The organism is Alteromonas sp. 38 (assembly GCF_902506055.1).
Taxonomy (GTDB): domain Bacteria; phylum Pseudomonadota; class Gammaproteobacteria; order Enterobacterales; family Alteromonadaceae; genus Alteromonas; species Alteromonas lipotrueae.
The window spans coordinates 922742-1153427 of the sequence record NZ_LR733300.1 but is presented as its reverse complement, the minus strand read 5'-3'; the positions used below and the strand labels follow the sequence as shown (position 1 = coordinate 1153427).

The following is a 230686-nucleotide window of genomic DNA, read 5'->3' as shown; positions in this document are numbered from 1 at the left end:
TCTCGTCATTGTGCCATACTTTACACGCCTGTCTCACAAACTCATCAATATCAAACTCTTCTCTAACATCAAAAATTTGAGCCCTACCTTGACGCTGACTTTGCAGACTGGCTTGTTGCTGGTTCTGAGCAACCACTAACAATAATGCCGGCGTATAAGTTGCCTGTAATTCGTATTGTGTGGAACCTGCGGCAGAGATAACCATACGAGAATTCAGAAATAGATTTGAAACCAATTGAGCGTTATGCCAATGACGAATACGGGGATTGTTAACAGAGAATTGATCAACGTCTTTAACATACTGGAATGCACTTCCCGTGATGATATTGATTGGCGCGTTATCGAGTGTTTCGCTGAATTTAACCGCCAGTTGAAGGGATATATTAGCAGTATCTGCACCACCTAGAATAATGGTTAACGCTTCTCTATTGCTTAATGACGAGGCTAGATTTAATTGATAGGGCTGAAGCAAAAATTCTGAACGTAAAATACGATAGTTTTCACCCAAACAACAATAAGCCTGAGGTTCAGTCACTGAGTACTCTAGCTGCTCCGCATGACTATTTTGATTAATGATGCAATCTGCATAGAGCATGCCTGAATCATTGTTATCATCAATGATCGCAAAAATCTTGTTTTCACTTTTTAAGAACTGCGAAAGCTGATAACGATAAGACGTATCAAACTGATAGCCATCTATTAGTAAACAATCGACGTGTTCATCTCGGCAAAACGTGGCTATTGTATCAAGCTCTTTGCTATTGCTTTGGATCGGAAAAATATCTCCCACCCAATCACTCCTGCTTTGCGCTAGGGAAGAAGAAATATCGCTCATCAAAAATGAGACACGAATCTTTTGAGCATGTGCAAATTGGCTTAGCGCTAAACAACGCATTAAATGCCCTAACCCAATTTGACTATTTCCTTCAACTCGAAAGGCTATGTGCATTAGAGGTTAACTCAAATGCTCTTCAAAAATAGCATCTCCAGGTTCGAGGTTGACGCTAGCTATGTTTGAAAGAACCCGTTTATAGTGCTTCGGCGCTAGGCCTATGGCGGGGCGGACGATTTGAGTATTATCTTTGGTAAATGCTTCACCAGCTTTTATGGGCTTGGTAACAAAAATAGAGCGTCTATAGTATTTCGATTTTTCTTCCGCCTTTGTTCCCCCATAAACTATGGTGCCTAGGGCTTGGTGAGCTAAACCAACGCTATCAACAAGTGCTTTAAATTCTTGTGGCTCCAATGAAAAATCAGCGTCTACACCACCCGCATTTCTGTCTAGCACAAAGTGCTTTTCAATAACGCATGCGCCTAATGCAACTGAGACAACTGAAACACCTATCCCTTGGGTGTGGTCAGATAATCCCACCATACATCCAAACTTTTCAGCCATGTCTGTCAAGGTCACCAAATTGCTATTTTCAGGTTTTGCAGGGTATGTACTTGTACATTTCAGTAAAACAATTTCACTTGCACCAGCTGACTTCGCCGTGTTTACAGCTTCATAGATTTCCGCTTCCGACGCCATCCCGGTAGACATAATCATAGGTTTTCCAGTGCTCGCTACCTTTTCTATCAAAGGTAGATCAGTCAACTCGAAAGACGCAATTTTATAGGCTGGAACATCGAGTGTTTCTAGAAAATCGACAGCACCTTCATCAAAAGGCGAACTAAACGCGATTAAACCCAATTCCTGCGCATAATCAAATAATGCTTTGTGCCACTCGTATGGCGTACTAGCCTGTTGATAAAGCTCATGTAGATGCCTTTTATACCAAAGAGAATTTTCCTCCATAATGCGGAAATTATCGGAGTCGATATTCAACGTCATAGTATCAGCGGTATAAGTCTGCAATTTAACTGCGTCTACGCCTGCTTGTGCTGCAGCTTTTATCATCGCCTTAGCTAAGTCAAAATCTTGGTTATGGTTACCTGATAGCTCAGCAATGATAAAGGGGGGATCTGAAGGTGATATTTGTCTATTTGCAATTTTCATATCTATGATCACGTTTCTCTTTCAAATTTGTCCGCTTCTTGGCAGTAAGCGTTAAACATTAGTTCCGCCCGTTCCCAATCTTCGAAGGTATCGATATCTTGCACTAAATGCCGAGGAAGAATGATGGGATAGCTATGATGAGAAAACATAGATTTTTGACCACTAAGGTAATCTTGCGTTCTTCCCCAGTAGAACTGGCCTGCATCATGGTACGCCTCGGGTAAATCCTGTGAGCGCTTAGACATGTTGCCCGGAAACATCACCTCAACACCTTTTTCGGAGACGGTGATCGCGCGTTGTATAGGAAAAGCAAAGCTTGTCGCTGAAAATGCAAACGCTTTGGATTTATCATTGAGCAACGTTGTTAACCCCTGCTGTATAAACTTCGGCTTCAAAAAAGGCGCCGTAGCATAAATACAGCAAGCAAACTCGTAGTTATAACCTAAACCTTCCATCGCTTTGATACCGTGGCGAGTGACAGCCGTTGTCCCCACAAAATCATCGGAAAGCGCTTCAGGGCGAATAAAAGGAACTTCAGCACCATACTCTACCGCAATCGCGGCAACCGACTCTGAGTCTGTGCTTACTATGACTTTATCAAAACAATTGGATGCCAACGCCGCTTGAATAGAATAAGCAATGAGTGGTTTTCCAGAAAATAACCGAATATTTTTTTTCGGAATTCTTTTGCTACCTCCCCTAGCAGGTATTATTGCGAGGTTCACAGTATCGCCTCATGAAGTTGTCTGACGACCTCATCTTGTTGCTCTGATGTCAGGCTAGGGAATAGCGGCAATGTGACAGCCCTTTTATAATAACTTTCGGCATTGGGGAACATTTTTGGCACAAAGCCTAACCGTTGATAGTAAGGTTGTAAGTGGATTGGGATATAGTGAACATTCACCCCTATTCCCCGTTCTCTTAATAGATTAAATACCGATGTGCGTTGTTTATCTGACACTTCAATCATGTATAGATGCCATGCACTCTTGGCATCGAGAATAGGCCTTACTATTGGTAGCCCCTCTAATAGCTCATCATAACGTTTAGCAAGCGTAAAACGTGATAACACAAAATCATCTAAATGTTTGAGCTGGGAACGCCCAAGAGCAGCATGTATATCACTTAGCCGATAATTAAATCCCAGTTCAAATTGGGCATAATACCAAGGCTCTCCTTTGTGGTTATCATCAAAAAGCGTGTTGTCTCGACAGATACCATGGCTAATATAACGCCTAAGTAGGGTCGCGGTGGCTTCATCATTGGTTAAAACCATTCCACCTTCAGCGCTGGTGATAGACTTCACTGGATGAAAGCTAAACACAGTCATCGCAGAATACTTGCAAAGGCCAACCTTATTTCCATATTGATCGGCACCACCCAATGCGTGGGCTGCATCTTCAATTAGCACAATACCGTACTGCGTTGTTAATGACGATATTGCAGCCATGTCACAACTACTTCCCGCAAAATGAACAACCACTATTGCTTTGGGAAGTTTGTTTACGGCTACAGCAAGTTGTAGTTTTTCGAAAAGCTTTGCTACACAAAGGTTTCTAGTTTTAGGATCGATATCGATAAAATCAATATCGGCACCGCAATAGCGGGCACAGTTTGCTGAGGCTACGAATGAGTTTGGTACTGTCCAAACCAGATCGCCAGTTGTTATCCCCGCGGCAAGGCATGCAGCATGAAGACCAGACGTACCACTATTGCACGCAACCGCAAAATTGGCCCCAGTGTAATCACATACCGCTTTCTCAAACAGAGGAACTTGCTCACCTTGAGTTAAAAAGCCTTCTTTTAAAACTTCACTAACGGCAGTGATGTCCTCGGGGAAAATTTTATGCCTTCCGTAAGGGATCATGAAGTGGCCTTGTCCAAGTTCCTCAGCTCATCAATTGATAATAAATGTGAATTTGTTCCCGAATGATATTCAAATTTATCTTCGGCCGCGACGCCCTTCTCACCCAGTTTATTATTGTAGTAGTCCAGACTTTTATCAAAGAATGTAATAGCAGGAGCGATAACAAAATGATCGCTAAATTCTACTGTATGATGGGCCATCTCTTCGGGAACCATTATTTCGTGAAGCTTCTCACCGGGGCGAATCCCAATGACCTTATAATCCTTTTTCCCGCTCATCGCTTCGACTAAATCAGTTATTCTTACCGACGGTATTTTAGGAACAAATATCTCCCCGCCTTGCATACGGGAGAAGCTTTTAACGACAAATTCAACCCCTTCGTCGAGGGTTATCCAAAAGCGCGTCATCTCTGGGTGGGTTACCGGAAGTGAGTCACAGCCTTCTTCCAATAACTTACGATAAAAAGGCACGACTGAGCCACGAGATCCGACTACGTTGCCATATCGAACAACAGAGAAACGAGGACCTACGGCGCCAGAGATATTATTGGCCGCAACGAAAAGCTTATCCGATGCTAATTTAGTAGCGCCATAAAGGTTTACTGGGTTAGCAGCTTTATCTGTCGACAAAGCAACAACACGAGATACGTTATTCGCAATTGATGCATCAATAACGTTTTGTGCGCCGTTAATATTTGTTTTTATACACTCATTTGGATTGTATTCAGCGGCAGGAACTTGTTTAAGCGCGGCAGCATGCACAACATAGTCTACGTCTTTCATAGCTGTGATTAGACGTTCTTTATCTCTCACATCACCAATAAAGTAACGCATACAGGATTGCGAGAAACGTTGCTGCATTTCGAATTGCTTTAACTCATCGCGAGAGTATATGATTATTTTTTTAGGGGAATAGTTTTCTAATAGATAACTAACGAATTGATTACCGAACGAACCTGTGCCGCCGGTAATTAGAATTGATTTATTATTGAAATCTATCATAAAGGGGCTCTCACTAGTTTATGTGGCATGACTTAACTGAGTCGCCTTTTCACTTCTAACTCACCTACCCCCATCTTGACTGCACAAAATACTAAACGTTTATTTGTATTTTTTTACGGCAGACCTGCTACGAACAAATCGAGTTATGTCATCTTTGGCTTCTTCAAGCAAGCTCTGCGCCATCTCTTTTAGTCTATTATTAACATCAAGCTCGAGATTTGCAAATTCTTGTTTATTCTCAGGTGCTAAGGTTTCCAAGTGTTCTTTAATTACGGAGTCCCGCCGTACTAACAGCGCCTTGAGTTCGGAAAAATCAGATTCTGAAGAACTTTCGAATTGCGCCGCTATTTGCTCGTTTATTTCACGCAGCGCAATTGGTGTTTGAGAATGGTCTAAATCGTTTTTATTCACACAGCTTGTCGTTTCTGACGCTGAGCTTCAAAGGCCTCTTGCTTTGCAGTTTCAGGAATTTGTACCCACGCGTCTCGAATAGGTGTTAATAGGCTAGACACTTCATCAAGTAACTTCAAGTCGTTATTTACATGTGCATCATTTAAACGCTGAATCATGTAGTCATATAGATTAAACATGTTCTGCGCTACTTCACCGCCAATTTCGATGTCTAACGTATCTCGTAAGTGCATGAGGATAGCACTTGTCTTAGAGATAAAATCTGCTTTGGTGATAAGATCTTTTCTTTCCATTGCACCTTTGGCGTAGGCGATACGATCCAACGCGCCCTGAAGCAGCATGAGTGTCAACTTATGCGGATCCGCAGACGCTATATCTTGTTTTAAGTTACCTTTGCGGTAAGCGTTAATGCCTTTAAGTGCCATAATATCTCCGAAAACTTCTTAGCCTAGCGACGCAAGTAATGCTGAACTAGTCTGGTTTAGCTGAGCAACAGTTTGGTCTAAATTCAGATACTTATCACGAAGAATTTCTTCATAGCTAAGCATTCTCATTTCCAACGTCTCTCGCTCGTCATACAAATCATCTCTATCATCTTTGGCTGACCGTTCGCGTAAACTAATCAACCCGCTGTATGAGGTGTATTGATTGGCAAATTCATAAAGCCTAACCGCAACACCTTCATCATCATCAGTAAATAGCGTTGCTATTTCATCAAAATTGTCTTCAAGAGCATCTGCGAGACGATCTTCGCCTGACCCCAACCCATAGTCGGTGGTGCCAATTTCTAATTTACCATCGTCATCAAATTCAATACCTAATTGGAACAGGCCGCCAAGTTCAGATGCGCTATTGCTGTCACCCACAATGCTGGCTAAACCCGATTGAATACCACGAAGTAGCGAATCTCCCGCCAATGCGCCATCATCTTCTAGTTCCGACTCACCGTATTTAGTTAACAGGCCTATTTCGTCAATCAAACTATTATAGTTATCTACGAAATCACGAATTTTTTTATCGAGGCCTTCTTTGTCGTAACCAATCTCTAATTTTGTAGAAAGGAATTCGCCTACAGCGTCTTTGGGCGAAATTTCATTAACTTCAAAAGACACGTTTTGAATCGTATTTTCAAACTCATTCGATTCACTTTCAACCGCGATACCGTCTATATAGGCAATCGCATTTTGTGCAGATTCGATGTTCGCAGGGTCGATGCTACCTGTGCCTCCAGTAGTGGAAAGCCTATCCAACTCAGCGTTACCATTATCATTGGTAATAACTAAGTCGTTACCAGTCCCCGTTTCGCTAGAACTAAACACCAAACGAGGGCCAGCAGCTGTGCCGGTATCGATAATGTTGGCAGTTACACCGAAGTTATCATCTGCGTTATTAATTTTTTCTCTGAGCGCTGTTAATGAGGTACCCGCAGTGATATCAATCGTGAAGCTGTCGCTTCCGCCTACATCAAACGTAAGAGAGCCAGTACCCGATGTGAGTACTGGATCAGAACTGGCGGTAAATGCCCCATCGTCAGTAGTAATTCGGCTTCCCTGCGCGAGCTGTTCTACAACAATATCGTAGGAACCACGAAGTGCAGAATTAGATGCTTCTGCAGAAAGTACGTCATCGTCTTCGGAAGGATTAGTAATCGTCGGTTCACGACCATTGATGTCGTTATCGCTACGCAGGTCATCAACCGCGTCTTTAAAATCAGAAAATTTGGATTTTATCTGACCTAACCCTGAGATTTCCGCTTCAATCTGTTCTTCTTTCGCATTCAACCGATCTTCTTTCGGCTGACGTTCAGCGGTAAGAAGCTGTTGAACTAGGTCGTCAAGTGCTAAACCTGAACCTACACCTAATGATTGAATTGTCATACTTTACCTCGTTAAACACGGTTGTTAGACGCGATTGTTAATAAACACCCCAACACTGTCACCTACGTCTTGCTGCAAATCTTGAATGCGTTCAGCAAGCGCTAATACTTCTTCAGAGGGTATTTGTCTTATTACATCACCAGACTCAGAATCTTTTACCGTAACAACCGAGCGCTTAGTTTCGTCATCAATAGAAAACGCCAAATTCCTATTTTGCGTTTGCAAGAATGATTCAACTTCTTGAACTGCATTCTCTAGCGAGACTTGATTCTCTTTTACTGACTCTTTATCGGCTAACGCGTTAGAACCTTGAGCCAAATTTTGCACATTAGACACATCATTTTTAAGTGCGGTATTTGTTCCACTACGGTTCGCTTGCTGTTGACCCGTATTGTCGCTTCCACTGTCGTTTTCCGCTTTAGCTGAGCTTTCATTTGGCGCCACTTTAGAAACAGGTACGGATGTAGATACTGATGCAAAAGCCTGACCAGTTTGATTATTTACAATTTCCACTTATTTCACCCCCCTTTTGAAACGACAAAACGGGCCCTTGCAAGTAAGCAAGCACCCGTTACATTCCAACTAAGGTATTAAATTATAGCTTACCCGAGCAAAGATAGCGCAGTTTGAGGGCGCTGATTTGCTTGACTTAGTACAGAAATAGATGCCTGCTGAATAATCTGATTACGTGTTAACTCTGCAGTTTCAGATGCAAAATCTGTATCACGAATCTGAGAACGTGCAGATGACAGGTTCTCACTGATATTGCTTAAGTTACGAATAGTTGACTGGAAACGGTTTTGAAGCGCACCCAGGTCAGCTCGAACCGCCCCAATACCTGATATCGCTGCGTCTACATCAGACAGAAGTGCTGAGGCACCTTTGGCTGTGGCGACACTCTCGCTGGTAATACCTAACCCAGTGGCACTAAAGCCACTGATAGAACCAAGGTTAGTTGAAGATAAGTTCACAGAAATGGTTTGGCCTGCGTTTGCACCTACTAAGAACTTAGCAGAGAAGTTGCCGTCCAAAATTTTCACACTTCCGAATTGCGTATCTGTCGCAATGCGTGAAATTTCAGTTCTAAGCGCTGATACTTCTTTTTGAAGTGCCAAGCGGTCAGCTGAAGAGTTAATTCCATTCTGCGATTGTACCGCTAGTTGGCGAATACGCTGCAAGCTAGATGTTACTTCGCTAAGCGCCCCTTCAGCAGTTTGTGACAATGAGATAGCATCGTTTGCGTTACGAACAGCTTGGTTTAACCCTTCAACTTGAGACGTTAGACGGTCAGAAATTTGAAGACCAGCAGCATCATCAGCCGCACTGTTGATACGAAACCCAGATGACAATCTTTCAAACGACGTGTTCAACTTATCACTTACGTCAAAAAGCTGACGTTGAGCGTTCAATGAAGACACATTAGTATTTACAAATAAAGACATTAGATTACCTCCTAGGGATTCAATGACGCCTGTGCTATCATTAAACCCTTCCAGTTCAAATTAGCTGGGTCACTACTCCCGACTAACTTCCTCTTGCAAAGTAAATTACATTACCCCTCAACAATAGGTATCGGCCAAGTCTTTAGCTTCTTTAGTTTTTTTTTGCTTTTTTTTGAAAAAAAGTTAAATTTAAATATAACTATTTGATTATTAAGCATTAAAAATTATAATTTTTTTTGTGTCTTTTATCTTTTCAGCCACTCAAAAGACACGAATACTAATCTATTTGTGGTAAATCGATGCGCGTTCTGACTAACAAGTTTTACTTTTAAGGGTATCGCGGCATCATTAGGTCTAACAATGATTCGTAAATTTGACACATTAAGTGAATGCACTTGGCATGGAAGGTGCATTTATATTTGTGAACCATTAATTTTGCTCAAGTTAATGATTTCAGTTTGGCAGGGTGTTTTGGCTTAGAATAAAAAAAAGGCCGAGACATTAAATCTCGGCCAATCTGCTCACGTTAGGAGATTGAGCAAATACTGTTTCAGTCGGCTGGCAGGGTTTTAGTAGGATAAACTGGCCTCTCAACCAACACTTCTACACTCTCAGTCCTGTTAGTCGGCGCTTTCTCAAAGGGGGCGGCCTTAAATGGCCGCCATCCCTTCATTAGGGGATGGCCTCTCAACTCCTTCCCAATTAAAACGCCTTATATACTCCCTACCCTAGTAGTGACAATGCCGCTTGTGGACGCTGGTTTGCCTGGGCAAGAATAGTGGTACTTGCTTGCTGAAGAATCTGGTTACGGCTCAACTCTGCCGTTTCGGTGGCAAAATCTGTATCTTTGATTCGTGATCTTGCCGCAGATACATTCTCAGAAATATTACTTAGGTTTCTGATGGTAGATTGGAAGCGATTTTGAAGCGCACCTAGGTCTGCACGTAAACCACCTATTGCAGATATTGCTGAGTCTACCGACCCAAGTAGTGCTGAAGCATTAGTTTCTGTTAATACGTTATTGTTTCCACCCGTTATCCCCAAACCTGTTGCACTAAATCCGTTAATACCTGCACGGTTCAACGCTTGTGAAGATAAGTTAACAGAAATGGTTTGCCCAGCGTTGGCGCCCACTAAGAAGCGAGCTGAAAATGCGCCAGTTAGTACGTCTACACCAGCAAACTGAGTGGTAGTCGCAATACGTGATATTTCTGTGCGAAGCGCTGACACTTCTTTTTGAAGCGCTAATCTATCCGCAGAAGAGTTAATACCATTTTGCGATTGGATAGCAAGAGTACGAATTCGCTGCAGTGACGTCGTTGTTTCTTGCATTGCACCTTCAGCGGTTTGCGATAATGAAATCGCATCGTTTGCATTACGTACCGCTTGGTTTAGACCTTGAACTTGCGAGGTCATACGGTCAGTAATTTGCAGGCCTGCAGCATCATCAGCGGCACTGTTAATTCTAAAGCCAGATGATAAACGTTCAAATGCCGTATCTAAATTATTGCCTGTTGAAAACAACTGGCGCTGCGCATTAAGCGATGACACATTAGTATTTACGAATAGACTCATGAGAGGTCTCCTAACAGTTTAAGTTTTGCGCTATTGATTTTATTATTTGCGCGAGTTAATTAAATATTTTGGCATAGCTTGTGCTTCACATAATTGTCAGGATTTTTATTCTGACGCTTTAGCGGGTCACTCCCGGTGAAGCTTGTTACATAGAGAAGAAAACTTCTCTTTTGCTGACTGTCGGGTTTGTTGTTCCAGACCTCAAACCTCTCACTACCTCCTGGCTTCATTCTCGCCAGTCAGCAGCCCAATCAGCAAACTTAACTCTTTATCGACTTACCTCACCATTTCCTTTAGAACTTTATGAAAATGATTTTTCTGATTTTAAGCTATTGATCTCCTGACAATATCTAAAACCAAGCAGTCAATTAACACTCATTAAAACACCATAAACATATTGCTTTTATTATTCGTTATAGGCTTTAAAGAGAGGAAGTAATGTTTACCTTCCCTTTGTTATAGTTATCGTACCGGCAAGCCATTTACTTTAGGTTTTTTTGATCTTTTTGAAAAAGCCTTTTAGTTCAATAATTTAATTCGCAGAAATAAAAAAAGGCCGATTGAAAAATCGGCCTTTTTGAATTTAAATCACTGTGGAACAGCTGAGGTTAAAGGTTCACTACCTCCTGGCCCCATTCTCTCACTATTAACGACTTGGCGTTATTAACCTAGAAGCTGTAGTGCTGCTTGTGGACGCTGATTCGCCTGAGACAACACGGTAGTGCTCGCCTGCTGTAGAATCTGGTTACGGGTCAAGTTAGCAGTCTCTGTTGCAAAATCAGTATCTTTGATTTGCGAGCGTGCCGCAGATACGTTTTCAGAGATGTTACTTAGGTTACGAATCGTTGACTGGAAACGGTTTTGAAGCGCACCTAGGTCAGCGCGAAGTCCACCTACCGCTGAAATAGCCGTATCTACGCTAGCTAACATACTTGATGCGTTTTCACTGGTAAGTACGTTATTAGTGCCACCTGTAATTCCCAAGCCTGTCGCACTGAAACCGTTAACACCAGCGTTTGCCAATGGTTGCGTTGAGAGGTTTACAGAAATCGTTTGGCCAGCGTTTGCACCTACTAAGAATTTAGCAGAGAAGTCACCTGATAATATATTTACACCAGCGAATTGCGTCGTTGTTGAAATACGCGATATTTCAGTTCTAAGTGCTGACACCTCTTTTTGAAGTGCTACACGGTCAGCTGAACTGTTGATACCGTTTTGTGATTGAATTGCTAGTGTACGAATACGTTGAAGAGAAGTCGTCGTTTCTGACAACGCACCTTCAGCAGTTTGCGATAGTGAAATCGCATCATTCGCGTTACGTACCGCTTGGTTAAGACCTTGAACTTGTGAAGTCATTCGGTCGGTGATTTGTAGACCTGCGGCGTCATCTGCAGCACTGTTTATACGGAAACCCGAAGACAGGCGCTCAAAAGACGTACCCAAAGAATTGCTTACATCATACAATTGACGCTGAGCATTCAATGAGGAAACATTGGTATTGACGAACATAGACATAAAGTCTCTCCTACACTCTCAGTCCAGCGTGAGCTGGCTGCCGGGGATCCGGCTATTACAATTTTAATAGTCACCAATACCTGAGGGGTAATGATGAACTGGCTCTCTCAGTGTTTGTATCGACATATCAGCAGTTCCCTTTAGAATTATTTACAAAATTTGCCGTTGTGCGGTATAAAATTGCCGTTTACGATTACATAACAGTCGGTTTTTAAAAGGGTATTAGCGTGAATATAAATTTGAAGATTAACGCGGTTGAGCAAATTTCATCGGAAGGTGAGCACTGCGCATTCACTGATTTAATCGAAAATCCCTTCGACAATAGTCGTAAATCACTACTTTGCTGCTATCGACGAGGCGTGAACCATATAAGCCCAGATGGCGTTGTAATTGTCTGCAAAGTGAATGTTGATTCGGGGGCAAAAACTTATCAGCGACTGGCACTACCCTCTTGGGATTTACGCGATCCAAAATTTTGTTTTGATGGACGAAAGTTAATCATCACAGCCTACGCTAAGCACAAAGACGCAAATACGGGTGCGATAACCACTAAAATGGTGAGTTACTTTTCTACCACCGGGGATTCTTGGTCAAGCCCCCACTTTTTTGGGCACTCGGGTTGGTGGCTGTGGCGGGTAACGTGGAACAAGGATAAAGCTTACGGTTTTGCCTATAATCGTAAAAATCAAAGAATTGATTTGTATGCAGGCGACCCACGCAAACAACTTTACCTTCAAAAGAAAGGCGCTATTTCTTTTGAGAAACACACATTTGGCTACCCGAATGAAAGCCATATATTGTTTGATGATGCTGATAAAGCGACGGCGATTGTGCGCCGCGACGCAGATAGCTTCAGCGCCAAACTAGGTTTCTCCTCCCCGCCCTATACCAATTGGATATGGCACGACTTGAAACACTACGTAGGTGGACCGGTAATGTTATCTCTTACAGACAATATGTATATGGTTGCAGGCAGAAACTGGGATGGGAGAAATCTGACAACGGCAATTTGGTTACTTTCATCGACTGATTATTCGCTGAAACTTCTGATTACCTTACCTAGTAAAGGGGACAATAGTTACCCGGGCTTGGTATGGCAAGGCGACACGTTATATGTCTCTTATTACTCAGATCATATCGATAACAAAACCCGAGTATACCTTGCCACATTGTCAGGGATGAATGGCCTATTAAATGAAGTTGAACAGGGATAAATTAGACACTTGCGGAAAAGTAGCTAATGCCGCATTGAGTGCCGTTTCTTGTTTGGCAAATTCCGTAGAGGCCTCTGCATAATCAACATCTTGGATTGATGAACGGGATGCCTTTGCCGCAATTTCCATATCAAGGTTACTTTCGTAAGTAGATTCAGCGATGTTTAGACGGCTACCGATTGACGCACGTTCTAAAGATATTTTTTCTAACCCATTATCTAACCCAACTAATGTGTCGGCAATAGCCTCTTGCAGCGCACTATCATCAATGGTGCTATCCATGAGTATGGTTTGAATTTCGTGAAGCGATTGGGCCATACTTTTTTTCTCCGGCGCATCCAAAGAAAAGTTAATGGTATCACCAACGGCAGCGGAAGCTTCAAACTGCATGCCTTTGATAGTAAATGGGCTACCGGAAGTATAACCAACTGTTCCCACAATAGCGCCAGTGCCAGTATTAGTTAGCTGTGCTTCACCCGATGCCAAAAACTCTACTTCATAGTTGTTATTAGCACTGGTCACTGGGTCATAATTGTTGTTGAAGAAGGTATCAAACGTGCCTTGTTCTTTAACTACTGTGTTTTGTAAATCAGCAACTGTACTGCCGGTTACTGAGAAATCAAAACGGGATAGTACGTTCTCAAAAACTTCATAACCGTTACTCGTAGATTGTATTTTTGAGCTAGACGATAGCTGAATAAAACTTACGCCTGCATCACCTGAAAATGTGATGGCATTCCCTGTTGATGCGGGGTTGTAGGTAAAGGCTTGGTTTGCAGACTGGTAGCCTGCATACATGTAATTCCCATCGGCGTCTTGCGTATTCATCAAGTCGAAGATTTCCAACTTAATTTGTTCTAACTCAGCCCCGATAGCGCGTTTATCAGGATCATCAAGAATACCCGAGCCTGCTTGAACGACTAGTGTCCTAGCACGGTTAATCGAATTGGTAATATTCGTTAGCACTGCTTCTTGCTGTTCTAGAGAACCTGTTACCAAATCATTATTTCGTTGAAATTGCGTCAGCCCATCAAGCTCTTCGGTCAAGCGCAGTACTTTTGCAGCGCCCACAGGATCGTCTGCCGGCGTAATGATCCGCTTTCCCGTCGCTAACTGCTCCTGCGTTTTAACCAAATCTTGTTGATTTTCCATAATGGAGCGAATGCTTTGGTCGTAAACTTGACTCGTCGATATACGCATAATGTGTTACCTCGCCGCACTTAGAATAGTATCGAACAACTCCTGCGCTGTGCTCAATATTCTTGCTGCGGCAGAATAAGACTGCTGAAACTTAATCAGGTTTGCCGCTTCTTCATCTAGGCTCACCCCAGATACTGACTCAAACCAATTTTCCGATTGTGTTTTCATTGCTTCTGCTGAAGTCAAAGAAATGTCAGCCATGGCTGCATCTTCACCAATTCGCCCTACCATAGATGCATAGGCATCTTGAAAAGTACGTTGCTGATTGGTTGATTCACTGCTCACTTGCACTAGGTTCTCGTTCTGCAACGATGCGATTTCAAGTGCATTACTGTTGTCGTTAAAGCCATCAGTGTTGTAACTAATAGAAAAACTATCACCCGCTTTAGGTACGCCATCTAAACTAATGTCGTAACCCGGGTAGTCATTTAGTGATGAAAATGCTGCAGGCCAAGCAGGGCCGCTGCCACTACTTTCAGCCTGTGCTAATAAGTTACTTAAATTGGTCGCACCGGTCACATTGGTGATTACATTTGGCGGCGTTTCCCCATCAAGTACTTGATAGCTATCTTCTGCGGTAAAGACAATTTGAGCTGGCGCGCCAAACGTGCCACTGGGTGAACTGGCTAAATCATGTATTCCACCTGCGCCATCAAATGCAGATTGCTCAGTTCCGCCGCCGACTTCAGTGTTGGTGATTGTTACCCCGCTCACATTGGCGCTACCTAAATTCGTGGCATCCGCTTGGGCTCTTACTGGCGCCGCGAACGCGAGATCTTCAGGTCTGTTTGTGGCTAGCTCAATGGATGATGCAATAGTTTTGGTAGGTTGCATCAAAAACTCATCCCCTACCGCATAGGTTGAAGCTCCACCAAACTCTACTTCAATACCGCCAGGTAATTCATTAAACCCAGTAGTGACAGTGTAATTAGAAAAGACAATATCATTCCCAGAGCCGTCTTTTTGAGGTGTTCCGTCAGGATTTAAAAACGTAATTTCTATTTCGCTAGGAACCCCTGCCGCTACTGCCGTCACCTCAATTTGATAATCGGCGTCAGTAAGTTCAGCACTTTTGCCTGCAATAAGCTGACCGACAACCTGATAGTCTCCGTTGGTATCTTGTGTTTCCAATCCCCTAAAAGTAGGAATGTCGAAAATATTGCTGCCCAACTGACCGTCTAAATCCATACCTAGCTTGTTTTGGGTGTTGACAGCATCGGCAAAAGCAACGGAAAGCTGGCCTACGTCGCGCATGGCAGTACCAAGTACTTCGTTTCTATAACGAAATAGCCCACCTAAGCTGCCGCCTAAGTCACTCTCTACAATACGAACTGTGGTATCGTTTTTAGTTTGAGAACCAAAATCTGTTTCTAACTTTAGTTCTTTGTTGGTTGAGTCTGCACTCGTACTTATTTCAAATAAATTGAACGCGCCGTTATCTAATATAAGAGATTCGCCAGTGGTCAAATTCACGGTGATCGCACCGTTTTGACTTTGACTGTCTTTCACATCGATTGCCATAATAGAGGCAAGCTCTTCAACAGCGGCATCTCGTTTATTCATTAATGCGCTGGGTTCGTCGCTGGTGTTGTTCCCTTTGGCAATCACAATGTTTTTGTTTAGTTCGCCAATTGAGCTAATCAAACTATTGGTTCTATTAACTAAAGACGTGACTTCAAGGTTAAACTCTTCTTCCTTTTCCACCATGTAATCTGAGAGGGTTTTCATACGCTGGTATAGCGACTCTGATTTCCCTAATACCTGTTCACGTGAGGCCAAGTTTGTAGGGTCGTCTGACGCAGTTTGTACCGCTGCAAAGTAATCACTAATACCTTTAGATAGTGAGTTCGCCTCACCAGCCAGAAGGTTATCAATTGCAGAGGTTTTGGAAGAAAAAGCTTCTAGTTCACCCACCGAGGTTATGTCGCGACGAAGCTGGTTTTGCGCAAATACGTTAATAATTCGCTCTGTATTTCCAATTTCAACACCGAATACATCACTGTTAACTAACTCGGTTCGTTCACGTACGTACCCGGGCGTATTTACATTGGCAATATTATTACTGGTCGTTTGTAAAAGCTTACTACTGGCGTTTACACCACTGGTGGCAAGGGAAAATAAATCAACTGCGCTCATATATTAAACCCCTCTTCTTACGGCATTAAGCCGTTAAGCCTATCGCTGTTGTAAACGGCCATTATCTTGTTGGCGTAATTAGGATCCGTAGCATATCCAGCACTTTGTAGCTCGCGAGTATAGCGGTGTGCATCTGAGGCTTGTTCCACCGCATGCTGATAACGGGGCTGAGTGGTGATAAAGCGACCGTAGTCATCAACCGCCTCCTCTAATGACGCATAAGAACGAAATGCAGCTTTTTGCTTTTGTGGAATGCCGCTATTAAATTCAAGTGTATCGACAACCGCTTGCTCGCCTTCCCACTGCGAATTCGCTTTAATACCAAAAAGATTGTGCGAGCTTTCGCCGTCGGCATTGTGAATAACAAACTTACCCCAACCTGTTTCAACCGCGGCCTGCGCGATAATGGCTTTAGCATCCATACCGTATTTGTCAGCCACTTGTTCAGCATAGGGGCGTAAGGTTTCAACAAAATCTTCAGGGCTATCGAACATGCTATCTTTTGCGGCCGATTTCACTCCTTTAGACTCGGAAGCCAGCACGGTTTCTTGGGCTTGCTCTATAGCGATAACACGGTCGCGGTTCAGCGAATTCAAGTTGCCGTCACTACGAATCACACTGGCTGGTAAATAGCTGTCTTCAGATTGGCCCATTTGTTTGACGATAATGTCAGCCAAGCCCATGCCGCCCCCCGCCGTTAAATCGGTTGCAAGCTGTTGGTCGTGCATATCGCGATAAAATTTAACTTGTTGAGAATTGAACGGGCTGTCTTCATCAGCCAGGGCATCTTGCGCTTTACGCATCGACTTCAGCATCATTTGCACAAATATGGCTTCAAATTGTTCTGCCGCTTCTTGCAATACACTTTCATCACCCGAAGCAATAGCCTCGCGCATTTTATTAATACTGCCAAGGTCGTGGACATTACGTGCCATATCGAGCTGATTTTTTGAGCTGAATGCTTCCATTAGATAATCACCAATTCACCGTGAAGCGCACCGGCCTGCCTTAAAGCTTCTAAGATAGCCATTAAATCGCCAGGTGCAGCCCCCACCTCATTAACGGCCCGCACTAGCTGATCCAGTGTAACGCCAGGTTCAAATGAAAACATGCGGCTATCAGATAAATCCACATCAACAATCGACTGTGTGGTAACTACCGTTTCGCCGTCCGCAAACGCATTGGGTTGAGTAACTTGTTGGTTTTCTGAAATCGTCACAGTTAACCCGCCATGGGTTATAGCGGCAGGTAGTAATCGCACGTCTCGACCAATCACAATGGTGCCTGTGCGGCTATTGATGACAACCCGCGCAGGGGCATCAGCTGGTGTAAATTCGAAATTTTCCAGTGTGGCCAAAAAGCCCACTCGCTGACCAACATCTCTTGGTGCCGATACACGTACCGACGCGGCATCAATGGGCGTAGCGATGGAATAACCTTTTTCTGGCTGTGCACCCAATCGCTCGTTAATCACATCAGCTAAGGCTTTTGCTGTTGAAAAGTCAGGGTAATGCAAGTTCAATGTTAATGAGTCGCCATTGGCAAAACCGCTAGGGACGGTTTGCTCTACCATAGCGCCGTTAGGAATACGGCCTACGGTCGGCGTATTCACCACAATTCGCGAACCATCGCCGCCTTGTGCGCCAAAGCCACTTACTACCAAACTACCTTGCGCAACTGCATACACTTTGCCATCTACACCGCGAAGAAATGTCTGTAACAGCGTACCGCCTTGCAAGCTACTCGCTTCGCCTACTGACGACACAGTAATATCAATGGTTTGTCCTGGTTTAGTAAAAGCCGGCAGTTCTGCGTGTACAGCCACGGCTGCAACATTCTTAATTTTAGGTTTGGTGTTGGAATCTAAACTTATGCCGAAGTTACTTAGCATGGTACGAAAGCTTTGCTCAGTGAAAGGGCTTTGCTCACCGGTGCCGGGTAAGCCTACCACTAGGCCATAGCCTACTAATTGGTTGCTTCTCACCCCTTGGATACTTGCTAAGTCTTTAATGCGTTGTGCATTGGTATTGCCTGACAATACCAATGTAAATGCGATAATAACTACTGAAAACAAACGCATAATGATTCTCCTAGCCCCGCTTAAAGCGGCCACCATGATGATGTGAAAAACTTCGTAAGCCAGCCTTTCTCTTGCGCACTGGCAAAAGAGCCCGTTCCGCTGTATTGAATTCTGGCATTCGCTATTTTTGTCGATAGCACTTCATTTTCGGGGCTAATATCAGATAAGCGAATGATGCCCGTCAAACGGATGTATTCGTCGCCATGATTTAAGGTAAGCCACTTTTCACCGCGAATGACCAAATTGTCATTGGGTAGCACTTCAACTACGGTGACAGAGATATTTCCCGATAAACTGTTACTTTGGTTTGTCGCTGCATCCCCTGCAAAGTCGTTTGACGAACTTACGCCAAGCTGAACCGATTGCCCGCCAATATTTAACGCCTGGCCACCTAATCCAGTGATCGTGTCTAAATCTACCGTGGTATCTTTTGATGTCGACGTGCCAGCAGATTTACTCGCGTTAGTATTTTCACTTAACGTGATAGTAATAATGTCGCCAACCCGTCTAGCCGTCATATCTGAATACAAGCTATTGGCCATGTAAGAGCGGAACAGCGAACCATCTTCTACAATCTTCTCACGAGGATAATCAGGTACCACTGGAGCAAACGACGGGTCGTTTGCTTGAACCGGTGGCTGGTTAGTGCTTGCACAACCTGCCAATATTGCCACTGAAAGGAAGAGTCCGATAATTCGCATAACATTACTCACTAAAGTTGCTGAATGACTTGTCCAAGCATCTGATCCACAGATGAAATCACTTTCGAGTTCATCTCGTACAAACGTTGACTTTCAATCAAATTAACCAGCTCTTCGGTCACATTCACGTTAGAGGTTTCTAACGTACCTTGTGCAATCGTGCCTATACCTTGAAGGCCTGGTACACCTTGAATGGGCGCGCCACTTGATGCGGTTTCAACGTATAGGTTCTGCCCAATAGGTTGTAGACCCGTAGGGTTAATGAAGTCTGATAAGTTCATTTGCCCAAGCACTTGCGGCTCTGCTTGACCACGAATTGACACGCTAATTTCACCGTCTTGTGAAATCGTGATTTGCTGCGCATCTTCCGGAATAGCCACTTCAGGTTGGAGTAAAAAACCCGCGCCAGAAGTCACTATCTGACCTTGGTCGTTCATTGAAAACTGACCATTTCTTGAGTAGGCAATGGTGCCGTCAGGCTGCAAAATCTCAAAGTAGCCTCGCCCCTGAATAGACATATCTAACGCATTATCTGTGGTTAGCAAGTTGCCTTGGGTATGTGCTTTTTGTGTTGATACTACCTTTGAACCAGAACCTAACATAAGGCCAGAAGGTAATTCGGTATCAGCTGATGAGCGGCCACCAGGTTGGTTTATATTCTGATAAAGCAAGTCTTCAAAAATTGCTCTGTCTTTTTTAAAACCTACCGTTGATGCGTTAGCCAGGTTGTTCGATACCACCGCCACATCTGTTTGTGCGGCATCAAGACCTGTTTTACTTATCCACAATGCTGGGTGCATGGCGACCTCCTAACCTTTAAAGTTCGTATAACGAAATTGTTAACTATTCTAGAGAATGCGCAGTAATTGGTTGCCGCGAGTATCTAGCTCATCAGCTTGCTTCATCATCTTCACTTGAAGCTCATAGTGGCGCTGAAGGCTTATCATATTGACCATTTCGTCAACGGCATTAACATTCGAGCCTTCCAACATGCCAGACATCACTTTCACACCAGCGTTTGCTGGAGCTACCGTGCCGTCTTCCATTCTAAATAAACCATCAGTGCCTCGTTCCATATCGGCATAGTTCGGCTTAACCAATTTCAGCCGGCCAACATCTTCAATCACATTTTCTGGCGCGCCAAGCTGTCTCATTGACAACGTACCGTCCATACCAATATCTAGATTATCTAGGGGCACAGGAAGAAAGATTGGACCGTTATCACCTAAAACGGGGCGATTGTGCACATCTGTCAAAATACCGTCGTCACCTAACTTGAAGTTACCGTCACGAGAATAAGCTTCTTGCCCATTATCGTCTTGAACGGCAAACCAGCCATCGCCTTGTATAGCAACGTCTAAATCACGACCCGTTTGAATCATAGGGCCCGACTCATAGTTGTTTGACGGACTTTCGGTCATTGAAAAAACGCGAGACGGCAAACCTTCGCCGTAGGCAGGCATTGACCTTGCCTGTTCTAACTGAGCTCTAAACCCAGTTGTTTGCGCGTTAGCCAAGTTATTGGCACGTAACCCCGTACCTAAAAGGTCTTGAGATGCACCACTGGCAGCAATGTAGAGAAGTTTGTCCATGACTGACTTTTGACTCTGGTTAAACCATATACAGGTTTTGCAATCCCAGTGCCAACATGCACAAATCGAAGTGGATACAAAAAAACCGCAACTATGTTGCGGTTTTTTTACTTAAACATCACTGCTTATCGGATGTTCAGGATAGTCTGGTTCAGTGAGTTGTTCACTTCAAGCGCTCGAGAGTTCGCCTGGAAGTTCCGCTGTGCAATAATCATATCGATTAGTTCAGTGGTAAGGTTAACGTTAGCTTGCTCTAGGGCTGATGAGTTAATTTCACCAAAAGTACCCGTAGTCGCTTCACCCGCTAATGCTTCACCAGATAGAATGCTTTCTTTCCATTCCGTGCTGCTTTGCTGTGTTAAGCCTTGCTCATTGGCAAACCTCACTAGGGCCACTCGCACAATTGGCTCAGAAGTACCATTTGAGAAAGTCGCTCGAACCAAGCCATCTGGGCCAATATCGATACCGGTCAAACGACCAACAGGCAAACCATCTTGCTCTAATGACGTAACTTCGAATGCTGATGCGTATTGCGTAGGCTCAACAGTAGTGGCTCCGCTAGGCTCTAGGTTAAAATCAATGCCAATTTGCTGCGTTGCATCTGCACCATTTGATAAGGCTGAACCAAGCGCTTCAGTAGTTAACTTATAATCGGTAGTTTGAATGCCATCTGGCGATTCAATACCAATAAAGTCACCACCTTGAGAAAACACGAGTTTAGCGGCTGTAACGCCGTTACCTGTGTTAGTACCCAATGAGTTTACCGCTGTTGTAGGATCGGAATCTGTACCGGTAGAATTCACTAAATCAGTAAGTTGATCGTCAACCGCTGTAGCCACATACCATTCGTTGTCTGCCGCCACATCTTTAACGAAGTAATAGGTCATCACGTGGCTGTCGCCTAGTGAGTCATAAACCGTTACCGAGGTTGCCGCGTTATAGGTAAGTGGATCTTCCGGGTCGAATGCAGCAGGGTCTAAGCCCTGATCACCCGCAGGTAAGTTCATACGAATATCAACTTCTGAGGTTTGAGCTGGAGACCCTGACGAATCTGGAATTTGTACTGGCTCAGTGGTACTCAATGCAACTGACGAACTGGTAGAGTCTGAGTTAACGGGAAAACCTAAAAGTAAGTCGCCGTTACTGTTAACCACGTAATTGTCATCATCTAACTTAAACTGGCCAGCTCGGGTAAACGAGAAATCTCGTGAGGTTTCATCAGGAACGGTGGCAAAAAAGCCGTTCCCAGTGATCGCTAAATCAAGTGCTGTATTGGTGAACTGTAAGCTACCTTGAGAAAACTGCTGGGCTACATCTTGTGTCAAAACACCGTCGCCCACTTTGGTCTTACTGCCAGCCAAAAGTGATGTGGCGTACACGTCGCCGAATTCAGCGCGAGACTCTTTAAAGCCAACAGTATTCACGTTTGCGATGTTATTCGCGGTTACATCTAAATCTTTTTGTGCGGCAGCTACGCCACTTAGTGCAATATTAAAAGACATGCTTCTTTCTCCTGCTAACTGCCGATTTGAATAACGTCGTCAAGACTAATGCTGACTTCGCCATCTAAATTTAAAATGACGCCCTGACCGCTGCCGGCCAAACTAACACTTCCTACATGACGATTAATGGCTGTATTCAATTGAACGCCTTCACCATTTATTTCGCCTGTAGCACTGATTACGTAGTCGCCCGCTGGCATATCGTTGCCTTGGGTATCCTTGCCATCCCATTCAAATTGAATGTTGCCAGCGGCTTGTGTGCCAGCATCAATGGTCTTAATCACTTCACCGTATTGATTTTCAACAGTGATCGTCATGTTTTGTACGCTCTGCTCATTGACCACAACACCAGATACGCCTGCAGCGTCGCTAGACATGTGCCCTACGTTGCCCTGTACCAACACGTTCTGACCTATCAAGCTTGATGCTTGTAATGCCTGGTTAGATGTCATCGAGGCGGCGAATGACTCGAATTTATCATTCAACTGAGAAATACCATCAGCCATAGTGAATGATGTCATTTGCGCTACCATCTGGTCGTTATCTACGGGTTTAGTAGGATCCTGATTCGCTAATTGCTCGGTTAACATGGCAAAAAAGTCTTCTTGCGAAAGCTGTTGCTCTGTTCCATCGACAACCGGAACCGTCTCTTCTTGCCAGTAGAGTTCGTTGTTCAGGCCAGTGGTGTTGTTAATTGTGGTCACAGTATTTTCCTCACATTACCTACGCGGCAACTTATTGCCCTTGCCCTAGCTGCAATACCCGACGAAATATCTTTTTCGTGGTATCTGCAACCTGAACGTTGGTTTCATAGGCTTTTGATGCCGACATCATATTTGCCATTTCTTCCACGATGTTGACGTTAGGCTTATAGATATAACCTTCTTCGTCAGCCATTGGGTTATGCGGAGCATACTCAACTTGCAATGGTGCATCGCTTTCTACAATTCCCTTAACTTCAACACCCACGCCTTTGGATTGATCGCCCATAGCACGCTGTAACTCTGCGGCAAACACAGGGTGTCTTGCACGGTACGTTTCGTTATAACTACTGCTTACCGAATTCGCGTTGGCAATATTACTTGCGGTTGTGTTTAAACGAACATTCTCAGCTTCCATACCGGTACTGGAAATTGACATCACATTAAATAAGCTCATGATTACTGGCCTCCAGAACTAAGGGCTTTTTTCATACCTTTGACTTTACTGTTAATAAACTCAAGTGTGGCTTGATAGCGTAAACCGTTATCTAAAAAGCGGTTACGTTCTGCCTGTACTTCCACCGTATTACCGTCGCCGGTATCCGGTTGCGTGGGTATGCGGTATTGCATTTCAAAATTTGATGCTACCGACGATACATCGCCACCTATGTGTTTATCGTGCGTTCTTACTAAGCTTCCACCACCCAATTTGTGCTGCCCTTCTTGGGCGCTCATGGCTGACTCCATCGCTTTATTAAAGTCGATGTCTTTAGCTTTATAACCAGGGGTATTGGCGTTCGCTAGGTTTCCAGAGATGACTTCCATTCTGTCGGTGCGTATTGCTAACGCCGACTGATGAAACCCGACTAACTTGTCGAGATTAATGGCCATATTGAAAACTCCTAGCTGAGAAATTCCGTAAATACGTCATGAGTAAACAATGACGAATTATCTGTTATAGGATTTTACTAGCAAGGCAGATGCCAACCTGAAGATTGGCACTGTATAAAAACATAAAAAAACGAGGGGGGAATTGAAAATAATTAAATAAATTCAGCAATTTAAGTAGTTATTTTTTTTGATAATACAAACCAGGATTACATTTAATCATGGCGTAAGTATCACTTGCCGCACTGATAGATTCAGACGCGCCAAGGAAAAGGACACCGGCAGGTTGCAGCTGTCCGGCAATTTGTTGCAGTATCTTTTGTTTTACATCTGCCGAAAAATAAATCAGCACATTGCGGCAAAAAACGATGTCGAAGCGGCCAAGTGCTGCATAGGAGGTTAACAAATTCAAACTTCTGAATGATACCATGTTGCGCACTTCTGGCTTTACCTGCATCTGGCCACTTTCGTGGGATTGGAAGAACATAGCCCTACGTTGTGGCGATAACCCTCTAGCAAGCGAAAGTTCATCGTATAGCCCTTGGCTACACTTGTTTAGCATTTCAGAAGAAAGATCGGTGGCTATAATTTCAACCCCTTGCCTAAGCAATCCAGGTCGCTGTTTTTGAAACTCTAATATCGACATAGCAATAGAGTATGGCTCTTGTCCGGACGAACAAGCTGCACTCCAAATTCTAAGTTTCTGGTTTTTCGTTGCCAGTTGAGGAAGTAAATCGCGTTGTAGCAACTCAAACGGGTAGGTATCTCTAAACCACAATGTTTCGTTCGTGGTCATTGCATCAATGACGCTTTGTAAAAGGCTACGATCGTAACCTTTTACAACCACATCAATCAGCGCATCAGTATTGTCATAGTCATGTTTATATAACAAAGACGCAAGCCTGCTTCTTACCAGATATTGCTTGTTTTCCCCGAGTACTATTCCACATTGTTTCTCGAGGAAGTGCCGAAACTTTTCATAGCTTGTCGGCGACACATTTTTATTATCCAACCCCTACCGCTCCGTTATTCACAATCCGTCATTAACCACTTCTGAACTGCTGTTGCTAGTTCATCGGGGTGAAATTTCGCAATAAAGTCATCCGCTCCCACTTTCTGAACCATCGCTTGGTTGAATACACCGCTTAAAGAAGTATGAAGTACAACATGAAGCTTTTGAAGTTCAGGTGTATTCTTAATTTCAGCTGTAAGGGTGTAACCGTCCATCTCCGGCATTTCTATGTCGGACACTAATACCCCAATTCGCTTGGTGATATCACCATATTCTTCCGCGATTTCCTTCAAGCGGTTTAACGCTTCCAAACCGTTTTTTGCCAGCTCAATTTCTAGCCCGAGCGAGGTTAGCGCTTTTTTAACTTGGTTTCTTGCCACCGCTGAATCATCAGCAATGAAGATAATTTTGTCTTCTTTACCTTCCGTAGTAAGCCCTTCAGCAACATCGGCGCTTACTTCAGCATTTAGTGGTGAAATTTCGTTAAGGATTTTTTCAACGTCGAGAATTTCAATTAACTCGTTTTCAACTTCAGTAACAGCGGTTAAGTAACTTGCTCGGCCTGTCCCCTGTGGAGGCGGCATAATGGCATCCCAGTTAGTGTTAATAATGCGCTCAACAGCGCCCACTAAAAAACCTTGAACAGAACGATTGTATTCAGCAATAACGATAAAAGCGTTTGATAAATCTTCAATACGCTTGCCGCCCGTCGCCATGCTTAAATCGATGACAGAAATAGTTTGCCCACGAATATGTGCTATTCCGCGAACTAGCGAGTTCAACTTCGGCATTGAAGTCAGTGGTGGACACTGGAGCACTTCACGTACTTTAAAGACGTTTATACCAAAGCGTTGACGACCATTAAGCCTGAACAACAATAACTCAAGACGGTTTTGACCAACTAATTGGGTTCGTTGGTTAACCGAGTCTAAAATTCCCGACATATCTCACCTCTTTTTAATACTGGGCATGATCATTGCCTTCACTAAAGAGAATAGACAATATCACTAAATGTATGCAGGTCAAACGACAGAAAAATGACGGTTTCGCTGCATGTACAACTTAATCACGGACGTACGCAAGTTATTGTCTCAACCTAATTTGTCTTATAAGCATAGACAATAACTCAGTAAGTGAACACGAAAAGTGACTATGAAAAATTTAAAAAATGTAAAATCTTGGCTTACAGGAATTCGTCTGCCACTTTTCACTACTATGGCGGCAGTTATTTTAGCGCCTTACAGTTACGCTGAAACGATGCACGATGTGGTGAATAAGGGCGCAGAAGAATACTTGCTGTCGACCCTTAGTATACACGATGAAAACACCGATATTGCGGTAAGCATTGCTGAAGTAGACGAAAGAATTAATATTCCTCAGTGTCCGACGGGATTTCAATTCCACGCATCTGATGAATCTTTGGGCCAATCTTATATTTCTGTGCGGGTAAGTTGCACAAATAATGACTGGTACTTGTTTACCAGCGCCCAAGTGACAAGAACGAAAGAAATTGTGGTTACTTCTGGCGCGGTTAGCCCTGGCACTGTGCTTTCTGCATCTAATCTGACGTTGGCATCCGTAGATATAAAGCGTCTTCGATACAGTGCATTTACCGATGTAGATGCATTGATTGGCGCTCGAATGAAACGTCGAATTGTTGATGGCCAAGCTGTGCAATCAAATATGCTATGCTTTGTGTGCAAGGGCGATAGAATTACCATTCGTGCATCATTGGGTGGGATGGCGGTTAAAACATCTGGAATAGCACAACAAGATGGTGTTATTGGCGATACCATAAAGGTGCTCAATGCCAGTAGCCAAAAGCCCGTGATAGCGGAAGTCGCCAGCGCTCAAGAAGTCGTGGTACACTTGTAGTTCAGCGTGCTAAAAAACTACGTTTTCGTTGTATAAAAACCTAAAGAAAAGAAGGTTTGTGCCGATAACTTGTACAGAGGCGAAAAGGTAGTGGAGAAATATTATGGCAATTAACAATGTAAACAATGGGTTACCCAAAACACCCGTTGATAATACAAAAATTTCGCAACAGAATCAGGCACAGCAGTCGCAACAGCAACAAGCGACGTCTAACAATGCATCTGTTGCTCAAGCACCACGACAAGATTCAGTATCCTTGACTCAGTCTGCACAGCAGTTGAATCAAGTTCAGAAGAAAGGTTCTGAAGCGCCTGTAAATCAGGAAAAAGTCGATCGTCTTAAAAAAGCGATATCAAGTGGTGAATACAAAGTTAACCCTGAAGTGTTAGCGAATAAAATCGCTAAGCTTGAGGGTGAGATTTTTGGCCAAAAATAATTAGGTTTCTATGACTAGTCATCTTTATTCAGCGTTATCACAACAGGTCACTAACTTAGAGGGCCTGTGCTTGATGCTGGAAAAAGAATTACATTTAATTAGCTCACGAGATGCAGAAACCTTGATGAGTCTTTTAGAAGATAAGTCTAAATTACTAGAGTCTATTCAATCTACGGACCAAAAAGTCGAGGCGTTATATCGCCAAACTACAGACGAAACGATTAGTGCAGATGAACAAGGGTTAATGGATAATGCGAAAAGTCTGTTAGAAGACTGTAAGTATAAAACCCAAATCAATCAGAAAGCCGTAGAGCAAGGACAGCTTCGCCTCACACACTTACGGAATCTGATGTTAGAAGTTCGCGCTAAAGAGTCGTTAACCTACGATAAGAAAGGTAAGCCAAATGCAGGCCGTTTAGGTTCAGGTATTAGCGCCTAAGTAATGCACTCGTTACCGAAAGCCCCAATAAAAGCACAAAAAAGCGCGTTTAATACGCGCTTTTTTGTGGGTGCTATTTAGCCATACATCGAAATACTTAATAGTATTTGATGTCTTTTATTCTTTGTGGCTTCGCTGTCGTCAAATAAATGTCGTACACGCGATGCATATCTAGCTCAAGTTCGGTGGCATAGGTGTCTTCACCCACGGGGTAACTTTTTATTACCCTAGCCCCTCTAATAACGCCCTCTACAGAAGCCCGCAAGGTTTCATTATCCACCACAAGGCTAGACAGTGATTGATTACCTTCAATACGCTGTCCGTACACCTGCTCTGCAAGTTCTCTGTAAGCCTCTAGTTTTGATGCTTTAATTGCCATCAATGTTTTCACGGTTTCGCTTTCACCCCGTTGCGACATAATTGGGGCATATCCAACGGCACTTAGCACAGGGTAACTGTCTGGCTCAACCGTCTCCCACTCCACATGTTTGTCTACAAATAGACTACATCCTGATAAACCTGTTAGTGCAGCAAATAAAGCCACCGTCATCCATGCTCGGCTACGAATCAATTTTTCAAAAAACACCATTAGAGAAACCTCATTCTCAATTTTTCTATTAGTGGATAAGCAATGTTTACGCCTAAATTTTAAATTTGAAACATTGGCATCTATTTCGCTTATTATAAGTTGGAGCAAAAATTGACATAAAGTCGAAAAAAAACTGATTAAAGAATCTGATACAAAAGAATACTGGCTTAAATTAACTGATGTAGTGCCCTCTTATCGCACTGCAACAAAAGGACAAGACTGTGCTTGGCATACAAACATTCGCTAAACTAACGTTAACTAGCGTGTCTTCTGTGAAAAGAAGATATCAAGCTAGATACGCCAAGGTCGCCTTTTTTATGGCGCTGTTTTGCCTTGCTTTAGTGTCAACAGGGCAAAGCCATGCCGCTTGGTATGAAGCCAAAGGCCAAGCAGTTATCGTGAACGGTAATAAAGAAAAAGCACGTAGAGACGCCACAGAAGAAGCCCTCAAACAAGCATTGTTATTCGCAGGTGCCTCGATAAGCAGTGTTCAGCAGCTCACAAATGGGTTACTTGAAAGTGAAGACATTACCATTAGTAGTTCAGGTGAAGTGGATCATCTCGAACTCACTGATGAAGTATGGCATAGCGACTATGTTACCGTAAGCGTCAGGGCGGATATCTTTCCTGCGGCTAAACAATGTACCGCAGTTGAGTATGATAAAAATATTGCCACCAGTTACTTCATGGTAGAAAACCGCAATCATTTAGTTGAAGGAAAAATCCCTAACTTTTCCGAGGCAGTCACAAGAAAGCTGGCTACCGAAATGTCGGCGCAGGCGCAGAATTTGAATTTAGCGTACATTGCTCCACACACCACACGATGGGGAGTTAATGGGCTTGAAGAAAATGTGCGCGCATTATCACAACAATCAAATGCACAGTTTGTTTTAATCGGCAGCATTAATGACGTTAGTGTTGAAAGACAACGCCCTTCTTCGATTGCGTTCTGGAAAGAAGAAAAAGCCACCCGTTACTTTTCGCTAAGCATTAAGGTTTTCGACGGTATAAATAGCGGCTTGCTGCTGCAGCAAGATTACATAACTGAAGCAAATTGGCCTTTTGACCGGTTTACCGATGTAGACGAATTTTCGTCAACCTTTTGGCGGACAGATTACGGCAATGCAATTAAAAAGCAGATGCAGCAGTTAACCGCTGATATTAACGAGACTATTGCCTGTCAGCCTATGACTGGCAGAGTGCTTAATGTTGCCGGTTCGCATATTTCAGTATCATTGGGCCGCGATAATGGCATACAAAATGGTGATGAGCTTTTTGTCTATCAAACCAGCGAAATTATCGACAGACACGGTAAGGCCTATTTGCAGTACCATATTTACCCCGGTGCATTTGTTGTTGAAAATGCTTATGGCAATACTGCCAGATTGATTCATAAAGACAGTGGTATTATTGCGAATATTCAAGAGAGTGATTTCGTTATCAAACGATAGTTCGGTTACAGCGTCTACTAATTACATAGAAGAACTAAACAACCGCTCACCCTTTATAGCAGGGTACAAAACTTAGATAAAGGTTTTTAAACCAAAGGGTTCCGTTCGCGGATTAAGTTCGTATAATAGCCTTGTAGGTCCCCATAGTTTAATGGATAAAACAAGGCCCTCCTAAGGCTTAGATGTTGGTTCGATTCCAGCTGGGGACGCCATCAATCTTAACCGCAGTCACGGAATGTAATCTTACCTAACGCTATTTCCCAAGATAGTGGTCTACTATCTCTTGCCACTCGTCAGTCTCTATCACTCTAAGTAACGCAGTATTAATCTTTTCTCTTTGCGCACTGTTTTCTGGTAACGCAATAGCATAGTCCTGACGTTCAATAACCTCGGGTAAAATAAGAATACTGTCATCAAAGTTGTTTTTAGTTAAGTACTGTAAAATGGGCTTATCGTAAACAAAAGCATCTAGGTCGCCTGATGCCAATTGTGACAAACCTTTTTCAACGCTTTCAAGTCGCTTAAATCCTATATTTTCTTTTCGTAAAAATACACTACTTGCAGAGTTTGCCAATGTAGCCACCCGCACATTAGGTAAGTCCTCAAGCCCTTTAACGCTCGAAGATAGTTGGCTAACAGTAAGGCTTGTGGCAATTGCAGCGGTAAAGCTACTGATTAAAATGATCGCTGCAAACATCCATATAAAACCGATTACCCTTCCACCAAGGGTAACAGGGGCTTTATCGCCATACCCTACTGTGGTCATTGTCACCGCCGCCCACCAAAAGCTAGCACCTAAACCTTGCTGGGTTGAGCCGCCAAACATCTCGGCGTTGCGCTTTCTTTCAAACAGCCACAGTAACGCCCCTACCGCGAGCAGCAACCCGCACAAAGCTGAAAGTGCAACTAAAAATTCCCAGCTGAAAAAACCTTTAACGGCTGACATCCAACGATTACCTTCACTAGGCACCGCAATAGCCAACCCTGTAGTATAAAAAGGATGCGTAAAATCGATAACCGACTCTCGCTGCGAATTTACGGTAAGCGCAGCAACAGATGCATCAAAACGACCATTTTCTACTCCCTCCACCAGCTCAACCAGTGAAGCTTCGGTCAACGCATAATCGGTAGACGTTAATTCTGCAATTTGTTCCCAAAGTGCAATACTTATACCTTCAAAAGAACCGTCTTCATTTTTAATGACAAACGGCGGCGCGACCTTCGTAGCAATAACCTGTTTTGGCTCATTATCATTGGTTTGCGCCATACTTGGCAGCATGACACTCAAGCTAAACACTATAATAGTGATCATTCGACTCATTGTATTCATACCTGTCCCTGTGGTTGGTTTACCTCTAAACTACTTTTAAGCCACTTCTACTAATAGTAACCCATCGGTAAATTTGCGACGTATAAGATTCAATCGCCAATAATTAAAAACTATCTCGACTTCAGCTTTTAAAATGATGCTACTTTAAGATTAGCCCATGATATATGAGCATAGAAAATTCAACAAACAGCCCCATATTGATTCTTAGTAAGACAGTGCTCACTCAGGCCAACGTTGTAAAGTAATATTGGCGTAGCGAATACATTCATGACAGTGACGCTTCGCTGAGTGTGGGAGAAAAATATGACTAATTTTGAAACAAATGACGATTTACATTCGTTCTTTGCAGAAATGCAGGATGTAAAACCTATAAAACCTTCAAACAAAGCGTTGTTGCATGATACAGAGAGTGCGATAGCTGAAAAAAAGCGGCGCGCTGCTCGTCAACGCAGTGAACGGGAAAAGCTGAAAAGCCCGCTAAGCTTAGAAGGGGTAACACCAGTAAAGCCTGACGATTTCATTTTATTCCAACAACCGGGTATTCAAGATGGTGTGTTCAAAAAATTACGCATGGGTAAATACCCATTAGAAGAAACCCTTTCTCTAAGTGGCATGACCATTGAACAAAGCAGAGATGCGCTTTATAAAGCCATAACCGACTCTCATAAACGGGGCGTGAGAGCATTATTAATTAAGCACGGTAAGGGTATAGAAAGTAAACCTTTTCCTGCTTACAAGAAAAGCTTTGTCAATCACTGGTTGCTTGAATTAGAAGAGGTGATTGCCTACCACACAGCGCAGCCTATGCACGGCGGGTTTGCAGCTACGTATGTATTATTGAAGAAACATCCCGATCAGAAATTGATCAATAGAGAGAAAAATAGGAAAGGATAAAAGCGCAAGATACATTAAATAAATTGGTATAGCGGAGTGATTAACGCCAGTATCTGTAAACAGATACTGGCGTTAGAATTTCACTTTCAGACTACTTAACTGAAGACTGCACAACTAGCGTTGAAGTAACGTCGGCAGATTTAGCTGAACTGCTGAAAACAGCAGTAACAAACATCAGCACAACCGCTATGGCTACTCCGGTTAAGCCAAACCCTTTTGATGAACGATTCATTCGTCGTCTCTTGTTATCAACACCAACAATATCTTTTGTTGGTACAACCCTTAAAACACACTCCTGTAACCAGTCTGCAATCCCTGCATTGCACTACAATAGATCAGTGACTTATCGAAGACAAGCCCTCAGTACAAATTTTTGACACTTTGCCAATCTATTGACGTGCTTCACGCTCATTTAACTGAAAAAGTAGAGATAAGAACATCTTACCTCTACTATGCCTAAGCGCGTTTTTATCCAACGAAACGACGCGCATTTCTGAAGATACGCATCCACGCACCATCTTCTTGCCAATCGTCTGGACGCCATGAGTTTGCTACTGCCCTGAACACGCGCTCAGGGTGAGGCATCATGATAGTGCTGCGCCCGTCAGAAGAGGTTAATCCTGTAATCCCCTCAGGCGAACCGTTCGGGTTAGCAGGGTATTGCATAGTGGGCTGGCCGTAGTTATCAACATAACGAAGTGCCACTTGCGATGCTACAGACAAAAGCGCGCTGTCGCTGGAAAATTCGGCTTGCCCTTCACCGTGCGATACCGCAATAGGCATGCGTGAACCGGCCATGTCTTGCAATAACACAGAAGCCGATTTAGTCACTTCTACCATGGCTACACGGGCTTCAAAACGTGCCGATTGGTTGGCAACAAAGTGTGGCCAATGTTCCGTGCCAGGAATGAGCGACTTCAAATTAGACAGCATTTGGCAACCGTTACATACCCCTAAACTAAAGGTACTGTTACGGTCGAAGAAGGCAGCAAATTGATCCCGTGCAACTGCATTGAACAAGATAGATTTCGCCCAACCTTCTCCGGCTCCAAGAACGTCACCGTATGAGAAACCACCACACGCAGCTAAACCCGCAAAGTCATCAAGGGTGACTTTTCCGGCAAGAATATCACTCATGTGCACATCAATAGCATTAAAACCAGCACGATTGAATGCGGCCGCCATTTCAAGGTGCGAGTTTACGCCCTGCTCGCGTAAAATAGCCACTTTAGGTTGTATGCCTTTGGCAATATAGGGCCCGGCAATATCTTCATTTACGTTGTACGTTAGCGCAGCATGTAACCCTGGATCGGCGGCATCCTGCTTAGCAGCATGTTCTTGCTCCGCACAAACTGGGTTGTCTCGAAGCTTCTGCATCGCCAAGGTGGTTTGCGCCCACGCAGTGCGCATAGCTACGCGACTATCGTTAAGCACTGCCACATTATCTCGAGTAAATTCGATAGTATCAGTAGTGTTTAACGTACCGATGTAATGACTAACACTGGTTAAATCGTAAGACGCGAGTACAGCATTAACTTCCTCGATGTCTTTGTCTAACACTTGAAGCACGCCGCCAAGTTCTTCATTAAACAATACGGATAAGTCTGAACCCGCTTCTGATCCTGAAATGCTATCAAGCGCAATACTTACACCGGTTTTACCTGCAAAAGCCATTTCGGCTACGGTGGTGAATAGTCCGCCGTCAGAACGGTCGTGGTAAGCCACAACCAGTTGTTTCTCAATTAGCGTCTGCACTGCATTAAAGAAGGCCTTTAAACGCTGCGCCGAAACCACATCGGCAGGTGCATCACCTAGTTGCTCGTATACTTGTGAAAGACAACTTGCGCCAAGGCGGTTCTTGCCTTCACCTAAATCGATTAGCAACAGTTGGCTGTCGCCTTTATCGGTGCGAAGTTCTGGTGTTACCGTCTTACGAATATCTTTTACGGCACCGAAAGCAGAAATCACTAACGATAACGGTGACGTTACCGCTTTATCTTCGCCTTCCTCTTGCCACGCGGTTTTCATCGACATGGAGTCTTTGCCCACCGGAATGGTTAATCCTAATTCAGGACAAAGCTCTTCACCTACGGCCTTTACCGCTTCATACAAACCAGCGTCTTCACCAGGGTGACCTGCCGCCGCCATCCAGTTTGCTGAAAGCTTGATTCGGGTTAAATCGCCAATATTTGCTGCAGCAATATTAGTTAACGCTTCACCTACGGCTAAACGCGCTGACGCCCCATGTGATAACAAAGCAACTGGGGTTCTTTCACCCATCGCCATAGCTTCACCATGATAAGTATCAAAGGCAGAGGCAGTCACGGCTACATCGGCTACAGGTACTTGCCAAGGGCCAACCATTTGGTCACGGTTAACTAAACCTGTTACCGAGCGATCGCCAATGGTTATAAGGAAGGTTTTTTCCGCCACAGTAGGTAAAGACAATATACGGGTTGCCGCGTCAGCTAGTGTAATATCACTTTCATCAAAACCTGTGGCTTCTAATGGCGTGCTGATAACGTCGCGATGCATTTTAGGCGGCTTGCCAAGTAACACATCAAGGGGCATATCAATAGGCTGGTTATCGAATTGGCTGTCGTTTACATTCAATTCTTGTTCAGCTGTGGCCTCGCCTACTACCGCGTAGGGTGCACGTTCACGGGCACAAATCGCTTCAAACACTGGCATGTTTTCTGGTGCTACCGACATCACGTAACGCTCTTGTGATTCGTTGCACCATAATTCCAGTGGTGTCATACCTGGTTCGTCAGACAATACGTTACGCAGTTCAAATTTACCGCCACGTCCGCCATCGTTAACTAATTCAGGCAATGCGTTTGATAAACCACCCGCACCCACATCGTGAATAAATTGAATGGGGTTGTTATCGCCTAACTGCCAGCACGCATCGATAACTTCTTGGCAACGACGCTCCATTTCTGGGTTTTCACGCTGTACCGAGGCAAAATCTAAATCTTCATTTGACTGACCAGAAGCCATGGAAGACGCTGCGCCCCCACCAAGACCAATGTTCATCGCAGGGCCGCCAAGCACGATAAGTTTAGCCCCTACCGTGATTTCGCCTTTTTCGATATGTTCACGACGAATATTACCCAAGCCACCCGCAAGCATAATAGGCTTGTGGTAACCGCGTACTTCAACGCCATTGAAGCTATTCACTTCTTGCTCGTAGGTACGGAAGTAGCCAAGCAAATTTGGGCGACCAAATTCATTGTTAAATGCTGCGCCACCTAACGGGCCATCTAGCATAATATCTAATGCGCTAACGATACGTTGTGGTTTACCGTAGTCTTTTTCCCACGGCTGCTCTAAGCCTGGAATACGTAAGTTAGACACGCTAAATCCACCTAAACCCGCTTTTGGCTTAGAGCCACGACCGGTAGCACCTTCATCACGAATTTCACCACCTGAACCGGTTGCCGCACCTGGGAAAGGCGAAATAGCCGTGGGGTGGTTGTGGGTTTCCACCTTCATAAGAATATCGATATTCTCATGATGGTATTCGTATTGGTGTGTTTGTGGATTGGGAAAGAAACGCCCTGCTTCCCATCCAGACATAACAGCAGCGTTGTCTTTATACGCTGAGTAAACATGATCGGGTAACACTTCAAACGTGTTTTTGATCATTTTGAACAAGGATTTATCTTGTTCTTGCCCGTCGATTGTCCAACTGGCGTTGAAAATTTTGTGACGGCAATGTTCAGAGTTTGCTTGTGCAAACATGTATAGCTCTACGTCGGTGGGGTTACGCGCCAAACGCGTAAAGCTTTCGAATAAATACTCTATTTCATCATCAGCCAATGCTAAACCAAGCTGAATATTGGCATCAACCAACGCTTGTTTGCCATCTTCTAGTATTGCTACTGAAGTAAAGGTTTTCGCCGTGGTATGTGCAAACAATACTTCTGCCGCTGCTGTATCAGGAAAAACGGTTTCCGTCATACGGTCATGCAAGTGGGCAGCAACAAGGCTGTAGTCCGCCTCGCTAAGCGGCTGCTCTGCTTCTATATAAAAAGCACAGCCTCGTTCTATACGATTAATCGTGTTCAGACTACAATTGTTCGCTATATCAGTTGCTTTGGTAGACCAAGGAGAGATGGTGCCTGGTCGGGGTGTTACCACGAAGAGGTTGCCAGTTGGCGTTTGGGTTTGTCGGGCAGGCCCGTAGGTAAGCAGCTTTTTAAGTATTTCTAATTGCTGCTGCGAGAGTTCACCATCTGAATCGATAAGGTGAATATATTCGCTATATAGGTTTTTCACCTTAATGCCGGATTGACCCAGCTTTGCAATCAGTTTAGTTTGGTGAAACTCTGATAGTGCGGGAGCGCCTCGAAGGACCAACATATTGCTTTACCTGGTTGTTCAGAAACAACGACCATCAATGGGACGCGTTGCCTCTGTAATTGATGAATATTTCGGCGCGGATTATAGAGGATTTATGTTCTATTGGTAACCTTCAACATAGGCTATGTTGCAGTTTTTTTTCCCAAGACCCAATTTACAACAATAAGAAAAGGTTTATGCCGTTACAACACTACAAAAAGCGATTAAAAACATCTTTTTTTATCGCATTATGCTTTTTCGCTACAAGTTGTGGCTCTCCTACCGTTCCGAACGCTTTGTTGTCATTAATTGAGCGCGGTTCGATAAAAGTGGGCACACTTTATGGTGCTGCTACTTATTATAATGGCGCTGAAGGTCCGCAAGGTTTTGAATATGAGTTGCTAGCTGGTTTTTCAGATTACCTAGGCGTGACACTCGACTTATATCCCTTCTACAGCTACGACGCAATGCTAGAGCAACTAGCCGAAGGCAACCTTGATATTGTCGCCACAGGTGATGCGGTTACCGATGCCTTATTGATGCGCTTTACTTACGGACCGGCGTATCAAACGGTTGCGCAACACTTGGTATACCGTGCGGGTACTACAAGGCCTAGAGAACTCGATAGCCTTGTCGACCCTGTTGTTGCAGTGTCGGGAAGCAGTCAAGCGCAGCTACTTGCAGTATTAAACGGCTCGAGTGAGTCGCTGTTAGTCACCACAGAAGATTCTGATGCCGAGGAACTACTACAAAAAGTGGCTACGGGGGATATTGCTTACACCCTTGCCGATAGTAACCGTCTTGCACTACAACGAAGACGTCACCCCAATTTGGCAGTTGGATTAACCGTACGAGAAGAAATGCCGATGGCATGGGCGCTAAACCCTGAATTAGACGATTCAATTAAAGCCGCCATTATCGAATATTTTGGTACCGTGCATCAATCAGGGTGGTTTACCGTATTAGAAGAAAAGTATTTTGGCCACATTAGGCAATTTGACTACGTAGACAGCCGTGCATTTAATCAATCCGCCGAGTCGCTGTTAAAAGATTACAAGAGTATGTTTCAGCAATATGCAGGTGATTTGGATTGGCGCTTATTAGCCGCAATGAGTTATCAAGAAAGCCACTGGGATCCTGATGCGATATCTCGCACTGGCGTTCGCGGTTTAATGATGCTGACCATGGACACGGCCAATGACTGGGATGTTGAAGATCGTACCGACGCAGAACAAAGTATTCGCGGTGGCTCTCGCTACTTCGCCAGCTTGTTAGGAAGAATTCCTGCAAGAATTGGCGATCCGGATAGAACTTGGATGGCAATGGCGGCGTATAACCTTGGCTTAGGGCATTTGGAAGATGCCCGCATTCTTACGGAGCGTCAGGGTGGCAATCCAGATCTTTGGGTAGACGTTAAACAACGACTTCCCCAGCTAAGGCAAAAGAAGTATTACAGAACAACACGTTATGGGTATGCACGAGGCGATGAAGCACTTCAGTACGTTGATAATATTCGCCGATATTACGACAGCTTACTTTGGCTAGACGAACAAGGAAGAATTTAGCTGGTGCCATATTGAATTTTGTCATTATGATGTCATCTAAGATAAGTACTATCGAATGTAACTATCCTATTCGGCTAGCTAAGGCATAAATGCAGAAACGATTAAAGAGAATATGCCTTATTCAATTTCCCAATTTGTATTAACAAGGAGGGCAAAATGAAAAGAAACAAATTATTTAGGAAAGGAATAAAATTGAAAAATAATAATAGACGTAGAGTGATGCTAAAAAGAATGCATCAAAAAGTACTACAACGCCGCAAACTGTTTGTCACCAGTGAGATGTTTACTCAGTTGACCCGCAATTCTTAAGCGCCGCTTGTTTGGCCTTTTTATATAGCTTTATCTGCGCTCGACGACGTTTAAAAAATGCTGAAATTTTATCAGCACAGTCGTCGGCTAACACCCCTGGTATTACATCAACCTGATGATTAAGTGATGGATGGTTCAAAATATTCATCACTGACCCTGCAGCGCCTGTTTTAGCATCACTGGCACCAAATACCACTCGCTTAATTCTGGCGTGAACCAACATTCCTGCACACATCGAACATGGCTCTAAAGTGACATAAAGCGTGGCATCGGTAGTACGGTAGTTTTGTAAGTGTTTTGCCGCCATTCTTACCGCATTCATTTCTGCGTGAGCGGAAGGATCGCTATCTGTGATAGGTGTATTCCACCCTTCACCAATTAACTCACCATTATGTACAACACAGGCACCTACCGGCACCTCTCCCATTGCTTCTGCTTTATCCGCTAGGCTGAGGGCGTGCTGCATCCACTTTGTATGCTTTACCATGCGTTTAGAATTGTTAATTTCGTCATTCATTCGTTATTTTTACTAATTTTTTGTGAATTAGATTTTCACCAGCATAATTCAATAAATAGAAATCACTATAAACAATTGATTTATAGTGAATTTGCAACAATGGCAGCCATCTTGCTATCTTTCTTATAGACATACTTGCGAATTACAGAGTGCTAATGTAAATACAAACCTATGCATCGGCTTATTCTATATGAAGTAGGTAAAAAGCTTTAATGCACAGCTACGTATTTATTTACACTTTTTTCCCAACAAGCGTATTTATAAGCGCTATAGTAACGAAAAAAGCGTGTTTAGCGTAGTCGCTTTGTAAGCTAGGTTTGTAGGAAAGAACACTATTGTTCACCTACACTGAGTTCAAAGTAAATTAAATATAAACTAAAGGGAAAGTACCATGAATCTGACCGCTATTTTTATTGTTGCCATTATCGCTTGGGCTATTGTGAGTATCACAGGCTCATCAAAAACTAAAAAATCAAATAAGGCGTCAGACAAAGCAGCAGAAGCTTATCAAGCTGAAATCGCTTCACTCAAAGAACGTGTTTCTGTGCTTGAAAAAATTGTAACCGATGAAAAATACGACTTGAAAAAACAGTTTGCCGACTTGGAAAAAGACAAAGTTGCATAATCTTTTTGTAAAACGCCTTTCCTAAGTGCCTTTTTGAAAGCGTGTACGTACTCTGAATCTTTATCATGAACGGTCTAAAGCGTTCTGCAGGCGGCTAGCTGCCTTCCAGTAATTTTCTCTCTGCGCGTTCTACGCGCCGAGGTTTGCCTGCAATAACTAGCACATCATGGGGTTGTAACACAGCTTCATGGTCGGGGTCTTTTACCTCGGTGCCATTTCTTCTTAACCCACGTACACGCACCCGCATTTTGGCAAAGTCGATATCTTTAATTTTGCTTCCCATGCATGCTGCATGTTCTGATAGCACCACAGCGTGTATGAACTCAAGTTTATCCTCAGTGCCATAGCTGATTTCAGTAGTTTCCCCTGGGTAGAACCCATGCAAGTGATCGTACCGCCCTTTTCTTTCCGCCCGTACACGCTTTAGAATTCGTGACATAGGCACTCCAGCATAATGTAGCACTTGAGAAATCAGCATTAGGCTACCTTCTTGTAATTCAGGCACCACTTGATTTGCGCCAGCAGAATACAAACTTTCTAATTGGTAATCTCGCTTAGTTCGCACCATAACATCTGCGTTTTGTACTAGTTGATGTGTACCACTAATAACCTGCTTTGCCTTATCAGGTTGATCGAAGGTCACCAGGATAAGCTTGGCATTTTCAACATTAGCGCTACTAAGAATATCTTTTTGACTGGCATCGCCAAATAGTACTGGCTCACCGGCATTTCTACTTTCATGCACACGCACTGGGTCCATATCGATAGCAATAAATGCAATGCCTTCCATCTTTAACATGCGAGCGACAGATTGCCCCACTCTGCCAAAGCCACAAATCACAACATGGTTAGTTAAGTCGTTATCCACTATTAATGTATTTTGCGCATTGTCCTCGCTCTTGTTAGCCACAATACGCTTTGCCAATACCAAGCTATTGTTCATTAACCAAGGTGTTAGCGCCATACTTAATACGCCCATACTGACAATGAGGGAAGATTGCCCAGTGGTAAGCACACCATAAGTGGTAGCCAATGCAGCGATAACAAAACTAAACTCGCCAATCTGACATAGCTTAATACCCGCTGACCACGCATCCAGAGGGTTGGTTTTCACAAACGAAGCGGCCACTCTTACCATAACAATTTTACTAACCATCAGCCCAACCACGCCCAGAACAATCGTAAACAAATTGCTCCATAGCACGTTAATATCAAGTTGCATGCCAACGGTAACGAAAAACAACCCCATCAAAATATCGCGAAAGGGGCGAATATCGGCTTCCAGTTGGTATTTGTATTGGCTTTCTCCCAACATCATTCCCGCAAGAAAGGCCCCCAATGCCATAGACAACCCAAAGTAATAGGTTAGGCCTCCGGCCAACAGTGCAATTAAAATTGTGGTTAACACAAAAAGCTCATCGGTGCGGGTTTTGGCAACTTCGCTAAAAACCCAAGGCAATACCCACTTACCTACCGACATTAAAAACGCTATAACGAATATACCTTTTAGCAAAGCCTCACCTAAGGCAAACGCAATACTCACCTCGCCGCTTTGAGCCAGCAACGGAATAGCAATAAGGAAAGGAACCACGGCAAGATCTTGAAAAAGCAGAATACTCACAGCCAACTGGGTTCTTCTGTTATTAAGAATACCCATTTCAGTAGCTTGTTTGATGACGATAGCCGTAGAGCTAAGTGCCAGCGCTCCACCAATAATAATGGAAGCGCTGATGGGTAACCCGAATAGGTAAGGAATACTTGTAAATACAGCGGTGGTCAGTAGCATTTGGCCAACACCAACGCCAAATACTAATGAACGCATGGCCACTAGCTTCGGCAGGGAAAATTCAAGCCCGAGTGAGAAGAGTAAAAAAACGATGCCAGTTTCAGCTAGCAAATGCATTTCTTGAGGGTGAGCGAAAAGCGCAAAAAGCTGAGGGCCCGCTAATATACCTGCAAACAAATACGCTAAAATTGGCGGTAAATGGATACGCTTAAAAACAGCCACGCTACAAACGGCAATAAACATTAATGCGATCACGTTCAAAAAACCGGCACTCACTTTACCTCTCCCTACCGCTAATTTGAGGTCTCGATATTTCAAAATGATTAAAAATAGCGCACATCTGAATTGAAATACTCCTGTATATCAAAGTATTACTGCTTCCCTAGCGACCATGTATTTTAAATAGCTTATATAGCATAGCAAGATTACCGGAATTGGCATCAAGATTGCTAATATCTATTAACAAATTAGCATAAGCGGCAAATTTTGACACTTTCCACTTATGTATATTTTCCGTATTGCTAAAGGGGCATTTCCGTGGATTTATCTACTACTATCTACGATAGCACACAACATGACAATTTTTATCCTCCTGCTAGCACGGGTCAGGCGTTATCCGCCAGTGAAATAACCTCCTTTATCAGCGAGATTTTGTCTACGCTGGAATTAGAACAACTTGGCGAGATTTACTTTCGCCAATTGAACGTTTTTTTCTCGTTGGCCGGTTTCAGCTTATCGGATATTGATTCTCGCTGGGTATACGGAAATGCCAAACTATCTTCAACACTTGTGGCAGTGCCTTTGCCTGGTGTTATGTCTCAGGAAGGTAAATCTGTTACTGCACATTATTATTTTGCAGTGCCACTTTCCCTCTCTGAACGAAATGCATTAGAGCAACTTCATGAACTATTTGCTAAACAAGTAGCTCAAGCACAATCTTTTTTACGCCTACACCAGATGACGACTAAAGACGTTTTGACTGGCTTGGGGAATCGTTCAGGCTTCGATCAGGCACTTGTACGTCAACTAGGATGGGCTCAGCGTCACGAGGAAGGTTTTTCATTACTAGTCATTGACTTAGATAACTTTAAATCAGTCAATGACAACCACGGTCACCGAGAAGGTGATAAAGTTTTAGTACATGTCGCGTCTCAATTACAGCAAGTGCTAAGAGATGAAGACGAAGCATTTCGATTTGGCGGCGACGAATTCTGCTGCCTTTTAGATTGCCAAACACAATTTCAGTTGGAATGTGCTGCATCGCGTATACAACTTAGCATTAACCAATCAAGTTACTTAAGACGTATGAATGTGTCGTGCAGCTTAGGTGGTGCTATTTACCGTGAAGGTGACGATACCGCTCAGCTTTTTGACCGCGCCGATGCTGCGTTGTATAAAGTGAAGCAATCTGGCAAAAATAGCTACTTAGCGGCTTAAGTCACAGGTTCATATACCCGTTTAATCACGTTCCTTGCGCGTTCGATGACAACGGTAGTAGCGGTGACGATGTTAACTGCCTGAAAGAAAATTACCCCCAGTGACTCATCGAAATAATGATAACTACTTAAGCGATTATAGCAGCAGAAGCTGCATGCGCTTTTGCGTACATTAGCTATATTAAATATATCTAAGCAAATAAGCTTGTGTTGGCACGGCTGCTATCAAGTAACTTCACACTTTTGCCCACTGGCAAATATTTGCCGACTCTGTCACCTTATTACTCATGAATATAGACTTTAGTCTATATTCACTAGTTCAACGGCTAATGTCGATGGCATGGTGTTTAAGGTAACCACCTTCTGATGTACTACCAACGCAACCACCTCATCATCTAAAAAGAGTATAGGCACTTCGGCTCTCTCCCACGTAGGGACTTTCCATTGCTTAAACCAATCTTTAAGTAACTTAGATACCTGTGCACGTTTTGGCTTTACACGAAGTCCCTTCACGCCAGTTTTAATCGTTACTGTGCCTAATGCGTTATTCACCACCCTTAAGGTTAGTGGTTCATTCAACCAATACAATTCGGTGTCGACGCTATTTGTGATATCCATGGTTTGCGGTATGTGAGTGTTGCGCCTTGATAACCAATAAAGGTCGTTATTGAACCTTGCTAGCTTCCCCCAAGAAAACGACACTTCAGGCGTAGCATCTTGGTTCGCCGTTAGCATATTTTCTATTTGCGTTAGTTGTGCTTGAGAAGGTAGCAACGCCGATTGCTTTGAAAACCATTGACGCAGTACGGCTCGTTGCCAGTTTTTAGACAAGGTAAGCAACTCAGCGCCTTTTAACTGGGTATCTGTTTCTAAGTACTGACTAAGATATACTTCAGCTTGTTCCGTTACTAAAGCCGTTTGCTCAGCACACAACTGGGCACTTCTTAATGCGGTTTTAGACAGCTGTGGCCATCGCTTAGATAACGCAGGGATAATTTGATTGCGAAGGAAATTACGATCATAGCGATTATCTGCATTTGACTCATCGTCAACCCACTGTAAATCAAGTCGAGTCGCGGCATTAACGATATCCTCTTTTTGAAGTGATAACATCGGTCGAACGGTAAATATTCCATTTCGCCATTGATACGCGCCCATGCCTGCTAGCCCTTGTGGCCCCGAACCGCGCTTTAACTGCAACAGTACAGTTTCTAGCTGATCTTCAGCGTGTTGCCCTAAAAAGAGTACCCCATTGTGGGCATGGCAAAACTCATGTAGCACTTTATAACGGGCATCTCTGGCTTCAGCTTCAAGGCTCTTACGAGCGCCATCGTCGACGGTTATGCAAAAATGCGTAAGCGGAATCGATAATTTTTCGCATTCAGATTGGCAGTGACTAAGCCACGTATCGGCATTGTCGCTCAACCCATGGTGTACATGAACGGCATGCACAGGTGTAGAGATTTGCTCGCGAAAGGCATGCAAGGCGTGAAGCAATAAAGAGGAGTCCACCCCTCCGCTGTAAGCAACAACAAGAAGAGGTGGCGCTTCAAATGACGTGTTAGCAAGGGCTGCGGTGATAGACTCGCAGATGTGATCTATAATCTCACTCACTTGCTATGCTCATTCTACTCGCTTCGTTTAACTAGCAGTAGCCAAAAGACATAAGGCGTTGATAACGCTCTTCCATCAAGTCAGCGGTATCTAAGCTTTTAAGTTGACTTAATTGCTGTTTAAGCACCGCTTTTAAGTTCGCAGCCATGCTAGTGTGGTCACGATGAGCGCCGCCCAGCGGCTCTTCAACAATACTATTAATTAGTCCAAGCTCTTTAATCTGGCCGGCACTTACGCCCATTGCTTCTGCAGCTAATGGTGCTTTTTCTGCACTTTTCCACAAAATAGACGCACAACCTTCTGGCGAAATCACCGAGTACGTTGAGTATTGCAGCATGTTCACACGATCGCCAACCCCAATAGCAAGCGCACCACCAGAACCACCTTCACCAATAACGGTACAAATGATTGGCACCGTAAGCTCAGCCATTTCAAACAGATTTTTCGCGATAGCCTCACTTTGACCGCGCTCTTCCGCGCCCACACCTGGGTACGCCCCTGGGGTATCGATAAAGGTAATAATTGGTAAATTGAAACGCTCTGCCATTTTCATCAAACGCAGTGCTTTACGATAACCTTCAGGTTTAGGCATACCAAAGTTACGCTTAATTTTTTCGTTGGTGTCACGCCCTTTCTGATGACCAATCACCATCACAGGTTGGCCATCAAGCATAGCTGGACCACCAAGAATGGCCTTGTCATCGGCAAATGCCCTATCGCCCGCTAGTTCATCGAAGTCGGTAAAAATACGCGGGATATAGTCTAGCGTATAAGGGCGCATAGGGTGGCGAGCCAGTTGCGATACTTGCCACGCGCCTAAGTCAGAAAAAATCTTTTTTGTTAGCTCTGCGCTTTTACCGCGCAGCTTGTTAATATCTTCTTCAATACCAACATCGAATTCACCGCCTTGATTTACTAACCTAAGCTCTTCAATTTTTGCTTCTAATTCGGCTATCGGCTGTTCAAAGTCCAAAAACTGTATACTCATTGTATGTCCTATTCGTACTGCGCTTGTCAATGCCAACGCGAGATAGTCAATCTATCGAACTCTAACCATTAATGGTAGAGGATTGAAACGGCTTTTTCTCCCAAACATTGTTTGAGATCGTGCAAAAGTTGATCTTCTGGTGTAACAAACCACCGTGCACCACACGTAATCAGTGCTTCTGCATCAGGATGCGTTACTAATAAATGCACCGGGCAACTTCCGCCTTTAAAGGCCTGCAAGATAGATTGCATTTGATTAATCTTTTTCGGTTCAAGCAACTGGGTTTCAACATTTAACGCCAATGCTCTCGCGTTTTTCTCCCGTGCCTGAACAATGTCCATTACATCACGGGCGGTGATTGTATTGCCCCCAGAGAAATCATCAAAGCTGACCTGTCCCTTTATAAGCAATATTTTGTCAGTTTCTAGCATAGATTCATACTGTTCGAAGGTATCTGGGAAAAAACGAGCGTCTATTCGCGCACTTTTATCATCGAGTGTGACAATAGCCCAGCGTCTTCCCCGCTTATTGGTCATTACCCTAACCCCAAGCACTAAGCCCACTGCATTAGCCATTTGTTCTTTGCCTGTGGGTTTTAAGTCAACCAATCTTCCATCAGTGTAATGCCTAATTTCTTCTACATATTGATTAATAGGGTGCCCCGTCAGGTATAGACCTAAGGTATCTTTTTCACCTTCCAACCAGACTTTTTCTGGCCATAACGGAACATCGGCAAAGGCTTGCTCTACTTCATCAGGCTCAGTAGTGAGCAACCCGAACATGTCCGACTGCCCAAACGATTCTGCTTTAGCATGCTGCCCCGCTGCCGCAATGGCGTCGGGAAGTGATGCCATTAGTGCAGCCCTGTGAGGACCTAAATTGTCTAGTGCGCCCGCAAGTACTAGCTTTTCTAGCACCCGTTTATTAACACGCTTAATATCAATCTTTGCGCAAAAATCGAATAAATCTTTAAACGCACCTTGATTCTCTCTGGCTTCGATAATCGCTTCAATAGGGCCTTCACCCACCCCTTTGATAGCGCCAATGCCATACACAATTCTACCTTTCTCATCCACGGTAAACTTATGTTTACCCGCATTTAAGTCAGGGGGCAATAATTCAAGACCCATTCGACTACATTCGTCAACCAAGGTAACGATTTTATCGGTATTGTCCATATCGGCCGACATTACCGCCGCCATAAATTCAGCAGGATAATGGGCTTTTAACCATAAGGTTTGATAAGACACCAAAGCATAGGCAGCAGAGTGAGATTTGTTGAAACCATAACCTGCGAATTTTTCAACCAAGTCGAAAATCTTCATCGCTAAGTCTGGATCGATGTTGTTGTTCTTCGAGCCTTCAGCGAACGCGCCACGTTGCTTTGCCATTTCCTCTGGCTTTTTCTTACCCATAGCACGACGTAACAAATCGGCGCCACCTAGGGAATAGCCCGCCATTTCCTGCGCGATCTGCATTACTTGTTCTTGATACAAGATAATGCCGTAGGTAGGTTCTAGAATTTCTTGCAAGCATTCGTGCTGATATTCAGCGTCTGGATACGAGATGGCTTCTCTGCCGTGCTTACGGTCGATAAAGTTATCTACCATGCCCGATTGCAACGGCCCCGGTCTAAATAGTGCTACTAGTGCGATGATGTCTTCAAAGCTATCCGGCTTAAGACGTTTAATTAGCTCTTTCATACCGCGGGATTCTAACTGGAACACAGCGGTTGTTTCCGCATTTAGCAAGGTACGGAAGCTTTTTGCGTCCGCCAAAGGAATAGAGGTGATATCAATGTCGATCCCCTTCCCTTCCTTCACCATATCAATGGCCCACTGGATAATGGTTAGCGTGCGCAATCCAAGGAAGTCGAACTTAACCAGTCCTGCAGTTTCAACATCGTTTTTATCGAACTGAGTAACGGGGTTATTACCTTCATCGTCGCAGTATAGTGGCGCAAAATCGGTAATGGTGGTAGGGGCAATAACCACACCACCAGCATGTTTACCGGCATTTCGCGTTACCCCTTCTAAAATACGCGCCATATCGATGAGGTCTTTAACCTCTTCGTCTTGTTCGTACACTTCGGGTAAACGAGGTTCGGCGGCAAACGCTTTTTCAAGGGTCATACCAGGGTCTGGTGGAATAAGCTTTGAAATACGGTCAACAAAGCCGTAGGGGTGACCTAATACACGCCCCACATCGCGTACTACGGCTTTTGCCGCCATCGTACCAAAGGTAATAATTTGCGATACCGCTTGGCGACCATAAAGTTCGGCCACGTGGTCGATAACTTCATCACGCCTATCCATGCAGAAATCGACATCGAAATCCGGCATTGATACCCGTTCAGGGTTAAGGAATCGTTCGAAAAGCAAGTCGAATTCAAGCGGGTCGAGGTCGGTAATATCCAAGGCATAAGCCACTAATGAACCCGCACCAGAACCACGACCTGGGCCTACTGGAATATTGTTATCTTTGCTCCATTGAATAAACTCCATTACGATAAGGAAGTAGCCAGGGAAACCCATTTGATTGATTACTTCTAACTCGATACGGAGTCTGTCGTCGTATTCGGGGCGTTTTTCTGCACGTACTTGTTCATCAGGAAATAAGAACGCTAAACGGCGCTCAAGCCCTTCTTCTGAGACTTTTACCAAGAAATCTTCAGTGGTCATTCCGCCCGTAGGAAACTGGGGCAAAAAGTATTCGTCTAATCGTACCGTAACGTTGCATCGCTTAGCGATTTCAACCGTATTTTCTATCGCTTCAGGAATATCACTGAATAGCTCCACCATTTCTTCGCTGGTACGAAGGTATTGCTGATCACTGTATCGCTTAGGCCTGCGTGTATCATCTAGCGTGTAACCGTCATGAATACATACCCGTATTTCGTGCGCGTCGTAACCTTCTTTGTCAATGAAGCACACTTCATTGGTTGCCACAACGGGCAAACCTTCTCGCTCAGCAAATTCAACTGCGCGATGTAAATAATCTTCTTCTCCAGGCCGACCGGTACGAATCAGTTCAAGATAAAACCTGTCCGGAAAATGGGTTTGATAAAAGGCTAGCGATTCTGCCAGCAAGCCGGTGTTGTTTTTCGTAAGTGCAACACCTACATCCCCTAGCTGGGCGCCAGAGAGAATGATAACCCCCTCTGCATGTTCTATCAGCCAGTCTTGGTCGATAACCGCTCTGTGCGCAAGATGACCTCGTAAATAAGCCTTGGAAATAAGAACCGTAATATTCTTATAACCTTCGTTATTCATGGCAAGCAAGGTAAGGCGGAAAGGCTCATCGCCAAAGGCTTCATTGGTAACCCAGAAATCGGTACCAATAATCGGTTTAATGCCAAGCCCATGTGCGCCAGAATAAAACTTTACCAAACCACACATATTCATTTGGTCGGTAATTGCCACAGCTGGCATGTTGTACTCAGACACTTTGCCGAGTATGGGCTTAACCTTATTAAGCCCATCCATCATGGAATAATCGCTGTGTACGCGTAAATGAATAAAAGGCGAGGACATAATTATTGAATCTCTTGTAGTAGTGCCTTAACTGGTTTAAAGCTTTTGCGATAACCATCAATCACGCCATGGATGGCGAGTGCTTCAAAATGCGCTTTTGTAGGGTAACCCTTATGGCCAGCAAAACCATATTCAGGATGCAATTCATCAAGTGCAAGCATGTCGTTGTCTCGCTCTACTTTGGCAATGATGGAGGCGGCAGAAATTTCAGCGTGTAAGCTATCGCCTTTAACCACAGCTTCTGCAGCATAAGGCCAATCAGGCAAGCGATTGCCATCAACACGAACAAAGTCTGGCGTTACCGCTAAGCCTTCGACAGCACGCTTCATGGCTAACATGGTAGCATGGAGAATATTAAGGGTGTCGATTTCTTCTGGGGTGGCCCGCCCGATATGCCAGTAAAGTGCTTTCGCTTTTATTTCTGACGCTAACGCAATGCGTTTTTTTTCGCTGAGCTTTTTAGAGTCGGTTAACCCTACTATGGGGTTGGCTGGGTCGAGTATAACGGCGGCGGTTACCACATCCCCAACAAGTGGGCCTCTACCAACTTCATCTACGCCGGCTATTAACTTATGCAAACAATTCCTCCACTACAGCTTGTGCTGCTGTTTTATCAGCATTGCATTTTAGCGTATGGTGGAGGTCGGTGAAACGGGAAATTAAGTCAGTGTTGTCACTGTCGAAATAAGTAAGGGCATGCTGGCTTAATGTATCTGGGTTGACGTCTTCTTGGAGCAGTTCTGGCACTAACGCTTCGTTGGCCAACAAATTGGGTAAGGCGAAAAAAGGCGCTTTGTACAAACGCTGCATAATTCTATAAGTTATTGGCGACAATTTATACGCCACTACCATTGGGCGTTTGCACAACATGGCTTCAAGGGTAGCCGTACCCGAGGCAAGCAATATAACATCACTGGCAATCATGGCGTCTCGAGACGTCCCCTCAGTAACATGAATAGGCAGTCTTTCAATGGCATTGTTCGCCTCTTTCAACATACTCTTAATTTGTTCAAGGCGATGCGTATTGGCAGCGGGAATGACAAATTCAATATCTGGTCGTTGCGCCGCAATCTTTTCCATGGTGTCGATAAAAATAGGGAGGAGTGTATCTACCTCACCACGACGAGAACCGGGTAGTACAGCTAACACCGATTTTTCGATAGGTAGATTAAGTGTATTGCGCGAGGCTTGTTGGTCAGGCGTTAAAGCTATACCATCGGCCATGGTGTGACCGACGAAGGTATAGGGCACATCATATTTATCATAAACCTGCTGCTCGAAAGGAAACAAACCCAACACGCGGCCTGCGGCCTTAGCAATTTTATGCACCCGTTTTTCACGCCATGCCCAAATAGTTGGGCTAACGTAATGAATGGTTTTAACACCTTTGGATTTAAGTTCTTTTTCTACCCGCAGGTTAAAATCTGGGGCGTCTATACCAACAAAAATATCAGGCGGGTTCGCAGAGAAATGCGCGAGCAGCGCTTTTTTGACTTTTAAAATAGCGGGTAGATGGGACAGTACTTCAACTAACCCCATCACCGAAAGCGTTTCCATATCGAACAGGCTATGAAAACCTTGAGCCTGCATGTTAGGTCCGCCTATCCCTTCAATAATTGCATCAGGGTATAAGCGTTTTAACTCACCAACCATGCCAGCAGCAAGCACATCACCAGATGGCTCGCCTGCCACCATTGCAATACGCAAAGGTTTACTCATCTTATCGCTCTTTTTAACGGGCTCATGTTAACAGCTCATTTATCTAATGATACCGCGCTCTGCGTTCTTTAAAAACTCAGTCATGAGTGCAACACCACTAGAACTTGCTTCTTGTGAAAAAAGGATGTCAACCGCCTCAGCCACCGTGTTACCTTCACGGTAAATAACTTTGTAGGCCCGCTTAATCGCAGCAATCTCATCTTTCTCAAAACCACGGCGGCGCAAACCTTCAGAGTTAATGCCTTGAGGTATATTCTTAGTACCGCTGACCATCACAAAAGGAGGTGTATCACGAAGAATAATACCGCCAGCGCCTAAGAAAGCGTGAGCGCCAACTTTACAGAACTGATGAATACCTACTGCACCGCCCACAATAACGAAGTCATCAATGTGAACATGTCCTGCCACAGCAACGTTATTGGCTAAAATAATATCATTACCCAGTACACAATCGTGGGCAACATGTGAATTCACCATAAACAAGCAGCGAGAGCCAATAATCGTTTCACTGTTATCTTGTATAGTGCCACGGTGAACAGTCACCCCTTCACGGAACTCGTTGTCGTCACCGATAATAAGCTTAGTGGGTTCACCGGCATATTTTTTATCTTGGCAGTCTTCACCAATTGATGAAAATTGATAGAAGGTGTTATTTTTGCCAATGCGGGTGGTGCCGCGAACGACCACATGAGACTTCAATACGCATCCATCGCCAATTGTCACGTCGTCATCAACCACGCAAAATGGACCAATGGTGACGTTTTCGCCAATAGATGCTTTATCTGAAATTACCGCAGTAGGATGGATCACGTTACGCTATCTCTCTTATTGCACACATAAATTCTGCAACACAAACATTTTCGCCATCAACAGTCGCTACGCCTTTGAATTTCCAAATGCCGCGTCTTTCTTTTACTAAAGCGATGTCGAATTCTAATTTATCACCAGGGACAACGGGACGTTTAAATCGTGCGTTGTCAATTCCTGCATATAGATACAATTTATCACTTTTACCCATGGTCTTAAAACCAAGAACGCCAGCAGCTTGTGCCATGGCTTCTAAAATAAGCACACCTGGAAATATCGGGCGGCCTGGGAAATGGCCTGTAAAGCAAGGCTCATTAAAAGTGATATTCTTATATGCTTTAATTGATTCACCCAGAACGTAGTCTGTTACTCGATCAACCAACAGGAACGGGTATCTGTGAGGAAGTAACGACAGAATTTCCTGGATTTCTATGGTATTGAGTGAAGTGGTCAAAAACTATCTCCTATAGTGCAAGCATGACCTAAAAACTGTTTCATGGTCACAAACTCGCCGTAAATTACTAAAACGGCGGCAACCATACGCTGTTAGGCGCAAAAAACAAATCAGACCAACCCCTTTCGGGCGTTGGTCTGATGAAATTAGCGAAAAATTGTAAGCATTACTGCCTTAGTTTACTTTGCTAACCTGCTCTAATACTTGCTCTGACATGTCGTATTGTTCTTTTACGAAAGGCGTTGCCGTTGCGTTAAGTACAATGTCATAACCTTGTTTAGCGGCAACTGAATCAATTGCTTGCTTGATAAGGCTGAATAATTTGTTTTGTTCTTCGTTGCTACGACGCTGAATGTTTTGCTTAAGCGGTTGTGCTTTTTCTGCTAACTCTTCACGTACAGCCAACATTTTTTGCTCAAGTTCTTTCTTTTCTTGAGCGCTCATTGTTGCTGCATCCCGTTGTAGACGTTCTGCAAAGAACTGACCATCACGCTGAAGTTGATTCACTTCTTCGATACGGTCTTTAAACTCCATTTGAATGGCGTTTTGGATTTCAGCAGCTTGAGGCATAGCCTGAAAAATACCCTGAACGTCAACAACAGCAATTTTTTGTTCTGCCATTACTGAAGTACTAACTAGTGCGCTACCAAGCATTGCACCTGCAACAATATGTTTAACCAACTGTTTCAAAAGGAACTCCTTTTATCCATCTCTTTATCTGGGTGCCTAGGGCCCCGTTTAATATTTTAGAATGTCTGACCGATATTAAAGGTGAAGAATTTAGCATCATCACCATCACGTTCTTGGATCGCTCTTGAGAAGCTGAATACCATCGGTCCCATTGGTGAAATCCATTGTACCGAAATACCAGCGGAACTACGATACAGCGTCCAGTCAGAATAGTCCATTAACGAACCATACTGAGTGCTAGACTGATCAAAATCTTTGTATTGGTCGTAATCGAACTCAGTATCCCACACGTTGCCCACATCCACAAATAGACTGGTTCTTACCGAGTTGTCCATATCTGCTTCCACAAAAGGTGTGGGAACAATTAACTCAAGACCACCTAGTGCCATTGCGTTACCACCAAGACTGCGACTAGATAATGTAATCACATCATCAATAGGGTCTGTTGGATAAACTTCACCATCAGGACCTGTTAAAGAGCCACTTGGTGAGCGAATGATACCACGCGGACCTACGGTGTTATTCTCAAACCCACGAAGTGAATCCGAGCCACCAGCGGTGAAGTTTTCGGTGAACGGCAATATCTGCTCATTACCATTTACATCACCATAGCCGTTACCGTAACCCATTCTAATTCTGGCAAGTACTGACCAGCGCTGATTTCTAGACAGTGGGAAATACCACTTTCCATCGAACAAGGTTTTGAAATAATTCACATCAGAATTAGGTGTAGTAATACTAAATGAGGCACGCTGTGACGAGCCTGCTGTAGGGAATAAACCGCGGTTTAATGTACTACGACTCCAACTTACGCTGGCAAGATAGCTATGGTATTTAATGGGCGCATCAGGATCATCGCCATCAAGGAACTGGTTATAAAACTGCTCCGTTTGCTCATAATAACCACGGTTATAGAGCTCTACGTTACTGTACGTCAGCCCGAAGTTGATTCGGTTAAATTCGTTTATCGGGTACCCGATATTCGCACCTACAGACCACTGCTTCGAGTTATATTGGATAACGTTAAAGTCTGAGCCGTCAAATTCACTATATCCTAACGAACCACCTAAACTGATACCGTCGATAGTAAAGTAAGGGTCGTTATAGGTAATTTGCGCCGAACGTTGATAAGAAACCGTACTTAAGTTTAAACCCACGCGCTTACCGGTACCCAAGAAGTTATCTTGTTGAATACCCGCTTGAAGGCTTAACTTAGTTTGATCGCCGTACCCAATACCGGCGTTGAATGAACCAGAAGGCTGCTCTTTAACGTTGAAGTTGACGTCTACTTGGTCATCTTGGCCTGGAATTCTGATGGTTTCAAATTCAACCTCTTCCATATACGTCAAACGTGACAATTGGTTCTTGGAAGATTCAAGTAAGTTATTTGATAACCATGTACCTTCCATTTGGCTTACGTTCTGACGTAAAACGTTATCAGCAGTAACCACGTTACCGTTGAACTTAATACGCTTAACGTAAATACGTTTGCCCGGGTCTACTGACAAGGTCAGTTTCACCGTTTTATCTTCATCGTTAATGTTTGGTACCGTGGTCACTGTTGGATAAGCGTAACCAAATCGGCCAAGGTACTTACTGATAAATTCTTCTGTGTAAGTGACTTCGGCTTGGTTATAAAGCTCACCTGGCGTTAGTGGTAATACACGCTGAATATAGTCTTCATGACCCAGCACATCACCCACCAGCTCGACTTCAGAGATAGTGTATTGCTCGCCTTCACTTACGTTCATTGCAACGTAAATACCCGACTTTTCAGGGGTCATGGATACTTGTGTAGAATCCACATTGAAGCGAAGGTAACCACGATCTAAATAGTGATTACGTAGTGATTCCATATCACCTTGCAACGTTTGTTGCTGATAGCGGGTTTCTGACAAGAAATCCCACCACGGAGTATCGAACTGCAACTCAAACTGATCCATCAACTCTGCGTCAGTAAAAATCTCGTTACCAACGATGTTGATTTGTTGAATTTTAGCCGCATCACCTTCTTCGAAAAGTAATTTCAAATCGACACGATTTCGAGGAAGCGGCGTAATAATCGCTGTTACGTCAGCGTTATATTTACCAATGCTGTAAAAGAAATCTTTCAAGCCATTTTCAATCGACGTTAGAACGGTCTTATCTAAGGGCTCACCTAATCGTACGCCATTGCCGTCTAAGCTTTCTTGGAGCTGCTCATCTTTAATATCATCGTTGCCCTCAAAAATAATATTACTTATTGTGGGGCGTTCGGCTACGCGTACTACCAATGTGTTGCCGTCACGCAGAATTTCGACGTTTTCGAAATGCGTTGATGAGTACAGAGAACGGATAAGCTGAGTTACCCGAAAGGTATTTAGCTCATCACCAACCTGAACTGGCAAATAGGTTAAGGCTGCACCTAGTGCTACCCGCTGTAGACCTTCTACTCGAATATCTTCTACAACGAATTCACTATTCTGCGCCGCAGCATTGGCAAAGCTAGCACTGGAAAAAATGGCTCCGGCTGCTACTAACTGTTTTAACTTCATCTATTTTTCTTTTCCTGGCCGCGTTTTATGTTAGCTGTTTTATGTTTCCTGACTTTCATCAGGCTATGCGAGCAATATCGTTCATAATAGCGATACCCATTATCATAAACAGAAGCACGCCACCGATTCTGTAACCCCACTCCTGTACCGCATCAGGCACAGGCTTGCCGGTAAGCCATTCCACGATGTAAAACATCAGGTGACCACCATCTAGCATGGGCAAGGGTAGTAAATTAATTATGCCTAAATTCACACTAATTAAGGCAAGAAAGCTCAAAAAGTAAGCCAAGCCATAACCGGCACTGGTTCCTGCTCCTTGAGCGATGGATATAGGCCCACTTAAATTTTTCACCGAAACATCGCCGGTGACTAATTTGCCTATCATCTCAACACTGAGTGTCATTAAGCGCCACGTTTTATCTAACGCTCTTCCAACTGCCTCTACTATGCCATATTGATGGGTAAACACATACCCTTCAGGCCAAGCTTCAAACGTTGGGCTTACCCCTAAATACCCAGTTTGCCCTTCTGGTGTATCGCGGCGCGCTATCGTTGCACGCAGTTGCTGGGGTTGTCCATCCCTTTCAATCGACAATACAACCGAATCTCCAGGGCTTTCAACAATCACATCAACTAATGCCTGCCACGTGGTTAATTCATCACCATTTAAAGCGAGTAATTTATCACCTGGTTGCAAACCAGCCTTTTGTGCTGCACTGTCCTCTCCAACAAAACCCACTTCCAAAGTTGGATTAGGACGAAATGGAGTTATTCCTAGACTGCTTAAAGGAGACTCGCTATCAGGGTCAAAGTTCCAACCCTCAAGTGTAAATGTTACTTCTTTTTCTTTTTTATCTTGGGTTAATACAGTAACTCGGGCCGATTCTTGACCAATGTAAGAAACCACTTCAAGGTTCACTGCTTCCCAATCTGGGGTGCTACGACTTCCTACCTTAATGACTTCATCACCCTTAACAACACCTGCTTGGGCTGCAATACTTCCAGGTTCAATATTGCCAATAACAGGCTTTACTGTTTGAAGCCCAACTAAGTACATCAACCACAACGCAAAAACAGCAAAGATAAAATTCACGCCAGGGCCAGCAAAAATAATAGCCATGCGCTGTAATACCGGCTTATGGTTAAACGCCTTATGTTCTAGCTCTGGGGGTACGTCGTCAATTCGTCCATCAAGCATGCGTACGTAGCCACCGAGCGGGATCATAGCAATCACATACTCGGTGCCTGTTTTACTGGTTCTACGCCAAAGCGGCTTGCCAAAACCAATAGAAAAACGCTCTACTTGCACGCCACAACGCCGCGCTATATAGAAGTGTCCCCACTCATGTACCGCGACTAAAATACCTAACGCGACTATAAATGCACCTAAGCTCCATAAAAATCCTAACACGTGAACTTACCTCTAATGACTTGGTCTGCTACCGTGCGGGCGGCAGTATCCTGTTCAAGGATTTGTTGGATAGATGAAACGGTTACTGGTTCCATTTTGTTTAGGGTTTCTTCATTGACTACTGCAATATCCGTAAACCCTATTTTCCCCTCTAGAAAAGAGGCAACCGCTATTTCATTTGCAGCATTTAAACGGGTGGTAGCTGCCTGCCCTTCTCTACATGCATCAATGGCGAGTTTTAAATTTGGATAGCGCGTGAAACACGGCGTTTCAAAGCTAAAATTAGCCATATCGGAAAAATCTAATGGCTTAACACCAGCATCAATGCGAGATGGATAGGCAAGACCATAAGCAATTGGTGTGCGCATATCTGGGTTACCCAGCTGCGCTATAACCGAACCGTCTACATACTGCACCATTGAATGGATAAAACTTTGTGGGTGGACCACCACTTGAATGTCGTCTGGCGATGCACCAAATAACCAACAGGCCTCAATAAACTCAAGCCCTTTGTTCATCATAGTGGCCGAATCTATCGTGATTTTACGCCCCATAGACCAATTAGGGTGGCTGCTCGCTTCATCAATCGTAATAGCATTAAAGGAACCTAATTCACGTTCTCTGAAAGGCCCCCCTGAGCCTGTTAGCAAAATCTTGCTAATACCCGCCTTCTCCAATTCGCCATACTCATAACCTTGAGGGAGACATTGAAAGATAGCGTTATGCTCACTGTCTATAGGTAAAATTTCAGCGCCGCTTTGTGTTGCAGCATCAATAAATAATGCACCAGACATCACTAGCGCTTCTTTATTTGCTAATAATACCTTTTTACCCGCTTTCACAGCCGCTAATGTAGGTAGCAAACCTGCCGCCCCCACTATGGCCGCCATCACAGTATCGACTTCGGCTGCACAAGACACGTCTTCTAAAGCTTTAGCGCCACAGAGTATTTCGGCGGTGATATTGTATTCTGTCGCTAGCGTGCAAGCCTCTTTGTACCTAGCTTCATCAGCAACCACCACGAATCGAGGCGAGCACTTCTGCGCTTGCTGCATAAGTAATTCAAGCTGACCATTGCCAGTAATGGCAAAGGTGCGGTATTTTTCAGGATGACGATTAATAACATCGAGGGTATTACAACCAATAGAGCCGGTTGCCCCTAAAACGGTAACGGTTTGCATCACGCCATCCACGTTACATAGCAGAACGCAAAGACCGGAAATGCAGCAGTTAAGCTATCTATTCTGTCAAGCACTCCGCCGTGTCCAGGCAGAATTTTCCCACTATCTTTAATACCCGCACAGCGTTTTAGCATACTTTCGTTAAGGTCACCTAATGCTGAAACCGCCACGGTAACGCCGCCGATAATGAGGTGCAACCAAATGCGGGAAGGCTCAACTTGATAGTGCAATGCAGCAAAAGCAATAATGGCAAATGAAGCTGCAATGCCGCCTATAAGACCTTCTAAACTTTTACCTGGGGAAACATTAGGACGTAACTTGTGGCGACCAAATTTAACGCCTACGAAGAAAGCGCCTATATCTGCCGCCCACACGATACCTAAAACGTAGAAAATAAGTGATGCACCATAAAAGGGGTCTACATCGTGCAGACTGGTGCGAAGGGCAATAACCGCCACCCAAGTTGGAATTAAGGTAAGTAAGCCGAACACGGTGCGCACACTGCGGCTTTCACGCCAAAACTTGGTGTATTTGGGATAGGCTAATACCATGAAAAGAGAAACTATCCACCACACTACCGCTATGCCTAAAATTCCGTGATATAAATCGTGAAGTTGACCTTGATACCAAATAACACTGGTATCAACAATTAAGGATAAGCTGATGCAGATAGCGAATGCTGCTGCCATGAAGAGTATTTTTTTAGGGCGCTCACAAATACCGGACATATTAGCCCATTCGTAAGCCCCTATCGCAACCACACCGGAAATCGCAATTTCAAACCAGAAGATAGGCAGAAAAAGTATGGAAAATAGCGCCAAAGGCGCGAGAATTAACGCTGTTATTATTCTTTGTTTTAGCATAATTGGCTCTCGGCTCCTGTGCTCAGGCCTGCCCTGATACCTGCCTGCATAGAGTTAGCTGCTGGCAGTATCAATTTGTTCACCGGTAAGACCGAACCGTCGTTGGCGAACATTAAAATCATCTACGGCTAATTGAAAAACATCTTCATTGAAGTCTGGCCATAGTACATCGGTAAAATATAATTCGGCGTACGCACACTGCCATAATAAAAAGTTGCTGATTCGGTGTTCACCACCCGTGCGTATGAGAAGATCAAGTTCAGGAAGGCTCGCTGTAGAGGTATGTTGATTAAAAACTGCCTCATCAATGTCTTGAAGCGACATTTCGCCTTGCTTTACTTTTTCAGCTACTTCTTTTGCGGCATTAACAATGTCCCATCTGCCACCGTAATTGGCAGCGATATTAAGAACAAGATCGTTATTACCAGAAGTCATATCTTCCGCTTTGCGGATTTTTGCAACCAACTTGCTATCAAAAGCACTTAAATCGCCTATTACTTTTAAGCGAACGCCATTTTTATGGAGTCGTTTGGCTTCACTGTTTAACACTAAATTGAACAGTTCCATCAATACACTGACTTCTTCTTCGGGACGCTTCCAATTTTCACTTGAAAAAGCGAACAAGGTTAAAGACTCAATGCCAGTTTGACGAGCAAAGCGTACCACTGCTCGAACAGACTCAACACCTGCCTTGTGCCCGAAGGTACGAATTTTCCCTTTCTTTTGCGCCCAACGACCATTGCCATCCATAATAATGGCGACATGTTTAGGGCCAGCAACGGATGCTGGCCCTACTGTATCAGTCGTTTTGGCTGCGTTTGACCGCTTCCCAATCATAATACTTGTTACACTTCCATCAGTTCTTTTTCTTTAACAGCAAGCATGCCGTCAACTTTCTTAATGAAGTCATTCGTTAAAGACTGAATATTTTCTTCCGCTGCGCGGCTTTCATCTTCGCTGATTTCTTTCTCTTTAAGTAATTCTTTGACGTCGCTGTTAGCATCGCGGCGGATATTTCGAATTGAAACTCGGCCGTTTTCTGCTTCATTACGCACCACACGAATAAGGTCTTTTCGACGCTCTTCGGTAAGCGGCGGAAGTGGAATTCGAATAGAACCACCCGCGCTCATTGGGTTTAATCCCAAATCTGCCTGCATAATTGCTTTTTCAACAGCTTGAATAGCACTTTTATCAAACACAGTCAGTGCCAATGTACGGCTATCTTCCGCAATGACGTTAGCTACTTGCTTAAGCGGTGTGTCTGTACCGTAGTAAGGTACCATAATGCCATCTAATAAGCTTGGATGAGCACGGCCTGTGCGAATTTTGCTAAACTGGCCTTTAAGTGCACTGATGCTTTTATCCATACGCTCTTGCGCATCTAATTCAATTTCATCAATCACGTTATATTTCCTATTTTCTTAATTAACTATTGTCAGCGTGACAAATTAGGGTGCCAACTTGCTCACCCATAACAACACGTTTCAAACAACCTGCTTCGTTCATATTAAATACACGGATAGGTAGGCTGTGATCTCTAGCAAGTGTGAACGCTGACAGGTCCATCACTTTTAATTCTTTCTCGAGTACTTCTTGATAAGACAGTTGATCATATAAAGTAGCATCTGGATTTTTAACTGGGTCATCGCTATAAACACCATCAACTTTCGTGGCTTTTAGCACGGCATCGGCTTCAATTTCAATACCGCGAAGACACGCGGCTGAATCTGTGGTGAAGAAAGGATTACCTGTACCCGCTGAAAAAATAACCACACGGCCAGATTTTAATAAACTAATCGCTTCTGCCCAGTTGTAAGCATCGCACACGCCATTTAAAGGTATAGCTGACATCATACGCGCATTAACAAAGGCACGATGCAGTGCATCACGCATGGCTAAGCCGTTCATTACGGTAGCAAGCATACCCATGTGGTCGCCTACAACGCGGTTCATGCCAGCTTTTGCAAGCCCTTCGCCGCGGAACAAGTTACCGCCACCAATAACCAAGCCTACTTGAACACCTAGTTCAACAAGTTCTTTGATTTCTTGGGCCATACGGTCAAGTACTTTAGGATCGATGCCAAAGCCTTCTTCACCCATAAGGGCTTCGCCACTTAGCTTTAACAGAATGCGTCGATATGCTGATTTCGGTGTGATACTCATTATTCGATATGTCCTCGTAAACCCATTTTGTCTTATGCTTTTCTATTATTTACACACTGCTTTTGCAGGTAAAAAGAATAGGACAAAATGCTTTCGTAAGCGTTTAAAGATTTTACCGTTTTGCACTCTACCTTACCTTAGCAAAACCGTAACCCGCGGGTAGTAGCTATAAAAAAGCACCTCCGAAGAGGTGCCTTGTAGTTTATCTGACATTAACACAATGCAAAAGATAAACGCCCAATTATTTCTTGGCCGCTTCCATTTGTGCTGCAACTTCTGCTGCAAAGTCTTCAGTTTTCTTCTCGATACCTTCACCAACTTCGAAACGTACGAAGTTAACAACATCAGCAGAGTTGTTTTTAAGCAACTCAGCAACGCTGATTGAAGGATCTTTAACGAAAGGCTGACCAGTTAAGCTTACTTCACCAGTAAACTTCTTCATACGGCCTGCAACCATCTTCTCTGCGATATCAGCTGGCTTACCAGACTGCATTGCAATACCGATTTGGATTTCTTTCTCTTTCTCAACAACTTCAGCTGGAACATTTTCAGGCTTAACGAACTGAGGGCTAGCCGCTGCAACGTGCATTGCAATGTCTTTAGCCAACTCTTCGCTGCCACCAGTAAGAATTGAGATTACGCCGATACGACCGCCGTGCACGTATGCACCTAGTGTATCGCCTTCAACGTTGATAACGCGACGAGGAGAGATGTTTTCACCGATTTTCGCCACTAATGTGTCACGAACGTCGCTTACTTTAGCACCGTTAAGTTCAGACGCATTCAACGTGTCGATATCGTTGATGTTGTTCGCTGCTGCTATTTCTAGCAACTCGTTACCAAACTTAAGGAAACCTTCGTCACGTGCTACGAAATCTGTTTCACAGTTAATTTCAAGCATAGTCGCGCGACCGTCTTGAACTTTAGTAAGGATTACACCTTCAGCTGCGATACGGCCTGCTTTTTTAGCTGCTTTCGCTTGGCCTGATTTACGCATGTTTTCAATGGCTAGTTCAATGTCACCATCCGTTTCAACCAGGGCTTTCTTACAATCCAGCATACCTGCGCCTGTACGCTCGCGCAGTTCTTTAACTAGTGCTGCAGTCACTGCCATTTTTCAATTCCTCAGCAATAAATATAAATTCGGTTAGGTAAAAGGGGCGTTATCGCCCCTCTCAATACGTTTCGTATTGTTGCACTATCATATGCTTTTGATATGACAGTAAAGCGAACAGAATTACTCTGCTGCTTCTACGAAGTCGTCTTGCTCAGCTTGTGCTTCAAGGTTGCTTTCGCGACCAGAAATTACAGCGTTAGCAGCGGCATCCAAGTATAGTTGAACTGCGCGGATTGCATCGTCGTTACCAGGAATGATGTAATCAACACCATCTGGGTTAGAGTTAGTATCCACAACACCAACAACTGGAATACCCAGGTTACGTGCTTCTGTGATAGCAATGTGCTCGTGGTCTGCATCGACAACAAAGATAGCGTCTGGTAAGCCGCCCATATCTTTGATTCCGCCAAGGCTGTTTTCAAGCTTTTCCATTTCACGCTGAAGCATTAGGGCTTCTTTTTTGGTCAGCTTTTCGAAAGTACCGTCTTGGCTTTTTTGCTCAAGTTCTTTCAAACGCTTGATTGACTGACGAACTGTTTTCCAGTTAGTCAACATACCACCTAACCAACGCTTGTTAACGTAAAACTGGTCACATTTAACAGCTGCATCTTTTACCGCATCGCCAGCAGCGCGCTTAGTACCTACGAAAAGGATTTTCCCTTTCTTAGATGCTACGCTTGATAGGTAGTTAAGAGCGTTGTTGAAAAGTGGAACTGTTTTTTCAAGGTTGATGATATGAACTTTGTTACGTGCGCCAAAGATGTAAGGTTTCATCTTAGGGTTCCAGTAACGAGTTTGGTGACCGAAATGCACACCGGCTTTCAGCATGTCACGCATAGAAACATTTGCCATTTTAATTTCCTCTCGGGGTTAGGCCTCCATATACCCATTGTATCGATCCCACCTATAAATAAGTAGAACACCCCGATACGCAGTGTTGGTATATGTGTGTTTTAATTAAATTTAATTTACCCTTTTGACCACATGCTTTTAAGGGCATTCCGTCAGGGCGCGCGCTTTATACCATATTAAGCTTATCCACTCAAGTTTTACCGCCAGTTTAGCCATTACTTGCATTCTTTAAGACTGCCCCTATACACATTCAATCCTAATGGCTAAAATATACTTATATAGATACATTCTGCACGTTAACCCCTGCCTATTTTACAAGTGGTAGCGTAACGGCCTAAATAAACGAATAGAGAGACGCTGTGTCAGCTATTATTAAGACCTCTGAAGAAATCGAAAAAATGCGCGTTGCTGGAAAACTAGCAGCCGATGTACTCACTATGATTGGTCCCTATGTAAAAAAGGGTGTAACTACAGATGAGTTAAATACGATATGTCATGATTACATTGTTAATGAGCAGCAAGCTATTCCTGCACCATTAAACTATGGTCACCCCCCGTTCCCTAAATCAATTTGTACGTCTGTAAACCATTGTATTTGCCATGGCATTCCATCGGACAAAAAATTGAAAGATGGTGACGTTATTAATATCGATGTAACCGTAATTAAAGATGGCTATCATGGCGATACCTCAAAGATGTTCATTGTTGGTAAACCTGCAATATTGGCTGAACGTTTAACTCGCATCACGCAAGAATGTTTATATAAAGCAATAAAAGAAGTTAAGCCAGGCATGACATTGGGCGATATTGGTCATATTTGCCAAACCCATGCTGAAGCGCATAACTATTCAATCGTTCGTGAGTACTGTGGCCATGGTATTGGTGCTAGCTTCCACGAAGAGCCACAAATCGTGCATTACGGTAAGCCTGGCACTGGCGATGTACTTGAAGCGGGCATGTGCTTCACCATTGAACCTATGGTGAATGCTGGTAAGCGTTACTCAAAAATTCTTCCTGATCAGTGGACAGTGGTAACCAAAGACAGAAGTTTAAGTGCACAATGGGAACATACCTTGCTGGTTACTGAAGACGGTGTAGAAGTTTTAACTTTACGTGATGAAGAGGACCTTCCTCGCATCATTTCACACAGTTAACTTTTCACACCCTGATAAATACTTTTCCGGTTCGATAAGCACCTTTTATATAGTGCTTGTATCGCGTATGTTTAAATATATAGCAGCGTAAACTTTGTTTGGTTGCTATATATTTTCTACTCCTTCACTTTCTTTCGTTTACCGATAGCCTTATGTGTAATACGAGTTTTATACGAAAACGACTTCATACTATTTACCACCGTTGTTTTTTCACTTATCGGCTTCGCTATTCCTATCTATCGCATGAGCTGTTTTGAAATTAGCGTTGGTATATTTCATTTTACACTCGCAGCATACCTATAACATTTTTGTATATTTATTCACAATATAACCTTGAATATGCAGATAATCGGCACTGCGATTTCGTTTCATTTCGTGATAAGGTTCGTTGTGTTCAAAAAGCTGTACGCATAGAAGGTGTAATTTGACGCTGCAATCCCTAATAAAAAATATTGATCAAATAACGTCGGTTGACGACTTAGTTGCCATCAAGTCGTGTGTGGAAGATAGCTACGCATGGATAAAAGCGTCATTCGATAGTATTCCTGTTAACCAACTTGTCACGGGGCGTGCCCAATTCGTGGACGCCCTGTTGTGTCACTTGTGGCACCTCTACGGTTTAGACAATGAAAGCGAACTTTCGTTGTGCGCAGTGGGTGGCTATGGACGGGGACACCTTCAACCTTATTCCGACATCGATTTGCTGATAGTCAGCAAACGCACTCTTAAGCCCGCCACCCAAGAAAAAGTGAGTCGCTTCATTACACTGCTTTGGGATATTAAGCTTGATGTGGGTCAGTCGGTGCGTACTATTAAAGAAACTGTCAGCCTCGCCAAAGATGACATTTCCATTGCTACTAACCTAGTAGAAAGTCGACTGCTTTGCGGCAGCGAATCTATTTTTGAAAAGCTGTGGGATGAAGTTAACGGACGAAATTCTTGGACGAGCAAAGCGTTCTTCTCCGCGAAGTACGATGAACAAAAGCGACGTCACGCTAAATTTAACGGCACCGCGTACAACCTTGAACCCAATATCAAAGAAAACCCTGGCTGTTTACGGGATATTCAATCCATTGGTTGGGTAGCGAAAAAACACTTTAAAGAATATGACGGCTGGAACCTCGTGGGTCACGGCTACTTTACCGAGCAAGAACACAGCGAATTAATTACCTGTAGAATGCATTTGTGGAAAATGCGCTGTGCTTTACATCTCGTTGCTGGGCGAAGTGAAAACCGCCTTCTTTTTGATTACCAACCTGATGTAGCCACCATGATGGGGTATGGGGAAGAAGGAAAAAGCTCAGTTGAGAAAATGATGCGCGACTTCTTCCGCACTGTCGCCCGAGTTTCTGAATTGAACCAAATGCTTTTGCAACGGTTCAAGTATGACATGCTTAATCAGAGTGTTCAGCGTAGCGCGATTATTAACGAAGATTTCGAATTACTCGATAATATGATTTCGCCTCGCCATGAAAATGCATTTCCTTCGCCAGAGGCTATTCTAGACTTTTTAAATGTAGTCACTAACACCCCTGAAGTTCAAGGCTTGAGCACCACCTGTATTCGCCAAATAAGAAACGCACATCGCGCTTTTGAAAATGCTTACTTTGTTGAACGCCCCGCATGCCGTGAAAAGCTCATGATCTTGCTTAAACAACCCGACTTTTTTAAATTTGGTTGGGACATTATGCATCAGTACGGCATTTTACAAGCTTACTTACCTGAGTGGGATGCCATTGTAGGGATGATGCAATTTGATTTGTTTCACGCCTACACAGTGGATGAACATACGCACCGCTTAGTGAAACACGTGAATTACTTTTTCTCGAAAGAGAACAAAGATTTCCCACGCTGTGGCCGCATCTGTCGTAATTTAGACAAACCAGAAGTATTGTATATTGCCGCTATATTTCACGATATCGCCAAAGGGCGTAATGGTGACCATTCCACGCTAGGCGCTGTTGATGTTGCCAAGTTCTGTGAACAACATGACGTACCGGCAAACGACGCGGCTATGATAAGCTGGCTAGTGGAAAACCACCTACTGATGTCGGTAGTGGCACAGCGCAGAGATATTTACGATCCAGACGTTATCAATGAATTTGCTGGCGCGGTAAGAAGCCACAACCACTTGAACTTACTGTATACACTTACCCTTGCAGACATTCGGGCAACCAACGATAATTTGTGGAACGATTGGAAAGCCTCTCTCCTTAGGGAGCTTTATTTAATGACGCAAAAAGCATTAGATAACGGGTTACAATGCCAAGTTACATTAAGTGAGCGAGTCACTACTCACAAATATCAAGCGCAACAAATTCTGCACGAACGCGGGGTTAACTCTGAATCGATTGATGGATTATGGGCACGGTTAGATGATGACTATTTTGTACGATTCAAGCCCACCCAAATTGCATGGCATACCGAAGAAATCGTTAAAGCTCAGGATGATTGGCTAACACCAGATAGCCACCAGCTTCTAGTTAAAGCGAATGACAACAGTGCAAAAGGCGGCACGGAAATTTTTCTTTTCGGTAAAGATAGAAAAGCCCTATTTGCACAAGTGGCTTCCGTATTAGACAGCCGTAATTGCTCTATTCACGATGCCCATGTTACCGTAACGCGCGATGGCTATGTGTTTGACAGTATGTTGGTGCTTGAAAATGATGGCGCGAGGCTATCGTCAGAGTCCCGTATTCAATCGCTAGAAAAAGCGATTAGCACCCAACTTGAAAAACCAGGCCGTTCTCACGAAAATAAGCGTAAACTACCACGGCAAATGAAGCAGTTAGACGTGCCTACTAAGGTACGCTTTTTCGGTGTGAGCGATGAAGCGACACTCATTGAGTTAGAAGCACTAGACGCACCAGGCATATTAGCTAAAATTGGTCATGCTTTTGTTGATACTAATGTCACTTTAAAGCTGGCTAAAATTGCTACTATCGGCGAGCGCGCAGAAGATATATTTATTGTCAGTAATGATGCTGGCAAAGCATTAACCCAAGAACAACAAGTAAGCTTGAAAAAGCGTATCTTGTTTAAACTCGATCAACTTGAAGATATCACGATACCATGAATGAATTGAAAGCCATTATTGAAGACGCCTTCGAAAACCGCGACAACATTAGCCCTTCTTCTGCCCCAGCAGAAGTGAAACAAGCCGTTGCCGATGCTATTGCATTGCTTAATAGCGGAAAAGCGCGTGTAGCTGAAAAAATCGCGGGCGAATGGGTTGTTCATCAGTGGTTAAAGAAAGCCGTTTTACTTTTCTTCCGCCTACACAACAACGATGTTATTGAAGGCGCTGAAAGCCGTTACTACGACAAAGTACCATTGAAATACAGCAACTATACTGCTGAACAATTTGCTAATGACGGTGCGCGTATCGTGCCTCCTGCGGCAGTCCGTACCGGTACCTTCGTGGGTAAAAATGCGGTTGTTATGCCTTCATATGTTAACATTGGTGCATTCGTTGACGAAGGCACCATGGTAGATACATGGGCAACCGTAGGTTCTTGCGCACAAATCGGTAAGAATGTTCACTTATCTGGTGGTGTTGGCATTGGTGGTGTGCTAGAGCCACTTCAAGCAAACCCTACTATTATTGAAGATAACTGCTTTATTGGCGCACGCTCTGAAATTGTTGAAGGCGTTATTGTTGAAGAAGGTGCGGTTATTTCCATGGGCGTTTACATTAGCCAAAGCACCCGTATTTACGACCGTGAAACCGGCGAAGTACATTATGGCCGCGTACCGGCGGGCTCTGTAGTAGTTTCAGGTAACATTCCAAGCCCAGACGGAAAGTACAGCCTATATGCTGCCATTATCGTGAAGAAAGTAGATGCTAAAACTCGTGCAAAAGTAGGTATTAATGCCCTACTACGTGGTGTTGAATAAGTCTGTATTTTTGTATTCATAGATTTCTATTAAAAAAGGGCGCTTAGCGCCCTTTTTTTATTTTTCGAGATTTGTGTCGAACCCCGTTACACACCTAACTGCGATTTAATACCGTTAACCCACTCAATAACCATGGTTTCAGGTTCAAGGGTCTCTAGGGCATCAACTTCCAGCATGTCGGCTACCGCTTTACCTTGCAGCTCTAACAATAATTCATTGAATTGACGACCGGCTCCACAGAAGCTTTCTCCATAACTACTATCACCTAACGCTGCAACAGCAAAAGGCTTGTCGTTTAGCAATGGAAACTCGTCTTTCAAATCAGAGAAGACAAATTCTAAGTTTGGTGGAACATCGCCTTGGCCAGTCGTAGAAGTAATCAATAAGATAGCGTCGGCATCGGTAAAGTCGCTTACTGAAGGATCGCTCTCAAGCTCGCAATCTACACCTTGCTCTGCAAGATTTTCTTCAACTTGCTCTGCTACATGTTGCGCATTGCCATACACGGTACCTGCAAAAATTTTTAATGTCGCCATTACTTCCTCATTATCTTTTCAAATCGTGTGGGTTTCCCGTTTAAGCATCACACTTTCTAGCCCAAACCTTAAACCTGATATTCTTGCCACGCATCTAACACTCGTTGCATTTCTGAATGCATTCTAACAGACACCGATAGCCACTTTCCGGTTATCGGGTGATAAAAACCCATCTGCGTACAACTTAAGGCCAAATTCTGAAAACTAAAGTGTGTTTGCAAAAATTTGTTCTGTTTTCCGTCTCCGTGGGTGGTATCTCCCAAGATAGGGTGCCTAATATGTACCATATGACGACGCAATTGATGTTTGCGTCCTGTCGAGGGCAAAAGTTTTACTAATGAATAGCGGGCGGTTTCATATTTACCTACGGCGAAAGGTAATTCATAGTTCGCTAAACTTTCGTATACCGTTGTGGCTTGCTGAGGTGCCTGCTGCGGGCGCTTATGTTTATCGGCAATTTTATCGTAACGATATTTGAGCGCATAATCGATGAGCCCTGAATGTTTAACATAACCACGAACAATAGCGTGATACTGCTTTTGCACCTGCTTATTCATCAACTGCTGGCCAAGCAGCGCCGCTGTTTTACTGTCAAAACTAAACAATAGTACACCGGATGTGGGCCTATCTAGTCGGTGAGCGGGAAATACGTGCTTGTTGAGCTGATCCCTTAATGTCTGCACGGCGAAGCGAGTTTCATGCCTGTCGATAGGACTTCTGTGCACTAATAAACCCGGCGGTTTATCAACGGCCACGATATGCTCATCTTGATATAAAATATTAAGCGGCGGGTATGGCTGCACACTATTGCTGCCAGCCTTTTCACTCGGGCTAACCGATAATTCTTCAGGCATGATTTACTTCTTATTAGGTTCGGTTAGTTTATCAAGAGTAAGCAACGAAACTAAGATAGATTCGGGGCAGTTTGGCACATACATCTGCGCCGCAGGGGAAATTGCCATCTTCCCTGGTAGCTGACCCATCGCTATTAAGTAATGACATTTAGGCACAAAAACATACGCCAGCCATTCGAAAAAAGACAGGGTATCAATAGCAAAAGGGGCAGTACTGGCTAATTGCGCCTTGCTAGGTGATTTGTTCGGCCACGTTTTAGTTTGGCGCATCGCTGTTTCTAGCGTATTTAAATGATACTCGAATTCTTCTATTAACTTCATAGTCATTACATGGTTTAAGGTTTGCCGTATAGATCTGGACGGCAGTATACCAGAGGCAGCACTCATTCCGCTCGCACCTTTAAAAGAACAATGCCTTTGCCTGTCGGCAACTAAAATATGCTAAACTTTGCGCCCTAAAATCAGTTTTATGAAGTGAGAACGCCTGAAATGAACGCAAACAGTATTAACTCTATCAGCGAATTTTTATTGCATGCAGGTACAGAATATATTGTTTTTGATATGGGTCGAAGACTTACCGCTTTAGACAATCAGGCGTTTTTGGATATTGAGAATGGCTCAACTGTTGCGCCCTTCCCTCGCCAGCAACATGCGTGGTTCGGCATTGTTTTTTGGAATAAAAATAGCTCAAATCAGCACTATATTTGGTTTATCAAACTCCCTCTAGACGAGCAGGGATTAGTGGTAGCGGCTTCAAGAAACCATTTTCTGCAAATTATTGTCGATGCACTAGGCCAATCAATTTCTGATGATTCTGAAGCGGCTAACACATTGCCAGATAATCCTTATTCATTTGTGCCCGCGCAGTCATTACTTGCGCAATTTAATGCACTGGTTCGCGCGAAGCTGAATCAGCCAATTAGCGTCAGCGCACAGTATGTTATCGCCTACGTGAAAGCGCCGCAGGTGGCTGACTGGCAAACCATTCCCTTACAGGCAATTGCGGATGTGGTCATTAGATTAGACTCAATGGAAAACGCTCAAGAAGTGCAAGACAGTGTGCTGCGTAACTTTTCACTTTTTGCCGAACCATTTCAACGGGCTTTTATGGAAATGGCCGAAGTTGCGAACGTATCTGAGCGGCTTAACCAATGCATGCTTTCAGTGTTAGACGGTGATGAAATAAGTTTAGCCGCGCTACGGGGTTTGTCTTGTGAGACCAAAAACGACACTATATATACGCAATTAGTGTCTCACTTTGAAGCTAAGAAATTGAACCGATTAGATATATTAAGTGTTATTGCTGCCCGCCATTTTCAGCAAATGGACGAGAAATTACTGCTGCTATTTTTTGAAGCGGTTGCCGAGGTCGATAACCAAGAAAACTATAATGGCGACGTATTCCGCGGCTTCTTCTCTGATCTTGTTCAAGTACCCCAGTTACGTGAATTAGTACTAGGCATACTAAGAACCCCAGAACGCAGTGACTTACTGGCCAGCGCAATTGGCACGCTGTTTTCACAAACTAGGGGTAATGAATGACACTTCTTGAATTAACCTTATGGTTAGGCTTAGGCTTTGTCGCCTTTCAGTTTTGGCGCATACGAAGTATTTCCGAATTTACCGATAGTTACTTGCGCCAGTATTGCAAAAATAATCAACTGCAACTGCTCAGCATTGCCAGAGCCAAAACCCGCATTACTTTCAACTACAGTAAGCCTGATTGGCATAACATTTTTGTGTTTGAATTTTCAGGAAATGGTGAAGACAGATACAGCGGAGAAGTAGAATTGGTGGGTAAACATATTATTAGAACGACCTTACCACCTCACAGGGTAAATTAGCTTTATCGGGCTTGTTAGCTCGCTATGAAAATAGATATAAACAAGATGACTGTGCCGAACAGGAATAGGTGCTAACAAAATTAACGTTTTTAGTGGTAACGCTAAAAATTAAGCAAAAAAAGGGGTAGCCTCTCTGCTACCCCTTTTCCTGGAATTTTGAGTTTCCCTCTCTGCGTTCCTTTGCGACTAAAATCTTCCCGATTAAAATCCATATACGCCCCTTTCCATCTTCTCTCGCGTGTTCCCGTGCGAGTTACCCATCCTTGCGTAAATCCCTTTCCATTTATCCTTAACATCCCACCTATCCTACACGTGGGGGCCTCATCCTAAGGCTGTTCCTTGCCAGCATAAGCTGGTGTTCCTATCCTTTCATCCTTTCTGCATTACACATCCTGTGTAACTTGCTCAATCCCTAAGCGGTCCGTTCGTTCCTGAGCTGCCTTGCTCTTACGCCTCCTGCGTAAACTATCCTTGCTTAAGCCTTCCAAGCTTTCCTTTACGATACATCCTGTATCTTTCCTTTTTATGACGATCCTTCGCCAAATCCTTTCTACTTCCTGCTGCGATTCCTTATCGCCTGCGCTTTCCTTGCCTGTCCCTGTGGTAATTCCATTTCAGCACATCCGGTGCGCTTATCATCCCTGTAATGCTTCCTGCTTTTCCATCTCCCCTCACTCCTGTTAAGGGATTCTCTTCCTTAAGTTGTCCAAGGTTGTCCTTAAAATCATCCTGACTCATCGTGTTTCCCTGTGACGCCATTAATAATATCCCTACCAAGAATTCCTGCTAGGTAGAATTACAATAAATTAAGGAGAAAATAAGGCGCTAAAATGATCTAAAAATGAAAAAACCATATAAATCAATAGCATTAGACTTTAGTCTAGATTTAGACCACGATAAAAAACCCACATTTCCTACACTTTTGTAAGAAATATCGTACAAAGCCAGTCGCCATTATGACCAATTGCGAATTTAGGCGACAGTTACAAGCACCATTAAGACGAGTATTTTCTGTACTTTGATTGCTTGGCGAATGAGAATCCACTAAAATACTGTATAAATAAACAGTATTTTAGAAGTGTATGCTTAAATTTATCCCTATCACAGCACAAGCGGGCATCGTAGGCTTTGAATCGCCTGCCGCAGAATATACAGAACTAGGCTTGAGCCTAGACTCTCTCCTTATCGATAAACCTGCTGCTACCTTCATTGGCTACGCGCAAGGCAAGTCGATGATGGACGATGGCATTCACGACGGCGACCTGCTGATTGTCTCAAGAGCTGAAGATATTTCAGACATGTGCATTATTGTGGCGACCTTAAACGGCGAGTTCGTCTGTAAGCGTGTAGACAAACGCCACGGCTGTTTGCGTTCTTCATCACCATTGTACAAACCTTACTTTTTAAAAGAAGGCGATGAATTTTCAATAGAAGGGGTGGTAACGCGCTCCATTAGACTTCACAAAACACTACACCGCCGCCTAGGAGGCGAATAGTGTTTGCGCTGGTAGATGTCACCTCCATGTATGCATCGGTCGAGAAAATCTACAATCCTCACCTGCGAAACAAACCCGTTATGGTTTTGAGCAATAATGATGGCTGTGTGGTCGCGGCCTGCCCTATTGCCAAAAGATTAGGGTTTAAAAAGTTCGTACCCTATTTTCAGGTGAAAGAGGAAGCAAAAAAAGCAGGGGTTGTTGTGTGCTCGTCTAACTATGAGCTGTATGCCGATGTGTCTTCGAAAATGTTTTCTGTCATGTCTCAATTCTGTGATGAATTGCACGAATACAGTATTGATGAAGCTTTCATGCGCTTTTCGCCACGCCTACATGATAGCGAATGGCTGGCCCTAGGATATGAAATAAGAAAAACCATTTGGCGGGAGGTAAAGCTTCCCGTGGGTGTTGGATTTGGTCCCACTCCAACCCTTGCCAAAGCGGCAAATCACGCAGCAAAAAAGCTAGACGGCTTTCGAGGCTCAGCGGTTATTAATACGCCACAGGAAAAGCAGGCACTATTATCCCGCATGGCAGTAGCAGATGTATGGGGTATTGGTGGGCGCTTGGAAAAACGATTGATGGCCATGGGCATTATTAATGCTTATGCGCTTTCACAACAATCCCCCACTAAAATGCGTAAGTATTTTTCTATCGTGCTAGAAAATACAGTGAGAGAACTTCAGGGTGAACTAAGAATGACGTGGGATGAGATAAGGCCCGCTAAAAAAGAGATTTACAGTACCCGTAGTTTTGGAAATAGAGTTACTAAGCAAGATGAATTGAGAGCGGCGCTAGCGACCCATGCTGAAATAGCCACCAAAAAACTACGCGCTCAACATTCTCTCGCTCATAGCGCCACCTTCTTTGCGGCAAATTCGCCTCATGATGATGGCAGATATGTAAAGCGGTCGGCGCTTTCCAGCTTTGCTGTGCCTACCAATGATACTCGACACGTTATTCACGCAGCGTCTGATACGCTAAATAAACTCTTTGTTCCAGGCGTGCGTTATTACAAAGTGGGGGTGGGTCTGTTGGACATTTGCGACGAGAAACATCGCCAAGGCGATTTGTTTACGCCCAGTACGGACAACTCGGCATTAATGGCAGTTCTTGACAATACGAACGCTAGGTATGGCAAAAACACGATGCATTTTGGCGCTAGGGGCTTTCAACAAAGCTTTGCCATGAAAAGAGACTTTTTGACGAAAAGAGCCACTACCCGATGGGAAGAGATCCCAAGAATTAAATGTTGAGACGTGGGATAGCTTCTGTTCCGTGTTTCTACAGTTGCTTGCTTTGCCTGCTGATAACTTAAGACTTTTGAGCAAAATACGCCATGATTTCAGCCTTGGTCATTTTTTTTGTTTTATTAGAAAAGCAATAGTAGTCTGGGCGTTGATCGCTGAAGTACTGCATATCCATTTCTAACCCATCTAGTGCTTGAAATATACCAACAGGAATATTGTACTCGCCGGTCTCATTGAGCCTATAAAACAGATGGGAACCACAGTTGCCACAAAAACCGCGAGAAGCCCAATCTGACGACCGGTGAATGCTTACGTTATTACCAGTAGAGGTTGTGTCTTCGAATTTAACCTGCGTACCGCATTGTAATGCGAACAGCGCCGAACCGCCCCACTGTCTGCAAGAATCACAATGGCAAACAGTGAATTTAGGATTAATATTCTCCGCCATTACGGTAATAGCCCCGCACAGGCAACTTCCTTGCGCACTTATCATTTACATACCACCTTATTTATTAAACGACGTAAAGTCCTCACCCAGTTTACGCATTTTTTATGACAATTTATGCAGGCTTTCGCCTAAACATTACATCGCCTTTTACGTGAGATAGGCTTAGCTCTCCCACCACATCATAGTTATCGTCGTTAAAAAAGGGCTTATGTTTAGCTACTGTAACAAACACTGCTACCCCTTCACTTTTAGCATCTTCTTCCACTACGCTGTCAATAGCACCTAATAGTGTATGTCCTAGTCCATGGTGTTGATAATCTGGGTGAACGGCAATGAAACTTAGCATATGAAAGTTAACTGCGGGGACCAATGCTCGCACTTTTTCTTCTTTTTCTAACATTTGCTTGGTGCCAAAAAGACCAGCGGTAAGTAGCATACGTAAACGCCAATGCCAATAACGGCCAGAACCAAAAGCAGCGTCTGGCGCAGTGAGGCATGCAACCGCGAGTAATCGCTCGCCATCGAACAACCCTACTATAGGCTGCTCTGCCACCCAAAAAGCGTTCAATTCTTCTCTGATAGCAGAGCGCAACCGACTCTCATAACCTTCTTTTTCGGCTTGAAATATGTCGCTAAAAAGTGGGTCGTCTACGTACGCATTAAATAAAATTGATGCAGCAACTTTCAAATCATCAACACCAAGGTAAATTGCTTTGATAGCCTTAAGAGATGGTACTAGTGACTCCACTACTTCATCTACTATGGCTTCGTTAGCCCCTTGTGCATTCGTCACTTGGCCTTCGGTTAGCGTATCGTTTGTCATGGGGCTACCCTCATTAATCTTCGGATTTATAGCCACAGAAAGCAAAAAGTGACCAATTTATGGTCACTTTACGGTAAAAACACTGAAATGTTAAATTAATGTTACCTTAATTTATTAGGTGATATGCGCTATCACCCCAGCCCACAAGGCCGCTATCTTTAAATACAATCGGGGTACATTCATCTTTTGTTGTTATACCATCACCCATGGTTCTTTGAGTACGGTAAAACAAAACACGATAGGTACCGTCTTGCTTTTCATAAAGCTCGTTGAAATCAGCTACACCCATTTTTCTTAATACGCTTTCATAGCTCATTCCTGTTTCAAGGTTCGAGATATGCTTGCGGTTATTGTACTCTCGATCTTCTACATCAGTACCGTAATGGCTATCACTTCCCCCACCTACAGATACCACGCAACCGGTAAGTAAAAATGATGATGCTAATGCGAGTGGTAAAATAATTGATTTCATGTGATTTCCTCTGATTTTTATCGTTTATAGTCTTTTATAGGCAAGAGTGTAATCAAGAATGAGACCAACTATTCAAGCAATTGATTTAAAAGTACTTATTTAAAATTAACGGTTATTAATTTTATAAAATGTGGTTTATTAAATTAATAAGTGGTCAGTTTGACACAAATTATTGGTTAAAAACCCTAGCGAAATCAGGCTGAAGTGGATAAGCTGAACGTCTTGTAATTTATTGGTCAATGAAATGTCACTGCAAAATAATAATAATCTGCAGAAATTAATGATTGTATGTCAGCAAATGGTGCAAAAAGGAACATCGCCTTCTGTTGCGCTGCTTAGAGCAAAAGCGCCTTTCAAAGCATCGGTAACAGAGGCTATTGAAGCTATTAAACAATTTAATGCTGCGAATGGCGCAAGTGACCCCGCATCTAACGGGAAGGAAGTGGAAACAATTGCATCGCTTTCAAAACGCGTTGCGGTACTTGAGCAGCAAATGACCGCGTTACAAAAACAGCTAGAAGCATCTATTGAGTAACCAATATAGCCACGTAATAGAGAATATGAAGTTACTTACCTTCAGCGCCTTCTCGTTGTCCACACCTTATATTGTCGTTTTTTTCAATGCACCAATACGCAAAGTTTAAGGCGAATTTCGTAAAGGATTACTCAGGCCGTAAGGTGGCAATAAATGCAGGAAGGTTTGGCGAAATGACTTTTTTAGGTGGCCTTCCAACTTGTTCTAACATCACTTCTCCAGTGCTATTTAACACACTTAGCACAAAATCATCTTCATCGGTTAATGCAAAAAAGAGTGTGGGCTCTTGTTTCAGTCTTGTTTTCATTAACAGGTGCCCAATTAAGTTTTGTTGAAGCCGCTCAAAGTCTTCTTCATTCCAAACTTGCAATAACTCACAAAGCCCATGCTCAGCAACTACCGGTAAATTATTACTGAAAAATTGAGTAAAGAACTGACAAAAATCAGCGTTAAGCGTAATGTCCAATGCCTCTTCAACATTCTTAAAACTTAGCGCGGAATGCTGACTGTCGCTCTGGCACTTGGGCTCCCACGGTACCAATTCTCCTTCATCTCCCTGCTTTAAATAGCAAGGTGAGGGCCATTGACTATCATAAGGTATAGTCAACAGACTACCACTGCGCTCGTAGTGGGAAGTGAAAGCACCGATAAGTTGGGTTAATTCATTACTAATTGTTAAGGCCATTATGGGGTTACACCAATATTTTTGAGGTACACTATAGGTATAAGGTGCCAAGTTCAAGTAAGACGGCACATCTAAAACGGTTAGAATATATAGGTAAATATGACTTCGAAGGTAAACGATAAAATTTCTATTTCTGCGCCCAACGATCTTTCATTGGGGAAGCAGGTTGAATATGAATTTCATTACAACCCCGACCTACTTCAGGGCGTACCCCGTAGCTTAAGCCGAGATACGTTATCGTTGGATGCTGAAGCCCTGCCCTTTACAGGTATTGATACATGGACCGGGTATGAACTGTCTTGGCTCAACAAAAAGGGAAAGCCTAACGTAGCCTTGCTTGAATGTAATGTACCTATCACCTCTACAAATCTCATAGAGTCGAAGTCATTTAAGCTGTATTTAAACAGCTTCAATCAAACCGCTTTTGAAAGCCCTGAAGACGTTCGCGCCACACTGGCATCTGACCTGTCAAAATGTGCGGGTGAACCCGTGATGGTCAGCTTAACGCTTCCAAATCAATTCAATACACTAACATTTAAAGAGTTTGAAGGTGTACTGCTTGATGAGCTTGATATCGCTGTGGAAACTTACGAACCGGACACATCGCTGTTAAAAGTAACGGACGAGAAAAAGGCTGAAACTTTGGTTTCCCACTTACTTAAATCGAATTGCCTTATTACCAGTCAGCCTGATTGGGCAAGTGTGCAAATTCGTTATGAAGGGAGACGCATAGATCACGAAGGCTTACTAAAATATTTAATTAGCTTCAGACAGCACAATGAATTTCATGAACAGTGTGTAGAGCGTATTTACTGTGACATTATGCAACACTGCCAACCTGAAAAGTTGACAGTATGCGCGCGTTACACAAGACGTGGAGGGCTCGACATAAACCCTTTCCGCTCTAATTTTGAAACGCCCTATGCAAATAAAAGGCAAGCTCGTCAGTAATTTAGCTAACAGGTTAATAACAAAATCACTAAATGTGCAGGATGACTTCACCTAAGGTTGAGTAAACAAAAATTATGGACGCCAAACAGCTTCAAACCTACAAGCAACACAATACGTTACTTTCACAATTTATCGTTCGCTTGTCTGCCTTTTATGAAGGTTTTTCCGACAAAATTGATAGTGAACTACAAATATTGAGAGGGCATTTGTCCGGCACGCCAAACTTTACGCTTGCCACGGTCAGCATCAATAAGCTTAATAGCGCGCTTCAACACCAAGAACTGACATTAAAAAAATACAGTATTGAAACCGTCGCCTTGTTAGAAAGTGCAACTAAGCGTCTTCAAAAAGTAGTGTTTGAAGATGAAGTGCTTCAAAAACGAGCCACACAGCAATTGATAACCCTGAATCAGCCGGTTGGGGATATTTTTAGTATTTACAAGTTGTTCCAGCAAGCTATTGAGTTGCATCATGCGGCGTTAGCAAGTAGCGCAGCAAGCGAGCCTGCTGTGGGAAATAGTAAAGACGAGGCAGCTGTAGCAGATGGCGCTAAAGACACCAAGATAAACCCTCTTTATAAGTCTATTTTAGAGGAACTAAATCAGCTTATCGCCAGCTATGCCCAGCGCCAACCTGACGATAGTCAGTTAGTTGATATACAGAAAAAGTTAACTGAAGGCATGTCGGAAGACCAGTTACTAAAGAGCTGCGTAGTTATTCTTCGAATGATAGTGCAAGACGCTATGGCAGAAGCCAGCTTAACCGGTAAGGTCATTCAAAGCCTGCATAACTCCCTAGGTAAAATGGGAGGAGATGTTCAGCTAAGCATGGAAAATAGCCGCACTCAGTTTGAGCAAAGACAGGTTGGTAATGCGCAGCTTCAGTCCCATATCGAGAGTATTGAAGAAGCGGTGTCACACAGCGAGTCTCTAGAATCACTTAAAGAACACACGCAATTCTGTGTCCAGAATATTGCCAGCACGTTAAATGAACAAGCGCAATTAGATTCTCAGGGCCAAGAGTCATTAATGGGGTTACTAGGCTCAATGCAAAGCAGAATTGAGCAGCTTCAAAAGCAAACGATAACCTACAAGAAGAAGCTGGCTGAACAAATGATGCTTAGTCAAACCGACCCCCTAACCCGCTTACCTAACCGCCAAGCGTACAATGAGAAGTTGTCGAAGGCGGTTCAGTCTTGGCAGGATAATGGCGATGATTTAGCGGTGGCCGTCATCGATATAGACCACTTTAAGTCAATAAACGACCGATTCGGTCATGCTGCCGGTGATAAAACACTTCAAGTGGTAGGAAAAAACCTAAAGCAACAGTTAACAGAAAACACCTTTATGGCGCGCTGGGGCGGTGAAGAATTTGTTTTGCTTCTACCCGGTATGAATAAGCAAAAAGTCACCAGCCTGCTGGAAACCATGAGAACTAAGCTGGCCTCTTTACCCTTCAAATTCAAACAAGAAAAAGTCACTATAACCGCATCTTTTGGCGCGTCATTTTTCAAAAAGGGGGACACCCCAGACGCCGTTTTTGAACGGGCTGATAACTTACTATACCAGGCCAAAAATAGCGGTCGAAATCGCGTTATCACTGACAGAGACGAATAAGTATGAAGAAAGTGCAGTTAAATCCTGTTGGTTGGATGAGTCAGTTATCGCAGATTGAAGTGGCTCAGTTACAAGATACGACAAATAGCGCACTTTACGGCATGTTTCGAAACTGTTGTTTAGCGGTACTAAATAGTGGTGTTGATGAAGATGATTACGAAGTGCTTTTTGAGCCTTACGAAAATTTCGATATCAAGCTGGTTCGTAGAGAGCGTGGCGTCAAAATTGAATTAGTGAACCCACCCGAAGTGGCTTTTGTAGATGACACCTTGGTTACCGGAGTGCATGAGCATATTTTTGCAGTACTTCGCGACCTGCTTTATATGGGCAACAAGTATGCGTTTACCCACAAAAGTGCGCCAGTCGATAGTGTAAACATTACCGATATGGTGTTTGACATGTTGCGCCATGCAAAGGCACTTGAAGGAAACGACGGCCTTAATACCGTGGTGTGCTGGGGTGGTCACTCTATTAATCAAACTGAGTATAAATATACAAAGGAAGTGGGATACCAGCTAGGGCTTAGAGAAATGAATATTTGTACAGGCTGTGGACCAGGTGCAATGAAGGGGCCCATGAAAGGGGCTACCATTGGGCATGCTAAACAACGGTATAAAGCAGGCCGTTATATTGGCATTTCTGAGCCTAGTATTATCGCAGCGGAGCCTCCCAACGCGATTGTTAATGAACTAATCATCATGCCTGATATTGAGAAACGCCTTGAAGCCTTTGTTCGCCTAGCTCATGGTATTGTGATTTTTCCAGGCGGAGTGGGCACTGCCGAAGAGTTGCTTTATTTGCTTGGTATATTAATGAATGAACGAAATGCCCAGCAGCCCTTCCCTGTGATCCTTACCGGTCCAGCTGGATCTGAGGCGTACTTTGAGGCCATTGATGAATTCATCGGTGCAACGATAGGGAAAGAAGCACAGAGTAAATACCAGATTATCGTTGACGATCCTGAAGAGGTTGCTCGTGTGATGCGCACGGGACTCGGGAGAGTTAAAAAGTACCGAGAAGCAATGGGCGATGCCTATAGCTTCAACTGGTCACTAAAAATAGAAGAAGATTTTCAACGTCCGTTTATTCCCACACATCAAACTATGTCAGATTTAGCATTGCATCATGATCAGGATAATGCCTCACTAGCTATAGCGCTAAGGCAAGCATTCTCGGGTATTGTGGCGGGCAACGTAAAGGCTGAAGGTATAAGACACATTAAACAGCACGGACCATTTAGACTGACAGGTGATGCCAAGTTAATGGAGCGGGTCGATACACTATTAGAATCTTTTGTTTCTCAGCAAAGAATGAAGCTTCCTGGCACTGCATACACGCCTTGCTACACAATTGAGAAATAACTAGACGCATTTCCTTACGTTTAACACTTACCGTCGATGAACTTTTTACGGTACACTGTAGACTTAAGTAGTTATTCAAACAAAGGAACTGCGATATTACAGTTTGTAACCTGTACACATGTTGTAAATTGTTTATTTTAGCGCAGAAAAACGAAAAGTTAGGGTTATGAACTCCAAGGTAATTCGACTCATTTTTGCTGGCATCGCATTGTATGCGGCTTTTGTATTTCTAGTGATTTCAGTTTATCCCGATAAACCTGAAAATATGGACTGGAAAGACCGCGAAGAGTATAACCGCGTACAAATTACCAAATTAAAGTTGGGTAGCACGCGAGAAGAGGTGTTGGCCTTGCTTGGTTCGCCTGATATTACCGAAGCCAAACGACAGAATGATAATGCTATTCAAGTGATGTTTTACCGCACCCAGCACGTTCGTGCTGATGGTTTAACCACACAAGATGAATGTACGCCATTATTGTTTGAAAACGAGAAGCTCATTGCGTGGGGCGACGGGGCGTATTCAAGTTACCAGCAAAGCTAACCAAATGGAGCTCAATGATGCTTCTGAGCTTTCGGACGTCCTGCTTTCTCTACCTGCACTTTCCTCGACGCCTCAAGATATCGTTAATACCTGTCTTCATCGAGCTAAGCTTACCCTTTCATTTGTCCAAGCTCACCCCGCCATTCCTTTAGCACTTCAAACATGCACGAGTGATATCGACACCCTTACGCGTCATATGTTGAACCTAGCACTGTATGGCAAACTTAATAACTATAACGACCATTTTTTACAACATATTATTGCGGCCCACTTAGCTACGTATTATTTGGCAGCTTCTAATCTGGCTTCTTCTAATTTGGCCAAGGCATCAAAAAATGAGTCAATCAGTCAAAAAAAAGCGCTGCTTACGTTCATCAACGAGCATCACCTCACGCTGTGGCGACAAATTATTGCGTTGCAAAAAGTGCTTTTCACCTCACAGTCAATAAAGCATGTTGGTGAAGTTAAATTAACGTCACTTCAACGCATATGCCTTGTAGCAAGTGTGTTTTCTTACTGCACTGAAAGTCACTCAAGGTCAAGTCTTCTGGCGTTTATCGCTCAGCGTATACCCATGATGCAGCGGACTTTCTTACACCCTATCGCATCACTTATTTCAATACCTTTGCCTGGGGCTAGCGTTTACGTAAAAGCCCACCCCGCTATTGTGATTGATATACAAAAACATCACGCGCTTGTGCATTCACCCAGTAGAAAAGAGGATGAGAAAATACTATGGGTTAAGCGCAATACACTTTTGGCGCCTAAAAACCTTTATCTTAGTTTTGAAGATTTCACTGGTCAATATCAAGCATGTGAGAATGCCCGAAGCGTGAAAGGAGAGCAGTCTTTTTTACCCGCAACCTTCCCTGTTCAACGTCCACCTTCAGCCCTTCTAGAGATTATTGATGAATTGCAAAAAGCGGATGTGGATGTACCTAATTTATGTCAAAAGGTAGAAAAGGTGCCCAGCTTCCAGCAGTTCTTGCTTTTTACTGCTAGCCTAGACAATCGCCTTAAACTCCCCGTAACGAGCCTCAAACAAGCGATACTAACTTATGGTTTGGAAAGAGTGGGCGATATGCTGGTACAACATGCACTTATAGAGCGCTTAACCCAACATCAATATCCACTGCTTGCCATAAGCAAACAATTTACCTCCCTGGCGTGTGGCATTGCTGCGCAGTTAACATCAATAACAAAAACGAAGTTTACTCCTCAATCTGCCGCCCTAGTGACCACCTTTTTGTGTGCCCCCTTATTCACGCTACCTGGATTAAAAGTGGCGACTAAACTACCTGTTAGCCAAAAAGACTACTTTCAGATAGGTAAAGCCTTCAAGGTTAAAGGCGTTTCTTCATGGCATGCTATTTCAGGAGAACTGGCGGAAAATTGGCACCAGAGTGCGACATGGCGAGCGATAATTCACCAATCAGGTCGGCGGCACGCAGAGGTGGCTGCTTCTTTGCAAAAGGAACATGCCATTTTACAACTGTCTTTTGGCCTCGCCAGAGAGTACTTATTCCCGTTGAATGCGCGAGATGCAGCCACTGACAATACCTTCGATACCTTAGTAAAGAGCGTAGCATTAAAAAATGAAGATATTCGCTGCGTAATGGAAAGACTAGGCGAATATCTGTTTTGCCCACTTAATTTGCACGAGTAAAATTAATCTTTACGAATGGCTATAACTTAGCCCCGCTATCGTATAAAATACGCCGCTTAGCGCCGCTTCAAATAACTACCCCTAATTTTCAAAATAATAATAAGATGAGGCGGTCATCTTTGGCGCGTTTCGCTCGCTAAGCTAAAATGTAGTAAACCTAACGATTTTGACAATAGAATTATCAGAGGATCCTTCCACATGACTCAGCAACACATTACAGTCATTCGCGGTGACGGCATTGGCCCAGACATTATTGATGCAACCACTAAAATTTTAGATAAAGTTGGCTGTGATTTTGCCTATGACTACGCAGATGCAGGCTTAGTTGCCCTTGAAGAGCATGGTGAACTTCTGCCACAAGCAACACTTGACCTTATCGCTAAAAATAAAGTGGCACTTAAAGGCCCACTAACTACACCAGTTGGCGAAGGTTTCACATCCATTAACGTTAGCTTACGTAAGCAATTCAAACTTTACGCAAACTTACGCCCTGTGATCTCCTTCAAAGGCACTAAAGCTCGTTACGAAGATATCGATATCATTACCGTGCGCGAGAATACTCAAGGTATGTATTCAGGCCTTGGTCAAGTGGTTTCAGAAGACGGTAACGAAGCTGAAGCGATGAGTAAAATTACTCGTGACGGCGCTGAAAAAATCGTTACCTTCGCTTACGAATTGGCGCGTCGCGAAGGCCGCAAGAAGGTTACCGCAGTACACAAAGCTAATATTTTGAAGTCGACTTCAGGTTTGTTTTTGAAAGTGGCTCGTGAAGTGGGTGAACGTTACCCAGATATCGAGTCTACAGAAATGATCGTTGATAACACCTGTATGCAGTTAGTCATGAACCCACATCAGTTCGACGTGATTGTTACGACTAACCTATTCGGTGATATCCTTTCTGACCTATGTGCTGGACTTGTTGGCGGTCTTGGTATGGCTCCTGGCGCTAACATCGGTGAAGACTGTGCTATTTTCGAAGCTGTTCACGGCTCCGCTCCTGATATTGCAGGTAAAAACTTAGCTAACCCAACATCAGTTATTCTTGCTGCGGCTCAAATGCTTGAATACTTGAATATGGGTGATAAAGCTGAAAAAATTCGTAGCGCATTAAAAGACGTTATTGAAACTGGTGACCGCACTACTCGCGACCTTGGTGGTGAAGCCGGCACTAATGAATTTACTCAAGCGTTGATTGACCGCCTTTAAGGTTAAAAATACGTCATTAATAAAGCGGGCTTCAAGCCCGCTTTTTTGTATCTGTCTCTTACTGCATACATTCTTCCCTCTCCCCCTCCCCGCACAAAAAAAGAAAAAACGCCCTAATTTACTGTTGGCCGTTTAACAAAACTGTCCTAAAACTGGTCTTTTCATATTTCACCCTGTGGGTAACATCAACACGGTACAAATGGTGTACACCCCAAACAAGGAATGACAATGAAAAAACAATTAACAAGCTTACTGGTTCTATCTGCGCTATATATTTACACACCAGCCATATCGGCCGCCCCCCTTGATAATGATGCTTCATCATCAATGGTAAGTGTTGGTATCGCGACAAAAATCGACCTTAATGACGCGAGTATTGAAGAGCTTCAAACTTTGCCTGGCGTGGGTATCTCTAAGGCAAAAGCTATTATTGCTTATCGACAAGATGTTGGGCCATTTTTAGAAGTAGCCCAAATAACCGAAGTAAAAGGGATTGGTGAAAAGATGCTCTCTAAACTGCAAGGCTATGTTGTGGTAAAAGACTGAATAGGACACTCGGTGTTACTCAGTTTGAAAGACACGTACAAAAAAGCGCGCCATAAGCGCGCTTTTAAATAGCCATAATCTTAGAGATTAAGGCTAGAGATATACTCTTTAAATTCTTGACCTAACCCTGGGTGTCTAAGCGCGTACTCTACGTTAGCTTTCATGTAACCTAGTTTACTACCACAGTCATGGCTCTTACCTTTCATGTAGTAAGCATCAACCTGTTCAACCTTCATTAATGCATCAATAGCATCAGTAAGTTGAATTTCATCGCCGGCACCAGGAGGAGTGAATTCAAGCAAGTCCCAAATCTTCTCAGATAGTACGTAGCGACCTACAACAGCTAAATCGGACGGTGCTTCATCAAGCGACGGCTTTTCTACCATTTTGTGTATTTTAGCAGACTCCCCCGGCTCTATCGCTGCGCCATCAAGGTCTGCAATACCAAATTTGGTCACATCTTCTTGTGGAACTTGTTCTACCATTACTTGGCTGACACGAGTGGTATTAAACTTAGCAACCATGTCTGCAAGGTTATCTTTTTTCGGATCGCTTGCCGCATCATCAATGATCACATCAGGTAATACTACCGCAAAAGGTGCATCGCCAATTATAGGACGAGCACACAATACAGCGTGTCCTAGACCGTTCGCAACACCTTGACGGATATGCATGATAGTGACATCTTTCGGACAAATTGACTGTACTTCTTCAAGTATCTGACGCTTAACACGCTTTTCCAATGTGGCTTCAAGCTCAAAAGATGTATCAAAATGGTTTTCGATACTGTTCTTACTCGCGTGGGTTACCAAAATGATTTCTTTTATTCCTGCTGCGACACATTCCTTCACGACATATTGAATAAGAGGCTTATCTACCACTGGAAGCATTTCCTTAGGAATTGCTTTTGTAGCAGGAAGCATTCGGGTACCTAGGCCCGCTACTGGAATAACGGCTTTCTTTACTTGACTCATAATTTAATGTCCTTGTACTGATAATCCTCAACCTAAAATGAAGTATGCAATCCACATTCCATACTCACAACTTCATTTTGGCTCGAAACGGTTACGCGTTTATAAAACTTAAAGTTCACTTCATAATGATTTCTATTATAAAAAATAAAAAGCTTCATCATGAAGCACATATTTCAATTCATATCACATATAACTGGTGCTAATCAGCGCAACATCATTGAAAAATAATGTTTTTGAAATAAAAGGATTTGGCTAATCAACGCCCCTTTTTAATTCAGCGTTATGCACCAAAAAATATCACCTGCACATCTTTAGTGAAACCTTACATTCATTAAGCAGTGCTTTTAAAATTCCAACTAAAACCATTGCATAAACAACGTAAAGCCTACTTTATACTAGGCTCTTGAATCTTTCCTTTCTTCGCACTAATACCGTCGGCCAGCCCTTTCAGTAAATAATGCCCACGCTTTTTACCATCTGGAAAGTAGAATCGATTGACAATATAACGTAGCGGTATTGCGGGAAGATGACGGCACTTCCAATAAAGTGGTACATATCCCCTTCGCGCTAAGAGTAATACGTTCCTCATTTGATAGTAAAGTCGAATAGGTGCGCCTTGCTTGAATGTTAGGCCTAGCACCTTTACACGATCATCGCCCTGACGGTGCGGCATGCATACTGATAAAGACTGAAATATAGAAAAACCGAGATTATTGGCGCGCCAGCACCACTCATGATCCACACCGTCTATGAATAAGCCTGTTTCTTTATTTCCGACTGTAGAAAATGCTGAAGAAGATAGCATCATACCTGAAGCAATAATTTGTTTTACTTCTCTAACCTTGCTATCGATTTGACGTCCCTTTTGAACTCGGCCTACGGCAAGCTTACCGGTAAATTGACAATGTATGGAAGGGCCAAGTGCCGCTATTTTATGGGAACGCTCAAGCTCGTGGTACTGAGCTAATAAGTCTACTGCCATATTTACCGTAAATAGACTATCTTGATCTAGCACTACCGCATGTGAAAGACCATTTTTAAATAGATAATTGAGGCCTACATTCTGAGCCTCGGCAATGCCTACGTTTTCAGGATAATGGAAGTACTGGCAGTGAGAAGAAAGCGATAAGACAGTTTTTTCAGGAGAATTGTCGACTAATACAATGGGCCATTCACAGTGCATGAACCCATCGATAAGTGATTGCACATGTTGAATATCAGGGTGATAAAGTACAACGACAATTCCACAGTTCAATGTTTACCAAACCTATCCAATAAATGACGATCGAGTTTATACGCTAATTTAACGACTTTTCCAGGCATCAATCGAAGCGTGAGAACCCCGCACGCATATGCGGCATTGTAAGGCGTTAGCTTTTTCAGTTTAAGCATGGCATTGAACCTTGCTCTAAATTCATTGAGTGATTTACTAAAACCTCTGCGCTTATAAAAGTTGTTTACGCGCCTGAATTTCAATAAACGATCTTTAAGATTTCTAAACACGAAACCGTTAGAAGCCAGGGTTACCCAAAGAAAATAGTCTTGGGTGTTCATTAGGTTGCTGTCGTATCTATAACCTTGCTCAAACACCGTGTAACGTATTACTACGGTAGGATGATTCAGTGAGCACCGTCGTGGCAAAATACTGACAATTTGCTTGTGAGACGAAGGCATGACCCGCGCTCCCACTTTCTCACCGTGCTCGTTTATTTCAGTCAACGCTGACCCCAACACTGATATATAGGCATGCTTTCGCAAATAACTTATTTGCCGAGCGAGTCGAGTAGAAATCGAGATGTCATCCGCATCCATTCTCACGAAGTAAGAAGGGTTCAACGATAGTCCCCATTCGGCCGCCTTGTTCATGCAGCTAGCCAAACCAGGTTTAGTCGCGTTTTGGGCAAGTACAACCCGAAGGTCAGAAAAGGCTTTATCTTTGAGTTTATTCATCATCTTAACGGTAATTTCCCCGTCAATTACAATGATAAAAACAAAATCTCGATAGGTCTGATTGAGGATGCTATCAATTGCTTGTTCTACCCACTCGACCTTGTCCCCCCCATAAACCGCCATAGCGACTAAGGTTTCAACACGTTTTTTCTTATAGTTGTTGTGAAGAATAGAAAGGTTCGAGTCCAAACAGAATTACCAATTTTAAAGCGTTGATACATGGAAAAGTAAAAGAAAAGCGCTTTCTAATCTTATTACACCGGCGTTAGAAATTTGTTTTTAGCATTCAATTTATCAACGCATTAGAAATATTACTCTAACGCTTTTTGATAAAGCGAAGTACGCTCCAAATGTTCTGAATGACGATACTATACAAGACCAGTAGACAAATAAAACCCCAAAACATGGTGTATTCTGGCACTAGGTATATTTCACCCAGGATCCCAATTATGCAATAACAGGCTCCCATGCATAGTATCGCGATGAGAGATTGGCGACTTGATAACCCAGCACGCATGAAAATGTTATGTAAGTGCTGGCGGTCGGGGCGCAGCATAGACTGCCCTTTGCGTGCACGGCGGTACATTATTGCTGCCATATCCATCAATGGCAATCCAACCAACCACACGGCGGTAATCGGTCTAAATGCAGCACTAACACCTTGGGTATGGTCGACTAATAACCATACTATCGTAAGGCCCACGAACATACTGCCCGCATCACCCATAAATATTTTATTTCCTTTAAAGCCCTTCCAACTCAAGTTAAAGGCTAAAAACGGTACGATGGCAGCTACAATAATTAGAGGCTCCATAATGGCAGCGCCATTGCCAGTAGCAATCAGAAAACCCGCTAAAGTAAGCAGAATAACCAGGCTCATGCCCCCTGCAAGTCCGTCAATACCATCAATCATATTAAAAGCATTGATAACACCCACCACGCACACAACAGTAAAAAAATATCCGCCAATATCGAGCGCAATATCGCCACCACCAAAAATATTACCTAAAGACGTGACATAGTTTTGAGCACTCCACGCCATTATTGAAGCTACACCAAATTGACACATTAAACGCCCTTTAGCGCTTAAGTCGAAACGATCATCAAGCATACCGAGAAGTACAACAAAGGCAGAAGCAGTAAAGAATAAAGGATTGTTTTTCATCCAAACATCAGTCGCAACACTCGCGACCAATACCGCCATAAAGATGGCGACGCCGCCAGTTAATGGAATGATGCCCGCATGGCGTTTTCTCGCGCTTGGTTGATCAACCAAGCCAAATTGATGTGCTAGCGGTGTCATCACCACTAACAGAATAAGTGCTACAAAAAACGCAGTAAAAAGAGGAACAAACTGCAAGTACGCTAACATATTAAACAAAACCTCGTGCCACCGCGGCTCATACCACCAGACATCAGTACTTCACTGATTGGTGTTCTTCCAAAGTGTGACATGTGAACCAAATTGGTATCCATATTAATACAACGTCCTTTAACGACCTACCGAGGGCTTCATTCTTTTATTTGAAAAGGATAGGAAAAACCCCCTTATCATAATAAACATTCTGTGTTGTAACCACCCTTAGTGGCAAAAACTTTTGTAACAGGAATAATAATGACTAATTAGCACCAATATTTCGTATAAATTTAAAACAACACGCCTTGAGCGCGCAACATTTTGAACAAATAAACATCCATCGACATGCAATTCGCAATGTAACGCATGACGAAAGCATGTTTTTTTTTGTTCTTATGGTATCCTAGCGCCAAATTGCTATATGGATATGACAGTCAATGTTAAATACGCATAAAGGGGCTTGCTTACTCGTTGCGCTAACCAGCTTACTAGCGGCGTGCAGTAACGTGCCTAAATCGACAACCGCCGATATTCCACTAGTACACGCTTCGCTAGCATACTCTTTGTCTGCCGAAGAAGATGTAGCAATAAGCATTCCAAATTTAAATTCTTCGTTTAGTCAGGGGCAGAGCATTCAAATTATGCTTGAAGGCATTGATTACGAGGCGACTAAATTGTATACCTCGGCAACCGGTAACGACTGCATTCGCTTTCAAGCTACACTTTCTGCCACCCAGTCCAAAAATGAATATACCAAAGACAAGGTTACCGTTTGTAAACGCGACGGGGCGTGGTCCATTTTGAGCCCACTGGTTGCTTCGGCACAAGTAGAAGTAGAAGGAGAATAAGTTGAAGTCGTTACATTTGGTTTCTTTAACTGCCGCAGTCGCACTTTCAATCAGTTTATTTTCTCAAGCAGTTTACGCGCAGAGTGCGGAACAAATAGAACAGTTAAGACAACGCGCCCAACAAACAGGCTCGTCATCAAGCTCTAGTACTGCAGCTGGCGTGTCCCCTCTCAGCGTTCAGAGTCAACGTACACTGCCCGGCGCAGGTAGCGCACAAAGTACAATGGGGCAATTTAGCACTCAGCCAAGAGATGGCCTTTCTCTTCCGGGTGAGCCAACTATTGAAAGTGTTTTCCCCCAACAAAAAGCAATGGCTAACCCACCGTTTGCTGCCAACCTATTTCTTGGCGGCTTCGAGTCAGAAAGAACCACAGGCTTAAACGATAACTACCTGGTTGCCCCTGGGGATAAAATTTCTATATGGCTTTGGGGTGCAATCAATTATTCAGATGTTTCTACTGTTGATAACCAAGGCAACATATTTATACCCAATATTGGCCCAATTCGGGTTGCTAACACGCCAGCGGGTTCAGTAAACCAGACAGTCAGTAGTAAAATTCGTCAGGTTTATACCAACGATGTAAATGTATACGTCAACCTACTTACTTCAACACCTGTGGCAGTCTATGTTTCTGGTCCAATTTTACGTCCTGGGCAATATGCGGGCTTAGCATCTGATAGTGTTCTGTATTACTTGAAACGGGCGGGAGGTATCGATTTTCAACGAGGTAGCTTCCGTAAAATAGATGTTATTCGCAACAACGAAGTTATTGCAACCGCTGATTTATATGCATTTTTCAGGAACGGCAAGCTTCCAAAAATTTCTTTTAAAGATGGTGACACCATATTAGTTCGCCCTATCGGCAATACTATCGTGGTGGAAACTGGTGCCAGAAATAGTTTCACCTTTGAGTTTTCAGATGAGGAACTTACCGGCGAGGTAGTGAACTACTTTGCACGACCGGGTGAATTTGCTTCTCATGCTTCTGTCGCTGGCGTAAGAGATAATAAACAGTTTGCACGTTACTTAAGCTTAACCGACTTTGAAAGCTTACCTTTAAAAGCCGGCGATACAGTAGAGTACGTGGCTGATAACGAAGCACAAATTTATCGTATTAATGTAGCTGGCGCATTTTCAGGTGCATCACAATTGATGGTAGATAAAGGTACACGCTTGCTTGATGTGCTTGATCATATTGAAGCTGATACAACCTTGTCCGATACGCAGAATATTTATCTCCTGCGAGAAAGTGTTGCTATAAAGCAAAAAGAAATTATCGAGCAAGGCTTAGAGCGATTAGAGCGCAGTATGTATACTGCTCCTATCAGTTCTACCGGTGAAGGCGCTATTCGCGCACAGGAAGCTCAACTTGTGGCTGACTTTATTGCCAGAGCACGCCAAGTTGAACCCCAAGGCCGCGTGGTTGTGTCTGAAAATGGCGACACTGCGAACATTCTTTTAGAACCTAATGATACGATTGTGATCCCAGAAATTACGGATCTTATTCATATTGGTGGCGAAGTTTTACTCCCTCAATCGGTTGTATTTAACCCTGACGCAGATACTGAAGATTATATTGCATGGGCTGGCGGTTTTACCGAACGGGCTGAAGATGAGCGTATCTTGATTGTGCGCAAAAATGGCAACGTTGCGTTTGCTAATATTGATAATGGTATTTTAACGGCTAACGGCAGTGGCGCTAAATTATTACCTGGCGATCAAATCATTGTGCTGCCGGCTATTGATACCAAGGTGCTTCAGGCAGTAAAAGATATTACGCAAATTGTCTATCAAATCGCCATTGCTGCGAACGTAGCCACAGACTAATTATGGTAACGTTCAAAGAACAAGTTTACGCTTGGAGAAGTGTGATTTTCGCACTTTTCCTGCGTGAGTTTCAAAGTAAGTTCAATGATAAATTTGGGCTAAGCTGGGCCTTTATAGAACCATTTATTTTCATTGCTGCCCTTTCGTTTATAAGAGGCTTGATCAGCGGCGACGATGTTCACTCTATACCATTATTCATATTTATGATGATTGGGCTCGTTGGTCTGCAAACCCTAACCACCAACCTTCAATCAGTGTCCACGTCTATTCGCCGCAATAAACCTTTGTATGCATTTAGGCAGGTTCAACCGCTTGCCGCTGTAGTGACTGCGGGCTTTGTAGAATTATCGATAAAAACCGGAGTGATTGCACTCCTTGCGTTGTCACTTTATCTTTTGGGTGATGGCTTTGAGATTCATGACCCACTGCTGTTGATCACCCTTTACATCCTACTTTGGTTATTCTCTGTTTCAATTGGTTTGGTGTTTGGTATTGCGCTTGCTTTCGTCCCTGAAGTAGACAAAATAAAATCAATGCTTACACGCCCCCTTATGTTTATTTCCTGTGTATTTTTCAGCCTTCAAGATTTGCCCGAATACCTCTGGCCGTATTTCACTTGGAATCCACTAGTCCACTTTAACGAGCTTGCTCGATATGCTTGTTTTGAGTCTTACGGACATAAAGGGGTATCGTTTAGCTTTGTGGTAGAAATTACCATTGTATTCTTATTCTTGAGTCTTTCTCTGTATCACATTACGTGGAAAAAGGTATTGTCACGATGATCAAACTAGAGAACGTGACAAAAAGCTACCCGAGTAAAATGGGGCCCCAATATATATTTAAAAATCTTAACTTTGATTTTCCAACCGAGAACAACGTAGCCATATTAGGTAAAAACGGTGCGGGTAAATCCACCCTGTTTCGCATGTTGGCAAAAAGCGAATACCCCGATAAAGGGCGCGTGCTTACTAATAAAGCGATGTCTTGGCCAGTCGCACTGCAAACAGGCGTGCATCCCCAAATGACAGGCCGTGAGAACACACGTTTCATCGGTCGTATCAATAACGTGGCGTCGTTACCGGAATACGAAGAGAAGGTTCAAGCTTTTGCTGAACTAGATAACCGTTTCGATTTACCCGTGCGGACGTACTCATCAGGTATGCGGGCTAAGTTTGTATTTGCTTGTTGTATGAATATTGACTTTGATATTTATCTTATTGACGAAGCCACTTCCGTAGGCGACCCACTTTTTAGAAAAAAAGCCAGGGCGTCACTTAAAGAAAAAAGTGAAACTGCCGGCGTTATCATGGTCAGTCATGAACTCGATCAAATTCGAGAATTCTGTACCTCTACCGTTATTATCGATGACGGAAAATTATCGTATTACGCTGATCTCGAAGAAGGCATTGACGTGTACACGCAAGATGCAGCTAACAAAAAATCGTTAAAATAGGTTTATTAAACGTGGAAAAAACTCTTACTAAGCTGAATGAACTGATGAAACAGCATAAAACGCTTTTGCTTGTGCTGCCTTGGTTTTTATATGCCTTCTATCTCATTGTATGGGCTGCACCTCAATACGAAAGCCAAAGTCAGTTAATCGTAAAATCAAGTGATGGCGGTAGCAGTTTCGACCCTTCATCTATACTTATGTCGGCAGGCATGGGGTCAAGTGGGTTTAGCAACGAGAGTCAGTTGGTAGAAGCCTATATCAAGTCTGCAGATATGATTAAGTACTTAGACGAAACCATTAACTTAAGAGAACATTACATGTCTGACGAGGCCGATTTTTTTAGCGGCTTATCAAGTTCTCATAAGCAGGAAAGCTTCTATCAGTTTTACTTAGACCACGTTGAAGTGAGTGTAGATTCAGCTTCTTCTGTTATTTCACTTCGTACCCGTGCTTTTAACCCCGAATTCGCGCAAGTTATAAATCAAGCTATTGTGGTAAAAGCGGAAGAATTTATAAACAATATCAACAATAACCTAGCCAAATCAAAGCTTACATTTGCTAAGGGTGAGCACGAGATTGTTGAGCAAAAACTTCAACAAGCTAAAACAGAGATTTTAGGCTTTCAGTCAAAATATAATGTGCTTGACCCTACCGCAGAAGGCGCAGCTTTCCAGCAAATTGCATTTTCGTTAGAAGCCACCTTGGCACAAAAGAAAGCGGAGTTGAGTACCATTTCAACCATGATGTCTGATGCTGCTCCTGAGGTGATTAACATCAAGCGAGAAATTGGTGCACTGCAGAGTGAAATTAATAAGCGCAAAGAGCAGATCAGTACCACTGATCCAGATAGTTCTGATACTGACCTTTCCGTAGGTGAACTTATGGCACAATACAGCAACCTACAGGTTCAGTTACAGTTAGCTATACAAGCATTTTCTTCTTCACTGATTACCCTTGAAAATGCCCGAGTAGAAACCTATCAGAAATTACAGCACTTGGTAACTATCGAGACGCCTACGCTGCCCGATGACAATAAGTATCCCACGGTTGTTTACAACCTAGTCTTATTTGGCGTAATACTTTTATTGCTTTATGGCATCGTTCGAATTGTGCTTGCCACGATTAGAGAGTTGTAAGGGTCAATACCTAGAAACCTATTTGTATCGCACTTCGCTGCTATTTTTAATAGCATTCGTTGTAATACATTCGTTGTAATAAAGAGTGCGATACAAATTTTCAAGTAAACGACAGGCAGTAGGCGATTCCCCCATATTTTTAGCGCCAGCCCGCGAAAATCATAAAGTGTAACCCAAGCAACAACGCTCAATTTTCAAACAAAACGTGCTTTTGACAGGCTTAAAAGTAGAGTTTAACGTCCAAATCTTGTGTCTTCACTCGAGCTTTAGTATAACGGCTTATCCTTTATTGGAGCTATATCAAAAGAGCGTATGCATTAAGCGCTCTACTATAACAACCATAATTAATATGGAATGATAACGTGACTATAAAAAAATCTAACGACACCAGCTTTTTCGGCCATCCAGGGGGCCTTCGTACGCTGTTTTTCACAGAAATGTGGGAACGCATGAGTTATTACGGCATGCGCGCCCTTCTTGTTTTATTTATGACAGCCAGCCTACAAACTCAAGGGCTTGGTTTTACGGTAGCCACCGCGGGGGCAATTTACGGCCTTTATACCGGCGCAGTTTACTTTTTAGGTTTACCAGGAGGTTGGTTATCTGACCGCCTCATTGGTGGTAAAAAAGCCGTATGGTACGGCGGTATTATCATCTTCTTAGGCCATGTAGTACTTGCTATCGACTTACAAAACTTATTTTTTGTAGGTTTAATCCTTGTAGCGACAGGTACTGGTCTATTAAAACCCAATATCTCAGCTATGGTAGGGCAGCAATATGACGATGAAGATGCTCGCCGAGACAGTGGTTACGCCCTTTATTATATGGGTATCAACATCGGCTCTCTTATTGCCTATTTGGTAACGGGTTATCTACAGGAAAACTGGGGCTGGGATTATGCCTTTGGTGCGGCAGCGATTGGTATGGCTATTGGTCTTATTCAATATTACTTTACCAACTCATCGCTAGCGTCAGACTCAACAGCTCCAACTAACCCTTACACGGGCAGCGCTAAGAAAACCGCGTGGACAGCAGTTATTGCAACCGTAACCTTAGCTGTCGTCGTTACCGTTCTTGCCCACATGGGAACAATTGTTATTGACCCTCTTGCACTCGCTCAGCAAGTGGCTGTATTTTTCACTGTGGTATTTTTTGCTTATTTCGGTTTTATCTATTTCAAAGGCGCACTAAGTGATAATGAAAAAAGACGCATGTGGGCGTTGTTTTTAGTCTGTATTGCTTCTGCGTGTTTTTGGTCAGGCTTTGAACAAGCCGGTTCATCTTTAAACTTGTTCGCTCAAAACTATACCGACAGAGCTTTATCCGCTGGTTCAATTTTCACGTCATGGTTCGGGCTTTCTACCATTCCAACCGTATGGTTCCAGCTTTCAAACTCGCTATTTATTATTATCCTTTCGCCTTTCTTCGCTGCGCTTTGGATTAACCTTGCTAAGCGTATGATTGACCCTTCGTATACCCTTAAGTGTGCAATTGGTCTTGTGATTATGGCAACAGGCTTCTTGGTAATGTTTATGGCCTCTCAGTACGCTGCACAAGGTTTAAAAGTAGCCCCTATGTGGTTGGTCACTACTTACTTCTTACATACTGTTGGTGAATTATGTTTAAGCCCCGTTGCACTGAGTGCGGTAAGTAAACTATCGCCCAAGCGTTTTGCCGGTCAAATGATGGGTGTTTTCGTTTTAACCTACTCTATCGGTAATATTATTGCCGGCCTATTGTCAGGTAATTTCGATCCTGAAAATGTAGCCGAAATGCCTAACCTTTACCTACAAATCGCGTTGTTTAGTATTGCTATCGGTATTGTGATCGCACTGCTGAGTCTCAAATCACGTTTTTGGGAAAAAGCTGGCGTTGAGTCGCAAGCCTAAGTTGATTAGTAAAAATAGGAACAGGTGATTAAATTTTGCTGAAAAGAGCTCATTAGACCAATTACGGTTTGAACCTTTCCTGCAATCACCTACAATAACCGCCGTTACACAATATGTGTCGGCGGTTTTTATTTGAGTACGCTATGAAATTTTATTTTTCCACCCGAAATATTCCTCAGCTAAAAGGTCTCCCTCTTACTGAACGCGTTAAGCGTTTAGACAGAGCAGCTTCACGAATGACCGTTCCAGAAAAAACACTCATGAACGTGCTCAAGCTACTGGTTTTCATACCCGCTTTTGTGCTTATATTACAAACCGCATCGAACTGGACATCACTGTTGTGGGCGGGACTCGTATTTCTTCTGTACCCGCTTTTAGTTAAGCCTATACAACATTCTATCTGTGCTAAATATTTGGCACCTAATTCAGACAAGGAGCATGCATGAAAACCATCTTGGTTACCGGTGGCGCAGGATACATTGGAAGTCATACTGTACTTCAATTACTCGAACAAGATTACAGCGTTGTTGTCTTGGACAACTTGGCGAACTCGAGCGCAGAGTCACTGAGACGTGTTGAGGCTATCTCAGGAAAATCCGTCACTTTCGTTCAAGGTGATATTCGCGACACTGCCGTGCTTGATGGTATATTTAGCGAGCATACGATTTATGCGGTGATCCACTTTGCGGGCCTAAAAGCCGTAGGAGAATCGGTTCAGCAGCCCCTGTCTTACTATGAAAATAACGTTTATGGCACGCTTACCCTGTGTAAATCAATGCAAAAGCACAATGTTAAGAATATTGTGTTTAGCTCCTCTGCTACAGTATATGGCGATCCTGCAGCCCTTCCATTGCGCGAGGACATGGCTACTGGACACCCAACCAACCCTTACGGCATGTCTAAATTGATGGTAGAACATGTGTTAGCTGATTTGTTTGTGTCAGATAGCGAGTGGAATATTGTATTACTTCGCTACTTTAATCCTGTAGGCGCACACGCATCAGGTAGCATTGGAGAAGATCCAAACGGTATACCAAACAACCTAATGCCTTATATTTCACAAGTCGCTACGGGAAAATTAGAAAAACTCAGCGTATTTGGTGACGATTATGATACCCATGATGGTACTGGTGTACGTGATTATATTCACGTAGAAGACTTGGCAAATGGGCACTTAAAAGCGATTGATAGAATTGCTTTAAATATGGGCCTTGATAAATATAACTTGGGAACTGGTCAAGGTTATTCAGTGTTAGATATGATCAAAGCGTTTGAAAAGGCATCGGGTAAAACAATCCCTTACGCTATAGCACCGCGCCGTGGAGGCGATGTAGCTGCATGTTATGCAGACCCAACTAAGGCAGCTACCGAACTTAATTGGCACGCTGAAAAAGGCTTAGAGGCCATGTGTGCAGACACATGGAATTGGCAATCACAAAACCCTCAGGGCTATCCTAAAGCTTAATCAGCCTGTCGCATATTTAGTAAGATTGCTCGCAATAGTGCGCTAAGCAGGATTTGGAAAAGCCCCTCAACGAACTGTCGTTGAGGGGCTTTTTTGTTTTATTTTGCATTGTGTTACTTTGTTAGCTGTAAACTAGTAGTACCATAGGGCTATGAATTAATTACCTTCAGGGCCATCCTCTTCTGGCTCGTCTTTTGAATCGTCAGCTTCAACATCCGTTTCTTCATACTCCAGCATGGCTTCGAACTCGGCAAAATCATCAAGCTGTTCTTCTTCTAACGCTTTGTCACCACTTTTGCCATCGGTAACTTTAAACGCTAGGTTTTCGAAATAAGCATTTTTCACAAACGCATAGTCGTCGACTGATTGTTCAAGTTGTTGCTCTTGGTCAATTAATGAAGCACGCCCCTCTAATAGGGAAACCAAGTACCGTGCAATAGCAAACTGCCCATCGATAATTGCCATAGGGTATACCATGCCGTCAACAACACTACCCGTAAAGCTTCTAGGATCGTTAGGCCCTAACGCAGGCAGCATTAAATAGGGGCCGGTATTTACACCCCACACGCCCATAGTTTCGCCAAATTCTTCTTCTTTTTCGACTATTCCGATGTGCGAAGCAATATCAATAGTACCAAACAGACCCACTGTCGAATTAAGTACAAAACGCGCTAAGCTGTCCATTCCATCATCAACTTTACCTTGGAACATATTGTTCATAAAATTTGCCGGTTCTTGCAAGTTTTCAGCGGCATTTAGTAAACCGGTACGGGCAAACTGCGGCATCACGGTAACGTAACCAACCGTGATAGGCCTTAAAACGTAAGCATCTAATACTTCCCAGTTGAAATCCCACATCACGCGGTTCACAGACTCGAGGGGATCTCTAGGGTCGCCAGCATCTTGAACGGATGTGTTATTTTGCTCAACTTGTTGAGACGCTTGCTGACTTGCGCACCCGCCTAACAAACTCGCTAATAAAAGCGCACTTACCGAGACCCATTTTGAAAATTTAATCACAATAATTCCTTCTCTATCATCACGTTGATGTCTTTCACGTTTTGAGGTGCCACCTCGGTAACTTGACTACCTTCCCATTCCCCAGGCGATACAGATACATCGCCATCAGCAGATACTCGAGCGGTAAGCGTAACTTTGCTGAGTGAGTCCAATGTGTATTGCGGCATCATTGCATTATCCGTATCTAATGCAACAGTGACAGGAAAATCTTGTAACGGGATCTTAACCACGGCCGCCGGCATTCTGTTTTCGGAGTTCGCATCTTGCGCAAACACAATAAGAAAGCCGGATTGTGGTAACGCTGAACGGGCTTCATCAGATACATTAACGGTAATATTAAAACCTGTTTTCGTACTAGTAGTCTTTTCATTCGCGGGCGCTTGCGTACCAGATGATTCATCTATGGGACTATTATCTTGTACAAGCACTTGCCCTTCTAGCGCTTGAAGTTCTTTCTCTCGCATGGCAAGTCGCTGACCAATATCATTACCCGCAGGCAACTTATCTTTAACTTGCCCATAATAACGGGTTAGGTTTTCTAAGTCGCCTAACTGGGCAGAAACCACCGCCATCATTAGCGCTAAATTATCATTTTCTGGCGTACTGCGTAATAACCCCTTAAGCACACCTTGTGCGCGATTGAGGTTATTCACATCACCCGTAGTCATCAAAGCTTGTGCTAGCGTAATTTGGTGGGACGTATTCCCAGGCTTTATCGCAACGGCCTTATCTATGGCCTCAATGGCCTGCACTTCTTGGCCTAGGCTTGACATAAGCCGCCCCACATATAGCCAGCCCGTATCATCTTCAGGGGTTTCTCGTAGGCGTTGACGAATGGCCAATGCCAAATTAGCCACATCTTCAGGCCCTAAATCACTTCCATTGCCACTGGCTAATTGTGCGCTTAATTCTGGTAACGCTACAATAGCATCAGAGGCACGCTGCACTTGGCTAAATTGATTCACCGAAGCGTATACCACTACACCGGCAACGACGGCGACTAGACCACCAATAAGTAAAGGAAGACCTGCCTTGCCAGTACGTGTTGATTCAAAACTACTTTCATCAACCAGTGCGACTTTTAGTTCATCAACAGCCACTCGCATATCGTGCTCGGTGATTAAGCCTTCTTGCACTTCTCTTTCAAGCTCTTGCAATCGCTGCTTTACAATTTGCGTGTTGCTTAGGTTATCAGCTTTAGCGTGATTTTTTCTACGAAGCCAAGGGAATGCCAACAGCATAAGTACTAAGGTAATTAACCCTGAAACAACAATATAAAACTCAGTCCAACTCATTCTTTTTCCTGCTCAAGCAATGCATCTGCCTTAGCCAGTTTGGCTTTGATATCCTGCGGAGCCGTCGAAGATTTCCGGCGCACTACAAATAAAAGCGCGAAAACGACAAACAACACAGGTGCAGCCCACAGCCACATGGTGGCAATGGTTACCGGTGGTTGGTAATGCACAAAATCCCCGTAACGGGCTTTCATGAAATCGATAACTTCTTGCTCAGACTTGCCTTCTTTCAACAACGCATAAACTTTACGGCGCATATCGTGGGCAATCATGGCATCACTGTCGGCAATATTCTGGTTCTGGCACATAGGGCAACGTAGTTCGGCGGTTAAACTCAAAAATTGAGCACGTTGCGCAGGCGTATCAAACGCAAAGTTATCTTCAGCACTAAAAGCAGAGAAAGCGATAAATAAAGTTATAACGAATAGTAAATGTTTCATTCGCCGACTCTCTTAATGCTCTCTGTTTCCTTTTTACCATCAGCCTCGGCCACCAACTGTTGATAAAGCGGCCCCACTTTGTTTTGCCATACACGTTCATTGATATCACCAATATGATGCATGCGAATAACCCCGTTAGCATCCAGTACGAAGTGTTCTGGGGCGCCAGTAACCCCTAAATCCAAAGACGTATCGCGATATACATCAAAAATATTAAATGCATAAGGGTTACCGTACCGCCTTAGCATACTAGTAACTTCTTGTTGTACTCGGGTGAGTGTTTTTGTCCCAAAGTCAGGGTCAAGATCTTGGTCAAAGTACAAACCCACAAACTTTACTCCTAGCTCATTTTTAAGCTGGGTTAAATACGGCATTTCTACCGCACAGGTTACGCACCACACTCCCCATACATTCACAATAGTCACCTCACCTTTCAGTGAATCTGGCGTGTAGGTGGTATCGGGTTGCATTAAATCGGGTAATGAAAATTCAGGCAGTGGCTTGCCTTTCACTTGTGAATCTAGCTCTCGTGGGTCTGAAAACAATCCTTGGAATAAGAAAATCACCAGCATGAAAAAAAGAATCAATGGAATGACAACTAAAGGCGCCTTTTTCATTGTGTAACCTCCTGACTGCCGGCATCACTTGTATTTTTCGTATCTGCTTCAGGGGCGTGTGCCTTTCCTGTCATGCGGTTAATAGCTTCCGATACTTTTTTCACTTTGGCCATGCGATAGCGCTTATCGCTAATAGAGAAAATACCGCCAATCGCCATGACAACCGCGCCTGCCCACAACCATGCTACAAACGGTTTTATGTAAATACGAACTGCCCAGGCGCCATCATCAAGGGGCTCGCCCATGGCAATAAATAAATCCCGCGATACCGTAGAGTGAATTGCTGCTTCTGTCATTGGCATACGCTGAACTGTATACATACGCTTTTCTGGTTCTAAATGCACAACCAATTCATCCTCTCTGTTCACATCAAATACACCCACATCAGCGGTGTAATTTGGGCCTTGGAATGGCTTAACATCGGTAAAAGTAAAAGCATAACCGCCAAGCTCTACAGTTTCGCCCACTTCCATTCGCACATCCCGCTCCAACTCATAGTTAGACACCAAAGTAATGCCGATAATACTGATGGCAAAGCCGATATGGCCTAATACCATGCCCCAATGACTTGATGTGAGCTTGCGTAGCTTTGTAAAGGTACTGGTATTACTTGGGTTAGCGTTAACACGCTGAAGCACTTCTTGCACGGTAGTAACTAAAATCCAAAACACGAGTATCATGCCCAGTACACCCATATACTGTGGAGTGTCGTAACTAAAATTGACCAAAAGCGCTGCACTTATTGCAATTCCACCAGCGACAAGCAACTGATTTTTAAGTGCACCTGCAGTCTGGTGTTTCCAGCGAGTTAAAGGGCCAAGGCCTAAGAACAACACAAACGGCACAATCAACAGGGTAAACATTTGATTAAAAAATGGCGCCCCCACTGAAATACTGCCTAGGCCTAGTTCTTTATGAACCAGTGGCAATAAGGTACCAAGTAACACCACTAACGTAGCGGCACACAAAAATACATTATTACCCATGAGCAATACTTCACGAGAAAACGCTTGGTATCGACCGGGGCTCTTTAAAGCTGAAGCGCGCATGGCATATAGCAACAAGCCAAAGCCACTCAACACGATAAGAATACCGAGTATGAATAGCCCACGGGTTGGGTCGCTTGCAAAAGAGTGAACGGAAACAATCACTCCTGAGCGAACTAAGAAGGTTCCCAACAAACTCAACGAAAACGCAGCAATAGCGAGTAATACCGTCCACGACTTAAAGGCTTTTCGTTTTTCCGTTACCGCCAAAGAGTGCATCAAGGCGGTTCCTACCAACCAAGGCATAAAGGATGCGTTTTCTACGGGATCCCAGAACCACCAGCCACCCCAGCCAAGTTCGTAGTAAGCCCACCAGCTACCAAGGGCGATACCTACAGTAAGAAACGCCCAGGCAGCAATGACCCACGGACGAGCCCAACGCGCCCATGTGGAATCGAGTTGACCTGAAATCAATGCAGAAATAGCAAAAGCGAATGCCACTGAGAAGCCTACATACCCCATGTATAACATTGGTGGGTGAATGATCATGCCAAAATCTTGCAGCAGCGGGTTTAAATCTCGGCCATCGACAGGGAAAAACGGCAACATGCTATTGAAGGGATTTGAGGTAAGCAGCATAAACAAATAAAAGCCAATACCAACCATACCTAACACCGATAGCACCCTTGCAACCATGGTAAGAGGAATACCTCGGCTAAATATGGCGACTGCTACCGTCCAAATTGACAGCATTAAAACCCACAGCAAAAACGAACCTTCATGTCCGCCCCAAACTGCAGTAATTTTATAGACAAGTGGAAGCTGGCTGTTGGAATGCTGCGCCACATACTCAACGCTAAAATCGTCGGTAACAAAGGCATAGGTTAAACACAGGTAAGCAATAAGGGTGAACAAAAACAGTCCAATAGCCAAGGGCTTTGCGGTAGCCATTAACGTGTCGTGCTGACGGTGAGCCCCCCAAAGCGGGTAAACTGCAAGTAAAATAGATAATACTAAGGCGAGTGTTAACGCGATATTCCCAATCTCAGGTACCATGACTACTGGCCTCCTGGTTTAGACTTTGATCCTAGCTCTGATACCGTCTCTGACTCTAATTCTGGACTCGCTTCATACTGATAAGAAGATGAAGCATCGGTGACGGGCATATTGGCAGGTTTTTCATGTTTAATACCCTTCATTTTTTCTGCCAGCTCTGGTGGCATATATTCTTCATCATGCTTAGCCAGAACTTCTTGCGCAGTAATTTCTGTTGCCGAAGTAAGCACACCGGTAGCCACAATCCCTTGGCCTTCACGAAACAAGTCAGGCAGTATCCCCGTGTAGGTCACCGTAACGATGGGGCCCGTATCTATTAAATCAAAGGACACCGCTAAGCTTTTGCTGTCTCGACTCACACTACCAGGCACAACCATGCCGCCAATACGAAGCCGCTGACCAACATGGGGCATTTGCCCTTGCTTACCTTCAATAATTTCACTTGGCGTATAAAATAAATCGATACTGTCGTTCAATGCATAAAGCATTAAACCAATAGCGCTGACAATTAGCAGCCCAACGATGCCCACTACCGCCAAACGCTGCTTTCTTCTAGGATTCATGCAACTATCTCACTTTAAAAACTACTGACTACAACTTTACCGTGCTGATGAAGCGTGTGATTTCTCTCTCGCTTCTTTAATTCGCACCTGACGCTGTTGTTCTTTTAAAACCGATTTCAGTAACCCTTTATGTTGGTGAAAGCTTAATACTACTAGCAGTATCATTGCTCCAAAGGTCACACCAAAAGATAACCATACATAGAAGGCATAGCCTCCCATGTCTAAAAATGCTGAGAATGAATCAAACTGCATTAGCTATTCTCACTTGTTGCTTGCGCCAACTTTTGCACCCAAGGGCGATGCATTTCACGACGCACAATTTCGCTGCGTAACCTTACCGTAGTGACTGCCCCAATAAAAAAAGCAAAACCGAATAAGCTAATTAATAAAGGCCACAACATTTCAGGCGCAATGGAAGGCTGATCAAATTTGCTGATGGTGGCCCCTTGATGCAAGGTATTCCACCATTCTACAGAGTAATGAATAATAGGAATATTTACTACGCCGACTAAAGCCATCACGCCTGCTGCTTTACCGGCTTGTTGTTTATCTTCAAACGCACCGTAGAGCGCAATAACACCGATATACAAAAATAACAAAATAAGTTCTGAGGTAAGGCGTGCATCCCAAACCCACCAAGCACCCCACATAGGTTTACCCCAGGCTGCACCGGTAAATAACGCAATAAAAGTCATGACGGCACCCACTGGCGCCATGGCTATCATGCTCATATAGGCCGTTCGCCACTGCCACACCATTCCCACCAACGCGGCAATGGCCATAGCCACATAAGTGCCCATAGACAACATGGCGCTTGGCACATGAATATAGATAATACGAAACGAATCACCTTGTTGATAATCTTGAGGTGCAAATGCCAGCCCCCATACCGTACCTACGGCCAAGCATAACAATGCCCCCAACCACAACCAAGGTTGTAAGGTTACGCACAATTGGTAAGCATTTTCTGTTTTAGCGTAAGGATGTAACCACTTCCACATCAGTTTTGACTCACTTTCAAAGAATAAGCTATGGCAAACGGCGCAGCGGCAGCAGCCAATAACAGCATGGCGCCAATAATAGCAAGTTGAGGATGATAAGGTAATTGCAGTGCGGCAGAATCTACAGCAGATGTGGCAAAAATCAGTAACGGAATAAAAACGGGGATTAAAAGCAATGCTAAAAGCAGTCCACCCCGTGCTAGTCCCACCGTTAACCCCACTGCAATCGCACCAATTAGCGACAACAACGGTGTGCCAATTAACAAGGTAAGCATTAATGCTATAAACATGTCCACGCTTAGGTTTAAAAACATCGCGAGCAACGGCGACAAAATCAATAAGGGCACAAAACTCACTAGCCAATGTGCCAGTACTTTAACCGTAGCAACGGCCGGCAATGACATGCCACTTAACGTATATTGTTCTAAAGAACCATCGATAAAATCATCACGAAAAAGCCGCTCCATTCCTAACAAGGATGACAATATAGCCGCGATCCAAATAACGCCCGGGCCAATACGTTGCAGTGTTTCTGGAGAAGGGCTTACGCCCAAGGGAAATAGGGTAACCACCATCAATAAAAACATGAGGGGTTGAACCAGCTCAGCTTTTTGCTGAAACGCAATCTGCATATCACGTTTGAAGATACCGAGTAGTAAGGGATTCAAAACCGGTACTCCAAATCGACACAGCGGTGCGTACCCGCTTCAGGAGACAGCGCTTGGTGGGAAGTAGTAATAATCATGCCGCCGTCTGCCACATGCTGCTTCATTTTACGCTCAAGTAATATTACGCCTGCAGTATCAAGGGCAGTAAAAGGCTCATCTAATACCCATACCGTTGCAGTCTTAAGCCAAAGCCGACTCAGTGCCACACGACGTTGTTGTCCAGCAGATAAGAACCTGACGGGCACATCTTCAAGGCCAACTAACCCTAAGTGTTCAAGCACTTGATAAATAGTGCTATCAATATCAGAAATTTGTTTGAGAGTTTTATTTTGAATGCCGTGCTGCGCTAGCCAAAAGCGTAAATTATCAATGGCGGACAAAGCACCATTTAGTGCGCTTTTGTGGCCTAAATAAATAAGGGCTTGATAATATAATGAAGGATTGCTGCTAATGTTCACGCCGTTAAAAGTCACGTCGCCGCGTTCTGGCGAACTTAAGCCAGTAAGAATACGCAAAAGGCTGGTTTTGCCTGCACCATTCGGTCCACGCAAATATACTAATTCCCCTGCATTAAGATTAAACGAAAAATCGTCAAACAAAACACGATCGCGTTTTATGCAAGTTAGTCCAGATGCATATAAACCGGACACGCACGCTCCTTTACTATTCACTGTTCAAAACCGGCGTAGTTTATCACAGTAAGTTTCTTTCGCAGTCGCGAATTATGATTAAATATGATTTACTTCAATCACAAACGCGGTGATATGCCTCGCTTATTACCTATACTTTATACTTACCGATTAAACTCGCCGCTCACCTGGCCGATAAGCTCGTTATGACATCACAGTTAAGCGCACTGCTTTCAAACATTACTCAGGATACTTCAGGGTCGAAATCGTCGGCATCATCCGTGCTGAACAATTTATCCCAAGCTGCGGCACTCGATACCGCCGCGAAGGTAACTGTGGCGCGATTGCCTGAACAGGTACTTGCTATTCAGATTAAAGGACAGCCGGCAATACAGGTCTCACTTCCTAAAAGTGCAAATCTCCTGCCGCCACAGCGCCCTCAATTAACCTCTTTCAGTCAAGGTGGACCAACACAAGCTGCCCTTATTAGCACTGAAACAGGAATGAGTACCAGTCAAGTTACGGCGATGCAGCTTAAAACCCTTTCACTTTCTTTAGCGACAATGCTGGCTTCTATGCCGACACCACAACAGAACATGCGCATTCACGTGCAGGCAACTGTTACGCAATTAACAAGTAATCAACTGAGTCTAACGCTAGCAGATGGTCAGCAATTAAATTTATCACTAAAGCCTGACGCCGCAGGGCAATTGAGCGCCGATATCAAAAACAATGGCAAGCTGGTTTCACTCTCACTTAATCAAGTGCCTGGTGATACCGGTAAATTGACTGTTTCAGTAACCTCAGGGAAACAAGCGAACTTAGCGAGTCAAGGTACTCAATCAGCAGCATCCAATTTACTAGCCGCCCCTCTATCAGTGACCGACAGCAAAGTTACGGCGGTGCTCACCAATGCATTGCGTTCCCAAGGTGTCGCCTTCGGGCATGGAAACCCTGTTAACGGAAATGTGCCTGATGCCATCGCTAAGCTACTCCCTAATATTCAAACACAAAATACCTTACAGCAAGTATCCATGCTCAGCCTTAAGGGCAATACATTAACATCGTATACCGCGGCCAGTCAGGCAGTATTGACGTTCCCTACACCTGAAGGCGGCGCTGCCATTCCAAGGGCTTCAGATCAACTTGCCGTTAAACTCAGTGCTTTAACCGTACCATCTGGAACTAGCGCTGATGCCAAGAGAGCCCCTATCGCTGCAGACAGTAAAAGTACTAGTGAGAATGTGGATAAAAGCGTTAAAAGCGATGCCACTAATCAAACAGGAAATTCAGCACAAAAAAAATCGTTAACCCCAATCTCGATGGTACAAGACAGTAAAGGGGTTTCCATACAAGGGACTGATGTTCACAAAGCAATCATTACTTTATCTCGCGCACTGCTTAGCCAAACAGGCTCTACCCAACAGGCGCTAACACAGTTAACGGCAATACTTAATGGGACTGTGGAAGGCAGCGATAAAACCACTGCCGTATTAAGTCAAATAGCAAAGCAAATTACGGGAATAAACAGCAACGCAATACCCAGTACTAGACCGCTGTTGACACCCCAAGCACCTAGTACAACTGCCACACCTGCCTCATCTAATGTGGGCCAGGGGAGTATTGCTTCTACCAATGACAATAACGCTGCTATAAGAAATGGCGTTTCAGATATAAATACAGAGAACGCTGATATTAGCTTACGAAAAGGTATTTCTCAGCTTATCGCTTTGCTAGGAGGTTCTGGGAATAATAATCGGGGGAATGCTACTCAAGGAAGTGCTTCGCTGGGTATTAACAACATTGTGACACGTCCAAATACAAACCCTTCGAGTGATAAAAATGCAACTCAAGTAGCTGGTTCACAGGATGCAGAAAAGAGTGGTGTAGAGGCAAAACCCTCAACACTAAGCCCCCAACAAAACACACTAGCGACGCAGAACAACGCCGATGCATCTATAGCGTCGCGTCTTCATGCTTTAATCAACGCCCCCGCTATCGCGGTAACGCCGTTAACCTTAACATCTCCGATTGCCGCTTCTAATTTTGTGCAAGGTTTAGTGGCATTGTTACAACTATCTTTAGCGGGTAGAGCGCTATCGAGACAACCTTCTCTCAAAGCACAAATTGATTCACCGGAGAGTATTATTAGTAAAACGATAACTAATACGTCTGGTACATCCCCTTCTAGTAGAGTTGCGCAAGATATTGCCAACCTCGACAGTCGCACAAATTTATTGGCTAATTTAAAAACCTTATTAGCGAATCATCAACACAGTAAAGTAACTCAAGCCGAAACTCGGGTTCAGGGGCAAGATAGTTTTTTCTATGCGTTACCTTCCGTGTCTCAACATTACGCACCAGCAGAACTTTTAGTGCAAAGAGAGCCTGACCGACACCAAGGAAAAGAAGGTAAAGAAGGAGGGCGACGTTTATGGAATGTTACAATGAAATTGGATATTGGTGATGCGGGCCAGCTCCTTGCTAAATCCAAGATAGACACCGATACCATAACTATCGACCTTTATACTTCCAATGAAATCGTACTGGCTCGGGTTGCTGATACCCTCCCTTTTTTAGAGCGGCGATTAGCTGATTTAGGGCTGAATGTTGAAAAAATGAGTTTTCAGCGAGGCCATATACCTGACACACTGAATAAACGTCCACATCAAATTTTTGAGACCAGAGTATGAGCGAGAAAGCGAAGCGTGCTATTGGCCTCAAATATGATGGAGGCGACAATAAAACAGCGCCGAAAGTAGTGGCAAAAGGCTACGGAGACCTTGCAGAAGCGATTATCGCCATGGCTGAAGAGTCAGGTATTCTTATTCATGAAGATCCGTATCTTAGCGAAGTGCTTAGTTCATTAGATTTAGGGCAGGATATTCCCGAATCTTTATATTTTGTTATCGCAGAACTGCTAGCATATTCCTATGTTCTGCAAGGCAAAATACCGCCTGGTTGGGAAGGTGTGGTGAAGTATATAAATTATGAGGTATAGGCGATTATAAAGCTGTTCATCACTTTCGTTTACTTGATTTCAGACTTATTTCGCGTGAAGTCTTGGTAGCATTCAGATGAATATCGCAGTAAAAAAATTCAGCTAGAGCTTTTTTAAAAAGCTTTTAGCCCACTCACTTTCGAATAAATTTCCTTAGCCTTGTTCAACAAAGTAGGATCAAATTCCAACGCTAAGTCGTTTTGTGTTTTTATTATTTCACCAGCAGAAATATTCAATGAAGGGTCACCGTGACCAGCACTCCCAGTCTTCTTGAATTTCTTATATGAGCTGGTTAATTCAGTGCCAAGACCCAGCCAATTTCTAATTTCACTCAATGTTTCAGTGGTTGAATCAACAATATTATCAGAATCGATTATCAGAACGTCTTCATATTCTTGAGCAATTTGGTATAAGTAATTAAGTCGATTCGTGTAGTATTTAAGCATGGCATCAACATCTAGGTATCCCTTATCCCCAGTAACATCTCCCATTGCAACAATACTTTTTACCGTCGCCTCAGGTTCGCGTACTAAGATTATAATGTACACATTCTTTCTTTTTAAAATATCATGTGAAACAACAAAACTGTTATGTAGCAACTTATCGAGAAAAAAGCCTTTCGTTGTTGATTGCCCAGTGTCTTTTAGCAATTCCACATGCATTTTTATAAGCGAACTTTTTTTAGGGTAGTCATAATGAAGTTCACCATATCCACACACTTCATCATGACTGCCAAGTACATGCGACAACAGGGAAGACCGACTGCGCATATGACTCAAAATTAGAATGTAACTTTGTTTTTCTAACAATACACTCGGGTGTTTAAGAATTAACAGCGCCTTATCTATTTTACTTTTAATTGACACTAGCTTGATATCCTATCAGCAATACAATTACATCATGGTTTAAAATTCATACTGACTTAAAACACAATGAAGTTCAAGATAAGGCTAAGGCACTATAAAGTTTATCTAAAAAGTACCTTTTCTTTATTAAACCAAAATACGCAAAACGCAATGAGTGCGACGGCGATGGCGGCAGTAGAGGTAAATATGCCAAACAAGGCAAAGTAATCCATAGTGCCTTTAAATAGCTCCTTCATCGCTAATGCAACATTGGTAAGTGGCACCCAAATCCAACCACCTTCTAATTTGACCCCTGGCATCATGGCAATTAACACAGGGAAAACTACTACCATAACAAGTGCCCCCATATAACTTTGGGCTTCTTTAAATGATCGAGCATAAATAGAAAGAGACAATAAGACCGCGGCAAATATTGCCACTACCGGTATTAGCATTAAAAAGATAAGCACAAAATCAATGATGCCAATCATCGCCATCACCTCTGCTACAAATTCAATTGCCAACCCTTGAGACAAAACAATGCCCCATATGGCCATGGAAGATACGGTGATAAGTGCTGTAATTAGGCCCGCGACACCGATGGTAAAGAATTTTCCCAATACCAGTTTATAACGCTCCATCGGCGATATTAATAGTGTCTCTAGCGTACCTCGCTCTTTTTCACCCGCACCTAAGTCTGATGCTGGTGCCATAGCACCTTGTAGGCATAAAATGAAAATGAAATAAGGTAATAACCCGCCCAAGCGTTCACCCCAAACTTCACGATCATCAGCTATATTTTCTTTTTCAATGACAATAGGCGCGAGTAACGCTTGTTGCTGTGACTCATTCAGTCCTAAGTTTGCAAAGGCCGTTTTTTGAAATTCATCAGTGTAAACATCGACTATTTCAGACACTCTTCCTAAAACTTTATTTAAGCCTGCGTCATTTAAATACAATTGCAGCTTATGCTGACCAGAAGTGAGCACCTCGTTGTTAAAGGTTTCTGGGATAACTAAAACGAAGTCTAGTGTTTCATCTTTAATGAGCTTGGCATAGTCAGCGTCACCTTGGATATCCACCATCGTAAATTTGTCAGTTTCATTTGCGAATTGTTGCGACATCTCTGGCGCATATTGCTCGCCTACAATTGCATATTTCAATACTACGTTTTCGGCCTTTTCAGCGGCGGAATTCATGAAAAACATGGCTACACCGAAAATTAATGGGAAAAGCAGTAAAGGCAACACAATCATGAATATAATAGTTTTGCGGTCGCGTAATAACTCTTTAAATTCCTTTTTAAAAATTAACCACATTGCCCTACCTCCGCTGTATTCATTTTTAAAGTGTGCAAAAAGCTTTTATGCATTTGCCCGTCAGATAGCGCACTAAAAGCGGCAAGGGAATCGTTAAATACACTTTCGCCTTGATTAATCACCGTTACACGGTCGCAAAGCATTTGAACTTCATCCAAATGATGGGTAGAAAAAATAACTGGCGTTCCTTTATCTTTAAGGCGCTGGATAAAGTCCATCACTGTTGATGTGGCCATAATATCTAAGCCTGTAGTAGGCTCATCAAGCACTACTAAGGAGGGTTCATGAATAACAGCGCGGGCAATGGCTGTTTTTTGTTTCATACCAGAAGAGAAGTTTTCTGCGCGTCTGTCTAAAAAGCTCTGCATGTCGAGTAAGTCAGCCATTTCTTCAATACGTGCAGAAATTATCGATTTAGTAATGCCGTGTAATTCGCCAAAATATGCAATATTTTCTCGCCCAGTCAGTCTGCCATATAAACCAGTTGAGCTAGACAGAAACCCTATTTTTTTACGCGCAATTATGGGGTTGGCTAGTACGTCTTCACCATCAATTACCACGGTGCCGCTATCTGGCTTAAGTGCGGTTGAAAGCATGCGTAATGTAGTGGTTTTTCCTGCTCCGTTAGGGCCAAGCAAACCAAGTACTTCTCCCTGCCCACATGAAAACGATACATCTTTCACTGATTGAAAGTAGCGCCCTTTTAATCGTGGATCCTTTTTCTCTTGCTCACTTAGCTTTTTGGGGTTCTCCACCTCAAAGCGTTTAGCAAGGCTAGATATTTCAATCATTATCCCTTCCCTTTTTTATTATTTAATATCGAATGCTTACAGTACTAGTCTTTGCCTTTCTATTTTTATTACAGCGTTACTGTTTTTTTATTTTAATTCAATCCAAGATATAGAATTAAAGTGTTAGCAAGTATGTTTTTTGAACACAAAAAAGCCCACCATTGGGTGGGCTTTTAAATAACACAAATGCGCTATTTTATAGTGAGTTTAGTAGCTACTGCTGAGCATCATCTTCTGCAGCAGGTGCTTCTTCTACTTTCACTGTTTTAGGTAAAAGTAGCTCTGCGCGAATTTGTTTTTCAATCTCATCGGCAATAGCTGGGTTTTCTTTTAAGAACTTCATTACGTTCGCTTTACCCTGACCGATACGATCACCTTTGTAGCTGTACCAAGCACCGGCCTTATCAACCAATTTCTGCTTAACACCTAAGTCGATAAGCTCAGCTTCTTTACTAATACCTTCGCCGTAGCGAATCATGAATTCAGCTTGCTTAAATGGCGGTGCTACTTTATTTTTCACTACTTTAACGCGAGTTTCGTTACCTACTACCTCATCGCCTTCTTTGACCGCACCGATACGGCGGATATCTAAACGTACTGAAGAGTAGAACTTAAGTGCGTTACCACCGGTTGTTGTTTCTGGGCTTCCGAACATTACACCAATTTTCATACGAATTTGGTTAATGAAGATACACAAGGTATTTGAACGCTTGATGTTACCGGTAAGTTTACGCAATGCTTGCGACATTAATCGCGCTTGCAAACCAACGTGTGAGTCACCCATGTCGCCTTCAATTTCCGCTTTTGGCGTAAGGGCAGCAACCGAGTCAACAATAACGACATCAACACCGCCAGAACGAACCAGCATGTCACAAATTTCAAGCGCTTGTTCACCCGTATCAGGCTGAGAAACTAAAAGCTCATCGATGTTTACACCTAGCTTCGACGCGTAAATTGGATCAAGTGCGTGCTCAGCATCTACGAAGGCACAAGTTTTACCATTCTTTTGAGCCTCTGCAATTACCTGCAAGGTAAGTGTAGTTTTACCCGAGGCTTCAGGTCCGTAAATTTCTACCACACGACCACATGGCAAACCGCCTATGCCCAAAGCGATATCAATGGTGAGTGAACCAGTAGAGATAGCCTCAATGTCCATCGCTTGGTTGTCGCCTAAACGCATAATAGCGCCTTTACCGAACTGCTTTTCAATTTGCCCAAGTGCGGCACTTAAAGCTTTAGATCTATTACTGTCCACGTCAATATCCTCTAGGATTAGCGGTTAAATTCTTTAGTTGGTGATGTCTTTGTTGAAGCTGCCTTTGCTATTTATACTAACTATCTTTACTAACAGTATTACTCATCCATACAGCTAGCATTCATTGCATCAACATTTGCTTACCGACACCTTACCAAGTGTTGCGTGCATTCTATACTGTACAAGCATACAGTTTCAACCTGAGTTTTCATTTTATTTTGCTTGTTGGGTTCTTATTAGTAGCATCTTAGATGATCGTCTGTTCAATCAGCCAACATCGCCAATAGGTGGGTAATCGCAAATTCTATTGCATGCAGACGAACAGTCTCGCGGTCTCCAGCAAAAACCTGCTTAATCGTTTCTGATTTAGCACCACAGATAAACCCAAACCAAACAGTACCCACAGGCTTTTCTTCGCTGCCGCCACCTGGGCCTGCAATACCGCTTACGGTTACCACGACATTCGCGTCGCTCTTGTGCTTAACGCCCGCCGCCATCTCTTCAACGGTCTGCATCGACACCGCACCATGCGCATTTAGAGTTTCTGGCTTTACAGCTAATTCAAGTATTTTTGCGTCGTTTGAATACGTCACCCAACTTTGATTAAACCAATCCGAACTGCCAGCGATACTGGTAAAAGCGAACGCAACGCCGCCTCCGGTGCAAGATTCTGCGCTTGAAACTGTCCAGCCTTTACGGCGAAGCGCATTACCCAGCGCCGTCACCATCTCTGTTATATTGTCAGATACCATGAATGTCCTTTATCGCTATCGGCGCTATTATCAACTTCGGCCGTTGAAGCATTAATTTGAAGCATTAGGCTGTGCCGATGTACTCATTGATGAGAGCCATCAATCTACTAAAGAGTTCAGGAAATGGTTGAAAATTCCATACTCGTATCAATAATACACAGCAAATACGAAAAGCGATTATTTTAGCACCCCTGCTCTTTTAATCACTCTTCTGTTAATAATTCTTCTGTTAATATAACAAATTGAGTTATCCCAAGTAGCAGCAATAAAAAAGCACGAGGCATTTTTTGGAATCACACACTCCTATGATGCGCCAGTATTTAACGATAAAGGCGCAGCACCCTAACATTCTTATGTTTTACCGTATGGGCGACTTTTACGAGTTGTTTTTCGATGATGCCAAGAAAGCCGCAGAACTACTTGATATATCATTAACCGCACGGGGCAAGTCCGGTGGCGATCCTATTCCTATGGCTGGCGTTCCTTACCACGCGGTTGAAAGCTATTTAGCCCGGTTGGTGAAAATGGGCGAGTCGGTGGCGATTTGCGAACAAGTTGGCGACCCAGCTACAAGCAAAGGCCCTGTAGAGCGCCAAGTTCAGCGCATTGTTACCCCAGGTACGGTTACCGATGAAGCCTTATTAGAAGAACGCCGCGATAATGTACTTGCAGCAGTATGCGGCCATTGTATGCATTACGGCGTGGCCACATTAGATGTAACCAGTGGCCGGTTTGTAGTGGTTGAGTGCGACACCGATGATGCCTTGTTAGGTGAACTACAACGGATTAATCCTGCTGAACTACTCTATCCTGAAGGCTTTGAAAGTTTACCCTTGATTGAGCAGCGAAAAGGCTTGCGTCGTCGCCCCGAGTGGGAATTCGATATTGATACCGCCACCGAACAATTAACCGCTCAGTTTCAAACGAAAGAGCTGGCGGGTTTTGGCGTGTCAGATTTAACCAAAGGCATTGGCGCCGCCGGTTGTGTGCTTCAATATGTGAAAGATACGCAACGTACTGCCCTTCCCCATATTCGCCGGATACAAAAAGAACAGCAAGACAGTCGCGTACAATTAGATGCTGCTACCCGCAGAAACCTAGAACTTACTCATAATTTGGCCGGTGGCATTGAAAATACCCTGTTTAGCGTGATGGATACTACCACTACCGCCATGGGTAGCCGGTTACTACAACGCTATATTCACTCGCCAATTACCGATCAACACGAATTACATAACCGTCAAGATGCCATTGAAGCACTTATCGACAATGAGCCAGATGCTATTCGCGGTCATTTAAAAACGATTGGCGATATTGAACGCATAATGGCACGTTTGGCATTACGTTCAGCAAGACCCAGAGATTTCGCAAGGCTTAAAAACGCGTTGAACACTCTGCCCGACCTTCAAGAAGCGTTAGGGGCGTATAACGTTGCACAGCTAAATGAATTAAAATTGGCCATCAGTACTTACCCAGAGCTACAAGCTTTATTAAATAACGCTATTATCGATAACCCGCCTGTGGTTATTCGCGATGGCGGGGTTATTGCTGAAGGCTTTAACAGCGAATTAGATGAACTTCGAAAATTGTCGCAAGGTGCTACTGATTATCTTGACGCCATGGAGCAACGCGAACGTGAACGCACGGGCATTTCAACCCTAAAAGTAGGCTACAACCGGGTTCATGGCTTCTTTATCGAAATTAGTCGTGCCAATAGCGACAAAGCGCCCGCCGAATATATTCGCAGGCAAACCCTTAAGAATACTGAACGCTTTATTACCCCAGAACTTAAAGAGCACGAAGATAAAGTACTTACCAGTCAAGGCCGTGCGCTAGCCCTCGAAAAACAGCTTTATGAAGCGCTTTTCGATGAAGTCGCGCCAAGCTTAAATGCACTGATTGAAACTGCCGCAGCACTGGCTAAACTCGACGTATTGTGCTGTTTCGCCGAGCGCGCGTTAAGTCTTGATTGGTATCGCCCAACGTTAAGTATGGAAAGTGCGCTAACCTACGAAGAAGGTCGGCATCCTGTGGTGGAACAGGTTATGAAAGACCCTTTCATTGCCAATCCGCTAACACTTAACGATAGCCAGCGCATGCTTATTATTACTGGCCCTAACATGGGCGGTAAATCAACCTACATGCGCCAAACCGCGTTGATTGCGCTGCTCGCGTATATTGGCAGCTATGTGCCCGCACAAAACGCCCATATTGGAAAAATTGATAGAATATTTACCCGTATTGGCGCATCGGACGATTTAGCATCTGGTCGTTCAACCTTCATGGTAGAGATGACAGAAACTGCCAATATTCTGCACAATGCAACCGAGCATTCGTTAGTTTTAATGGATGAGATTGGTCGCGGCACCAGTACCTACGATGGTTTATCACTTGCTTGGGCGTGCGCCAGCTATCTCGCCCAAAAGCTGAATGCTTACACCCTATTTGCAACCCATTATTTTGAGCTTACCGAACTGCCCGATACCGAGAAAAGTGTGGTTAACGTGCATTTAGATGCAGTAGAGCACGACGATACCATCCGGTTTATGCATAGTGTACAAAACGGCGCGGCCAGTAAAAGCTTCGGCTTACAGGTTGCGCAACTTGCAGGTGTGCCTAAGCCGGTTATTAAAGCGGCGCAACAAAAACTCGCTATTTTGGAAAACGCGCATCTTATTTCTGAAACTGAATCTAGTGCTGATGATAAAACTGATAAATCATCTAACACTACGGATGAAACTGGCAAGCAACACGCTAAACAAAGCAATAGAAAGGCAGCGTCAACTGCACCTGCTCAGTCTCAGCTGTTGTTCCCCGATAAACCTCATCCGGTTGTAGAAGCGTTGGAAAATTTATCCCCAGATGAACTTTCACCACGCCAAGCACTAGACCTCATTTATACGTTAAAGCGTTTAAGTCAGTCATAAAAAGGAGCGCTTGCCGCAAAAGCGGCGCCCAAATAGCTAAAAGACGCGATTGTGTGGGCAAACAGATTGTTTGCTCACACTAACTTGCGTATACTATTAACCCGTCCAAAGTATGGCTAGTTTAGCTCCTAAACTACACTCATATTTACCCAATACAACTCAACGTTCTAGGTTTCGCATGACAAATTATATTTTCGTCACCGGTGGTGTAGTTTCATCGCTAGGTAAAGGTATTGCCGCTGCGTCTTTAGCCGCAATTCTTGAAGCTCGCGGGCTCACCGTCACCATGTTAAAGCTCGACCCCTATATTAATGTCGACCCAGGCACCATGAGCCCTATTCAACATGGCGAAGTATTTGTTACCGATGATGGCGCAGAAACCGATCTTGATCTTGGTCACTACGAGCGTTTTATTCGCACCCGTATGACTAAGCGTAACAACTTCACTACCGGGCGGGTATACGAAGAAGTATTAAAACGTGAACGTCGAGGCGACTACTTAGGCGCCACTATTCAGGTTATTCCACACATTACCAACGAAATTAAGCGCCGTGTGATTGAAGGCGCTGAAGGTCACGATGTGGCTATTGTTGAGATTGGTGGAACGGTTGGTGATATCGAATCACAACCTTTCTTAGAAGCAATTCGTCAGCTAGGTACTGAGCTTGGCCGCGAAAAAGCCATGTATATGCACTTAACCTTAGTGCCTTACATGCCAGCATCTGGTGAAGTAAAAACGAAACCAACACAGCACTCGGTTAAAGAACTTCGCTCTATTGGTATTCAGCCAGACATTTTAGTTTGCCGCTCTGTTGGCGCGCTTCCCTCTACCGAGCGTTCTAAAATTGCGTTGTTTACTAACGTAAACGACAAAGCAGTTATCTCGCTTAAAGACGTAGATAGCATCTATCGCATACCAGCAGCACTTAAAGCGCAAGGCATGGATCAACTTGTGGTAGACCGCTTTGGTTTAGACTGCAAAGAAGCCGACCTTTCAGAATGGGAACAGGTACTTTACGCAGAGTCTAACCCTACAGCCGAAGTTAACATCGGTATGATTGGTAAGTACGTTGAACTGCCGGATGCTTATAAGTCAGTTAACGAAGCGCTTAAACACGCTGGGTTGAAAAATCGCCTAACCGTAAACATTCACCATATCGACTCGCAAGATGTTGAAAGCAAAGGTCCACAAATTCTAGAACAGCTAGATGCTATATTAGTGCCTGGCGGTTTTGGTGAGCGCGGCATTGAAGGCAAAATTGCAGCAGCACGCTATGCGCGTGAAAATAAAGTCCCTTACTTAGGTATTTGTCTGGGTATGCAAGTTGCACTCATTGAATTTGCACGCAATGTGGCGGGTATGGAAGATGCGAATAGCTCAGAGTTCGACCCTGAAACACCTTACCCCGTTGTTGGCTTAATTACAGAATGGCTTGATGAAGCGGGTACAACAGAAGTACGTACCGAAAATTCAGACTTAGGCGGCACTATGCGTTTGGGTAGCCAGCTTTGCCATTTAATTGAAGGTACTAAGGTACATGAGATGTATGGCAGCGCTGAAATTTATGAACGTCACCGTCATCGCTACGAGGTGAACAACAACCTTCGTGAACAAATTGAAGCCGCAGGGTTAAAGGTAAGTGGTTTGTCCACTGACAAACGACTTGTAGAAGTAATAGAAATACCTGACCATCCTTGGTTTATTGCGGGTCAATTCCACCCTGAATTCACGTCAACCCCTCGTGATGGGCACCCATTATTTAAAGGGTTTGTCGCTGCCGCTGGACAGTATCAAAAAGAGAATCATTAATTTCTAATAAGGGAACACTTTCTCCCGTTGTGTTCCCAAACAATTGTTAAGGAAAAAACATGGCGAAAATTAGTCGCATTATTGGTCGCGAAATTCTGGACTCACGCGGTAATCCTACCGTTGAAGCAGACGTGTATTTAGAATCAGGCGTTATGGGTCGTGCTGCTGCACCATCTGGCGCTTCAACCGGTAGCCGCGAAGCACTAGAACTTCGTGACGGTGACAAGTCTCGTTATTTAGGTAAAGGCGTAGTAAAAGCTGTAGCCGCTATTAATGATGCCATTGCACCTGCGCTTTTAGGTAAAGATGCACTAGCACAAGCTGATATCGACGCTGTCATGATTGACCTAGACGGCACAGAAAATAAAGAAACTCTTGGTGCAAACGCAATTCTAGCGGTATCGCTAGCAGTTGCTAAAGCAGCGGCTCTAGAGAAAGGCGTTGCCCTTTACGAGCACATTGCTGATCTTAACGGTACTTCTGGTGAATACTCAATGCCGGTTCCAATGATGAACATCATCAACGGTGGCGAGCACGCAGACAACAACGTTGATATTCAGGAGTTCATGGTACAACCAGTAGGCGCAAAGAGCTTCAAAGAAGCCCTACGCATGGGTGCTGAAATTTTCCATTCATTGAAGAAAGTACTTTCTGCTAAAGGCCTAAATACGGCCGTTGGCGACGAAGGTGGCTTCGCACCAAACCTTAGCTCTAACGCTGAAGCGCTAGCGGTTATCGTAGAAGCGGTAGAAAACGCTGGCTACAAAATGAATGAAGATATTACGCTTGCACTAGATTGTGCGGCATCTGAATTCTACAAAGATGGCCAATACGTATTATCTGGTGAAGACAAGAGTTTCGACTCTGAAGCCTTCGGCGATTACTTAGCTGACCTTTCTGACAAGTACCCTATTGTGTCTATTGAAGATGGCCTAGACGAAAGCGATTGGGACGGTTGGGCAAGCTTAACCAATAAAATTGGTGAAAAAGTACAACTTGTTGGCGACGACTTGTTTGTAACTAACACCAAGATTCTTAAGCGTGGTATTGATAACGGTATTGGCAATTCAATCCTTATCAAGTTCAACCAAATTGGTTCACTCACTGAAACTTTGAACGCAATTAAAATGGCGAAAGATGCTGGCTTCACTGCTGTTATCTCTCACCGTTCTGGTGAAACTGAAGACGCTACTATTGCTGATTTAGCAGTAGGCACTGCGGCTGGCCAAATTAAGACTGGTTCACTATGTCGTTCAGACCGCGTTGCTAAATACAACCAACTTCTTCGCATTGAAGAAGCCTTGGGTGATGCTGCAACTTATAAAGGTCGCTCTGAAATTAAAGGTCAGTAACACTATTGGCAGTGCGCTTGATGTAAAAGCGCATTGGTTACTTACCTGTTTAAAAGCTGCGTAAAGGCCCCTATATGTGGGTAACCTTTACGCAGTTTTTTGTGCCTGCTTTATACCCTTTTAGCAAATATCTATTGCACGTACCTTTTGACGCTAGCCCCTTGTATCCATCCAATTAAACATATTTCGTTGAAGACTCATCTGTACAACCCTTTAACCCCCATCCAAATCGAATGACGATTATCAAACACTAGCGAACTTAATTTTAAACAAAAAAAAACCCAGCTAGTGCTGGGGTTTTTCAATTTAGTGTTATTAGTGAAGCTAGTCGCAGATTAGAAGCGGTAGTTAGCACCTAAAGTAACTCTGCGGTCAGTAAGACCTTGGAAGCACAACAGTGCACCTTCATTAATACAAGACTGCTCAACTTCTGATTCAGTAATGTTTACCGCCTCAATACCTATGTTCAAGTCTTCGTTCACGTCGTAGTTGATGCTAGCGTTAAGCTGGCCACGGTCTTCCTGAACTACTGGAAAACCCCAAGGGAAGCTAGATGTGCTTCCGAAGTCGTCTGAGCGGTACGCTTCACGCCATGTGTAACGCATACGGGCTGACAAACCAAACTTTTCGTAGTACAAGGTAAAGTTATAGGCATTTTCAGATAAGTTGAGTAAGCCTTGAATTGCTGACACTTCAATATCATCGATACCCGTAGAGGCTGCAAATACATTTGCCGCACGACTAGTGGCCGTATTTTCTGAATCACCACCATCGAACTCTTGAATCGTGTAGTTAGCAAGTACACCGAAACCTGAAGCCCAACCTAGTTCTTTTTCAAAACCTGAAAGGTCATATTGAACCGCAATTTCGATACCTTTTTGCGTGGTTTCGCCAGCGTCGTTAATCTTAGTTTCTGTACCTACACAAATACCTGTGCCTAGTTCAGGTCCAAAAACGTTGATATCAGCAATTGGGTTAAACACACCGCCACCTTCACAAGGGTCGGTAAGATCACGATAACCTGTTACTGGATCTTCAAATGCACTTACAATCTGGTCAACATGAAGCGCTTTACGTGTTTTATGGAATATACCAACACTTAACACGCTCGCTTCAGCAAAGTACCATTCTGCCGCTAAGTCGAAAGAGGTTACTTCTTCAGGCTCTAAACCAGGGTTACCGATAGCTACATTTGGGTTAGGGCTTGTGCTAAATGTTACTGAAGTAGATAAGTCGTCGAAGTTAGGGCGGCGAATATCTTTACCTGCACCAAAGCGAAGGACAACATCATCAGTCACATCAGCAACGATATTTAATCGAGGTAGAATGAAATCATAATCACCGGTATTAGTTACTTGCGATACCAATTCGTTTCCATCACCGTCAACAGTAATTGAGTTACCCACTGAGGTAACGTCAGTTTGCAAATAACGCAAACCAAAATTACCGCGAAACATCTCATACTCAAAGTTTGCTTGCGCATAAAGTGCATGTGTTTCTTCTTCGATGTCGAAGAAACCTGATGAACTTGATGTTGGCGCATTCAATGTAGCCGTCGAACCATGTGCGTCCATAGCTTGTTGTAGTGAAGCTAATACGCCATCCGGATCTGAAGCCACTAATTCAGGGTTAATGATTAAGAAATCTCTAACGTAAAGTTCGCGACCATCCGCATCGTTGAAGTTATTAGGCCCAGCGACTAGTAATTCAGAGAACAAATCACCTCGAGGGCTGTCTTCCATACTTCTTAAACCAACACTGGTGTTAACATCGTCACGGGTGCTCGCTGATTTATTGTAGCGATAACCAAAGTCAACTGACGTGATCATCGAGTCTACGTAATAAGAAAAATCAAAACGGATCGCATCTTCTGAGTTTTCAGTGGTATCTCTACCTATATTCACATCACGTAAAACAACGTTAGCAGGGTCTAAAAGCTGTTCTACTGTTGGTGCGTATTCTGCACCAGAAGCAATTCCGAACGCTAATGAACCGCCAGATAAGTCATATTCAAACGGAACACTGTTGTCGTTACCACCACCAGCATCTAGCGGTGCATTGGGGTTGATAAAGTTAAGGGTAGTATTAAAGCTAGGAGTGGTAGTATCTGAAGATGAAGAGGCAACTTCAGCACTTACAAACCATTTCTCGCCTTGCCACTCACCACCTAATCTAAAGATTTGGCTCTCTGTAATACGAGAGTTTGTATCGGTAGACAAACGAAGATTAGGATCGTCGTCATCGTTATCAAGATTGACTGGAATGACACCGCGAAGAGCAGCCTGCATTGAACCTAAATCAGTGCCACCTAAAGAACCGAAATTAATCGTTTCGAATGCATCGGGTACTGAAATATCGTTAAGTGCACTTACGCCTGAAGCCTGAACACGTGAGCTTTCTTGTAAACGTTCTTGGTCATTGATGATTGCGTCGAAGAAAAACTTAGTGTCGTCGTTTGGCTGCCATTCAAAGGTACCTACAAAGTTTTTCGTTTCATACTCGTAGTTGTCATAATCTTGTACGAAAAACTGGATGGGTAGGAAGTCGAAGGATTGCGCGCTGGCCACGCCGCTATCTGATGCAATTAAGTTATCTCGGTCAGCACGGGGCCTGAATGCAGATACATCTTGCTCTGAATAGCTGCCACTTACTACGATACCAAATTTACCGTGATCGTTTTCCCAGTTATCACCGAAAGTCGCTGAAAGACGAGGCTGGAAACCACTGTCTGTAGACAAACTACTGTTTTCACCTTGAACACGAATCGACGTCAGTCTCTCGGTTAATTGAAGAGGACGAATTGTTTTAAGATTGATGGTACCACCAACAGAACCTTCAATCGTTTTAGCGTCTGGCGATTTGGTTACTTCCAACCCCGCAATAATTGCTGCTGAAACGTCTTCAAAATCGATACCGCTTCGGCCTGCGCCTGAACCTACCGTTGACACACCGTTAATCTCTGTACGGTTTGCGTCCGTACCACGGATTTGAACCCCCGTACCAACACCTGCTTCACGAGTAATTTGTATACCCGTGATGTTTTCTAACACTTCCGCTAAGTTTTGGTCAGGCAATTTACCAATGTCTTCAGCTTCAATGACTTCTACTAAATTATTTGTAAAACGTTTTTCATTCAGTGCACTGGCAAGCGAGGCGCGAATACCAGAAACCTGTATAACTTCTACGTCTTTTTCGGCTTCTTGTTGAGCATCTTGAGCAAGCGTGGAAGTGGCAAAACTTAGCGAAGTTGCAGATAACATCGCTAAGGTAATTTTAGATAATTTGTGTCCCATGTGTGTTTCCTCTTGCAGCGTTTTGGTTTAAGCCTTCAAGGCTTCCAAAACAGCATTGCTAAGTTATTGGTTACATCCTGCACTTTAAAGATACACTTCATTTACAAGATGATTACAAAGCTAGACGAAAATCATACAATGGTCAACCTTTGATCGCCTCAACAAACAGATTAATTAACGCAAATTGTAATGCCAATTAACAACAACAAAGCTAACCAATAAAAAACCAAAACAAGTAAAAACACACAATAACATTTAATTATCAATTACTTAAATAATTAAAGCCGTGTTTTTAGTTATTTTTATGAGTTAAAATTGTGAGGTATATTAAATAATTATTCTTTAGCATCGTTTCTCAAAATGTAGCAAAAATCAAAAGTGGTAATACTATTTCTTATACAAATATATTGGGAACAACCATATTGGTAATGTATCAATAGTCATTCTCAGCGTTGGTCAGCTAAATTCTTTTAGCCTTTGAGGAGGTTTCAAGATATCTTGTCGCCTAGCACTATATAATGCTGGTGACGTGCTAGTGCCCTCTAGGCTGCGCCTATTAAGGCAGATGCTTTATATTAGTGAGGTGATATCACTGGGTTTCTGGATACCCAGCATAAATCCTGCTAACGTAGGTTTATTGCGTCTTTTTTATTGTCTTACCAGTATTATGACATCCGACGGACATACGTCTTCCACACAATCAGGCTTTTTTAGCAATTCAGGCGAACTTGGTGGTGCGCAACCGCAGTTCACTGAAATTTGTACTGCGTTATATGAAAGAGAGCTTTTGCTTATCGCGCATAAAGGCCCATCCAATGTGTCGATACTGCGTCGAAGATTAGCCGGCCTGCCTCACCATATTCGAAGTGTTGCTCGATACCTTATAGACAATCCCTCACCGCTAGATATTGATCCGCACAATGGAAGTTGGTTTATTAAGCAACCGGGAAAATGTCCTGGGATCAGCCAACCTACTGATAAAAAATATCAGTGGTATAGGCAATATGCAGATTACGGTTTAGTTTTGCCTATATGCATAACCACGTTAGAAGGTATACATATAGAGCTCGACTCTATAGATAGCGTGAACCACACCACACATACGCTTCATACCAATAAACATGGCTGGTTTTCTTTTGATGGCGAGGTAGCACACAGCGAGATAGAGAAAAATCAGCTCAACGCAGAACACGATACGTCTCGCTTTACCGATGCAAATGCGGTATTGAAGCGACAACTTCTGAAACCCACGACGGCAATTATGGCGTCTGCGTGCAGCGGGCACATGTGGCGACATAAATCGAAAGGGGCACCTCGAGGACTTTCATTGCGAGAAATGCGTCTGTCCACTCACATTAACTGGAAAAACTTCACCTTGAAAGGTCAGGCCTAATTCTTATTTTAGGCACAGCCAAACCGCGATGATTACGTTAAATCAATACCCGAGATCCGCGTCGACATCTAATCCAACGCTTCTTCGTAGCGTTTTATAAAGCGCGAGAACGCTTCTATGTGTGGTAAGTGTCCTAAACCATCAAGCTCTTTCACCGTAATGGCATTGTTGCGGGCTTTAACTTCAGTACCGAGTTTATCGTAACGCCCCAATTCCCTTGTTACCCCTTCTTTTTTCCAACCTCGTCCAGGCCCAGTTCTATCTCGTGTGCCTAAAATTAACGTGACCGGTACTTGGAATTTATCAAACTCTTCAATAACAGGTTGAGTAAATATCATGTCGTAAGTTAGCGCGCTTACTTTAGCTAGCTGGGCCCAATCATCACCTTCAATCCATCCCATTAAATGGCTAGCGTGATAAGCATAGGTATCATTCCAATCACCGTCGTAATAGTTTGATTTCTGATAGCTAACAATATTTTCTGGCTGCTTTTTCAACTCGTTCTGGTAAAAAAACTCGATATCTTTATATTCTACATACTGAAGGTAATTTTCTAACCCGATAGGATTAATCAACACGAGTTTGCTGGTGTATTCTGGATAATTCAGAGCAAATCGCGATGCCACCATGCCGCCCATCGAATGCCCAGTAACAATAACCTCATCAAGTTCAAGCAATGAAAGAAGCAGCTTAGTGTTCTTAGCTAACGCAGCAAAGCTGTATTGATAGTTCACCGGTTTATCTGACTTACCAAAGCCAACCTGATCTGGAATAACCACACCATAACCCTGCTCATGTAACCAAGTAGCTGTAGTTTTCCAGTAGCTACTGGCAAAGTTCTTACCGTGCAGTAACAACACCGTAGGCTTTCCTTCTTTCGCTGGCAGTTGCATATATGCCATTTGAAGCGCTTGACCCTGAGATTCAAATGCCATGGCTTGAGCCGTAAAAGGGTAATCGAATTTGGTTAAATTTTTAGAAAACGGTTTAGCGAAGGCTATCGCTGAAAATGAGAAGACAATAAAAGAATAACCAAGAGAAAAAATAGCGCGTTTCATAAGTGTACTCACTATATAAACTAGATTTTTACCCTATCAAACTCACACATGAATTACTCTATGATCTAGCAGACGAATTCGATTACCCATCGCAATTTATCGCATTAAGTGACACTTTTGGCTTTTTGATGTTTTTTTTAAATTAGTATACACATCCTAACACTCGACCTGAGCAACGGATTTCGACTACCACCAGAAACACACATCTCGAATAACCTTTAAAAATAGGATAAAAACTCTATTTTAAAAAAACCATTATTTATAACCAAAATTTATACGCATTATTCGAATCAAAGGTTGACCTTACAGGCGTGGATGGGTACATTGTCGCTATCAACTGGTCGGCAAAGAAAATACGCAAATGATGCGCAATCGCTTTCTTCTAACTCTACTCCTTATGGCAGCAAGACTGCACGGGTAGATTGCGACCAGCGATTAATTACACAGAAACCCGTGCTTAGCACGGGTTTTTTTTTAACTTTTATAAACGAGAGAGCGTTATGACAAATCAAGTGAAAATCTTTGATACCACATTGCGAGACGGTGAGCAGGCCTTACCTGCAAGCCTAAGTGCCAAAGAAAAGCTGCAGATCGCTCTCGCTCTCGAACGTTTAGGCGTCGACATCATTGAAGCGGGCTTTCCTGTGTCATCTCCTGGTGATTTCCGCTCGGTTCAAATGATCGCAAAAGAAGTTAAGAATTCTGTAGTATGTGGTTTATCTCGTGCTTTGGCAGGCGATATTGATGCCTGCGGACAGGCACTTAGTGTGGCTGAGCAATTTAGAATTCACACCTTCATTGCTACTTCAGAAATTCACGTTGGCGCCAAGCTACGTAAATCTCACGATGAAGTAGTAGATATGGCAGTTGCGGCAGTTAAACATGCCCGCAAATACACTGACGACGTTGAATTCTCGTGTGAAGATGCCGGCCGTACTCACATAGACTATTTATGCCGCATGGTAGAAGCCGCCATCAATGCTGGCGCTACCACGGTTAATATTCCAGACACGGTTGGGTACACCACGCCGACAGAATTCGGCGGCATTATTCAGCAGTTGTTTAACCGCGTACCAAATATCGATAAAGCCATTATCTCTGTGCATTGCCACAACGACTTGGGTTTAGCAGTAGCTAACTCGTTAGCAGCGGTAGAACAAGGTGCTCGTCAAGTTGAATGTACCATTAACGGTATTGGTGAACGTGCAGGTAATGCGTCCCTTGAAGAAATTGCAATGATTTTGCAAACCCGTCAAGCCATGTTGGGTATTAACACCAACATCAATTCGCAAGAAATTTCGCGTACGTCTAAGTTGGTTAGCCAATTATGTAACATGCCTGTTCAAGCGAATAAGGCCATTGTGGGTGCGAATGCATTTAGTCACTCATCAGGCATTCACCAAGACGGTGTATTAAAAGCGCAAAACACCTATGAGATCATGACACCGGAAAGTGTAGGTATTAATAAAAACAACCTAAACTTAACCTCTCGTTCAGGGCGTCATGTGATTAAGCATCGCTTAACTGAATTGGGTTACAAGGTAGAAGATTACGACTTAGAAGCGGTTTACGACGCCTTCTTGAAGTTGGCTGATAAGAAAGGCCAAGTTTACGACTACGACTTAGAAGCTTTGTTGTTCTTCGATAAGCAAAAGCACGATCATGCTCACTATCAATTGATGAACCTTCAAGCGACTTCAGGAAGAGAAATTATTCCAAGCGCTACCGTAAAACTAAAAGTAGGCGAAGAAGAAATTATCCAATCTAGTATTGGTAATGGCCCTGTTGATGCTGCATACAATGCAATTAGAGCTATCTTGGGCCATGAAGATGTTGAAGTTGTAGACTTCAAATTAGATTCAAAAGGCGAAGGGGCCGATGCCCTAGCACAAGTGAGTGTAATCGCCACTTATAAAGGGCGTCGTTTCCACGGCATTGGTCTTGCCACCGATATTGTTGAAGCTGGTGTAAAAGCCCTTATTTTCGTACTAAACAACACTTATTTAGCTGATCAAATTGACCAGCAGAAAAATCAACAAGAACGCGTTGCAGGAGTTTAAATGAGCCAGTTCTCAATTGCCGTATTAGCCGGAGACGGTATAGGCCCAGAAGTAATGCAAGAGGCCAACAAGGTCTTAGATGCGGTAGAAAAGAAATTTAACGTAGCATTTAACCGTACTGCTTACCCTGTAGGCGGTTATGCTATTGATACTGAAGGTGAGGCCCTCCCCTCAAAAACCTTGTTAGGTTGTGAGCAAGCTGATGCCATTTTATTTGGCAGCATTGGCGGCCCCAAATGGGACACCTTACCGTTAGAACAGCGCCCAGAACGCGCTGCGTTACTAACATTGCGTAGCCATTTTGATTTATTCAGTAACTTACGCCCTGCTCGCATTTATCCTGGGTTAGAAGCCTTGTCTCCACTGCGTGAAGATATTGCAAAATCTGGCGTAGATGTGTTGGTGGTTCGTGAACTTACCAGCGGCATTTACTTTGGCCAGCCCAAAGGGCGCGAGGGTGAAGGCGAAGAAGAGTTTGCTTATGACACTATGCGTTACAGCAAACGTGAAATTCGTCGTATTGCGGTTGCCGCTTTTGAAGCTGCGCAGAAACGCCGCGGTAAAGTGACTTCAGTCGATAAAGCCAATGTATTACTGACCAGTCGCTTATGGCGTGAAGTCACTGAAGAAGTGGCAAAAGACTACCCAGACGTAGAACTTGACCATATCTATATTGATAACGCGACGATGCAAATCATGAAGAACCCGGCGCAGTTTGATGTAATGCTGTGTTCTAATTTATTCGGCGACATCGTTTCTGACGAATGTGCCATGATGACAGGCTCTATGGGCTTATTAGCTTCTGCTAGCATGAATGAAGACGGTTTTGGTTTGTACGAGCCAGCGGGTGGTTCTGCTCCAGATATCGCCGGGTTAGGTATTGCTAACCCTATTGCACAGGTACTTTCTGCTGCCATGATGCTACGTTTCAGCATGAACCTAACTGATGCTGCCGATGCTATTGAAAAAGCGGTTATTGCCACATTGGAAGCGGGGGTTCTTACAGGCGAACTCCTTCCTGATGATAAGCGAGATAACGCGTCTACCACCTCACAAGTAGGTGATGAAATAGTAAAACAATTAATGGCGCAGGAGTAATTAACACCATGGCCAAGACCTTATACGACAAAGTGTGGCAAGCACATATTATCGACCAATTAGGCGAAGACAGCTTAATTTACATCGACCGCCACCTTATTCACGAAGTAACCTCGCCGCAGGCTTTTGCTGGCTTAAATGAAAAAAGCCGTAAAGTACGTTGCCCTGAGCGCACTGTTGGTACCATGGATCACAGTATTTCTACTCGCTCGTTAGCGATTGATGCGTGCGGTCCACAAAACGCACTTCAACTTCACACCCTTGCGAATAACTGTGAGCAACACGGCATTCAACTTTTCCCTGTTGGCCACCAAAAGCAAGGTATCGTGCATGTTATGGGCCCTGAACTAGGCCTGATTCAACCGGGCATGACAGTAGTATGTGGCGATTCACACACTGCCACTCATGGCGCATTCGGTGCCCTAGCATTTGGTATTGGTACGTCTCAAGTTGAGCACGTATTAGCAACTCAAACCCTTAAGCAAAGCCGTGCGAAAAGCATGCTCATTAAGGTAAATGGTACGCTTCCTGTTGGTATTACTGCGAAAGACATCATTCTAGCCATCATTGGCAGAATTGGTCACGCAGGCGCAACGGGGCACGTTATTGAATATGCAGGTGAAGCTATTTCTGGTTTAACCATGGAAGAGCGCATGACCGTGTGCAACATGAGTATAGAAGCTGGCGCTAAAGCAGGCTTAATTGCTCCTGATGACACTACTTTTGAATACCTTAAAGGCCGTGAATACGCGCCAAAGGGCCAAGACTGGGAAGACGCAGTAGCCTATTGGAAAACCCTTTACACTGAAGAAGGCGCAAGCTTCGATACAGTAGTAGAACTTGAAGCGGCTGACATTGCACCTCAGGTTACTTGGGGCACAAACCCAGGCCAAGTTATTGGTGTTGATGCACCCGTGCCGGGCCCAGATGATTTCTCTGATCCTATCGAAAAAGAAAGCGCCAAAAAAGCCTTGGGCTATATGGGATTATCAGCAGGCGATAAGCTTGCAGATGTTGCCGTAAACCATGTGTTTATTGGTTCTTGTACTAATGGTCGTATTGAAGATTTACGTGCAGCTGCGCATATTGCTAAGAATGGCAAAGTAGTCGATTCAGTTACCGCCATTGTGGTTCCTGGTTCAGGTCATGTGAAAAAACAAGCTGAGGCTGAAGGGTTAGATAAAATCTTTACCGACGCTGGCTTTGAATGGCGTTTACCAGGTTGCTCTATGTGCTTGGGTATGAACGACGACAAACTTGTGGCTGGCGATCGTTGTGCATCAACCAGTAACCGAAACTTTGAAGGCCGTCAGGGTCGTGGTGCACGCACCCATTTGGTTAGCCCAGCGATGGCAGCTGCCGCCGCTATTACTGGCCGTTTCGCCGATGTTAGAGAATTTCAGGAGTAACCATGTCTAATTCAATACAAGGTTTTACCGCGCACACAGGTTCAGCAGTACCGCTAGACCAAGCCAACGTAGATACCGACCAAATTATTCCCAAGCAGTTTCTAACTGGTGTGACTCGCGCTGGCTATGGAAAGCACTTGTTTCACGATTGGCGTTATTTGGATTTAGAAGAAAAAGTACCTAACCCAGAGTTCTCATTGAACAAACCTGAGTTTGCCGGTGCAAGTATATTACTTACTCGAGAAAATTTTGGTTGTGGATCTAGCCGTGAACATGCGCCATGGTCGCTGAACGATTTTGGTTTTAAAACCATTATTGCCACCAGCTATGCTGATATTTTTTATGGCAACTGTATTAATAACCAATTGTTACCGGTTGCGCTTGCCAGCAGCGAAATGGACGCATTGTTTGCAGCAGTTGAAGCTAATCCAGCGCTAGAAATTACGGTTAACTTACCAGAGCAAACTGTATCTTTTGGTGAGACTAGCTTCAGCTTCGACATTGCGGATCACCATAAAACTAACTTGCTAAAAGGGTTAGATGCGATTGGCCAAACGCTTGAGCTTACTGACAAAATTTCGGCTTACGAAGCGAAGCAACCTGTTTGGGTTTAATTACTGGCTGTAAAATACTAGCTGTAAAATACAAGCTCTTAAACGCTAGATTTAAACTTTAGTATCGTTCAGTGGAATTTTGCTCCGTAGTGATGGCGAAGTACTCGTACTTCGCCTAACTTTAGTAAGTAATTAACATCGCAGAAAAAATTGAATGGAGTCTTTATGCTGAAAGCAGTACCTATTGATGATCTCAAACCAGGGATGTACATCAACCAAGTACTTAAACAAACCGGCAGTTTACGGATGCGTTCAAAGGGCCTTGTAAAACATCAAACGGTCATCAACACCTTAAAATCTCGCGGGATATTGACTGTTCAAGTAGACTTCGAGAAGTCTGTTATTCACGAACCAGCAACCGACTCAGCTCCCCTTCCCACATCAGAAACAATCACTCAAGCGCCTACTGATGTAAAAGAAGAGCAGTCGCCAGCGCCTAATAGCCTTACAAGAAACGCAATGAAAGAAGCTAATGGGCTTTACTTTGATGCGATAAATATACAAAACGGTTTTTTATCTGCACTTAACCGTGGTGCGGTAAACGACTTAAAATTAGTGAAAGACCTAGCGCAGAGCCTTATCGATAGTGTATTTGATAACAAAGACGCCCTGTCCTGCTTAACTCTGATAAAAAACAACAACGCTTACCTGCTAGAACACTCTATCAACTGCAGTATTTTAATGGGCATGTTTACCCAGTTTCTAGGGTATGACAGAGATACCATAGATCAAGCGAGTTTAGGTGCTTTGTTGATGGACGTTGGCATGTCGTCGTTACCTATGGATGTTCACAACAATGTTGACGATTTGTCAGCGGCAGATTGGGAAATGATGAAAACCCATGTTGATATTGGTGTTGAGCTTGTGGAGCAGTGTGGTGATATTTCGGATTTAGTGTTATCGATTATTGCGCAACATCACGAACGCATAGACGGCAGTGGCTACCCTAAAGCACTCAAAGACATGGCAATTTCAGAATTTGCGCGCATTGCAGGTATTATTGATACCTACGATGCCATGGTGTCCAATCGTCCCCACAAAGAAAGTATTAGCCCCACCCAGGCCCTCAAACGACTAACGGAAGATAAGAGCCTCGATCAAGCCTTGGTTAGCCAATTTGTCACATGCATGGGAGTGCACCCTGTAGGCTCAATTGTTAGGCTAAAAAGTGGGAAACTTGCCATTGTCAGCCAACAAAACCCACTTAGTACGATGAGCCCCATTGTGATGACATTTTATAGCGTTCCATCGCAGCAATATGACGATATTACTCGGCTAGATTTAAGTGCAAATGATGACGAAATTGTCTCAGGTGTACGGCCCGATGATTTTAACGTTAACTTGTCGACTTTCTTTCAAGACGTATTTGTCAGTCAAGCGCCAGACTAATGAGCAATGGGCATTAAAATGCACTTCAATACCTCATTGCTTAGCGCTTTTATTACCAATCCGTAAGCGCCGCCATGGTGAAGAGTTCTTCTTCAAAACCTAACACCACTTGCTGCGCTTCAATATTGACAATTTGCACCTTATCGTCAATCCAATCGCCCTCACTCATTTGTTTGCCGTTCACTCGCACCCAGCGATCATCGGGTCGTGATGCGTACATATGCGCACTGAAGTTCATAGAGGGCAATCTCGTTAATAGCCGCACAGGTAACTGATCAACACGCTGAATGTTGTCTCGAACCGTTACTTTCGTTTCCGGCTCAAAATCATTATTCTCAGCTTGGGTATCGAGTGCGGCCACCGCTTGATTAAAACGCGCTAACAGTTCTGGCGATACTTCAATCTTGTTGTCATCTTGGTTGCCTTGAGAATTAAGCACGCGCCCTTCTTCCTCAGCCACGGCTAAGTCGAACGTATCATCAGCATCACTTCGATTCTCCGTCAGAGCTTGATTTCCCGTAGAGTTTTGGCTTGGCAGAGATTGTGAATTTGGGCTGTTATTAGCGCGAGAGGCTTGCGATATATCATCTGAACCAACTTCTTGCGAAGCGATGCCTTCAGAAGGTGGATTACCGCTAGTGGTTGATACTTGTTCAGATGCATTGGGCACCATTAACGGCGTATCTATTGGCGCAGCTGTTTGTTCTGCCCCTTGCACACTGCCTTGGCCGCTAACTTGTGCAGTTAGCTGTGAAGATGTCTGTGCAAGCTCTTGTGTCGGCGCTTGTTTAAGCGCTTCAGAACCCAATTCCGAGGTAGCGGCCGTGGTTGAGGTTTCAGGTTGAATAGTTTCCACAACCGATGCTGTAACCGCAGGCCACCATTCACCTCGCGTGGCAACCAAAAAACCTAAGCAAAAACCACCTGCAACAATGGTCGAATAAGTCGCAAGTTCTTTGCCATATACCTTCCACATGGAAGGTAGTCCTTGCACGGTAGGCAAAAACAAACTGCGATTAAATTGATCAGATAGCGTTTTGTCGAACTTAGCGCTGGTATCATGCTGGCCACGCAGTAGTGCTTGGGTCTGTGTGCGATGGCCACTTCCCGCTGTAGTAGCAGGCGCAATTTCTACTGTTTGATCAGGATCTATTTCTATTTCCTGAACACCCATTTCGGCTAAGCCTTCCACCATAGCATCGCTAGACACCAAGCCCGATTTTCGAATTTTAACCGGCCCATTCTGTTGCGTAATTCTAACAATCACCATGCCGGGCTTCAGGTCACTAATACTAAGAATATTAGACATATAAACTCCCTAGGCCATAACCACAGAACACAGCTACAACAAATGCGGTTGCAAGCCACCACTTTCGATTACCTTGCATACGTTGGCTTACCACATCTTCACCAAGAATTTGCTGTGCTGCAGCAAGGAAAATAGGTTTTTGCACTACAGCATGTTGTTTGGTAAAAGAAAGGGTTAACGCCCTATCGCAAAGCAAGTTTATCACTCTTGGAATACCACCGGTTATTTGATGCACTGCCCGCAAGGTAGATTTGCTAAAAACACTCACATCACCATGCGCGACACTAAGCCTATGCGCTATGTAAGCACTAACTTCTGGGGCGGTAAGTGGCAGCAAATGATACCGTGCAGTAATACGCTGAGCGAGTTGTCTTAGCTCGTTGCGCTTCAATAGTTGCTGTAATTCAGGCTGGCCGATTAATACCACTTTTAATAGCTTTTCGCGGTTGGTTTCAAGGTTCGTTAATAACCGCAATTGTTCCAACACTTCTGGCAATAAGTGCTGCGCTTCATCAACCATCAACACCGTGTTCATACCCTGTTGGTGATTTTCTGCCAACTTAGATAAAATCAAATCGGTAAAGTATTTTAAGCTGGCTTTCTCTTCTTGGTAGTGTAAACCAAGTTCATCGCATACCGTGGCGAGTAACTCCAGCGCAGAAAGCGTTGGGTTTAGTATCATCGCGACTTGGGTGTTATCGGGCAGTTGCTGCAATAACTTACGAGAAACCGTGGTTTTCCCTGTCCCTACCTCGCCGGTAAGCATAACAAAACCGCCACTTTCACTTAGCCCAAAAGTAAGGTGAGCTAACGCCTCTTTGTGCCGCGGGCTCATATAGAGGTAATCGGGGTTTGGCGCGATTGAAAACGGATTATCACTTAACCCAAAGTAATTCAAATACATGGTATTCGCTGTTGAAGTTGAAAACGCGATTTAAACTACCAGAGCGTGAACAGAAGTCAAAGTGTGCTTATACAAACTGCTTCTGTAATAATACGCATTGGCTTAGTTAAATTTTAATATAGAGGTTACATGCAAGTTTATTTAGTTGGCGGCGCGGTACGCGACACCCTTTTGGGAAGAACCGTTACCGAACGTGATTATGTTGTGGTAGGAGCAACACCTGCGCAAATGCTAGCTAAAGGCTTCACTCAAGTCGGTAAAGACTTCCCTGTATTCTTACACCCCAAAACCTCAGAAGAATACGCACTTGCCCGTACCGAACGAAAAATAAGCAACGGCTATACAGGCTTTGAGTGCGACGCGTCTACGTCGGTCACGTTGGAAGAGGATTTAAAACGCCGAGATTTAACTGTAAATGCCATTGCCCGAGATCAAGACGGCGAACTTATCGACCCCTATCATGGCCAGCAAGATTTAGCGCAAAAAGTTCTTCGTCATGTTTCTGAAGCCTTTAGTGAAGACCCTCTACGGGTATTTCGCGTAGCCCGTTTTGCCACCCGCTATGCCTATTTAGGATTTACCATTGCAGAAGAAACCTTAAGCTTAATGACCGACATGGCCAAGTCTGGTGAGTTAACCAGCCTAAGTGCTGAAAGAGTATGGCAAGAAACCAAGCGAAGTTTGCTGGAAGCTACTCCCGAGGTATTTTTCAAAACCTTAAAAGCGTGCCATGGCTTAGACGACTGGTTTGCAGAACTTAGTCAGTCTGAAAGCGCTTTTATTACTGGTATTCAGACACTCAAAGAAATTCAAAAGCAATCACACACTCAACCACAGGAACAAAACGCCAGTCAGACTGCGCCAATAGAAATTCGTTTCGCAGCGCTTTGTTCAGGCTTATCACTCAATGAAGTTCAGCAACTGTGTAAACGATTAAAAGTGCAAAATACAGTGAGCGAAATTGCCGAAATGGTGAGTGCGCATAAAACATCACTTCTTAATAGCGACAAACTAGATGCCGAGACTCTGTTATCTGTGTTTAATAAAACCGATGCATGGCGACGACCTGAACGCTTTAGTCTTTTTCTCAATGCCTTGCAGCCTATTGCAAGGCAACTCGCTGATTCAGAACGACCGGAAACTGTAGATGCATTAAATTGGGCGAGACGCGAAGCGTTGATAACTAAAGCTTTAGCAACAGCCAATGCAGTGGATGTTCAGCACATTATTGCCCAAGGATTTAAAGGCCCAGAAATTCGTGAAGCACTAAACAATGCTAAATTGGAAAAAATAAGCGCACTACTTTGATAAGGCGCCCTGATAAACCAAGTTAATCAGGCGCTTTCATCACTTAATTTCGTAAGGTGCTATCAAAGGGGTTGTGATGTGCTTGCACAAAACGATTCGGTAAATTATCTATTACGTGTTTTTTTTCTACGTTTTGTACCATAAATGCTACAATACGCCCCATTCAATATGAGCGTTTTTATACTATGACTTTCGAAGATCTCGAATTAGACGAAGAACTCTGCCACGCGGTGGCAGATATGGGCTACGAGAGCCCCACCAGCGTACAATCTTTGGTTATCCCTCATGCAATGGACGGGCGCGACATTTTGGCTTCTGCGCCTACAGGCACGGGAAAAACCGCTGCGTTCTTGTTGCCAGTTTGTCAGTTTTTACTCGACTACCCGCGTAAGCAACCAGGTTCGACTCGCATTCTTATTCTTACCCCTACCCGCGAACTCGCGCTTCAGGTGTATGAACAAGCCGTTGAGTTAACCAGACACACTGATATTGTTAGCGGTGTGATCACCGGTGGCATTAACTACGGTACCGACAGAGAAACCCTTAGCCAAAGTATCGATATTTTGGTGGCTACTCCAGGGCGTTTGTTCGAACACATTCAAAATGAAATGGCCGATTGTCGTGACATCGAGTGCCTGATACTTGATGAAGCCGATCGCATGCTAGACATGGGTTTCCGCACTATTGTGAACCAGATTGCTAGTGAAGCACGCTGGCGCAAACAGAACATGCTATTTTCTGCCACATTGGAAGGCGGCGGTGTCAGTCAGTTTGCCAAAGACATTCTGCAAAACCCTGAAGTGATTGAAGCGTTTCCATCACGCAAAGAAAAGAACAAAATTCACCAGTGGTATCACTTAGCTGATGACTTAAACCATAAAAAGGCATTGCTCGTTCATATATTAAAAGAACAAGCGACTACCACGGTTGTATTCGTTAAAACCCGCGAACGCCTGCAAATGCTTAAAGACTACTTAGCGTCGCAAGATATTATGGTGTGCTGGTTACAAGGCGAAATGCCACAAGATAAACGTATGGCTGCCTTAACGCGCTTTAAAAGTGGCGAAGTGCCGGTACTCCTAGCCACCGACGTAGCCGCGCGAGGCATTGATGTACCTGAAGTTAGCCATGTCATTAACTTCGATATGCCACGTAAAGCCGACGTTTATGTTCACCGAATTGGCCGTACCGGGCGCGCTGGCGCCAAAGGCACTGCGATTTCATTGATAGAAGCCCACGACTTTGAATTTATTTCCAAAGCGGCACGCTACACCGAAGAGCCAATTAAAGCCCGCGTTATTGCAGAACTTCGTCCGCAAAACAAAACACCTAAAATTGGCCCAAGAAAGAAAAAGCTAACGGCGAAAGACAAAGCGAAAGCCAAGGCGAAAGCGAAGCCAAAAATTAAGAATCGCACGAAGAAGCGCTAACGCGATGAGCTGATCTGGGGATAAGTGATGCGGCCCTTTACGTGCTAGTTGATGACGAGGTTGGCGATGGCACGGTTAGCGCGGCCAATCAGGTGTGTTGGCTGCGCAAGCTTTCTCCCAATTCAGGGCAATCTGCGAAACCGGCAGGTATAAACCACCTTTAGCCATTCAAAGTTTTTTAAAAACGGTGTCTTATTAAGTTGCTCTTAATCTGCTACACAAGCTATTAAATAAACCGCGATTAAAACTGCAATATTTGCGACACAGGCTAGCTAAAACTGAATTAAATTTGTTAAGGTATTTTTATGACTTTTCCTCAAAAGATAGTGCTTGCGTCTGGTAATCAGGGCAAGGTGCGTGAATTCACCAGCTTGTTTGCTGAGTACGGTGTAGATGTTATTGCGCAAAAAGACTTGGGCGTAGAAGACGTACCTGAAACAGGCACTACCTTTGTTGAGAATGCCATTATTAAAGCGCGACATGCTGCCAAGGTAACCGGTTTACCGGCTATTGCTGACGATTCCGGCTTAGTGGTTGATGCCCTTGGCGGCGCACCTGGTATTTATTCAGCACGCTTTGCTGGCGAGGATGCTACCGACAGCGACAATATCGACAAGCTTTTAAGTGAGTTAGCAGGTTCTGACAATCGCAAAGCCCACTTCTTTTGCACATTGGTTTTTATGCGCCACGCAGGTGACCCTGTGCCACTCGTTAGCCAAGGTAAGTGGGAAGGTGAAATTCTTAAATCTCGTGAAGGTGACGGCGGCTTTGGATACGACCCAGTATTCAACGTGCCATCGCACAACTGCACCGCAGCGCAGTTAGATAAAGCTGAAAAGAACCGTATTAGTCACCGCGGAAACGCACTGGCTATATTATTAGCATCAATGAGAAACACCTTTGCGTAATCCTCCACTAAGTTTGTATGTGCATATTCCATGGTGCGTACAAAAATGCCCATATTGCGATTTTAATTCACACGGCTTAAAGTCAGCATTGCCCGAAAAAGAGTATGTAGCTCACTTGCTCGATGACTTAGCCATAGATGCTAAGCGCATTGGCGATAGAACCGTTGAAACTATTTTCATAGGCGGGGGCACTCCAAGTTTATTTTCAGCCGAGGCAATTAGCGACTTAATTAAGGGTATTCGCATACGGGTAAACTTAGCGGATGATGCTGAGATCACCATGGAAGCTAACCCTGGTACGGTGGAAAGTGGTCGTTTCGCTGGCTTTTATCAAGCCGGTATAAACCGTATATCAGTAGGTATACAAAGCTTTCAGCCTGCCCACCTAAAAGTGCTTGGCCGCATTCATAATGATACCCAAGCCATAGAAGCGATTAATCAGGCACATAGTGCTGGGCTACCTACATTTAACTTAGATTTAATGCATGGTCTACCCGAACAAAGTGTAGAAAACGCCATGTCTGATGTGAATAAAGCCTTGGCGTTGTCGCCCTATCATTTGTCGTGGTATCAGTTAACGATTGAACCTAATACGCCCTTTTATTCACGTCCGCCTGAATTACCCGATGATGATATTTTGTGGGACATTCAAGAACAAGGCCATGCACGATTAAAGGCCGCTGGTTACGAGCAATATGAGATTTCTGCTTATGCAAAAGCGGGGCATCAGTGCCAGCATAACCTTAACTATTGGCGTTTTGGTGATTACTTGGGAATAGGCTGCGGCGCGCACGGCAAGGTTACGGATATCGCCACGGGAACGATTACGCGTACGGTTAAAATTAAGCACCCTCGTGGCTACATGGAAATAAGCCGCCCTTATTTAGACACAGAAACACGGGTACCTGCTGAAGACTTACCGTTTGAATTCTTCATGAACCGCTTTAGATTGGTAGAGCCCTGCCCTATTGAGGACTACACCGCACTAACCGGTGTTGAATTAACGAAAGAATATCAAGACGCTTTAGACGATGCTCAGGCACAAGGGCTGCTCGATATTACCGATACCCACTGGCAGGTAACCGCAAAAGGCAGACGTTACCTGAACACTTTACTGTCTTGTTTTGTATAGATTGGAAGTAGGCAGGATTGGCCTCGCTTAGTGCGAGGCTATCCGCTATTCCGTTTCCTCTGGGGAATGGGAAATAATGAGATTATACGGTTGCAGTGCGGGTATTGAAGCGCGAAGCTTTTCTTCAGCAACATCTAATCGTTTTAGTTTGTTACAAATCCACTCTGCTTTATTTCGTAGGCTGGTTGCTTTGCTGTTCATATCTCTTTCAAGCTGCTCGCCTACCGTGCCTAATTGACGGGTAATTTCAGCGACTTTGTCACTGTTCACTTCATCACTATTGGTATTGATTCCGCTAATAGCCGACAAAATACCGCCTACCGAGGTAGAAATAGCCTCTTCCAATTGGGCTTCAATTTCACTATCAACAAAATCATCGACACTTTCTAACGATCCTGGGCCGATGAAGTAATGATTACTCGCATGTCTGAACTTGTCTTTAACCCTTACTTTTACCCGCTTCATAGCGCTATTTAAGCGCTCGTAGCTATCGTGGTCGCTTCCTACTAAACCTAGGTACACACTCTCAATAGTATCTACTGCTAAATCAACGCCCTCGGTAGCCAACACTATCATTTTGGGCACCACATAATGTAGGCCATGCGCATACTCACCTAACCACTCGCTTTGTTCAGCGGTAAGGGTTTGCCAACGCCCATCAATAAAAAGTTGAGTTTGATCGTTAATTTGCACCCGCGTGCGAGACTTTTCCATAACGCGAAGTTGAGTTTCATTTACCGCTAAGCCATAAGCAAAATCAATGTTGCACGAAATTTCTGCCGAGGCTGGTTTAATCCATCCAGCAAATAGCACTGTGCTTACCATGCCTAGTAAAAGGCGTTCAAAATATTTCATGAGAGTATTGTGGCTAGCTTACACGCAAATAGGAAGGTGACATGAGTCTAAACTGCGAAAAATCAGGGTGAAGTATCAAGGTAAACATGGATGCCTGCTAACAATAAGAAATACGCGCATTATAAGTGCGCGCCTTCATATTTCCTACCTCACAACCTTCTCATTGGTCTAAAGTATAAATCAAAGGTTTGTGCATCTTCACTAATCGTTTGTGTACGTTCGCACCAATCTTACGTAAATAAAGCGATCTTTCTCTTTGATTGAATGGCTAGCATTAAAGAAAGCCACTACCCATGCCCTATCGGGATCATCAACCGAAGGGGTAGAAGTCCAAAAGTCATCTGGCGGCGTTTCTGGGAACATGGTGCTATTTACCGCTGGTCGTACACAGTCACGCTCAACAATAGTGGCAAGTTCTTTAACATTGGGAAGTCGCCACCCCAGCAAATCTTCATCACTGGCCGCATGCGCTAACTTTAATGCTTGCTGCCATGTGTACTTCACGGCTTCGCCATCACAGGTAGACCCATCCCAGGTTTGGCCTTCTGCACAGCGCTCCCACACCAAGTCGGTAGGCGCGTGTAACACCGTACTACTAGTAATGGTAGTAAAGTCTTCATCAGGTGTGGTTTCAAGCCCGTCTGACAAACACGTTTGTGCCGATAAGCCAGTTGAAACTAGCATAAGCGATGCTGCTAGTGGTGCTAATACAGATGATAATTTAGGTGTTAAAAAAGGCACTACGTTTTTCATAATTATCTCCCCGCTCTTACTAAGCGTACTTTTGCCGCCGAGGATTTATTTAAAAAATTATCTACCCCAGAATCGAAATCCAGCGCCCATGCATTTTGGGCATCGTCGCTGTTTACACCGTCTGCGCTAGGTACAGAAGTCCAGTACCACACTGGGTTTGCTGAAAGCACACCTGTATAAGGAAAGTAATCCTCATCAATGGTCATGCTATCAGAGATACCTAAATGCATAAGCGAAAAAAGTTCTTGGTGCGTGGGCATACGCCAGTCGTAAAAACCACATAACCCTTGAGCGTTTAATGCTGTCACATAAGCTTGCGTGTTGCAGTTAGTCAGTGAACAAACCGTATCGTTGCCGCTTAAATCACCTTCATAACCACCATTAACATCGTCGCTATACCATGAATAAGTGTAGTCTTTATCTTGCAGTGTACCGTCGTCGGTTTTTACTTCCCACACTAAGCCCGTTACGTTGTCGCGTACGCATGACCACGCATCTGCACTGGCATCTTGTTCATCGCCATTGGCATTTAAGCGGGTATAATCGAAGCCCGCTTTGCCTCTTCCTGCTTTCTCAATTAATCCATTATTCTCAACAACATCAGCGCCTCGTTGACCATCTTGACCTGGCCACTCGTTTTGTTGCGCTTCAGTAAGTGCATTATCAGTTGCTTGCTGCAACACGCCAGTATCATTCATTAAGGGAGTCGGCATAGGGCGTACGCCCACATTAATTGTATCTTCTACTTGATTACCGTTGGCATCGGTCACGGTTAATGTGTAAGCCACTACGGTATATTCAGTTACCGCAGGCGCGATAGCAAAAGTAGATAAGCCATCTTCATCATCTATTGCTTGTATGTCTACGTTTTGGCTTAAGATAGATGCATCAGCTGCATTAGCAGGTAACGCTGTTGAAGATACATTATTACTGCGCTCCCAATCATAAGTAAGCGGTAACGCACTTGGAATACTGGTACTGGCATCGCCATCTAGCAATATAGTTTCACCACTAAAAACACCCTGAGAAGAACCAGCGTCAACCTCAGGCAACGTATCTGACTCTGACTGCACAAAAATAGCCACTGATTCAGTGTCGGTAGTGCCTTCGCTGTCGGTTACTGTCAATTCGAAACTTAGGGTTTGTGCATCATTTGCGATAGGCGTCACTATGGTAAGCGTTGATAAATTGGTTTCTTCACCCGTAATCACGTTAGTGCCGTCGGTTTGCGTCCAGCTGTAATCAGAGATGGATGCGCTCTCGTCTGCAGCATCGGCATCGGTGCTGCTACTACCATCAAAAATAACTTCTACACCACCGGGGAAATTATTTGCATCTAAACCATCCCACTCGGGCACATCAATAATCGCTTCTGGAGCAATATTAATTGGCACCACGGTTATAATGGTTAAATCACTGGCTTCGTTGCCCCCCGTGTCGTTAACCGTTACGGTAATAGTGTATTCTGTGGCACTTGATACGCTTGGCGCTTCAAAGCTAGCAGCAGAATCGCTAGTGTCTTCATGGGTGATAGTCAGTGAAGGCGATGCCGACCAACGGTAGGTATATTCTTCATTCCCACCACTCACTACCGCACTCAATGAATAACTTGCGCCCTCGGTAACCGTTGCATCGTCACCGGCGTTAATCACTAAGTCACTGTTGCTAGAGCCACTGCCGCCATCTGAATCACCGCCGCCACCGCCACACGCAGCTAACACAAACACCATTGCAACAAGAATAAAACATTTAGTCGAAAGGGTAGTTTTTGCCTTCGCCTCTAATAGCAAAAACAAGGGTGAGAATAGAAACTGGAAAAACGTTCGCATAGTGACTCCGGCAACACGTAGAACTGCGGCCTCGTGTCGATTAACTCGAATAAAAAATGGGGGGTGGTTCGCAAGTTACTTGTGGCGATAAAAGTGAATACTAGCGGGCGAGCTGATTACGCTCTTGTGCTTCCGTCATATGCACCTGTATGGCTTCAAGTTGCTTTTTACCAACCGCAACATCTGTCATGTCGTAAATCATCATACTGATGTATTCAACATTTCCTGTAGCCGATATTAATGGCGACAGTGTGATGTTTTGATACATAAATGACTCACTACCTGTAATCGGCCGGTAGTTAGGAAACTTAAATAAATAAGGGCGCTGTTCCCAGGTCATAAATGCTCTGGTTTTTAGCTCGAATACGGGTTTAGATTTTTGCTTAAACCAGTCTTCTTTAATGGAGGGGAATAATTCAAAAAGCGACTTATCACGAACGTCACTGGGTAACATACCACTATGGCTTTCCATGAAGCCGTTCCAGACTTGAATTTTAAACTGTCGATTTAGCACAACAATGCCAACGTCAACCGTTTGAAGCATATCCATCATCCAATGGAATTCGAGTATATCATCCAATTGCTGGCTCATTAGAAGTCCTCCAACAGGTGGGCAAGTTTCGAATTCATCATTTTCATCGACTCTTCGGTAAATAACAAAATCAAATCACATTGAACATTGTAACCTTCTAAGCCATAGCTTAGCTCGATGGCGAGGGTTCGTTTCCATCTAATCTGATTCATACTGATAATTTCAGTAATGGCTCGGTGCTGCCCTAAAACAATAGGATGACCTTGGCTGAAGTTAACATCCATTTGCACTGCTAGGCCAGTAAGGCAAGTGCCGATAAGAATACTGGCAGCATCCATTAATAGCTCGAGCTGAAGCTGGTCATCTACTTCGCCTTCCACATTGAGAATTTTTGCCACATCTTCAAAGCTCGAATCACTTAAAATACAAATGGCCTCGCCACTGATGCCCGGCCCTATAAAGCCCTGGCAAACGGCGGTAACTTGTTCATGACTTTCGATATCTGAAAGCATCATGTGTAATTCAGAAACTTCAATGAGGTTTACATTGGGGATAGGAAGTCGAACGAAAACGTTCATGATGCGAGCTAAATGATCACCGGCTTGACCCATGGCGATATTCGTTATTTCTTGGTAGCAATCACGGATATCAGGGTCTAACGGCGCAGCTTCCACAACAGGCTCTGGCTCGCTGCGCAATATGTCAAATTTATCGAGCACTTCAGCAAGGGTTTGAGGCGATACGGGCTTACGAATGAAATCCAATGCCCCCAAAGCCGTTACTCTATCGTAAGCTTCAGGTTGAATATCTCCTGAAATAACAATGACCTTAGTCGACAAGCCTTCTGCTTTAATTGCTTCTAACGTGCCATAGCCATCGAGTATGGGCATGTTCAAATCAAGCAGCAGTAAATCTCCTTTACCTTCTTTAAGCGCGACGAGTGCTTCCTGGCCATTCTTTGCAAAATGTACAGAAACATCCCAGTCCTGAGGTAAACATTTGGCAACTTGTTTTCGAGCGACTAACGAGTCGTCACAGACGAGTACAGAAAACATTGAATAATCTTACCACCTAGCTTTTTGATAACAGTGAAAATTACAATGCGTTGTAATCAACACTGTATCGGCGTTAATACTTCGAACTGAAGCGATAAATTTTGACGGTTCATATATTGACGTGACACGTCGAAACTCACAATAGCACTTTCGAATGAATTGCTTTAATCCATTGTAGTCAAAATTAAAGCGATGGTGAGAGAAAACTAAATATTAATGGCAAAATAATAGCGGTAAATATGCCATTTACGCATAAACCTAGTGTTGCCATGGCTGCCACATCATCACCCATATGTAACGATTTTGCGGTTCCGACTGCGTGTGCAACCGTACCTAGTGCAACGCCTTGAGATTGAGTATCGGTTACCTTAAAAACACGAAAAATACTCGTAGCGGCAATGGCGCCTACAACACCGGTAGTAATAACAAACACGGCTGCAAGAGCAGGAATTCCCCCTATTTGAGCCGATGCTTCCATGGCGAGGGGCGTGGTAATAGATTTGGCTAACATAGTGAGTTGAATGCTAATTGGCGAGTTGAAAACCCAAAGTGCTGCCCATGCCAAAATTGGCGCAACAATTCCTCCTGCCATTATGCTCACCACCAAAGGTAAACCATAGTGACGCAAACGTTGCCATTGTCGGTAAATTGGCAGTGCCAACGCAACCGTTACAGGGCCTAACAACCAATGTAACAAGCCAGCAGATTGCTGGTAATGGGCCATAGCAGTATTGGAAAAATACACAACCAATCCCACACTTAGCGCCGTAAAAATAAGGGGGTGAGAAATCGGGTAACGGTAGTATTTGCGATTTATAGCTAACCCAACCCAATAAAAAAGTAGCGTGATGGCAAGCCAAACCACACCCGAAAGCGTAGCGGCATTTTTAATAGCCTCAATCATTGTCACTTCCCTTTTTTACTTCCCGTTGCTCGGTGACTTGTTCGGCTGCATCTTTCTTAGCAGGTACTTGCGAAAGGTGTGCATGGCGTGAGGACAGTAGTTTTTCTGCTATTTTAGCGCTAATCCCCAAGCTTATGCAGGTAGTGATAATTATCGCGATACCAATGGCCCACCCGTTTTGTGCTATTTCACTCCAATATGCACTAACGCCAAGAACCGCAGGTACAAATAGTACCGACATATGACGTAGTAAGGGGGAAGCGGCACGTGCCACAAGAGGTTCGGCCGTCGGAACGATAAAAAGTACGGCCAGAAGAATGAGCAAGCCAGTAAGTGCACCTGGCAGTGGTAAACCTGTTGAGGAAGACAGCCACATACCGAGGTAATAACACCCAAGTACTAATGTCGCGCCAGTTATCCAATTTCGCGTTCCAGCCATCACACTTCTTGTTCTCCCGAAAACACAGTAAGTTAGTAGAAAAAGCACTTACTTCTTAGCGAAAACAGTCTATCGGCTGAACGAATATGACGCTAGTAAGACATTGGTCTTTATCGAAGTTTTTCTTTCCAAGCAGAATTAGGCAGAAGAAGACAGAAACAGGCAGACTCATGCGTAAGCGGTTCATGCTAGGAGGTTGGTGCGTAAAGGAATAAGCGTGTATTTGATGATTTGTGCTCCCCCTTTAAATAAAAAAAGAGCTGCTGAAAAGCAGCAGCTCCAAATCCAGGGATATAAAATTCGGTCAAACAGTCTAATTTTCTTGCCGTTAACGTTTTGCCGTTAAGACAGATTTATCAGCGTTCACTCTGCGAGCAAGATAGTCGCCTGTTGACGTCGCGTTATGCGACTGAGCGAAAGAAAGCATATCTTCGCCATTACACACTAATCCTTTGTGCAAATTTCTATAACTAATACGACTGCGTTTAACTGCTTTATGCAATGCTAAGCGATTATCTTCTTTTATCGCTTCACAAACTGCTACAAGGTCTTGTTCAGTACTTTCAGGATACCCATTTGCATTGGCTAGGCTTGCAGATAATGCAAGTGTAATTCCAAGACCAAACAAAGCAGGTAATCTAACGTGGCGTGACATATCCATATCAAGTTCCTCAAATGAGATTAGTTAAATGATGCGTCGACAACTACTTTTGTCTTCGCGAGCATAAACTAGTGAAAAAATATGACATTCGCGCTATAAAAAGGTTAAAGCTCTGTTACGTGAGACCAAGCGATAAACCGACGATAAAAGCCGATAACTAACCACGCTAAAACGCTTACTGGTCGCGGGTTATACACACTTTGATACAAGTTATTCAGTCATTTGACACGGAGGTAATCATGTTAGAACAGCAAAAGTACCATCATATTAGAGAACAAATGCGCCCAGGCGATATTATCGCTTTTGGCGGAAACAGCCTTTTTTCTCGCTGGACAAAGTTAACCACCCGCTCAGCGGTTACTCACATTGCTATTGTTATGCAAACCAAAATGCGTGACGAAGCGTCGGGCCGATACTTTAATCAAGTTATGGAAGCCACCGTTTATGGCGGTAAAAAAGGCGTCATGACTAACCGCTTAAGTGAACGGGTGCATACCTACGACGGCGACATGTGGTGGCTGCCGTTAGGTGAATCCGCTCGCAGTATGTTCGAGCAAAACAAACGGGACTTTTTTAATTTTATGTTTGCTCAAGAAGGGAAGGCCTATGACGTACTACAACTTTTTGGTTCAGCTGTAGACGCGCTAGATAGTCACCCTATTTTAGGAAGCATTAGCTACAACCAAGAAGACTTCAGTAGTTGGTTTTGTTCCGAGTTAATTGCCGAAGGGCTGGAAACCGCAGGTGTTATCAATAGCGTTAACGCATCAGAAGTCACGCCAGTAGATATTTGTCGATTTTCAATATTTGAACAGCGGTATGTGCAACTTAAAGGAGAAGCACGGCCAATAGCGGGGTTTAATACACAGCTAGCAGATAACTGGGGTCAGGTTTGCTGACCCCACGTTATTTCTTATAACTAGAAAATGCTATCTTGATGGATTTTGATGAACATACTGGTACCGATTTTTGTGTAATCGATTTTATATTCTTTTCCATTTAGGGTTTGAATAAACACTAAGGTTTTTTCATCGCCGAACACGTCGCTTGTCGTAATATCAACAAGTTCCATATCCATCATTTTAGCATCACGCTTATTTTCAGGGATCTTCCCTTCATATTGCTTGATGCCTTTATAAGTAACGATAATGGGCGGATGTTCGTCGCCGTTCGTTACTAACAAATCTAACTTTCGAATTTTATGGATAATGGTATTTCTACCGCTTATCAGGAAGGCCTTCTCTGTCATTCTTATCTCCGCGCCAGTTCGCCTTGTTCAGGAATCATTTATTTTTCTTAAGATAGCAAATTTTGACACTATGTGCACAGCATAACCTATTGGCGATAGGTTATTATCTCTGCTTAAAGTATAAGCATAAATTCACGTTCACGCGTATAAAAGCATCTATCATTGATTAAAAATATACTATTTAGCATGGCTGATACTTACGTCATCCATACGCTGGCATCATTATGACCCGCGAACCTCTGCCTCTCTAGTATCCGAAAGTCTATAATAAACCGTTAGTGCGCGTTTAATCCCACTTTATCCATGGTCTATTCAGCAAGTTACGTAACAATTGCTTGCATGGTTGTGTTTCAGGGTTCCCGAATTCACAGCTATCTGCCTCTAAAAGGTCGACCTGAGCCAAAATGTTGGATACTGAGATCTCAAGTGTCAGTTCGCTGTCGAGCTGTGTCATCGGTAAAATGAATTCTACCCTGTTAGTATAAGCACAAGATGCTTCAGGCGCTGCATCGACAGATTCAGACACACAATTAGCACTGCCCAAATGATATTGCCACTGTTTATCATTTGCCCCCGCGTGAGATAAATCTAAGCGCAAGAAACGATGCCCCGACTGTTTGTTTAAAAACATGCTGGTATCACTTAACGGTGATGCTTGAGCTAGAGGGTCGGTATGGTTTACATCAAAGGGAAGCCCCATTGTGAACCTAAGGTTAGTCGCCAGTTTTAATAGACCTTCCGATACATCTAGAACGATTTTATTATTTGCATTTTGTGGCGCGCTACACAACGTATGAAACTTTAATAAGGCAGTAGATTGGGTTTGCCACTGCGTTTGCTTAAATGATACTCGCTGCCATTTACCGTCAATACGCACTTCAGGTTTGGTTAAGTAGAAGCCAAAGTAATCTAGTTGCCATTTTGTAGGCCCTACTTTTACCATTAATGGGCATGCGCCATTTTCGATGCCCGTGAGCGTAAATGGGATTTCGCCCACTTCTCGTTCACTCAAGCCCAGCTTGTCGCAGCCCGACAACCCTAAAATAATCGCTAATATGACACCTAAACGCCCGTGCATTTTCATTTCTATCTGTACTTCCTGTTTGAATTTAATCTGCGAGGGCCTTCGCCCAGTGGCGTTAATAAATAAACGACCCATTGCTAAGGATCCCCGTTGCTAAGGATCATAGTGCGGCTAATAAGGCTGGCTCGTCAAGGATTGAGGTTGCCGTGCAAGGTAAAGAAGGCGATAAGAATGCAAATTCGTCACAAATGTAGGTAAAGCTGAACAAAAATAAAGCAAACTGTTCACAAAGCCTAACCCTAGGCGTGACAAGGCAAATAAAACTGCTTATACTTGCGCTCGCTTTTCATTGATACGTTTCACGTTTTCAACCAAGCGATTTCAAATATGGCCCCATAGCTCAGTTGGTTAGAGCATCCGACTCATAATCGGCAGGTCCCCTGTTCAAGTCAGGGTGGGGCCACCATTTTTCCTAGCTTCAAGCGATAGTATTTACCAACCATATTTTACTGTGCTACATATGTGCTACAGCTCTTGTCTGCCCAAAACGATCATGCTCTCGTTCTGAATTGCTTCGACTTAACTGATACCTTAATAACTGGCCTGTGCGGCAATGAACTGCACACAAAGTACCTTACACATTAATGGACTTTTCTAAGTGGCCTGTACGGCCATGAACTCATAATTTCCCCTGCCTCACAGCGTTGGAATTTTCTAAGTGGCCTGTGCGGCCATGAACCAATATGCCGACTTATGGCTTAAGCGGTTCACTTTCTAAGTGGCCTGTGCGGCCATGAACCATAACGGCCAAGTACACCAGCTTGAGAAGCATTTCTAAGTGGCCTGTGCGGCCATGAACATCCTGAATTGTTTTATCAAATCACTAGCGCATTTCTAAGTGGCCTATGCGGCCATGAACGATAAATATGGCCTTGAATTATCTGCGCTAATTTTCTAAGTGGCCTGTGCGGCCATGAACCCGACATTTTAACGCCGTTTTTACGTGACGTATTTCTAAGTGGCCTGTGCGGCCATGAACCTGTCAACACTTGCAAACTCACTAAGGATAAATTTCTAAGTGGCCTGTGCGGCCATGAACAGAAAGAACATCCCCTTTACGCGCTGCACAAATTTCTAAGTGGCCTGTGCGGCCATGAACAGCCGACACATGAAGCGTTTCAACACGCTTAATTTCTAAGTGGCCTGTGCGGCCATGAACACAGCCCATCCAACGCCTACACGCCCTATCAATTTCTAAGTGGCCTGTGCGGCCATGAACAGTCAGTGATAGTCTCCGGTGAAACCCAGTTATTTCTAAGTGGCCTGTGCGGCCATGAACAGTAGAAATAAGCGTCATTCGCTGTCGCGGTGTTTTCTAAGTGGCCTGTGCGGCCATGAACCCGCTCATATAGACGCCAGCGGCTAGTGACAATTTCTAAGTGGCCTGTGCGGCCATGAACGTCGGTCTCGGCTATCAGTCGACTAGCTTCAATTTCTAAGTGGCCTGTGCGGCCATGAACGTTGGGATTTGGATTATCGCCCACTTGATTTTTTTCTAAGTGGCCTGTGCGGCCATGAACCCTCCTTGGCAGTTATAGACATTTTCTGATAATTTCTAAGTGGCCTGTGCGGCCATGAACACATTACTTTATATTTGTTAGGCTCTCCTAGATTTCTAAGTGGCCTGTGCGGCCATGAACATTGCCGAGACCGTTGGAAATACGCTTGAGCATTTCTAAGTGGCCTGTGCGGCCATGAACGGTCAAACCACACCTACCGCTTAAACGTGGTATTTCTAAGTGGCCTGTGCGGCCATGAACAGCCTTTACTATTTATACCCGCCCCTCTTGGTTTTCTAAGTGGCCTGTGCGGCCATGAACGGGTTCGTGTTCCAGCTGCAGAATTGAATATATTTCTAAGTGGCCTGTGCGGCCATGAACCCCCTATCAAAACAGCAGTTATGCCATTTAACTTTCTAAGTGGCCTGTGCGGCCATGAACTGCCTGCTGTGGTACCGTGCTGAAGCGAGAAATTTCTAAGTGGCCTGTGCGGCCATGAACGTGTGGGATGGTGACAGTAGAACTTTAGGTACTTTCTAAGTGGCCTGTGCGGCCATGAACATAGGGCCTACACACTGGCTGAAGGTGTTGCTTTTCTAAGTGGCCTGTGCGGCCATGAACGTTAGCCACTTCCCAGAAGTCATTGTGCTGTATTTCTAAGTGGCCTGTGCGGCCATGAACAATAAAAATAACGCAAAAAAATGAGTTACCTCAAGCAATTAGTTCGTAAATGTCAGAAACACCAACCTTTAACTAACATTCGTAACTCATTATTTTAATTGCAATTTTTTAAAGAACAATTTCAATTGGTTAAAACCATGGAATAGTAGCTGACTTACTCAGGCCATATGAGTCAAAAGTACCGACAATTGGTTCCGCCAGAACTTCGCCAAAATTGAAGAACTTACGATAGACCTGCCCGGTAGAGCTACTCAAAATGTCGAGGTAGGGATTACCGAAACTGTTAGATAACATTTTAATTTTATAACGTTTCTCACCATCCTTATCTATTGACCCTCTTGCAATTAAGCGGCGTAGCTTTGAGCTACTCAAATTAGAGCGTCTCTCTTTAATGTTTCGGTATTGAACTACATCTGGAATAGGGCAAATACCGCTTACATTGCAATAACCAATTAATGGCCCTAACCAATTTAAACCTTGTAACTCGATTAGCTTATCTTCATTTCCATGTAGTCGATATACCAATCCTAATTTGACCTTAACTTTTGGAAAGCTAATACCAATTTGATTTGTTTCGAGAGTTACTAACCCTTTGTGGAATTTAGTAAATACCTTACTGCTTAGTTCGGCCTCTCTAAGTTCTGCATCTGGCTTTAATACAACATCTATATAAGAATTCATACATCCCCCTAAGCCCGAATGCTTGATACATAAGCAAGGCCTTTTTTCCCTAGATAAAAACTAGACACACCAGCATTTTCGATCAATGTTTTAATCTCATGGCCTTTTGTACGGTCGACATCAATGGTAATATCCAATTGACCATTTGCTTTTGTCATCATAGAGGTCACCTCACCTTGCCCTTTAATTTTTTCTTTTTTGATAAAAGGGTTGCCCCAAATTAATTTAGGCTTACCAGTAGTATATTGATTCATAAAATCACGCCTACCGTTATACCCTCGTTTTGAAAAGCCGCTAATGCTACCTCTAGGACTTAAGGAGCTGGTCATATCGAACCTTAAACGCAATCGCTCTAATTGAATATATAATCCAGCGGAGTAAAGCCTAATTAGCTTAACCTTCCCATTTGACTCAATATATGGTGTTGGGACCTTATCAGTCACTAAATCAGAATATTTATTTGTTAAAAGTTCAACAGCTTCCTTAATTCTATTGACATTCTCAACAGAACCTATTTCTAAAATTTCATCTACAAGATCAGCCACATACAAAGGTGAGAGACGTACTTCCTTATTAACAACAAATCCTGAATCTAGGATAAAATCGCAAAGCTCACTAGGGTCCAGTTTTAATACTCCAAGAAACTCTTTAGAATAGCCCGACGTAAACACTGGGTCGTCAGCCTTAACCATCCCAGTAAAAGACTGTTGATCTTTACTTCCATTCATATTTCGAATAAACGTTATTTCGTTCGTTTTTTCAGCTTTATCTGTAAAGCTAACTTTATCCTCCAAGTTTTCGAAGTAGTAACTTTGTTCATACAACTTATTTCGCGCCTGATAGAGCTTCCTTTGGTCCCCGATCAAACGATTAAGCACGCCCATAACAGTATTGAGTGTGGTTTCGTGAAATTTAAAATTTCCTTCCTTTTTTAAATTAGTCATAGAACCAAGAAATTCTCTGCCTTTTTTAGGTACTGGTTCGTTATTCGATCCACCTAAAAAGGAGTTTCGCCAACAGGAGTCATATTCAATGATGATTTTCATTACTCTCTCCTACTTTGCGTAAAAGTATTGAGCGTAGTTAGATTGCGGCTCAGGGACGATTTCGGATTCATCTCGTTTGATGCGCATCATTTTGTGGCTGTCGTTGTAATCAACAATAATCTCATCAACATACATATAGCCTTTCGCTTGACGAATACTTAAGTTCGCAATACGAGACAATGTGTGTTCTATGAGGGTTTGTATTGCCTCTTCATTTAACAAAATACCGCACTCGCCTTCTTCGAAAATAGTACCTTGGCGTACGTAATTGCTGTGAAAAGTCGCTACAGAATCGCGCTCAGAGTTTAGTGACTTAATAAAATTCTGTACTGTTAACGCGACTTCTTCCCCTTGGCCTTCTTTAATAATCATGCTGGCACGATCAAACTTCTTGTCGAGCGAGATAAATTGCAGTTGCTCTATGCTAATGGAACCATAAGAGGTGTATTGCGTGTCACCAAATGTTGTTTTTGAGAAAAATGAATTACTGCTTTCTTCTCCTTTTTTATTCGTTTCTTTTTCTTTAGTTCCAGAGCGCCCCATTTGCTCGAAGTTACCGTTACCTAATTGATCAATAAAATCTTCAATCAGTAAGCAACTGGTTCTTTTACATTGGCTCGCTGGAACGACGTAGCCACGGATGAGACCCGTAATAGAAGCCAAAACCTTCTCAAGGTTCTTCTCGCCAGCAAAGTGTAAATCAAAAGATTGCTCTTTGAATAAATGATGACGAATACAATTCTGACTGATATACAAGGGCGTTTTTTTGAAGTCAATATCTGCCGCTTCTTTTAATTTAGGAACTTTAAAAGAATTACCTTTTTGTGTTGTACCCTCGTCATATTCGTTCTTAAAACTATTTGTATACCCTCTTAACTTTGGCATTGTGTGATTTTCATATGGTTTTAATGGGTGTTCACCTTTCAATTTGGTCGGCCCATTCCAATTAACGACACCATGCCCTAATGCTTTAATTTTAAAATCAACACTCTTAATTCCTGTTACTCTTTCCATAGCTTATTCCTCATTTTCTGTGGTTTGATTTATTTGGTTAATTGAAATAGCGCCAATCGGTTGCTTATCACAAATTGCATAATAAATAGCATGCGGGTGTTTCGAGTTCTCTCCCCCCACTGGCAATAAATCATTAATGGTATAACTCAAGTAAATTGGATATTCAGGATCTCTTGCATCATTCAACAACACGAAATCTTTGTATGGCTTTCTTCCGCCCTTGATGTTGTGGTGTTTAGCGAACATATAGGAAAGTAAGTTTTTGTCACTCTGTTCGTAACCTTGGATAGCATTTGTGGAATAAGTAAGGTTATCGATATCGTTTTCGTCATCCAGCGGCATCGCATAAGCGTATTGCTCAAGGTATTTGGGTCCGCTTTTGCTCACATCAACCATGGCAAGCTGAACAAATCTGTTGTCGCCTCTCAAAGATGATTTCGCAATTTTCCCTCGCCCCTTATCTTTTTGTTTTTTCGACGGTATAAAGATAGGATCCATCACTTGCGCATTTATTTTTTCGACACTCTTTTTAAGAGAAGCAACAAGGTCACTTTCGATGGACGTACATGTTACTTCTGAGTGATGAAATTCTTTATACAGCGAGTATATTTCTGGCAAAGTAAAGATTTTGCCTTCAAGCGAATTCAATAAGTGCTGATACCATTTTCGCGTTGAATTTAACGTGTACATTTTTGATAAAAAGTTAGCAGCAGGGCTTTTACCCTTTGCATTAGCAATGGATTCGGGAACGGCTAAGGTATAAACATTCACGCCATCATTTTCACCAAACCTATCTAGCCGACCTAGGCGCTGCAAGCTGTCTTCCGCATTGGTGATTTCTGCTGTCATAGCATCGCAACTTATGTTTAATGAAGCCTGGACAATCGGCCCACTACGCAAAACATCAAACTTACGTGTACCGCCTTTTTTATAAGAGTCAAATACTTCAGAAAACCACTTTTGCTTATCACTTTTAATGAATTTTGAATGTAACAATACGGCATTTTCATCATGTTGATTCGCCATAAAACTTTTTTGAGCTGTTAACGCCATATTACTAATGACAAACGTGGTATTGCTTTGCGGAGTGTATAGTGGATTTGTGTGATCCAACTTAGTGTCATCAAACACTTTGAAGTCGATCTGATACTGACTTGTATTAAAAGAAGGCATCTCAATTATGTCTTCTTTTTCAATTCCGAGTAAATCTTCAACGAAGAGATAATGAGGTGTTGCCGAAACTAGTAATGTATTAGATTGTTCTTGTATCTTTTTAGCTTCTACTAACTCAGCAAACAATAAATTAAACGCAGGCATATTGACGTACTCATGGAATTCATCAAAAACAACGTGCGCATTTAAGTAGTCAATAAGCGTGTCAGCCTTTGTATGACTAATTACCGAACCTAATAACTGATCTATTGTGGTGATAACAATATCACCTGAAAAATAGTCGTCTGGTTCAATTGGATTATCCCATTTATTATGGAACTTAAACTCTCCAGTGTTTATCTCAATTTTACTGTTAGGTAAATATTGCTCTGACGTTAATTCATAGAATAATCCTTGGCATACCTGTACTCTTGGGCAAACCCAGATAATTTTTTGTACGTTCTGTAAGGTGGCCCATTCCAACGCTATTTTGGTCTTTCCGCAACCCGCCGCTCCAGCCAATACGGCAACGCCAGGCGCATGAGTAAGCTCTTGTGCTGTCTCTCTCTGTCTAACGCTGCGTTCACTGTTTGGGTAAAAACTTGCAAGGCAAGTTTCTATTTCGGAAGTCAAACTAGATTCTATATCTAGCAGTTCGTTGACCACCTTGTCTAACGTCTGTTCAATAATGGCATCATGCAACTCATTTGCACTAAATGCTGAAACTGTCCGGTCTGCTGTAATGACGCAAGCACGGACAATGTTGTTTAATGCATTTGGTTTGATATTAGCCTGATTGCTTTTCACAGACTCTTCCAACTCATACTCTTTGTAGCAAGGCACGTGAAGACTGCTTGGAATATCGCTATCTTCTTCTGAAAAAGACGCCTTAGAAAACGCGCGGTCTAAGATTGATACGTCCTGTCCACGATAGACCTTGTCCATGCCAACCACTTGTTGCAGTAAAATTAGAGCACGTTCTACTACTTCATCAAAGGTGCAACCTTTTTGATTAGCATTAAATTTTTTATAGATACCTTTGTATGTAGAAAAGCTCGTTTTATCTTTACGAAAAGGCTTAGCGTGATGCCAATAAATAGCGTGTTTAATGGATTCTTTGTTTTTGGATGAAACATACTGTGAGCTTGCTTCATCCATTAAATAGCAAAGTAATAGAGAGATTTCATTGTGCCGCGGGTGTTTCTCAAAACTAAATTTTGCTGTATCAATATGCTGCCCATCGTCAGGTATGTAGTTTTTCTTTTTCGGATCAGTAACCCATTGCTGAAACAATGGGTCTATTTTCCCTAAATCATGTAAACACCCCGCGATAAAATTCACGATTGAAAATTGAGGGCTATGAGGAAATAATTTTTGATGTAATTGTTCTGCAATATAACCTACCGCAAAGAGATGCTCTGCCAATGGTTGCAGTTTTGTATTGGCATATAACACCCCCACTCTAGGTTTATCTGTTGTCACATCCATAAACACTTCCTTTTCTGTTTTATTAACCGGTACTGCACCTTCGCTATTAAATTTACTGTTGCGCCCCACCATCCACAAAAACTCACTACGACTGCGCGAGCGTATCCAGTGACAGCTTATCGCAGTACTTTTACTGGCCGTTTGTCGCAGCATTTTTTTAACCGTGAGTAACCCTTCCTCTGTGATAAGGGTTTGCCACGTGTTGTCTCCTATTCTATTAGCAAAGGCATCCAATACCCGTCTCGTTTTCTTGAGTGCATTTTTCTCGCATTGGCTAACAAATGTCACCATCATAGGTTCTTTCCCTCAATTTCTTTTGAGGAGTAGTCTTGTAAAGCGATGTTCTTAACCGTGTTAAACATAAAGTCCATAGCTTTGTGATCAGTGAACTTTTGCAAGATTTGCTGACGAAACTCTTGCGCTGTCGCATTTTCTTTTGCACATACAAATGCCCAGGGCAACACAATAGCGTCTTTGATAAGGTCGGCAACATCAAACACCAATGCACCTCTGCGCGTCTTTCCATGCAAAACAGCAAAGCCGTGTGGGATTCCCAACACCCATAAGGTGCTAGCGGCTATCCCGTAAGCTAGATAGTTGCCATGGTTTAAAAAATCGTTAGCTTTGTCTGTGCTTTGGTGATTGCGTTTGAAGCCCTCTATACACACGCTGTTGGCTGCAAATTTGTATAAGGTTTTTGTAAGTTGAGCTTCTGTTAACAATAAATCAGACGTTTTTGTGGCGTACGCTGTACGTTCATGAAAGGTTGTCAGTGCCTTTTTAACTGCCGAATCACCAAGAATAAAACCTTCGTTTTTTAAATCTTTGTCACGCTTCCAAGTGCCTTCAAGGTATTTTATTCTTGTTTGCTGAAAAGTCTTTGCAGCAGTGAGGCGTTGTTCGTCGTTAAACCAAAAACGTAACCAGCCATGTAAGTATTCGGTTGGTCGATACTCACTTTGTGATGTAAGCCATTCAACCTCTGTAGCCATATGAAGGGGAGTTCCTCCCCCGCCACAAAAACCAACCAATACACCTGCTTGCGATAACATACGCATAGCGGCTTGCGTAACGGAAGTGCCAGTGCCAAGTAATAGCACAGTGGTATTGGCAATAGGAATGTTGTAGTAGAGGTTTTCTTTTTTCTCTTCGGTTAGGTAAAGAACACGACCATCTTTTTGCATGACGCGGCAATACTCAAGATAGAACATATTGGCTCGCTTAGAGTGCAATATGGCTTTCATATCCATTGGAGAGAACTGTTCCATTTCTTATATTACCTAAAACTGTGAACACATCATGTGTTTCACTTTCTACAATAGCTAGCCGAATGACAACACTGGTATTTTTAACAGGTAAAGTTTTTAGACACTAAGATTGATAGTAGTGAATTAAGTAACCGAATTTACTCGTATAACCACCGTTTAATGTCACTATAATTAACACATACCAACTGCTGGGCTTGGGGGTCTGCTTCAAGCATTTTCGTTTTTATTTGCAAGTCATCTAGGGTGTATTTCACTAAAGCGCCTCGAGCTTTTACTATTAATCGACCATCCTTCATATTGAAGTCCTTTTCGAGTGCTTGTTTTTGAATATCGCTGAGGCGGGGGTCAGGTGCTAAAATAAGGTCCACAAATGTATTCCACTTAACATCCTCTTTTTCAGTATATGAAGCTTCGTCTCCGTCGTATTCGACACTTCGAAATCGGCTTAGAACAAAATCTAAATAATTATCGCGAAGTGCGCAAAAACCTCTTACATGCCAGCGATTTGCAGCTTTAACGAAAGAGTGTGGGTAAACCAGCCTGCCAAGTGGTTCGTTGTTTGTAACAGAGAGATATTCGCAATCAACCGCAGTTTTACATTTCATCGCCTTCAAAAGCGGCCGCATAACACTAGGATCAACATATCGTGGAAGAGGCTGAATTCTTATTTGGCTTGCTGAAGGTTCGCGAGATTGAAATGAAGGGATTTTGCCTACTTGCTGCCAATCAAAGTATTCATCAACTGTTTTGTTTATGAATTTAGGATTGAAAGCTTCTGTGATTAAGTAAGCTTTCTGGGTTACGTCGTATACTAACGTATTTTCATTTGAAGCGAGGTACTTGTTAATAATGGCACTGGCACTTTGTCGACTTATATCAAAAGCTTTAATTAAAGGTTTGGTATTAACCTTCCCTTCCCAATAAGCTAATAATTCGAGCATCCAATAACGCTGTGTTAGTTCCATTTAGTTGTATCCATGCTTCCTTGTCATTCCTCACCACTATATACCAAAGTATAAGTAAGTTGATAGTAAAGACAGTCACATGTCGTCTGCCGATGCCAACTATAGGTTTGAACATCTACTAAATGTTACAAGTGGTCCGAACCAAGAACGTAATCATTTACTGGGAACTTACCGAACAGATTGCCGATATTTTGTGGCCCTAACGCTAGCACGTAATACACCACGGTTATTTATACTGAATAAAGCGCTAACCTTCGTGATTAAAGACACTCTGCTATTATTGCATTTACTTCACTACACTTTTTTGACCACGGAAACACCGTTAAAGCTAGTCAAAATTATTCTTAGATTTAGCAGTAATGCCCTGTTTCACTAAATCTCTTATTAGAAGATTTATCGGCATAACGCTTACACGTATGTCACAAGGAGGCTTCAAAGGTTCCATCTTCGTTTAAAAGACGGAAAGAAAACTGATAACTAAAGAGGATGTGAAATATGCAAAAATGACTTTAACGAAGTTGAACACTGGATGGTAAAAGCTTGGAGAATATAATTCGGTGAAATTCAAAAAAGTTGAATAAAACGTCGAAGCCACGCATTATAAACCCCGACATTAAATTAAACTAAACATAACAAGGAGTTGTTGAATGCGTGCAAGTCTTATTAGCTTATTCCTCTTGCTTTGCACTGGATGTGCTATGCCTACTTTCAGTGAACCACCTGCGATGCTGTTCGATGTGGATTCTTCCGCTCTTAAACAGTCGCAAACAGCAAAGGTTAACGATATAAAGGTGAGGGTAGGCTCCTACTTTGAGCTCACGGGAAAAGTTGATGTCCATGATTACTTAGGCGACAAATACGCAGTGACGACACTCAACGACCATTGGCTGACTAGAGCCACTCCGAAGGTGCTAGATAGTTTGAACGGTGCTTTTTCTGAAATTTTTAATGAAGACGAAGGAGAAAATTATCAGTTAGAGATGGTAATAACCAAGCTTTCGTCAAACTCTGTGCTTTCCAGTGATATTGAGTCAGAGGTTACCTATATATTCACTAATGAGTCGAGCGGCAATCTGACTCAAACAAAGGTAAAAGCTTTCGGTGCATGTAGTGTAGGTGAATATTTTGAAGGCATGTTGAGAACTGAATGTTCTAGAATTCGTTCTTTAAAGAATAATATATCTCAACTGGCTTCGCAATTATCTAATAAACAAATAACACTTCAATAGAAGCTTAAAATTAAGCCCTTTGATCTAATTAGAGCAATTCAATTGCAAGCAGTCTCGCGGTTTATTGCGGCACTTACAACATTGCTTTAACCTAAATATATTTGTCACGCTTGCTTACATTGAAATTTTGTATATTTCATTAATATTACGATGCCAGCACTCAATCACCTCCATCAAAGGTGCACGCAACGTAGTATGAATATATGTCGCGTCTAAGTGTGTCTTTTTGTGGTTGAGTAATCGCTCAACCAAATAGTAGTCAACACCACTGTCACGTAAATATGTCGAACCATACTTACGCAGGTCATGAAGAGTAAACTTCCCTTTACTCGCTTTCATGATTCTTTGAGCCGCATAGCTAGAAGACCAACCGCTACGTCCTTGCTTAACTGGAAACAGAAAACGGCTGCGGCAGTATCGCCGCTGTTGTCGTTTATAATCGCTTAACCACTTAAGTGAATGTGTTGATAATGGCAACGTTAGTGCCGCTCCAGTTTTAGTATGCTCTCCAGGGATGTTCCAAGACATTTGGTCTGTATTAAAGTCTCGCCATCGCGCCATTACCGTCTCTGTATTACGTGTAAGAAATCCTAAACAAAGCAGACACAAAAACCGGTCTGGTGCACTAAAGTGTTGAAATTGTTTTATAACCTCATTTAAAGTTAATCCAGCAAGCGCTGCTCTTTTAGGTTTAATCGAAGCTGGTAGCAGCATGATAAAATTAAGGTCCGACAAAGGATTTTCGGCAATATAGCGAAGCCCATGAGCTTGCTTAAAGGCAGCTTTCAACGTTTGAAATGCGCCTCGCAGCGTGCTCGGTGAAAACCTATCGTTTAATGGCCTTAGCCAAGCTTTGTCCAGCAGCTGTGAAGAACAATCTGATACATCAATGTCGGATAAAAATGGGAGGAGTAGGCTTTCTACTCTATGCGATTTGTTCTTTATCGTTCGAAACGAATTAAGTTCCTGTTGTGCGATGTTTGACTGATACCAGTCTAATAGCTCACCCACGCTAGTAAATCGTTCAACACTGCTTATTTTGTATCGCTTTGCGTGTTGCTCTACTAACCACTTTCTTGCCTGCTTTCGCACCTCTTGCAAACCGACTATCGGATATTCACCCAAGGCTTTGCTAGTCGATATACCGCTTTCTGAATACAAGCAATGAAAGTAGCCGACTTTTCCGTGAAGCTTTGCTGGTCGGAATTGCAATTGCGGAACAACAATGTCTCGACAAATAAAACTCCCCTTACTTGCTTGGCGAAGTAAGCTATCGGTAAATCTAATATGTTTCATATAGCTTCACCCGATTGAAGAGCAATAGCATCGGTGTATTTAGACAACGAAACATTATCAACAAAAGGCGGAAGCTCGATAACCTTGTTTCTTCCTATACGAGACAACATATCGCATGTAGCTTCTGCGCCATGATGTTCGGTAAGTGTTCCTATAAGTGGGCCATATTGACGTTTACAGTGCGCAACTCTTGCCGACATATCGCTAACATACTCACGCATAAAACGCTCAGTAACAGGTATTGCACAATGTTTTCCTAATAACTTCTGCAGTGCCTTTGGAAACGCGCTGTAGAAGTAGTCTGCACGAAGGCGAATAGCTTCGTTGGGAATTCGATCTCGGTCGTTCGCTACGAACCTCACCTCATGGCGCATCCATGGCCTACAGTATGTGAGCTTTAGTTGTTTACCTTTTTCGTAAAAGCAGCCTCTCTTGTAAGCAGTCGGGCCTCCGATATAACGTGTTCTACCCTCAATCTTGGTGCCTAGGTTTTCCTTTTTAGGTCGCTTACCACTCTGGGAATTAAAGCGCCCCCGAGAATAGTCCTTATCAATTTTTTCAATCTGATAGAGTCCATTTTCATCATCTAACGCTAGGTCAATACGTCGTATAGTCACCGTTTGCTGACCGATTAATGCTTGCAGCCACCTGTAGTCAGACTCCACCTTTTCAATACACGCACATCCAAGTCCAGTAAATTCTAAAAGAACTCTTTTATATCGCTGGCTATACTCTATTTTACCCACAACGTTTCGCGTTTGGTTTGTGGTAACAATTTTGTAGGCACAGTCATAGCCTCTACTTCGATTGCACTGTATATGACTAATAAATAACTTATATTTGAGCAACTGAACTGCAATCATTTCAAAGTAAGGATTTGGCGCTTCAACGTCATTAACTCTGAGTTTTAGGAAATCGATAAAAACTGGGGATTGTTCGGGATTCAATGTCCCATTATTTTCAGCTGAGTTCTTGCTCTTTACACCTTTATTCATGTGCTTTTACCTCAATATTCTGTGTATTCGATGATCTGGTTATTATCGATATAGATCGATTGGCATTATTTGTGGTGTTAATCACAAGAGCTCACCGGCTTATCTGCATGATAAAACCTATGTGCATTGATAAACGCTTCGACATCTTCCACACGATAACGGACACAGCGCCCTATTTTTACGTAAGATAAAGAGCTTGAGCCATGGCAACGCCACACAGCGAGCGTATTGAGTGTAACGCCCAGTTGCTCTGCTACTTCTTGAGGTGATAATAGTTTTGTTTGTGTAGTTACTTTCATTTGGGCTCTCTTAGTTTGATTAAAATGCCCGTAGATTTAACAACGATAAAGAAGCGGTAAATAGTAGGAAGGGGTCCCCCCCTTTATGAAAAAACAGGGGGGTGTATATGCTCTAGGCCTCAATTTTATTGAGCTAAACACCTAGGAGTATATTTTTAGTAAATTTTTGTTGTTGGTTTATCTTTATTGATAAGTTTAAGAAGTTCTTCCCTTGCAGCACCTTTGATATCAGGGTTTATGCCTTCTGCTTGTGCAAGCTTTCGAAAGCCTTCTGAAGATAAAATAGTATCAGCTCTTTGCTTAAAAGTTCGCTTTGTAGAGCCATCAGACTTGAAATTGTTTACTTCATTATTTAGATGAATAGCCAGCCGCAGTGAATTGTTCATCTCTTGTTTACCACTCTCATTTATTCTTTCTTCAACTTCTGAGGGTAAACAACTCAATAGTAGGTTAAAACTATTCTCAATAGCTGATATTGCGTTTTTACAAACAGAGCTAAAATCACAAGTAGCAATATCTTGCTTCTCACGATGTTGAGCCTCTTTATAAGTAGAATAAGATTGCTCTATAAAGCTTTGTTTTTCCAAAATATTACGCAGTACTTCATCAATATCGTTGAGGTCTATGTTTGATAATTTAGTCATTTAATCTTTTCGTTAGCATGGTGAGTTATGGGTTCAATGCATATCTGTTTAGAGGTTAGGATTTATAGACGTCTGTAGCTACTTAGTCTGTTTTCCAAGGTATTGATATGCTTGACTAGGATGCAACGAATCACCTTCGGCGACAATCCGTCACCAAAAAATAGAGTTGTTTTTTCGCATGTAAAGATGAAGTTTTGTTGTCAGCAAATTGAGACATGTCGATGTTTGCAGGGCGTAGCTGAACAATTTCTGTAAAACTAAATTCTCCAATCAAACATTCAGTTTTCTGAAAACGGAAAAAAACTGACAAAATACAATCTAAGTGATTGGAAATGAGTAAAAATTACTTAATAATACTTTGCTCAGTTAGTGGATTTCCAAAGGGCACTCATGAAGTGTAATTTTTTTTTAATACTCTTGTTATTGTGTTCATGCTCTTCAACAAAGGTACCCCTACCCGAAACAGCCATCTACAACTCCAGCTACTCCCGTAATACTCATATCGCTGACTTAGTCAAAGAGGAACGATATAGTGAAGCGATTACAGTTATACTTTCTCAGAATACAAACAAAATATATATGGAAAAAACCACCTCTGTTCCTCTTGATAGATATCTGTTAAGCCATAAAGGGCAAACTACTATCGATAACTTAGTAAATGATTTGTCTTCAGAAAACTTACAAGATAGAACCAGATGGAAAGATTTTTCCAAACATGTTGATAAGACAAATGCTTTGATTCAAGCTTTTGGTAGTGACTGGGAAGCCGATTGGAAAACACGTTTAGAAAAAAGTATTGACCATACACTTGCTGAAGCCCAAGTAAATTTAGTAAACAACCTCACTACTTGCAAAGCTAATGATTTGGTTAACTGTATCAGGGAGTACCCTGTTAAACTTTGGAAAATTGATAACGAAGAGCCATATAAGCTGGTTCATGAGATAGTGAGAAAAAAAGCAACAGCAACCGACTCTCTCAATATTTTCATAGAAGAAATTAGTCTTTTCAAAACCCTGCAAGAGCATTTTTTGAAAAGTGAAAATACATACGCCAATATTTACTGGTTAAACAACAGTACCACTCAGGTAACACGTTCCGTCCCGCACTTTAAAACCATGGTGTTACAGAATAAAATTGTCGATAAAATTTCAAAGTTAGAACATGATTTCTTTTTAATTGGACTACCAATCCAAGATACCGCATCGATAGTAGACAAAAAATCGCTTCAAGTATCTTCGAAGTTTGAATCTGGCTCAATAAATAAGATTAACCCTCAATATGAAAGAATCAGTTTTGAGATTCAGCAGCTAAGAAGTGAAATTAACTATCAAAATTCTGTAATGAGTTCCGCTAACCTAAGCGGTGGGGGAGCTGCCTTCATGAGAGGCCAGCTCATGTCAATGCAAAGTGAGCTTAGAGCGCTTAGCAACAGCCTATCTCAAACACCTAGATACGTTCAAAAAAAATCATTTTCTCCTTATACCTATAACATACAGATTTTTAATGTTGAACGTAAAGCATCTTGGAGATTTTTTCTTATAGACATGGAACGAGATCTTGTCTGGGAGAATACTGTTGAAGACGAATCGGTGCGAACGTTTGAATTAAAGCATGGAGTCCACCAAGCCGATAAATCGGCCAAAAATAGTAGCTTAGATATAACAAAGCTCATTGAAGACGTTTACCGACAGCCACTCCGATTGGACCTAGATAAACTCACCAATTCGAGCAGTTACAGTCAAATTGACGTAAGCTCAAATAGTAAAGTTATTAATACTTTAACGCCTCTTTATGAATCAAAAGCAATCAACTATTTACACAGGGAAAATTTTAGGTTTATTGCTCAACTTACAAATCAGCAGAATGCGCAGCATTACCTAAGTAACGCTACAATATCTTCACAAAGTAATTACCCGAGCACTTTTCCTATCACCGGAGAGTTTTTCATTTCCAAAGTATCAAATGACGGTGGAATCGTTTCATTAAACGACGGAAGTGTTTGGCAAGTAGATGCTTTAGATAAAATTGATTCAATGCTTTGGCTTCCTGCTTCAACCGTTGTTGTAGTTAACGATTCGTATGGTTATTCAATGATCAACCTAGACGATGGCGAGAATGTACGAGTAGAGTATTTGGGTAGAAAGTAACTGTCCCGGCTCAGCCACTGGAGCCTGAATTAGTGATACAGGCTTAGAATTGAAGGTTTTCTTTTTTCGAATTATTAATGACCAGTATTTTAGGTTAAGCCTAATGCCCCAATTTTTCTATGACGAACCGCTTTCGCTCGTAGTTCTCAGTCAGATTAAGCCCAGTCTAAGCAGTAGTATACTACCCATATTCACGAAACCTGAGCCAACAACCGTTGAGCCAACGCTAGTTTTTCTTCCTTACTTAATGAGGCTATGTCCACCAGCCCTGAATTAACTTCGTCCGCTTTCTGCCTCCTCCCTGCTAATTCCAAAATTTTATTTTCAATGCGCTTTGCTGGTTCACGTAACTCTTCCGGAGTAAGAACGGTGTATCCAGCGGTTACGTCATTACGCCCTGTTTTATGATTCAGCAACCTTTTCAAGGTATAGGTGCCTGTTTGGATTCGCTCGGCTACCGTAGTGAAAGTACGACGAAGATCATGCATTGAAAAAACAACTTCGCCACGTTCGCTCACTTTATGCAGAACTTTCTTTGGCTCAACGATTCTACCTACATTGTTTACGGCATTGAAAACGTAAGGGCTTTCAGTCTGGTATTCTTTTCTACGTTCAAAAATACTTTGTAAGTGTGGTGATATTGGCAATTTTAAAGGGTCACCGTTTTTAGTTTTTTCTACCCAGAAACTGCGTTCGCCTAAATTTACTTGCTCCCACTTCAATTGAACTAACTCTGTTTTACGCAAACCGGTAAATAGAGCAGTCTCAATGTAGTCACATACGGATATAGGGAAAAGCATAGAAGTAGCGATACCCTCGTTTCTGACATCGTCTACTGCATCTAAAAACGCCCCAATTTGCTGTCCATTTAAATAAGTCTGCTTTCTTCCAACATGATGCCAAGCGCGTAGGTGCGATAAAATATGAACTGGGTTTTCTTCAAAGTGACTTACTCCATTTTCGTCTCGGTACTCGAATTTGGCAAAGTTAAACAATGCTCGAATAAAACGCATAGTTAAGTCGGCCTGAGCTTTACTGCGCTTTGTTATGCTCGCATGTACTTTTTTTACCGTATTTTCATCAAAATAAATAAGAGGCTCTTCGCGATGGTCTTCAAGGTAACAATCCATCACCTGGTTATATCCCCGTAGAGTATTGTCAGAAAGCGACTTATTACTTTTGTAGTGGAGGAAAACCTCTTTCATAGTTACTAGCTTTTCTTGCTGCTTTCTAGTTTCTGTATTTGGGTTTTGCTTATTAACGATTTTGTTGAGCGTTTCACGCGCAGACTGTCTCGCCTGTTCAATTGTCAATTCGGGAAATGAACCTAACGTTACACTTAACGGTGAAGATTGATGCTTCAACCTTTTATAAACTCGAAATACTTTTTTGCCCGCAGGTGTTACATCGCAAACCAGACCCGCAACATCCAAGTCGTAATAGCGCTTACGTTTTTCTTGCGGGTTTATTTCTTGAAGAACTTTTTTGGTGAACTTGAACTTTTCAGGCATAGCCGTCCGATCTGCTTATGATTTCTGTGCTACAAAAACTGTAGCACAGCCCACTCCCCTGTGCTACAAATGTGCTACAAAAGAAATAAACAAAGATCAAACAAAAACAATATAAATACATGTTTTTAAATGACTTATATAAAATTTAAGTGAATTTCAATAAAATGCAAAAAACCTTTATAAATCAATAAGCCAAGATAACTCATAATCGGCAGGTCCCCTGTTCAAGTCAGGGTGGGGCCACCATTTTTCTATATACACCTTCACCACCGTGTGCATAACCAAACACGATGTAAATCTGATTATCATTTACTAATAACGAACAACCTCACGTTTATTTCAAAGCGCTGGTGCTATCTCTAATGATGATTTCATAGGGAAGAATATATTCGGAAAAGCTGGGCTGTCTCCCTTCAATTATGCGAAACAAAAGTTCGGCGGCTTTTTCTCCCATCTCAACTGCGGGTTGCCTTATTGTAGTCAACGACGGATCGCAATAACTCGACACATCAAGATCGTCAAATCCTGTTATTGATATATCCTCAGGTATTCTAAGACCTTGCTCTTTAATCCCCTTCATTGCGCCTATCGCCATTTGATCATTTGCGCAAAAAATAGCTGTTGGCCTATCTTCCATTTTAAGAATATGGCGCACCGCATTTAACCCAGACCAATACTTAAAATCGCCTTCTACTACTAAGTTTTCTTCGTAGCTTAGGCCTGCTTTTTCTAGCGCTTGGCGATATCCTTGAACCCTTTCCTTCGAATGAGCGTTATCTCGAAGCCCCGAAATCACGCCTATTCGTTTATGGCCTAGATTAATGAGGTATTGCACCATTTTTTGCGCCGCATCAATATTATCGATACGAACAGATAAATAGGGCGTGCCCTCGCAGCCAGCAGCATTTATCGCTTTAACGTCTTTCATAGGCAGCAACGCATTTTTAGAATGTGGCGTAAGTTGAATAAGCCCATCAGCTTGTCGGGTTTCCACTAACCGAATAAACTCTTCTTCTCGGTTCATGTTGTCTCGAGTATCCCCCAACAGCACATTATAGCCATGCTTGGCAGCAGTATCTTCAACACCGCTTATAAGCGTCGCAAAAAATAGATTGGCGATATCAGGCACCAGCACCACTATGGTATTGGTTCGCTGCAAGCGGAACTTCTGTGCCGATAAATTAGGTCGATATTGAAGTTTCTCTATAGCCTTATTGACTCGTAAAAGGCTTTGTTTTGAAACCATCTCAGGGTTACTTATTGCGCGCGAAACTGTCGCTATTGATAAACCAGATTCCCTAGAAACGTCTCGGATGGTCGCCATAGTATTTTGATACTTATTGTTATTAACATGGAGGTGATTAAAAGAGTGCTACGGTGTGAAATATCAGATACCTGAAAATCATACTAACTTTCCCTTTCTGCCAAGTGTAATTCATGGGGAGTACAAAACGTACCCCCCAACAATGATTAGCTAAATTAGAACTTGGCGCGAACGCCTACTATGTATCTTGTTTCATAGTAATTTTGGAAGGCATACTGATCTTCCCATTGCAGGTAATAATCTTCGTATTCCCCAGTAATATTAGAGCCCTGCGCATAGACAGACATGTTCTCTGTAATGTCGTAGCTGGCAGAAATATCTACGTATGAGGTCGGCGCTTGAAATAGGTTAAGTGCTCCCCACCCGCCTTGGCCAGCTAGTCTTTCACTACGATAATTATAAGCAATACGCGCTTCGAACCTGTCTCCCTGATACCAACCAATAACGTTGAACTGACGTTCTGAGTTATCGGTGAACATGTTCTCTTCACCATAAATATCGGTACCTGCACCTTCGCTAGGCGAGTAAGTGAAGTTCGTGTCTATACCAAAACTAGCGAGTAATGAATCAGGTTCAACTATGTCGCTAAATGCTACTTTAGCGCCAAGTTCGAAGCCTTCAAGTGTTCCACCATCTCCTTGCACCAAGGTAGTTATAGGCACGCTTCTTCTTACAATGCCATCAGCATCTGGCATTTCCATATCTACCGTTTCATTCACAGTAAAACTGTCTATATCAACACGGAAAACAGCGGCACTCACCATACTCGCCTGACCGATGTACCATTCTAGTGACAAATCGTAGTTGGTAGAGCGCCATGGATCGAGTTGAGGATTACCCGCAAGACTTCCACCGGTAACAATGAACTGACCTTGCGTAGGGCTGCCTTCAACTGAATCAAGTGCATTGCTAAGTGCTAAACCTTCACCGTACTGGTTTAGATTTAATGGCGTCATATTTTCAGAGTAAGCAAATCGGGCAATTACGTTGTCAGTAATGCGGTAGGCCAAATTCAATGAGGGTAAAACATCGGTATATTCATTGTCTGAAAGCACATCGCCTACATCAATGGCTGTGGCGCTATACGGTAAATTATCACCGGCAATATTTTGCTTAACAGACAAGTCTGTTTCGATAACTCGTACGCCTACATTACCTGTTAATAAACCATCTAAGCCTTCAAAGTTAGCTTGTAGAAAATAACTCAGCTCTGCCACATCTGCATTGAAGCTGGAACCTGGCACAATTTCTCGGGTTGATTGGCCGAATACGCGATTGTGAAAAGCTTCTGGATCATCATAGTCAGCGGGGTCTACTGCCCATACGGTAGGTATGCCCGACACTGGTCCAAAGTCTGAGACTTGAATAACGTTGTTGTTCTGATCTAACGGAATATTTTCTAACGCGGCATAAGGCATAAATTGACCATCAACAACTTCACCGTCTGAACACGATGGAGCATTTGCACCAAGCAATACATCGGTCGCTTTCCACTGGGCTAAGCAACCTGCAGTTTGCACCGGTGAAAATAGATGATAGCGCTCATAATCGGCACTTCGCTTCCCATAACGGATCCCCGCTTCAATACTAGTAACGAAACCACTTTCAAAGAGATACTTACCTTTCATACTGAAGGCATTAATGTCGCCGTTTGCGTTTTCATTATTCTCAGAGCTATACGCGCCCACATTGTAGCTTCCCAGATTCCCCATATAATCGGCTATTGTCGCGCCATCGCCTAACCCACCAGCAAGAGAACGGTCGAAGCCACTCCATACAGGATGTTCACCGGTTGTATCGTAGGTAAGGTGCGGGTTTTCACTGTAACCTAACGCATTAATCGCTTGTAAGCAGCCGCCTTGATCGCCGACTACCTCATCCTCTGGTCTGCACTTATCCGCTGGCACTAGATTCGTCGTACGACCAAGCGTAGTTTGGCCGTTAGTCATATCACCTTCGTTATAACCGTGACGATGCTCCTGTGACGCTCTGCCTACGATTGCTCTAAACTGACCAGTAAATGCACCACCATTATCGTAATCTAGCTGCAAATTTATATTCGTCGAGCTATTGTTATAAACGTCATTTTGCGTGAAAGACTTCATTCGCGAGGGGTAAAGCTCTGCTTGCTGCCAAGCGTACATTTCGCCACCATCAATCATTGCGCCCGTAGCTCGCTCTTCGGTTGGTTCAAACCAACCTCTAGGGCCCCACTTGTTGGTCGCGCTTAATCCTACTTTTCGGTTGTATTCTTCTTGCTCTGTGTAAAATACATCAGCGGTAAATATGAAACCTTCTCCTAAATCGACCTGGGTAGAGGAGTTTATCCCTATCCGTTCTCGTTCAGTACCTTGATTCCATGCAGAAAAGCCTTGTGCCCCAAGGATCACTCTTCCTTCTCGGCCTGCTACTCCGATATCATCGGCACTAGTTCGGTCAGTCCAACCAGCGTCGCCAGGGTTTGCTGTGTTTAAACCATTATAAGAATTCGCTAAATTCACATTGGCATAGGTACCGGAAAGCATGAAGCCAACTTTCCCGTTTTGCCAGTTATAAAGTGCTGATAAGTTCGGATCATTTGAGGTTGTTTCATCGCCTCGCTGAACCTCTGCTGCACCACTGAATGTTGAACCTTCCTCGAAATCAAATGGACGATAAGTTTTAAGATTCACCGTGCCGGTGATACCCGCATTTCCAAGGTTCGCAGTGGCATTTTTAAATACATCGGCACCACGAAATAAGGGAGAAGGAATATCACTGAAGTTAGGTTGAGTAGATACTACTGAGTTTGCGCCAAGGTACTGCTCACCATTTAGCTGAGTGACAACTTGAGGTAAACCGCGAATGTTAAGCGAACCTCCCTCACCAGCTGTGCGTCGAATTTGAACGCCTGAAATACGTTGCAGTGAATCAGTAATGGTGACATCCGGTAATTTACCGATATCTGTCGCGGCGATAGAGTCGACCACCGTTGCAGCATGCCGTTTGGCAAAAATGGAAGCCTCTTGAGAACCTCTAATACCACTAACATTAATGACTTCTATATCGTCAAGTTCATCAGATGTCTCAGTTTCCTGGGCTGATGCCGTATAACTTTGTGTTGCAGCTAGAACGCACAATGCTAGTGCGGTTCGTTTGAATCCGTGATGGTGTTTTAAACTGTCTCTCATCTTTCATCCCTTTTAGCGTGATGGCAATATTTCATGAGTCAATGACGTCTAGCGCCACCACAAATGAAACCGTTTTCAGTGATGAAAATGTAAATCAGTAAAAGACACTTTTCAACAACAATTCATTTACATGGATTTGTTTAATTATTTTCTTAAAACCCTCAAAAATATTACAATAATTGTTAATATTCAGATAGATAAAATTAAAACACCTAAACAATTACAATTATAAAAAGTTCATCTATTACGATAAAACGCACATAAACAACGACAAGCAACTTTACATTTATGTTACACAAATATCATCAAAGCAACTCACCCAGAATAAAAATAACACATAAATATCAATAGCTTAAAATATAATTACAATGTAACAACCTTAAAATCTTGAAACCGGTTACATCAGGATGTAAATTAACAAATAAATCCAAATGAATTTACAGCATTTGAAAGTATCCAATACCTCTCAATTAAATATGTGAGACTAAGATGAACCGTAGAGACTTGATCAAAAACCTTGCAACGATATGCGGTGTAGCGGCTGCCAACTCAATGGTCAGTATGCCTGCACTTGCATCTGCCAAAGCATTTGGTGAAAAGCAAAGTGGAAAATCGCCAACGCTTTTCAGCGGAGATAACCTCGCGATACTTCGCCAAATTTGTGCGCTAACCATTCCTGCAACGGACACCCCAGGAGCAGCAGAAGTAAATTGTCACCTCTTTATCGACCATCAGCTAAGCACTGTGTACTCGTCTGAACAACAGCAATCTGCAATTAACGTCATGTCAGCGATTGATTTGGCAAGTGAAGAAATAAACAAACAATCGTTCGTTAACGCAGATAAAACGTCACAGTTGGCGTTGCTTTCTATGTTGGAAGCCAGCAAGGCACCATTTAGTGAAACGCTAAGGTCTGATTTCAAAACCATCAAGGGCTTAATCGTTTTTGGGTACTACACATCTCAAATAGGCGCAACTAAAGAGCTGACCTATCTCGCCGTTCCCGGCGGGTTCAAAGGCTCAGTGCCCTTAACTGCTGTGGGCAGTGCGTTCAGTTCGAAAGCCTACTATTAAGATACGGAAGTCTCAATTATGAATAAAGAAACCTATATTGAAGAATCATCAGAAACCTACGATGCCATTGTTATTGGCTCTGGAATTACCGGTGGGTGGGCAGCTAAAGAGCTCACTGAGAAAGGATTTAAGACGCTTATTATCGAGCGAGGTCGTATTGTAGAGCATCGTAAAGATTACATTAGCGAAGGTAAGCCGCCGTGGGAATATGCTAACCGAACAAAAGTGGATAAGGAACTTGTTGACGAGCAGTTCGCTATTCAAAAGCAATGTTACGCTTTTCACGATGGTACAAAGCAATTTTTTGGCAATGATAAAGACTATCCCTACACCACCAAAACAGGCACTGAATTTAGCTGGATAAGAGCCAATCAGCTAGGCGGAAAGTCACTGCTTTGGCATCGCCAATCTTATCGTATGAGCCCTTTCGACTTTGAGGCGAATAAACTGGACGGACATGGTAACGATTGGCCAATCAGATATAATGATCTGGCGCCTTGGTATGAGTACGTTGAAAAGTTTGTAGGCATCAGCGGAACATCAGAAAATCTTCCACAGCTGCCAGATAGTGTGTTTCAGCCGCCGTTTGAAATGACTAAGCCAGAGAAAGATTTCGCCGCAAAAATGGCAGACGCTGAACCTGACAAGCCGGTTATCATCAGTCGATGCGCACACTTAACCAAGCCTGAGAAAGTTCATGTCGACTTGGGAAGAATGCAATGCATGGCAAGAAACGAATGCCAAAAAGGCTGTTCGTTTGGCGCCTATTTTTCTACTCAAAGCGCGACGTTACCCGCCGCCGCTAAAACAGGTAACCTATTTATTGCCCCGAACAGCGTTGTAGAAAGCCTTATCTACGACGACACCACAAATCGGGTAAAGGGTGTGCGTGTAATAGATAACGACACACTCAAACAACGAGAGTATTTCGGCAAGATTGTCTTCCTATGTGCATCAACACTAGGTTCTACTCAAATCATGTTGAACAGTACCTCAAAAACATTTCCAAAAGGCATTGCCAATAGCTCTGGTGTATTGGGGCAGTATTTGATGGATCATAATTACAATGCCCTTGTTACAGCCAGTATTGATGGGTACGAACAAGAGTATTACACCGGAAGGCGGCCAGCCTCTTTATACGTTCCCAACTTTCACTATGAACCCAGCCGCTACCATGAAAAGTTCAAACGGGGCTTTGCATTGGCGGGATCAGCATCTCGTGAAGACTGGCAATCTATGGGAACCAGAGACGGCTTTGGCGCAAGTTTCAAAAATATGCTTCACAACCCAGGTAAATGGGGAATTGGCCTGCAAGCCCAAGGTGAAATGCTTCCGCGCCAAGATAACCAAGTTACCCTCCACTCGTCGAAGAAGGACAAGTGGGGTATTCCTCAACTGCATATTAACTGTCAGTGGTCGGAAAACGAAAACCTTATGATGCAAAGTGCATTAGAAGTAGCGTCTTCCATGATGGAAAAAGCAGGGTTTCACAATATTCAAAAACGTATCTTGGGGCAACCGCCAGGGCTAGCGATTCACGAAGTGGGAACGGCTAGAATGGGGCGCGACCCAAAAGATTCGGTTTTAAACGGGTTCAATCAATCTCACGATGTACCCAACCTATTTGTAACCGATGGGGCCAGCTTCTGCTCAACTGGCGTAGGAAATCCATCACTTACCTTTATGGCCATGACAGCACGAGCAGTCGACTATGCTGTTAAAGAAGTTAAATCAGGACGACTCTAATGATATTAAGAAAAAAATACATTTCTTCCATCATGATGCCCTTCGTACTTTGTGCTACTGCCATGATGGCTGGGTGCAACAACGACAACACTATGAATACTAAAACCGAGAATACTGGGCAGCAGATGGAGAGCAAACAGCTAAACGCCACCCTCAATGCGCCCCAAATTAGTGTACAGCTTTGGTCTGTGAAAGATGCGCTTAAACAAGACTTTAAAGGTACACTCGAACAAGTGGCAGATTTAGGGTTTGATGGAGTGGAGTTTGCGGGCGATTTTGGCCCCTATGACAACGATCCAGCCGCTTTAAAAAACTACCTTTCATCCATTGGGCTAGCGCCAAGTGGTGCGCATGTGTCTGCCGAACTACTTAATAATAATTTTGATGAAATCGTTCAATTTTATACAGCGCTGGGCGTTACCGATCTCATTATTCCTTGGGATGATCGTGCATTTAATGACGATGATGTAACAGAATTCGTTAGTGAGTTGTCGCGCTTGTCAGAAAAATTAGCCCCTAAAGGAATGAGAGTTGGGTTTCATAATCACGCCGAAGAATGGGCCTCGTATGAAGACACCACGTTTTTTGATTTTATTGCGAATAACACACCTAAGTCGGTGATTCTTCAGCAAGATGTAGGTTGGACAATTCACGCAGACAAAGACCCTATCGCTTTTGTAAAGAGGTACCCAGGCAGAACGATTACCACGCATTTTAAATCTGACGTAGAAGAGGGCAGTAATTTACGCCCAATCATCGGTGAAGATGGTATTAGCTGGTCTGCAATTTACAAAGCGACGGTGGTTAGCGGCGGTGCAAAATGGATTGTTATTGAACAAGAAGAATATCCTGACAACCTATCGCCAATGGAAGCACTTTCTAAATCAAAATCTGGGTTTGATAAGGTTATTTCAGAGTAATCTTAGTCACAATATCGATGCAGTGCTTCAGCCGTTTGGAAGCCGAGTTTTGGTATAGGATTTAAGAATAAAGAAAACCACTAAAGCGACAAAGCCAGTCACCCCTGGCTTTGTTTCTCTTAAAACGTCCCATAGTCTCTTTCAAATTTTTATCACACTTTTAAGGCTAATGCGCCAGCTGAAACCCCGGCCTGTTACTTTCGCCATTCAAGCAAGACTATCAGTTAAATGTATTGATGGGTGACGAACACTTAAACAGATGTAAAGTATGCCACGTGGCATATCGAGCTAATAGAACGTAGTTGTTTTACACTAATTATTGCTTGGCATGATAAGCGTTAGAAACTGCAAAGCTGTCTTCAAACCAGTTCCAGCTCTTTACTTTCCCATCTTCAACGTGAACGCGTACCGCCCAGCTGAATTTGCCCGTATCTACGCCAGATTCATTTGCAATAGCACTCATGCTGCCCATAAATACCGCTTGGTCACCATTTACAAAGCTGAAATCCGTAGACCAACTTGTTACTTTCAAACCTGCGCCGAAACGAGGAAGAAAAGTATTTAAAACCTTATCTTTTGAGTCCCACTTGCCAATCCAAGGAATACCCGCGTCACCTTCGTTGTGCCAAACAAAGTCATCTGCCATCAGTGCCTGAAGCTTTTCCATATCGCCAGAGCCTGCTGCCCAAAGGAATGCTTGCGCAATTTCTAACGTCTTAGCTGAATCAACTGACTCTGTCTCCTGTGCCGAAACAGACGTTAGATGGAAAAAAGCTAGCAAGCTTACGAGACCGATTAATAGACTTTTCTTAAACATTTTTGCTCCTGATTATCAGTTTTAAAGTTCAATGTGTTGGTGAGACAACTATACCTGTGCTAAATTTTCGGTAAATTCGCTAATCAAACACATTTGGTATGCAAAAATGCACAACATAAGATGGGGAGACCTGCAGTATGTTCTGGCGGTGGCTAACGAAGGGTCGCTGTCTGCAGCCGCTCGCTCACTTGGCGTTAATCACAGTACCGTATTGCGCCGTCTCGATGCGTTTGAATACCGCCATAAGTTACAGGTCTTTCATAAACTTTCTACCGGATACAAACTAACCGTTGAAGGCCAGAAGTTGCTTGAATCGGCGCTTGCTGTGCAAAACACCGTCAAAGAATTGGAGCATAAGATTTTCGGGCAGGAAATGAAGCTGGAAGGCACGCTAAGATTAACTACAACCGATGCCTTATCTCGCTTAATTTTAGGTAAGCATCTTGCTACTTTTCATCAACGTTATCCGAAAATTCAATTAGAACTTAGTCTGACATCTCGTCAATTAGACATTTCACACTTAGATGCAGATGTTGCAATTCGCCCTGCTGTTGAACTGCCTGACTCTTTGATTGGCACCAAGCTGTGCAAACTCGCATTTGGGGTTTATGGAGCCCCTGATTATATTGATAGCCTCCAAGGTAAACATCCTCTTGAATCTGCATCCTGGCTCGTGATGCATCAAGGCAATGCATCTAGTCAAATTTCAGAACTCATCTCAAAAGAAAAGATAGTCATGAAAGCCGACTCTTTTGAGCCTTTGTTGATAGCAGCTGAAAACAAGTTGGGGCTTGCCTATCTCCCCTGTTTCATGGGGGAAGGAACGGGAATATTACAAAAAGTAAACATAGAAATAAATCACCAAAGTACTGATCTTTGGATGATGACCCATAAAGATCTAGAAAACGCGGCAAGAGTAAAAGCGCTTTTTAACTATATTCAAGAAGCAATAAGGCCGGAATACAACCGATTAGCCGGCTTTACTAACTAGCACGTATTTCCCCTCATGTATTGTAGGTTTAACGCACTTCAACGTAGCCATTGAGTAAATATGTGTAAAGCACGTAAAAACACGTAAAAGCCATTGACCAAAACTCCCTCAAGAAGCTCAAATAATCTTTTATTTCATATAGTTATGTAAATGCAGATTTACACAAATGAAATAAAGATGAAATAAAAATAGCCAACAATTGCGCTACCTCAGGCAACCGCAATACGACATGCTCAAATAAGCATGCGTGGCTAGCTGAGCACTCAAACCAAACTTTATTTAGAACGGGAAATACATGAACAATAAAACTCAGTTCAATCGCATCGCGATGGCTGTGGCTTTGTCTATTGGTGTTGCAACAACAGCCGTTGCAGCCACTGGTCAATCATCAGCTATGCGCGGCACCATACTAGGCCCTCAAGGTAATCCCGCAGCAGGCAGCTCAATTACTATTATTCATCAACCTTCAGGAACGGTAAAAGAGACCACCGTAAATGAAGAAGGCGCATTCTCAGCACGAGGTTTACGTGTTGGTGGCCCTTATATGATTATCGTAGAGTCACAAAAGTTCCAAAGCCGTGTCATCGAAGATGTATATTTAGAACTGAATGACACATTCGAACTTGATGCTGCCCTTGAAACGACTTCTGATATAGAGCGTGTAACGGTAACCGGTAGCCGCGACTTTTTCTCAAACAACGGTTCAAATTCAGTATTTGGTGAATCGGCTATTGAGAACATGCCTACCTTTAACCGAGATATAAAAGATATTGTTCGTTCAAACCCGTTAGCGGTGGTAAGTGCCGATGGTGAAGAATTAAGTATTGCCGGCTCTAACCCTAAATATAATACTTTCACCGTTGATGGCGTAGGCGTTAACGACACCTTCGGCCTACAAAGTAACGGTTACCCTACGTCACGCCCCCCAGTGTCTTTAGATGCTATTGGCCAAGTGTCTGTTGAGTTTACGCCCTTTACCGCCCGCGCAGGTAAATTTGGCGGTGGTAACGTGAACGTGGTGACCAAATCAGGTACCAATGAATTTCACGGTACGGCATTCTATGAAGAAGTGCCTTTCTCTGGCACCGCAAAAGACACCAAACTTTACAACACGGAATATGACGTCGATAACGATGAATCGTCCTACGGTTTCACTCTTGGTGGTCCATTAATAAAAGACAAACTTTTCTTCTTTGGCTCCTATGAAAAATGGGAAGAAGAAATCGATACCGGCTTTAACTCTTCAGCCTACCCTACAGAGCTCGTAAGCGCGGCAGAAGACGTGATTACTGCCCTTAGCGATACCTACGGCCTTGAAGATTCAATAGCGGGCGCGCCTGATGCAGACGAAGATGAAAAATACCTCATTAAATTAGACTGGAACATTAACAACGACCACCGCGCCGATTTCACCTACAGCTATCAAGAAAACACAGCGGCACAAAACTACAACGAAGATTCAGATACTATTTTATTAACTTCGAATACCTGGACCCTTGCGCAAAAAAATACTTACTACACTGCCCATGTCTATTCTGACTGGACAAATAACCTTCAAACAGAAGTTAGCCTTTCTTACAAAGAGTTTGAACAAGCCTCTGTCACGGCTTCTGATTGGGGTGAAATAAACGTTGATACCGCAGCGGGCACAGAGAGTGGCTATACCGTAGTAGCAGGCGTAGATGAAAACCGCCATGCAAACGTGCTAGAAAACGAAGTGTGGAACTTTGCATTGCATGCTACTTACTTAGCTGGCGATATCGAGTATAAGTTTGGTACTGAAATAGAAAACACGTGGAACTACAACCTATATGGCCGTGATTCTTTAGGCACCTGGTATTTTGACGATACTGAGGCATTCGCTAATCAGGAAATCTCTTATTTCGAATATGCCAACGCGTATACAAATGATGTTCAAGACCTTGCCTATGACGTTGAAAGTACGGTTTACTCACTTTACGGTGATGCTACTTATGAAGTGTTTGACGACTTTACGGTAACCGCAGGCCTTCGCTACGAGTACCTTACCGTTGAAGACTCACCACAACTAAACAGCAACTTCGCTAGCACCTATGGCTTTGCGAATACTGAAAATCTAGATGGCTTCGATATTTTCCTTCCACGCGTAAGCTTTAATTGGGATATCAACGACGACTTAACCCTTCGGGGTGGTGCTGGCCGCTTCTACGGTGGTATGCCACTGGTTTGGATATCTAACGCTTACACCACCGATGGTGTAACCAACGACTCAGTAACCTTTTCTAGCCTTGACGCAAGCTCGGTAGACTTCACATCAGTTCCTACAGAAGCCCAAAGTGCGTTAATGCAAGGTGCGGGAAGCACGAACTCAATCGATCCAGACTTTGAATTGCCCTCTGACTGGCGTTACCAGATTGCTGCAGACTACACGTTCGACATCCCTACCCTTGGCGACAACTTCGCGTGGACGACTGAGTTAACCTACGTAGACCGCCAAAATGCGGCTTATTGGGAAGACTTATCTCGTATCAATAATGGTAACAGTACCCCAGATGGCCGTATTATCTGGGACAATGTTTACGATGGTACTGAATATGAAGACAACTATGATATTCAATTAACCAACTCGGATGACGGCGGCCGTAGCATTCTGTTTACCACTGCGTTAGCTAAACAATGGGATAACGGCATAAGCCTAAATACATCCTATACCCACCAAGATATTACTGAGGTTAACCCAGGTACAAGCTCAACGGCTGAGTCGAACTACCAGTATGAAGTAACGGTTAATCGTAACGACCCTACCGTGGGCACCGCGTACTATGAAACCAAACACCGTTTTTTAGTGAACCTTGGTTACACTCACGAATTTTTTCAGGGCTATAACACTAACTTCAACTTATTCTTTGAACGCCGCTCTGGTCAGCCTTTCTCTTGGGTACTAGGTTCATATCAAGACGGCGGCTTGGGTGATCAGTCTGCGTTTGATGATTCAGATGTGTACCTTCCTTATATTCCATCAGGCGCCAATGATACGGCGGTAGATTTCACAAGTGGCCTTAGCTACGAAGAAATTATGGCGATTGCTGAGCAAGCAGGTGTTGCTGGAAGCGCTGGCGGTTATGTTGGAAAGTACTCATCCACTCAACCTTGGATCACCACAGTAGACTTGGCTATTTCGCAGGAAATCCCTGGTTTTGTAGAAGGTCACAAAGGTCGTATTTATTTGAATATCGATAACTTTGCTAACCTCTTAAATAGTGACTGGGGCAAGGTATACGAAATGACTTATCCTCAGCAAATACTGTTTGATTACGACATCAACGACGCGGGTCAGTATGTTTATTCTGAGGCATATGGCGGCACAGACACCAGCAACTATGATTCATTTGATGAAGAGCAATCTACGTGGCGAATTAAGGTAGGCGTGAAGTATACGTTCTAAATTTTGAACGAAAAAATTCTTCTGACAAAGCCAGCTGCTATTTAGCTGGCTTTTCTATTTCAGTATTAATAACGCATTTAATATGCCTAGGTTAAGCGTCAAAAAAAGTTGGCAAGCTATTTGTAAGTTCACGGGCAGGTATCGAATAAAAGAGTGCGTAACACGCACTGAACAACGAGATTTTGACACTATGCGCCTACCGACGAAACAACTAATCAGTAAAATTGAAACACTATCTAATGATTTGTCTCATGACCAGCTCTCCAACTTTCTTGATATCATTAACGCGATGACTGCACTAGTCGAAGAGGCTAGCGAGTTGAGCAGTAATGACGACGTACCCAAATCAATTAATCCCGCTGCTTACAGCTCAATCATGCATTAACTATGTCGTCGTACATAAAAGGAAATAGCGCACTATGTATTTAAAAAATAGTGAAATAGGTTTACCCTTCTAGGCATAACAATTAAGAGTAACCAACTTTTCTCAATATGCGCTTTTTCTCCTTTTCGGTCGCTTTCTTTCTCAGCCTATTTAATTCAGGGTTGGTTAATGGAGACGTTATTAACACATCATCAATAACGCTTCATACTGACGATCACAATTTAACGAGCAGAATTAATCAACCGCATTCCCCCTTTTCCGCAAGTGTGGATACGGCGCAATTATTGGTTGATGCCATAGGCTACGATAAGCCTATTTTAGAAGTCTCACTCAAACGTTCATTCCAACAGATAGAGAATGGCGAATCGGTTTGTGTTATCAACAAGATAAAATCAGCCGAGCGAGAAAAGAAGTACACCATTTCTTTGCCACTTAACTTCTTTCAAACGCAACAACTATATCAGCTTTCCTCACTGCCGCCTTTGGCTCCAGAGCTACTAAACGAGAATGGCGAAATAGTCAGCATTCATAGAGTACTAGAGGCGTTTAAAGCCTCAGCCATTGTGCTACCAGAAACTTATTCTTATGGTGAGCGGGTAGATGATGACTTAAGTAAAATAGACGACAAACAAATTATAACCTTAAGCAACCCTACATTTTTCTCGAGTTTCACGAAGATTATTGCTGCTGGCAAAGCTGATTTCGCCCTTATATTCCCCGTGTCTTTGTATCAATCATTCGGCGACACTAAGCCTATTAAGATGAGAAGTTACGCTATTGCGAACAACCCAAAATTCGTTTCTGGGCACGTTATCTGCGGTAAGACACCTGAGGCGCTTGCCTTTATTGAGAAAGTAAACGCGGCGATAAAAAGTATTTACGCCAACCCAATTTTTATCGAAGTGCATACGAAATATCTCCCTGCAAATACGAGACAGATAGTCGAGCAAGCAATACACCAACAGGTAGCTAACATTCTGTAGGTTTTTTCCTATCACACCGATTCATTCTTTCAATTTTCGGCACTTTAATGTTGACCGTATACTTGGCTAAATCAACCTAACAGATTTAATCAGGTAACCGAAATGAATTCCTCTGCTGCGCCCACGTCCTTTCCTCTTTATGCCACCAAGCGCCCTAAACTTGCGCTTATCGCTGAAGGTGGTGGGCAGCGAGGGATCTTTACAGCAGGCGTATTAGATGCTTGGCTTGAAGCTGGTTACGACCCTTTCGATATGTTTATTGGTACATCAGCTGGTTCACAAAATTTGACCAGTTTTCTGGCGCGGCAAAAAGGTTATGCGAAACGTTTAATTCGGGGCTTATCGCGGCATAAGCGATTCTTCCAATTAGGCCGTGGTTTAATGGGAAAGCATATTGTCGATTTGGATTGGTACTTTGAAAAAACGAAAGAAGCGAACCGCATTTTAGATTTCAAGGCCGCGAAAGAAAGCTTGGGGGAGAGAGAGTTATTAATTACCGCTACAAATTCTCGCGATCGTAAGCCTTATTTTTTAAGCCCCAAAGGCAGTGGTAATCAATGGCGAGAACTATTGAAAGCCTCTAGCGCTTTACCCTTTTTATACAAACAAGGTGTAAAGCTTACTACTGAATACAACGCGGTTTCGGTTAGCGAGAACAAAGCGAATACACTTCCTCAAGCACAACCTGAATCAGACTATTACCTTGATGGCGGCTTGGGTGCACCTTTACCAGTGCGAGAAGCTTACGAACGAGGAGCAAGAAAAATAGTCGTTATACGTACTGGCGATGTGAATTTTCAAGCTCAATCGGCATGGCTGCACAAATTAAAATCATTGGTGTGCGCAACGGGTCATTGTCCAAAAACAATTAACTACCTGGTACAGCATGAGCAAGCGTACCAGCAAGAGTTAGCGTTTATCGCAAACCCACCAGCGGATGTGGAAATTATTCAAATTTTTGCAGGCACTAAATTACACAGTAAATTACTGGGCAGTGCGGATAGCGATCTTCGTCACGATTATAAAGTAGGTGTAATGGCTGGAAGACGTTACTTAATGCAGCAATTAGCTCCCAAGCCTGCTCCGCTTAATGTCGATAAGAGAAATAACATACCTGATGTAGCCAGCGCACTTCATAGCGCATCCGCAATAGCTCAAAATGAACAACACAAGCTATCTGCGTAGTCAAAGATTTGTGATGTTTGCAATGAGTGTGGCACCATAAATCTGGTATTTAGGTAACTTATAGGTCGTCACAACAATGAAATATATGTGCAATACAATGTGTTAAATTATTTGTATATATACGTTATTTTGTGACGCTACCGCCAAATAAAACAGACTGGAAAATATTATCGACAGACGACGGCTTTGAACGCTATAACGCGTTAAGAGCGTTTATTCGTGGGCTTACCAACGATAATGCAGTTGCTGATGACGTGTTACAAGAAACCCTACTTAGAACCAGCAAAAGCGCTCAATACTCAGAACTAGACAATCCGCTCGCCTATATGATTACGGTGGCGAAGTCAGTCCTCTACGATCATCAACGCAAAAAGCTCCCTCTCTCGGTAGATTGGCAATCCGAAGAGCTTGAAGCCGCAAATGACAGCCCTGAAAAGAGCTACCACAATGCGCAAAAGCTTGCCTTTATCGAAACCGTACTGTCTGATATGACACCGCTGCGTCGCGAGGTTTTTATACTACGTAGAGTAGATGGATTGAGCCGCGATGAGATAGCCAACACATTAAATTTAAGTGTAGAGGCTGTCAAAAAACATCTCACCCGCGCCATGGTAGAGCTTACGTTAAAATTGGAAGCGTCAGGTTGGGTAGAAAAAAATCACTAAACCCACTCATTAGTGTCCCCACTTTAGGCGACAAACACTCTACTAATAGGTAGACGGGTAACAGAGGCATAGATGGAACAACAAAAGCATTTAGACCAGGCTGCTGATTGGTTTGATCGCTTCGACGAGTTAGACGAAAAAGGCAAAATCGCCTTATCAGCTTGGTTAAGTGAAGAGCAACACCAAATTGCATTTCAACGTATCGCACAAGCATTTGGGCAGCCGGAGGTTGCAATGGCAGCCATCAACGTTGCGGCTAACCGTTGTGATGATACTAGCTTGAAGAACGATAACGCAGCGAACAAAAAGCCTCGCCCCACCTATGTTAGCTATTGGGCTATGGCGGCAAGCTTTGTTACTGTTGCCGTTCTTGTCGCGTATTTAAGACTAAGCCAACCAACGCCTTCACCCGAAATCGTTGACAATGCCGTGCCATTATTAACACAAAACATGCAGCTAGCCTCCTCAAAAGCTCAGCGTATATCTCAGGTACTCAACGACGGCTCTGCGGTGCATTTAAATGGCGACTCACAATTAAGCGTTAACCATAATGCCACCTTCAGAGAAGTGAATTTACGTAAAGGGCAGGCCTATTTTGATGTGGCTCACGAGCCATCTAGGCCATTTATAGTTAACGTCGATAAAGTGAAAGTACACGTAGTCGGCACCGCTTTTGATATAGATAAACTTTCTGACAAAACGGTGATCCGTGTATACGACGGTATTGTGAAGATTATTGCAGACAAAACCCATACTCTCATCAAAGGTGAAGGTATTGTTTTAGAGAATAACCTTTGGAGCCAGACCTTTAGATTGACGGATGATCAACTACCAGCATGGCGAAGTGGCTGGTTAGATATTTACAATGAACCACTTTATCTGGCGGTAGAGCGCTTCTCTCGTTATTTGCAAAAGCCTGTAGAAATTAACGTTGATAAAGATGCTTTACTAACAGGACGATTCAGCTTATCCGAACCTGAAGCAGCATTACAACTGTTAGCCAGCGCACAAGGTCTAACGTTAGAAGAGCATCAAGATCGCTTTGTTTTAACCGATACTGCTCGCTGATGTTATGCAGATAAACGATGCGAGCGAATAACGCTTCAACAGCATACTTTAAATTATCTCGGGCACCTGTTGCATGCTGGTGCATCTGTCTGTTAGCGCTTTTCAACACAAGCTTTACCGTGCAAGCAGCACCAGGCGCTAACGAAACAAAACCGGTATTTTTAGAACCTCAACCCCTAGTATTAAGCCTTCAAGCTATTGCTACACAGTTCAATCTTCCCTTTGCGGTAAATCAACAACACATTGCTAATATTGAAGCACCAAAGCTAGAAGGCAACTTCACACTCGCTGAATCATTAACTCAATTGCTGAAAAACACGGGCTATTCGTACCTTATTCAGCCACACGGATTCACGCTTGTTCAAGCGCCTGCAACACACACTAACGACAGCGCTATGGAAGAAGTCTCTGTTACGGGCATACGCGCCTCGTTAAATATATCTGGTAAGCGAAAACGTGAAAACCGAGTCATATCTGACATTATTGCGTCACACGACATTGCCACCTACCCCGATCGTAATTTAGCCGAGTCGATGCAGCGTATATCCGGTATTTCGATAACCAGAGAAGCCGGTGAAGGACGTCAAATAATGTTGCGGGGATTGAATCCTGATTTTACGTTAGTGACGTTAAATGGCATGCCTGTGTTAGCCAATAATGATTCCCCAATGGACAGTAGACAACAAAAACAACAAGATAGAACTTTTGATTTGAATTTGTTTTCTACCGATTTGTTTAGTGAGATACAGGTACTTAAAAGTTACTCGGCAGACCAAGCCTCTGGCGGCATGGCGGGCATTGCAGCGCTTGAAACCGCCCATCCATTTGACAATCCAGGGTTGCAATGGGGCATCACGCAACAAATTGGAAATAACCAATTTAGCGATCACTTATCAAAAAAACTGTCAGCAATGATGTCTTCAACCAACGATAAGTGGGGTGCCCTTTTCTCAATAAGTTACGGGGCCCGTGAATCGCAGGAAATGGGTGCAAATACGTTCCGCTGGCGAGTAATTCCACCCGACGGCGCTGATACTTCAGAGCTCCCCCAAAAATTCACTGCGGCTTGGAACAATGGCGAATATCGTGTACCGCGGGGAAATCGTTATTCGGTGTGGCAAAGCGACATGAAACGGCTAGGCGTGGGCGCCTCGTTAGAATATAAAACTGCCCGTCACCATGCCATCTTCGACTGGCTCTACGGTAGATTAAGTGGCAACCGCTTTGAGTACCACCTTTACCCAAGGGGCTATCAGTCAACCCCTATTATAGAGGGCGAAACGGTTATTACCGCTGGCGAAGTCAATGAGAAGAATGAATTGGTCTATGCGGCGTACGAACAAGCTCAAGTAGGCACAGAAAGTCGTTTTCAACAGGTTTCCACCACGTATAACCAGTGGGTAATCAACTCACATCATGATATTGGCAGCACATGGAAAGGCCATTTGTTGCTTGGATGGGAAGGCGCATCTTACGATATTCCCACCAGCAACAAAGCCTATATGCAAGGTGTTACCGACGTAACCATTGATTATCGTCAAGATAGTCGTTTTGCTAATATCACCTATTCACATGATTTAACTCAACCTACGTTCTGGCGAATGAAAGAACTGGATAGTGAGCAGTACTTTACCTCTACCCAATTTATAAATGCCAAATATACGCTGAGTTTCGAGCCATCAATAACACGTTCATGGCAATGGGGAGTAGACGCGGTTAGATTCGAAAACGAGTCAGAGCTACTCAATATCCAGAATTTTTTAGACGAGGAATGGGCAGCTTATTTCAATGGTGTGCCAGAAGGAACAACTACTAGCAACGGCGTCACTAGCGTAAATAGCGCAGTTCCAGCAATACATAGTACAACACTTACCACTCACCCAAAGCTACATTGGTTAACCCTTGATACCAACAACGTATTTCGATATTTCAATTTGCCAACCAATACCCAAGCACTTCAAAATATAAACCGTGTTACCCACGAACTTCCTTCACACTATCAAAGCAAAGTCACCGAATCTCGCGTTGCCTTATTTACGCAATGGCAACGTGAAATTGGCCGTTTTCATATTAACAGCGGCTTACGCGTTGAATACGAAAATACCGAAGTGAATAATGTAAGTTCTTTGGTCAGCAACGTGCCTAACATTCACTATACCAACTGGCTACCATCATTGAATATTACCTATGAATTACAGCCAGATACGCTATACCGCCTAGCGTTAAGTCGCAGTATAGGTCGCCCGCAATTAAATGATATTACCCGCCCAGTGGAATACCTGCCCGAGACTAACTCGCTTTATGGTTTCAACCAAAATTTGCGCCCTTACTCCTCCTACAACCTAGATATTGCGTTTGAAAAATATACCAGCGGCGTCAATCAGTTTTCACTATCGGCATTTAGCAAATACTTAGATAACTATATTGTTTATACCTCTGAAACAGTGGCGTTTTCAGACACACCTGAGTATGCAAACTGGACGGGCGACACCATAAATGCGAATACACTAGTGCAACGAGTGACCACAGCAAATACAGAGCGCGCGTGGTTATATGGACTAGAGGGAAGTTGCCAATTGGAAACATCATGGCCGTGGCATCCTGAATACAAAATAGGTGTTATTACCAATCTAAGCTACACCCATGGACAGGTACAATATTTTAGTGCTGTGACTGGCGAGAAGCTGCAATATACCTCACTCCCCTACTTATCGCCCTGGCTTGCTAACGTTACTGCGTATTGGGAAAGTTATGCATTGAGCGCTCGATTATCTGCAACCTACCGCGATAGTTATTTAGCGCGTATCGGCGATGAGACCATTATTGATGAAGACGAAACAGGGTTTGAAAAAAGCGTTTATTTAGATGCCGTTGTATCCTTTCACATAGGCGAACATTGGGAGTTACGAGCCGAAGCCACTAATCTGACTAACGAACGAGAAGAGCAATATACTGACTCTGCACATCGCGCTTATAACACCACATTCAGTGGAAGAAACTTTTACCTTGGTGTTACTTTTCGCCATTAAGTCGTTTCTGCATTTCGAAATAGTAAAAAGGCACCCTAAGGTGCCTTCAATCTTTCACTACTTTCACATCAGTGTTGATGTATACGTTGCCGTTACATTGCGTAGGTAAAGCCTACGTAAAACGTTCTACCGCTTACCGTCGTGTTGTAAAGTCTGTCGTCTGAATCCGAATACTGTTCTTCTCGCTCGTTAGTCAGATTTACCCCTTCCACGCTCACTTTTAACGCATCATTGACGTTGTAAAATGCCGAGAAATCCCAGTAGGTAGAGCCATGAAACCCAGCTTCATCTTGATCGCTACTTGAGGTTTCAACCGTTACCAAATAATCATCGCGGTAAGCGGTAGAAACACGTGCGCCCCAAGTTTCAGTTTCAAAATAAAGGGTAAAGTTGTAAGTATGCTCAGATAGCCCATAGAAAGGACGAGATACTTGTACCGTTTCACCATCAACTAAAATGTTGTGAAGCGACTCGCCATCGGCATACGTGTAGTTTGCAATAGCACCAAAATTATCGAACGGCGCAGGTAGAAAATCAAAATCTCGTTGAACGCCAAATTCCCATCCCGAAAAGTCACTGTCGTCAAGGTTCTGCGGTTGAGAAAAGTTATACAAGGTGGCTGCCGTTTGAGGGTTACCATCTTCATCAACTGCACCTTCAATTAACGCCAGCGGGTAGCCTGTATCACCATAAGGAATGCTTACCGTGGTTGACGCTATAAAGTTCTCAATGTCTTTACGAAAGTGTGACATAGACACATAACCAACTTCATCAAAGTAGTACTCGACTCCCACTTCCATATTTAACGTTTCAAATGGCTCCAGCGCAGGGTTACCAGCACCAATATTCAAGCCACTTGAACCCGACAACGGATCCGTATTTACCGTACCACTTACCGACAAACTCCCCAGTGTAGGGCGTGTTAAGTTTTTACCTGCACTACCACGAACCACTAGATTGTCTGTGGCATACCACGCCACATTCATCGCCGGTAATACACCGTCGTACTCTCGGGTTACGGTAACGTACTCTGCACCATTAACCAATCCGCTAGAGTTAATCTCGGTGTTGTAATAACGCAGGCCAACGTTAGCGCGAAGCTCACTATCGCCCAGTAGCATATCTAACTCATACACTGCATAGGCCGCTTGGGTTTCTTCTTTTACTTTATCTGGGGTTGGCGACGTAGCTAAGTCTCGATTAACACTGAAGCTATCTAGTACGCCATCTACATCAACACTCAACCAACTTTGTTTTTCATGGTTATCATTAATAAACGTGTAGCTTGCATCCACAATGTCTGAAATCTCACCGCTTTGCCATTCGCTGCGCAGTACGTTTGCCGTTTGAACATCGCCACTTTCGTGTTCGAACTGCTTCATTGACACACCAAACTTCAGGCTACTTTGATCATTTAACGCGTAATCGGCATCTAACTTAGCCACATCAAAGCTGTTATTCACTTCATTTTCTGCAAGATCCACTTCGTGATAGCGGAATTCATTGATGTCTGTCGGGTCGTAATCACCAATATATGAATTATTGCCGTAAAAACGGTCATCGCGATAATCAATGGTCATGTCAGCAAAAGACTCTAAATACACCTTAGCGCTATTACTGGTGTAATCACTGCTCATTGTGCCTATTAAACCAGAAAGCGATAAATCAGAACTCACCGTCCAATCGCCATTTAATACCACCTGAGTAATTTCAGTTTCAGCTATTTGACTGCGGCTTTCTGAATGCAAAGCTGCATTGGCCCACTGTGAGTAAATAACTTCATTGTTGCCGTTATATTCTAGGTCTACGAGTTCTGAACAAAAGTAGCGGCTCCCGTCATCATAGTCTGGTCCAGTACAGCCCAATGCGGTGGAACTCGAGCCACGACTTTGGAGATGGTACTCTTTTCTATCGCTGTCCAGCTTTCCGTAAAGCGCGTCAATACCGAAGGATAAGTCTTCGTTTGGACGATACTGCAACGCTACTGTTGCGCCTATGCGTGTTTGGTCGCTATTAAATTGTGAATAACGGCTGCCTCGAGAAAAGCGTAATTCCCCGCTTTCAACTGCGGCTTGGTCGGCCTCTGACAAGCTCGAGATATCTGAACCTTGGTCTGTTCTTGGGCGCCAACGATAGGTGTTATAACCTTGCTCACTCGTGTCACGATTACTGTAAGCGATAGAGAACAATGCACCGAATTTGTCCCACGTATTAGATACTAAAGCCGCTATCCGTGGACTTGTATCTTCGGTAAGTGAGTTTTGGCCAGCCTGTACACTCACTGCACCTTTAAAACCGTCGTAATCAAATGGTTTTGCGGTATGCAGCGCTACCGTACCACCAATGCCACCCTCGTCCATATCTGCAGAGTATGACTTTTTCACATCGATTTGATTAAACAACTCAGACGCAAAAATATTAAAATCAAACGAACGTGACGTGTTCGTGGTGCCGCGGCTGTCCATCGCTGATGAAGACGTACCCAATGCTTCCATACCGTTAAGCTGAACTTGCGTAAAATCAGCATTCAGGCCACGAAGTGAAATTTGACGCCCTTCACCGGCTTCACGGGTAATAGTCACCCCAGGAATACGCTGTAACGATTCGGCTAAGTTCAAATCGGGGAAGTCAGCAATATCTTCCGCCACAATAGAATCTTGTGAGCCAAGGGCATCGCGTTTAAGGTCTTTAGCCTTTATTAATGAGCTACGAAAACCGCTCACTACGATTTGCTCAATAACGTCATCTTCCGCTGTATTCGTTTGCGATACTTCTTGCGCAAAAGTAGGCAAAGATAGCGCGCCTACGCTACTTAGCACAGCAAGTGCTAGAGCATGCTTTTTGAACGTTGCGGGCTTTTTAAATACTGGATGCATTGTGTGTTCCTTTTAAAATATTGATATAGATCATGTTAATTTTTAGTCGCTAATTGAATTGGTGCGTATCAATCTGCCCTGCGCAAAGTGCACCGAGTAATTGCTGCGCTTTGCTTGGGGAGATTGTGGATAAAAGTCGGTAGATATCATTTGCGCACCGCTTCGAAATGCCGCGTCACGCTGCAGAGCTTTTTGTTCATGAGAAGCTGATAAGTTGGCGTCTGCGCGGGTGCGCACCAAATATCCAGACTCCACCAATTGGCGAATGTCTTGATGTTGTTCAACAGGATTGTTGCGGATCATAATGGCCGCTGAAGGATGCCCAGGTTCAAATGACGCAAACATGGCTCTTCCCTTCAGATTATTTTGCCCTTGGGTGTACCTTTCGCGCTGGCTTTCATTGCCATCGAATAAAAATATGAATTTGCCACGTAAATCGTTAACGCTTGGCCAGCCTTTATTTGCAATAACGCTTTGCAACGATTGGGCATTGCCTCGAATGTCATCAGGGCTAACGAGTCGGTCTTGCAAAGTATTCTGTATTACTTCATCTAAGCTAGCGAAGGCAGCTTCATCAAACGGAGTGGGCTTTTTACTTTTCAAAAAATCGGGCTGGGTTTCTTTCGCATTCATCATGATGACGATAGGAAAATGTTCTGGGTGAGAGTCAGACCAAACCGTTAGCTGCTTCAAGCATGCTTGTAAGGTTATGCAATGGGTCATAACATCTACATGAGGGATATGCATCACCTTAAAACCAGGCTTCGCCAATTGCGCAGCCTCATGCACCGATAACCAGTCTTCATTTAAACGAGAAGCGAGCTCAACGTGGTGGTACTGATTTCCGTTAGGATCGTTTACCACATCAATTTCTAGCTGACGCAGGCCGAGTGATAACTGCTCATCAAGCGAAAGATGGGAATAGTTAAGTTGGTTAGCCTTATGTACGCTTTGCAAACGAAGAAACTGATACGCAGTATCGGGAAGCGCACGCTTGTAACTGTTGTGCGAGCCTATCCATTGATACTGATCCAGTGGCATGCTTTCATCAAAATCAGCAGCGCTAGCAAAACCTGCGGACAAACAAAGTAACAACCAAAAAAACATTTTTCTTCGCTCTTTAATTTCAATGTGAGGTAGAAGGAAATAAACGAAGAGCGGGGACAATAAAAATCGATAAACCATTAATTTTAATAAAAATGTCATACTACCGATGAAGTTTTTATGACATTTAACATTCACCTGTCCCCGTTTTTTTATGCGTTGCGTCTGTATCTAATTGATGTAGAAAAATGAGGTGAACATGAACCAATATTATCAAAAGCAGACAGGGCTATTTGGGGCAACTATCAATGCTACAAAATGCGTAGGGTTGATGCTGATGGTGTGTGCGCTTAATAATTGCGGTGCAACAAACTCCCATCCCTCAGTAAGTGAAAGTACCTCGCAAAATTTGAATCAAAAATCTCAAGGTACGCAGATCGCCTTTCTTGCCGATGTTCACTTACACGACATTTATGCCGCACCAATATCAGGTGGTGGCGACACTGATTTACAAAGAGCTAATCTGGCAAATAGCTTCCCTAAAGCACCAGAAACTCAATCCCCGTTGCTTATGCGCAGCATGCAAGCACAATTAACCTCAACCCGATTATTCAATGAAAACTTCTTTGTATTTCGTGCAGCACTAGATGATATTGCTAAGCGCGGAATTAAACTGGTTGCGCTGCCTGGGGATTTTTCTGACGATGGGCAACCTGCAAATGTGAAAGCGCTTGCCCGTATTTTAGATGAATATCACACGCGCTACGGCATGCGTTTTTTCGCCATTACCGGTAACCACGACCCCGTTCGCCCTTTTGGACGGCCCGGTGGTAAGCCCAATTTTCTTGCTGCCGATGGTAAGGAAGTGGCTATTTATAGCCCAGACCATACTCGGTGTATAAGCAACCAAGCATGGTTTTGCATGAATGATATTCGGGAATGGGGTTATCACGACATTATGCAAACACTCAAAAGCCACGGTTTTTCAGGGCACGCACAGGACGTGTTGTACGAAACGCCCTTTAGTAGTGCTGAATTTGAGCAGCGTGGTTGGCAGTGGTGCGACAAAACGTCGTGTATTTTTATGCCAGACGCCAGTTACTTAGTAGAGCCTATTAAAGACGTGTGGTTATTGGCCATTGATGCCAATGTGTATGTTCCTAAGGGGAAATATGCTGAACGTAATTTTAAGGGCTCTGGTAACGCCGGCTACAACGCGCTGCTGACCTACAAGCCCCAGTTGCTGCAATGGATAAAAAGCGTGGTTGAGCGAGCAAAGGCTGAAAACAAAAGGCTTATCGCCTTTAGCCATTTCCCTATGGCCGACTTTTATGACAATACCCAACCACAATTGGAAAATCTTTTTGGCAAAACCTCAAATCAACTAAAACGAATGCCGCTTCCCTCAACCACCGACGCGCTTGACGCGACGGGGCTGAAACTACACATGGCAGGCCACATGCATTTATATGACATTGCCGTGCCCGCAAACCATAAAGGGCTAGTGAATATTCAGGTGCCTTCGCTAGCCGCTTATCAGCCCGGTTATAGCATTGTAACGCTCAATCCACACCATGAAGCCATCGTGGAAACCGTTCTTCAAAAGGAGGTCGCCCAGTTTGACATGCTATTTCCTATTTATTTTAAAGAGTGGCAACAACGTCAACGACATGGTCAGCCATTGTGGAATAAAAGCATTCTTGCCTCAGAAGACTATCTTGCGTTTACCGAAGCACATTTGAAAGAAGTGGTGCGACAGCGCTACGTAGGAAAGGAGTGGCCAAAGGTGCTGGCTACTTTTATAAAAAGCCATACTGTTGGTGAGGTCTTCAACGACGCTATGTGCTCCGTGGGGGCAAACACTATACCTGATGAAGTTGCATCGCTGCCTGCACTAGTACTTGCTTACGATTATTATAAATTAAGAAATGCAGGTGCATTTGCCAATATTGCAGGGCGCGAAAAATGGTATACCAGCAGCATTAATGAGGAAGGATTTAACGCCTGTAAAACACCTAATTCAACCGAACTGCAACACTTACTTGCGGATTTTCTATCGCTGCTTCATAACGCAGCCCTTGCTACCGACAGCACTGAAATTATCGTGAAAGGTGTGTAGAAGTGATTAATGGCAAATAAGCAGTTCACTACAAATTTGTGAAGATACGGCCAATAGCTCAAAATTTCCTCGACACAGCGGTCGTAATTCCTTATAGTGCGCGCCCAAAGCTTACTCGTACAAAACGCATTTTTTTGCGTTAACTACCAAGCTATCTTTTCTTCTGATTTACCCGCTGGATACCTGTTTTGATTACCACCGCCAATATCACCATGCAGTTTGGTTCTGCACCCTTGTTTGAAAATATCTCTGCCAAATTTGGTAACGGCAACCGCTATGGCCTTATCGGCGCAAACGGTTGCGGCAAGTCTACCTTCATGAAAATTTTGAGTGGTAAGTTAACGCCAAGTGCCGGTAACGTGTCTATGGCACCGGGTACCAAACTCGGTATCTTAAGCCAAGACCAATTCGCGTTCGAAGAATTCAGCGTAGTTGATGCCGTGATTATGGGCGACCGTGAATTGTGGGACGTCAAAAAAGAGCGTGACGAGATTTACAGCAAAGCTGATATGAGCGAAGAAGACGGTATGCGCGTTGCCGACTTAGAAACCCAATTTGCTGAAATGGATGGCTACACCGCAGAAGCCCGCGCTGGCGACATCTTGAACGCAGCAGGTATTGAAGAGCACTACCATTTTGGTTTAATGAAAGAAGTGGCACCAGGTAAAAAAGTACGTGTTTTATTGGCACAAGCTTTGTTTGCCGACCCAGACATTTTGCTTCTTGACGAACCTACCAACAACTTGGATATTTACACCATTACGTGGTTAGCTGATGAACTAAACAAACGTAAATCCACCATGCTGATTATCTCGCATGACCGCCACTTCTTAAACTCAGTATGTACTCACATGGCTGATATCGATTACGGCGAGTTACGCGTTTATCCAGGCAACTACGATGCATTCATTGAAGCGTCAATGTTGGTTCAAGAGCAGTTACTTAATGAGAATGCAAAGAAATCTGCTGAAATTGAAGAACTTCAAGGCTTCGTAGCGCGTTTCTCGGCTAACGCCTCTAAAGCGAAGCAGGCTACCTCTCGGGCAAAGCGCTTAGAAAAAATTGAATTAGCTGAAGTTAAAGCTTCTAGCCGTCGCAAGCCTTATATTGTGTTTGAACAACATAAGAAACTACACCGCTTAGCCATTACGCTAGAAGATGTAGGTCATGGCTACCCTGATCTTCCGTTATTTAACAACGCTAACTTATTGTTAGAAGCAGGCTCTCGCCTTGCTATCATTGGTGAAAACGGCGCGGGTAAAACTACCCTCTTAAAATGTTTAGTTGATGAATTATCGCCTGAGCACGGTACAATAAAATGGGCTGAAAATGCCGCTATTGGTTATATTCCACAAGATAGCACCAAAGACTTCGATTGCGATTTAAGCTTGTTTGATTGGATGAGCCAGTGGCGCTTGCCAAAGCATGACGACTTACAAGTTCGTGGCATGTTAGGCCGCTTATTGTTTAGCTCAGACGACTTTAACAAGAAAGTTGCAGTATGTTCTGGTGGTGAGAAGAACCGCTTGTTATTCGGCAAGCTAATGCTACAAGACATCAACGTATTGGTGATGGACGAACCTACTAACCACTTAGATATGGAATCTATTGAAGCGCTGAACAATGGCCTTTATAAATTCGACGGCACGGTTATTTTTGTAAGTCACGACCGCGAGTTTGTGTCATCACTGGCCACGCAGATTATCGAAATAAAAGATAACAAGCTTAACCACTTTGAAGGTAACTACGAAGAGTTCTTAGCGCATAGCGAAGGCAAGTAACCCTTAAAGTAGTCAATGATATTGCTAAAGCCCAGCATGGTAAATTTACCTTGCTGGGCTTTTTAATATAGGGGGCTTTAAACTCTACAACACCAATACCTTTTTTACTGTTTTTCTAACAATAAAATTCCATGCGAAAAAACGGGCAATACTTGCTATACCTGCGTCTTTCGTAAATGCAAAAAAGCGCGCTTTAACTCGCTTGTACGCCAGCGCTCTATTTTCGTATTTCACATCAGCCATAGACGCATGATTTAAATGCGATGAATCTAAAAACTGCTGAATACTGTGATAATCACGCTTTTCGATGTTCAGCGGCAGTTGCTTTTGAATTACGCCTTCATCGCGCTGCTTATCTAAAATACCATTAATGGTCAGCATCGCATTTAATCTACCCCGTTCGTAATCATATTGGCGAAAGCGTTCATCAAAGAAGCCTAAAAATGCGCCTAGCAACTCACCACTAAGCTCGTCTTTTTTGGCTGTAATGGTATAAATGGTTTTTAAATTGGTTGGGCCTAACCCCGCGGCATGCTCTAACAACGCAATGGTGTCTACCCATAGCTTAAAGTGACTTGGTGGAAGTGGTTTTGCTTCCACATCAACGCGATATTGTGTAGCGAGTCGGGCAACATCGGCGGCATATTCAATAGTATTTCCACCATACACCACGGTGATCATTGAATCTATAATGGCTTGCTCTGCGAACACCTCATCGCTGGTAGCGCTGTACAATTTTTCACGTAAGGTGTCGGCTTGATGATCTAACCTAAGGACCTTTTCGTTATCTTGCTCTTGCAGTAACCACTCTTGAAACCCGCTTTGAAGGTACACGCTATTAAGCATTTGCTTGGCACTTTGTGCAAAGGATGCTGTAGTCGCATCAAATTCTGGATTGGCAGCACTCTCCCTAGGATTAGGAGAAATGTAAAAGTAAAACCGATTTTCATAATCGGTATAGTTTGTATCGTTTTGTTCAGCCAATGATACTGCCATCCCCAAAGGGTAATTATTAAACGCGCCTCCATCCATAAAGCTAAAGGTACTGTCTTCAAATTTTACAGCGCCGCGACCACTGTAATCGCCATGCAGCCAACTTCGGGTGAGTGACACAGGCGAGAACGCCACAGGGAAGGCGCCACATCCTCGTGCCGCGGAACTGATCTCGTTCCAAATAGCCTGGTTATCTGTTGTGTTGTCCAGTGTAGCGGTATACCTGTCTTGATGGCGCGTTTGGGTGAACTTTCCTTGCCCCAAGGTTTCCGTTAAATAGGCGAAGGTATCTACCTCGTAATCGACGCCATTGAGGTTAGACATGGCCAGCCCCAATCTGATAGAGGTCGCGCTGGCAACATGGGGCGTTTGAACTAGCGGTGTTTCTATTTGTGCTGGTGGAGAGTTAGGTGCTGGTGAAGCGTTATACGTTGGTGATTTTACGTATCGACTATTAATGAGCTTATCAGCAATGGTTTTTACAAAGCCATTCGAGAGCAATGAATTTTTGGCATTGTCCCCCGGCAAGGGCGTTAACAATCCATTGATATCAACCGACTTCACCCATGCTTCGTAACCAACATTGGTATTTTCGCCCGATAAGGCGTCGCCATCGTACAAAAGTTTCTGCGCTATCATTGCGGCGGTCATGCCACCAGCACTAGCGCCAGTAAGTACATCTATCTCAATTTTTGGATTGGCAGGGTTTTCGTTATGTTCTTTTAGCGCTTTGATAATTTCATAAAGCGTACCCGCTTCATAAGAGCCCAAAGAAACGGCGCCTGAAATGGCAATAGCAACGCGGTAGGTCATGTTACGCTCCAGAAAATTCAATAGTTTTGAATCACCGAGAAGACAGTCTCAGAACGCTGATCCACAGCACACTGGGGTAATATACGCTTGAAGCTTGGGTTATTGAAGCCTTCCTTTTACCCAAATCTTGGCTAACTTAATAGTGTCATCTACTAATAATACATTCGCATATTGCCCTGCTGCGATACTGCCTAGTGTTTTCTGCATACCCATAAAGGTTGCAGGCGTACTGCTGGCCATTGCACTTGCTTGGGGTAAGCTTACGCCTAAATCTTTACAGGTATTTACTACTGCCCCATGCATATCTAAGCATGAACCGGCCAATGTGCCATCAGGGGTGGTGAGTTTATTGCCACTGCGCCTAATTTCGGTATTAAAGAATGCAAGCGTGTTTAAATTGCTCCCCACATGCGCCATAGCATCGGTCACCAGCATTAATTTTTCTTTGCCTTTAACCTTTATGGCCAACTCAGCACTTTTAGGGTGAACATGATGATGATCCACAATTAACCCACAATAAGCGCTATCAAACAACAACGCTGCCCCCACCGCGCCTGGCGCGCGCGAAGTAAACGCTGACATTGCATTGTACAAATGGGTGAAACCACTCGCCCCAGCGTTAAGCGCATCGCTCACTTTTTCGAAGCTAGCATTGGTGTGCCCTAATGCAACCACTACTCCTTCTGCCACCATTTCTTTTATAAAACTAAGGCTCACACTTTCAGGCGCCACCGTTAACAGTACCTTACCAATATCCTTTCGGCACAAAGTCGCCAGCTCACTATCATGTGGCGTACGAATAAAGCTTTCTTCATGCACCCCTTTTTTCGCGGTGCTTAAAAATGGTCCTTCATAATGAATACCATCAATATTAGGATGATTGTTGGCAATGGCTTCACTTACCGCATCAGCGGCCTTAGCCATAGTCGTCGCATTATCGGTAATAAGCGTAGGCAACATACTGGTAGTGCCGAACTGCAAATGCGCATTCGCCATGGTTTTTAGTGCATCGTACGTAGGCGTATGATTAAACAGTATTCCCCCGCCACCATTCACCTGTGTATCGATGTACCCAGGAATAAGCGTACCTGCGTACTTTTCTGCAAGCTCTTCCTTTGTGGCATCTCGAATGTTTTGAATCACGCCCTGTTCTATACACAGCGTTTTATTTAACTGAATGCCTGCGTTGGTCAGTACTTTGTGTGCTGTAATTGTTTGCATTAAGCCAGTGCTGCCTTTTGTTTTGCGTATTGAATAACCCCGACTTCGGGTGACGATTTGGGCGTAATTAATTTTGATTGAATATCAGCACTTAACAACGGCTGATATACATGGCTTAGCCCACCCACTAAACAGATGGGCAAATCTTGATTATTGGTGAATGCTTTTTTATTAGATGCCTTCTCGTTAGGTGTCTTCCCATTAGATGTCTTGCAGGTGAGTGTTTGACCAACAGCGTTGAGGTAGCTAGCACCTTGTTGAATAAGTGCCCCGGCTGCCAAGCAACCTCTTTCATAAGCCTTCACCACACTAGGGGCTAGTGCACCGAACTCTTTACCTCTAAAGTCCGCCACTTTTGTTACCAGCTGGTGTGCGTTTGACACGGATAAATTGTCGCAGACAGATGCAAACAAGAGGCTTTGAGGAATAAGTTCATCAAACACCAAAAAGCTGTGTTTAACCGCCTCATGGCCTAACCAACCGCCACTGGCATTGTCGCTAATTGGCAGCCCATAACCGCCCTTGTCTTTAAAATCGTGCGCTTGAGTACTGGTACCAGCGCCAGTAAAAACCGTAGCCGCCGACCCAGTGCCGCAAATAATTAATGCACCGGCATAGCCGTTATGAGCACCAAGACAGGCTGCATGCAAATCACTAATGACCGTTACCGCTTTGAAGGGGTGCGCTAAACTGAGAAACTGTTTTAATGCGCTGGGAATATTTGCGCCAGCAAGCCCTGCGGCAAGGTGTATTTGATTGAGCTTGATTGCTGAGTTTGTAGGCTCACTCGCAGCGCTAATGGCTTTTTCACTAGCATCGATAATTGACTGCATTGCGACAACAGGATTGGTCATGATATTGGCGGAACCGGATTCGGCGCAGCTCAATACGTTACCTTGCTCATCCTCTAACTGCACTCTGCAGTGAGTACCGCCGCCATCCACACCAATATAAAAACTCTGATCTACCATTTAATTTTACGTTCCATTTTCATGCTACTATCAGTGGCAATAAGGAGTGCTAAGTAAAGCCATTTATCAGCTTGCACTTGGTGCCGCCGTTAGTTTATCAACGCTTCACTTAACCGCATTTTATCATAGCTTTACTCTCTACCAACAAAAAGCAAAAGCCATCCGATCTCGTCATTTTGTGTCGTTTATTCCGTCTTTTGATCCATCTTTTTCACCACCTTTTGACCCACCTCTTATTTCAACTTTTACTCCAACTTTTTTCCCAATTAGGTATGGCTCAGACATCCATCTAGTTGTCACAATTAACCGCCAGACTGTATTGATACCTAAAATCAGCTTCAACAAGGAATTTATCCGGTGCTACTTTCTCATAATAAACAGTTTCTCTTTGTACATATTGCCAAAACAGGGGGCACGAGTATTCGAGAGGCACTTTCACAGTATCGCTGGGGACACCGCTACGCCATAGCACAATTTATCAGTAATAAAGTGAGTCAGTTTTGTGGTCACAAGATTGGTAGCCGCTTTCCCCGCCATTCTCGCATTATTGCGGCAAAAGAAATGCTACCTGAAGAATACTTTCATGGATTGTATAAGTTTTCAGTGGTGAGAAACCCTTGGGACTTGCAAGTAAGCTCCTACCATCATATTAAACGCGAACGGCCTCAAGTGATGAAAGGTCATGATACCTTCGAGCGCTTTATGCGATGGAAATTTAATCCTGAGCGTCCATATCAATACCACATAGACACATCACTACAATTGCAAAGCGATTATCTTGTCGATTTACAAGGCAATTTGTTAACTGATTTTATCGGACACTACGAAAATTTACAGGAAGACTTTGATGCTATCTGTTCGCACTTGTCCATTCCCACATCGATACTTCCCCATAAACGTAAAGCAACAGACAGAAGCCGCTATCAAGGGTATTACACGGATGATCTAAAGCGCTTAGTGGATAACCACTTCGCAAAAGACATTCAATTATTAGGTTACCGCTTTTGATGTTAGTGAGAATGCTTAAAGGTATATAAGCCTAATGTGAAACACCATTGTATTATTTGAAGAGGCCAGTTCAATAAGCCAGTGCTCATTAAGTTAGCGCCCTCTTGATATTGGATAGTGTTAGATGGGCTGTGATACTTTAGTGTGGTGCGCTTTCTTTTGTTCATACATTAGGCGGTCAGCCTCTTGAAGCAAGGCATCTAAGTTCTTGCACGACGTATCAGTTATCACTCCGCCTACACTCGCCGTAACGGGAATTTGAGCATTAGGCGTTTGAATAGTTAGGTTACTTAAGCGCGCTTTAATTCGCCCCACCAACCGTTCAGACTGACTACGGCTGTGGCAATAACTTAACACCACAAACTCATCGCCGCCTAACCTACCTACCACATCTCGTTCGCGACATTGGCGTTTGAGAATTTTAGCCAAAATACGCAGTACATCATCGCCTGATTGATGCCCAAATGAGTCATTAATTCTCTTGAAATTGTCCACATCAATAAACATTAAGGTGATGTAACCACCGTGTCGATTAAAGTCATCCAAGAGTACTTTTGCCGCCCCTTGCCACCCGTCGCGATTGAGAATATGGCACAGCGGATCCGTAGCGGCACGCTTAAATGCTGCCATCCTGTCATTATCAAGCTTTTTCACTTTTTGCGCTGCAGCGAAAGCAAAAATTAACGCTTCTATTGTTACTGCTATGATAAGCCCATAGCGCTGAAGGAACGGACTGAAGTCTTTCAAATAGAACCTAGCCAGCATAGCAACCATTATTATCGACACCCCCAATAATACTAACTTTGCGCAGTGTACTTTATGATAAGCCGCATAAAGTATGGCTGATAAAATACCAGCCATGATAACCAGAGTTAGTTTCGACATGACCTTGTTTATCATCATGCTTACATCACTACTTAACACTAACTGAACGCTCACCAAAACTAATATGATTAGCGATAAATAGTGCAGTGCGCTTCTTTGCCACTTTTTTAGCAACGCCTTAAAATCGAGCAATTGATCTAAAAATCGCAAAGAAGCAAAGATGGTCAGCCCGGCAAAAAATACACTTAGCTGAATGCTATTTAACCACTGCACATTGGGTAATAAGGTGTAAATTACCCCTTCCTGCAACAAGAAAAAGATGGCCGCACTCGCCACGTAGAAACTGTAGGAATAGAACCCAAGACTTCGCATGCTATTGCCCAGCACCCCAACATAAATTGCTAAGGCAAAGCAGAAGCCTGCAAATGCACTCAGTGTTAACGTATGTATGGTATTAAATGCGTAGAAATCAGGCACTGAGGATATACTGGGGTACAGCGCCCTATCAAACTGGGCTTCTATATCTAAGTAGTAAGACGCTGCGCCAGTGGGAAGCATATAGGCGTGCCGCGCGCTCGGCAGTTCGATTGGCTGGGTTAAAGTAGGTGCTGCTGAACGCTGGGTTTCTAAGGTACCGGTTACAGAAGCATCAACCTCTAACCGATACAGCTCGGATTTATTAATGAAGTTGCGGGGAAAATGGAATATATGCGGGTGTGCTAAATCACAGCTTAGTGTTAAACGCTGCTCGCCTTTCACCATTGGAATAGGTGTGCCCACTTTGCTGTTTAATGGTGAGGTAATAACGCACGACGCGAACACACTCTCACTGATAAAAATGCACAAAACTGCCATCAGTAATTTTACTGACCTTCTTACATTCAGGTCGCACATGGAAGGTTACTCGCCCCCAACAATCTGTACTGATGCAAGATCCAATTTGCATGGAATTACCTTATAAACTTCACCCTGACTAAACAATATGCGCCGTTAAAATTACAACACAGATTAGTCGGCATCACCTCTAAAACCGCCGTGTTGTATGCGATAGTCCATTAAAGGCTATTTTTAGTGTAGCTTCAAAAAATAGAACCTGCCAAATATCCGTCAATTTTCTGTCGCAGAGTAACGTTTTTCCAGCGCGCTTAATCCTACGCCATTTCGCTTTATCACTTTAAGCTGGGTAGGAATACGCTCTTTCATCGCTTCTATGTGGCTAATAACACCAATCATTTTACCGCTAGCATTTAGGTTATCTAATGCATCTAAGGCAACATCTAAAGTTTCGGCATCTAGCGTACCAAAGCCCTCATCAAGGAAAAGAGAATCTATGCTCGTTTTAAAACTCACTAAATCAGACAAGGCCAGCGCTAACGCTAAACTCACCAGAAAGCTTTCGCCTCCCGATAGGGTTTTAGTATCGCGCACCACATCCCCCTGCCACGTGTCTAATACACTCAAACCTAAACTGTCTTTTGTGTTGCGGGTAAGCTGGTAACGCCCGTGCAACCTATCGAGTTGTTGATTGGCTAAACGAACTAAATTATCTAGCGTTAAGCCTTGTGCAAATCGTCTAAATTTATCGCCGCTGGCTGAGCCAATAAGAGAGTGCAAATAAGCAATATCATCATACGATGTTTCAAACTCACGCATTTCATTGATTAAGCTTTGCTGTTTTTCAATCGCCTGCCTATTACTCTCTAACTGTTGAGATAGTTGCCCTTGTTGTGCCAGTAACCGATCTTTTTCATCATCTTTCTCATTCAAACTTGCCTGTGTCGCTTCTGCAGTCGATTGTTGCCATTTCGTGGCGTGCTCATGTGCTAGTAAAGTGCTGTGCTTTTGCGTGGCGGTATTTAATAACAACTGCGCATTCTGCTGCTCACGCTCAATTAATTGCTTCCTTTGAAGTAAACGCTGGCGTTCTTCATAGGGCAATAATGCACTTAAAAATTCGGTTTCATCAGCAAACGGGCTTTGGCTTAATGCGGAATCGAATTCGACTTGCTTTGCTTCCTTGGCTTGTTGTTTTTCTTCTAACTCTGCAGTGAGTATTTTTAGTTGGGCGGTAGTATTTTCTAACGCTCGTTGCACCTCGCGAAGGGCAGTGTCACATTCTTTATAGCGCTGCTCTTTTGCTGATAGGGTGTGCTGAATTTCACGTCTAGCAGCGCCAATATCCCCTTGGGGGAACAAATCATGACGTTTAGCACGTTGCGCTTCACGCTGGGCTTCAATTTCTTGAATACGTGTATTGTATAATTGGGCTTCTTTATCTGCAGCCGCTTTAATTTCACTTTGCTCAACCACTTTATCTTTAAGGGCTTTTAACTCGTGAGACAAGGTACTGTGCAGACGAGTTTTCTCTTGAAACGCTTCCACATCCTTGTGTTTCTGAGCAAGCCATTCAGTGATATTGGCATCTGGTGTTAAACCCACGCTTTCAATCTCATCAATAAGCGTGCGGCGATTATGGGCAAGTGCGGTCTCAATACTAGATTTAGTCGTGTGGAAGTCGTCTAGTTGCCCTTCTAGTTGCGAGACTTTTGCCGTTAAAAGCGCCATCTCACTGTTTATTGATTCTATTTGCTGTTGATGCAAAAGCGTCTTATTTTTGGCTTCGGCTAATTTTTCCTCGCTAGCGCGTATATTGCTAAGCTGGGCGTTTAAGCGAGATTGACGTGCTTTGCAGTTCAGCTGAAGCTGGTGAAAAGACTCAACATCTGAAATAACAACGCTAGCCTTCAAAGACGTCATTGCCCCTTGCCAGTCGGCTTCAAGTTGAGAATAGGCATCTATCGCCTCTGCAATTATCTTCTCGCACTGCTGTTTTTCGAACTCGGCGGTGTTGATTTGCTCTCGCTTTTGCGTACCTAGTTTCTCTATATTCTCAAGTGAGCGGGTTAGTTCGTCGCGCTTGGCAATGGTTTCAGGCACATCAATATTCATCAAAGAAGCATCGTGCTCAGTGGCACCGCACAAGGGGCATGCCTCGCCTTGCGAGAGCGTTTGGCGTAAATGTGCAAGCTCAGCATCTAACTTAATTAACGATTCAACGTCTTTTAAATGGCTGTGCGTGGCTTTATAACTAGCCACTAACTCTGCCCGCTCTTGTTCAAGGGTTTCAATATTGGATAACAATGACGTTAGTCTTTCAGACTTTTCAGTATGGCTATTTTTATGATTGATATAAAGCCGCTGCCATTGTTCGCACGACGCAAGAACAGGCCAGTTATTATTAAGCACTGCGATATCTGCATTAACGCTGGCTGTATCACCATCACTAAGGAGTTGATTGAGGCTAGATTCACACAGTGAAACGTTATCTGCGCTTTGTTGATGTAACGCCACCACATTAGTTTTGGCGTGTTGTTTCTCAGCTAAATCGGCCACGGCACCGTCTTTAAGCTGCTGCGTTGCGGTTATTTTCTTGGTTATTTCCGCTAGCGTACTTTCGTCATCGCTAAATCGAGCCGCTTTTTCTTTCCAGCCACTGATTTCGCCTGCCATCTTACCATTTGCCGCATGAACATTAAGGTAGGTGGTTGATTCATCCAGCGTGCGCTTTTTACCTTCAAGTTCATCAGAGTATGCTTGCTGGCTTTCTTGCGCTCGGCCCTGCTTTATTTTCGCATCAGCTAGCGACTGCTGGTTTGTCTCAATGCGATTGGTAAGCTTATTGATTTCAGTATCAATCGGAATGATTTGTTCGTTAATCAGGGTTTCAATACGCTGCTGGTCGGCTCTTGCTTTGGTAAAGTTCGCCTCACTGCTTTCAAATTCGGCCTGCCGAGTTTGTTGCTGGCTTTCTAAACCTGGCAGTTGCTGTTGTTTCAGGCTGAGATTGTTGGCAATACGCTGCACATCGTCACTTAGCTGACTAAGAGCCAAGTGGGGTAAGCGAAGCAATTCCGCCGGCTCACCAGCAACTAATAGCGCTAGTTCGCCTTTTGCCTGCTCGAAAATGTTATTTGCTTCAACTAATGCCGCGTTCGCCTTAGTAAGCTCTTGTTGATTTTGCTCACACGCCTGTTGCCATTGCAACTGTTCTCGTAGCGAGACAATCTCGGTATTTACAGTAAGTAGCTGGGTTTTAAATTGGTCCAGCTGCGAACTAAGTTCGCTATGTTGCGCTTCACTGAGTAATGCTACGCCTTCCAGTTTTAGCTTGAATTCCCGTTTTGTGGTTTCTGCTGCCTTATATTTCTCATGAATCGCTTGAGATAACTGACCATAAATTTCTGTGCCAGTAAGCTCTTCTAATAATTCAGCCCTATCGCCTTCGTTTGCATTTAGAAAGGCCGCGAAGTCGCCTTGGGAGAGCATCATTGATTTTGTAAAGCGCGCAAAGTTAAGACCCGTCAGGCGTTCAATCTCTTCACTCTTGGGTCTGACTTGGGTGGCCAACACTTTGCCAGATTCTACTTCTGCTAATTCCACGTCAGCAGACTGCAAATTACCATCAGCCTTCCCTCTAGCGCGCCGCATACTCCAAAACGCGCGATACGCTTTGCCCTTTATATCGAATTCAACTTCAGCCAAGCACTCTGACGTACCACGGGTCATAATATCGTTCGAGGTAGTCGAAATAGTGCCCAAGCGCGGCGTTTGGTGATAAAGCGCTAAACAAATAGCATCAAGCAATGTAGTTTTGCCTGCCCCTGTTGGGCCGGTAATGGCAAACAAACCGTTGTCGATGAAAGGAGACTGGGTGAAATCTATCTTCCACTCCCCTTTTAAAGCATTTAGATTTTTGAGCCTAAGGGTAAGAATTTTCATAGGTTCCCCTCACTTGCAGGTGAGGTATTAACAGGTGCGTTATTTTGCTTTTCATCAATAGCGCTGTTCACATCGGTAGCATTGGCATTATCTGCAGCTTCATTGCCCTTATGTGATAACTGCACATCGTCTACCACCTGCTCGAACAAGGTTTGTATTCGCTGTTTGCGTTGTTGGTCGTCGTCAGACTCAAACGCTTCCAGTGACAATCTTGCATCAAAAACCTCATGCACAGACAACTCACTTAAGTTAACCTTATTTTCTGCTGAAATAGCGCTGGCTCTTTGTTTACGCATTCGCTTTAATTGCAAAATTTCCGCGGGCTTGTCATCTATTAATGCTTGAATACGCTGCTGTAGGTCGGTTAAGTAATCTTGGGTTTCTACTTCAATACACAGCCATGCAGGGTGCTCTGCGCTTGCGGCTTGCATTACCTCGTTTTGCTTTAAGGCAAGCTCAATGTCCTCTAAGTTACCTCGTAAAACTGCCATCGCTTGAAAGCGGGGAATAGGTTTACTTTCTACCTGCACTAATGCTTTGTTTTCGAACGTGGCTATCAATACTTGTTTTTGTGACTTTAGTTCATCGAAGCTTAAGGGAATAGGCGAGCCAGAATATCGAATATGGTCGCACCCTGCCACTTTTTGGGGTCGGTGAATGTGGCCAAGCGCAATATAATCTGCCGGAGGAAATCCTTCGGCTGAAAAACCCTCTAGTGTTCCTATATAAATGTCGCGCACACTTTCACTTTGACTCACCCCTAAAGCCGTTAAGTGTCCTGTGGCAATAATTGGTACTTCTACATGCAATTCCTTGCGTTTATCTAACGCAATCTGATAAAGGTTAGCGTAGTGCTGCTTAATGGCTTCGCCCAGCGCCTGACGTTTTTCAATTGCCGATTCTCCTGCTTCGCTTCTTAAAACATCCCGAGCACGGATAAAAGGCACAGCACACAGTATTGCGCCTATTTCCCCACCCCTGGTGTGTAAAGGCAGTACTTGCGCTTCGCTATCGCCATAGGTGCTAGCAATAACATGGCAGTTTAGGTAAGACAGTAACTCCCTGCTTTCATTTAATACCGACACCGAGTCATGATTGCCCCCTAATACCACTAAAGTGCATCCCATCCCCTGAAAATCACCCACTAGTTGATGATACAGCTCCCGTGCGTAACTTGGCGGTGTACCAGTGTCAAAAATATCACCGGCCACAACAACAGCATCTATATTTTCTTGTTCAACCACCCCAAGCAGCCACTTAAAAAATTGCTCATGTTCATTCTTGCGACTTTTAGTAAAGAAACTTTGGCCTAAGTGCCAATCTGAGGTGTGAAGAATTTTCATGTAAGTTGACTCTAAAATGCAGTTAAAAATGGATAAAAAGTGTTCAAGTATAAAAAAATAGTAATTTTGAACGTTTAGTTATTAAATGACATACTCAAAAAAGTACTAATTTCATCTATTGTCTAAACGCGCTTTAAAATTATCCGTTCTATACTCTCCGTACTTTATTAGAGATTAACGGAGCCATCATGTTTGTATCCAGTTCACGATATAATAAGGAAGTTGCTTCACTCACGGATGAGAACGCCAGCTTAGCAGCTACGCTAAGTGCATTGAAAGATAACCTTGCGTACGCGGTTTATTCAGAAAGAGGAGATTGTCTGTTTGCATCGTCTCCGCTTTTAAATATTTTAGCGCACCCCAATACGGCTACGACTTCTTTCAACCACAAAGATCTTCGTGTCCCAGGTATTCAGAGTGATAACGATTATCGTATATTTTGGCAGTCGTTGGTAAATGGAGAATCTTACACGAATACCGTTGCGATGAAAGCAGAGACCGGCGAAACAAAGTGGCTGAATGCCAGCTATGTAAATGTGGTAAATAATAACGGCGTTGAAATTCATGCTGTTTATCATGATGTTACCGAGCAAGAAAATGCACTATTTTCTGGAAAGTCTATTACCGACGCACTTAACAAATCGATGGCCGTTATCGAGTTTGAACCAGATGGCACCATTGTTACTGCCAATGAAAACTTTACCGCGACCGTTAAATACAGTCTTGATGAGATCAAAGGTAAACACCATCGCATGTTCTGTAAAGACGACTTTTATCAGAACAACCCACAGTTTTGGCAAAACCTAGCAAGTGGTCAATTCTCTTCGGGAAGTTTTGAGCGTATCAACGCTGATAGAGAAACTTTATGGCTCGAAGCAACGTACAACCCCGTTTTTGATGGCGCGGGAAAAGTGGTGAAGGTAATTAAGTTTGCTTCAGATGTTACCGCCCAGGTTCAAGAAAAGCATGCTATTGCGCAAGCCGCCGAGCTTGCTGTATCTACCGCAGAAGAAACGTCGCAAATTGCCTCAGATGGCGCCTCTTCTCTTCAACGTAGTATTGATGTATTCCAAGTTGCGTTAGACGAAGTTGATCAAACTAATAAGTTAATGCACGAACTCAGTGAGCAATCGCTGAAAATTGAAACTATCGTAACCACAATTAGCGGAATTGCCGATCAGACCAACCTTCTTGCACTGAATGCTGCTATTGAAGCGGCCCGCGCAGGCGAGCAAGGTCGTGGCTTCGCCGTAGTTGCTGATGAAGTTCGTCAACTTGCACAGCGTACTAGTGATTCAACAGTAGAAATTGAATCTGTAGTGGCTGAAAACCGCAAACTTGCGAATAAATCGACGAGCAAAATGGCAGTAGTGAAGGACAACGTAGACCTTAACAGTCAGCAAATCACCCAAGTACAGGGTGTGATGGATGAAATCCTTAAAGGTGCGACAAACGTATCGGAAACGGTTTCAGGCATTCTACGTTAATGTAAAGTAGTTTCTAGTAAAGTAGTAAAACACAAAACGTTGTTGTACCTGTATTTAGCCTAACGCGAAATTCAGTTACAATGACGTGATGTCGTATCCCGTCCCCGCTCAACAGATTGAAACCCTGTACGAGATTAAAAAAAGTAAGTTTATTGCCTTTGCCGCTTTCGCCGATAGCCGCGAAGCCGCTATGGCACACCTCGCAAATGTAAAGCAACAATACCCAGATGCTCGCCATCATTGTTGGGCGTATTTACTTGGTAATCCCCATTCCCCATCCAGCGCAGCAATGGCCGACGACGGCGAACCAAGTGGCACAGCCGGAAAACCCATTCTTAATGTTTTACAGCACAAAGGTGTGGGCGATGTCATGGTGATTGTTACCCGCTACTTTGGCGGTATTAAGTTGGGTGCAGGTGGTTTAGTGCGAGCTTACTCAGCCTCGGCGCAGCAAGCTATGGAACAACTTCCCACGCGAGAAGAAGTGCGTCTTTATGATGTCTCTATTAATATCGATTTTAAGCACGAGCAATTTATCCGGCATTTATGCGAACAATTTTCGGGCAAGGTAGTTAGGTGTAACTATGCACAGCACGTTACCGTTGATGTGCAATTGCCAAGTCACGCCATCGACGAGTTTCAAGAAAAAACTGCTGCCATGGCTATTAGTTTAACGCGCTCTGACAATGACTAATCATTGTTGGTAATCCCAGCACTTATCTAAAATATGTAACGAGAATTTATGACGAGCATTAAAAAGCCCGCTCAGCGGGCTTTTTGTTCTTAAACATTCCATATAGCGGCGATATTAACTATCCGTTAAAGGTGCCGCGAATTGGGTAATCATTTTCTGGGTCGCGAATAAATTCCAATCCGGATACCAGCTGTTCTAAATCAGGGCGTACAAAAGGTGCATTCGCCAACTCACTGATTTGAATTGTGTTGTTTTGATTTAAAATAAACAAGGCAGGCTCAGCGAAATTATGGTCGGTTTCCTTTTCGCTGCGAGGCACAGAAATATACAAACCTAACCCTTTCATATCATCTTCGCTTAAACCCGAAGCAATAGGGAACGTAATCGATAAGTCTTCAAGATGCTCATTCAACTGAGATTGACTGTCAGCAGATACCGCGATTACATCAACGCCTAGCGCTAACAAACGCCCTTTGTAGTCTTCAAGCGCGTTTAGATACTTGGTACAAATTGGACAGTGCTTACCACGGTAAACAACCACCATCTTCCAATCGCAACCTTCACGTTTGTTGCTTAATGAAACGGCCTCACCAGTGCTCAGTGTTACCTGCACATCGGGAAATGAGGAATCAGGTTGTAGTTTTTGCGTATACATACAGTCTCCTTAATTGCGTATTAGCTACATGAACCAATTACATCGGTAATATCAGTTATCAGTAGCGCTAACCATCCCGCTAGTGCTACCAATAATACCTAATTAGTTCTACGCCTTAAGGCTTGTAAAGATCGCTTTTATTCCACAAAGCCCTCGTTGGCTCTTATGGTTAACGGGTGATAACCCGGCCTCGCTTGTTCAAAGGCACGTTTAGCAAATGCTTTACCTTCTGGGGTTTTCGATAACTCGCGATACAGCGGTTTAACTAATTTATTACGGCCAATGTCAACAAGGTACTCGTACAATCTGTCGTAGGCTGGTTTGTATTCATTTGCCACCGCAATCATCAACCAACTGTGGGCTATTTCGTTATTTTGCGTGGTGGTTAACGAGAATGCGGTATCTAATGCAGCTAATTGCTTTGCTGATAGTTCATTTGGCATATTGTTCAAGAAATATAGCCACTCATGCACAGTCCATAGTTCTGTATCTATATTTACCGCTTCTTCGTCGCCTCCTAACCAAGCACTGCGAGTAGTATCAATTTTATCAAAGGCATCCGATTCAGGTACTGGCGCACCTTCAGGAATTCCAGGTTCAAAAACCCATTTGTGAATACGAACTTTACTCAGCTTATCTGGGTATTGCACCAATAAGGTTTCATCCAAATAGGCCAAGAACGTATCGGTGGTAATACTCTTAAACGCGAAGTCTTCAAAGTACTGCATTAAAAACGCATCGAAATTTCCACGTCCGATTTTGTTTTCAATTTCGCGTAAAAAGAGCGCACCTTTTTCGTAAGGGATATTTGAGAAAACATCGTCTGGGTTTCTGCCGCGAAGGTCTATAGCTAAAATTTCATCTTCTTCGTTTAGGGCCTGTATATCGTTTTGTAAATCTTGATACCCCAACACCGCTTCTTTTTTAAATCGGTCGTGGCCGTATATCATTTCCATAATGCGGTAAGTTAAATAAGTGGTAAAACCTTCGTTTAACCACAAGTCGCGCCACGTAGCATTGGTAACCGTATTGCCCGACCAGCTGTGCGCCAGCTCATGAGCAATAAGCGATACTAAGCTTTTATCGCCAGCGATGACGGTAGGCGTAATAAACGATAAGCGTGGGTTTTCCATACCACCAAACGGGAAAGAAGGCGGTAAAATCAGTAGGTCGTAGCGATCCCATTGATACGGACCATAGGTTTTTTCCGTGACTTCTAACATGGCTTCAGTATCTTCGAATTCTTTTGCCGCGGCATCTAATACGCTAGGTTCAGCATAAACGCCCGTGCGCTTGCCCATTGGCTTAAATTTCAAATCACCAATTGCCAATGCAATTAAGTAAGACGGTACAGGCTGCGGCATAGTAAACGCGTATTCACCATCGCGAGCAGTGGTGGGGTCGTTTGAAGCACTCATCACTGCCAATAAGTCTTCAGGCGTATGAATAGTGGCAGTGTAGGTTACCCGTACTTGAGGAGAATCCTGTAGCGGTATAAAGCTTCTCGCATGCATAGCTTGCGCTTGGGTAAACAAGAAAGGATGTTGTTTTCCGGCAGTTTGCGCTGGCGTTAACCACTGTACACCCGACGCCTCAGGCGACGTTGAATAGACGATAGTTAGCTTATCAGCACCTTCAGGCAACTCAACAGATAGCGGCGTACCAAGTTCAGGATCGGCGTCGCCCATAGTAAAAGGCACTGCATCGCCGTTTACCGTTACCGATGTAATATCCAGTGCACGAGTATCAAGAACAACCGTGTTAAAGCTAGGCGCGCTGCGTTCAACCGCTAGCGTAGCACTACCGGATAATTTTGACGTTTCAAAATCTGCCGTTAAGTCTAAATCTAAGTGAGTGACTCGCACTTCTGATGGATTCGCGAATGAGTGGTAATCTTTACCCGCTTCAATTTCACTAACCACATCAACTTTAGATACTGCGCTCTGTGCAGCTACTTTGCTATCGGCGCTATCAGAAACCGCAGATGGTGTTTTAGTTTCTTGTGAGGGTTGTTCGCTACACGCAAACAACATTGGCGCACAAATGGCTACCCAGCCTATATTCTTCATAATACTTCCAGTTATTTTTTCTGTCTTTTCCATAATAACAAAGAAGTACCCTATTGCTTAAGCCCAAAAACGACAAGCAACGACACCAAAAGTTAAATTGACGATTCACGCCCTCCCTCACCTGTAAATTGCAGTGCGATAATTCGGTGAGAAAGGGAGTAAGGAGGAAGCAAGTAGTAGACGTTTTAGGCTACTGAAATTTGCACATCAATATTGCCACGAGTGGCATTTGAGTAGGGGCAAACTTGATGCGCTTTTGCCACTAGGCTTTCTGCTGCAGATTTCTCCATATCACCTAAGTCGACATTCAGTTTTACTGCAATAGCAAAGCCTACTTCGATGGGCCCAATAGATACATCGCCAGTTACACTAATATCGCTGCCCAATTTGATTTTTTCCGCAGCAGCTATATGCTTGAGCGCACCAATGAAACAAGCTGAATAGCCCGCTGCAAACATTTGCTCTGGGTTAGTACCACTGCCACCCGCTCCACCTAATGCTTTTGGTGTTGAAAGGGCTACATCTAAGTTTCCGTCACTTGATTTTGCTGTACCTTCACGACCACCTGTTGCAGTTGCTGTTCCGGTATAAACCACCTGTTGAAGTGTGTGCATTGTATAAATCCTCGTTTGCCTTGCTCATAGTGAGCATTCTGTTGAACATAAATAATGAATAAGAAATGCAAATTTATTTTGCATGCAAAATAAATTAACACTAATGCGGCTTGTAGATCAAGTCTTTTGCATGCAAAATATTAATCATACCCTTTACACCCTTTTAGGAGCACTCATGTCTGATAACGCTAGGCTTGATGAATATATGCCCGACGACTGCGGGGCTGAAGCGCTTTCATCAGAAGCACTTAGGTCCGATTCGCTCAAGTTAGAAAGCCAGTTGTGCCATCGGTTTTACACGCTATCTAATGCGTTTACTCGCGCCTATCGTCCACTGCTGAAAAGCCTTGATATTACCTACCCACAGTATGTAGTGATGATGGCTTTGTGGGAGCAGTCTAATGTGACCATTGCCGAGCTACTCGCTAAAACCGTGATAGACGGCGGCGCTATGACACTGATCCTTAAAAAGCTAGAGCAAAAAGGGTTATTGGGTGTGGTCAAAGATGAGCATGATAAGCGTGTACGCCGAGTTGTGTTGTCGAAAGCAGGTGAAAATGCCAAGCTGAAAGCGCTTGATGTGCCTGCGCAAATGTTATGTAAATTGGATGGCATGTCGAAAACTGAAGCGAAGCAACTTGTTGTATTAATGGATAAACTACAAGGGTGCTTTAACGTAGATTGAATACACGGTTAGCGAGTCCCCCAAACATTGCTAATGCCAATTTCGCTTTAGCACTTGTGTATAGTGTAGTCATAGTTTGGTTGGTCGTTACTTTTATCGCTACAAGGACTGTCACTTCTATTTATGAAGAGCATCATCGTTTCCGACATTTTTGGAAGAACTAACCATCATTTCGTACTACCCTTATATTCCCAGCGTCAGAATTGTATTTTTCAGTGAAAGAACTAATGGATAAGTTAGGCTGCAACAGCACCATAAAATGTAGACTAGTTTTGTATCTTCATGGGTTTATGAATGCTCATTCTGTAAGTTATAATCTGCAGGGTTGTAGGCAAGAAATGTTGGTGTTGCGCGAAACATTAGAGGGGGTTATAGAAATCACATAACTAGACGCTCGCTAAAATTGATACGTCCGCCTATTATCCAAGACGATATGCTGCACCTGAACTTAGTAGACATCAAAGAGAACTCATATGCATCTTGCACAATTAAATATTGCCAAAGCAAAGTATTCTTTAGAATCTACTGAGATTAAAGAATTCGTAGATAATTTAGACCCTGTTAATCGTATAGCAGAATCAAGCAGCGGCTTTATTTGGCGATTAAAGGACGACAGTGGAAATGCTACTGAAATTCAAGCTTTTTCAGATCCGAACATTATCGTAAATATGTCAGTGTGGGATTCGGTCGATGCGTTGAAGAACTTTATGTTTAGAACTCACCATAAAGACTTCCTTAGTCGTAAAAAAGAGTGGTTTTTTGAAATTCCCGAAGATACTTATGTTTTATGGTGGATTCCAGTAGGTCACATCCCTTCACTTGAAGAGGCGGTAGAAAAATTAGAATATCTACGGAGTAATGGCGAGACTCCAAAAGCATTTTCTTTTAAATGTAATTTTAGTGCCACTGAATTCATCCTGAGTAATACCTAACACATTGGCCAAAAAATCGAAAAGAGACTATTGATGAATATCGATGTTGCATTGGTAAGTTCCTTTACTGAAAATGGTAAAGTCGGGAACCCTGCGGGTGTTGTCTTGAATGTTGATGGCTTGTCTAATGCGCAAAAACTAAAAGTCGCGCAAGCGGTAGGCTATTCAGAAACGGCTTGTTACCGATGATGACGAAACAGACCAAGTTGGTGTAGCGTCTGGTGCTCATTTTGTGTTTACTGCCGGTAATCACTTTTTGAAAAACGACAACTGATGACTATCGTTAATCAGTAAGTGTTTACCGTAACCGTAGAACACATCGAAGACCTCCACGCGTTAAAATGGCTATCGACGAGTAGCATCAGCCATTGAATCATTTCTGTCTATTTTACCTGCTACACTTACAAGGCGTTTACCGATTAATGGGGAATAGAAATGGCTCAGCACAACAAATCAGAGGTGACACTTGAAGCGTTAGAGGCAGAAATAGCCGACCTTATCGATGACCCTGCACTCAGAGAAGAATGGCTAAATACCAAAATCCCCATTCTGGAATCAAAAACGCCTAAAAGCTATTTCCACACTCCCTCGGATAGAACGAGGCTTATGCAAGTTGTGCTTGAAATGAAATTTGGTGAGATAGCTTAGTAACACTTCAACATTTCTCTGGGCGTCCAGAGCGGAAACGGGAACAATCCTCCCCATTGAATGCAAATCCGCCTGAGCGGGTTTGGTTTCAAACAAAGAATGTTTAAATTAATCAGTTACTTTCCACGATTCGAGTCTAGAAAAAACGACACTCGAAATAACCTGTAAGTTTTCAACCATGTTTTTTTCAGACGACGTGAACCTAAACACAAGATTTTCACTGCTTATAGTTATTGCATACTCCGGTTCTAACAGCGCACCAGTTCATATTAGATAGCGGCTTAATCCAGTTAAGCCAGCGCACGATTCCGTCTGAAAAAACGCAGTTGCTTTTTTAATTAATTCAGCAAACAAATTTCCTTTGGAACGAATCATGCTGAAGAAAAAACTCAAGATTAGAACCACGCATTTGATATGTTTTTAATCCATATTTTTCTAACATAAGTCATCAAGCAAAAAGCGAGGAGCGGCTTATGAAAACCACCGTAGAAAATTGGTACATTGTTACTGTTATGGATAGTGAGCAATTGGTCGGTGAAGTGCTGTACGGTACAGTTATAGAAGATGCGACCATCCGCTTTTATGAAGGGGACTATGTGACCACCTCTCGTATAGTAAGCAAGAACTTAAAAGAACATACGGTTGTTACTGCAAGTAACTCATATTATCAGCTCAAAGGAAGTGGCAAACGAGCTATTATTGATTTAGACGATTTCGAACTCCTACGGCACGGATTTTCGCCAGAGCAGATTCGAGCGTTAAACAGTTCATCGCCTCTTTTAGCCCATTAGCTTTTGCACCAAGCTGATTTTCATCGTTCAACCACTACTAAGTTGGAGCAAATAATGCCGACAAGCAAAATTGATTTTCACAATGCCGAATGCTCGGCCTGCTGCAAAAAGCATGTCGATATTAGAACTGAAATAATTGCGCCATCACCAGAAAGGCCAAATGCTATTCGTAAGAAAATAATCTTTCGATGCGAAGATCATCTCGATTGCGATGTCGATGAGATTGAAAAGCTTGCGCTTGTCAAAAAGCGTTTTCAAAATCTAGACGAAAATGACCTTGTTGATGGCGAAACATTTTTTAATCAATTGGACTCTGAATAGATATAGCTGCGCCTCCCAGCTTTGGCACCAACCCAAAGGAAGCGAAGCGCCAACCCAAAAGTTAAACGCCAGAAAAAAGAAAACCAGCTCCCGCTGGCTTTCCTTTGCTTAGTTCCGCCTAGATTTGCACCCGACAGTGTGTACTTTTAATTAATAAGACATTTTTGAGTATCGTCATCAATTATAATAACGAGAGGTTTAACACTCCTTTCAAAAACTAGTTTTTCACCCGCTAAGTCACAGACATTTCTTTTAATTTCTGCTGCCGCTACTACTGAGTGATCAACTATAATTGCAATTAAAGTTATGTCATCCCTTACCTCAATATCAGCAAAATCTAGCGAATAATCATTATCTACACCATGTTTTCTAAGCACTTGTTTACTATTGTCGTAAGGCTTTAAAATAATCATCTTTTCCCAATTATTTACATAGTCATCTATAGATGCTTTTCCATTTTTTAGGTCCTGATAAATTCTTTCACTAAAATCTGAAATATTTGACTCATTGGTGCTTTCAGAACATCCCTGCAAAATCAAAAAAATTGAAAGTATTAAAAATATTCTTTTCATTAATGTGATACCAACTGCCCATCTTTGATATACCAAAGTTGGCCGCTATTTAAGCTATTAGTTACCGCTGTTTGCAATGATAGCCTCATAGCACCATCTCCGTACCTATGAGTAAATCCACTAGGTAACCATGTCGTCTCAGTGGCTAACGCTCTACCTATAGCATTGTTATGCATATCCATAGTATTTTCTATTGCTGGACCACCACCAACTTGTTCATGCAATGAAGTAAATGCCTCTGCATGTTCTGCCGAAGTATACCGCGTTATCAGTGCATTCCAATATGCATGTCTAAATGCATCACCTTCCCCGTTATGTAGTGAATTGGGGTAAAGCTCGGCTGCTTTGTTATATGCTTGAAGAGTTGCTGCCGCAATTCCGGGAGCGGCAAGTTTATTATCCATCAAATATTGCCACTCTTCATCAGAAACTCGGTCTTTCAATCTCATTAACAATTTATGTGAATCTTTTGCATAGCTTTCACCATTAAACATTTGAGAGAAGGCACCAGTTGTAGCTCCGTTCGCAAATTTACCTCCCGAAATTACCGAGGCAGTACCGCCAATTACAGCAGCCGTAACAACCCTTGCACCAGCGTTTTCAGGAGCATAACCAAACTTTTCGTAAATCATTGGCTTAGCTGCGGCAGAAAAACCAGCAGCAAAGAACCCATGTCCAAAATTTCCTCCTTGCAGATCGGACATAACACCACCAACAACGCCATTTCCAACAATATTTCCAAATGTTCCGGGATCGAACATTTGTCCTACGCCATAGAAAGCGGCTGCGCTAAATGCGCCCCTTAAGGCCCCTGTTAGGATGTTTCCTCCATTAGCAGCGGCACCAACAGCGCCAGAAATTGCTCCGGCTGCCGCAGCACCATACCAACTACTTACAAACCAACTTGCTGTTCCACCGGTAAAATATATAAGAGCAGCTCCAGCTATAACCCCAGCAAATTTCTTAACGCCTTTCCACAACTTGCTAAAGAAATACCCACTAGGATCGGTATAGCTCATAGGGTTATTCAGAACATACGAATAACGATTGTAGTTCTGGCTATTTAACGGAGCCTGAATAAACGGATCAGCCTGTAAGAATCGACCCAAAGTTGGATCGTAGATCCGACCGTTCATATGAATAATCCCAAGCCCATCCATCATATTATGGCCAGTATAGCCTCGGTCGGTCGGCTGCATGTAACTGGCATTCGCAAATACCGATGCTTGGTGGATTTGAGTGCGCTTTCCAAACGGGTCAAAGAATGCCTGCTGTACTACAGTGCCATTAACGTTCGTTACCGTGGTAATAGATCCCTGATGGTCTTTATGTAAATAAGAGTATTCTTTTGTCCCGTTACTTCGGTGTGAAATAACAATGTCTCCGGCTACGTAATACTTGTGTTCCGTTGATGAGCCACTACCACCGGTCCTTCTCACTTCTTCATAATTGCCAAGGTAGATAGTTTGATATTCGTTCGTCTTTCCGGCTTCGACACGTTTCTCTTTCTTAAAGTAAAGTTCACGATCCACACCGTACTTCATGTCTGCGTATAGGCCACCTTTGGTAATTCGAGTAGGCTTATCGTAGGTGCCATAGTTGAATGTGCGTCCAGTGCCGTCACTACGGATGTTACCGTTATTGTCGTAGGCAAACGAACCAAAACCTGTAGCTGAGGTAAGGCGATGTACGCGGTTTGCATCACTATAATTATAGTTACTAACACCATTTTTCTTTTTCAAATTACCGAAGCCGTCATATTGATAATCGATGTTATCATCGAAAATTGAGGGCATGTTAGCCCCCCAATCGCCTACGCTCACTGAGCGGTAATCGAGGCGGTTCAGGTCATCGTAAGTGTAAGTCTCGGTAAACTTCGCCCCCACACCTGGGTTGGTACCGTACTCTGTCGTTCGAGTTTTTACGTTACCCATTTCATCGTGAGTCACCCCCGAGTAGAAAATAGCCGAAGATGAACGCATTACGCGCGTACTGGTGTGCCAACCGGTATCTCCACGGTAACCAAAGTGAGTGCGAATATTGTTTCCGTAAAGAATCTCAACTGCTTGACGTCGTCGATCGAATTCTTTTACTTCTTTAAGCAACGCACCAGTGGCGTTATTGGTAATCTTATAGAGGGCTCCGGACGACGTCTTGTAATGCATTTTCACTTGCAGTCGGTTGCCTTGGCTGTCTGCTGGAAAGGTTTTTAAAGAAGGACGGCTATAACCGTCAAAACTGGTATTCTGGTAATAGGTTTTTCCACCTGCGTAAGTACGGGTTTCAATTGGGCGTTCTGCACTGTCATACTTGAAGTACTTACGTATTGTGGCCGCGGTGGTGGGCGATGTACCGCAAGACTGGTTTTTACCATCATATTTTGCAGTCGCAAAGAGTCTACCCGCTTTGTATGCATCTCTGTTATCGCTGTTATTAGTGGCGTAATGCCAACAAAGTGTTCCTTCGTTCGCTTGGTAACTACGAATCTTTCTGCCTAATTTGTCGTAATTAAGCGTGAAGGTATGTCCGCGAGCAGTTTTCTGTGTATACAACTCACCAAACGCATTGTAAGTGTAAATCCAAGTACCTTTATCAGGGTCGGTCATCTTGGTTTTGCGGCCGTACGTATCGTACCAGTTCTGAATTTTGCTGCTCTTACCGTCGGCTTCGGTAATGGTTTCTTTCAGGTTACCATACGCGTCATATTTAAATTGTACCTCTCCACCTAATGCGTCAATGGTTTTAGTTGTCTGACCAAAACCGTTCGCATATTTGAAATAGGCATTGCCACGCTCGTCTAAAGTAGATTGCTCCAAACCATTAACAAAATAAGTGACTATTTCACCGTTGGGCTTGGTGACTTGGTCAACCTGCCCAAGTGCATTATAAGAATAGGTGGTCCGGTAACTGGTAGAGGATGGCTCGGTAACATAATCTACTCGCCCCTGATCATCATAGTACGTAAATACTTTATCCCAATCCTCTTCCGCGCTTCGAACATAACGAGCGACTTCACGCCCCCACTTATCATAATAAGCCTTAACCGCAGATTTGCCCGATTCTGTCTTTGACTCGTAATAGTAAGATCCAGAAACACAATTTAAACACCAATTTCGGGTTATCAAAGTAATGCGACTATCTGGATGGTCAATTTTGTAAGCCCGCCCAAAGTCATCATAGAATGTTTTGGTAGGCCGTGAATTAACAGAATATACCGTTGAGTTTTTAATCAAGCCAGATACAGCGTTTCCATATACACCGTTATACTGGTAGGTAACATAGTTGCCCATAGCATCGTGCTGACGGTGTACGAAGCGCCCATTCCCTTGATATTCAGTTTTTGTTGTACGAGTCTGTGTGCTGCCCGTATTCGTAGAATATCCTGCAACTGAAACCTGTGTTTTATTCCCGTAAGTATCATAAGAGTAAGTAGTGGTTGTTTTGTATTTGGCGTTATCCGGCGACACAATTGCCTGATGAAGATAATTACTACTGTTGTAAGTGAATCGGCTATTACGAGTAATTTTACCTCCACCATTTACGGTTTTTTCAACTCTCGTCGTTTCCAACCGTCCCCAGCGTCTGTCCTTGTACGTATTTACCGTATAGGTCTTCTGGTTGTCACCATATGTACCACTGAAATCGTTACTATCTTTATCGTAAACCGTAACACTGATGTTATCGACATTGCCCCAGGTGTCTTTTACCGTTCTTGTGTTAGTCTGGCTTACGAATTGTGTATTAACCCCGTCATATGTGTAACTTTTCTCAAAGGAATCATAAATATAAGCGTGATATCCCCCCTGTGCAGTCTTCATCGCTTTCAGGTTATTTTTCGCCCACGAGAGAGCATGTGTGCCGATAAATTGCGCCGTAATACGAGGAATACCCGTCAAGACAAAATTAGTATTACCGTGATATTGGTGGTTATAGGTTTCTGTGACTACCCCAGTTTGCTGGTCAATGGTTCTTAGTACTTCAAACCCCAAACTTCCACGGCCTTTTCGATGAAGTAACAATCCACCGTACTGATATTTCACAATAAGATCTTTACTACTTGTGACATCGGTTCGTACTTCAGATACCAGCTTCCCTCCAGCAAATGGTGAAAAGACGTTAGTATGCGTGTTGTATGAAGAGTCTTGACGGAAATATAACGCCGTGTTTGTCATTGGCGTGTATTTAATATTGGTCGCAACACCAAAGCCGTTGGTGATTTTATTCACCGTATATTCGTTTTGGTTTACACGTATGGAGTAACGCCGCCAGTCACTTGAAGAACCAATGTATAAGTCGAGATTTCCATCTCCGTTACCGTCACCAAAGCGAATAGTATTGTTACTGCCGAAACTCCGAGTTCTCACATAAGTAAAATTAACTTTGCTTGGAGATGTGGTTAGACTGCTAACATAAATAGTCCAAGAAGAGTTGCTTGTTGCGTAAAGCATATCTGCCTTACCATCGTAGTTAACATCAACAAACTGAGAGTAATTTGCGCTGTCAGTATCGTATGGCTGCGTCAATATCTGCTCGGCACCGAACGTTTTTCCATTTGATAAACGGTAGCGCCATTTACTCGCATAGGAATAAATCATATCCGTCAAGCCATCACCATTTAAGTCGGCATAACGAATATCTTTATAAGAGGCGGAGAGCGTTTGTACTTTACTGAAATAGGGGTCATTTGCACTGTTGGTTTTGGAAATAAATACCTGTCTATTCGACGTTGTATTCTCTTGCCACGTGCCCATCAAATCACCTTCACATTCTCGCCGAGTTTGGGCGAACAACCGGTCTCCACGGGAGTTGGTACAGTATCCGTCGGTTGACGTGACTTGAAGAATAATATCTGATAAGCCATCACCGTTAATGTCTATAGCGCTGGCGGATTTGATGGTAGCGCGATACATCTGAGCGTGCCCAAATAATGCGTCGCCGCTCAACTCTGAACTAAAAGTGAAAAGGTGATTGTCGGTAAACGATTTATTCCCCGTGTTTAGATAAGCACGAACCTCTTTACCTTTGCGGTAAACAATATCCTCAAAACCGTCGCCATTGACATCCATCACGGCGGCACCACCTTTAAAACCCCAGGCACGCAAGTTAGCCCCTGACGAATTTTTAATATATCCTTTTTTCAAGCTTCGACTTACGGTATGGCTGGGGCATTTGCTCGTACCTTCACATCGAGCTGGTGCTGACTTAGTATTTTCGTAGTACACGATATACCAGTTTTTATCCTCACCATCGGCAACTAGAAGGTCGCGTACACCATCGCCGTTATAATCAATGTTGAGTGCATATTGGCGCTGTGAACCACTATCTCCAATATTTGTTAGTGTAGTGGTTGAAGTAGAGGTCGCCGACTTTAAGCGCCAGTAACCGCTTTTTACGTACATCAGATCAGATTTTCCGTCGCCAGTTAAATCGAAAACCTGAGCTTCATAGCGGTTGTGCTCATCCCCAGTAATGTAAGAATATGCGTTAGTATAATCTACTGCTGTCGTAGTATTTGGGTGTGTCCAAGTTAGGGTCGTAGGTTTTAAACAGTTAGTAGTAGAAGAAGCTAGCGTCGGGCATTCTTGAACAGATGTGAGCATTCTGCGCTTGCTCTCATTATATGCCAATTTGTAAGCACGATATTCAACACCGTCAACTTTGGATACCACACTGGTAAGTACCTTGCGACGCATAGAATAGCCTTTATTGTTGTAGCCCGATGCGTAGAAGCTTTTATTAGTATAATTAAAATTGATAGACGCGAATGGCGCTAGCTTCTTTCCCAGGTGCCCCGAATATTCCACTTTGCTGATATAAGATGAGCCATATTCCTTAAGATAAGAAAAGCGAATATAATTACCCTTACGGTCTCGAATAGCTTTTAACATCCAAGTATTTGCTCTGGCGCTAGAAGCTCCAGAAGCAGTAATAAAGGCATCTGTTCCTGGGGTTACGCTTCCCACAGTCGAATCGTTTCGAGTATCTCCGTAATAGAAAAGCTCACCAGACTTTTTCCATACGACAAACCAGCGAGGGCCGTTTTCAGTATCGCCACCCAATGCTTTCGCATGACTAAAATCGTCATTCTCCAGATAATAGTTAGTGTTTGGCGCACCGTAACTGCCACTTTTAACTTTCATTTTCTGGCCATCAAGACAGAAGCGATCGTTTTTATTAATATTGACCCCTTCAATTCTGCCATCTTGAGAAAGGTTTTTCGGACAGCGCGATATGGCAGACAGACCACTAATATTCCAGCCTACGCCCAAAGGGCCTTCAAACGAGTTAGATGATGAATAAGACAACGCCATCTGTGGCTGAACACCTGCTCGACCAGTAGGCGCTGCTATTGGAATTGTGTAAGTTGCCGACCCACTTTCATCTACTCGAAAATCACCGGGTGTGAGCCCGACTTTTTCTGCAAAGGCAAAAGTTGGCAATACCGCCAGCACAATGGCAAACAATGAATGCAAAGCTTTCATCGGATCTTCCCTGTTCTGTTTTTTTAATTAAAGGATGTAATTACATCTGTCGCACAGTCTATGTATGGCAGCTCGACTGTGAACGTGTTGTCGTTGTTATGAAGGGTAATACTCGTATCATAAATGACGTCATTTCCTGACATCACCTGAATTAAAAGGCTCGCATAACGGTCATCTTTGAGATCATATTCAATGAATGCAGCAATGGGGCCGCTCACGGGACATTCTTCAGAATCTTCATTATCTAGAATGGAAACAGAAAGTACCTCAGGGATCAGGTTTTCTGCGGCACAAATTAGCGGGAATATTAGGAATAAAGATAACAGCGTTGGTTTAATTTTCATTGTAAACAAATCCATGTTTTCATTTTTAGAATGAGTCTTTCCATATATCACTCGTCGACAATATACGTAGTTTTACCTCACCTCGCGTTCAAAAATCAACCAGAAACTAACAGCTTTAATAAAAATTTAACATTTATGTAGATAGCAACTTCAATAAGGCGGGTTTGAAATGGTTTAACGCTTTTGTGCACGTAAGTGAACTGACGCGCCGAAATGTGAGCTTTCTCCATTATTTGATGTGTGCGAAAAAAAAAACTTTTGCATTCAGATGTACCTATCTACTCGTACACCCTTCTTGGTAGAGGTAGTCAGTGCCATCGTTAAGGCACTGACTATTGCAATATTATGAGTATAACCGTTCAACCATTTAATAGGGAAGAACGAACATAATATCAGGGAAGATTAATGGTATGTTGCACAACGTTATCGCTACGCTTCACACCTTGTCCCCCACCTATAGTTACCCGTAACTTACCCTTATAAGGTTGGCGCTGACCCTGTTCATCAACATAAATAAGTTGAGAATCATCAATGATGAATTGCATTGACTGGCTTTCTCCCCCCCCTAAGCTTACTCGTTTAAAAGCAACCAACTCTCGCTGTGGCGTACGAGTGGGCGCATCAGGCATTCCAAGGTAAACTTGAACAACTTCTTGGGCACCTACATCACTTTTGTTGGATAACGTGGCGGCAATATTAAGCCCGTTGTCGGAGTGGGTAACATTGAGCTTATCGTAATGAAAGTCTGCATAGCTAAGGCCGTACCCAAACGGATAAAGCGGGGTACCCTCGAAGTACTTATAGGTTCGATTTACCATACTGTAATTTTTAAAGTCGGGTAAGTCTTCGACAGACTGATAAAAAGTGACTGGCAGTCTGCCAGAAGGGCTAGTGTCACCATAAAGAAGATTCAGCAATGCCGGCCCAGTTTGCTCCCCAGGATAGAAACCTTGAATGATAGCGTTCAGGTTTTTGTCCTCCCAGTTTAGTGCTATTGCGCTTCCGCTCATGTTAACCATAACAATGGGTTTGCCCAGTTTATGAAGCGCTTTTAGTAGTGATGATTGGCTCTTGGGCAGTTTGATATTCGTTCTATCTCCATGAGAGAACCCATCAATCTCCAGAGGCATTTCTTCTCCCTCCAGTTCAGCGCTAATACCACCAACAAAAACAATAACATCAGACTGTTTTGCCACTCTAATGGCTTCACTCTCTAAATTTTTATCTTCTAATAACCATTTGAAACTGATTTCTGGTTCAATCACATTACTGTGCCAGAACCGCTGAATAAGTGACTCAGCCTTAAAGTCATAGGGTTTACCTGCCTCAAGATAGCGACTTTCGGTTGTCAGTTCTCCGTCTAGATAGACCTCGACATTTTTCATTTTAAAGTAATAATTTCCAGATTCTTGTGGGGTAATTTTGCCCGTCCAACGCACTGCAAACTCTTGATTTGATGATTTGTTAAACGGTATATCTGCGTTCGTAACATTGATGTTTTTTTCAATTTGACGCTTGCTAGGCTGGAGATTGAAGTGACTTGAAGAGTAATAGTTAGCGACTAAACCTGAGTTTGATTCGCCTTGCATATTTACATGGGTGAAAACCGTGGAAGGCACAGGACTAAAATGCGTAAAAATGGTTTCCGTAATACTGCTCCCTGGCGCGTAACCTAATTGGTCTGAAGGCAGCGCCTGCGAAAAGGCTTCTTTCGGCGTAACAGGCGTCACGGGAGTGCCATGGTAATTACCCACAAGTATGGCGGGATTGTCGGCATTCGGCCCGATAAGCGCTATTTTACTATTACGTTTTAGGGGCAACACACCATCATTTTTAAGTAAAACCATGGATTTCTCTGCCGCTTCTCGTGCCAATTCAGTATGGTTTTTAGCACCCACCACAGACATAGGGATTTTGGTATAAGCATGTGTACTGCTGCTATCAAACATTCCCAGTTTCATGCGTGCAGTCAGCAAACGAGTAAGCGCTCTGTCGACATCACTTTCATCAACCAAATCTTCGGCAACAGCTTTTATTAGATAACTAAAGGTGTTGCCGTGGTGGTCTCCGCAATTTAAGTCCGTACCAGATTTCAAAGCACTCGCTGCCGCGTGAGCAGGGCTATCAACTACATGATGGGAATTTTCATCATAGAAGTCAGCAATAGCACCGCATAATGCTTCAAGGTGGCGACCGATTTAAGGTAGTTTGAGTCATCACCTTCAAGGCCTTTTACAAAATTGATCGCCATTCGAGAAGTTAAATACGGATCCTCTCCGTAGGTTTCTTGGCCTCTGCCCCACCTAGGATCGCGAAAGAGATTAATATTAGGAGACCAATAAGTAAGGCCTGTGTACATCGCATTAGTATCTTCGCGCGAAAACGCGTGGTGCTTAGCACGTCCTTCGTCTGAAATTGTAGACGCTATCCTATAGATAAGAGGCTCGTCGAAGGTTGCAGCCATGCCGATAGCTTGGGGAAATACGGTGGCTTTACCTGCTCTTGCCACGCCGTGTAACGCCTCGTTCCACCAATAATATTCGGGAATGGAAAGGCGCTCTATTGCTGCTGATTTATCAAATAATTGACTCACTTTTTCTTCCAAGGTTAACCGGTCAACTAAATCTGCGACACGAGTCTCAACCGGCAGCGATTGGTTTTGAAATGGCAGTGTTTCAGCATAACTGAGGGAAGTAATTAAAAAGCAGGCGAATATGAGAATTCGCTCAGGCAGTTTTTTGATTATTCGATTCATGAATGTAAATGTCTCATGTCTTTCCTAAGGGACAGTTACGCTAATCATTTGAAATGAAAAAATCGTCAAAACAAAGTTACTTTTGCATATTTGAACGTTCACGTCATCTCGGATTGATGTGAAAGGGCGCGGAGTAATTCCACAACGCGTCCTATGGGAAGCAACCTCAACAAAACGGCTACTCTCACCACATCACAATGATAACAAAATGTAACAAATATGTTTATTTATTGCCTCACCCAACTCATTCGTCGTTCATTTATACGTTTTTCACAATATTGAACTGTTTTTTTAAATTCATAAAATCAACAAGTTGAGAACAATCCCCTCTCTTAAAATGAGATCTTTCGTTCAAATTAGCCGTTCACATCTACGCTGGGCGAAATGTTGTATTTATGTTGTTATTTTTAAATGGAGATTAAACGCTTTGGTGTTTATTAGAAACATGACTAGGGAAAAAAATGAAAAAATATAATAAATCGACGATAACTAATATAGTGAGAAAGCCTAGCTTTAAACTCTCGCTTGTTTCCAGCGCCCTCTTAAGTACGCTATTAGCTTTCCAACCCCAGCTCGCCTTTGCGCAGTCAAACTTCCCCTCAGAAGACAGTAAAAAAAACCAAACTGACGAAAATGTAGAAGACCTTGAGGTCATTGAGGTGCGAGGAATAAAGGAAAACTTAGCAGACGCACAGTTACTTAAGCGCTACGGTGATACCTTTCTTGATGCAATCTCAGCAAAAGATATCGGCGCATTGCCTGACAGAAGTGTGTTGGAGGCTATCGTTCGATTGCCTGGTGTTTCCATCGAACGTTTTGCAGGCGCCAACGATCCAGACCATTTTAGCGTTGAAGGAAGTGGCGTCGTGGTTAGAGGGTTAACCCACACCAGAAGTGAATTCAATGGTCGCGATACCTTTACCGCCGACTCAGGAAGAGGACTTAGTTTTCAGGATGTTCCCCCTGAATTAATGGGCGGTGTCGAATTATATAAGAATCAATCTGCAGAAATGATTGAAGGAGGTATTGCGGGTACCGTAAATTTAATCACTCGCAAACCCTTTGATAGCGACAAGCGTATTTTAGCTTTTTCTGCCGATGCCACCTATAGCGATTTTATAGAAAAAACTACGCCAACCTTTTCTGCATTGTATTCGGATGTGTTTGAAAGTGACTACGGCAAATGGGGCCTGTTGCTAAACTTTTCAGATTCCACGCTTAAAGCGCAATCAGACGGTACCCAAGTCGGTCGATTTGAAACACAAAACCAGCTAATTGACGGCGAAAGTGTCATGGTACCTCGCACCACACGGTTAACTCGAAAGCAAGATCTTAGGGAACGTCAGGGGCTAGCAGCAGCGCTTCAATGGGAGAGCGTAGACGATACTATACTCGCCACAGCACAGTTTATACGGTCAGATTCCTCGTTGTCGTGGACAGAACGCGCCATTGAATTGGCAGACGATGCCGTCATTAATGACTTAATCCCAGCAGAGGGTACAACATTTGATATCGACGAGCAGGGGCTGTTCGAGTCTGGAATAATTACGTCTAACGCGGGTTGGAGAGGAGATGATGCCGAGCGCCAGCCTGGCGGTATTTTCGGTGCTCAACACGCGATGATCACACGCGCCAGAGAGCAACATTCTGTGGTTGATGATATCGGATTAAATGTACGGTACCGCCCCAATGATGAGTGGGCATTTAGCGCAGACTTACAATACGTAGAGTCAACGTCAGATATTGTTGATTTCTCGGTAATGGGCGCTACACGTGCCGTGGTTGGAATCAACAATAATGGAGGCAGCACGCCTGATATATTTCTGACCGACCCAGCTAACGCCGGCGACGAAACGCATTTCTCCAACCCTTACAATTATTTTTGGCGCAGTGCGATGGACCATATTTCAGCCAACGAGGGGGATGAAACCGCAGTAGCGTTAGATGCAAAATATACCTTCGAAGATGGACTGTTTACGTCTATGAAAATAGGAACCCGCTACGCACAAAGACAACAGACCACCCGCCAGTCCACCTATAACTGGGGGTGGTTGTCAGAAGCTTGGGCGGGGAACGGCAATGCTTGGTTCGATGCACAAGGTGATGAGCTTGGCGCTGGACTAGGCGACTTATACGAGGCCGTGTCTTTCCAAGACTTTGCAAGAGGTGGTGTATTAACAACATCAGGAGGAAATACCTTTCTTTTCCCTAAAGAGTCTATCGCTGATAACTATCGTGATGCTGAGTCTACGTTCGCCAGCCTTTCGCCAGGCTGGGCTTCCTTAGCAAGCAGGCCAGGTGCCATAGGTGATTTTTTGCCAAATGAAATTAATGAGACTACCGAAACAAATAACGCATTTTTCGTTCAAGGTAATTTTGAGGGGGAAGTTAAAGGGCTCTTTTTCAGCGGTAACGTTGGTGTGCGCTACGTTAAAATTGAGAATAAGACAGACGGGTTTATTACATTCCCCGATAATCTAGCGGTTCAAGATGATGATCCTGAAAACTTTTTACCGCCTGACCAAGCCGCATTCGGCAATGCTGCCTCAAGGGAACAAACAGCGGTTAGTGATTACAATAAATTATTACCAAGCTTCAATCTTAAATTAAATCTAAACGACGATATGCTGCTGCGTTTTGGTTACTCCAAAGCCATTGCCCTTCCTGATCTTGGAAACCTTCGCAATTACGTCGAAATACAGGGCGATGATTTGCAGGTTGAATACTCAGGTGAAGGCGATGATAGAGAAATAACCAGTGCGCAATACCAACGCTATACCGCAAAATCTGGCAACCCCTTTCTTAAGCCGATGGAAGCCAACAACTACGACTTCGCCTTTGAATGGTATTTTCCAGAAACCGTTGGCTCGTTGACCACATCATTCTTTTATAAAGATTTAAGTAACTACTTTATCAACGGTTCCACCGATCGCGTATACGAAAATAACGGCGTGTCGCAAATTGTTCAAGTTGATGGCGCTACCAATGGCGATGAGGGCAGCGTTCAAGGTGTGGAGATTGCTTATCAGCAGTTTTTCGATTTTCTACCAGGTGCGTGGAGTGGTTTGGGACTGCAATTTAACTATACCTATGTTGAAGATGAAGGCTCACCCAATCCGGGGTTATCACCAGACAAACCAGATTCTTCTGAAGGTGAAGGCATTGCTTTTGATAACTTACCGCTTGAGGGGCTTTCCAAAGACAACGTGAATATTGTAGCGATGTACGAGAAAAACGGCTTTAACGCCCGCCTTGCTTATAATTGGCGCTCTGAATACCTGTTAACCACGAAAGATGTCATCACTCAGCTTCCCATTTTCAATGAAGCAAATGGGCAGCTTGATGGTTCGTTCTTCTACCGGTTCTCAGACAATATTGAATTGGGGCTACAGGGCACAAATTTAACCAATACGGTCACACGTACCTCCATGCAAATTGACGCTGAAGGGAATCAAGTGGGCCGGTCGTGGTTTGTTAACGATCGCCGAATAAGCTTGGTCGCTAAAGGGACTTTTTAAAAGTTTGAGGATAAAACAGGCATGCCACATATAATGGCATGCCTTTAACGTTATGGGGAAGTTATGTCTCAATCAATGTCTATAAAGTCTATCGTGATTGTAGGCGGTGGGTCTGCAGGCTGGATGACCGCAGCGACCCTCAGCAAGGTCTTAGACCTATCAAAATATAGTGTCACGCTTATCGAAAGCAAGGACATTCAAGGGGTTTCTGTGGGTGAGGCGACTATCCCTCAAATTACTTTATTTAACCGAATTTTGGGTATTGGTGAAGCTGACTTTATCCGTGCCACTAACGCGACGTATAAGCTGGGTATTGAATTTAAAGACTGGAAGCATCAAGGTCATGCCTATTTTCATCCCTTCGGCACGTTCGGTATTAATATGGAAGCATTGCCGTTTCATCATTTCTGGCTTAAGCGTTTTAACGAAGGTGCTGGTGGCGACCTTTGTGCGTATTCTGTTGAAGCGATGGCGGCTAAAGGTGGGCGATTTGGCAAGGTTAAGGCGCAGAACAATTCACCCCTCGCCAATATGAGTTATGCATATCATTTCGACAGTACTTTGTATGCTAATTTTTTACGCGACTTTGCAGTAACGCGCGGAGTTCGGCATGTTAGTGGTAAAGTTGAAACGGTTTCAAAACACCTTAATGGCCATATTAATACGCTTACCTTGCAAGATGGCCAATGTATTGATGGTGAGTTTTACATAGATTGTAGTGGTTTTCGAAGTTTACTTTTGGAAAAAGAAATGGGTGCGACGTTTAGCGATTGGAGCGACCTATTGCCCTGTGATAGTGCCATTGCAATCCCGTGTAAATCTGCCGATAGCATGTTAAAACCCTACACCCAATCAACAGCGAAAGCCGCAGGTTGGACATGGCGAATTCCTTTGCAGCATCGAATTGGTAATGGTTATGTGTACTCGAGTAAATTTACGGAAAAAGACGTCGTGCTAGATGAGCTCATGGCGCAATTGGAGGGAGAACCTTTAGCGGAGCCAAACTTTTTAGCCTGGAAGACAGGAATGCGCCCTCAAAGTTGGATAAAAAACTGTTTAGGCATAGGATTATCTGCTGGGTTCATTGAGCCGCTAGAGTCTACTGGGTTACATTTAATTCAATCGGGGATAGCGAGATTGATGACACTCTTTCCAAACAATCGGTTTTGTCAAAGCGACATTGATATGTACAACCGCCAGACTGAAAAAGAGTTTGAACAGATTAGAGACTTTATCGTGTTGCATTATGCTTTGACAGAAAGAAACGATAGCGAATTTTGGCGATACTGTCGCAACATTTCATTGAGTGAGTCGTTGAATCAAAAAATGCAATTATACAAAGATTCAGGTCGTATTTTTCGCATAGACAATGAGTTATTTAATGAAACATCGTGGCTTGCCGTCATGCATGGGCAAGGGTTACGAAGTGAAGGATATCACCCGTTAGTGGATAGAATGAGCACATCACTCATTGATGAACGACTTACCCATATCGCGAGTGTAATCGATAAGTCAGCTGCTGTACTTCCCGAACACGCACAATTTATTGCACAACTAAGTTCAAAGTAGCTCTTAATGACCACATTGTTAAGCGGCGAAATTGTTGCCGCTTATTCCCAGTAGTCTTTTCGATACTG

Annotated in this window: 193 protein-coding genes, 2 tRNA genes, 1 pseudogene and 1 CRISPR repeat array (2 of these 197 cut by a window edge); of the genes and pseudogenes, 77 read left to right on the top strand and 119 right to left on the bottom strand. The window is 43.4% G+C overall.

The features are described from left to right. From pseG to FLAVO9R_RS04855, 12 genes are all read right to left on the bottom strand, one after another. Positions 1-949, bottom strand: the 5' portion of a protein-coding gene (pseG, locus tag FLAVO9R_RS04910; protein WP_159529331.1) for a UDP-2,4-diacetamido-2,4,6-trideoxy-beta-L-altropyranose hydrolase. Its footprint begins 104 nt before the window's first position; 949 of the gene's 1053 nt are visible here — the first part of the coding sequence; its start codon is at positions 947-949; its stop codon lies beyond the left edge, outside the window. A gap of 6 nt (positions 950-955) precedes the next feature. Beyond that, positions 956-1999 carry a pseudaminic acid synthase gene (gene pseI, locus FLAVO9R_RS04905; protein WP_159529329.1) on the bottom strand — a complete coding sequence of 348 codons (1044 nt, stop codon included), beginning with the start codon at positions 1997-1999 and terminating at the stop codon, positions 956-958. A gap of 8 nt (positions 2000-2007) precedes the next feature. Further along, entirely contained in the window at positions 2008-2724 is a 717-nt protein-coding gene (gene pseF / locus FLAVO9R_RS04900) for a pseudaminic acid cytidylyltransferase (protein ID WP_159529327.1), read from the bottom strand. After that, a complete protein-coding gene (gene pseC / locus FLAVO9R_RS04895) occupies positions 2721-3866 on the bottom strand; it encodes a UDP-4-amino-4,6-dideoxy-N-acetyl-beta-L-altrosamine transaminase (RefSeq protein WP_159529325.1) in 1146 nt (381 codons plus the stop codon). Before pseC ends, pseF begins: the two co-directional genes overlap by 4 nt. Next, positions 3863-4867, bottom strand: a complete 1005-nt coding sequence (pseB, locus tag FLAVO9R_RS04890; protein ID WP_159529312.1) for a UDP-N-acetylglucosamine 4,6-dehydratase (inverting) — start codon at positions 4865-4867, stop codon at positions 3863-3865. Before pseB ends, pseC begins: the two co-directional genes overlap by 4 nt. 99 nt (positions 4868-4966) lie before the next feature. After that, entirely contained in the window at positions 4967-5278 is a 312-nt protein-coding gene (locus FLAVO9R_RS04885) for a hypothetical protein (RefSeq protein WP_159529301.1), read from the bottom strand. Next, a complete protein-coding gene (gene fliS, locus FLAVO9R_RS04880; protein ID WP_159529299.1) occupies positions 5275-5703 on the bottom strand; it encodes a flagellar export chaperone FliS in 429 nt (142 codons plus the stop codon). The genes FLAVO9R_RS04885 and fliS overlap by 4 nt, the downstream gene beginning before the upstream one ends. Before the next feature lie 18 nt (positions 5704-5721). Then, a complete protein-coding gene (fliD, locus tag FLAVO9R_RS04875) occupies positions 5722-7155 on the bottom strand; it encodes a flagellar filament capping protein FliD (protein ID WP_159529297.1) in 1434 nt (477 codons plus the stop codon). A 24-nt stretch (positions 7156-7179) separates the two neighbouring features. Continuing rightward, entirely contained in the window at positions 7180-7668 is a 489-nt protein-coding gene (locus FLAVO9R_RS04870; RefSeq protein WP_159529295.1) for a flagellar protein FlaG, read from the bottom strand. A gap of 89 nt (positions 7669-7757) precedes the next feature. Beyond that, entirely contained in the window at positions 7758-8597 is an 840-nt protein-coding gene (locus tag FLAVO9R_RS04865) for a flagellin N-terminal helical domain-containing protein (protein ID WP_159529293.1), read from the bottom strand. A 723-nt stretch (positions 8598-9320) separates the two neighbouring features. Further along, a complete protein-coding gene (locus tag FLAVO9R_RS04860) occupies positions 9321-10172 on the bottom strand; it encodes a flagellin N-terminal helical domain-containing protein (RefSeq protein WP_159529291.1) in 852 nt (283 codons plus the stop codon). 663 nt (positions 10173-10835) lie between these two features. Continuing rightward, complete coding sequence (locus FLAVO9R_RS04855; RefSeq protein ID WP_159529289.1) at positions 10836-11687, bottom strand: flagellin N-terminal helical domain-containing protein; 852 nt, start codon at positions 11685-11687, stop codon at positions 10836-10838. 227 nt (positions 11688-11914) lie between these two features. Between FLAVO9R_RS04855 and FLAVO9R_RS04850 the strand changes: the two genes are divergently transcribed. Then, positions 11915-12901, top strand: a complete 987-nt coding sequence (locus FLAVO9R_RS04850) for a hypothetical protein (protein WP_159529287.1) — start codon at positions 11915-11917, stop codon at positions 12899-12901. Here the strand turns inward: FLAVO9R_RS04850 and flgL are convergent. The 13 genes from flgL to FLAVO9R_RS04785 form a co-directional block, all read right to left on the bottom strand. After that, positions 12878-14101: a flagellar hook-associated protein FlgL gene (gene flgL / locus FLAVO9R_RS04845; protein WP_159529285.1), complete on the bottom strand. Its 1224-nt coding sequence runs from the start codon at positions 14099-14101 to the stop codon at positions 12878-12880. The genes FLAVO9R_RS04850 and flgL overlap by 24 nt on opposite strands. A gap of 6 nt (positions 14102-14107) precedes the next feature. Next, on the bottom strand, positions 14108-16237 hold the full coding sequence (gene flgK, locus FLAVO9R_RS04840; protein ID WP_159529283.1) for a flagellar hook-associated protein FlgK: 2130 nt from the start codon (positions 16235-16237) through the stop codon (positions 14108-14110). 17 nt (positions 16238-16254) lie between these two features. Next, positions 16255-17205 (bottom strand): flagellar assembly peptidoglycan hydrolase FlgJ, encoded by a 951-nt coding sequence (gene flgJ, locus FLAVO9R_RS04835; RefSeq protein ID WP_159529281.1) that lies wholly within the window; start codon positions 17203-17205, stop codon positions 16255-16257. After that, positions 17205-18317 (bottom strand): flagellar basal body P-ring protein FlgI, encoded by a 1113-nt coding sequence (locus FLAVO9R_RS04830; protein ID WP_159529279.1) that lies wholly within the window; start codon positions 18315-18317, stop codon positions 17205-17207. The genes flgJ and FLAVO9R_RS04830 overlap by 1 nt, the downstream gene beginning before the upstream one ends. Positions 18318-18337: 20 nt before the next feature. Beyond that, complete coding sequence (gene flgH, locus FLAVO9R_RS04825) at positions 18338-19018, bottom strand: flagellar basal body L-ring protein FlgH (RefSeq protein ID WP_057796302.1); 681 nt, start codon at positions 19016-19018, stop codon at positions 18338-18340. An 11-nt stretch (positions 19019-19029) separates the two neighbouring features. Next, on the bottom strand, positions 19030-19818 hold the full coding sequence (gene flgG, locus FLAVO9R_RS04820) for a flagellar basal-body rod protein FlgG (RefSeq protein ID WP_013785145.1): 789 nt from the start codon (positions 19816-19818) through the stop codon (positions 19030-19032). A 48-nt stretch (positions 19819-19866) separates the two neighbouring features. After that, the gene (locus tag FLAVO9R_RS04815) at positions 19867-20610 is read right to left on the bottom strand and encodes a flagellar basal body rod protein FlgF (protein ID WP_159529277.1); all 744 of its coding nucleotides are present in this window, start codon (positions 20608-20610) and stop codon (positions 19867-19869) included. 125 nt (positions 20611-20735) lie between these two features. Next, complete coding sequence (gene flgE / locus FLAVO9R_RS04810) at positions 20736-22112, bottom strand: flagellar hook protein FlgE (RefSeq protein ID WP_159529275.1); 1377 nt, start codon at positions 22110-22112, stop codon at positions 20736-20738. A 14-nt stretch (positions 22113-22126) separates the two neighbouring features. Beyond that, the gene (gene flgD, locus FLAVO9R_RS04805) at positions 22127-22816 is read right to left on the bottom strand and encodes a flagellar hook assembly protein FlgD (RefSeq protein WP_159529273.1); all 690 of its coding nucleotides are present in this window, start codon (positions 22814-22816) and stop codon (positions 22127-22129) included. Between the two features lie 31 nt (positions 22817-22847). After that, complete coding sequence (flgC, locus tag FLAVO9R_RS04800; protein ID WP_159529271.1) at positions 22848-23270, bottom strand: flagellar basal body rod protein FlgC; 423 nt, start codon at positions 23268-23270, stop codon at positions 22848-22850. A 2-nt stretch (positions 23271-23272) separates the two neighbouring features. Continuing rightward, positions 23273-23704 (bottom strand): flagellar basal body rod protein FlgB, encoded by a 432-nt coding sequence (gene flgB / locus FLAVO9R_RS04795; RefSeq protein WP_159529269.1) that lies wholly within the window; start codon positions 23702-23704, stop codon positions 23273-23275. A 178-nt stretch (positions 23705-23882) separates the two neighbouring features. Continuing rightward, entirely contained in the window at positions 23883-24713 is an 831-nt protein-coding gene (locus FLAVO9R_RS04790) for a CheR family methyltransferase (RefSeq protein WP_159529267.1), read from the bottom strand. Between the two features lie 14 nt (positions 24714-24727). After that, complete coding sequence (locus FLAVO9R_RS04785; protein WP_129736996.1) at positions 24728-25657, bottom strand: chemotaxis protein CheV; 930 nt, start codon at positions 25655-25657, stop codon at positions 24728-24730. A 208-nt stretch (positions 25658-25865) separates the two neighbouring features. On the opposite strand from FLAVO9R_RS04785, the gene flgA reads away from it, so the two are divergent. The 3 genes from flgA to flgN all read left to right on the top strand — a co-directional run bounded on the left by flgA (position 25866) and on the right by flgN (position 27463). Then, positions 25866-26588, top strand: coding sequence for a flagellar basal body P-ring formation chaperone FlgA (flgA, locus tag FLAVO9R_RS04780; protein ID WP_159529265.1), 723 nt, complete (start codon positions 25866-25868; stop codon positions 26586-26588). A gap of 103 nt (positions 26589-26691) precedes the next feature. Next, positions 26692-27024: a flagellar biosynthesis anti-sigma factor FlgM gene (flgM, locus tag FLAVO9R_RS04775; RefSeq protein ID WP_126872017.1), complete on the top strand. Its 333-nt coding sequence runs from the start codon at positions 26692-26694 to the stop codon at positions 27022-27024. 10 nt (positions 27025-27034) lie between these two features. Continuing rightward, complete coding sequence (flgN, locus tag FLAVO9R_RS04770; protein ID WP_126872018.1) at positions 27035-27463, top strand: flagellar export chaperone FlgN; 429 nt, start codon at positions 27035-27037, stop codon at positions 27461-27463. A 97-nt stretch (positions 27464-27560) separates the two neighbouring features. Here flgN and FLAVO9R_RS04765 read toward each other — a convergent pair whose 3' ends face one another. Next, positions 27561-28013, bottom strand: a complete 453-nt coding sequence (locus tag FLAVO9R_RS04765) for an LPP20 family lipoprotein (protein WP_159534391.1) — start codon at positions 28011-28013, stop codon at positions 27561-27563. A gap of 356 nt (positions 28014-28369) precedes the next feature. On the opposite strand from FLAVO9R_RS04765, the gene FLAVO9R_RS04760 reads away from it, so the two are divergent. Further along, complete coding sequence (locus FLAVO9R_RS04760; RefSeq protein WP_232370581.1) at positions 28370-29503, top strand: flagellar assembly protein T N-terminal domain-containing protein; 1134 nt, start codon at positions 28370-28372, stop codon at positions 29501-29503. A 137-nt stretch (positions 29504-29640) separates the two neighbouring features. Beyond that, positions 29641-29715 (top strand) — tRNA-Arg (locus FLAVO9R_RS04755). 41 nt (positions 29716-29756) lie between these two features. On the opposite strand, the gene FLAVO9R_RS04750 is transcribed toward FLAVO9R_RS04755, so the two are convergent. Then, positions 29757-30824, bottom strand: a complete 1068-nt coding sequence (locus FLAVO9R_RS04750) for a transporter substrate-binding domain-containing protein (protein WP_159529261.1) — start codon at positions 30822-30824, stop codon at positions 29757-29759. Between the two features lie 312 nt (positions 30825-31136). Between FLAVO9R_RS04750 and smrA the strand changes: the two genes are divergently transcribed. Further along, positions 31137-31727, top strand: a complete 591-nt coding sequence (gene smrA, locus FLAVO9R_RS04745; protein WP_159529259.1) for a DNA endonuclease SmrA — start codon at positions 31137-31139, stop codon at positions 31725-31727. 91 nt (positions 31728-31818) lie between these two features. On the opposite strand, the gene FLAVO9R_RS04740 is transcribed toward smrA, so the two are convergent. Then, positions 31819-31959 carry a hypothetical protein gene (locus tag FLAVO9R_RS04740; protein WP_013785166.1) on the bottom strand — a complete coding sequence of 47 codons (141 nt, stop codon included), beginning with the start codon at positions 31957-31959 and terminating at the stop codon, positions 31819-31821. A 236-nt stretch (positions 31960-32195) separates the two neighbouring features. Next, complete coding sequence (purL, locus tag FLAVO9R_RS04735; RefSeq protein WP_159529257.1) at positions 32196-36095, bottom strand: phosphoribosylformylglycinamidine synthase; 3900 nt, start codon at positions 36093-36095, stop codon at positions 32196-32198. A gap of 176 nt (positions 36096-36271) precedes the next feature. On the opposite strand from purL, the gene mltF reads away from it, so the two are divergent. After that, positions 36272-37639, top strand: coding sequence for a membrane-bound lytic murein transglycosylase MltF (gene mltF / locus FLAVO9R_RS04730; RefSeq protein WP_159529255.1), 1368 nt, complete (start codon positions 36272-36274; stop codon positions 37637-37639). A 283-nt stretch (positions 37640-37922) separates the two neighbouring features. On the opposite strand, the gene tadA is transcribed toward mltF, so the two are convergent. Next, the gene (tadA, locus tag FLAVO9R_RS04725) at positions 37923-38465 is read right to left on the bottom strand and encodes a tRNA adenosine(34) deaminase TadA (RefSeq protein WP_159529253.1); all 543 of its coding nucleotides are present in this window, start codon (positions 38463-38465) and stop codon (positions 37923-37925) included. 391 nt (positions 38466-38856) lie between these two features. On the opposite strand from tadA, the gene FLAVO9R_RS04720 reads away from it, so the two are divergent. Beyond that, entirely contained in the window at positions 38857-39090 is a 234-nt protein-coding gene (locus FLAVO9R_RS04720) for a hypothetical protein (RefSeq protein WP_159529251.1), read from the top strand. A gap of 94 nt (positions 39091-39184) precedes the next feature. On the opposite strand, the gene FLAVO9R_RS04715 is transcribed toward FLAVO9R_RS04720, so the two are convergent. Then, positions 39185-41152: a cation:proton antiporter domain-containing protein gene (locus FLAVO9R_RS04715; RefSeq protein ID WP_159529249.1), complete on the bottom strand. Its 1968-nt coding sequence runs from the start codon at positions 41150-41152 to the stop codon at positions 39185-39187. Positions 41153-41413: 261 nt separating this feature from the next. Between FLAVO9R_RS04715 and FLAVO9R_RS04710 the strand changes: the two genes are divergently transcribed. Next, a complete protein-coding gene (locus FLAVO9R_RS04710; protein WP_159529247.1) occupies positions 41414-42313 on the top strand; it encodes a GGDEF domain-containing protein in 900 nt (299 codons plus the stop codon). A gap of 299 nt (positions 42314-42612) precedes the next feature. Here the strand turns inward: FLAVO9R_RS04710 and tilS are convergent, their stop codons facing one another. From tilS to rpsB, 17 genes are all read right to left on the bottom strand, one after another. Next, positions 42613-43926 (bottom strand): tRNA lysidine(34) synthetase TilS, encoded by a 1314-nt coding sequence (gene tilS, locus FLAVO9R_RS04705; protein ID WP_159529245.1) that lies wholly within the window; start codon positions 43924-43926, stop codon positions 42613-42615. Positions 43927-43957: 31 nt separating this feature from the next. Next, the gene (gene accA / locus FLAVO9R_RS04700) at positions 43958-44914 is read right to left on the bottom strand and encodes an acetyl-CoA carboxylase carboxyl transferase subunit alpha (protein ID WP_013785174.1); all 957 of its coding nucleotides are present in this window, start codon (positions 44912-44914) and stop codon (positions 43958-43960) included. Between the two features lie 68 nt (positions 44915-44982). Beyond that, complete coding sequence (gene dnaE, locus FLAVO9R_RS04695) at positions 44983-48447, bottom strand: DNA polymerase III subunit alpha (RefSeq protein ID WP_159529244.1); 3465 nt, start codon at positions 48445-48447, stop codon at positions 44983-44985. A gap of 2 nt (positions 48448-48449) precedes the next feature. Next, positions 48450-49025, bottom strand: coding sequence for a ribonuclease HII (gene rnhB, locus FLAVO9R_RS04690; protein WP_159529242.1), 576 nt, complete (start codon positions 49023-49025; stop codon positions 48450-48452). After that, on the bottom strand, positions 49018-50166 hold the full coding sequence (gene lpxB, locus FLAVO9R_RS04685) for a lipid-A-disaccharide synthase (protein WP_159529240.1): 1149 nt from the start codon (positions 50164-50166) through the stop codon (positions 49018-49020). Before lpxB ends, rnhB begins: the two co-directional genes overlap by 8 nt. A 39-nt stretch (positions 50167-50205) precedes the next feature. Further along, on the bottom strand, positions 50206-50976 hold the full coding sequence (gene lpxA, locus FLAVO9R_RS04680) for an acyl-ACP--UDP-N-acetylglucosamine O-acyltransferase (protein WP_159529238.1): 771 nt from the start codon (positions 50974-50976) through the stop codon (positions 50206-50208). 1 nt (position 50977) lies between these two features. Further along, positions 50978-51427, bottom strand: a complete 450-nt coding sequence (gene fabZ / locus FLAVO9R_RS04675) for a 3-hydroxyacyl-ACP dehydratase FabZ (protein WP_159529236.1) — start codon at positions 51425-51427, stop codon at positions 50978-50980. 174 nt (positions 51428-51601) lie between these two features. Continuing rightward, a complete protein-coding gene (locus FLAVO9R_RS04670) occupies positions 51602-52117 on the bottom strand; it encodes an OmpH family outer membrane protein (protein WP_159529234.1) in 516 nt (171 codons plus the stop codon). Positions 52118-52173: 56 nt separating this feature from the next. Then, entirely contained in the window at positions 52174-54651 is a 2478-nt protein-coding gene (bamA, locus tag FLAVO9R_RS04665) for an outer membrane protein assembly factor BamA (protein WP_159529232.1), read from the bottom strand. Positions 54652-54709: 58 nt separating this feature from the next. Further along, complete coding sequence (gene rseP, locus FLAVO9R_RS04660; protein WP_159529230.1) at positions 54710-56062, bottom strand: sigma E protease regulator RseP; 1353 nt, start codon at positions 56060-56062, stop codon at positions 54710-54712. After that, a complete protein-coding gene (gene ispC, locus FLAVO9R_RS04655) occupies positions 56056-57243 on the bottom strand; it encodes a 1-deoxy-D-xylulose-5-phosphate reductoisomerase (protein WP_159529228.1) in 1188 nt (395 codons plus the stop codon). Before ispC ends, rseP begins: the two co-directional genes overlap by 7 nt. After that, positions 57243-58106, bottom strand: a complete 864-nt coding sequence (locus FLAVO9R_RS04650; protein WP_159529226.1) for a phosphatidate cytidylyltransferase — start codon at positions 58104-58106, stop codon at positions 57243-57245. The genes ispC and FLAVO9R_RS04650 overlap by 1 nt, the downstream gene beginning before the upstream one ends. Before the next feature lie 54 nt (positions 58107-58160). Continuing rightward, the gene (gene uppS / locus FLAVO9R_RS04645) at positions 58161-58943 is read right to left on the bottom strand and encodes a polyprenyl diphosphate synthase (RefSeq protein ID WP_159529224.1); all 783 of its coding nucleotides are present in this window, start codon (positions 58941-58943) and stop codon (positions 58161-58163) included. An 8-nt stretch (positions 58944-58951) separates the two neighbouring features. Beyond that, the gene (gene frr, locus FLAVO9R_RS04640; RefSeq protein ID WP_013785186.1) at positions 58952-59509 is read right to left on the bottom strand and encodes a ribosome recycling factor; all 558 of its coding nucleotides are present in this window, start codon (positions 59507-59509) and stop codon (positions 58952-58954) included. A gap of 22 nt (positions 59510-59531) precedes the next feature. Then, positions 59532-60269, bottom strand: a complete 738-nt coding sequence (gene pyrH / locus FLAVO9R_RS04635; RefSeq protein WP_013785187.1) for a UMP kinase — start codon at positions 60267-60269, stop codon at positions 59532-59534. A 241-nt stretch (positions 60270-60510) separates the two neighbouring features. Further along, complete coding sequence (gene tsf, locus FLAVO9R_RS04630) at positions 60511-61383, bottom strand: translation elongation factor Ts (protein WP_013785188.1); 873 nt, start codon at positions 61381-61383, stop codon at positions 60511-60513. A 123-nt stretch (positions 61384-61506) separates the two neighbouring features. Next, entirely contained in the window at positions 61507-62238 is a 732-nt protein-coding gene (rpsB, locus tag FLAVO9R_RS04625) for a 30S ribosomal protein S2 (protein WP_013785189.1), read from the bottom strand. Positions 62239-62597: 359 nt separating this feature from the next. Here rpsB and map point away from each other — a divergent pair, with 359 nt between their 5' ends. From map to dapD, 3 genes are all read left to right on the top strand, one after another. Next, positions 62598-63392, top strand: coding sequence for a type I methionyl aminopeptidase (map, locus tag FLAVO9R_RS04620; protein WP_159529222.1), 795 nt, complete (start codon positions 62598-62600; stop codon positions 63390-63392). A 424-nt stretch (positions 63393-63816) separates the two neighbouring features. Further along, complete coding sequence (glnD, locus tag FLAVO9R_RS04615) at positions 63817-66468, top strand: [protein-PII] uridylyltransferase (protein ID WP_159529220.1); 2652 nt, start codon at positions 63817-63819, stop codon at positions 66466-66468. Next, entirely contained in the window at positions 66465-67289 is an 825-nt protein-coding gene (gene dapD / locus FLAVO9R_RS04610) for a 2,3,4,5-tetrahydropyridine-2,6-dicarboxylate N-succinyltransferase (protein ID WP_159529218.1), read from the top strand. The genes glnD and dapD overlap by 4 nt, the downstream gene beginning before the upstream one ends. A gap of 86 nt (positions 67290-67375) precedes the next feature. Here dapD and FLAVO9R_RS04605 read toward each other — a convergent pair whose 3' ends face one another. The 3 genes from FLAVO9R_RS04605 to FLAVO9R_RS04595 all read right to left on the bottom strand — a co-directional run bounded on the left by FLAVO9R_RS04605 (position 67376) and on the right by FLAVO9R_RS04595 (position 69000). Then, positions 67376-67825 (bottom strand): flavodoxin, encoded by a 450-nt coding sequence (locus FLAVO9R_RS04605; protein ID WP_159529216.1) that lies wholly within the window; start codon positions 67823-67825, stop codon positions 67376-67378. A 68-nt stretch (positions 67826-67893) separates the two neighbouring features. Then, the gene (gene truC / locus FLAVO9R_RS04600) at positions 67894-68679 is read right to left on the bottom strand and encodes a tRNA pseudouridine(65) synthase TruC (RefSeq protein WP_159529214.1); all 786 of its coding nucleotides are present in this window, start codon (positions 68677-68679) and stop codon (positions 67894-67896) included. A 3-nt stretch (positions 68680-68682) separates the two neighbouring features. Beyond that, positions 68683-69000: a YqcC family protein gene (locus FLAVO9R_RS04595; RefSeq protein ID WP_159529212.1), complete on the bottom strand. Its 318-nt coding sequence runs from the start codon at positions 68998-69000 to the stop codon at positions 68683-68685. Positions 69001-69168: 168 nt separating this feature from the next. On the opposite strand from FLAVO9R_RS04595, the gene FLAVO9R_RS04590 reads away from it, so the two are divergent. The 4 genes from FLAVO9R_RS04590 (at position 69169) to FLAVO9R_RS04575 (ending at position 73275) form a co-directional block, all read left to right on the top strand. Further along, the gene (locus FLAVO9R_RS04590; protein ID WP_159529210.1) at positions 69169-70221 is read left to right on the top strand and encodes a DUF3549 family protein; all 1053 of its coding nucleotides are present in this window, start codon (positions 69169-69171) and stop codon (positions 70219-70221) included. Further along, positions 70218-70523, top strand: coding sequence for a DUF3301 domain-containing protein (locus FLAVO9R_RS04585; RefSeq protein WP_013785197.1), 306 nt, complete (start codon positions 70218-70220; stop codon positions 70521-70523). The genes FLAVO9R_RS04590 and FLAVO9R_RS04585 overlap by 4 nt, the downstream gene beginning before the upstream one ends. 1082 nt (positions 70524-71605) lie before the next feature. Beyond that, positions 71606-72019: a LexA family protein gene (locus FLAVO9R_RS04580; protein WP_159529208.1), complete on the top strand. Its 414-nt coding sequence runs from the start codon at positions 71606-71608 to the stop codon at positions 72017-72019. Further along, positions 72019-73275: a Y-family DNA polymerase gene (locus FLAVO9R_RS04575; RefSeq protein WP_159529206.1), complete on the top strand. Its 1257-nt coding sequence runs from the start codon at positions 72019-72021 to the stop codon at positions 73273-73275. The genes FLAVO9R_RS04580 and FLAVO9R_RS04575 overlap by 1 nt, the downstream gene beginning before the upstream one ends. Before the next feature lie 58 nt (positions 73276-73333). Here FLAVO9R_RS04575 and FLAVO9R_RS04570 read toward each other — a convergent pair whose 3' ends face one another. The 3 genes from FLAVO9R_RS04570 to FLAVO9R_RS04560 form a co-directional block, all read right to left on the bottom strand. Continuing rightward, positions 73334-73762 carry a GFA family protein gene (locus FLAVO9R_RS04570; RefSeq protein ID WP_159529204.1) on the bottom strand — a complete coding sequence of 143 codons (429 nt, stop codon included), beginning with the start codon at positions 73760-73762 and terminating at the stop codon, positions 73334-73336. Between the two features lie 67 nt (positions 73763-73829). After that, a complete protein-coding gene (locus FLAVO9R_RS04565) occupies positions 73830-74540 on the bottom strand; it encodes a GNAT family N-acetyltransferase (protein WP_220099855.1) in 711 nt (236 codons plus the stop codon). Between the two features lie 106 nt (positions 74541-74646). Next, positions 74647-75012, bottom strand: coding sequence for a DUF3192 domain-containing protein (locus tag FLAVO9R_RS04560; protein ID WP_159529202.1), 366 nt, complete (start codon positions 75010-75012; stop codon positions 74647-74649). A 244-nt stretch (positions 75013-75256) separates the two neighbouring features. Between FLAVO9R_RS04560 and FLAVO9R_RS04555 the strand changes: the two genes are divergently transcribed. Next, positions 75257-75547, top strand: coding sequence for a hypothetical protein (locus tag FLAVO9R_RS04555; RefSeq protein ID WP_159529200.1), 291 nt, complete (start codon positions 75257-75259; stop codon positions 75545-75547). 127 nt (positions 75548-75674) lie between these two features. Here the strand turns inward: FLAVO9R_RS04555 and syd are convergent, their stop codons facing one another. After that, a complete protein-coding gene (syd, locus tag FLAVO9R_RS04550; RefSeq protein ID WP_159529198.1) occupies positions 75675-76232 on the bottom strand; it encodes a SecY-interacting protein in 558 nt (185 codons plus the stop codon). 99 nt (positions 76233-76331) lie between these two features. Between syd and queF the strand changes: the two genes are divergently transcribed. From queF to FLAVO9R_RS04515, 7 genes are all read left to right on the top strand, one after another. Next, positions 76332-77183, top strand: coding sequence for an NADPH-dependent 7-cyano-7-deazaguanine reductase QueF (gene queF / locus FLAVO9R_RS04545; RefSeq protein WP_159529196.1), 852 nt, complete (start codon positions 76332-76334; stop codon positions 77181-77183). 74 nt (positions 77184-77257) lie between these two features. Beyond that, complete coding sequence (locus tag FLAVO9R_RS04540) at positions 77258-78799, top strand: GGDEF domain-containing protein (protein ID WP_159529194.1); 1542 nt, start codon at positions 77258-77260, stop codon at positions 78797-78799. Positions 78800-78801: 2 nt separating this feature from the next. Then, positions 78802-80160: a nucleotide 5'-monophosphate nucleosidase PpnN gene (gene ppnN, locus FLAVO9R_RS04535; protein WP_159529184.1), complete on the top strand. Its 1359-nt coding sequence runs from the start codon at positions 78802-78804 to the stop codon at positions 80158-80160. 166 nt (positions 80161-80326) lie between these two features. After that, positions 80327-80701, top strand: a complete 375-nt coding sequence (locus FLAVO9R_RS04530; protein ID WP_129736873.1) for a DUF3192 domain-containing protein — start codon at positions 80327-80329, stop codon at positions 80699-80701. After that, a complete protein-coding gene (locus FLAVO9R_RS04525) occupies positions 80658-82367 on the top strand; it encodes a histidine kinase (RefSeq protein WP_159529182.1) in 1710 nt (569 codons plus the stop codon). Before FLAVO9R_RS04530 ends, FLAVO9R_RS04525 begins: the two co-directional genes overlap by 44 nt. Positions 82368-82565: 198 nt before the next feature. Beyond that, positions 82566-83573 carry an isocitrate dehydrogenase gene (locus FLAVO9R_RS04520; protein ID WP_013785212.1) on the top strand — a complete coding sequence of 336 codons (1008 nt, stop codon included), beginning with the start codon at positions 82566-82568 and terminating at the stop codon, positions 83571-83573. Positions 83574-83801: 228 nt separating this feature from the next. After that, positions 83802-84119 carry a ComEA family DNA-binding protein gene (locus FLAVO9R_RS04515; RefSeq protein WP_159529180.1) on the top strand — a complete coding sequence of 106 codons (318 nt, stop codon included), beginning with the start codon at positions 83802-83804 and terminating at the stop codon, positions 84117-84119. An 80-nt stretch (positions 84120-84199) separates the two neighbouring features. Here FLAVO9R_RS04515 and galU read toward each other — a convergent pair whose 3' ends face one another. From galU to wecA, 4 genes are all read right to left on the bottom strand, one after another. Beyond that, on the bottom strand, positions 84200-85093 hold the full coding sequence (gene galU / locus FLAVO9R_RS04510) for a UTP--glucose-1-phosphate uridylyltransferase GalU (RefSeq protein WP_159529178.1): 894 nt from the start codon (positions 85091-85093) through the stop codon (positions 84200-84202). A gap of 385 nt (positions 85094-85478) precedes the next feature. Next, entirely contained in the window at positions 85479-86348 is an 870-nt protein-coding gene (locus tag FLAVO9R_RS04505; protein ID WP_159529176.1) for a glycosyltransferase family 2 protein, read from the bottom strand. Next, positions 86345-87232 (bottom strand): glycosyltransferase, encoded by an 888-nt coding sequence (locus tag FLAVO9R_RS04500; protein ID WP_159529174.1) that lies wholly within the window; start codon positions 87230-87232, stop codon positions 86345-86347. The genes FLAVO9R_RS04505 and FLAVO9R_RS04500 overlap by 4 nt, the downstream gene beginning before the upstream one ends. Positions 87233-87359: 127 nt before the next feature. Next, positions 87360-88415: a UDP-N-acetylglucosamine--undecaprenyl-phosphate N-acetylglucosaminephosphotransferase gene (gene wecA, locus FLAVO9R_RS04495; RefSeq protein WP_159529172.1), complete on the bottom strand. Its 1056-nt coding sequence runs from the start codon at positions 88413-88415 to the stop codon at positions 87360-87362. A 422-nt stretch (positions 88416-88837) separates the two neighbouring features. Here wecA and FLAVO9R_RS04490 point away from each other — a divergent pair, with 422 nt between their 5' ends. From FLAVO9R_RS04490 to galE, 8 genes are all read left to right on the top strand, one after another. Continuing rightward, the gene (locus FLAVO9R_RS04490; protein ID WP_159529170.1) at positions 88838-89248 is read left to right on the top strand and encodes a hypothetical protein; all 411 of its coding nucleotides are present in this window, start codon (positions 88838-88840) and stop codon (positions 89246-89248) included. Between the two features lie 16 nt (positions 89249-89264). Beyond that, complete coding sequence (locus FLAVO9R_RS04485; RefSeq protein WP_232370718.1) at positions 89265-91076, top strand: polysaccharide biosynthesis/export family protein; 1812 nt, start codon at positions 89265-89267, stop codon at positions 91074-91076. 2 nt (positions 91077-91078) lie between these two features. Next, complete coding sequence (locus FLAVO9R_RS04480; RefSeq protein ID WP_159529166.1) at positions 91079-91858, top strand: ABC transporter permease; 780 nt, start codon at positions 91079-91081, stop codon at positions 91856-91858. After that, positions 91855-92529 carry an ABC transporter ATP-binding protein gene (locus FLAVO9R_RS04475; RefSeq protein ID WP_159529164.1) on the top strand — a complete coding sequence of 225 codons (675 nt, stop codon included), beginning with the start codon at positions 91855-91857 and terminating at the stop codon, positions 92527-92529. Before FLAVO9R_RS04480 ends, FLAVO9R_RS04475 begins: the two co-directional genes overlap by 4 nt. A gap of 11 nt (positions 92530-92540) precedes the next feature. After that, the gene (locus FLAVO9R_RS04470) at positions 92541-93665 is read left to right on the top strand and encodes a capsule biosynthesis protein (protein ID WP_159529162.1); all 1125 of its coding nucleotides are present in this window, start codon (positions 92541-92543) and stop codon (positions 93663-93665) included. A 368-nt stretch (positions 93666-94033) separates the two neighbouring features. After that, positions 94034-95554: a peptide MFS transporter gene (locus tag FLAVO9R_RS04465; RefSeq protein WP_159534387.1), complete on the top strand. Its 1521-nt coding sequence runs from the start codon at positions 94034-94036 to the stop codon at positions 95552-95554. A 143-nt stretch (positions 95555-95697) separates the two neighbouring features. Then, entirely contained in the window at positions 95698-96000 is a 303-nt protein-coding gene (locus tag FLAVO9R_RS04460; protein ID WP_057796321.1) for a DUF6170 family protein, read from the top strand. Beyond that, a complete protein-coding gene (gene galE, locus FLAVO9R_RS04455; protein WP_013785225.1) occupies positions 95997-97019 on the top strand; it encodes a UDP-glucose 4-epimerase GalE in 1023 nt (340 codons plus the stop codon). Before FLAVO9R_RS04460 ends, galE begins: the two co-directional genes overlap by 4 nt. A 156-nt stretch (positions 97020-97175) precedes the next feature. On the opposite strand, the gene FLAVO9R_RS04450 is transcribed toward galE, so the two are convergent. Genes FLAVO9R_RS04450 through ccmA form a run of 10 tightly spaced genes read right to left on the bottom strand, consistent with a single transcriptional unit; the run spans position 97176 to position 105315 of the window. Beyond that, positions 97176-98036, bottom strand: coding sequence for an MlaA family lipoprotein (locus FLAVO9R_RS04450; RefSeq protein WP_232370717.1), 861 nt, complete (start codon positions 98034-98036; stop codon positions 97176-97178). Beyond that, positions 98036-99334 (bottom strand): c-type cytochrome biogenesis protein CcmI, encoded by a 1299-nt coding sequence (ccmI, locus tag FLAVO9R_RS04445; RefSeq protein ID WP_159529158.1) that lies wholly within the window; start codon positions 99332-99334, stop codon positions 98036-98038. The genes FLAVO9R_RS04450 and ccmI overlap by 1 nt, the downstream gene beginning before the upstream one ends. Continuing rightward, positions 99331-99774: a cytochrome c-type biogenesis protein gene (locus FLAVO9R_RS04440; RefSeq protein ID WP_159529156.1), complete on the bottom strand. Its 444-nt coding sequence runs from the start codon at positions 99772-99774 to the stop codon at positions 99331-99333. The genes ccmI and FLAVO9R_RS04440 overlap by 4 nt, the downstream gene beginning before the upstream one ends. Next, positions 99771-100391 (bottom strand): redoxin family protein, encoded by a 621-nt coding sequence (locus tag FLAVO9R_RS04435; protein WP_159529154.1) that lies wholly within the window; start codon positions 100389-100391, stop codon positions 99771-99773. Before FLAVO9R_RS04435 ends, FLAVO9R_RS04440 begins: the two co-directional genes overlap by 4 nt. Beyond that, positions 100388-102433, bottom strand: coding sequence for a heme lyase CcmF/NrfE family subunit (locus FLAVO9R_RS04430; RefSeq protein ID WP_159529152.1), 2046 nt, complete (start codon positions 102431-102433; stop codon positions 100388-100390). Before FLAVO9R_RS04430 ends, FLAVO9R_RS04435 begins: the two co-directional genes overlap by 4 nt. 2 nt (positions 102434-102435) lie before the next feature. Beyond that, complete coding sequence (gene ccmE / locus FLAVO9R_RS04425; RefSeq protein WP_159529150.1) at positions 102436-102996, bottom strand: cytochrome c maturation protein CcmE; 561 nt, start codon at positions 102994-102996, stop codon at positions 102436-102438. Positions 102997-103032: 36 nt separating this feature from the next. Then, positions 103033-103248 carry a heme exporter protein CcmD gene (gene ccmD / locus FLAVO9R_RS04420; RefSeq protein WP_159529139.1) on the bottom strand — a complete coding sequence of 72 codons (216 nt, stop codon included), beginning with the start codon at positions 103246-103248 and terminating at the stop codon, positions 103033-103035. Then, entirely contained in the window at positions 103248-103997 is a 750-nt protein-coding gene (locus tag FLAVO9R_RS04415; protein ID WP_159529137.1) for a heme ABC transporter permease, read from the bottom strand. The genes ccmD and FLAVO9R_RS04415 overlap by 1 nt, the downstream gene beginning before the upstream one ends. Beyond that, entirely contained in the window at positions 103997-104665 is a 669-nt protein-coding gene (gene ccmB, locus FLAVO9R_RS04410; protein WP_159529135.1) for a heme exporter protein CcmB, read from the bottom strand. Before ccmB ends, FLAVO9R_RS04415 begins: the two co-directional genes overlap by 1 nt. Continuing rightward, a complete protein-coding gene (gene ccmA / locus FLAVO9R_RS04405; RefSeq protein ID WP_159529133.1) occupies positions 104662-105315 on the bottom strand; it encodes a cytochrome c biogenesis heme-transporting ATPase CcmA in 654 nt (217 codons plus the stop codon). The genes ccmB and ccmA overlap by 4 nt, the downstream gene beginning before the upstream one ends. A 185-nt stretch (positions 105316-105500) precedes the next feature. Here ccmA and FLAVO9R_RS04400 point away from each other — a divergent pair, with 185 nt between their 5' ends. After that, entirely contained in the window at positions 105501-107987 is a 2487-nt protein-coding gene (locus tag FLAVO9R_RS04400) for a flagellar hook-length control protein FliK (RefSeq protein ID WP_159529131.1), read from the top strand. Next, positions 107984-108295: an EscU/YscU/HrcU family type III secretion system export apparatus switch protein gene (locus tag FLAVO9R_RS04395; RefSeq protein WP_159529129.1), complete on the top strand. Its 312-nt coding sequence runs from the start codon at positions 107984-107986 to the stop codon at positions 108293-108295. Before FLAVO9R_RS04400 ends, FLAVO9R_RS04395 begins: the two co-directional genes overlap by 4 nt. A gap of 113 nt (positions 108296-108408) precedes the next feature. On the opposite strand, the gene FLAVO9R_RS04390 is transcribed toward FLAVO9R_RS04395, so the two are convergent. From FLAVO9R_RS04390 to FLAVO9R_RS04370, 5 genes are all read right to left on the bottom strand, one after another. Then, positions 108409-109161, bottom strand: coding sequence for a sulfotransferase family protein (locus FLAVO9R_RS04390; protein ID WP_159529127.1), 753 nt, complete (start codon positions 109159-109161; stop codon positions 108409-108411). A gap of 101 nt (positions 109162-109262) precedes the next feature. Further along, positions 109263-110459: an ABC transporter permease gene (locus FLAVO9R_RS04385; protein ID WP_159529125.1), complete on the bottom strand. Its 1197-nt coding sequence runs from the start codon at positions 110457-110459 to the stop codon at positions 109263-109265. Continuing rightward, positions 110450-111250, bottom strand: a complete 801-nt coding sequence (locus FLAVO9R_RS04380; protein ID WP_159529123.1) for an ABC transporter ATP-binding protein — start codon at positions 111248-111250, stop codon at positions 110450-110452. The genes FLAVO9R_RS04385 and FLAVO9R_RS04380 overlap by 10 nt, the downstream gene beginning before the upstream one ends. Positions 111251-111464: 214 nt before the next feature. Continuing rightward, positions 111465-112505: a recombinase RecA gene (gene recA / locus FLAVO9R_RS04375; RefSeq protein WP_159529121.1), complete on the bottom strand. Its 1041-nt coding sequence runs from the start codon at positions 112503-112505 to the stop codon at positions 111465-111467. A 263-nt stretch (positions 112506-112768) separates the two neighbouring features. Then, positions 112769-113257 (bottom strand): CinA family protein, encoded by a 489-nt coding sequence (locus FLAVO9R_RS04370; RefSeq protein WP_159529119.1) that lies wholly within the window; start codon positions 113255-113257, stop codon positions 112769-112771. Positions 113258-113562: 305 nt separating this feature from the next. Between FLAVO9R_RS04370 and mutS the strand changes: the two genes are divergently transcribed. From mutS to eno, 3 genes are all read left to right on the top strand, one after another. Continuing rightward, positions 113563-116184 (top strand): DNA mismatch repair protein MutS, encoded by a 2622-nt coding sequence (gene mutS / locus FLAVO9R_RS04365; protein WP_159534385.1) that lies wholly within the window; start codon positions 113563-113565, stop codon positions 116182-116184. Positions 116185-116362: 178 nt separating this feature from the next. Continuing rightward, the gene (locus tag FLAVO9R_RS04360) at positions 116363-117994 is read left to right on the top strand and encodes a CTP synthase (RefSeq protein ID WP_159529108.1); all 1632 of its coding nucleotides are present in this window, start codon (positions 116363-116365) and stop codon (positions 117992-117994) included. 59 nt (positions 117995-118053) lie between these two features. Beyond that, the gene (gene eno / locus FLAVO9R_RS04355; protein WP_159529106.1) at positions 118054-119346 is read left to right on the top strand and encodes a phosphopyruvate hydratase; all 1293 of its coding nucleotides are present in this window, start codon (positions 118054-118056) and stop codon (positions 119344-119346) included. A gap of 335 nt (positions 119347-119681) precedes the next feature. Here eno and FLAVO9R_RS04350 read toward each other — a convergent pair whose 3' ends face one another. After that, entirely contained in the window at positions 119682-122639 is a 2958-nt protein-coding gene (locus FLAVO9R_RS04350; protein ID WP_159529104.1) for a TonB-dependent receptor, read from the bottom strand. 667 nt (positions 122640-123306) lie between these two features. Here FLAVO9R_RS04350 and FLAVO9R_RS04345 point away from each other — a divergent pair. Beyond that, entirely contained in the window at positions 123307-124032 is a 726-nt protein-coding gene (locus FLAVO9R_RS04345; protein ID WP_159529102.1) for a hypothetical protein, read from the top strand. Between the two features lie 68 nt (positions 124033-124100). Here FLAVO9R_RS04345 and FLAVO9R_RS04340 read toward each other — a convergent pair whose 3' ends face one another. Continuing rightward, on the bottom strand, positions 124101-125090 hold the full coding sequence (locus FLAVO9R_RS04340) for an alpha/beta fold hydrolase (protein WP_159529100.1): 990 nt from the start codon (positions 125088-125090) through the stop codon (positions 124101-124103). Positions 125091-125590: 500 nt separating this feature from the next. On the opposite strand from FLAVO9R_RS04340, the gene leuA reads away from it, so the two are divergent. The 5 genes from leuA (at position 125591) to FLAVO9R_RS04315 (ending at position 131660) form a co-directional block, all read left to right on the top strand. After that, complete coding sequence (gene leuA, locus FLAVO9R_RS04335) at positions 125591-127150, top strand: 2-isopropylmalate synthase (protein ID WP_013785248.1); 1560 nt, start codon at positions 125591-125593, stop codon at positions 127148-127150. Beyond that, a complete protein-coding gene (gene leuB / locus FLAVO9R_RS04330; RefSeq protein ID WP_159529098.1) occupies positions 127151-128248 on the top strand; it encodes a 3-isopropylmalate dehydrogenase in 1098 nt (365 codons plus the stop codon). An 8-nt stretch (positions 128249-128256) separates the two neighbouring features. Beyond that, positions 128257-129657, top strand: a complete 1401-nt coding sequence (gene leuC, locus FLAVO9R_RS04325; protein ID WP_159529096.1) for a 3-isopropylmalate dehydratase large subunit — start codon at positions 128257-128259, stop codon at positions 129655-129657. 2 nt (positions 129658-129659) lie between these two features. Next, positions 129660-130271, top strand: coding sequence for a 3-isopropylmalate dehydratase small subunit (leuD, locus tag FLAVO9R_RS04320; RefSeq protein WP_159529094.1), 612 nt, complete (start codon positions 129660-129662; stop codon positions 130269-130271). A gap of 165 nt (positions 130272-130436) precedes the next feature. Further along, positions 130437-131660: an HD-GYP domain-containing protein gene (locus tag FLAVO9R_RS04315; protein WP_159529093.1), complete on the top strand. Its 1224-nt coding sequence runs from the start codon at positions 130437-130439 to the stop codon at positions 131658-131660. A 52-nt stretch (positions 131661-131712) separates the two neighbouring features. Here the strand turns inward: FLAVO9R_RS04315 and FLAVO9R_RS04310 are convergent, their stop codons facing one another. After that, positions 131713-132969, bottom strand: coding sequence for a general secretion pathway protein GspB (locus tag FLAVO9R_RS04310; protein WP_159529091.1), 1257 nt, complete (start codon positions 132967-132969; stop codon positions 131713-131715). Further along, positions 132962-133873, bottom strand: coding sequence for an ExeA family protein (locus FLAVO9R_RS04305; protein ID WP_159529090.1), 912 nt, complete (start codon positions 133871-133873; stop codon positions 132962-132964). The genes FLAVO9R_RS04310 and FLAVO9R_RS04305 overlap by 8 nt, the downstream gene beginning before the upstream one ends. Before the next feature lie 129 nt (positions 133874-134002). Here FLAVO9R_RS04305 and FLAVO9R_RS04300 point away from each other — a divergent pair, with 129 nt between their 5' ends. The 4 genes from FLAVO9R_RS04300 (at position 134003) to hemW (ending at position 138651) form a co-directional block, all read left to right on the top strand. Continuing rightward, complete coding sequence (locus FLAVO9R_RS04300) at positions 134003-135181, top strand: multifunctional CCA addition/repair protein (RefSeq protein WP_159529088.1); 1179 nt, start codon at positions 134003-134005, stop codon at positions 135179-135181. Between the two features lie 185 nt (positions 135182-135366). Beyond that, positions 135367-136611: an ATP-dependent RNA helicase SrmB gene (gene srmB, locus FLAVO9R_RS04295; protein ID WP_159529086.1), complete on the top strand. Its 1245-nt coding sequence runs from the start codon at positions 135367-135369 to the stop codon at positions 136609-136611. Positions 136612-136916: 305 nt separating this feature from the next. Then, a complete protein-coding gene (locus tag FLAVO9R_RS04290) occupies positions 136917-137519 on the top strand; it encodes an XTP/dITP diphosphatase (RefSeq protein WP_159529084.1) in 603 nt (200 codons plus the stop codon). Further along, a complete protein-coding gene (hemW, locus tag FLAVO9R_RS04285) occupies positions 137512-138651 on the top strand; it encodes a radical SAM family heme chaperone HemW (RefSeq protein ID WP_159529082.1) in 1140 nt (379 codons plus the stop codon). The genes FLAVO9R_RS04290 and hemW overlap by 8 nt, the downstream gene beginning before the upstream one ends. A gap of 45 nt (positions 138652-138696) precedes the next feature. Here the strand turns inward: hemW and FLAVO9R_RS04280 are convergent, their stop codons facing one another. The 8 genes from FLAVO9R_RS04280 to FLAVO9R_RS04245 all read right to left on the bottom strand — a co-directional run bounded on the left by FLAVO9R_RS04280 (position 138697) and on the right by FLAVO9R_RS04245 (position 145679). Next, on the bottom strand, positions 138697-139506 hold the full coding sequence (locus FLAVO9R_RS04280; RefSeq protein WP_159529080.1) for a YggN family protein: 810 nt from the start codon (positions 139504-139506) through the stop codon (positions 138697-138699). 201 nt (positions 139507-139707) lie between these two features. Next, complete coding sequence (locus FLAVO9R_RS04275) at positions 139708-140259, bottom strand: Lcl C-terminal domain-containing protein (protein ID WP_159529078.1); 552 nt, start codon at positions 140257-140259, stop codon at positions 139708-139710. 2 nt (positions 140260-140261) lie between these two features. Next, the gene (locus FLAVO9R_RS04270) at positions 140262-141989 is read right to left on the bottom strand and encodes an Lcl C-terminal domain-containing protein (RefSeq protein WP_232370715.1); all 1728 of its coding nucleotides are present in this window, start codon (positions 141987-141989) and stop codon (positions 140262-140264) included. Between the two features lie 199 nt (positions 141990-142188). Beyond that, entirely contained in the window at positions 142189-142680 is a 492-nt protein-coding gene (locus FLAVO9R_RS04265) for a PAS domain-containing protein (RefSeq protein WP_159529074.1), read from the bottom strand. Then, entirely contained in the window at positions 142680-143675 is a 996-nt protein-coding gene (locus FLAVO9R_RS04260) for a response regulator (RefSeq protein WP_159529072.1), read from the bottom strand. The genes FLAVO9R_RS04265 and FLAVO9R_RS04260 overlap by 1 nt, the downstream gene beginning before the upstream one ends. Before the next feature lie 184 nt (positions 143676-143859). After that, positions 143860-144579 (bottom strand): LrgB family protein, encoded by a 720-nt coding sequence (locus FLAVO9R_RS04255; RefSeq protein WP_159529070.1) that lies wholly within the window; start codon positions 144577-144579, stop codon positions 143860-143862. After that, complete coding sequence (locus FLAVO9R_RS04250; RefSeq protein ID WP_159534383.1) at positions 144572-145018, bottom strand: CidA/LrgA family protein; 447 nt, start codon at positions 145016-145018, stop codon at positions 144572-144574. The genes FLAVO9R_RS04255 and FLAVO9R_RS04250 overlap by 8 nt, the downstream gene beginning before the upstream one ends. Positions 145019-145346: 328 nt before the next feature. After that, the gene (locus FLAVO9R_RS04245) at positions 145347-145679 is read right to left on the bottom strand and encodes a DUF3718 domain-containing protein (protein ID WP_159529068.1); all 333 of its coding nucleotides are present in this window, start codon (positions 145677-145679) and stop codon (positions 145347-145349) included. Between the two features lie 239 nt (positions 145680-145918). Here FLAVO9R_RS04245 and FLAVO9R_RS04240 point away from each other — a divergent pair, with 239 nt between their 5' ends. Continuing rightward, the gene (locus FLAVO9R_RS04240; RefSeq protein WP_159529066.1) at positions 145919-146578 is read left to right on the top strand and encodes a hypothetical protein; all 660 of its coding nucleotides are present in this window, start codon (positions 145919-145921) and stop codon (positions 146576-146578) included. Between the two features lie 20 nt (positions 146579-146598). Here FLAVO9R_RS04240 and FLAVO9R_RS04235 read toward each other — a convergent pair whose 3' ends face one another. Both FLAVO9R_RS04235 and FLAVO9R_RS04230 read right to left on the bottom strand, forming a co-directional pair. Continuing rightward, positions 146599-146928 (bottom strand): hypothetical protein, encoded by a 330-nt coding sequence (locus FLAVO9R_RS04235; RefSeq protein WP_159529064.1) that lies wholly within the window; start codon positions 146926-146928, stop codon positions 146599-146601. Between the two features lie 286 nt (positions 146929-147214). Beyond that, positions 147215-148087, bottom strand: coding sequence for an MbnP family protein (locus tag FLAVO9R_RS04230; protein WP_232370579.1), 873 nt, complete (start codon positions 148085-148087; stop codon positions 147215-147217). 254 nt (positions 148088-148341) lie between these two features. Between FLAVO9R_RS04230 and FLAVO9R_RS04225 the strand changes: the two genes are divergently transcribed. Then, positions 148342-148418, top strand: a tRNA-Ile gene (locus FLAVO9R_RS04225). 125 nt (positions 148419-148543) lie between these two features. Then, a CRISPR array of direct repeats spans positions 148544-150192; the repeat unit is 28 nt; unit sequence TTTCTAAGTGGCCTGTGCGGCCATGAAC. 129 nt (positions 150193-150321) lie between these two features. Here the strand turns inward: FLAVO9R_RS04225 and cas6f are convergent. From cas6f to FLAVO9R_RS04195, 6 genes are all read right to left on the bottom strand, one after another. Next, positions 150322-150873 (bottom strand): type I-F CRISPR-associated endoribonuclease Cas6/Csy4, encoded by a 552-nt coding sequence (gene cas6f / locus FLAVO9R_RS04220; RefSeq protein ID WP_159529062.1) that lies wholly within the window; start codon positions 150871-150873, stop codon positions 150322-150324. Positions 150874-150881: 8 nt separating this feature from the next. Beyond that, positions 150882-151919 (bottom strand): type I-Fv CRISPR-associated protein Cas5fv, encoded by a 1038-nt coding sequence (cas5fv, locus tag FLAVO9R_RS04215; RefSeq protein WP_159529060.1) that lies wholly within the window; start codon positions 151917-151919, stop codon positions 150882-150884. Between the two features lie 9 nt (positions 151920-151928). Further along, positions 151929-152933: a type I-Fv CRISPR-associated protein Cas7fv gene (cas7fv, locus tag FLAVO9R_RS04210; RefSeq protein WP_159529058.1), complete on the bottom strand. Its 1005-nt coding sequence runs from the start codon at positions 152931-152933 to the stop codon at positions 151929-151931. Positions 152934-152936: 3 nt separating this feature from the next. Further along, on the bottom strand, positions 152937-155867 hold the full coding sequence (locus FLAVO9R_RS04205) for a CRISPR-associated endonuclease Cas3'' (protein WP_159529056.1): 2931 nt from the start codon (positions 155865-155867) through the stop codon (positions 152937-152939). Next, positions 155864-156841: a type I-F CRISPR-associated endonuclease Cas1f gene (cas1f, locus tag FLAVO9R_RS04200; protein ID WP_159529054.1), complete on the bottom strand. Its 978-nt coding sequence runs from the start codon at positions 156839-156841 to the stop codon at positions 155864-155866. The genes FLAVO9R_RS04205 and cas1f overlap by 4 nt, the downstream gene beginning before the upstream one ends. A gap of 137 nt (positions 156842-156978) precedes the next feature. After that, the gene (locus FLAVO9R_RS04195) at positions 156979-157806 is read right to left on the bottom strand and encodes a WYL domain-containing protein (protein ID WP_159529052.1); all 828 of its coding nucleotides are present in this window, start codon (positions 157804-157806) and stop codon (positions 156979-156981) included. Positions 157807-158453: 647 nt separating this feature from the next. Between FLAVO9R_RS04195 and FLAVO9R_RS04190 the strand changes: the two genes are divergently transcribed. Beyond that, positions 158454-159035: a hypothetical protein gene (locus tag FLAVO9R_RS04190; RefSeq protein WP_159529050.1), complete on the top strand. Its 582-nt coding sequence runs from the start codon at positions 158454-158456 to the stop codon at positions 159033-159035. A 114-nt stretch (positions 159036-159149) separates the two neighbouring features. On the opposite strand, the gene FLAVO9R_RS04185 is transcribed toward FLAVO9R_RS04190, so the two are convergent. From FLAVO9R_RS04185 to FLAVO9R_RS04170, 4 genes are all read right to left on the bottom strand, one after another. Continuing rightward, positions 159150-160331: a tyrosine-type recombinase/integrase gene (locus tag FLAVO9R_RS04185; RefSeq protein WP_159529048.1), complete on the bottom strand. Its 1182-nt coding sequence runs from the start codon at positions 160329-160331 to the stop codon at positions 159150-159152. After that, positions 160328-161326: a replication initiation factor domain-containing protein gene (locus tag FLAVO9R_RS04180; RefSeq protein WP_159529046.1), complete on the bottom strand. Its 999-nt coding sequence runs from the start codon at positions 161324-161326 to the stop codon at positions 160328-160330. The genes FLAVO9R_RS04185 and FLAVO9R_RS04180 overlap by 4 nt, the downstream gene beginning before the upstream one ends. 77 nt (positions 161327-161403) lie before the next feature. Beyond that, positions 161404-161625, bottom strand: coding sequence for a helix-turn-helix domain-containing protein (locus FLAVO9R_RS04175; protein WP_159529044.1), 222 nt, complete (start codon positions 161623-161625; stop codon positions 161404-161406). 155 nt (positions 161626-161780) lie between these two features. Further along, a complete protein-coding gene (locus FLAVO9R_RS04170) occupies positions 161781-162269 on the bottom strand; it encodes a hypothetical protein (RefSeq protein WP_159529042.1) in 489 nt (162 codons plus the stop codon). Positions 162270-162848: 579 nt separating this feature from the next. On the opposite strand from FLAVO9R_RS04170, the gene FLAVO9R_RS04165 reads away from it, so the two are divergent. Further along, the gene (locus tag FLAVO9R_RS04165; RefSeq protein ID WP_159529040.1) at positions 162849-164417 is read left to right on the top strand and encodes a hypothetical protein; all 1569 of its coding nucleotides are present in this window, start codon (positions 162849-162851) and stop codon (positions 164415-164417) included. Between the two features lie 191 nt (positions 164418-164608). Here the strand turns inward: FLAVO9R_RS04165 and FLAVO9R_RS04160 are convergent, their stop codons facing one another. The 3 genes from FLAVO9R_RS04160 to FLAVO9R_RS04150 all read right to left on the bottom strand — a co-directional run bounded on the left by FLAVO9R_RS04160 (position 164609) and on the right by FLAVO9R_RS04150 (position 170422). Further along, the gene (locus FLAVO9R_RS04160; protein ID WP_159529038.1) at positions 164609-165928 is read right to left on the bottom strand and encodes an integrase family protein; all 1320 of its coding nucleotides are present in this window, start codon (positions 165926-165928) and stop codon (positions 164609-164611) included. A gap of 334 nt (positions 165929-166262) precedes the next feature. After that, positions 166263-167252: a LacI family DNA-binding transcriptional regulator gene (locus FLAVO9R_RS04155; protein ID WP_159529036.1), complete on the bottom strand. Its 990-nt coding sequence runs from the start codon at positions 167250-167252 to the stop codon at positions 166263-166265. Positions 167253-167407: 155 nt separating this feature from the next. Beyond that, entirely contained in the window at positions 167408-170422 is a 3015-nt protein-coding gene (locus tag FLAVO9R_RS04150; protein WP_159529034.1) for a TonB-dependent receptor, read from the bottom strand. A 489-nt stretch (positions 170423-170911) separates the two neighbouring features. On the opposite strand from FLAVO9R_RS04150, the gene FLAVO9R_RS04145 reads away from it, so the two are divergent. From FLAVO9R_RS04145 to FLAVO9R_RS04135, 3 genes are read left to right on the top strand one after another with little or no spacing between them, the layout of a single operon-like run. Beyond that, positions 170912-171496: a gluconate 2-dehydrogenase subunit 3 family protein gene (locus tag FLAVO9R_RS04145; protein WP_159529032.1), complete on the top strand. Its 585-nt coding sequence runs from the start codon at positions 170912-170914 to the stop codon at positions 171494-171496. Positions 171497-171514: 18 nt separating this feature from the next. Beyond that, complete coding sequence (locus tag FLAVO9R_RS04140) at positions 171515-173242, top strand: GMC oxidoreductase (RefSeq protein WP_159529030.1); 1728 nt, start codon at positions 171515-171517, stop codon at positions 173240-173242. After that, complete coding sequence (locus tag FLAVO9R_RS04135) at positions 173242-174162, top strand: sugar phosphate isomerase/epimerase family protein (protein ID WP_232370578.1); 921 nt, start codon at positions 173242-173244, stop codon at positions 174160-174162. Before FLAVO9R_RS04140 ends, FLAVO9R_RS04135 begins: the two co-directional genes overlap by 1 nt. 316 nt (positions 174163-174478) lie before the next feature. Here FLAVO9R_RS04135 and FLAVO9R_RS04130 read toward each other — a convergent pair whose 3' ends face one another. After that, positions 174479-174979, bottom strand: coding sequence for a nuclear transport factor 2 family protein (locus FLAVO9R_RS04130; RefSeq protein ID WP_159529028.1), 501 nt, complete (start codon positions 174977-174979; stop codon positions 174479-174481). 106 nt (positions 174980-175085) lie between these two features. Between FLAVO9R_RS04130 and FLAVO9R_RS04125 the strand changes: the two genes are divergently transcribed. From FLAVO9R_RS04125 to FLAVO9R_RS04090, 8 genes are all read left to right on the top strand, one after another. Beyond that, on the top strand, positions 175086-175970 hold the full coding sequence (locus tag FLAVO9R_RS04125) for a LysR family transcriptional regulator (protein WP_159529026.1): 885 nt from the start codon (positions 175086-175088) through the stop codon (positions 175968-175970). A gap of 295 nt (positions 175971-176265) precedes the next feature. After that, positions 176266-179394, top strand: coding sequence for a TonB-dependent receptor (locus FLAVO9R_RS04120; RefSeq protein ID WP_159529024.1), 3129 nt, complete (start codon positions 176266-176268; stop codon positions 179392-179394). Between the two features lie 190 nt (positions 179395-179584). Further along, entirely contained in the window at positions 179585-179779 is a 195-nt protein-coding gene (locus FLAVO9R_RS04115; RefSeq protein ID WP_159529022.1) for a hypothetical protein, read from the top strand. A 107-nt stretch (positions 179780-179886) separates the two neighbouring features. Then, a complete protein-coding gene (locus tag FLAVO9R_RS04110; RefSeq protein WP_159529020.1) occupies positions 179887-180762 on the top strand; it encodes a hypothetical protein in 876 nt (291 codons plus the stop codon). 102 nt (positions 180763-180864) lie between these two features. Then, a complete protein-coding gene (locus FLAVO9R_RS04105; protein WP_159529018.1) occupies positions 180865-181947 on the top strand; it encodes a patatin-like phospholipase family protein in 1083 nt (360 codons plus the stop codon). 131 nt (positions 181948-182078) lie between these two features. Beyond that, complete coding sequence (locus FLAVO9R_RS04100) at positions 182079-182612, top strand: RNA polymerase sigma factor (protein WP_159529016.1); 534 nt, start codon at positions 182079-182081, stop codon at positions 182610-182612. Between the two features lie 72 nt (positions 182613-182684). Further along, positions 182685-183680, top strand: coding sequence for a FecR family protein (locus FLAVO9R_RS04095; protein WP_159529014.1), 996 nt, complete (start codon positions 182685-182687; stop codon positions 183678-183680). A 119-nt stretch (positions 183681-183799) separates the two neighbouring features. After that, a complete protein-coding gene (locus FLAVO9R_RS04090; RefSeq protein WP_159529012.1) occupies positions 183800-186709 on the top strand; it encodes a TonB-dependent receptor in 2910 nt (969 codons plus the stop codon). A 92-nt stretch (positions 186710-186801) separates the two neighbouring features. Here the strand turns inward: FLAVO9R_RS04090 and FLAVO9R_RS04085 are convergent, their stop codons facing one another. Next, positions 186802-189585 (bottom strand): TonB-dependent receptor, encoded by a 2784-nt coding sequence (locus tag FLAVO9R_RS04085; RefSeq protein ID WP_159529010.1) that lies wholly within the window; start codon positions 189583-189585, stop codon positions 186802-186804. Positions 189586-189627: 42 nt separating this feature from the next. After that, the gene (locus FLAVO9R_RS04080) at positions 189628-190692 is read right to left on the bottom strand and encodes a Ca2+-dependent phosphoinositide-specific phospholipase C (protein ID WP_159529008.1); all 1065 of its coding nucleotides are present in this window, start codon (positions 190690-190692) and stop codon (positions 189628-189630) included. A gap of 196 nt (positions 190693-190888) precedes the next feature. Here FLAVO9R_RS04080 and FLAVO9R_RS04075 point away from each other — a divergent pair, with 196 nt between their 5' ends. After that, positions 190889-192748 carry a metallophosphoesterase family protein gene (locus tag FLAVO9R_RS04075; protein WP_159529006.1) on the top strand — a complete coding sequence of 620 codons (1860 nt, stop codon included), beginning with the start codon at positions 190889-190891 and terminating at the stop codon, positions 192746-192748. A 188-nt stretch (positions 192749-192936) separates the two neighbouring features. Continuing rightward, a complete protein-coding gene (locus FLAVO9R_RS04070; RefSeq protein WP_159529004.1) occupies positions 192937-194529 on the top strand; it encodes an ABC-F family ATPase in 1593 nt (530 codons plus the stop codon). 84 nt (positions 194530-194613) lie between these two features. Here the strand turns inward: FLAVO9R_RS04070 and FLAVO9R_RS04065 are convergent, their stop codons facing one another. From FLAVO9R_RS04065 to FLAVO9R_RS04055, 3 genes are all read right to left on the bottom strand, one after another. Further along, entirely contained in the window at positions 194614-196335 is a 1722-nt protein-coding gene (locus FLAVO9R_RS04065; protein ID WP_159529002.1) for a patatin-like phospholipase family protein, read from the bottom strand. A gap of 99 nt (positions 196336-196434) precedes the next feature. Further along, positions 196435-197556, bottom strand: coding sequence for an N-acetylglucosamine-6-phosphate deacetylase (gene nagA / locus FLAVO9R_RS04060; RefSeq protein ID WP_159529000.1), 1122 nt, complete (start codon positions 197554-197556; stop codon positions 196435-196437). Further along, the gene (locus FLAVO9R_RS04055) at positions 197556-198527 is read right to left on the bottom strand and encodes a BadF/BadG/BcrA/BcrD ATPase family protein (RefSeq protein ID WP_159528998.1); all 972 of its coding nucleotides are present in this window, start codon (positions 198525-198527) and stop codon (positions 197556-197558) included. Before FLAVO9R_RS04055 ends, nagA begins: the two co-directional genes overlap by 1 nt. A gap of 357 nt (positions 198528-198884) precedes the next feature. Here FLAVO9R_RS04055 and FLAVO9R_RS04050 point away from each other — a divergent pair, with 357 nt between their 5' ends. Beyond that, entirely contained in the window at positions 198885-199535 is a 651-nt protein-coding gene (locus tag FLAVO9R_RS04050) for a sulfotransferase family 2 domain-containing protein (RefSeq protein WP_159528996.1), read from the top strand. Positions 199536-199655: 120 nt separating this feature from the next. Here FLAVO9R_RS04050 and FLAVO9R_RS04045 read toward each other — a convergent pair whose 3' ends face one another. The 3 genes from FLAVO9R_RS04045 to sbcD all read right to left on the bottom strand — a co-directional run bounded on the left by FLAVO9R_RS04045 (position 199656) and on the right by sbcD (position 206482). Continuing rightward, complete coding sequence (locus FLAVO9R_RS04045; RefSeq protein WP_159528994.1) at positions 199656-201215, bottom strand: sensor domain-containing diguanylate cyclase; 1560 nt, start codon at positions 201213-201215, stop codon at positions 199656-199658. 252 nt (positions 201216-201467) lie between these two features. Continuing rightward, a complete protein-coding gene (locus FLAVO9R_RS04040; RefSeq protein ID WP_159528992.1) occupies positions 201468-205139 on the bottom strand; it encodes an AAA family ATPase in 3672 nt (1223 codons plus the stop codon). After that, a complete protein-coding gene (gene sbcD / locus FLAVO9R_RS04035; RefSeq protein WP_159528990.1) occupies positions 205136-206482 on the bottom strand; it encodes an exonuclease subunit SbcD in 1347 nt (448 codons plus the stop codon). Before sbcD ends, FLAVO9R_RS04040 begins: the two co-directional genes overlap by 4 nt. Positions 206483-206670: 188 nt before the next feature. Here sbcD and FLAVO9R_RS20565 point away from each other — a divergent pair. The 3 genes and pseudogenes from FLAVO9R_RS20565 to FLAVO9R_RS04025 form a co-directional block, all read left to right on the top strand. Continuing rightward, positions 206671-207438: pseudogene (locus FLAVO9R_RS20565) on the top strand (PAS domain-containing protein); the annotation flags it as partial. 15 nt (positions 207439-207453) lie between these two features. Further along, positions 207454-207969, top strand: coding sequence for a methyl-accepting chemotaxis protein (locus FLAVO9R_RS20560; protein WP_420838746.1), 516 nt, complete (start codon positions 207454-207456; stop codon positions 207967-207969). Between the two features lie 88 nt (positions 207970-208057). Continuing rightward, positions 208058-208663 carry a YigZ family protein gene (locus tag FLAVO9R_RS04025; RefSeq protein ID WP_159528986.1) on the top strand — a complete coding sequence of 202 codons (606 nt, stop codon included), beginning with the start codon at positions 208058-208060 and terminating at the stop codon, positions 208661-208663. Positions 208664-208781: 118 nt separating this feature from the next. Here FLAVO9R_RS04025 and FLAVO9R_RS04020 read toward each other — a convergent pair whose 3' ends face one another. The 3 genes from FLAVO9R_RS04020 to FLAVO9R_RS04010 form a co-directional block, all read right to left on the bottom strand. Further along, complete coding sequence (locus FLAVO9R_RS04020; RefSeq protein WP_159528984.1) at positions 208782-209318, bottom strand: peroxiredoxin-like family protein; 537 nt, start codon at positions 209316-209318, stop codon at positions 208782-208784. 137 nt (positions 209319-209455) lie between these two features. Next, positions 209456-211387, bottom strand: coding sequence for a M1 family metallopeptidase (locus FLAVO9R_RS04015; protein ID WP_159528982.1), 1932 nt, complete (start codon positions 211385-211387; stop codon positions 209456-209458). A 185-nt stretch (positions 211388-211572) separates the two neighbouring features. Next, positions 211573-212001: an organic hydroperoxide resistance protein gene (locus tag FLAVO9R_RS04010; RefSeq protein WP_159528980.1), complete on the bottom strand. Its 429-nt coding sequence runs from the start codon at positions 211999-212001 to the stop codon at positions 211573-211575. Between the two features lie 205 nt (positions 212002-212206). Here FLAVO9R_RS04010 and FLAVO9R_RS04005 point away from each other — a divergent pair, with 205 nt between their 5' ends. From FLAVO9R_RS04005 to FLAVO9R_RS03980, 6 genes are all read left to right on the top strand, one after another. Beyond that, entirely contained in the window at positions 212207-212686 is a 480-nt protein-coding gene (locus tag FLAVO9R_RS04005; RefSeq protein WP_159534377.1) for a MarR family winged helix-turn-helix transcriptional regulator, read from the top strand. A 473-nt stretch (positions 212687-213159) separates the two neighbouring features. After that, positions 213160-213618 carry a DUF3291 domain-containing protein gene (locus tag FLAVO9R_RS04000; RefSeq protein ID WP_159528978.1) on the top strand — a complete coding sequence of 153 codons (459 nt, stop codon included), beginning with the start codon at positions 213160-213162 and terminating at the stop codon, positions 213616-213618. A 33-nt stretch (positions 213619-213651) separates the two neighbouring features. Beyond that, positions 213652-213807, top strand: coding sequence for a PhzF family phenazine biosynthesis protein (locus tag FLAVO9R_RS03995; protein ID WP_201299237.1), 156 nt, complete (start codon positions 213652-213654; stop codon positions 213805-213807). A 246-nt stretch (positions 213808-214053) separates the two neighbouring features. After that, positions 214054-214266, top strand: coding sequence for a hypothetical protein (locus FLAVO9R_RS03990; protein WP_159528976.1), 213 nt, complete (start codon positions 214054-214056; stop codon positions 214264-214266). Between the two features lie 473 nt (positions 214267-214739). Beyond that, positions 214740-215057, top strand: coding sequence for a hypothetical protein (locus tag FLAVO9R_RS03985; protein ID WP_159528974.1), 318 nt, complete (start codon positions 214740-214742; stop codon positions 215055-215057). Positions 215058-215111: 54 nt separating this feature from the next. After that, complete coding sequence (locus FLAVO9R_RS03980; RefSeq protein WP_159528972.1) at positions 215112-215378, top strand: hypothetical protein; 267 nt, start codon at positions 215112-215114, stop codon at positions 215376-215378. Between the two features lie 146 nt (positions 215379-215524). Here the strand turns inward: FLAVO9R_RS03980 and FLAVO9R_RS03975 are convergent, their stop codons facing one another. The 5 genes from FLAVO9R_RS03975 to FLAVO9R_RS03955 form a co-directional block, all read right to left on the bottom strand. Further along, positions 215525-215950, bottom strand: coding sequence for a hypothetical protein (locus FLAVO9R_RS03975; RefSeq protein ID WP_159528970.1), 426 nt, complete (start codon positions 215948-215950; stop codon positions 215525-215527). Then, positions 215950-222432, bottom strand: coding sequence for a toxin TcdB middle/N-terminal domain-containing protein (locus FLAVO9R_RS03970; protein WP_159528968.1), 6483 nt, complete (start codon positions 222430-222432; stop codon positions 215950-215952). The genes FLAVO9R_RS03975 and FLAVO9R_RS03970 overlap by 1 nt, the downstream gene beginning before the upstream one ends. 23 nt (positions 222433-222455) lie before the next feature. Beyond that, positions 222456-222776, bottom strand: a complete 321-nt coding sequence (locus FLAVO9R_RS03965) for a hypothetical protein (RefSeq protein ID WP_159528966.1) — start codon at positions 222774-222776, stop codon at positions 222456-222458. 392 nt (positions 222777-223168) lie between these two features. Further along, positions 223169-224872, bottom strand: coding sequence for a glycoside hydrolase family 3 C-terminal domain-containing protein (locus tag FLAVO9R_RS03960; protein WP_159528964.1), 1704 nt, complete (start codon positions 224870-224872; stop codon positions 223169-223171). Positions 224873-224904: 32 nt separating this feature from the next. Continuing rightward, positions 224905-225531 carry a glycoside hydrolase family 3 N-terminal domain-containing protein gene (locus FLAVO9R_RS03955; protein WP_159528962.1) on the bottom strand — a complete coding sequence of 209 codons (627 nt, stop codon included), beginning with the start codon at positions 225529-225531 and terminating at the stop codon, positions 224905-224907. 461 nt (positions 225532-225992) lie between these two features. On the opposite strand from FLAVO9R_RS03955, the gene FLAVO9R_RS03950 reads away from it, so the two are divergent. After that, a complete protein-coding gene (locus FLAVO9R_RS03950) occupies positions 225993-229049 on the top strand; it encodes a TonB-dependent receptor (RefSeq protein WP_159528960.1) in 3057 nt (1018 codons plus the stop codon). A 63-nt stretch (positions 229050-229112) separates the two neighbouring features. Further along, entirely contained in the window at positions 229113-230618 is a 1506-nt protein-coding gene (locus tag FLAVO9R_RS03945; RefSeq protein WP_159528958.1) for a tryptophan halogenase family protein, read from the top strand. A 41-nt stretch (positions 230619-230659) separates the two neighbouring features. On the opposite strand, the gene FLAVO9R_RS03940 is transcribed toward FLAVO9R_RS03945, so the two are convergent. Beyond that, positions 230660-230686, bottom strand: the end of a protein-coding gene (locus tag FLAVO9R_RS03940) for a helix-turn-helix domain-containing protein (RefSeq protein WP_232370577.1). The gene runs 951 nt beyond the window's last position; 27 of the gene's 978 nt are visible here — the last part of the coding sequence; its start codon lies off the right edge, out of view — the gene reads right to left on this strand; the stop codon is at positions 230660-230662.

Excerpts from the sequence above, each read along its gene's own strand:
- dnaE (WP_159529244.1), bottom strand. The coding sequence starts at position 48,447 with ATGTCCTCGCCTTTTATTCATTTACGCGTACACAGCGATTATTCCATG.
- FLAVO9R_RS03975 (WP_159528970.1), bottom strand. The coding sequence starts at position 215,950 with ATGAAAAGAATATTTTTAATACTTTCAATTTTTTTGATTTTGCAGGGA.
- FLAVO9R_RS04580 (WP_159529208.1), top strand. The coding sequence starts at position 71,606 with ATGCTTAAATTTATCCCTATCACAGCACAAGCGGGCATCGTAGGCTTT.
- FLAVO9R_RS04010 (WP_159528980.1), bottom strand. The coding sequence starts at position 212,001 with ATGCACACACTTCAACAGGTGGTTTATACCGGAACAGCAACTGCAACA.
- FLAVO9R_RS04360 (WP_159529108.1), top strand. The coding sequence starts at position 116,363 with ATGACAAATTATATTTTCGTCACCGGTGGTGTAGTTTCATCGCTAGGT.
- FLAVO9R_RS04195 (WP_159529052.1), bottom strand. The coding sequence starts at position 157,806 with ATGGAACTAACACAGCGTTATTGGATGCTCGAATTATTAGCTTATTGG.
- FLAVO9R_RS04475 (WP_159529164.1), top strand. The coding sequence starts at position 91,855 with ATGATCAAACTAGAGAACGTGACAAAAAGCTACCCGAGTAAAATGGGG.
- FLAVO9R_RS04385 (WP_159529125.1), bottom strand. The coding sequence starts at position 110,459 with ATGTGGTTAATTTTTAAAAAGGAATTTAAAGAGTTATTACGCGACCGC.
- ispC (WP_159529228.1), bottom strand. The coding sequence starts at position 57,243 with ATGCAAACCGTTACCGTTTTAGGGGCAACCGGCTCTATTGGTTGTAAT.
- FLAVO9R_RS03970 (WP_159528968.1), bottom strand. The coding sequence starts at position 222,432 with ATGAAAGCTTTGCATTCATTGTTTGCCATTGTGCTGGCGGTATTGCCA.
- truC (WP_159529214.1), bottom strand. The coding sequence starts at position 68,679 with ATGCCTGAAGAATTATCGGTTAGCCCGAGTGAAAAGGCTGGCAGCAAT.
- FLAVO9R_RS04305 (WP_159529090.1), bottom strand. The coding sequence starts at position 133,873 with ATGTATTTGAATTACTTTGGGTTAAGTGATAATCCGTTTTCAATCGCG.
- pyrH (WP_013785187.1), bottom strand. The coding sequence starts at position 60,269 with ATGAGTATCACACCGAAATCAGCATATCGACGCATTCTGTTAAAGCTA.
- FLAVO9R_RS04440 (WP_159529156.1), bottom strand. The coding sequence starts at position 99,774 with ATGAAACATTTACTATTCGTTATAACTTTATTTATCGCTTTCTCTGCT.
- FLAVO9R_RS04270 (WP_232370715.1), bottom strand. The coding sequence starts at position 141,989 with ATGGTGTTTGTGTTAGCTGCGTGTGGCGGTGGCGGCGGTGATTCAGAT.
- FLAVO9R_RS04605 (WP_159529216.1), bottom strand. The coding sequence starts at position 67,825 with ATGGCGACATTAAAAATTTTTGCAGGTACCGTGTATGGCAATGCGCAA.
- FLAVO9R_RS04165 (WP_159529040.1), top strand. The coding sequence starts at position 162,849 with ATGGAAAAAACCACCTCTGTTCCTCTTGATAGATATCTGTTAAGCCAT.
- FLAVO9R_RS04080 (WP_159529008.1), bottom strand. The coding sequence starts at position 190,692 with ATGTTTTTTTGGTTGTTACTTTGTTTGTCCGCAGGTTTTGCTAGCGCT.
- mltF (WP_159529255.1), top strand. The coding sequence starts at position 36,272 with ATGCCGTTACAACACTACAAAAAGCGATTAAAAACATCTTTTTTTATC.
- FLAVO9R_RS04540 (WP_159529194.1), top strand. The coding sequence starts at position 77,258 with ATGGACGCCAAACAGCTTCAAACCTACAAGCAACACAATACGTTACTT.
- flgL (WP_159529285.1), bottom strand. The coding sequence starts at position 14,101 with ATGCGTATATCGACGAGTCAAGTTTACGACCAAAGCATTCGCTCCATT.
- galE (WP_013785225.1), top strand. The coding sequence starts at position 95,997 with ATGAAAACCATCTTGGTTACCGGTGGCGCAGGATACATTGGAAGTCAT.
- FLAVO9R_RS04240 (WP_159529066.1), top strand. The coding sequence starts at position 145,919 with ATGTTAGAACAGCAAAAGTACCATCATATTAGAGAACAAATGCGCCCA.
- FLAVO9R_RS04765 (WP_159534391.1), bottom strand. The coding sequence starts at position 28,013 with ATGACGGTGGCTTTATTTGCTGCACTAACAGGTTTATCAGGATGTAGT.
- FLAVO9R_RS04415 (WP_159529137.1), bottom strand. The coding sequence starts at position 103,997 with ATGTGGAAGTGGTTACATCCTTACGCTAAAACAGAAAATGCTTACCAA.
- sbcD (WP_159528990.1), bottom strand. The coding sequence starts at position 206,482 with ATGAAAATTCTTCACACCTCAGATTGGCACTTAGGCCAAAGTTTCTTT.
- FLAVO9R_RS03955 (WP_159528962.1), bottom strand. The coding sequence starts at position 225,531 with ATGAATCGAATAATCAAAAAACTGCCTGAGCGAATTCTCATATTCGCC.
- FLAVO9R_RS04205 (WP_159529056.1), bottom strand. The coding sequence starts at position 155,867 with ATGATGGTGACATTTGTTAGCCAATGCGAGAAAAATGCACTCAAGAAA.
- FLAVO9R_RS03965 (WP_159528966.1), bottom strand. The coding sequence starts at position 222,776 with ATGAAAATTAAACCAACGCTGTTATCTTTATTCCTAATATTCCCGCTA.
- FLAVO9R_RS04590 (WP_159529210.1), top strand. The coding sequence starts at position 69,169 with ATGAACGCAAACAGTATTAACTCTATCAGCGAATTTTTATTGCATGCA.
- FLAVO9R_RS04460 (WP_057796321.1), top strand. The coding sequence starts at position 95,698 with ATGAAATTTTATTTTTCCACCCGAAATATTCCTCAGCTAAAAGGTCTC.
- pseB (WP_159529312.1), bottom strand. The coding sequence starts at position 4,867 with ATGATAGATTTCAATAATAAATCAATTCTAATTACCGGCGGCACAGGT.
- FLAVO9R_RS04150 (WP_159529034.1), bottom strand. The coding sequence starts at position 170,422 with ATGAGAGACAGTTTAAAACACCATCACGGATTCAAACGAACCGCACTA.
- FLAVO9R_RS04235 (WP_159529064.1), bottom strand. The coding sequence starts at position 146,928 with ATGACAGAGAAGGCCTTCCTGATAAGCGGTAGAAATACCATTATCCAT.
- leuD (WP_159529094.1), top strand. The coding sequence starts at position 129,660 with ATGTCTAATTCAATACAAGGTTTTACCGCGCACACAGGTTCAGCAGTA.
- flgH (WP_057796302.1), bottom strand. The coding sequence starts at position 19,018 with ATGCGAATTATCGGACTCTTCCTTTCAGTGGCAATATTGGCAGGTTGT.
- ccmD (WP_159529139.1), bottom strand. The coding sequence starts at position 103,248 with ATGCAGTTTGATTCATTCTCAGCATTTTTAGACATGGGAGGCTATGCC.
- FLAVO9R_RS04000 (WP_159528978.1), top strand. The coding sequence starts at position 213,160 with ATGCATCTTGCACAATTAAATATTGCCAAAGCAAAGTATTCTTTAGAA.
- flgK (WP_159529283.1), bottom strand. The coding sequence starts at position 16,237 with ATGAGCGCAGTTGATTTATTTTCCCTTGCCACCAGTGGTGTAAACGCC.
- FLAVO9R_RS04105 (WP_159529018.1), top strand. The coding sequence starts at position 180,865 with ATGAATTCCTCTGCTGCGCCCACGTCCTTTCCTCTTTATGCCACCAAG.
- flgB (WP_159529269.1), bottom strand. The coding sequence starts at position 23,704 with ATGGCCATTAATCTCGACAAGTTAGTCGGGTTTCATCAGTCGGCGTTA.
- FLAVO9R_RS04720 (WP_159529251.1), top strand. The coding sequence starts at position 38,857 with ATGAATCTGACCGCTATTTTTATTGTTGCCATTATCGCTTGGGCTATT.
- FLAVO9R_RS04005 (WP_159534377.1), top strand. The coding sequence starts at position 212,207 with ATGCCCGACGACTGCGGGGCTGAAGCGCTTTCATCAGAAGCACTTAGG.
- FLAVO9R_RS04280 (WP_159529080.1), bottom strand. The coding sequence starts at position 139,506 with ATGAAATATTTTGAACGCCTTTTACTAGGCATGGTAAGCACAGTGCTA.
- FLAVO9R_RS04430 (WP_159529152.1), bottom strand. The coding sequence starts at position 102,433 with ATGGTACCTGAGATTGGGAATATCGCGTTAACACTCGCCTTAGTATTA.
- galU (WP_159529178.1), bottom strand. The coding sequence starts at position 85,093 with ATGAGTCAAGTAAAGAAAGCCGTTATTCCAGTAGCGGGCCTAGGTACC.
- FLAVO9R_RS04260 (WP_159529072.1), bottom strand. The coding sequence starts at position 143,675 with ATGTTTTCTGTACTCGTCTGTGACGACTCGTTAGTCGCTCGAAAACAA.
- FLAVO9R_RS04515 (WP_159529180.1), top strand. The coding sequence starts at position 83,802 with ATGAAAAAACAATTAACAAGCTTACTGGTTCTATCTGCGCTATATATT.
- FLAVO9R_RS04345 (WP_159529102.1), top strand. The coding sequence starts at position 123,307 with ATGACATCCGACGGACATACGTCTTCCACACAATCAGGCTTTTTTAGC.
- cas1f (WP_159529054.1), bottom strand. The coding sequence starts at position 156,841 with ATGGAACAGTTCTCTCCAATGGATATGAAAGCCATATTGCACTCTAAG.
- FLAVO9R_RS03945 (WP_159528958.1), top strand. The coding sequence starts at position 229,113 with ATGTCTCAATCAATGTCTATAAAGTCTATCGTGATTGTAGGCGGTGGG.
- FLAVO9R_RS04055 (WP_159528998.1), bottom strand. The coding sequence starts at position 198,527 with ATGGTAGATCAGAGTTTTTATATTGGTGTGGATGGCGGCGGTACTCAC.
- FLAVO9R_RS04490 (WP_159529170.1), top strand. The coding sequence starts at position 88,838 with ATGTTAAATACGCATAAAGGGGCTTGCTTACTCGTTGCGCTAACCAGC.
- FLAVO9R_RS04110 (WP_159529020.1), top strand. The coding sequence starts at position 179,887 with ATGCGCTTTTTCTCCTTTTCGGTCGCTTTCTTTCTCAGCCTATTTAAT.
- FLAVO9R_RS03985 (WP_159528974.1), top strand. The coding sequence starts at position 214,740 with ATGAAAACCACCGTAGAAAATTGGTACATTGTTACTGTTATGGATAGT.
- FLAVO9R_RS04250 (WP_159534383.1), bottom strand. The coding sequence starts at position 145,018 with ATGGCTGGAACGCGAAATTGGATAACTGGCGCGACATTAGTACTTGGG.
- fliS (WP_159529299.1), bottom strand. The coding sequence starts at position 5,703 with ATGGCACTTAAAGGCATTAACGCTTACCGCAAAGGTAACTTAAAACAA.
- FLAVO9R_RS04040 (WP_159528992.1), bottom strand. The coding sequence starts at position 205,139 with ATGAAAATTCTTACCCTTAGGCTCAAAAATCTAAATGCTTTAAAAGGG.
- FLAVO9R_RS04400 (WP_159529131.1), top strand. The coding sequence starts at position 105,501 with ATGACATCACAGTTAAGCGCACTGCTTTCAAACATTACTCAGGATACT.
- FLAVO9R_RS03950 (WP_159528960.1), top strand. The coding sequence starts at position 225,993 with ATGAAAAAATATAATAAATCGACGATAACTAATATAGTGAGAAAGCCT.
- FLAVO9R_RS03980 (WP_159528972.1), top strand. The coding sequence starts at position 215,112 with ATGCCGACAAGCAAAATTGATTTTCACAATGCCGAATGCTCGGCCTGC.
- nagA (WP_159529000.1), bottom strand. The coding sequence starts at position 197,556 with ATGCAAACAATTACAGCACACAAAGTACTGACCAACGCAGGCATTCAG.
- FLAVO9R_RS04560 (WP_159529202.1), bottom strand. The coding sequence starts at position 75,012 with ATGAAATCAATTATTTTACCACTCGCATTAGCATCATCATTTTTACTT.
- FLAVO9R_RS04395 (WP_159529129.1), top strand. The coding sequence starts at position 107,984 with ATGAGCGAGAAAGCGAAGCGTGCTATTGGCCTCAAATATGATGGAGGC.
- FLAVO9R_RS04015 (WP_159528982.1), bottom strand. The coding sequence starts at position 211,387 with ATGAAGAATATAGGCTGGGTAGCCATTTGTGCGCCAATGTTGTTTGCG.
- FLAVO9R_RS03990 (WP_159528976.1), top strand. The coding sequence starts at position 214,054 with ATGGCTCAGCACAACAAATCAGAGGTGACACTTGAAGCGTTAGAGGCA.
- ccmI (WP_159529158.1), bottom strand. The coding sequence starts at position 99,334 with ATGAGTTGGACTGAGTTTTATATTGTTGTTTCAGGGTTAATTACCTTA.
- FLAVO9R_RS04180 (WP_159529046.1), bottom strand. The coding sequence starts at position 161,326 with ATGAATAAAGGTGTAAAGAGCAAGAACTCAGCTGAAAATAATGGGACA.
- fliD (WP_159529297.1), bottom strand. The coding sequence starts at position 7,155 with ATGACAATTCAATCATTAGGTGTAGGTTCAGGTTTAGCACTTGACGAC.
- FLAVO9R_RS04145 (WP_159529032.1), top strand. The coding sequence starts at position 170,912 with ATGAACCGTAGAGACTTGATCAAAAACCTTGCAACGATATGCGGTGTA.
- FLAVO9R_RS04315 (WP_159529093.1), top strand. The coding sequence starts at position 130,437 with ATGCTGAAAGCAGTACCTATTGATGATCTCAAACCAGGGATGTACATC.
- FLAVO9R_RS04565 (WP_220099855.1), bottom strand. The coding sequence starts at position 74,540 with ATGACAAACGATACGCTAACCGAAGGCCAAGTGACGAATGCACAAGGG.
- dapD (WP_159529218.1), top strand. The coding sequence starts at position 66,465 with ATGAATGAATTGAAAGCCATTATTGAAGACGCCTTCGAAAACCGCGAC.
- leuA (WP_013785248.1), top strand. The coding sequence starts at position 125,591 with ATGACAAATCAAGTGAAAATCTTTGATACCACATTGCGAGACGGTGAG.
- FLAVO9R_RS04855 (WP_159529289.1), bottom strand. The coding sequence starts at position 11,687 with ATGTCTATGTTCGTCAATACCAATGTTTCCTCATTGAATGCTCAGCGT.
- FLAVO9R_RS04555 (WP_159529200.1), top strand. The coding sequence starts at position 75,257 with ATGTCACTGCAAAATAATAATAATCTGCAGAAATTAATGATTGTATGT.
- FLAVO9R_RS04750 (WP_159529261.1), bottom strand. The coding sequence starts at position 30,824 with ATGAGTCGAATGATCACTATTATAGTGTTTAGCTTGAGTGTCATGCTG.
- FLAVO9R_RS04115 (WP_159529022.1), top strand. The coding sequence starts at position 179,585 with ATGCGCCTACCGACGAAACAACTAATCAGTAAAATTGAAACACTATCT.
- flgJ (WP_159529281.1), bottom strand. The coding sequence starts at position 17,205 with ATGGAAGCATTCAGCTCAAAAAATCAGCTCGATATGGCACGTAATGTC.
- FLAVO9R_RS04160 (WP_159529038.1), bottom strand. The coding sequence starts at position 165,928 with ATGCCTGAAAAGTTCAAGTTCACCAAAAAAGTTCTTCAAGAAATAAAC.
- FLAVO9R_RS04130 (WP_159529028.1), bottom strand. The coding sequence starts at position 174,979 with ATGTTTAAGAAAAGTCTATTAATCGGTCTCGTAAGCTTGCTAGCTTTT.
- syd (WP_159529198.1), bottom strand. The coding sequence starts at position 76,232 with ATGGCCTTAACAATTAGTAATGAATTAACCCAACTTATCGGTGCTTTC.
- FLAVO9R_RS04785 (WP_129736996.1), bottom strand. The coding sequence starts at position 25,657 with ATGTCGGGAATTTTAGACTCGGTTAACCAACGAACCCAATTAGTTGGT.
- FLAVO9R_RS04865 (WP_159529293.1), bottom strand. The coding sequence starts at position 8,597 with ATGTCTTTATTTGTAAATACTAATGTGTCTTCATTGAACGCTCAACGT.
- FLAVO9R_RS04340 (WP_159529100.1), bottom strand. The coding sequence starts at position 125,090 with ATGAAACGCGCTATTTTTTCTCTTGGTTATTCTTTTATTGTCTTCTCA.
- FLAVO9R_RS04255 (WP_159529070.1), bottom strand. The coding sequence starts at position 144,579 with ATGATTGAGGCTATTAAAAATGCCGCTACGCTTTCGGGTGTGGTTTGG.
- FLAVO9R_RS04045 (WP_159528994.1), bottom strand. The coding sequence starts at position 201,215 with ATGGCAGTTTTGTGCATTTTTATCAGTGAGAGTGTGTTCGCGTCGTGC.
- FLAVO9R_RS03995 (WP_201299237.1), top strand. The coding sequence starts at position 213,652 with ATGAATATCGATGTTGCATTGGTAAGTTCCTTTACTGAAAATGGTAAA.
- FLAVO9R_RS04085 (WP_159529010.1), bottom strand. The coding sequence starts at position 189,585 with ATGCATCCAGTATTTAAAAAGCCCGCAACGTTCAAAAAGCATGCTCTA.
- FLAVO9R_RS04290 (WP_159529084.1), top strand. The coding sequence starts at position 136,917 with ATGACTTTTCCTCAAAAGATAGTGCTTGCGTCTGGTAATCAGGGCAAG.
- FLAVO9R_RS04520 (WP_013785212.1), top strand. The coding sequence starts at position 82,566 with ATGACTCAGCAACACATTACAGTCATTCGCGGTGACGGCATTGGCCCA.
- wecA (WP_159529172.1), bottom strand. The coding sequence starts at position 88,415 with ATGTTAGCGTACTTGCAGTTTGTTCCTCTTTTTACTGCGTTTTTTGTA.
- mutS (WP_159534385.1), top strand. The coding sequence starts at position 113,563 with ATGATGCGCCAGTATTTAACGATAAAGGCGCAGCACCCTAACATTCTT.
- FLAVO9R_RS04760 (WP_232370581.1), top strand. The coding sequence starts at position 28,370 with ATGGCGCTGTTTTGCCTTGCTTTAGTGTCAACAGGGCAAAGCCATGCC.
- FLAVO9R_RS04585 (WP_013785197.1), top strand. The coding sequence starts at position 70,218 with ATGACACTTCTTGAATTAACCTTATGGTTAGGCTTAGGCTTTGTCGCC.
- pseI (WP_159529329.1), bottom strand. The coding sequence starts at position 1,999 with ATGAAAATTGCAAATAGACAAATATCACCTTCAGATCCCCCCTTTATC.
- FLAVO9R_RS04230 (WP_232370579.1), bottom strand. The coding sequence starts at position 148,087 with ATGGGTCGTTTATTTATTAACGCCACTGGGCGAAGGCCCTCGCAGATT.
- FLAVO9R_RS04570 (WP_159529204.1), bottom strand. The coding sequence starts at position 73,762 with ATGATAAGTGCGCAAGGAAGTTGCCTGTGCGGGGCTATTACCGTAATG.
- ccmE (WP_159529150.1), bottom strand. The coding sequence starts at position 102,996 with ATGAATCCTAGAAGAAAGCAGCGTTTGGCGGTAGTGGGCATCGTTGGG.
- ppnN (WP_159529184.1), top strand. The coding sequence starts at position 78,802 with ATGAAGAAAGTGCAGTTAAATCCTGTTGGTTGGATGAGTCAGTTATCG.
- cas7fv (WP_159529058.1), bottom strand. The coding sequence starts at position 152,933 with ATGGAAAGAGTAACAGGAATTAAGAGTGTTGATTTTAAAATTAAAGCA.
- FLAVO9R_RS04530 (WP_129736873.1), top strand. The coding sequence starts at position 80,327 with ATGAACTCCAAGGTAATTCGACTCATTTTTGCTGGCATCGCATTGTAT.
- FLAVO9R_RS04310 (WP_159529091.1), bottom strand. The coding sequence starts at position 132,969 with ATGTCTAATATTCTTAGTATTAGTGACCTGAAGCCCGGCATGGTGATT.
- queF (WP_159529196.1), top strand. The coding sequence starts at position 76,332 with ATGACTTCGAAGGTAAACGATAAAATTTCTATTTCTGCGCCCAACGAT.
- FLAVO9R_RS04830 (WP_159529279.1), bottom strand. The coding sequence starts at position 18,317 with ATGCGTTTGTTTTCAGTAGTTATTATCGCATTTACATTGGTATTGTCA.
- FLAVO9R_RS04065 (WP_159529002.1), bottom strand. The coding sequence starts at position 196,335 with ATGACCTACCGCGTTGCTATTGCCATTTCAGGCGCCGTTTCTTTGGGC.
- FLAVO9R_RS04380 (WP_159529123.1), bottom strand. The coding sequence starts at position 111,250 with ATGATTGAAATATCTAGCCTTGCTAAACGCTTTGAGGTGGAGAACCCC.
- FLAVO9R_RS04275 (WP_159529078.1), bottom strand. The coding sequence starts at position 140,259 with ATGAAAAACGTAGTGCCTTTTTTAACACCTAAATTATCATCTGTATTA.
- flgG (WP_013785145.1), bottom strand. The coding sequence starts at position 19,818 with ATGCACCCAGCATTGTGGATAAGTAAAACAGGTCTTGATGCCGCACAA.
- flgA (WP_159529265.1), top strand. The coding sequence starts at position 25,866 with ATGAAAAATTTAAAAAATGTAAAATCTTGGCTTACAGGAATTCGTCTG.
- FLAVO9R_RS04300 (WP_159529088.1), top strand. The coding sequence starts at position 134,003 with ATGCAAGTTTATTTAGTTGGCGGCGCGGTACGCGACACCCTTTTGGGA.
- tsf (WP_013785188.1), bottom strand. The coding sequence starts at position 61,383 with ATGGCAGTGACTGCAGCACTAGTTAAAGAACTGCGCGAGCGTACAGGC.
- FLAVO9R_RS04370 (WP_159529119.1), bottom strand. The coding sequence starts at position 113,257 with ATGGTATCTGACAATATAACAGAGATGGTGACGGCGCTGGGTAATGCG.
- FLAVO9R_RS04740 (WP_013785166.1), bottom strand. The coding sequence starts at position 31,959 with ATGAATCGTTCATCAAAAGGGTTTGGCTTAACCGGAGTAGCCATAGCG.
- leuC (WP_159529096.1), top strand. The coding sequence starts at position 128,257 with ATGGCCAAGACCTTATACGACAAAGTGTGGCAAGCACATATTATCGAC.
- bamA (WP_159529232.1), bottom strand. The coding sequence starts at position 54,651 with ATGAAGTTAAAACAGTTAGTAGCAGCCGGAGCCATTTTTTCCAGTGCT.
- flgN (WP_126872018.1), top strand. The coding sequence starts at position 27,035 with ATGACTAGTCATCTTTATTCAGCGTTATCACAACAGGTCACTAACTTA.
- FLAVO9R_RS04435 (WP_159529154.1), bottom strand. The coding sequence starts at position 100,391 with ATGAAAAAGGCGCCTTTAGTTGTCATTCCATTGATTCTTTTTTTCATG.
- rpsB (WP_013785189.1), bottom strand. The coding sequence starts at position 62,238 with ATGGCAAATGTTTCTATGCGTGACATGCTGAAAGCCGGTGTGCATTTC.
- purL (WP_159529257.1), bottom strand. The coding sequence starts at position 36,095 with ATGTTGGTCCTTCGAGGCGCTCCCGCACTATCAGAGTTTCACCAAACT.
- FLAVO9R_RS04135 (WP_232370578.1), top strand. The coding sequence starts at position 173,242 with ATGATATTAAGAAAAAAATACATTTCTTCCATCATGATGCCCTTCGTA.
- eno (WP_159529106.1), top strand. The coding sequence starts at position 118,054 with ATGGCGAAAATTAGTCGCATTATTGGTCGCGAAATTCTGGACTCACGC.
- pseC (WP_159529325.1), bottom strand. The coding sequence starts at position 3,866 with ATGATCCCTTACGGAAGGCATAAAATTTTCCCCGAGGACATCACTGCC.
- FLAVO9R_RS04595 (WP_159529212.1), bottom strand. The coding sequence starts at position 69,000 with ATGAAGTTAATAGAAGAATTCGAGTATCATTTAAATACGCTAGAAACA.
- tadA (WP_159529253.1), bottom strand. The coding sequence starts at position 38,465 with ATGAATGACGAAATTAACAATTCTAAACGCATGGTAAAGCATACAAAG.
- lpxB (WP_159529240.1), bottom strand. The coding sequence starts at position 50,166 with ATGAGTAAACCTTTGCGTATTGCAATGGTGGCAGGCGAGCCATCTGGT.
- FLAVO9R_RS04245 (WP_159529068.1), bottom strand. The coding sequence starts at position 145,679 with ATGGATATGTCACGCCACGTTAGATTACCTGCTTTGTTTGGTCTTGGA.
- FLAVO9R_RS04155 (WP_159529036.1), bottom strand. The coding sequence starts at position 167,252 with ATGGCGACCATCCGAGACGTTTCTAGGGAATCTGGTTTATCAATAGCG.
- FLAVO9R_RS04480 (WP_159529166.1), top strand. The coding sequence starts at position 91,079 with ATGGTAACGTTCAAAGAACAAGTTTACGCTTGGAGAAGTGTGATTTTC.
- FLAVO9R_RS04170 (WP_159529042.1), bottom strand. The coding sequence starts at position 162,269 with ATGACTAAATTATCAAACATAGACCTCAACGATATTGATGAAGTACTG.
- leuB (WP_159529098.1), top strand. The coding sequence starts at position 127,151 with ATGAGCCAGTTCTCAATTGCCGTATTAGCCGGAGACGGTATAGGCCCA.
- FLAVO9R_RS04350 (WP_159529104.1), bottom strand. The coding sequence starts at position 122,639 with ATGGGACACAAATTATCTAAAATTACCTTAGCGATGTTATCTGCAACT.
- FLAVO9R_RS04175 (WP_159529044.1), bottom strand. The coding sequence starts at position 161,625 with ATGAAAGTAACTACACAAACAAAACTATTATCACCTCAAGAAGTAGCA.
- flgE (WP_159529275.1), bottom strand. The coding sequence starts at position 22,112 with ATGTCTTTTAATATTGCACTAAGTGGCGTAGCTGCCGCACAAAAAGAT.
- FLAVO9R_RS04120 (WP_159529024.1), top strand. The coding sequence starts at position 176,266 with ATGAACAATAAAACTCAGTTCAATCGCATCGCGATGGCTGTGGCTTTG.
- FLAVO9R_RS04190 (WP_159529050.1), top strand. The coding sequence starts at position 158,454 with ATGCGTGCAAGTCTTATTAGCTTATTCCTCTTGCTTTGCACTGGATGT.
- srmB (WP_159529086.1), top strand. The coding sequence starts at position 135,367 with ATGACTTTCGAAGATCTCGAATTAGACGAAGAACTCTGCCACGCGGTG.
- FLAVO9R_RS04125 (WP_159529026.1), top strand. The coding sequence starts at position 175,086 with ATGCACAACATAAGATGGGGAGACCTGCAGTATGTTCTGGCGGTGGCT.
- FLAVO9R_RS04075 (WP_159529006.1), top strand. The coding sequence starts at position 190,889 with ATGAACCAATATTATCAAAAGCAGACAGGGCTATTTGGGGCAACTATC.
- cas5fv (WP_159529060.1), bottom strand. The coding sequence starts at position 151,919 with ATGAAAATCATCATTGAATATGACTCCTGTTGGCGAAACTCCTTTTTA.
- FLAVO9R_RS04095 (WP_159529014.1), top strand. The coding sequence starts at position 182,685 with ATGGAACAACAAAAGCATTTAGACCAGGCTGCTGATTGGTTTGATCGC.
- FLAVO9R_RS04140 (WP_159529030.1), top strand. The coding sequence starts at position 171,515 with ATGAATAAAGAAACCTATATTGAAGAATCATCAGAAACCTACGATGCC.
- smrA (WP_159529259.1), top strand. The coding sequence starts at position 31,137 with ATGACTAATTTTGAAACAAATGACGATTTACATTCGTTCTTTGCAGAA.
- flgM (WP_126872017.1), top strand. The coding sequence starts at position 26,692 with ATGGCAATTAACAATGTAAACAATGGGTTACCCAAAACACCCGTTGAT.
- FLAVO9R_RS04025 (WP_159528986.1), top strand. The coding sequence starts at position 208,058 with ATGTCGTATCCCGTCCCCGCTCAACAGATTGAAACCCTGTACGAGATT.
- FLAVO9R_RS04265 (WP_159529074.1), bottom strand. The coding sequence starts at position 142,680 with ATGAGCCAGCAATTGGATGATATACTCGAATTCCATTGGATGATGGAT.
- accA (WP_013785174.1), bottom strand. The coding sequence starts at position 44,914 with ATGAGTATACAGTTTTTGGACTTTGAACAGCCGATAGCCGAATTAGAA.
- flgC (WP_159529271.1), bottom strand. The coding sequence starts at position 23,270 with ATGAGCTTATTTAATGTGATGTCAATTTCCAGTACCGGTATGGAAGCT.
- FLAVO9R_RS04185 (WP_159529048.1), bottom strand. The coding sequence starts at position 160,331 with ATGAAACATATTAGATTTACCGATAGCTTACTTCGCCAAGCAAGTAAG.
- cas6f (WP_159529062.1), bottom strand. The coding sequence starts at position 150,873 with ATGAATTCTTATATAGATGTTGTATTAAAGCCAGATGCAGAACTTAGA.
- FLAVO9R_RS04860 (WP_159529291.1), bottom strand. The coding sequence starts at position 10,172 with ATGAGTCTATTCGTAAATACTAATGTGTCATCGCTTAATGCGCAGCGC.
- FLAVO9R_RS04020 (WP_159528984.1), bottom strand. The coding sequence starts at position 209,318 with ATGTATACGCAAAAACTACAACCTGATTCCTCATTTCCCGATGTGCAG.
- FLAVO9R_RS04815 (WP_159529277.1), bottom strand. The coding sequence starts at position 20,610 with ATGGACAAACTTCTCTACATTGCTGCCAGTGGTGCATCTCAAGACCTT.
- FLAVO9R_RS04650 (WP_159529226.1), bottom strand. The coding sequence starts at position 58,106 with ATGCTAAAACAAAGAATAATAACAGCGTTAATTCTCGCGCCTTTGGCG.
- uppS (WP_159529224.1), bottom strand. The coding sequence starts at position 58,943 with ATGATTGGGAAGCGGTCAAACGCAGCCAAAACGACTGATACAGTAGGG.